Consider the following 202,552-nt stretch of genomic DNA (forward strand, 5'->3'; position numbering starts at 1 on the left):
TTTTATTTATGATATGTACTTACCGTTTCTTAATCCTCATATCCATTCGGATTCTGGCTCTGCCATTTCCAGGAGTCTGCACACATCTCGCGGATTCCGTTCTCTGCTTTCCAGCCAAGTTCTCTCTCAGCTTTGGATGCATCGGAGTAGCAGGTTGCGATGTCTCCAGGGCGGCGTGCTTTGATCACGTATGGGATCTTAACACCTGTAGCTGCCTCGAAGTTCTTAACAATGTCGAGAACGCTGTAGCCTTTACCTGTTCCAAGGTTGTAAATGCTTAATCCGGATTTATCTTCCAGTTTCTTGAGGGCTTTTACATGGCCTTTGGCAAGGTCTACTACATGGATGTAGTCACGGACGCCTGTTCCGTCCGGTGTATCGTAATCGTTTCCGAATACGCCGAGTTCTTTCAGTTTACCTACTGCAACCTGTGTGATGTATGGCATCAGGTTGTTCGGGATACCGTTCGGGTTCTCACCGATGGTTCCGCTCTTATGAGCACCGATCGGGTTGAAGTAACGAAGAAGAACTACATTCCACTCCGGATCTGCCTTCTGGATATCTGTAAGGATCTGCTCCAGCATGGATTTCGTCCAGCCATATGGGTTGGTGCACTGTCCCTTCGGGCACTCCTCTGTGATCGGGATGATTGCCGGATCTCCGTATACGGTCGCTGAGGAAGAGAAAATAATATTCTTGACATTATGCTTTCTCATCACATCCACAAGTGTCAGGGTTCCTGCGATATTATTCTCATAATATTCCCACGGCTTGGCAACGGATTCACCTACTGCTTTCAGTCCTGCGAAATGAATACAGGAGTCGATCTCTTCTTTGTCAAAAACTTCATTCATTGCGTCGCGGTCCAGGATGTCTGCTTTATAGAATTTCACCGGTTTTCCTGTGATCTTGGATACTCTGTCCAGAGCCTTCTCACTGGAATTACATAAATTGTCAACTACTACAACATCATATCCTGCGTTCTGCAGTTCTACAACGGTATGACTTCCAATGTATCCTGCTCCACCTGTTACTAAAATTGCCATAGTTTTTCTCCTCCTCTACTGGATCTAACTGTTCCTGTTTATTTTAGCACTGTTCCACTGTTTCCACAATAGCTGAAACCCAGGTTTACTACCTGACTTTTCCCATATCTTTGAAAGTTTCTCAGAAATTTCCGGTTAATCCCAAAGTCCCTGCGGATAAAGTCCCTGATCTTTCAGTTTCTGGATTGCCGCAACCACTACCGGTTTGTCTTCTTTATAGGTGACTCCGTACCATTTGTCCTGTGTGGTAAGGACTTTGACGGTTGCTTTCTTTTCTTTTAAAAGTTCATCCACTACAAACGGAAGGAAATATTCACATTTCAGAGGATTCTCCGGAATATTCTTCTGGAGAAATACAGGAAAACGGTTTACTAGCTCTTTCATAAAACCGCCGGTAAAGCCCCACATGTTCATGGATACCGGTGTGTCTCCCGGAAGGCTGGTCCATGTTTTTCCATCGTCTTCTGTGTAGGCTGCTCCGCCGTCACGTTTCTCGATATGAGTTCTCTCATTGATGTCCGCAAGGTAACCGTCCGCATCTGTCTCGCAGACCCCACGGGATACATAGCCGTTGTCTGTCAGTGTATTTTCCAGACGGTAGCCTACCATCATATACTGGGCAGGAACGGTATCCTCCTGTGCCTGGGCCAGAAAATCATATGCCATCTTAAAAGCATGTGTTCCATAATAATCATCTGCATTGATCACCACAAACGGGCCGTCAATAACTTCAGCACAACTTAATACGGCATGTCCCGTTCCCCACGGTTTCACACGTCCTTCCGGAACCTGAAAGCCCTCCGGAATATTATTCAGATCCTGATGGACATACACGATTTCCACCTTATCGCTTAAACGGTCACCGATGGCATCGCGGAAATCCTGCTCGTTTTCTTTTTTTATGATAAATATTACTTTTTTAAAGCCTGCACGTACTGCATCATAAATGGAAAAGTCCATGATGATATGACCTTCCTGATCTACAGGATCGATCTGCTTCAGTCCGCCGTAGCGGCTTCCCATTCCTGCTGCCATTACTACCAGAACCGGCTCTTTCATAATCTTGTTCCTCCTGCTATTTTAGAGATTCGGGGATTTTTCCCCTTACATAGTTCGGGCCGGTCAGATTCTCATCCGGCCGGCCTTTGAACCTCGTTTTATTATACTACACTTCCCCTGGAAATCCTACTGCTTCTTTCCACTTTATCCCCGGGCCTGATCTTTTCCAGGAAAAACAATCTCCATTCTGGTTCCCTCGCCCTGCTCACTTTCCACATGGATCTGTGCATGATGAAGCGTTGCACCATGTTTTACAATGGAAAGGCCAAGTCCTGTTCCTCCGGTCTGTCTGGAATGGCTTTTGTCCACCCTGTAAAAACGCTCAAAGATCCTGCCCTGTTCACTTTTCGGAATGCCGATTCCATCATCTACCACACAGTAAAACGGATTTCCCTTACGGTTTCCGACCATGATACGCACATGACCATTCTGTTCTGTATAGCGCACCGCATTATCCGCAATGTTAAAAAACATCTCATACAGCACATGACGGACACCCTGGATCTTCTCGGAACTTCCTGTAAGCTCCAGGGATATATTTTTCTTTTCCGCTGGATGACGGAGATTGTTCTGTACATCTTCCGCAAGCTCATAAAGGTCCACTTCCTCAAAAGGAACTTCACTGTTGCTTTCATCCAGTCTGGACAGCTGTATGATATCTGCTACCAGATTGGAAAGACGTACCGCCTCATGATAAATCCTTCCGGAAAATTCCTGGACATGATCTGCCGGAACCATTCCGTTCATCATCAGCTCCGCATATCCGGAAATGGACATCAGCGGTGTTTTCAGCTCATGGGATACATTGGCCGAAAATTCTTTCCGGATTTCTTCGGCCTCTTTCAGCTCTTTTACCTGCTGCCGGATCTGACGGTTCTGCTCATCCACCCGCACAAGAAGGGGGCGTAATTCTTCGTAGCACACATTGTTCAGCGGATGCTCCAAGTCCAGATCATTGATCGGTTTGATCAGCTCCCTGGTCTGCCTCTCCACAAACGCAAACTCCAGGATCAGGACCAGTACCATCAGGATTCCAAGAACCGCAAGGCTTGAAATCCAGGTAGAATATACAGAATCTACCGTCTTTCCTACCCTTAAGACATTCCCGTTATCCAGCCGCACCGCATAATAAAAAGTCTTTTTGGCAAATGTCTCGGAATAACGGATACTTTCACTTTTTCCGTCTTTTTCCGCTTCCATAAACTCCGGACGGTTGCTGTGATTTTCCAGTTTTTCCGGGGATGTCTGGGAATCAAAAAGTACGGTTCCGTCTTTTTGGATCAGTGTTACACGGCTGGAGGATACTGCCCGCAGTCTTTTTAAGAGAAACGTATCTCCATATTCTTCCATGCCAAGGCAGATGTACCTGGCCTCCTCGCGGACCCCATTTTGCATGTAAGTGTTGAATTTACTGTAAGTGACTACACTTGCTGCCAGAAAGGTGATCAGGACAGCAAGGACGATCATAATACTTGTATGATTCAGGATCTTTTTTTTCATAAGTGATCTCCGATCCGGTATCCGACTCCGCGCACAGTCTCGATCAGATTTCCTGCCTCACCCAGTTTCTGCCGGAGGGTTCGCACATGTACATCCACCGTTCTTGTCTCACCGTCAAAATCATATCCCCAGACATGACACAGGATCTGATTTCTGGACATAACCAGGCCTTTATTCTCAAGAAGATACTCCAGCAGTTCAAATTCCTTTCTGGTAAGCTCTTTCAATTCGCCCTGATAGCTGACTTCATGACGGGCTACATTAACCCGGAGGTCTTTGCAGTGCAGTTCCCGCTCCTCGTTCTGTCTTGCGCAGCGCCTGAGAACTGCTTTTACCCTGGCTACAAATTCCATCATTCCAAAAGGCTTCGTGATATAATCATCCGCACCGCCCTCCAGACCTTTCACCTTATCAAATTCCGCTTCTTTGGCAGTGACCATGATCACCGGGATATCCCTGGTCCTGGTATCGCTTTTCAGCCGTTTCAGAATATTATATCCATCTTCTCCCGGGAGCATAATGTCCAGAAGGATCAGTTCCGGCAGGCTTTTTTTCATCGCTGCGTCAAACTCCACTCCTGTCTCAAACCCTTCTGCCTCGAATCCGGTTGTCTCCAGGGTATAGACAAGAAGCTCCCGGATGTTTCGTTCATCTTCCACACAGTAGATCATTCCACATCCCTCTCCGTTCGTTACACCGGCTGTTTTTTTGTCAGCCGTATTTTTATTTTTTCTGTTTTCAGTATAACTATTTTCCTTTTACTGCACAAGCCCTGGTTCTCCACACTTTTGCGGATAGCCAGGGCATATGAAAGCCGACATTTCTATCAGCCTTTTATGATTCTGTTTTTTATGCACCAGCGGTTACTGTTTTATCCTTTGCTATTTCTTCGGATAATGTTGGAAGCTGATACTGTCTGCGAATCAGCTCCAGTTCCCGGTAGAATGTTTCATCCGGGCTGTGCTTGATCTGTTTCAGGTGCTGATGCGTATCAAAGGAATCTTCATGCACCTGGGTTACACAGACGCCGATGTTGGAACAGTGGTCTGCCACCCTCTCCAGGCTGGTAGTCACATCAGAAAGGATAAATCCCATTTCAATGGTACATTCTCCTGCGCGAAGTCGCTGGATATGACGGTATTTCAGCTCCTTGCTCAGCTCATCGATCACTTCTTCCAGAGGTTCGATCTCACGGGCCAGCTGTACATCCTGATTTTCGTAAACCTTATAGGCAATATCCACGATATCCTCCACCGCATGTTCCATGACACGAAGTTCCTCCAGAGCTTTTTCGGAGAACTTCAGTCCTTTTTCATGAAGCTCCTGGGCAGATTCCATAATATTCACGCCGTGATCGGAAATCCTTTCAAAATCACCGATACAGTGAAGCATAATGGAAATACTGTGGCTGTCATGCACCGAAAGATCTTTCTGATTCAGTTTTACAAGATAGGTTCCAAGTTCATCCTCGTAACGGTCCACCTTTTTTTCGGATTCCTCTACTGCTTTCTTTCCGTCTGCACTGAAATGCTTCAGAAGATCCAGAGCTGTAAACAGGGTTCTGTGAGAATCCTCCGCCATTTTTTTTGCGGCATTTCGGCTCTGCTCAACTGCAAATGACGGTTTCTCCAGAAAACGGCTCTCCAGGATCATGAAATCCGGATCTGATGCCACAGCTGTCCCGGTTTCTTCTTTTTTGTCCCGGATCGTAAGACAGGCAAGTTTCTCCAGCCATTTTCCAAAAGGAAGCAGAACCAGTGTTGCTGTAATATTAAAGGTACTGTGCAGAATTGCGATTCCCGCCGGTGTTGCAGCCTGTGGCATAAATGAAAAATGCACTGCCGCATTTACCATATAGAATACTGCCATAAAAAGCACAGTTCCGATCAGGTTAAAATACAGATGGATCATTGCCGCACGTTTGGCATTTACATTCGCACCAATGGCAGAAAGAATAGCTGTGATACAGGTTCCGATATTCTGTCCCATGATGATCGGAAGCGCTGCACTGAACGGTACCATTCCGGTAAGGCAAAGTGCCTGCAGGATACCGACAGATGCGGAAGATGACTGAATGATCGCAGTAAGCACCGCACCGGCCACAACTCCCAGCAGAGGATTTGAAAATTTCACAAGCATTCCGGTAAATTCCGGTACATCTGCCAGCGGTTCAACAGCTCCGCTCATGGCACTCATTCCATACATCAGAATTGCAAATCCCACAAAAATGGTTCCCACATCTTTTTTCTTCTGGCTCTTTGTAAACATGATCAGAATTACGCCAACCAGAGCAAGAATCGGTGAAAATGATGTCGGTTTAAAAAGCCGGATAATAAAGTTATCACTCTGGATTCCGGTAAGACTTAAGATCCAGGATGTTACTGTGGTACCGATATTTGCACCCATGATAATTCCCACTACCTGGGAAAGTTTCATGATTCCCGAGTTTACAAAACCTACAACCATAACCGTGGTTGCTGATGAAGACTGGATCACAGCGGTTACACCCATTCCTAGAAGAACCGCTCTGATCGGGCTCGATGTAAGGGTTTCCAGAATACGTTCCAGTTTTCCACCTGCGACTTTCGCAAGTCCGTCTCCCATTAAGTTCATTCCATAAAGGAAAATAGCAAGGCCGCCAAGCAATGCCAGTACGCTGAAAAAGTCCATAATACTCTCCTTCACTTTCTCTTTTAGATATGTTTGATTTCCTTTTTTCTCATTTCAACGTTTTTCATGATAGCGGCCCTTTGTAAAGTTTTCCCCACCGGAATGTAAAATCTATGTAAAAAAATAAGACAAAAGACCTGATTGCAGGTCTTCTGCCTTAGATTCTTTTTCGTGATAATTCTCCGGTAATCCGGATTTTCAGAGAAGTGTCCTATATATCGGACACCGGTTTTCTGTAATTGAAGGCTTCAATCAGAATCCGCGGATCTCCTCATCCTCGGAACCTGTTTTATCGATAGACTTGATCACAAGGTAATAACTGTAATCATCATTGACCTTCACTTCGACCCGGTCACCGACGCGATGTCCCCGAAGTGCTTTTCCAATAGGGGATTCAATGCTGACACGGTTCTCCATGGAATTTCCACGGATGGAAGTGACCAGCTTGTACTTTTCCACTTCATTGTCTTCTTCAAAAAGCACTTCTACGATATCATCCATCCCCACTTCATCATCTCTGGAATCATCGGATACAATGGATGCCGTCTTCAGCATTCTCTCCAGATAACGGATACGGCTCTCGTTCTGGTTCTTATGTTTCTTGGCTGCATAGTACTCAAAGTTCTCACTTAAATCTCCCTGGGCACGTGCTTCCTTAACTGCCTCAATGGCTTCCTTACGGACTACCAGTTTACGGTGTTCGATCTCCTGCTCTATTTTTTCAACATCCTTGCGGGTAAGCTGTTCTCTCATTCTTCTGGCATCTCCTTTTCTTTACAGCATTCAGGCTGATCCTGCATCTGTTCTACACTTCCTGCAGTTCCGTGTCACGGATACAGAATTTCCCGAAAGGTTACCGGAAATACCATAGCAGATACGCCTCACTTTGTCAAACAGCGCAGGCCTGTTCTTCTTCTCTGTGCTGATGCACCCGCTGTTCAATATAACCTGCCATATGTTCCTTGGGAATATCCAGTAGCATGGAAAATTCAGAATAGAGATGATCCTCTGCCAGTTTCAGATACCGTTCATCTGTAGCGGTTGTTTTTTTGCCATGAGATAATCTGGCCTGTTTGCGAATATAGATTGTCTTGATGATCCGGAGAAGATCTCTGCATTCGCAGGTGCGGATACATTTTTTGTAGCTGTCTTCCCTGAATTTTTCGTTCTCAATACTCAGTGTCTCTATGGAAGGAATTTCGTCGATCAGTTTCTCAGCTTCTTCTTTTGTAATGATTCCACGGAGAACCTGTTTCCCGCCTTCCACCGGTGTAAAAATCTTTCCTTCCGTCTCCCCTCCCGGCCTTAATATATAATAAAGTCTCTCCGAGGAGGAACCGTCCATCTTCATTGTAGTAACTCCCGTCACCTGGCAGATTCCGGTACGGCCATACACAACATATTCGCCTGTTTCAAACATTTTTCCACATCCTTTCATTTTTTGCTTTTTCTTCTGTTATCGTGGCGTCTTATTGTGCTCTGTGAGCATTTCAATGTCCCTGAATTGCTCTAATGAAAACTCCCTGCCAGGGTATATATCCGGACAGGGAGCTTCTCACTGAGGATTCTATCCTTATTTTACTACTTTTCCCATTTATTTGCAAAAGAATTCAAAAAACTTTTTTATTTTTGTGAAATATGCTCATAATAGAGAGTTTATACTTTTTGTGCAGTTTTTACAGCCTGTAGCCGGTATTTTTCCGAAAATAAAAGACTGTACACCTTTTTATTTCCCGGTGTACAGTCCGTTCTTTCTGGTATCTGTTATAATTCTTCTTTTTTCTTTCTTCCCAGACGGATATCTTCCATATGAGACTTTAATTCCGGGGTCATGCTGTCAAAGAGATATGTTTTGCTGCTGTCCCGGCGTTCCTGCCATTCTTCCCTCATCTGCTGTTTTGCGGATGCGATCTCCTCTTTAAAACCGCGGGCTGAAATTCTGGCAGCTCCCTGTCCCATGATGATGATCTGTTCCAGGCCATCGGATGTGGCAACTGTCACATTATGTTTCCGTCCGATTTTATGGACAGTACGCTCAATATACTGGTCTGCGGTCTCTGCTTCTCTGGTATAAACCACATGGATGTTATGGTACTGGAAGGTTTCCTCCGGATGGCCTTCCACACGGTAAGCGTCAAATACCAGGATCAGGATACAGCCTTTGATGCCCTGATAATCACTTAATATGTCCATTAAACGGGTCTGGGCCGCATGAAAATCAGCCTGGGCAAGATCTCTTAAATCTTCCCATGCAAAAATAATGTTGCATCCATCTACCAGAAGATAGTCGTCTCTGTGGATGGCAGGATTGCTGTTTCTCCAGGCACCCTGACTGGTTTTCCCCGGAAGTTCTGAAGATTGAGAGCGTTTTCCACTGTTTCCGGAAAAACTGCTGCCGCTTTCCAGATTTCCGAAGCTTCTGCTGTTGCTGTTATATTTCTTCGATTTCACAGGGCCGAAGGTTTTCTCAAAGATTGCCTTCAGCTCTTTCTCCTCTTCGTAGCTTCCATACATCGAAGTATATTTCCCACGGGAGGTTTTTCCTGTCCCATAACTGGTACTGTGTGTATCTTTTCCCTGCACGGAATATCCTCTTCCGGAAGCTTCCGCAGTTCCCGTACTGCTGTCACCGGAATCAGCATACGCATCGTCCCAGTCCTGGATCTCTGCACCGTCCAGATGCATATATTCCTCTACCTCATACCACGGAACCACAAAACCTGCTCCGTGAGCACAGAATACAGATCCCGTAGGATTCTCAAGATCTCTCTCGGAATCATAGCCGATCTCCTGGACGATCTGCTCCTGATCCTGGCATGGTTCATAGCCTTTCAGCGTACAGGTGAGATGGCCTTTTCCTCTTGTGTAGGAAATTACCTGGCTCTGATAATCCCGCATTTTTGCAACCGGTGCACTGCCTGTGATCACAGCCAGTTCTCCCTCTGTCTCCGGTCCCTGGAAGTTTCCCTGCATCCGCTGGATATCGGTCATGGCACGGCCCACATTTTCGGCCGGAAGTTCCAGACGGAAGCTGTAGTATGGTTCCAGAAGAATGGTTTTCGCTTTTTTGAGGCCCTGACGCACTGCACGGTAAGTTGCCTGACGGAAGTCTCCGCCTTCCGTGTGTTTCTGATGTGCCCGTCCGGTAAGAAGAGTGATCTGCATATCGGTGATCGGTGATCCTGTAAGTACACCAAGATGCTCTTTTTCTTCCAGATGGGTGAGGATCAGGCGCTGCCAGTTCCGGTCCAGCTGGTCTTCACTTGCCGCTGTAAAAAACTGCAGCCCGCTTCCTCTTTCTCCCGGTTCCAGAAGAAGATGCACTTCCGCATAATGGCGCAGTGGTTCAAAATGTCCTACGCCTTCCACCGGTGCGGCAATGGTTTCCTTATATACAATATTTCCGGTTCCGAACTCCACAGCCACATGGAAGCGTTCCCAGATGAGATGTTTCAGAATCTCAATCTGCACCTCCCCCATCAGCATGGCATGGATTTCCCCCAACTGCTCATCCCACATAATATGAAGCTGTGGCTCTTCCTCTTCCAGCTCTTTCAGGCTTTTCAGCATCTTGTGGGCATCGCAGCCCTCCGGAAGGATGATCTGATAATTCAGCACCGGCTCCAGAACCGGCATGACAGACTCCCGCTCAACACCCAGGCCCTCTCCCGGATAGGTTTCGGTAAGGCCTGTTACCGCACAGACGGTTCCTGCCTCCGCTTCTTTGAGCATCTCAAACTTCGCACCGGAATAAATACGGATCTGATCCACTTTTTCCTCCCAGATCTCTTCTTCCGGAATTCCTTTTCTCCCTGCATTGGTAAGCGTTTCTTTTACTTTCAGGCTGCCGCCTGTGATCTTCATGTAAGTCAGGCGGTTACCCTGATCATCCCTGGCGATCTTGAAAATTTTTGCACCGAATTCAGATGGGCAAACAGGCGCTGCCATATAGGTTTCCATACCGTGAATGAATGCATCTACGCCTTCCATTTTCAGAGCTGAGCCAAAGAAACAGGGGAAAAGCTTCCGCTCCAGGATCAGCTTTACCACAGCTTTCTTTTTGATAATCCCTGTTTCAAGAAAGTTTTCCAGAAGATTTTCATCACATACGGCGATATTTTCCAGAAAATCATCGGTTCCGTTGATATAGTCGCTTTTTTTGCTGTCTGCAAAACGTCCATCATGATCCATCTGCTTTTCCACTCCGGATTCATTTTCAGGCTCACCGGAAGTTTTCCCGAAGTTATCTACCTGCTGCATGGCTTTCCCGGATTCTTCTGCACCGTGGCACTCCAGTTCTCCACCAAAATCCACACAGTTTCCACTTAATTTCTTCTTCAGCTCCTGAAAAAGCCCCTCTCTGTCTGTTCCGTCCTGATCCATTTTGTTCACAAAAAGAAATGTGGGGATCTTATACTGTTCAAGAAGTCTCCACAGTGTCTGGGTATGGCCCTGCACACCATCCGCTCCGTTGATCACCAGAATCGCATAATCCAACACCTGCAGTGTGCGCTCCATTTCCGCAGAAAAATCCACATGCCCTGGAGTATCCAGAAGCGTCACATTAAACGCTCCCATAGAAAAAACTGCCTGCTTGGAAAAAATGGTAATGCCTCGTTCCCGTTCCAGTTCATACGTATCCAGATATGCGTCTTTATGATCCACACGTCCGATCTTCCGGATCCTTCCGCATTTAAAAAGCAGGCCTTCCGATAAAGTTGTCTTTCCTGCATCTACGTGAGCCAGCACACCCAGGCTTATTTGTTTCTGTTCTTGTATCTTCTGAGGTTTTTCACCCATGAAATACCCCTTTCTTTTCTATCGTAATTACATCATCAGAAAATCTTTGTCGTCCACTTGCTCATATCCCATACTTCATTTACCACATCCTGATAAAATTCCGGCTCATGGCAGATGAGAAGGATACTTCCGCGGTATTCCCGGAGAGCTTTTTTCAGCTCGTCTTTTGCATCCACATCCAGATGGTTGGTGGGCTCATCCAGAAGCAGGATATTGGTATCACGGTTCACCAGTTTGCAGAGACGGACCTTTGCCTGCTCACCACCGCTTAAGACACGGACCTGGCTTTCGATGTGTTTGGTTGTAAGGCCGCATTTTGCCAGTGCGGAACGTACCTCATACTGGGAAAATGACGGGAATTCCTGCCACAGTTCTTCGATACAGGTGGTCTTGTTCTCGCCTTTTACTTCCTGCTCAAAATATCCAATTTCGAGATTTTCTCCCTGCTCCACACTTCCGGAGATCGGTTTGTTCAGGCCAAGAAGGCTTCGTAACAGTGTCGTTTTACCGATACCATTGGTTCCTACCAGGGCAATCTTCTGTCCACGCTCCATGGTAAAATTCAGCGGTTTGGAAAGTGGTTCATCATATCCGATGACCAGATCATGTGTCTCAAAGAGCATCTTGCCCGGTGTGCGTCCATAGCGGAAGTTAAACTCCGGCTTCGGCTTCTCTGCTGCCAGCTCGATCACATCCATCTTGTCCAGTTTCTTCTGGCGGGACATGGCCATATTTCTTGTAGAAACACGTGCCTTGTTTCTTGCTACGAAGTCTTTCAGCTCACTGATCTCCTGCTGCTGTTTTCGGTAGGCAGCCTCCAGCTGTGCCTTCTTAACCACATAGACTTCCTGGAAATGGTCGTAGTCTCCTACGTAACGGTTCAGTTCCTGATTTTCCATGTGATAGATGATATTAACTACAGAATTCAGGAACGGAATATCGTGTGAAATGAGGATAAAGGCGTTTTCATAATCCAGAAGATATCTTTTCAGCCATGCAATGTGTTCCTCATCCAGATAGTTGGTTGGCTCATCCAGAAGCAGGATGTCCGGCTTCTCAAGAAGCAGTTTTGCAAGGAGTACCTTGGTTCTCTGGCCTCCGCTTAAGTCTGTAACATCACGGTCCAGTCCCAGATCCAGAAGTCCCAGTGCCCGGGCAACTTCCTCTACTTTTGCATCAATGGCGTAAAAATCATGAAGTGTCAGTTCGTCCTGGATGGTTCCGAGTTCTTCCATCAGTGCATCCATCTCGTCAGGATCTGCAGTTCCCAGTTTGTCGCAGATCTCGTTCATACGCTCTTCTTTTTTCAGAAGGGGATCAAAAGCAGATTTCAGCACCTGGCCAATGGTCATGCCTTTTTCCAGCACTGCATGCTGATCCAGATAGCCTGCGTGGACATTTTTTGCCCATTCTACTTTTCCTTCATCTGGCATCAGCTTTCCGGTTACGATGCTCATAAATGTGGACTTTCCTTCGCCGTTGGCGCCTACAAGTCCAATGTGTTCTCCCTTCAGAAGACGGAAAGACACGTCTTCAAAAATCGCTCTGTCTCCAAATCCGTGAGTCAGGTGTTCTACATTTAAAATACTCATTTGTTATATTCCTTTATTGTTGTGATTTTTGTATTATATTTGTTTTCCTTTATGCTGCCATCCCGATGGGATCCCTGTTTGCAGGATTCCTTTTTGATGGAGCGGATTTTTCGATGCTATAGTATTATACTTGATATTCTTCTCTGCTGTAAAGCCAAATCTCCGCATCCTCTGTGTTCTCTGGTCTGTCTGTACCTTTTCTCATGAAAATCCCTCACTGACCAGAAAACTCCCCCTGTATAATAATCTTTTTTCCTTGCCAGTTATCACAAAATCGCTTATTCTTATGACAGATAAAAAATCTCATATACATCATATACAAAGGAGGAACGATTTTTATGGCAAAGATCGATCATGCAGCGATCCGTACTTCTTCTTATGAAGATGCACAGAAATTTTTTGAAGATGTTTTTGACATGCATATGTGGCGGGAGATCGGGGAAAAACCAGAGCGCAAATGCTGGTTCCGGGAAGGTATCCAGCTCTGTGAAGTTTCTGCCATCAACACAGATGCAGAGAACGGATATGACCACATTTCCATTGCCGTTGATTCTGTGGAAAAAACAATGGAAAAGATCAAAGCTTATCCGGTAAAGCCGATCAATGACCACTGGTTTTCTCTTCCGGATGGAACAAGGATCGAACTGAAACTGCTGGCTAACTGGAAGGTTAACGACTGATATAGCACGTTAAATCAATATATGGGAGCACTGAAACCAGCTTTCCTTACCTACAGCGTAACTATCTATGGCATAAAAAAAGATCAGATGAGAATGATTTCATTCAACATTCATTCTCACCTGATCTTTTTTATAACTTTATTTTTTACATACTGATGATTCCAAGCACGTTTGCAATGGAACTTAACAGTACAATGATCAGGCAGACAGGTGCCAGATACTTAATAAAAAACTTGTACAGCCCTTTTCTGCGGAATTTCGAAGACTGTTCGATCTCCGCTGCGATCCTGTCATATCCCACAACACGTGTTACCAGGAAACAGGTGGCAAGTGCTGCCAGCGGCATCATCACGGAGTTTGTCATAAAGTCAAAGAAATCCAGGAAATTCATTCCGAATATCTTCAGGAAATCCAGCACTCCATATCCCATGGAAGATGCAGTTCCGACAACAAGCATGATCACTGCCATCAGGATACAGCATTTCGCACGGCCCCAGTGAAGCTCATCCATAAAGGTAGATACGCTTGTCTCCATCAGAGAAACCGCACTGGTCAGTGCCGCAAGAAGAACCAGCACGAAAAAGAGGATTCCTGCGCCGGTTCCTACTCCCATGGTTGCAAAAACCTTCGGCAGTGTGATAAACATCAGCGATGGCCCCGCCTGCAGAGTCTCCGGATTTCCGCCGGAAAAAGCAAACACAGCCGGAATGATCATAAGTCCTGCAAGGATGGCAATCCCTGTGTCAAAGATTTCCACCTGTGTGGTAGACTGTTCCATATCCAGCTTCTTATGCATATAGGAACCATAGGTATATAAGATACCCATTGCAATAGAAAGCGAATAAAACATCTGACCCATGGCTGTCACAACTGTCATCCAGGAAAAATTCTTAAAGTTCGGAATCAGGAAATATTTTACTCCTTCCATAGCTCCTGGCCGTGTCATTGAATAAATGGCAACAATCACAGCCAGAACTACCAGAACCGGCATCATGATCTTTGACATAAGTTCTACGCCATTTTTTACGCCGCCAAGGATGATGGCAAATACCAGCACTGCAAACACCAGAAACCAGGCTTCCACCTGCCAGGAATCCGCAATAAAACTTCCAAAATAACCATCTTCGGAAACCTTCTGCACATTTCCTCTTAAATACTCCACCAGATACTTGATAACCCATCCACCGATGGTGCTGTAATACGGCACGATCAGCATCGGGATCACGGCGTTCAGCCATCCACCGATCTTAAACGGTGCGCTCTTTCCAAAATGTTCAAATGCTCCGACCGGACTCTTACGCGTCATTCTTCCCAACGCTGTCTCCGACATGATCAGCACATATCCAAATGACACGGTCAGCAGGATATAAACCAGCAGGAACATTCCTCCGCCGTACTTCGCCGCCAGGTAAGGAAAACGCCAGATATTTCCCAAACCTACCGCAGATCCGGCAACAGCCAGCACATAACCGATCTTCCCGGAAAAACGTCCCCGCTGATGATGGCTGTGACCGGATTTTTTCACTTCACTCATCCATAAAACCCTCCTTAAATTCCTGTGTAAAAAAAACTCCCACAGGATCGCGCCTATGGGAAGTCCGTATGATAATATAGTATCAAAAAATGGGGGAAATGTCAAAAGAAAGGATAATGTCCTTTTCTTACATAAAAAACCCCAGGAACCATAGGTTCCCAGGGTCTGATGTTCTGATATTCGATATGTCGGTCTGATTATCGCTTGGAGAACTGCGGAGCTCTACGAGCAGCTTTGAGACCGTATTTCTTACGCTCTTTCATACGTGGATCACGTGTAAGGAATCCAGCAGCTTTAAGAGCTGGTCTGTAGTCGTTGTCTGCCTCGAGAAGGGCTCTGGAAAGGCCATGACGGATTGCTCCAGCCTGTCCTGTGTATCCACCGCCGCGAACGTTAACGATCACGTCGAATTTACCCTCTGTCTCTGTTAAAGCCAGTGGCTGACGAACGATAACTTTCAGAGTCTCAAGTCCGAAGTACTCATCGATGTCTCTTTTATTGATAGTGATTTTACCTGTTCCAGGTACCAGGTAAACTCTTGCGATTGATTTCTTTCTTCTTCCTGTTCCGTAGAATTTTGCGCTAGCCAATGTTTTCTACCTCCTATTAAAATGTTAAAACTTCAGGCTTCTGAGCCTCATGTTTGTGCTCTGGTCCTGCGTATACGAAAAGTTTCTTGTTCATAGCTCTTCCAAGAGGTCCTTTCGGAAGCATTCCCTTAACTGCGAGCTCGATAACCTTCTCAGGTTTCTTTGCTAACATTTCTTTTAATGTGGTTTCTTTCATTCCACCAACATAGTCGGAGTGGTTATAATAAATCTTCTGCTCAAGCTTCTTGCCTGTAACTTTGATCTTATCAGCGTTTACAACGATTACATAATCTCCTGTGTCAACGTGCGGTGTAAACTGAGGTTTGTTCTTTCCTCTTAAAACACTTGCAACACCGGATGCCAGACGTCCCAGAGTGCAACCCTCTGCGTCAACTACATACCATTTTCTTTCGATTTTATCCGGATTAGCCATATAAGTCTGCATGGTCCTACCTCCTGTTATTTATCAACGATAATGTCTCTCAAACCGCGGTACTTCCGCGAAAAAAAAGTAAATGGAAACGCGGGTGCAAAATAAATCGCGGAAATGTCCGAAACCGCTGATAAAATGCCGTCGCCGGGGCTATTGGCTCTAGCATCTTCGCACTACGTCACATTGAGTTATTATATTATAAGGTACCTTGGCTGTCAACTGTTTTTTCTTGTAATTTTCAACAAAATTCCTGTTTTCTCACCTTCCGGTAAACTACGATCTGATACAGCACAACGCTGATCCAGCCGATCCCTGTGGCAAAGGCGACAGCCTCAAGCCCCATCCTGCCGATCAGAAGATAGGACAGAACCACACGGATGGAAATATGCAGTGTGCTTCCGATCACCGGAACGGAAATCTTTCCGATTCCACGGAAGAATCCCACCCCTGCGTTTCCGATGAAATTCAGGATGTAAAAGACAGATACCACATTCATATACAGAACTGCATTTTTCATTACAGTTTCTGACGGATTTCCCATAAGAAGCTGTACTGCTCCTCTTGTCAGAGCTGCCTGCAGTGCCGACAAAATGATGACAAATACGATCATCAGCCCAAGCCCCTGATGAAATCCTTTCAGCGCTCTCTTTTTATCTCCTGCGCCACGGTTCTGGGCCACAAATACAGAGATGGCTGTGGAACCGCTGTCTCCGAAGGAATTGGAAAATCCTTCGATCCTGGTGGTCGCCGTATATGCGGAAATGATCTCTGTTCCGCCGGAGTTTACCGCTCCCTGGACCAGCATCTTTCCAATGTAAATGCTGGACTGGTGAAGTGCCGACACAGCACCGAAATTTGCTGTTCTCTTCAGAAGCGGCAGATCCATCCCCATATCTTTCCGTCTGAAGAAGAAAATGGGATGTTTTTTCCTCATGATCCACAGACATACGCCTGCGGAAAAAAGCTGGGCGATCACAGTTGCCAGAGCGGTTCCGGCAGTTCCCATATGCAGTCCCGGTACAAAAGCAACATCCAGTGCCAGATTCATGCACATGGCAATAAAAAGAGTCCACATCGGCGTTTCCGTATCTCCGGCAGCCCGGAGCACTGCAGAGCACCAGTTATAAAGGAAGGTGGCAGGAAGTCCGATAAAAATGATCTGAAGATAAGCCACAACATAAGGCTCTACCTCCGGCGGTGTCTGGATCAGGCCCAGCATCGGATACAGAACCAGAAGGCTTACAATACTCAAAACAATGGTAAAGCCCCCTCCCGCGCTCAGCGAAAGGAAGCTTTCTTTTCGAAGTTTTTCATAATTTTTCTGCCCGTAGAGTTCTGCAAAAATAATGGACATTCCATTACATCCACCATTGAGGATAAAGATAAACAGGTTCATGATACTGCCTGCAACGCCAATGCCTGCAAAGGCTTCTGTTCCCACATATCTTCCCACAATAAAAGAATCTATGGTGTTGTAAAACTGCTGCAGGATATTTCCCAGTACCAGAGGAATGGTCAGTGCGATCAGTTCACTCTTAATATTTCCATGCAGCAGATCCTGCGTATTTTTCATTTCAGTGCCTCTTTTTCGTACCTTTTTCAGAAAAACTCGATTCCCATCAGGGTCAGTCCCTGAGCCGGAGCTGTTGGACCTGCCGCAGCCCGGTCACAGGCTTTGAGGATCTTATCCATCCGTTCCGGAGGATACTGTCCGTTTCCAATCTCGATCAGGGTTCCGGAAATGATACGCACCATATTGTAAAGGAATCCGGTTCCGGAAACACGGATGGTCACCATATCCCCGTCTCTCCACACGTCCATGGAAGTAATCGTTCGGATAGTTGTCTTCACCTGGGCACCGGAACCACAGAAACTGGCAAAATCATGGCGCCCGATCAGATAGGAGGTTGCCTCCTTCATCTTATCCACATCCAGCTTGTAATGATAGAAATACGAATACAGTCTTTCTGTGGGAACCGGGAATTTCCGGTTCAGGATACGGTACTCATATGTTTTTTCACTGTCACAGTAACGGGGATGAAAATCCGGTTCCACCTCTTCAGAAAGCTGGATACGGATATCTTCCGGAAGTCTCTGGTTCAGTGCATAGGAAAATTTTTCCCCGGGGATCCTGGACTCGGTATCAAAAACCGCCACATTTCCAAGAGCATGTACCCCTGCATCTGTACGGCTGGCACCGATGGTCTCAATCTTTTCTCCAAGCAGCTCACTTAAGGTATCGTTTAAGACACCCTGAATGGTCGTTCCGTTTGGCTGTGTCTGCCAGCCGGAATAATGCGTTCCATCGTAAGCCACTACAAGTCCTACTCGTTTCATAAAATAATATACCTCCTGATGCAGACATCTTCTGACACTGCTTATCCATAGCTGAATACTCACAGTCTCACAGGAATCCGCCTGGCTCGGTTACAGTCCCACTACACGGAACACAACACCAACTGCAAGATAGGCCGCAAGGATCACAAATGCAATGTAATCTCTCTTTTCATAATGCAGCGGTTTCATCTGGGTTCTGTGATCGCCGCCATGATAACATCTGGCTTCCATAGCCATGGCAAGGTCATTGGCACGGCGGAACGCGGAAATAAACAGCGGAACAAGAAGGGGTACCATGTTTTTTGCCTTCTGGATCAGGTTTCCGTTTTCGAAATCCGCACCTCTGGCGATCTGTGCCTTCATGATCTTATCGGTCTCCTCCAGAAGGATCGGAATAAAACGAAGGGCAATGGACATCATCATGGCGATCTCATGAACCGGCACACGGATCTTGTTCAGCGGACGGAGAAGTCTCTCCAGACCGTCGGTAAGATGATTCGGTGTGGTAGTCAGCGTCATGATAGATGATCCGATCACAAGATAAACAAGACGGATTGCCATTCTTCCTGCAAGAACAAGGCCTTCCTTTGTAACCTTGATGATTCCGAAACGCCACAGCACTTCACCTGGCGTCAGGATAATGTTGAACACAACGGTGATCAGAAGGATCATCACGATGGCCTTCAGACCTTTGAACATGAATTTCACAGGAACTTTGGAGATTGCAATCATAGCTACCAGAAATAAGGTTGCCACTGCATATCCAAGAAATGTATGGAACAGGAACACAGAGATCAGAAATCCCAGAGTTCCCAGGAATTTGGTCCGTGGGTCCAGTCTGTGAAGAACGGATTTGGCCGGGTAATACTGGCCAATGGTAATATCTCTGATCATTTTTCCGCCCCTCCTTCTTTCAGCAATGGAGAACCTGCCGCTTTCAGCGCAGCAAGAATGCTGTTTCTGGCTTCCTCCACTGTTGTGGCATCTGCATCCACAGAAAGTCCGTGCTCCTTCAGAGCATGCATGATATAAGTGATCTGCGGTGCGGCAAGTCCCATGGTTTCCAGTTCTTTATAATGGGAAAAAACCTTCTTGGGCTCATCATCAAATACCGCTTCTCCGTGGTTCATAACAATGAGACGTTCCACATATTTCGCAATATCTTCCATGCTGTGGGACACCAGAACAATGGTGATTCCTCTCACTTTATGAAGTTCTGCGATCTGGTCCAGGATATCATCCCTGCCTTTCGGGTCAAGGCCTGCTGTAGGCTCATCCAGGATCAGGATCTTCGGATTCATGGCAAGTACGCCTGCGATAGCTACTCGTTTTTTCTGGCCACCGGAAAGCTCGAAAGGAGATTTTTTAAAATTGGACTCTTTTACTCCAACCTGTGTCAGTGCCTGTTTTGCCTCTTTCTCTGCTTCCTCTCTGGAAAGTCCCTGGTTCATGGGACCAAAGCATACATCAGAAAGCACATCGTTTTCAAAGAGCTGATGCTCCGGATACTGGAACACCAGGCCGACTTCACTTCGGAGCTGCTTCCGGTCGTATTTTTCCGCCCACACATCTTCTCCGTTATAGAGAATCTGGCCGGATGTGGGCTGTACCAGTGCGTTCAGATGCTGGATCAGCGTGGATTTTCCGCTTCCTGTGTGTCCGATGATCCCGATAAACTGGCCATCCGGGATCACCAGGCTGACATCTTTCAGCGCATGGCTCTCATAAGCCGTCCCGGGGCTGTAGGTATAGGTTACATTTTTTAATTCGATTGACATAATGCGCTCACCAGCTCCTCTGTAGTCAGTATTCCATCCGGAACATCCACACCGGATTTCTTCAGTTCATATGCAAGAAGTGTCACCTGGGGTACATCCAGGCCGTATTTTTTGAGGGTATCCACCTGGGAAAAGATCTCTTTTGGATTTCCCTGCATCACAACATTTCCACTGTCCATGACATAGACACGGTCTGCATGGATCACTTCCTCCATGTAATGCGTGATCAGGATAACGGTTACTTTTTCCTTACGGTTCAGTTCCCTCACAGCCTCCAGAACTTCTTTCCGTCCGTTGGGGTCCAGCATGGCGGTTGGCTCATCCAGAATGATACATCGCGGACGCATGGCCATCACACCGGCAATGGCTACACGCTGTTTCTGGCCTCCGGAAAGTTTGTTTGGTGACTGATAGCGATAAGCTGTCATGCCAACTTTTTCCAGGCTGTCATTCACCCGTTTCCAGATATCATCCGTAGGGATTCCCATATTTTCCGGGCCAAACCCCACATCTTCTTCCACAACAGTTCCTATGATCTGGTTGTCCGGATTCTGAAATACCATTCCAGCCTTCTGGCGTACTTTCCAGAGTTTGGTCTCTCTGGCAGTATCGATCCCGTCCACCAGCATGGTTCCCTCTGTTGGGATCAGAAGCGCATTCATATGCTTCGCCAGTGTGGATTTTCCAGAGCCGTTATGTCCCAGAACTGCCACAAATTCTCCTGCTTCAATGTCCAGGTTTACATCATTGACTGCACGCTGCATGTCTACCACATTGCCATCGTCATCATATCTCTGATAGTCAAATCCCAGCTTGAGCGCCTTGATAATTCCCATCTTTTTGTTCTCCTTAATCCTCTGTAGCTGCCGGTTCAGCAAGTCCGGTCAACTCGTCGATCAGTGCCCATATCTCGTCTCTTCCCTGCTTGGTTTCTGCAGAAAAAGGAAGGATTTTTCCTTCTTTCGGAAGGCCCAATCCAATACGGATCTCCTTGAGGCTTTTTGCCACCTGGCTGCGTTTCAGCTTGTCAAGTTTGGTTGCGATGATCACCGGTTCATATCCGTTGTGGCAGATCCAGTCATACATCTGCTTGTCATTGGCAGAAGGTTTGTGGCGGATATCCACCAGAAGAAAAACTGCCCGGAGCTCTTTGGAATTATGAAGATAGCCCTCGATCATTTTTCCCCATTTTTCCTTCTCTGCCGCGGAGACTTTGGCGTAGCCGTAGCCTGGCAGGTCTACGAGATACATTGCTTCATTGATATTATAAAAATTGATGGTCTGTGTTTTTCCAGGCTGTGCACTGGTCCTTGCCAGGGCCTTGCGGTTCATCAGACCATTGATCAGGGAGGATTTCCCTACATTTGATTTTCCCGCAAAAGCTACCTCCGGCCTTCCTGTGTCCGGGATCTTGCTTGTGATTCCGCAGACAATATCCAGTGATACGTTTTTGATTACCATTCGTTGTTCCTCCCTTTTCTCGGAAAAGCCCTGTCCTGAAAAACAGGGCAGGGTTTTTTCTGTTTTTGTCTATGCAAGAGCTTCACCAAGAACTTCTTTCATATTGTCCACAAACTGGATATTCAGCCCCTGGATGATCTCTTTATCCATCTCCTCAATATCCGGACGGTTTTTCTCCGGAACAAGGACTTCTTTTATCTTTGCGTATTTGGCTGCAAGCAGCTTCTCTTTCAGTCCACCGATCGGAAGCACGCGGCCTCTTAAGGTGATCTCACCGGTCATGGCAAGATCCGCACGCACCGGTTTTTCGATAATTGCGGACAGCATGGCAGTTGCCATGGTTATACCTGCGGACGGGCCGTCTTTTGGAACAGCACCTTCCGGGATATGTACATGCATATCATGTTTCTGGAAAAATTCCGGATCGATCTTATACTGATCTGCTACAGAACGGATATAGCTGATGCCTGCCTGTGCAGATTCTTTCATCACATCGCCCAACTGTCCGGTGAGAAGCAGTTCTCCTTTTCCAGGCATGATGTTGACCTCGATCTGAAGGGTATCGCCGCCTACCTGTGTCCAGGCAAGGCCACGGGCAATTCCGATCTCATCCTTCTCATTGGCCATCAGATAGTTATATCGTTCTTTGCCAAGGAATTTGGAGATATTTCTGGATGTGACCACAACTTTATCCTTGCCTTCTTCCATAAGCGCACGTGCGGTCTTCCGGCAGATGCGTCCGATATTTCTCTCCAGGGAACGGACTCCGGCTTCCTTGGTATAGTTGTTGATCAACTTACCGAGAGCTGCCGGCTGGATCACCAGTTTTCCTTCCGGAATCCCGTTGATCTCCATCTGTTTCGGAATCAGATGTTCCCTTGCAATATGTTCCTTCTCATTCTCCGTATAGCCTGGAATTTCCATCAGTTCCATACGGTCAAGAAGAGGTCTCGGGATTCCCTGTACGTCATTGGCCGTTGCAATAAACAGTACTTCGGAAAGATCCTGAGGGATCTCCACATAGTGATCGTTGAACTTACTGTTCTGCTCCGGATCAAGGACTTCCAGAAGTGCCGCAGAAGTGTCTCCCTTATAGTCACTGCTGGTCTTGTCGATCTCGTCAAGAAGCATCAGCGGATTGCTGACTCCGGCTTCTTTCAATGCAACCGTGATCCTTCCGGGCATGGCGCCGACGTAGGTCTTTCTGTGTCCACGGATCTCCGCTTCATCACGGACACCGCCGAGACAGATGCGGACGTATTTTTTGTTCATGGCCTCCGCCACAGAACGGGCAATGGAAGTTTTTCCGGTTCCGGGAGGTCCCACCAGGCAGAGGATCGGGCTCTTTCCCTTGTGGGTCAGTTTCCGGACCGCAAGAAATTCCATGATACGCTCTTTAACATCTTTCAGTCCGTAGTGGCCTTCTTCCAGTACTTTCCATGCATTCTCAAGATCCTCGGAATCCTCGGATTTCTTATTCCACGGAAGTGCAAGAACAGTCTCCAGATAGCCTCTCTGTACCGTTGCCTCCGCTGCACTGGCTGCCATTCCTTTAAAACGGCTGATCTCCTTGGAAATCTTCTCTTTTACTTCATCGGATGCATCCAGCTCTTTCAGCTGTTTCTTAAACTCCTCGATATCATCTGCAGTATTATCCTCACCCAGTTCTTCACGGATAGTTTTGAGCTGTTCACGGAGGATATACTCTCTCTGATTCTTATCAATATGGGATTTCACCTTGCGCTGGAGATCTTTGGTGATATGGATCACTTCGATCTCGCTGCCAAGAAGTGCTCCCAGGATCTCATAACGGTCATTCAGAGACACTGCTTCCAGAAGCTTCTGCTTGTTCTGATAGGACATCGGAAGGTTCACCGCAATCTGGTCGATGGTCTCCTTAACATCCTCAATGGTCATGATCTGTGTTACCAGATCTTTGCTTATCTTTCCGCTCTCTCTGCAATATCTCTGGAAAAGTTCCCGGATGCTGCGAAGCATGGCATCTTTCACCGGTTCCGGATACTCCTCTTCCTGGGCGGTAACGATCTCACATTCCGCTTTCAGGTAGGGTTCTTCCTGCTCCAGGCTCAGTATTTCAGCTCTGTCCAGTCCTTCTACCAGAACCCGGTAAAGATCCTGCGGAAGTTTCACCACCTGCTTGATGTATGCAATGGTTCCTACCCGATACAGATCATCAAGTTCCGGTGTTTCCACTTCCGGGTCCTTCTGTGTCAGCAGAAAGACCTTCTGGTCATGGAGCATGGCTGCCTCCACGGCACGGATGGATTTCTCTCTGCTCACATCAAAGTGTACGATCATCTCCGGAAGGACCGTAGTCCCACGTAGAGCAATCATTGGCATTATATTGACCTGATTTGTCATTTATGTCATTCCCTTCATCAAGCTGTTTCCGGCTTGCCTTTCTTTCTCGAACGGGATGTTTTGTGTCCTGCTTTCTTGGCAGGAGACTTGGCCTCCCCGTGGATGATCTCCGGCTCTCCGGTTCCCTCCACTGCCTCTTTTGTGACGATACATTTACGGATGGTATCGTCAGAAGGTGTCTTGTACATCAGATCCATCAGGGTATGCTCCATGATGGCACGAAGTCCTCTGGCACCTGTTTTTCTCTCAAGAGATTTCCGGGCAACTGTCTCAAGTGCCTCATCCTGGAACTCAAGTTCCACACCGTCCAGCTCAAAAAGCTTGTCATACTGCTTGGTGAGGGAGTTCTTAGGCTCTTTTAAGATTCGGATCAGTGCTTCTTCATCCAGGGAATCCAGTGTCACAACAACCGGAACTCGTCCGATAAACTCCGGGATCAGACCGAATTTGATAAAGTCTTCCGGCATAACTTCTTTCAGGACTTCGCCTACATTGCGGTCTTCCTTCTCAGAAACCTCTGCTCCAAAACCAATGGACTTGGTATCCTGTCTTGCCTCGATGATCTTCTCCAGTCCGTCAAAAGCACCACCGCAGATGAACAGGATGTTTGTCGTATCGATCTGGATAAACTCCTGATGCGGATGCTTTCTTCCGCCCTGCGGCGGAACACTTGCAACGGTTCCTTCCAGGATCTTCAGAAGTGCCTGCTGTACGCCCTCACCGGACACATCTCTGGTAATGGAAGTGTTCTCGGATTTTCTTGTGATCTTGTCGATCTCATCAATATAGATGATTCCGTACTGCGCACGTTCAATATCGTAATCTGCTGCCTGAATGATCTTCAGAAGAATATTCTCAACATCCTCGCCAACATAGCCTGCCTCTGTGAGAGTAGTGGCATCTGCGATGGCAAAAGGAACATTCAGAAGTCTCGCCAGTGTCTGTGCAAGAAGTGTCTTACCGGAACCTGTAGGACCAAGCATCAGGATATTACTCTTCTGCAGCTCAACGTCCAGATTTCTGGAAGCAAGAATTCTCTTGTAATGATTGTAAACAGCCACAGAAAGTGCCTTCTTGGCATCGTCCTGACCAATGACATATTCATCCAGGATACTGTGGATCTCTTCCGGTTTCAGAAGGTTGATCCCTGTTTCGTAATCTGCTTCATGATCATACATATTGAATTCTTCTTCCATGATCTCGGAACAGATACCGATACATTCATCACAAATATACGCTCCATCCGGACCTGCGATCAGTTTCCGTACCTGGTCTTCGGTCTTATGGCAAAAGGAGCATCTTACCTTTCCTTCTCTTACTTTATCTGCCATATCTTTTTGTTTCCTTTCTAAACGTAAATGTCCGTCTCCCGCAGACATTTAAAATTCCTTTTTAAAGCAAGATAAGACTCCTGTGTCTTTACAGGAGTCTTTTCTTACGCATTATTTGTGGACTACAACACCATCGATCAGACCATATGCCTTCGCTTCTTCTGCTGTCATATAGTTATCACGGTCAGTATCTTTCTCCACAATCTCAAGAGGCTGTCCGGTATTCGCGGAAAGAATTTCGTTCAGCTTCTTTTTGGTTTTTGCGATCTGGTCAGCTACGATCTGGATCTCTGTAGCCTGCCCCTGTGCACCGCCTGATGGCTGGTGGATCATGATCGTTGAATTCGGCAGTGCGTATCTCTTGCCTTTGGCACCGGAAGACAGGAGGAAAGCTCCCATGCTGGCTGCCATTCCAAGGCAGATTGTAGATACATCACACTTGATATACTGCATCGTATCATAGATCGCCATTCCGGCAGTTACAGAACCACCCGGACTGTTGATATAAAGCTGGATATCCTTGGAAGGATCTTCTGCTTCCAGGAAGAGAAGCTGTGCAACGATCAGGTTCGCACTGACATCGTTAACCTCTTCTCCAAGGAAAATGATTCGGTCCTTAAGAAGTCTTGAATAGATATCGTAACTTCTTTCTCCTCTGCTGGTCTGCTCAATGACGTAAGGTACTAAACTCATTTTGCCCTCCATTTCCGAGGTTTATTACGCCTCTACAGCTGCATCGGCAACTAATGTAACAGCTTTCTGAACAGCCATATCTTTCTTCATCTGCTCCATCTCGTTCTCACCGATGAGATCTTTTAATTTGTCTGCTTCCATCTTGTACATCTCTGCCATCTTGGAGATCTCTTCGTTAACCTCTTCCTCTGTTGGCTGGATGTTCTCTACCTCAGCGATCTTCTCAAGAACCAGTCTTGTCTGGATTCTCTTAAGAGCCTGTGGCTTCATGTCTTCCATCATCTTCTCAACGCTCTGACCTGTAAACTGGAAGTACTGCTCCATGGAAAGACCCTGGGACTGCATTCTTCTTGCGAAGTCGTCAAGCATCTGACGTGTCTGAGTCTCGATCATTGCCTCCGGAATATCCATCTGGGCATTCTCGATCACTTTATCTACTGCTGCGTCCTCTTTTGCACGACGAGCATCTTCTGCTTTTTTCTCTGTCAGGTTCTTCTTAACGTCTTCTTTGTACTCAGCAAGTGTATCAAACTCAGATACATCTTTAGCGAAGTCATCGTCAAGCTCCGGAAGCTCTTTCGCTTCGATCTTCTTAACGTCGCACTGGAATACTGCTTCCTTACCAGCGAGCTCTTTTGCCTGATACTCCTCAGGGAATGTTACTTTAACTTCTACATGGTCACCAGTCTTGGCACCGACAAGCTGCTCCTCAAATCCCGGGATGAATGTGTTGGAACCAAGTGTCAGCGGATAATCTGTTCCTTTACCGCCCTCGAATGCCTCTCCGTCTACGAAGCCCTCGAAATCGATAGTTGCTGTGTCGCCATTCTCGGCTGCGCGATCCTCAACTGTGATCGTTCTGGAGTTCTTCTCCTGCTCTTTCTTAAGCTCTGCCTCAACTTCCTCGTCTGTTACTTCTGTCTCAGACTTCGGAACCTCAAGTCCTTTATAGTCGCCAAGAGTTACCTCTGGTTTGGTAGCTACTTCTGCTGTAAAGATAAATGGTTTGCCAGGCTCAACCTGTGTTACATCGATCTTAGGCTGGGAAACGATCTCAAGATCACACTCAGCAAGTGCTTTGCTGTAATGCTCTGGGATCAGAGCGTTAGCAGCATCCTCAAGGAATACTCCCTTACCGTACATCTGCTCGATCATTTTTCTAGGAGCTTTTCCTTTACGGAATCCCGGAATGGAAATTCTGCCTTTTGCTTTCTGATATGCGTTCTGCATTGCTTTGTCAAGATCCTCGGCGGAAACCTCGATTGTAAGTTTCGCCATGTTTTTCTCCATTTTCTCAACCTGTAAACTCATGTTTCTTGTTCCTCCTTAATTATATCGAGTAAATACCTTATTATATAAATAGTTAACACTCGCATTTTATATATTTACAGTCATTTCTGTAGTATAGCATAATCACTGTAAAAACGCCAGTATTTTTTTCGCCATATATGGCTCTTATACCGCTGTAAATCCCCTGTTTTCCATAAAAATCTCGTTCAGAAGCAGTGCAGCTCTTCTGGTTTTCCTTCTTAACCGCAAAAACAGCTCTTCTTTAGTAAAAAATCTCTGTTGAATATACTACAGACTCTGCGATTTCCTCGGCTTTTGCTCTTCCCTCCAGCTGACGGATCAGAGAAAGACTGAAATCAATGGCTGTTCCAAGACCTCTGCTGGTAGTCACATTTCCGTCCACTACTACCGGCTCTAGGGAAGTTCTGGCGCTTGTAAGCTGCTCCATTACAGATGGATAAGATGTGGCATTTCTGCCTTTGAGGAAGCCAAGTCTCTCGAATACACCCGGAGCTGCACAGATAGCTGCCACCTTGCCGCCTTTCTGGTAAAATGATGTGAGAAGCCCGGTCAGCGGTTTGTATTCCTCCAGATATTTTGTTCCTGGCATTCCTCCCGGGATCACAAGCATGTCCGCATCAGAGAAATCACACTCTGAAAATGTGCAGTCTGTAAGAATATTGATTCCATGAGAGGTTCTGATCTCTCTGGTTTCTTTAATAGATACTGTCTGGATGTCGATTCCTGCTCTCCGCATCAGATCTACCACAGTCAGTCCCTCGATATCTTCAAATCCGTCTGCGAAAAAAATATATACTTTGCTCATAATGTTTTCCGTCCTTTCTTTTTATATTATTCCGGTGCTGTCCGGAGGTTTTTCCATTCCCTTTCATAATGCTTTTTTCCATAAAAAATGTCAAGAAAATTTGCAGGGTAAGTCCGTTGCAAATTATATTTTTTTCATGTAAACTGAGGGCAGTATATTTACAGGAGGAATCGGTTATGGAAATTGAGCGTAAATTTCTTATTAAAAAAGAAAATCTGCCGGAAAACCTGGCTTCTTATCCCTGCCATCGAATCGAGCAGGGTTATCTCTGCACCTCACCGGTGGTCCGCATCCGAAGACAGGACGATGACTATTTTCTCACTTATAAATCCAAAGGACTGATGAGCCGTGAGGAATATAATCTTCCGCTCACCGCAGAAGCTTATGAACACCTGAAACCCAAGGCAGATGGAATCCTCATCACAAAAGACCGCTACGTGATCCCGGAAAAAGGCGGACTTTTTATCGAACTGGATATCTTTCACGGAGAATATGAGGGCGTTCTTCTGGCTGAAGTGGAATTTCCCACAGAGGAAGCAGCCAATGCCTACACCGCGCCGGAATGGTTCGGTGAAGATGTGACTTATTCTACAAAATATCATAACAGCACTATGAGCCAGGGCTGGTAAATGCGATCGCTGTTTGCAGATTCTGCCAGCTCTCAATACCATTGCTGTCACTCCGTGGCCTGTATCTGAAATCACACTTGTATTTCTCATTTGCAGTGCTATAATTAGTGATGCAGGCAGATATAGTTCATTGGTAGAACATCAGCTTCCCAAGCTGAGGAGGCGGGTTCGATTCCCGTTATCTGCTTTCATTGCCAAAGAAGGCACGCGAGTCAGGCGTGTCTTTTTTTATAAATGATTTTAAGGAGGATTTTATTATGAAGATCGGATTTATCGGATGTGGAAATATGGGTTCTGCCATGATCGGCGGTATTCTCCGTCAGGGGATTTTTTCCAAAGAGGACATCATTGTTTCCAACCTTACCCCCGAGGGAAAAGCACGCAGTGAAAAAAATCTCGGCGTTGTCACCACTCTGGATAACAAGGAGGTCGTCAGATCTGCAAAAACTGTTGTTCTTGCCGTAAAGCCTCAGTTTTATGAGGAGGTTCTGGACGAAGTCCACGACAGCCTTACTGAAGAACACACCATTATCGGCATTGCCCCAGGCAAAACCCTTGCATGGCTGGAAGAAAAGGCCGGTCTTCCTCTGAAAGTTGTCCGTTTTATGCCTAATACCCCGGCGCAGGTCGGTGAGGGAATGACTGCTGTATGTGCCAATGAACGGGTTTCACAGGAGGAACTTGCTGAGATTCTTAAGATCACAGACAGCTTCGGATGTACGGAAGTGATCCCGGAACGTCTGATGGATGCGGCCGGTGCTGTAGGTGGCTGTGCACCGGCTTATGTGTTTATGTTCATCGAAGCTATGGCTGATGCCGCTGTCAGCCAGGGAATGCCTCGTAAACAGGCCTACAAGTTCGCTTCCCAGACTGTTCTTGGCAGTGCAAAAATGGTTCTGGAAACCGGACGTCATCCGGGAGACCTGAAAGACATGGTCTGCTCCCCTGCCGGAACTACCATCGAGGGTGTACGTACCCTGGAGAAGAATGGTTTCCGCAGTGCTGTGTTTGAAGCGCTTACTGCTGCTGCTGAGAAGGGTAAAAAATTATAATTTTTTGAAAGCATCTAACGGTCAGGCAGCCAAATATCCTCCGCCTGATCTGATCAGATTCAGCATTGTTACTGACATGAAAAAACTCCGTGTCATTCTGCCGTCATGCAGACTTCACGGAGTTTTTCTGTCTTATGTCAGCTATAGGATCTGATGGGATCTGCAATGCAGCTTCTATTTGCATGCAGGATCATCTCAGCTGTTTTTCTGTCTGCTCATGACTTTACAGAAGTTCGATCAGCGCATCAATATCCTCCATCTTCGTTCCCCAGCTTGTGGCAAAACGGATCACTGTATGATCTTCATCATATTTCTCCCAGAAATCAAACTGAACTTTTTTGCCCAGTTCTTCTTTCTTTTTATTTTCCAGAACTACAAACTGCTGGTTTGTGGGAGAATCCAGATATAACTGATAGCCTTTTTCCTGAAGGGCTTTTTTCAGTTTCATGGCTGTCTCGATGGCATTTTTGCTGATCTTTGTATACAGATCATCGGTAAACAGCGTATCAAACTGGATTCCCAGAAGACGTCCCTTTGCAAGAAGGGCACCCTGCTGTTTTACCATGGTCATGAAATGCTTCGGAGCTTTTTTCGTAAAAACGACTGCCTCTCCGCAAAGTGCGCCTACCTTGGTTCCACCGATATAGAATACATCGGTATATCTGGCGATATCTTCCAGTGTCACATCTGTCTCCGGGCTTACCAGGCCGTAGCCAAGTCTTGCTCCGTCCAGAAACAGTGGAAGATCGTATTTATGGCATACCTCGGAGATTTCTTCCAGTTCCTTCTTTGTATAAAGGGTTCCGTACTCGGTCGGATGGGAAATATAGACCATTCCCGGAAATACCATATGCTCATGGTTCGCATCCCCATAAAAGGTTTCCACATAGTCCGTGATGCTCTCTGCGCTGATCTTTCCATTTTTTTCCGGAAGTGTCAGCACTTTGTGGCCTGTGTATTCAATCGCGCCTGCTTCATGACAGCCTACATGACCTGTCTGTGCCGCAAGGACTCCCTCATAACGGTTCAGGACAGATGCGATGATCGTTGCATTGGTCTGGGTTCCTCCCACCAGGAAATACACCTCTGCATCCGGACAGCTGCAGGCTTTTCGGATCTTTTCTTTGGCAGAATCGCAGTATTTATCCGTGCCGTAACCGGAAAGCTTCTCCATATTGGTTTCCAGAAGTTTCTGCAGGATCGCCGGATGAGCGCCCTCGCAGTAATCATTTACAAAATATAACATCTCACATGCTCTCCTCATCTGTATTTTTTGCAATCTTTTTTAAGTATAAATCCCGGAAAATGTTTCTGTCAACCGGCATTGCTCTGTATACTTCTGAAGCTTTTTCACTTTTCTTTTACTGCGTTCTTTGCATATTCCGTCTGCACCAGTTCTTCATACTCTGCACGTTCGCCTAGCTCTCCTGCATCTTCCAGGATATCCTGCAGAAGCTCAAAGCTGTCTTTCTTAAAGATCAGATTTTCTTTCCAGGTGTCCTGATCATAGTACCGCTTCACAATGGTAGTGATCGTGTCGATATCTGTTTCTTTAAACTGGGGTGCGATCACTTCTGCGATCTCCTCCGGCGTATGACTCTGCACATAGTCCATACCTTTCTGAAGTGCATTTGTGAATTTCTGGATGATCTCCGGGTTTTCTTTCATGTAACTTGTTTTTACACTGTAAGATGTGTAAGGCACATACCCGGATGCTTCCCCAAGCGATGCCACCACATGGCCTGCGCCTTCTTTTTCCAGAATTGTGGCAGATGGCTCAAACTCTACGGTATACGCCGCAGAATCATCCCCTGTAAAAGCCGCCGCCGTGGAACCGAAATCAATACTCTGGTCAATGGTCAGATCTTTCTGCGGGTCAATGCCGTTTTTCTTCAGGATATATTCAAATACCATTTCTGGCATACCACCTTTTCGCCCGCCAAGAACTTTCTTTCCTTTCAGATCTTCCCACTTGAAATCCGGCATCTCTTCTCTTGCAACAAGAAAATTTCCCGCGCGTTGGGTCAGCTGGGCGAAGTTCACGGCCGGATCGGTTGCCCCTTCCTGACAGGCATAGATGGATGCTTCCGCTCCCATAAATCCAATATCCGCTTCCCCGGAGATCAGCGCAGTCAACACTTTATCTGCTCCGAATCCAGTTACCAGTGTAAGATCCAGACCTTCTTCTTCAAAATATCCTTCTTCGATTGCCACATACTGCGGCGCATAGAAAATCGAATGGGCTACTTCATTCAATGTAACCTTCGTAATCTTCTCCTCTGCCCCGTCCTTCTTAGCAGCAAAAGCCGTCATCGGCAGCGCGGTCACCGCCAAAACCACTGCTGCCGTCAGTGAAATCCATTTTTTATTTTTCATGCAGATACTCCTTTAAGAAACTTCTGCTGTTAGGATATGCATAAAGGTCCTAAAAGGTTCAAATTCAAAGGTATTATCCGTTTTCTCAGTCTCTTCTGCCCTGTTTGGACTGGATCTTGTCTTCGTACATCTTAACATGATCAGTGCCAGTACAACACTGAGAACCAGCACAACAAGGATCACATGCTTCTGAAGGAACTGTCTCACATTCATTTCCGGATTTGCATAATCTTCCGCGATCCAGTAACTGCCGTAAACAGGAAAAATCGTATCAACTTCTCCCTGCAAAAGAGCAGTTTCCATCTCATCATATAATTCCGGACTTTTTTTGCTGACTGCAAAATAGTATGGGGAATATCCGATCTTCACAATGGAATTCCAGAGATATTTGGAAATTTCTTTCTCCGCAACCGTTGTGGAAACAATGGCATCCAGCTTACCGCTGTTCATGTCTGCATATCTCTGCTCACTGCTCTCATAAAGCTCGACCTGGCATTTCACATTGTTTTTCTCACACCACTCCTGAAAAAGATCTACCTGCACACTGCCTTTGTTGATTCCCACTTTGGCATTCTCAAGCGTAGAAAGATCGGTTGATTTCCATGATGCAATGCCGGGTTATCCTGCGTCAACATAATTTCCGTTAAGAAATCCTGCTGTGCTTTTTTTCTCAAAAATATTGTCACGTCATGAATCATATGTTAAAATATGCAACGAAACTGGTTCGAAAACCTCCCAGTATAAAAAACTAGGCAAAGTAAAAAAAGAATTTCCGGCTGCACGTATACACAATCTGCAGTCTTTTTACGGATGCTTTTGTTTATTGGAGGTGATAAACAAAAGCATTTTTTTTGCTTTGACACAAGTTGGAAAGGAACAAAATGAACAAACGAAAAATCATCATTGACTGCGACCCGGGAATTGATGACAGCCTGGCCATCATGCTGGCTCTTACATCACCGGAAATCGAAGTACTTGGAATCACCATTGTCTGCGGAAATTCCCCCGTGGAAATGGGATTCGAAAACGCAAAAAAGATCCTGAAGCAGATGAACCGGCTGGATGTGCCGGTCTATATGGGGGAACCCAGACCTTTGAAGCGGGATTACGTAAACGCTCTGGATACTCATGGCGCTGACGGGCTCGGCGAAAGCTTTCTGCCCGAGGTCCCCGGATATCAGCAGGAAATCGGTGCTGTAGATTTTCTCTCCAAGGCGCTGATAAAAGAAAAAGTCTCCGTGATCGCCCTGGGTCCCATGACAAATCTTGCACGCCTGATCCAGAAAGCCCCGGCAGCTTTTAACCAGATCGAGGAACTGGTATCTATGGGCGGTTCTTTTAAAAGCCACGGAAACTGTTCCCCTGTTGCAGAGTATAACTACTGGTGCGATCCGGATGCTGCCGCACTGGTCTATGACACCCTTCACCAGAATGGAAAAATGATCCACATGATCGGTCTTGATGTGACAAGAAAGATCGTTCTCACTCCTACTCTTCTGGAATATATCTGTCGTCTGAATAAAGAGACCGGAGAATTTATCCGAAAGATCACGAAATTTTATTTTGACTTTCACTGGAAATGGGAGCATATCATTGGCTGTGTCATCAATGATCCACTGGCAGTGGCATACTTCCTGAATCCAGATATCTGCCAGGGTTTTGATTCCTATGTACAGATTGAAACCGGAGGCATTACTCTCGGACAGTCCGTTGTAGATTCCATGAATTTTTATCGAAAAACTCCAAATACAAAAGTACTGACCGAAGTAGACGTATACGCATTCTTCCAGCTGTTCCTCTCCAGGATTCTTGGCCTGGAACCGGAAAAACTGGATATTTTGCAGGATTTAATATAAGGAGTGACTGAATATGAAAACAGAAAAAATAAACGTACAGAAAATCTGCCTGATTGCTTTCGCCATCTGCATTAATTTCGTAGGCGGACAGATCGCGCTTTTTCTGAAACTCCCCATTTATCTCGACAGTATCGGTACTGTGTTTATCGCTTCCATTCTTGGACCGTTTTATGGTATGCTTCCCAATCTGATCAGCGGCTTGTTAATGGGAATGACCGTAGATGTTTATTCTCTGTATTATGCTCCGGTGGGAATCGTTCTCGGTTTTGTGACCGGTCTTGTATACCGGAAATTTCAGCCGAAAAAATGGCAGATCTTTCCGGCGGCCATTGCGATCACCCTTCCGTCAACTCTGATCAGCTCCTGCATCACTGCATTTTTGTTCGGCGGGATCACCTCTTCCGGTTCCTCCATTCTTGTACAGCTTCTCGCAAAAACACCTCTTGGAATGGTCGGAAGCTGTTTTGCAGTCCAGTTTATCACCGATTACATTGACAGAATTCTCTGTCTTGCACTGGCAGCTGTCCTGATGGGAGCATTGCGAAAAAGTATGAAAGAGAGTTTTATCCGATGAAAATTTTAATTACAGGTACCAGCTCCGGGATCGGAAAGGGATGTGCGGAGTTTTTTCTGAAAAAAGGCCATGAAGTCTATGGCTTCGATAAAAATACCGCCACGATCACTCAGCCCGGATATACACATTTCTGCCTGGATATCCGGGATAAGGATTCCTACCCGGAACTCCCTCCTGTAGATATCCTGATCGACAATGCAGGAACCCAGGACGGAAATGACATTGACGTAAACTTAAAAGGAACCATTTCCATTACCGAACATTACGGAATCCACCCTGATATTTACTCTATTGTGATGATCGGCTCAGCAAGCGGACATACCGGCTCCGAATTCCCGGAATATGCAGCCAGCAAGGGTGGCGTTCTGGCCTATGCCAAAAATGTGGCAATGCGGATCGCGCCTTACCAGGCCACCTGCAACAGCCTGGATTTCGGCGGCGTCATGACAGAGCTGAACCGTCCGGTGATGGAGGACAAAAAACTCTGGGATCAGATCATGGATCTGACTCCGCTGAAGCGGTGGATGACTGTGGATGAAGCTGCAGAATGGATTTATTTTATGGCTGTAAAAAACCGCTTCTGTACAGGCCAGAATATTCTCATCGATGGCCTGGAAGCCGGAAACTGCAATTTTATCTGGCCGGATGAAACGTGAGATTTCTCTTAACACCGCCAGACGCTCCACAATATAAAAATCTCCTCTGCCGTCTATTCTGATCTGTGTTATAATAGACCTCATAATACTGGCGTTCCGGTCTATCACTATGCCAAGCAGGCAGATGCCATCTGTCCATAAACACAGGATACATTTCCGGAACGCTGTCAACAGGAGGAAATCGTTATGAATATTAAAGAAGAAATCCATTCATTATCAGAAGAAATGCTCACAAACCTTGGCAGACTGGTTGCCATCGACTCCCAGCTCGGCACACCTGCCGAAGGAAAGCCTTTCGGTGAAGGCCCTGCAAAAGCCCTGGAAGAAGGTCTCAAGATTGCCGATGAGCTTGGTTTTAAAACCGTAAACCTGGACAACTACTGTGGCTATGCAGAAATGGGTGAGGGCGATGAGATCGTTGGAATCGCCGGACATCTGGATATCGTGCCAGTGGGTGGTGACTGGACTTATGATCCATTTAAGCTTACCCGTGAAGGCGACCATGTATACGGACGTGGAACTACCGATGACAAAGGTCCGATTCTGGAAGCGCTCTACGCCATGAAGCTTCTCCGCGACCACGGTGTAAAACTGAACAAAAGAGTCCGCCTGATCATGGGCTGCAACGAAGAGACCGGTTCCAGATGTATGGCTCACTATAACCAGGTAGCCGAAGAGCTCTCCTGTGGTTTCACACCGGATGCCAATTTCCCATGTATCCACGGCGAAAAGGGACAGCTGGGTATGATGGCCTACTCCAAAAACACCAGGATCCTTTCCATGAACGGCGGTTTTGTTTCCAATGCAATGTGCGACACCTGCACAACTGTTATTCCCGCCGAAGATGATCTGAAAGAAAAGCTGGAAGCAGCACTTTCCCATACAAAGCTCCAGGAATACAAAGTAACTGAAGAAAATGGTGAGCTTACCATCTACGCCAAAGGTGTTCCGGCTCATGCCAGCACCCCGCACCTGGGAGTCAATGCTGCAGGTGTAACCTTTGAATGCCTGGCAGAGGCAGGATTTGAAGATGATTTTGTAAAATTCTATAACTCCCATATCGGCACTGCCTGTGACGGTTCCGGCATCGGTCTGAAATTTGCGGATGAATACGGAGATCTGACCCTGTGCAACGGAATCGTAAAAACAGAAAACGGCGTGATCTCCTGCACCATCGATATCCGTGTCCCGGTTACTCTTAAGGAAGCAGAGATCCGCAAAATGTGTGAGGACAAACTGGAGGATAAAAACGGACGTATTGAGATCAACAACGTTGTTGCCCCATTATTCTTCCCAAGAGAATCTCCACTGGTAAATGCCCTGTACAAAGCTTATACAGATGTAACCGGCGACACAGAGCACAAACCAATGGTCATCGGCGGCGGCACTTACGCAAAATCCCTCAAAAACATCATCGCCTTCGGACCTGAAAAAGAAGGAATCGACTATCGCATCCACGGAGCCGATGAATTTATTCTGGTATCCGGTATGGAAGAAGCAGTCCTGATCTATATGGAAGCCATCAGAAATCTGCTTGCGATCTGAAAAATACTATAGAAAGATAGGAGAATTTTTATATAAAAGCACATAAATACTGGTCACTTGGAGCATTGCTCTGCATGACAGGTTCTTTTTACACAGGCTACAGAAAATTCATGAAAGCACACAAATATTTCTCTTTCGGCACACTGTTTTGTATGATCATGGCTATCTGGTCCGGTCACAAAATGATCACTCCCTCAAAAAGATCGCAGGAAAAAGAATGTCCTGCTGACAACAAATAACTGCAAATATGAAATTAAAATTGATCGCACTTGATATTGACGGTACACTTACCAACGATGAGAAAAAAATCACAGCAGATACCCTAAGCACACTTCTGAAATTTCAGGAACAGGGAATCCGGGTAATGCTGGCTTCTGCCAGACCTGTACCCGGACTTTATTCTGCTGCCAGTGAGCTGCGCCTTGGTGACCACCACGGCATCCTCATGGCCTACAACGGCGGAAAAGTCGTAGACGCCACAGACGGACAACTTCTTTCACAAACCCATATGGACCTTAATAAAACCCGGGAACTTCTCCGTTTTCTGGAAGCGCTTCCTGTCACTGTAATCCTGGACGACGGCGAACGCTTCTATGTGGAAGATGCTCATGGATATAAGGTGGAATACGAATGCTGGAACAATCAGATGGACTGCACAGAAGTCGATAACCTTGCAGATTTTCTGGATTTTTCCCCGGTAAAGCTTCTCCTATCTGTTGACCCGGATGAAATCCTGAACATTCAGGATTTCATCCGCAGCCATCTTCCCGATGATCTCTGTGTTGTCCGCACGGCACCTTTTTATCTGGAAATCATCCCGGTTTCCATCAATAAGGGAAAAGCTCTTCTTGATGTGTGCAGCCGCCTTTGTATCGATCCGGCTGACACGGCAGCATTCGGTGATTCCGAAAATGACATCCCTATGCTCCAGGCTGCCGGCTGTGGTGTTGCCATGGGTAATGCGGAAGATGCGGTAAAGGCTGTCGCTGATAAGGTTACACTGTCCAATAATTCGGACGGTATCGCCCATGCACTTCGTGAACTGATAATGTAACAATTGTTTTCCTATTTCCATACTGGTATAATACGAAAAGACTTTTCAGTATCACGGAGGAAAAAATATCTATGGAACTTTTATTTCTGGCGCTGTTTGCAGCCAGTCTGATCGCATGTGTAGTCACCGGTGCTTCTGTTGTTTTTGCCCTGATATTCGGGTACATTCTGTTCTTTTCCTATGGACTGATCCATGGAAAAAGTGTAAAAGAGATGCTTCGTTTTTCCCGGAACGGAATTTTCACAGTAAAAAATGTTCTGCTGACTTTGTTGCTGATCAGTATGCTCACAGCGATCTGGCGTGCCTGTGGTTCCATTGCCTATATCGTATATTATGCATCTGCCATCTGTACTCCTTCCGTGATGCTGCTGGCGTCTTTTCTTCTGTGCTGTCTGATCTCTTTCCTTACGGGAACCTCCTTTGGAAGTGCCGCCACCATCGGCGTGATCTGTATGACTATGGCCAACAGTATGGGTATTCCTCCTTTTCTTACCGGCGGTGCGATCCTGGCCGGGATTTTTTTCGGGGACCGGTGTTCTCCGGTTTCCACCAGTGCGCTTCTTGTCAGTGAGCTGACAAAAACGGATCTTTTTTCCAATATCCGGAATATGACCCGCAGTGCTCTGGTTCCCTTTATACTGAGCTGTGTTCTGTATGGAATTCTTGGTTTTTCCGTCCATACAGGATCTGCTGCGGATACTACCAGAAATTTACTGCAGGATTATTATGAGTTCTCGCCGTTGATGCTTCTTCCTGTTGTAATCGTGCTGGTACTTTCCCTTCTTCATGTGGATGTAAAAAAGACCATTGCCTTCAGCGGACTGGTGGGAATGGCCATTGCGGTGAGTGTACAGCACTTTCCGGTGTCGGAACTTCCTGCTTTATGTTTCTCAGGATTTTCGCCTTCTGATGGGAAGATTGCGAAACTGATGAGCGGCGGCGGTTTTCTTTCCATGCTGCGGGTTTATCTGATCGTTGGAATTTCTTCCTGCTATTCCGGCATGTTTGAGGGAACCGGATTTCTGAACGGAATTGAAGCCCTGATGGAAAAACTGGGCTCCAGGATCACCCCTTATGGCACAACCTTACTGACTTCCATTGTCACTTCCGCCATCTCCTGCAACCAGACTCTTGCCATCATGCTCACCAGCCAGCTGTGCGGGGAAAACAATCCGGAAAGATCTTCTTTTGCCCTGGATCTGGAAAATACGGTAGTAGTCATAGCGCCCATGATCCCCTGGTCCATTGCAGGAGCCGTTCCGCTGGCTGCCATCGGTGCGCCAAACATCAGTATCGCAGTTGCCTTTTATCTGTATCTGCTGCCGCTGTGGGGACTGGCTGTGCATCTGTTCAGGTAGGGTCTGTTTTTACCGTCAGATCCTTCACCCAACGATACTTCTTATAATTCAGATACACAGCCGGGATCTTCACAAATTCATCCAGACTGATGATAAAGTAAACCGCAAGCACCGGAAGCTTCAGCACAAATGCGGCGATAAGGCCCAGTGGAACCATAATACACCACATGGAAATACAGTCACAGTACAGCCCGAACTTACTGTCTCCGCCTGCACAGAAAATTCCGCTGATGGTTACTCCGTTTACCGAACGTCCGATCATATAATAAGCACAGATCAGGAGCATTCCCTTAAGATATCCTTCCGCTGTAACGCTTAGGTTGGCCGCACGGAGAATCAGCGGACTGAATGCCAGAAGCACCAGTCCGGACATGATTCCGCCACCGTTTCCAAGTCCCATACAGAAACATCCGGCCAGGTTTTTGACAATGCTGGCAATGGAATTGGCGGCTACCGCATCACTTCCCAGATGTCCCATAATTACGGAATACATGGAAAATCCGGTTCCCCAGACGATCTCATTGCAGATCACCGGTGTTGTATATTTCCAGAAATCTCTCCTGAGAACGGGATCGTCTCTGCGGAGATATTTTGCCCGGAGTTTTACCTGATCTTTTCCCACAGTTTCCAGAACGCACCATGTAACTTCAATGATACGGGCTGTTACTGTTGCCAGTGCGGCTCCGGCAATCTCCATTCTTGGCATTCCGAACAATCCATAGATCAGCACTGCATTGATAAAAATATTTACTACTACACTGGTGGCACTGATCATGCTGCTTTTTGCCGCTCTGCCGCTGTTTTTCAGGATGCAGAGATACATCTGCGAGCTTCCGGTAAGCAGATAGGATACCGCGATCACACGAAGATACAGGGAACCGCCCCGGATCAGTACCGGATCATTGGTAAAGATCCTCATCAGCATTCCCGGGATCAGCAGCGCGGACAGGGTAAAGACCAGAGAGATCACAGTGGTAACTTTCATTACAAAGGCAAAGATCCGCTCCACTGCCGGAATATCTCCCTTTCCCCAGTACTGGGCTGCGATAAGAGAAAGGCCGATGGTCATTGCTTCCAGAAGAAGATTGTGGATAAATGTTATCTGCCCTGCCAACGATACTGCGGAAAGAGAATCCTGTGAGATCACTCCCAGCATCAGGGCATCGGATGCACTGACCAGAGCCAGCATAAACTGCTGAAAAGCGATGGGCATCACCAGGCTTATAAGCTTTCTGGTGAATGCCGGGTCTTTTTTATTTTTCATTTATTTTTGCCCATGCCTCCTCATCAAATTTTCGGTCTTTAAAGTAATATGGCTTGTCCGCATCCGTGATCTCGCGGATCACGCGGCAGGGATTTCCGGCTGCACATACATTGTCCGGAATGTCCTTTGTCACTACGCTTCCCGCGCCGATCACAACGTTATTTCCAATCTTTACACCCGGAAGAACGCAGCAGCTTCCGCCGATCCACACATTGTCCCCGATGGTGACAGGAATCCCGTACTCAAAAGCGGAATTCCTGCTCTCCGGATGGATCGGATGCCCGGCTGTGTAAATACCTACATTGGGGCCAAACATTACGTTATCCCCGATGGTGATTTTTCCCACATCCAGCATCACGCAGTGGGTGTTGGCATAAAAATTCTCTCCGACTTCGATATGGCTTCCGTACTCACAGTGAAACGGCGGCTCAAAATATACGTTTTTCTTATGTTTCAGTCCTGTGCGTTCCAGATATTCCATACCCTTTTCCGGGTCAAAAGGCATGGCCTCATTGTACTCCCGGACGGCCTTTTTTGTTTCTTTCTGCTGCGCCACTACTGCATCATCGGAGATGTATGCCATTTCGTGATCTCTTCTGTAAATATTGTCCATTGTAAATCCCTCTCTTATAAATACACTTTGTTTTCTTCAAAAAAATGCCCGGTGTCTCCTGACGCACTGTGAGTGATTCCGGAGAGGACGGCGGCATGCTCCACTATATCTGCCTTACAGTTTACGCGGACATTGACCGAAGCATCTTTTCGTTTTATAATTATATTGTATATTTTTAAGTTATTCTATCGGTTTTCTATCTAACTTTATAGCAATCCTGCGAGGTATGAATATGATCTATATAGACTTAAAGGATGACCTTTCTGAAAAAATGGTCTACGATTATCCTGACTGTCCGGCCTACACCATCCATGAAATGCTTTCCCACTATCCCAATTATTCCGCTATCAGCCACTGGCATGATGACATTGAATTTCTGATGATCCAGTCCGGCCAGATGCAATATAATGTCAACGGAAAAATCCTCACTCTGGAACAGGGACAGGGGATTTTTGTAAATTCCAGGCAGATGCATTACGGATTTTCTGAAAGTCACAGGGAATGTGAATTTTTTTGCATCCTCATCCACCCCATGCTTCTGTGCACATTACCTGCCTATGAAAAAAACTTCGTCCTTCCTCTGATCCGGAACAACGAAGTTACCTTTTTTATCTTTGATCCCGGGATTTCCTGGCAGGCACAGATTCTGAAACAAATGGCCGACATCTATGTGCACCGTAAGAGTAAAACTGCTCCTTTACGGATCCTGTCCTCTTTTTCCCTGATCTGGGCTCTGCTTCTTGAACATCTGCCCTCTGCCTCCCGGACCGAAGACCATACCAATACAGATCTTACCGCCATCCGGAACATGACCGGTTTTATCCAGCAGAACTACACTTCCAGGATTTCCCTTAAGGAAATTGCGGCTGCCGGTTCCGTAGGTATCAGCAAATGCTGCAAACTCTTTTCCAGATATTTCAGCCAGAGTCCAAATCTCTATCTGAATCAGTACCGCCTGAATAAAAGTGCTCAGCTTCTCCGGGAAACCGATATGACTATAACAGAAATCGCTCTTTCCACCGGCTTTGGCAGTGCCAGTTATTATGCGGAATCTTTTCGAAAATGGGCAGGCATGAGTCCCGGGAAATTTCGCAAAACCTGATAACTGCCCCAGGCAGATCACACTGTCTTCCGGAATTTTGCCGGTGACACCCCGAACTGTTCCCGGAACAGATGATAAAAATGGCTCACATTAGAAAATCCACAACACTCACAGATGTCCAGGATCTCCCTGTCTGTCTGCGCCAGAAGATAGACCGCGTATTTCAGACGTTCCTGGTTGATATACTGAGTAGGAGTTTTCCCGCTGATCTGCTTCATCAGCCTGCAGAGATGGCTCGGAGAACAGGGCGCCAGCTCACACATTCTTTCATAGCCTTCCTGAAGATTTTCGATCTTGGACATATTTAAGAGAAGTTCTGACAGCCAGGACGGCATCTGATTCCAGGGATCCTTTTCATCGTAAGTGAAAAAATAATCCTCCAGAAGAAGCGCAATGATACACTGTGCATGATATCTTGCATGCCTGGGATGGCTTTCGTTTACCAGATTTCCGGCAGTATCCATGGCATCCAGGACTTTGCGGAAATTTTCCCCTTCCAGATGAACATAGGCCGGCATCTCGCTGTTTATCAGTTTATCCATCTTTTCTTCCTGTTCCAGAAACAAAGAAACATTTCGAAGCACCTGGGTGGAAAAGCCCAGATTCCGGACACAGAAATTCTCTGAATGAAAAAAGCTGTAACTGTGCATATCATTGGGGCGTATAAAAAACAGGTCTCCTTTTTTCACCGTCTGCACGGAATCATTGATCAAATGATAGGCCGTACCCTCTGAAATAATAAAAAGTTCATAATGATTATGGGTATGTAGCGGCACATGCTTGTAAATATCCGAGATCGTATAGGAAAGTCCGGACTCTTTGCGCAGTGGATATTGTTCTTTTCCAAATACCGGTATTGCCATTTTTTCTACTCCTCCCCGTTTTCTGATATCAATATACTACAAAAATCTGACAGCTGTAGACAAGAAACACGGTGGAAATTATGATATTCTTTTACCGCATTGAGGAAGATTTCTCTGATGCAGAAACTTGATCTTTATTTTTTCAGGGAGGACTTATTATCATGTCATCATCCAAAGCTCGATTTTTTAATCCGGCTGTTGTAGGCCTGATCATGCTCAGCTTTTTTCTGGGTACCAGTGAATATACAGTGATCGGTATCCTGCCGGAAATTGCTGACGGATTCGGGATTTCACTGACACAGGCCGGAAGTATTGTATCTCTGTTTGCTTTCGCCTATGGCCTGGGCACTCCGTTTCTGGCTGCCTATGTGGGAAAATACAACCGTTTCCGTATTACCATGCTTGGAATTTCACTGTTTGCACTCTGCAACCTGATCTGTGCCATTGCTACCAATTACATGGTATTTCTGGTATTCCGTATTCTTACGGCTGTCGTTTCCGGTACTGTGGTTTCCATCTCCATGACTTATGCGGAAGATGTTGCTTCCATCCCGGAGCATATCCCGGGTGTGATCGCAGGTGTTTTTTCGGGCTTCAGTATCGCTTCGGTCATCGGTGTGCCTATCGCTTCCACCATCACTCATGTTTTTGGATGGCGTGCGGCTTTTATCACGATCTTTGTGGCGACTCTGGCTCTGCTGGCGCTTCTGTTTATGAAACTGCCACGTCAGAACCGTCTGAAAGCAGGAAGTATCCTGGAACAGTTTAAGCTTTTTCTGGATAAAAGGATCTCCATCGGCTGTGCCATTGTTTTTCTGGCCGGTGCTTCCACTTACTGTTTTTATACATACCTGACACCGATCTTCCAGCAGGAACTTCACATTCCGGATTCCATGTTAAGCCTTGCACTTCTGATCTTCGGTATTGCAGCTATCACCAGCAACGTAAGTTCCGGTCAGGTGGCAAACAAAACCGGCATCCGCATGCTGCCTCTGATCTATGTGATCCAGACTGTATGTCTGCTGCTTCTTCCCATTGCCACCCACAATCTGGTAAGCGGAGGACTGGTACTTTTTATCCTGGGTGTTGTAATGTATCTTCTGAATTCACCGCTGCAGATGCATTTCCTGAAGATCGCCACCAGGGATCACCCTGCCTGTGTAAACCTGGCTTCTTCTCTGATCTCGGTTTTCTTTAACTTCGGTATTGCAGCCGGTTCTGCCATGGGTGGTGTGATCGTAAAATATGCCGGACTTCGGTTTGTGGGAATCGGCGGTGCCATTCCCGGTATCGGAGCGATCATCTGTGCGGTGATCCTGCTTCAGATCATGAAACCGGGTGCGGATATCCGGTAAATCAAACAATACTGTCCATTTACCGGGACTATGACATTTCCATAAATTACTGCCATACAAAAATACAGTCAGGAATATATCAGAATCTACATCCGATACTCCTGGCTGTATTTTTATCTGCATCTTGCCTTGTATCACTCTTTTTATTTTCCTGTAATTTTCATCATTCGTCGTTTTTACAGTCCAATAAAAAGGACTTTATATCTTTCTTATTTCATCTCGATCTTAAACAGTCTGGCTGCTTTTTCCTGCGGCATCTTCACTGCAAGATTTCCATTTTCGATCTTATATTCGCACATCTCTTCCTTTGGATAGATCACGGATACTTTGCTGATCTTTTCTGCGTCTTCCAGCGGGATCACCGCTTCTGTTGTTCCCGGTGTCCATACAGAAAGATAGGTATTCTTCTCTGCTTTTACTCCGTAAGCGAGAACTTCCGACTTCAGAGTACCGAAGCCCAGCGGGAAGAACGGCACACCGTCACGGACTTCCTCACGGATTTCCTTATACAGGGCGATTCCCTCTTTCATACGGTTCATGGAATTCTCGCCAAGCTTCCATACCATACCGCTGATATACGGGCGAAGGAGCATACCGTTTACCACATTGTAGATCACATGCTCTTCTTCATCCTCATACGGATATACCCACATGCCACCCTGCTCAGGGGCAACCGCACTGGCTACATTGGCAGCAATATTGGCATTGTAGAGATAATCGGTCTGGTCACTGGTTGACTGAAGGCTTAAGACTTTCAGCATACCATAGTCCATACGCTGTCCGCCGGAACCGCAGTTCTCCACAACAAGATCCGGATAATCACGGAAGATCTCCTCATACCACTGATGGAGACATTCATAATGCTCACGGATGGCATCTGCACAGCTGTCGCTGTTCAATTCACTTCCGTATCCCATCGTTACATTATAGTCCACCTTGAAGTACTCTACGCCATAATCACGGATCAGCCTGTCCACTACATCACGGCAGTATTTCCGTACTTCCGGATTGCGGAAATCCAGCATGTAACGTTTGTTGTCAATGTGGCGTTTTCCATGGCGGCAGACAAACCAGTCATCCGGAAGTTTATTTGCAAGCTCACAGGCAACTCCCATAACTTCGATCTCCAGCCAGAGTCCCATTTTCAGGCCTTTGCTGTGTGCGTAATCGCAGACTTCTTTCAGGCCTCCAGGGAATCTTCCGGATGCTTCCTTCCATTCACCGACACGGTCCCACCAGAATCCGTCGTCATACCATCCTGCATCCAGACAGTAATATTCGCATCCCAGCTCTGCCGCCTTGTCAATGATGGAAAGCTCCCGCTCTGTTGTGGGATCTCCCATCAGGCAGTTCATGTAATCATTAAATACCACGTTCAGTTTCTCATCGTCCGGATTTGCTCTGCGTACTTTTCTACGATATCTGGTCAGCGCTGCTACTGCCGGATTCAGACCTCCTTTTACAACGGCTGCCCCTGCCGGAACAGTTGTGAAGCATTCTCCCGGTTTCAGATTCTTATACCATCCATGCTCCTGCTCTGTGGCACCGCTTATAGTAAGATACAGATTCCCACCCTGGGCGGAACCATATTCTATCAGCCACTGTCCGGAACTTTCAACCTGGAAAATATAAGTTTCCCCTGTTTCTCTGTCTTCAGCAATTCCCATTGGAAGATACTCGCAGGTAGACCAGGTTCCCTTTCCACTGTAACAATAACGGTTCAGTCCATATCCCTGATGATTAAATCCGTCTACGACCATTCCGTTTAAGTTCAGTGTCTCTGCATCATATTTCTGCCACTGTGCCTCACAGCACCAGCTGTTAAACGGTACATAGATATCTGTTTTTTTGTAATAAGGTTTGTTACCGCCTCTGGAAATTCCCTGATATATAAAAGAAGAAACGTAAGTCAGGCCCTGATCTTCACTTCCCTCGTTGGTGATCTCTGTCCAGGTCTGCACTGCCGGAACTCCGTCAAACAGGCGCATATGATATACGGCTTTCAGCTTTTCCGGAGAAACCATTACGATCTCCAGTTCTTTTCCACCGTCCTGCTCTTTCAGTTCATGTTTCTCATAAACAAAGTCTACAGAGGACTGATTGATGTTGTTTTTGTAAGCATGCATATTCAGGCTTCCGGTGCCGCTTCTGTGGATCTCAACAGCCGGATAATAAATATCTTCCTTCGGCTCCATGGCTGCCTTTTTTACTTCCTGTGAAGAAAGATCTGCCAGCTCTACCACGCCGTTTTCACGGATACGGAACTGGATATCCAGGCCGTTTTCATGTAATTCGATTGTTTTCATGTTCCCGTTTTGGTCGCTCATACAAAATATCCTCCCGTTTTTGTAATCTTGCTTTCAGTATATCATCGGATTTTCCGCAAGGTGACAGGTATCATCCCCTGAATGAAAAAATGCAATATATTGTCGCATTTATTTTTACGTGATATACTGTTCACAGACCACAAAACGGACATTACAGCAACTGTGGATTGAGAATATACGAGTCAAATGGATATTCGTGATCTCACCACATGCTCAGGAGGTTTTTCATGCCAGATATTTTTCAGGATTCTTCCAGATATTTTCATATTTCCGCCTTTTATGCCCTTTCCCTGCCGTATTATCATATGGAACATCACACACATTCCAGCTATGAGATCATGTACATTACTTCCGGTTCCTGCCGGGTTTTCTGCATGGATGAGGAACAGGACATGGAATTTCCGCTGAAATCCGGGCAGTCTATCTTTATACGCCCGGGTATCCCGCACAGGCTTGAGATCCCGGACGGTTTTCCATGCTCGATCCTGAATCTGGAATTTTCCCTCACCTCCGAAAAAAGCCCGGTTTCTCTGGACCTTCTTCTGAAAAAAGATCCCGGATTTTCCCGGTTCTGGAATTTTATTGCCTCCTCCCGGGGATTCTGCTCCGGCACGGATTCCCGGAATTTCGGATACAGCCTGAAAGACCTTCTCACCTTTTTACAGCGCAGTTCCGATCAGATAAAGGAGGAAGAATTTCTCTTCTTTCTTCTGTTTGGCCGTATGCTCACAGAACTTGCTTTCTGCGCCCGCTCCAGCCGGAACACCCAGGGAAGTGTTTATCTGAAAAAAGCGCTCCGGTATATTGATGAGCATTATCTGGAAGACATCGATATTCCTGCCATTGCCGCATATGCAGGGATCAATAAATCCTACCTCCAGGCACTTTTTACAGAAAAAAACAGCTGCACCATCAACACTTACATCAACCGCAAGCGTATGGAGCAGGCCGCCTTTCTTCTGTGCAACAGCACTCTGCACATTACGGATATTGCCTTTTCTTCCGGATATAACAGCCGGCAGCATTTTGCACATACCTTCGAAAAATTTTATCACATGAGTCCTTCCCGGTACCGGAGCCTGCATACCCGTCCTCTTCGCTCGGATACCGAAAAGAAACGCTATCATATGGCGGACGGACGGAAGCTGGAAAGTGAACCTTTTCCGCAGGAATAAAACTTACCATCTCAGATCCATCTTCAGGCTGATACCTGCAATACACGTCTGATCAACCTGAAAAAAGCCGGCCAGGCACGAAGATCTTATCTCTTCGATAACCTGGCCGGCTTTTATATTTATGTCAAGCGGATATTCGCAATCCGCTTCGCTACGTAGCTCTACACCAAATAACTGCTCCGCAGTTGATTTGGTTAACTTTCTATGGAAGCAGATTCTGCATGCTCTTCAAACTGATCGCCAGTGTAGAAGTATTGTGAAGAAGTGCAGATGTAGTCGGCTGCAGGATTCCTGCAACGCCACAGGCGATAAGACCTGCATTAAAGGTAATGATGAAACGGTAATTACGTCTGATGCGCTTCATCAGTGCGTTACTGATCTCTTTCAGAACAACAAGTTCCTGAAGGTCATCTGCACCTACGGTAATGTCTGCGATCTCACGGGCAATCTCAGCGCCATCGCTGATGGCAATACCGACATTGGCTGCGGAAAGTGCCGGAGAATCATTGATTCCGTCACCTACCATGATCACCCTTCTTCCGGCTGCCTTCTCTTTTTCAATGAAGTTGGCCTTATCCTCCGGAAGTACCTCGGAATAATATTCATCCACACCTACACGTCTGGCAATAGCTGCTGCTGTACGCTCGCTGTCTCCTGTCATCATAACGATCTTGGAGATTCCTGCCGCGCGCAGTGCTTCTACAGAAGCTTTTGCCTCCTCACGAAGTGGATCTTCAATACAGATCACAGCTGCAAGACGTCCGTCAATAGCCAGATACAGGTGAGAATATTCTTCCGGAATGCTGTCGAATTTCTCCTGGCCATCCTCCGGGATCACACATTTCTCATCTTCAAAAACAAAGTGATAACTTCCGATCACGGCTTTATGTTCTTCTATGGTAGTGGAAATTCCATGTGCCACTACATATTCAACCTTGGAATGCATCTCTTCATGTGCCAGATGTTTCTTTCTGGCTGCACTGACAACGGCCTTGGCCATGGAGTGCGGGAAATGTTCTTCCATACATGCGGCAATACGCAGCATCTCGTCCGGATTGTTGTTATCAAAGGAAACCACATCCACAACCGTTGGTTTTGCTTTTGTCAGAGTTCCGGTCTTATCAAATACGATGGTATCTGCATCAGCCATTGCTTCCAGATATTTACCGCCTTTAACCGTAACTTTATGTGTACCTGCCTCACGGATCGCGGACAGTACGGAGATTGGCATTGCAAGCTTCAGTGCACAGGAGAAATCTACCATCAGGATCGCAAGGGCCTTGGTTGCATTTCTGGTGAGCAGATATGTAAGGGCTGTTCCTCCAAGAGTATACGGAACCAGCTTATCTGCCAGATGCTCTGCCTTGCCTTCCAGGGAAGATTTCAGCTTCTCAGATTCCTCGATCATGGTGACGATCTTGTCATAACGGCTGGAACCACCTACCGTCTTCACCCGGATAGTGATCTCACCTTCCTCCACAACGGTACCTGCATAGGCAACGCTGCCTTCTTTCTTACATACAGGTACAGACTCACCGGTAAGAGACGCCTGGTTCACCATAGCTTCTCCATCCGTAACGCTTCCGTCAAACGGAATCACAGTACCCATACGGACAACAACTTCATCTCCCGGCTGAACTTCTTTGGATTCTACAAGAATTTCCTGATCTTCTCTCTTCAGCCACACCTTGCCAACATTCAGTGACATGGTTCTTGCAAGATCACCGACCGATTTCTTATGTGTCCACTCTTCCAGAATTTCTCCGATTCCAAGCAGGAACATAATGGAACCTGCAGTACCGAAATCCTGACGCAGTACGGATACACCAATCGCAGTGGCATCCAGAACCGGTACTTCGATCTTGCGGTGAAGAAGTGTATCAATGCCCTTCCAGATATATTTCAGGGAAGTTGCTGTCGTATAAATTGCGTTCAACGGATATGGCAGGAAAAGCTTTCTTCCAAAATGATAGATCACCTTGGAGATCAGTTTCTCCTGATATTCTGCATTCAGTGCTCTTCCGGAGCTCTGCAGTACCTGCTGGGGAGCTTCCACATCCTGATAATGGAATGCTCTGATACCGCAGATAACAGCCTCACGGCTGCCCTGATAATTCACAACCGCATCACAGGTTCTCTCATATACCTTGGCGGAAGCCACTCCGTCAAGATTTTCGAGATAATACAGCAAAGTATCCGCCTGCTCGTAACTCATTCTCTTCTGGGCAAGATGAATACGAAGTCGTCCTCTTGTCTCATGTTTAATATAAAATTTCACGGGAAATCGCCTCTTTACTCAGCTGTCTCTTCAGTTGCTGCTTCTTTTGTCTCTTCTGCTGCCTCCTTGAATGCATCCTCATCTGCAGTCTCTTCTGCATTCTCTGCAACATCTTCTACAGCCTCTTCTGCTGCAGCTCTCTCCTCATTGATTCCCTTAGCCTCAGCGTAGATATCCTCCGCGTTCTCCTGAAGGCTTGTAGCTGTTTTCATGATGCAGTCCTTAGCTCTTAAAACGGCTGCTGTGCATCCTGTGTAAAGCTTCTTCGCATCCTTGCTTGTAAGGATCTTGATTCCTGCTGTTCCAAAAAGAACACCTGCTGCAAAAAGTCCTGATTTTTTGAATTTAAAATCTACCATAATAATTTTTCCTCCTAAATATATAATTTTTATCATTTTACTGATTTCCGGTGGACAATTTCCCATGCCTGCCCCGGTATTTTCATCATTATAAAATACTTGTAAAAAAATGTCCAGTGTTTTTTTTGTGAATTTAACACAATTCGCTGAATTTTCAGTTAATTTCCCCTAACAGTTAAGTTTTACTAATAGTTTCGTTTTTCTAATTTTTAGTCTGTACAAACCCTTTATTTCCTATTATATAGGGAATATCTCCTTGCTGTGTTTATCCCACTTCATGTACCGGAAGCACTGCAAGTGTGCGGATATTCTGCTCATGGATCTCCCCGCATGCCCGAAGTCCCGCACGGATCACCTCATTAAGCTTCTGCCCGGACAGATGGCAGATGGTATCATCATCCAGCTCCACTGTGCAGGCCCCTTTGGTACTGCAGGCTACCCGGTACATATTTTTGCGGCTGATGGCTCCGATGGACTCCAGCGTATTGATCATACGGTATACCGTTGCCACACCGATCTTCGGGTCCAGTGCGGAAGCCCTGTAATAAATTTCCTTACAGCAGGAGCACTCCCCTTCCAGAATGATATCAAGCAGGATCCTCCTCTGTCTGGTAATTCTTAAGCCCCGTTCTTTCAGCTTCTCTATAATAAGATCTTTCTGCATCTGTGTATGGCGGTAACATCCTGTTCTCTTTTCTTCTTTCTCAGCTTTTGCGTTCTGCATTCTGATCCCTCCTTTATTATTGAGAAAACTTTTCTTTTATCTAATAAGTTAGTATACTCCAACTGTGGTTAGCTGTAAATAACTTGTTTTGGATTTTTTTATAATATTGAGGATTTCGCCGGAATGCAGTATAATAATTCGTGAATCTATCCATATGAAACCGTCGTTTTGACAAAATGACGAAAAATCCCCTTTCGTTTTTTCGTCAGAATGACAAGAAACTGCCGGAAACTTTGTACGATTCAGCTCTAGCTCTTTTCCTCCATTTTCGATATACTGTTAACCAGCAAAGGAAATTACGTAAAAAACAATATATTAATTTTGGAGGGAAACAACAATGGCAAGTTTATCATTATCTCACATTAATAAAACTTATCCAAACGGCTTTCAGGCAGTTAAAGATTTCAACCTTGAAATCGAAGACAAAGAGTTTATCATCTTCGTAGGACCGTCTGGATGTGGAAAGTCCACAACACTTCGTATGATCGCAGGTCTTGAGGAGATCAGCGGTGGTACACTTAAGATCGGTGACAAAGTCATGAACGATGTTGAGCCTAAGGACCGTGATATCGCAATGGTATTCCAGAACTACGCTCTGTATCCTCATATGACTGTTTATGATAACATGGCATTCGGACTTAAACTTCGTAAAGTTCCGAAGGATCAGATTGACAAAGCTGTTCGTGAAGCAGCAAGAATCCTTGACCTTGACAAACTTCTTGATCGTAAACCGAAGGCTCTTTCCGGTGGTCAGAGACAGCGAGTTGCTATGGGACGTGCTATCGTTCGTAATCCTAAGGTATTCCTTATGGATGAGCCTCTTTCCAACCTGGATGCTAAACTTCGTGTACAGATGCGTATCGAGATTTCCAAGATCCATCAGAGACTTGGTGCTACAATCATCTATGTAACACATGACCAGACAGAGGCTATGACACTTGGTACCAGAATCGTCGTTATGAAAGACGGTGTTGTTCAGCAGGTTGATACACCACAGAACCTGTATCAGAAACCAGGCAACCTCTTCGTTGCAGGATTCATGGGATCTCCGCAGATGAACTTCCTTGATGCTGTTATCTCCGAAAAAGGCGGTAACATGATCGCTACAATCGGTAACGAGCATGAGGTTATTGTTCCTGCAGCTAAAGCTAAAGTTCTCAAAGACAAAGGCTATGTTGGAAAGAAAGTTGTTCTTGGTATCCGTCCTGAGGATATCCATGATTCTCAGATGTTCCTTGAGACATCCCCAAGCAAACCGATGAACTCCGTAGTTAAAGTTTACGAGCTTCTTGGTGCCGAAGTATTCCTGTACTTCGATGTTGACGGAACTCAGATCACAGCACGAGTTGATCCTCGTACAACAGCTAAGACCGGTGATCCGATCAGATTCGCATTCGATATGGAGAAAGCTCACTTCTTCGACAAAGAGACAGAGCTTACCATCACAAACTAATTCTTACCGAATTACAAAAAATGAATTTAACCCCGGGGGATATATTTTCCCGGGGTTTCTTTTTTCCTCTGCACAATTTTCACTTCATCTACAGAAAGGACTCAGTTTTATGAAAATACAGCAAACACTTCAAAAATGCCTGGATGACTGGAACCGGATCAGCGGACTGGATTTTTGTATTCTGGACGAAAGTAATCAGGTTTTTGCTTCCACCGGAGACAGAAAGCTGCCATCTGCCGAAAAGCTTATCCAGTTCCGTGAAGATCCTGCTTTATGTATTTCCAACCGTTCCTGCAGCATCTACAAATTAAACGGCGCATCCGGAGATATGCTTCTGACGGTATGGGGTTCCACAGACTCCGCTTCCACCATCGGAGAACTTGCGGTCTGCCAGGTCGAAAGTCTTCTTACTGCCTATGCGGAAAAAACGGACAAAAACTCCTTTATGCAGAACCTTCTTCTGGACCGCTATTCTCAGGTGGAAGCTTTCAACAAAGCTGCCCGCCTCCACATTGCACCTTCTGTCCGCCGTGCAGTCTTTCTTGTGGAAACCAAGCAGCATAAAGACGAAAACGCTCTGGCAACCATCCGTAATATCTTTTCGGCCCGGACACGTGACTTTATCACTGCCCTGGATGATTCCGGCATTATTGTTGTCCGTGAACTTCAGAGTACAGAGAGCTACGAGGAACTTAACGGTATTGCCTGCATGCTTGTGGATATGCTGAATACGGAGGCTATGACTTCTGCCTGGGTTTCCTACAGCAATGTTGCTGACGATATCATGCAGCTTTCTGATGCCTATAAAGAAGCACGTACTGCCCTGGAAGTCGGAAAAATCTTTTACGCGGACAAAAATGTCTTCGGTTACAACCGCCTTGGTATTGGCCGTCTGATCTATCAGCTTCCGACTCAGGTATGTGACATGTTCGTAGGTGAAATTTTCGGAGAGGAATCTCTGGATTCTATTGATGATGAAACGCTGAATATCATCCGCACTTTCTTTGAAAACAACCTGAATCTTTCCGAGACATCCAGACAGCTTTATGTGCACAGAAATACTCTGGTGTACCGCTTTGAAAAGCTTCAGAAACGATTCGGGCTGGATATCCGTACCTTCGAAGATGCGCTGGCCTTTAAGCTTGCCATGATGGTATCGGATTACATTACCTACTCCCGGAATCACGGAAAATAAATATCTCAGAAAAATAGAACACACTACAAAAAAATCCCGGAAATACCTGACGGATATTTCCGGGATTTTATTGCAGAGATATTTTTATTTCAGCAGCATCAGGTGTTCCGGCGGAAGATACAGATATTTCGGAAGACCCCTGTCCGGATTCTCTCTGAAACTGTTTTTCGGCCGCATCCACCACAAACCGGCCGCTGCCTCCTCACCTTTCCTGCGGATCATATACTGATGTTCAAAAGTTGTTTCGATATACTCGTCCACCTGTACTTCCAGACAATTCTCTCCCGGCTTATCTTCCGGCCTGATCCAGTGTCCGCGAATTCCCACGTGAGTAATATCTTCTGCCACTTTTTCTGCTGTATGAAGTTTTATTTTCCAGTCCGTGGCATAAATTTCATGTTCTCCCAGCCGCTGGACCGCTGAAAAGTTCTTACATCCGGTAAGTTTTGCCGCTTCCAGCATTCTTGGATTCTCAAACAGCCGTTTCGTTTCATCGGTTACAAGGATCCGTCCCCCGTCCACAACAGAAAGCTCTTTACAGAATTTATAGGCCTCATCTCTGCTGTGAGTTACAAGGATCATATCGCCTGGATAATCCTGAAGAAAATCCTGCATTTCCCTCTGAAGCACATCTTTCAGATATCCATCCAGTGCGGAAAACGGCTCATCCAGAAGAATGGCTTCCGGTTCCCCGATCATCATTCTGGCCAGTGCCACTCGCTGCTGCTGCCCGCCGGAAAGCTGGGATGGAAGACGTTTTTCCAGGCCCTCCAGATGATATCGCCGGATCAGATCCGACACTTTTTCCTGTGCAAAAGATTTTTCTCCACGGTAACCACAGCGGATATTCTGCTCTACCGTCATAGTCGGAAATAATGCATAATTCTGGAAGAGGTAGCCAATCTGCCGCTTCTGTGGCTTCAGATTGATTCCTGCTTCTGAATCAAAGACTGTTTTTCCGTTAATTACGATTTTTCCCCGATCCGGAGTTTCAATTCCTGCTATACACCGCAGTGTCATGCTCTTTCCGCTGCCGGATGCTCCAAGAAGCCCGATGGCTGCCGAGCTGCCCTCAAATTGCACTTTCAGGGAAAAATCCCGGAAATTCTTTTCGATATTTACGCTGACTGCCATCAGATCCACCTTCTTGTCTTCATTCCTCTTCCGGATACAATGTTGATCAGTGCCACGATCACAAAAGAAATCAGCACAATCACAACGACCCAGAAGCCTGCGGTTCCATAGTTTCCGGCTGCGGTCTCTGCAGCTATGGCTACTGAAACCGTTCTTGTTTTTCCAAGGATATTTCCGGCAAGCATAGAGGTTGCTCCATACTCACCGATGGCACGTGCAAAAGCCAGTACCGTTCCGGAAGCAATTCCAGGTCCTGCCGCAGGCATAACCACCTTCCAGAAAATCCGGTTATCGCTCATCCCCAATGTCTGGCCCGCGTAAATCAGATTCACGTCCACCTGTTCAAACGCAGCACGTGCATTGCGGTACATCAGTGGAAACGCAATCACTGCAGCCGCGATCACACACCCCTTCCAGTTCTGTACGATCTTAATATCAAAATTGTCCAGAAGAAAACTTCCAAGGGGTCTTTTCAGGCTGAAAATCAGAAGCAGAAAAAATCCTGCCACTGTAGGCGGAAGTACCAGGGGAAGGGTAAAGATACCGTCCAGTACTGCTCTTGCTCCCGGTTTCAGTTTCATGATCTTACGGGCGCAGAATACCCCCAGAAAAAAGGCGATCACGGTAGCCACCAGACCTGTTTTTAAGGAAATCCAAAGAGGACTCCAGTTTATTTCTTTCAAAAATTCTGTCATCGTTCATTCCTGCACCGGCGTTTATGGCATTTCCAGAAATTACTGCCGGTTTTCTGCATAATGATTATTTGGAGGTACTGCCTGTAGAGTCTGTGCTGTCCTCAGCCTCAGTGCTGTCTGCGGAATCTTCTGCATCTTCTTTGGAATCCTCAGCCTTATATGCTGTGAATCCATAGTCCTCAAATACCTTAATTGCAGCGTCAGATTCTACATAATCCAGGAATGCCTCTGCTGCCTTGGTGTCATCCTCAGATGCTTCTTTATCCTCAATAAGTCCTACCGGATAAAGAACCGGAGTCTGAAGGCTGTCTGCCGGTGCCTCTGCAATAATCTCTACTTTATCCGCAACAGATGCAGCATCTGTCGCATATACTACACCAACTTCATTACTTCCCTCACTGACTGCAGCAAGTACATCTGTTACGTTCTTGCACTCGTTGATCTCCATCTCGTTTACATCATCCATGATTCCAAGGTTGTTGAAAATCTCACGGGAGTACTGTCCAACCGGAACATCCTCACCTGCAAGCGCCATATTCTCGGCATCTGTGATGTTCTCAAATCCTGTTACCTTTGTCTCTCCGTCCTTTGGTTTAATCAGAACAACTTTATTCTCAAGAAGGTCAACAACGGTGTCCTCTTTTGTCAGTTTCTCCTCTGTGAGGGCATCCATCTGTTTATCTGCTGCTGAAAAGAAAAGATCGCAGCGTGCGCCTTCCTCAATCTGTGTCTGCAGTGTACCTGAGCTGTCTGCGCTGTAGTAGATTGTCACATTCGGATAAAGTTCATTGAAATCTTTCTGGATCTCTTCCATGGAATTGCTGAGGCTGGCTGCGATAAAAGCGTAAACCTCACCTTTCAGATTCTCATCACCTTTCACCTCTGTATCTGCCGCAAAGACATTTCCGGTCAGAAGGCCTGTTGTCAGGATTCCTGCTGTAAGAGCCGCTAAGATTTTTTTCTTCATCTTTTTGTTTCTCTCCTTTTTTGTTTCGTTCAGTTTCATTCAGTTTTGAATGGTTTCATTTAATTTTACCCAAATGAATGTTTCTTGTCAAGCGTAAGGCCATTGCTGTTTTTTCATACACATGCTATCATAAAATATACCGAGCAGTTTTCACTGCAACATCAGGATCTTAAAAGATAAGGAGATTTTTTTATGAAACTCAGTGCACGAAATCAGTTAAAAGGAAAAGTTATCAATATCAACAAAGGAGCCGTAAATTCCATTGTTTCCATCGATATTGGCGGAGGAAATATTATCACAGCAACCATTTCCTGTGCCGCTGTGGAAGAACTGGGACTGAAAGTTGGATCTGACGCTTACGCTGTCATCAAAGCAACCAGTGTTATGGTGGGAATCGATGAATAAATTCTACACAGCCCAGGAAGTCGCCGATAAATTAAAGATCAAAAAAACAACCGTATACGAACTGATCAAACGCGGGGAGCTTTCCTCTTCCAAAATCGGTAAACAGCTGCGAGTCAGTGAAGATCAGCTGTCCCTGTATCTGAACGGAGCGGCGAAAAACAGTGTCTCCGCCCAGCACCTTGATTATCAACCGGAAAGTTCCCTTCTGAAAAGAGATTATCTGCTTCACTCCAGCGGACTGATCATCAGCGGACAGGCATCTCCGGCGCTGGATCTTCTTCTGAATCAGCTGCCTTCCACACCTGGGAACCTTCCTGTGCTGCAATCACATATGAATACCTACAATGGCCTGTATTCCCTCTATTTTGAAAAAGTCCATATTGCCTGTGCCGCAGCAGCTCCTGAGGATGTCCGCAGTCTGGTACCCGGACTTTCTCTTACAGCCCTTCTCTTCTGCCAGTATCCCATGGGCTTTTATGTAAAAAAGGGGAATCCACGGAATATTCATGACTTTCCGGATCTTACAAGAGCGGATATCATTTTTGCAAACCGCGAAAAAGGAAGCAGCCGCAGGGTTCTTCTTGACCGCACCCTGAAATCTTCCGGTATTTCTCCGGAATCCATATCCGGTTACCGTAATGAGCTTGTTTCCGACTATTCCACAGCTGCCGCGGTTGCCGGTGGGCAGGCAGATGTTGCACTTGGAGAAAGTTATGCTGTAAGAAGTTTCCCGGAACTTACGTTTCTCCCCCTTACACAGGAGACACTTTATCTGATCATGCATTCCGAAAATCTGGATACTCCCGGTTTTCAGGCAGTGACCGAAACGATCTCTTCAGAGAATTTTCGCCGCACACTGGCACTCCAGACCGGATATGATACCACTCATACAGGAGAAATTTTTTCTATCTGAGAGTCTGTTATTTATGCACAAAAAAGTCCTGAGCATTGATCTATGCCAGAATCCCGGACATCTTCTTTGTCCGGTAAATAAGGCACTTATCAAAGTTCAGGACTTTTTATGCTTTTATACAGTTAGTTCAATTTTTTCACAGATATTCCGAATCAGGCGGTTGTAACCGGTTATATTTTTCAGCCATTCCAGCACAATGGACACTGCCAGAGAAATTCCCAGCAGTACCAGAACATTTACCACAAAATGACCAAAGGAATAAATAAAATCACTCCAGAAATAATGTCTTATAAATGTATGTATCAGAAAAATATTCATGGAATGTTTTCCAAGGAATAACAGTACCTGGCGGATTCCCGGGATCACTGTGATAAACTCGCTGCAAAATGCGATCACAATAATCGGAAAAATCCCCCAGCGGATCTCATTATATACAGATCCCGGTAATTTCCCATATACTTTGTACAGAACAAATAATATCAGCACCTCCAACAAAAATTTCATGATCTTCTTCGGTCCCCGGTTCCACACCTGCAGCCACCGGTCAGCCAGCTCATACTTTGCTGCACACATTCCCATAAGAAATACAGGAATAAAAGAATATACATTGGTTTCTCCCATGATCTTCAGTGATAGCATATGGGGAACTGCCACAACCAGCGCAAGGATCATCGGAAGACAGTCTTCATTTTTCATGACCAGTGGAACCAGGATCACAAAGATCACCGCAGCGCTCATATACCACCAGGTTCCATTCATGGTTACTGTACCAAACAGGCTATGAAGCCCCAGAAAATCAAGCCCCATAGCTGCCAGACCTTCGATTCTGCTTCCGCCTGAAAAATATACTTTTGATACGTATCCGAACATGCCCTGAAAAATAGCCGCAGATAAGATCCAGATGATCCAGAACCCGGACATGGTTTTGACCAGCCGGCCGGCAGTCCATCTCACAGGCGCAGAGTGCTTCTTACGATAACTTAAATATAGTCCGTATCCGGAAATAAAAGCATAGATCGGCACACAAATCTTAAATACACTGCACATATAGATCATGGTATCATCCGCAAATGGCGCAAAAGATACCGTAAATCCCTCAAAGCGCTTTCTTGAAAGATACTGATGATGAAACAGCATCATCACTATGGCAATCCCTTTCATCGCCTGGGAAGTGTATTTATCAAATCGGACTGTTTTTTCCTTTTCCAAAATTTTCTCCTTTATATTACATGTTTTCCATGATTTTTTTGTATACCCGCCTGCAGCAGTTACGGTCATTAAATGCAAATGTATCATCCATTCGCTTCAGATATTTCTCTTTTATCTGACAGTCAGAAGCCATATATTCAATGATCCGTTCTACCGTTCCTTCCAGTGTATCTTCCACCTCTCCAAATCCGTCCCTCTCATAATCAAAATATCCCTCTGTGTAGGAATGGGAACCGCTGAAAAAGCTCTCTCTGTCAAACTGTGCATACACGATCGGCTTCCTTAAATACGCAAAGTCAAATGCAACCGAAGAATAATCCGTGACCATCAGATCTGTCTGCGCAAAAATCTCTCTGTAGGAACTGGAGCTATCCAGAAATTTCACCCTGGGATCTCTTCGGAACAGATGCAGTCCATCAACAGTATTCGGATGTGGCATAAAGCAGATAGTGTAACCATATTTTTCAGAAGCTTTCAGAAGCTTTTCACTGTTCAGAAGATCATTATAAAAGCAAAAATATTCACTGTGGACGAATTCTTCTCCAAGCTTCCACACACCTCTGTCATCGGTTCCGGAGGAAAGACTTTTTCGCCAGGTAGGCATAATCGTCACGTATTTCCGTTCCGCATGGACCAGCCTGTCAAATCTTGGCATACCAGTAAGCCATACATTCTTTGCCGGATAATAGTAATCATAATTGAATATGGAATCATACTCCTGCTTCGTATTTACCACAAACCCAAACAGATTCCGGTTATATTTATTCAGCCACTGAGACTGATTATCTTTCGTCACTCCATGCTGCAAAAATACCAGTTTCTTATTGTACATCAGATCCCGGTAAAGATACTCGAAACTTCCAAATGGATTCACTACGGTCTTATTTGCCTGAGAAGAAAGAGAAAGATCATTCAGAAGAAACAGGATTTTGTGATTCCAGGAAAAAGGCTCCACAATTTTTCCAAGTTTCACCAGTTCCCGGCTCTCCGGTGTATTTTTACTGATAACAAAATATGGTTTCACCCCGGAAACCGGATTTTCACAGACATAGCGGAACATAACCTCTCCGTTATCATCTCCCCGGTTGACTCGATCCGAGAACAGCCAGATCTGTTTTTTCTTCCTTGCACGTTTCCATGCACAGAGCCAGCGTACAAAAAAGGCTTTTTTTCCGGGAAGTCCCTGTAACAGTAAAGCACGGTCACGTTTCCATCCAAGTATCAGGGTCCTGCCTATTCGATAAGGTTTTACACAGATCTCATATTGCTCCTGGATTTGATCTTCGTTCTGTTCTTCCAGTGAAGAAATGGATCTTTTTTTTCCGGCAGGCAGCAACAGCATTCCCCTTACATGCAGAAAAAGAGGAACCTCTTTGGCAAATGGTGTATATTTTCCGTAAGAAACATTATACATCTTCCTGATATGACCCTGCTCTTTTTCCGCCCAGCAAACAGAATCGTGAATTCCCCCATAAGGAATATCCACCAGATACAGCTTCTCTGTCGCTGTTTCCTTCCTGCACCACCCGAATCGATCCAGTGTATATCTCCAGACTGCTTTATATCTTCGTTCTCCGGTTATCATGCAGAACTCCCGGTTCCTCATCCATGGTTCCACAACCGAAAACTCACAGTGTATTCCCTCATCTGTAAGCTGGAAAATCCTGACATTCAGCTCATCCTGTTCTGAATCCATAACAGCCTCTGTCTGTCTGGGATATCTTTTATTTATATCCGGAAAATATTTATGAAGCAGATAAAGTTTATTTTCTCTTCCTATGTGATGGCTGAATATGATAAGTTCCGGAAATTCCAGATGTTTCAGAAATTCATCAATATTTCTTTCATAGGAAATCAGCTCCACATGTTCCGGATTCCGGAATATCACTTCTGCCAGTTTTGTATAATAATACAGAAGCACATAATCACCATTCTTCACAAACCGGATTTTTCCCTGCTTTCTGTATTCTTCAAGCCTTTTCAAAAAACGCTCGTAAAACATCCCTGTCTGCTCAGTATCCTGTATAAGATTCTCCCATTCATCCCTGATAAAATGCTCCGCAGGAATCTGCACCCGGGCATTTTCCCCGGAAATTACCGAAATTTTCCCGCAGGATACCGCATTTCTGTATACCATTTCCATGATATCCAGATACCAGGTATCCTTTCTGATTTCTTTTGTCCATTTCAGTTTTTCTGTAACAAATGTATATGCCGGATACATCTGATGCAACAGACAGGCATGATCGTCCAGTGTTGCATCTTTTCCAAAAGAGTCACAGTAATTATTATGCTCTTTTACCGGCAAACTGTCTTTTCCGTCAATTTTTATCACAGCTACATCACTGCCTTCTTCCTGAAAGCAGCGCTGCAGTTCCCGGAATGCCTCTTTTGAAAAACCATTTCCGCCTCTTACAAATGTAATATAAGTTCCGGTAATCTGACTGTAAAGTTCACTGGCAATATCCTGACACTCTGATCCGTCAATATAGATCAGTTTCGGATCTTTCAGCATTTCCCGAAAACGCTTATCTTTCATTTGAAATGGACCAAATTTCTCATCCATCGCCTGTGCCTGAAGAGTTTTCTCCTTTTCTCCAAGAAGCTGCAGTTCTTTCAGATCACTCTGGCTGAACTGATCTGCATTCCCTTCCACACGTACCGCCAGGATCTGTATGGTATCTGCCAGTGGATTCTGTTTTATATTTCTGTATGTTCTGTATAATCCTGATGTATTTTTAGCAAAAACAACAACTGAAAAATCATCTTCTCTGGTCATATTTCTCCCATCTTATCCATTCCCGGTACAGACAACTCTTTCTACCGCTTATTTATCCAGGCATCTGCGTAGAGAACTGATCTGCTCAAAAATTTATATCTTTTCTTCTTTTTTTCAGCTTACTGGGAATGTGCGCTCTGACAATCGCTTCGTAAATACGTTTGCTGTTATTGTGATCCCGGTACGGAAGAAGAGTATCTCTTCGCTTTGCATATTCCGGTTTCTCCTGGAAGTTGTTTTTCGCATAGGATTCTATGGTATCCAGAAGCTCCTCTTCTGTCCATGCCAGATCCCCGAAAACATCTTTTCTGTAATCTACATAACTTCCGTGGGCCTTCTCGTAAGTTTCCAGATCAAAAGGATAAAAAACTACCGGTTTCCCCTGATAATAAACTTCCCAGGAAACAGAAGAATAATCTGTGATCAGCATATGACAGCTCATCAGAAGCTGGTTTAACGGCACAGTTCCAAAGGGGATCAGCCGGATGTGTCTGTCCTCCGTATAAAAGTTTCCGAGACGCTCCCGAAACTTGGCATGAATATAAAAATTCAGCGTGATATTCTCTCTTTCCAGGATCGTCCTCAGCCGTTCATCCTGCAAAAGTGTTTCATATCTCTGATAATATTCACTTTTACGGAATGCTTCTTCACTGATATCTTCCAGCCAGTTTCTCCACGTAGGCATCAGAAGGATCTCTTTATGTGCAGGGTCCGACCGGTCTTCCAGAACATCCCATCTGGAAAAGCCGGTTACAATCACTTCTTCCTTATCATAACCGAAATATTTCTCTATGATCTTCTGCTCCGGTTCTGAAGTTACCACAAACAACGCCATCTGGTTTCCACAGTTTTTGCGATAGGTTTTATGGCACTGTTTAAATGCGGTGACACCATGCTGCAGAAAAATAATATTTTTTCTGGCCTGATACTGAAGCTTATAAACACTGATCGGAGAATCCCAGATATAAAAATGCCGGATCGCATCTGTGGAAATAAGATACTGAGCCGCACTGAGATAGATCATGTATTTAAATGACATGAACTGGATCACATTCGGTTCATATTTCTTTACAGCCTGATAATCCGGACTATTTTTATCTATTACATAAAGGATCTTTTTTCGTTGTTCTTCCGGTACCTGTTCCATACAGTACCGGAAGAAATAAAAACCGTTGTCCTGTGCCATCGTGCAGTATTTCTCGCCTACAAGCCACAATTTCTTATGGTCCCAGTAGGGCTTCAGGATAAAATAACACAAAAGAGCCAGAAATTCTTTCATAAGGAACAGATAGCTGTCGTATTTTCGGTCATATTTCCGGTATTGAAGATTAAACTGCCGCTTCCCGTTGACAAAGGGATAGATCATATTTCCGCCATTTGTTCTTGTCCATCTTGGAAAAAAGATCAGTTTCAGTTTCAGAAATATACTTAATCCACCCAGGATCGCATCATAAGTTTCCCCACTGCCGCTGTCAACAACAGCCACAACATCCCAGAATGCCCGCTCCATAGGATAGGCATTTACATTGATCTCCGCCCGATAGACAGTTCTGTTTCCTCTGGATCTCGTGTGTAGTATAAACGGATAGCTGACATCCATGATCTCATTTCGCAGTTTCAGTTTCAAAGACCGGATCTGTCCCTTTTCCTCCGGCAGTTCAAAACAGATCTTTATGGTTCCTTTTTTCAGGGAAAATCTTTTGGTTTTTACTTTGATCTCAGCCGAAGCTTCCTTGAAATCCTGCATATTTCCACCTGTATCGCTTATTGCTCTGACCAGTCTCCATTATCATCCCAGATAATGTCTCCGTTTCCGCCATCGCTGCCGCTGTCATCGATCACTTCGTCTCCGTTTCCGCTGTTATCACCGTCATCTACATAACCGCCATCATCGCTGTTATCGGAATCGCCGCTGTCTCCATTGTCATAATTATCATTGCCGTCATCACCGTCACCATTGTCATAATTTCCGTTATCACTGCTGTCATCACTTCCATCGTCTCCGCCGTCGTAACTTCCATTATCACTGTTATCGTAATCACTGCTGTTATCACTGTTATCTGTGCTGCTGTCAGAAGAAGAATCGGTTGCATCAGAAGAATCCGTTGTACTGTCTGTAGAATCTGTGCTGTCTGTATTCTCACTGTTATCCGTTTCCACATTTCCCTGTGTGCTCTTCTCGCTCTTCTCGCTGAGACTCATATAAGTCAGATATGCAGATCCGTTGTCGATCATCAGCTTCGCACTCTCCATATCTCCCAGTTCCACACTGTAGATCTCATATGCGTTTCCGTCTCCATCCACGATCTTCATATCATAAATAGCATCTGTGGCGGATTCCGGTGTGTAATACATCTGTACCTGTTCTGCTGCCTTGATCGTAGACTCTGCCGGAACCAGATTCTTACCCCATTCTGATCCACCGGCTGCACGGAGATAGATCTCTCGCACTTCACCCTTGGTGCTGTTTGAGAGATAAACAAATTTCGCGGTACTTGTCTTCACACCAATAAGCTTCGGTGCCGGTGTTGAAGTCGGCAGCGGACTGGCTGTTGCCGGTGTTGAAGTCGGTGCGGCTGTCGGAACCGGTGTCGGTGTTACTTCCACGGTGTCTTTTGATGAGCTTCCGCATCCGGCTGCGCTCAGTGCTGCAGTTGCTGCCAGTGCAATCATAATTTTCTTATATTTCATAATAATTACCTCCAGAATTACTGTTTATACATATTTGTTTTATGCAAGTAACGTTTTTCCGATAAAATATCCGAGAACCAGGATTCCAAGAATGATTCTGTACCATCCAAATGCCTTGAAATCATGTTTCTTGATATATCCCATCAGGAATTTGATCGCCAGGATAGATACCACAAAAGATACCAGTACACCTACGATCAGGATGATCAACTCTGTAGAGCTGAAGGCAAAACCGAATTTCACAAGCTTCAGAAGACTTGCGCCAAACATAACCGGAATTGCCAGGAAAAAGGTAAACTCAGCCGCAACAGTACGGGAAGTTCCGGCGAGGATTCCTCCGATAATAGTAGATCCGGAGCGGGAAGTTCCCGGGATTACGGAAAGCACCTGGAAACAGCCAATGATCAGCGCCGTTTTAAAGGTAAGATCCTCCAGGCTGGTACAGGCTGGTCTGCGACGTTTATTGTAATTCTCGATCACAATAAACAGAACACCATATACGATCAGTGTGATCGCAACTACAACATAATTATAAAATTTCTCTTCAATGATATCATTAAATGGAAGTGCGATGATGATCGTCGGCAGACATGCTACCAGGATCTTGACCCACAGGATCCATTTCTCCTTGTCACAGTATTTCTCCACAAATGTAAGGATTGCTCTGGATACTGCCGGCTGTTTACGCAGTGCCATCTGTGTTTTTTTCGGGATTTTTCTTATGTAAAAAGGCCACAGCTTACTCCAGTACAATACGACAACTGCCATGATCGCACCAAGCTGGATGACAACCAGGAAGAATTCCATAAATGCATCAGATACATTCAGCTTGATAAATTCATCTACCAGGATCATGTGGCCGGTACTGCTGATGGGAAGCCACTCTGTAATTCCCTCCACGATACCAAGAAGGATAACCTTCAGCAATTCTATAAAGCTCATACAAACTCCTTTCGTAATTTACGTCCAACGCAAGATAAGGACAGAGCCGGCATGTAAACAACGGCCCCGTCCTTATCAGTATATTACATATTTTGCAATTCGTAAACTTTGAAATTTCCATTTCACAAAATTTACGCTTTTTTTACATTTTCATGACCTTTAGCGATTATCAATCTTCGCGATGTCTACCAGAGTCAGATTGTTCAGGTCTGTGTTCTCAAGACTTGTAACCAGCGCCTCTGCAGTGTCAAGGCTTGTAAGTACGTTAACGCCTGTCTCGATAGCATTACGACGGATGACGAAACCATCTTTCTGATGCTCAACGCCCTGTGGCGGTGTATCGATGACAACATCGATCTTGTGGCCAAGGATCAGGTCCATCAGGTTCGGAGACGGCTGCTCCAGCTTGTTGGTACGTGTTACCTTGATTCCGTTCTCAGTCAGGACATTTGCAGTACCTCTTGTTGCGAAGATACGGTATCCCTGAGCCTCAAATCTCTTGGCGATCGGAATAATATCCTTTTTATCCTCATCTTTCACAGTGATGATCATCTGTTTGTGTTTCGGAAGGCGAATTCCTGCTCCGATGAATGCTTTGTAAAGAGCCTCATTGAAGGTCTTTGCAATACCAAGGCACTCACCTGTGGATTTCATCTCAGGTCCAAGGCTGATATCTGCGCCTCTGATCTTCTCGAAGGAGAATACAGGCATCTTGATTGCGAAATACTCTGCCTCTTTCTGAAGTCCCGGTGTGTAGCCAAGCTCTTTGATCTTGTGTCCAAGGATGACTCTTGTTGCAAGAGGAACGATCGGGATTCCTGTTACCTTGCTGATATACGGTACTGTACGGCTGGAACGTGGGTTAACCTCGATAACATATACATCCTCGCCTACAACGATAAACTGGATATTGATCATACCGATCACATGAAGTGCCTGTGCAAGACGACGTGTGTACTCGGCAATGGTATCTTTTGCTTTCTGGCTGATGGTCTGTGCCGGATATACGGAAATACTGTCTCCGGAGTGGATACCTGCACGCTCGATGTGCTCCATGATTCCAGGGATCAGGATGTCCTCACCGTCGCATACCGCATCGACCTCGATTTCTTTACCCATGAGATATTTATCAACAAGGATCGGATGCTCCTGTGCGATCTGGTTGATGATTCCGATGTACTCTTCCACATCCTCATCGCTGACAGCAATACGCATTCCCTGTCCTCCAAGTACGTAGGACGGGCGGACAAGTACCGGATATCCCAGCTCGTTGGCAGCTTTTTTCGCCTCTTCTGCTGTGAATACGGTGTGTCCCTTCGGTCTCGGAATCTGGCATTTCTCAAGGATGGCATCAAAGAGTTCTCTGTCCTCTGCGGCATCTACGTTCTCAGCAGATGTTCCAAGGATCTTCACGCCCATCTTGATCAGTGCTTCGGTAAGCTTGATGGCTGTCTGTCCACCGAACTGAACAACGGCTCCGTCCGGTTTCTCGATATTTACAACATTCTCAACATCTTCCGGTGTCAGTGGCTCGAAATACAGTTTGTCCGCGATATCAAAGTCTGTACTTACTGTCTCCGGGTTGTTGTTGATGATGATAGTCTCGTATCCTTCTTTTGCAAATGCCCATGTACAGTGTACGGAGCAGAAGTCGAACTCGATACCCTGTCCGATACGGATCGGTCCGGAACCAAGTACCAGGATCTTCTTTTTATCTTTGGTCTCGATTGCTTCGTTCTCTGTCTGATCATCGCCATATACAGAATAATAGTATGGTGTCTCTGCCGCAAACTCTGCCGCACAGGTATCTACCATCTTATATGCTGCACGGATGCCGTACTCTTTACGCAGCTCTTTGATCTCGGCTTCTGTCTTGCCTGTGAGATCTGCGATGATGTAGTCCGGGAACTCCATTCGTTTTGCTTCCAGAAGAAGGTCTTTGTCCAGTTTCTGGGTCTTCAGAGCCTGCTCCATCTCAACAAGGATTGCCAGCTTGTCGATGAACCAGATATCGATCTTGGTGATCTCGTGAAGTTTCTCCTGGGAAATATTTCGTCTCAGGGCTTCTGCGATCTTCCAGATACGGCGGTCATCCACGATATTCAGCTCGTCCAGAAGTTCCTCATCAGAAAGATGGGAGAAATCGTAGGACATCAGACTGTCTACGTGCTGCTCCAGGGAACGGATGGCTTTCATTAAAGCACCCTCAAAGTTATGGCAGATACTCATAACCTCACCGGTAGCTTTCATCTGTGTGGTCAGTGTACGTTTTGCTGTGATAAATTTATCAAATGGCAGACGCGGGATCTTAACGACACAGTAGTCCAGCATCGGCTCGAAGCTTGCGTATGTTTTGCCTGTGATGGCATTCGGGATTTCATCCAGTGTGTAGCCCAGTGCGATCTTGGCCGCAACCTTGGCGATCGGATAACCGGTAGCCTTACTTGCAAGTGCGGAAGAACGGCTTACACGAGGGTTAACCTCGATGACACAGTACTCAAAACTCTCCGGATGAAGGGCGTACTGTACGTTACATCCACCTGTGATACCAAGTTCTGTGATGATGTTAAGCGCAGATGTACGAAGCATCTGGTACTCTTTATCTCCAAGTGTCTGGGAAGGCGCAACTACGATGGAGTCACCGGTATGGACACCAACCGGGTCAATGTTCTCCATGTTGCAGACTGTGATGCAGTTTCCTGCGCTGTCTCGCATTACCTCGTACTCGATCTCTTTCCATCCGGCGATGCATCTCTCTACAAGAACCTCGCCTACACGGGAAAGACGGAGACCATTCTCAAGGATCTCACGAAGCTCCGGCTCGTTGTGTGCGATACCGCCGCCGCTTCCGCCAAGTGTGTATGCAGGACGGAGAACAACCGGATATCCGATGGTCTGTGTAAACTCCACACCATCTTCTACGGTTGTAACGACCTTGGATGCTGCAACCGGCTCGCCGATCTTTTCCATGGTATCTTTGAACTCCTGACGGTCCTCAGCCTTACGGATGGTAGCTGCTGTGGTACCGATCAGTCGTACGTTGTGTTCTTTCAGGAAGCCTTTCTCCTCAAGCTCCATGGCAAGGTTCAGTCCTGCCTGGCCACCCAGTGTAGGAAGTACACTGTCCGGTTTTTCTTTGAGGATCAGCTGCTCTACGACCTCAACAGTCAGAGGCTCGATGTAAACTCTGTCTGCGATGTCTTTATCTGTCATGATGGTAGCAGGATTGGAGTTTAAAAGTACAACCTCCATGCCCTCTTCCTTCAGAGAGCGGCATGCCTGGGTTCCTGCATAGTCAAACTCTGCTGCCTGGCCGATTACGATCGGACCTGAGCCGATCACAAGTACTTTTTTTATGTCCTTATTCCTTGGCATTATTTCTCTCCTCCCATCATCTTCATGAATCTGTCAAACAGGTAACTGGAATCCTGTGGTCCCGGGCATGCTTCCGGATGGAACTGTACGGTAAAGATGTTCTTTCCATTATATGCCATACCCTCGTTTGTTCCGTCGTTGACGTTTACAAATGCAGGATGTGCGATGTTTTTCTCCTCAAGGCCTTCTGCGTCTACTACGTAGCCATGGTTCTGGGAAGAAATATAAACTCTTCCTGTCTCCAGGTCTTTGACCGGATGGTTTCCACCTCTGTGACCGTATTTCATCTTATGGGTATCTCCGCCTGTTGCAAGAGCCATAAGCTGATGTCCAAGACAGATGGCAAAGATCGGCACATCGGAGTCATAGAGTTTCTTGATTTCTTTAATAATAGAAGTGCATTCCTTCGGATCTCCAGGGCCGTTGCTGAGCATGATGCCGTCCGGATTGTCTCCAAGGATCTCTTCTGCCGGTGTCAGAGCCGGGTAAATGGTAACCTGGCATCCTCTCTCATTCAGTGAGCGTGCGATGTTTCTCTTGGCGCCCAGATCAAGAAGCGCAACCTTCGGTCCGTTCCCCTTAAGCACTTCCTTTTCGCGGCAGGAAACCTTCTCTACCACTTTTCCCGTTGTATATGCTTTTAATCTGGGGATGATTGTATCCAGGTCATAGTTCTCGTCAACTGTGATCATTCCGTTCATGGTTCCCTTCTCACGAAGGATCTTAGTCAGTGCTCTGGTATCAATTCCTGCGATTCCCGGAATGTCGTTTTTGCTCAGAAAATGCTGAATGGTGTCTACGCTTCTGAAGTTGCTGGGAACTCGTGATAATTCGCGTACAATAAATCCGTCAATCCACGGCTTCCTTGATTCCTGGTCATCATAACAGATTCCGTAGTTTCCGATCAGCGGATATGTCATACACACCGCCTGTCCTGCGTAAGAAGGATCTGTCATTACTTCCAGATAACCGGTCATGGAAGTGTTAAAGACAATTTCACTGATGACTTCCCTTGCAGAACCAATGCTAGTTCCTGTAAATACATGGCCATCTTCCAATATCAGAAATGCTTTCATACAATCTCCCTTTCTTTGTTCTCTTATTTTATCCTAAATCTTCAAGATTGTATCACAGGAATCGTCATTTTTCAACACCATATGCAAAAAAAATGTATAAAACTAACTTAAAATATTTTTTTTGAATTTTTTTAATTTTTTTGAATTTTTCTATTGACATTATCCAATTCCTGAGTTATTATAAGTGAGCAGTCGACGAGCGGAGCAAACAAAGCGAAGTAAGCCGGTTGAAAAAATGCAGGAATGGCGGAATTGGCAGACGCGCAGGCTTCAGGTGCCTGTGGTCGCAAGATCGTGTGGGTTCAAGTCCCATTTCCTGCATTCTTTTTTATTTTATCCAAAATCAAAAGGAGCTGTTGCTTCCCGGAGGAACTTTCATCCGGAAGGCAGCAGCTCTTTTATTTTTTCCATTTTTCCTCCACAAAATACCAGGAAAAAAGTAAAACCCGGGTCCTCTCCCATTTTCGCTATGATGTAGTCAGTTCAAAGAACAACACATTTCCAAAACAAAAGGAGGACCTGATCATGAAGCCATAAATCTCAGACACCGATACACATTAACTTCATTCATATTTACAACAGGAGGAAAAAATAATGACAATTAGATTTAATACTTATGATTACGATGCACTTTTTGGCGCTTTCACAACATTTTTTATTATAATGGCTGGTTTTGCTATTTTAGTCTGGACTATTTTCTATTTTATAAAAAAATCCGATAAAAACAAACCTGTCTTCGCAACACGTGCAAAAATCCTTGAAAAAATCACAGATACTCTCTTCGTTGGATGGTATCTTGTAGAATTCGAAAACGGAGAACGTTTAAAACTCAGAACTTTCGAACCACGTAAAGTATTTTTTTCTGCAGGCGATATCGGAATCCTTCGCTACCAGGGAATCACCATTCTCTCCTTCCAGAAAGAAAACCGTCCACCAATGCGTTGAAAGGACATTTCCTATGATACATGTTCGATCTTTCCGCACTGCCGGAAAATGCCACGGATTTGACATCAGCCGGTGTCAGGATCAGATCAGAATACTTTCCGATGCCACACAGACAACCATAGTTTTATGCGACGGGGCTGGAAGCAGCCCCTATGGTGGCATTGCGGCCAGTGTAGCTGCCAGTACTCTGGCCGGAAATCTTCATCTTAATTTCGAACAGTATCTTCATGGTGCCCTTCCCGATATCCGGATGCAGCTGACCAGGACTGTGGACACTGAATTAAAAAAAATGGCAAAAGAAATGCAGATCGATCCCCGGCTGCTGGCAACAACCATGCTTGCCATTTCCATAGACAATGACGGCAGATTTGTCGGTGTTCATCTGGGAGACGGCAGCATCTTGTGGAACGTTGGCAGCAGTGATCTCCTTAAGACTGTCTCTTCTCCTCAGAGAGGAGATCAGCCAAATTCAACCTATCTGACCATGAACTGCCCGCTTTTTTATTACCTGCGCTTTTATCGCTGGACAAAACCTGGTGCCAGAAGGATCATCCTCTTATCCGATGGAATGAACGGCCTGAACGCGCCACTCACTTCCGGTATCTTTTCTGTGCAGAATCAGGATCTCCTGAATCAGAAAATGATAAACACCAGAAATTTTGATGATATGAGCTATGTGCTCTGTGAGTTAGATGCTCCCTGTTCCAGGCAATGACGTCAGTGCCCCGGCCATTTTTGCAAAATCATCCGAAAATATATGTGATATCCACCGTTTTCTCTTTTCTGTCCCCCAGGATCTGCTCCGCTTTCTCCCTCAGCTCTCTGTACCCGTAGAAAGAAATACCATAATATCTGTCGTCATCCCGTCCCAGCGCATATAGCATCTCTTTCTCAAGATCCACATAAGCATAAGGAATATCCGCATACGGGTGCAGCTGAGAATTTTCATCCACAGAATAGATATTCAGTACTCTTTCCAGCCATCCGTCAAGGGAATGGACGCTTACCTGGCCCTCTCTTGTATACAGCGCCAGATATCTGCCTTTCGGATCTGCCAAAATATCTGTTTTCTGTGCAGAATCCATATCCACCACCTGTGTGGCGATATTTTTTCCGGAAGCAAGATCCCATATCGTAACTTTTCTGTCGCAGTATACCACCAGCTGTTCATCTTCTTTAAAAAATGCCACCAGTGGTTCCTCTGCCCCATTGCGGGAAATCGTGAAAAACGGCTCTTTCTTCTCTCCGTCATACACATCGATCGATGTATCATTTATGACTGCAAAACGCTTTGTTGACGCTCCCTGAACCCGTGTTCCTTCTGTCGTCTTCTCCACAGTTTTTTCTGTCTGAATTTTCTTTTTTATATCCTGTGCCTCTGCCGGTTTCATGGATGTATCCTGCGCGATCTGAGAAATGACCAGAAACGGCGTCCCGTCCTTCATCTGAATGATCACTTTTTTATTCGCATCATATAAAAAACCGCCAACAGAACTGTCTTCCGCGGAAAAAATCTTCTGACGATCATCCATCCAGAACCGTTCCACACTTCCGTCCGCAAGGCCAAGCAGCACTGTACTTTCATTATACACTGCCAGTTTCACGATTGGATATGAAAAATCTTCTTCACATAATATGTTATATGTATTCCTGTCAATGATCATCAGATGTGTACCCAGGTTGACCAAGATCACGTCTGCCTTTTTTTCACTGTCAAACTGAAAATTTTCATATACTGCTGCATCTGCATACAGAGAATCTTCATACTGTGTCCGCAGATAATGGGTCGTATTTTCCCACACTCTTCCCTTTTCCATCTGATATATTGCTTCACGGTATCTTTTTTTATCATCGATTCCACCACTTCCAAAAGGCACGTTCTCACATTCTATGGTAAGGAATTCCGAATTACTGATAAAACGGATCACGGAAACATGATTAGCTTCCAGTGTTGTCTGTTTTCCGGTATTCAGATCAACCGTCTGAATGCCTCCGTCCCAGATATCCCCGGAAGCATAATCAAGCCAGCTGACTGCCAGAGTATTTCCGTCCGGAGAAATTGCGATGGAAGTTATATGATCCATTGCATCCACAGTCAATCTGATCTTTTCCATGCTGTCCTGGTTCAGGTCATACCGATACACATAAACTCCATCCAGAGACTCGCAGCCAAATACAAGCATTCCATCATGAAGTGCCCAGACCGGAGTTTCCAGCATGTTGTCCTCTTCTTTTAACGGAATCCTTTTTATACATTTCTGCTGTTCGATGTCTATGTAGTACACTGTGTTCTGTGAAAACAACAATATTTTTCCCTCAGAAACAAACTTTCCATCTATAAATGCAGAAGTTTCCTCCTCCAGTTTACACTTCCACTTCAAAGACCAGTCTTCCATATTGTAAAAATATGCGATTCCCGATTCATCCAGACAGAAAAACACCTTTCCATCCGGACTGCTTTCACCGATATCCGTTGTATTATTTTCCAGTTCCACCTGTCTGTCCGGCCGGAAACCTTCTACGTTTCCTTCATGATGATAACTGTACAGGGCAGAATTCAATGCATAGATCTCTTCCGGGATCACTGGTGTATCCCCTTCTTCCTGTGCTTCCAGAGCAGCCTGTAACGCTTCTTCCCGGTTTCCTTCCTTCAGAAGTTCCGCAGACAGAGCCACCTGATCCTCCGCCCGGTTTTCCATGATCCGCCGGTTCTGTTCTTCGATCCTGTGGTTTCTGTCCATGGCAAACAGGAAAAAAGCATTTGCCATCAGCACAGCCAGAGATCCAATGACTGCATATTTCTTTATGATATAATTTCTCTGCCTCTGTTTCAGGGAATCATATGTGGTTCCTAAGATTGGAGCCGCAATCTTTAACAGTACGTTTTTCTTTACATTTCGGAGCACCTGTTCCGGCGTTTCCCCTCTTGCATCGGCCGCAAGGACCTCTGCAGTCCTGTCACTGCCCAGCAGTTCCTTTGGGAAAACATCTTCCGGTTCTCCCTCTGTTACTACGGCAAGTATCCTGGATCTGTCATGAAATTCAAGAAATGTTTTTATTTCCAGATTAACCCAGGGGGAATCTTTGGTTTCAGAAGAGCAGATCACGATCAACCATCCCGAATTTTTCAGTGCTTCCCGGATCTGGAGCCCAAAATCAGAACAGGATGACAGTTCCCCTTCGTCCATAAAAACCCGTCTGATCTTTTTTATTTTATTTTTACGCATCCACGGAATGTGGAAATGTTCCAGTTTCTGCTGAAGTATTTTTGCAGCCTGGCTGTCCGTTTCCCCATGACGATAGCAGATAAACGCATCATATACAACCTGGGAAAGATCGCTTTTATACGGCTGCAGCGCATGAATAAGATCCGATACATCTGCCAGCATTTCTTCACAGGAATGATATCGCTCCTCCGGCGTTTTCTTTAACGCTTTCGAAATGATCTGATGGACTTTATCCGCCATATGAGCCGGACAGTTCAGCTTTTTCAGTTTTCTTTTTGAAAGATACAGGCCGATATTCGCAGAGTCAAGTTCCCTCTGGGTGTATCTCTTTCCGGTCAGCATCAGAAGAAGCAGGTATCCCACACTGTACAGATCTGCCTCTGCTCCCAGCCTCAGAGTTCCATCATTGTGCCCGACAATCTCCGGCGACTCGAATCCCATTGTGGAAAATAATGCTCTGTCACGAATCACAGGACATAACCCGTCCTCGCAGACAGGTCTCGCCGCTCCAAAATCCACCAGAGAAACAAGCTTATCTTCCTCTGAGAGGCTTCCTTTTATAAATACATTTCCGTCCTGGATATCCAGATGGAGAAAACCTGCTTCATGAACTTCTTTCACCGCGAATAATACCTGTTTTATGATCTGAAATGCCTGGACAACCGAAAATTTTTCTCCCTGGGAAAGATAAGATTTCAGTGCTTTTCCTTTGGATTCCAGTGATGTCATGATTGTAACAGTGTTATTTACCAGATGAAAAGTATGTCCCTCATCAAAAGAGAGCTCAACTTCCCCGGAAGCGCTGATGACGGGAATCGTTCTGGCAGCGGTATTGTAAATTTTCCCTGTTATCTCCTGCTCCTGCATCTGCATTTTTTTGACAGAATCCAGATAACGGACGGATGCCGGATCTTCTGACGCAGATACGATCTCACCATCTTCTCTTCTCTCAAAAACAAACGCAGCTGACAGCGGAAAACACTCTTTTAACGCATAGTCAATTTCACTGACTGTAATTTTCCCATCAAGATAAGATATTTTTTTACATGGGTATACAATACTTCCGCCGCCTTCTCCGATAGGTTTTCCGGTAATTTTATACAGTTCACCCTGGGATAAACGGATCCATGTTCCTTCCTGCAGTACTTTTCGCATTGTTTTTTCCTTTTTCTCATTCACACTTCTTCTACGTTTCCATATCCGGATTCCAGCCACATATCACTTAAATTCTCGGTTTTTCCATCCCATGACAGCCCCGGTGTTCCTATCTCCTCCGCCACAAGCGCATAAAGAACAAACCGGTCCAGAGGAAATGGCGGATACAGTGGTTCAAAAGAAAACATCATCAGAAATCCATTGATGCAGCTGATATAACCTTCTATTTTTTCGTATTCATCCCAGCTGTCAACAACATCTTCCAGCTGCCCGAGAATGTTTTCCATATTTTCAGAAAAATATTTTTCTTCGTTTGCTTCTGCCATTTCATAAAGTTCATTCCGTAAATCTTCATTTTCATTTCTTGAATATCCGGAAATAAAAAGATACGCAAGCAACAGTATATCTTTACGTTCAACAATGGCCGCATTGTCCGGTTTTTCCACAAAGCGTCTGATTGCTCCCAGACGGTTGCTTCTCTCATAAGCCTTACACACAAGATAAATTTCTTTATTAAATGGTATATTGTCATGTTTCGTCTTCAGACTTCCATGTGATGGCAGGCCAAGCTCCCCGGGTTCTGCAAACTGCCAGCCATGAGCACACATAAATGCTCTGGCCAGACTTCCCATATCCGGATAACCATCTTCCGCGATCTCAACTTTAACCTGGTTATCTCCGGAATTTGAAACCTTTCCGACTGCATCGTTTCTGCGGTCACCTTTGTGATATGCCCAGTAATCGTAAGTTGGATACAGTTTTACAAGATAGCGTGTCAGTTCCATCAGGTCTTTTCTTCGCTGCAGGGAGTATCCGGAATAGTAAACAGAAAGATTATCCGATACCACTTTTTTCGTTTTTTTATCTTTCTTCACGAGGATTTTTCGTCTGGTAAACTCTGGATCTACAGAATACATATATTCGATCAGTTTGTCTTCCATATCTTCCCGCTCAGATTCCGGAACACTGATACCGGCCAGTTCCGGTATCTGGTTACTGATCATTCTGGTCATGCCGATATTTCCCACAGTCTGCGTTTTCCCGGCATCTTCTGCATCCTGTGGTCTGTTCTGTTCATATTTTTTGAGTATGCTTTTAACTTTAGTCCAGTCACCCTGGGGACGCAGCATTTTACAGAACAGGCAGATACAGTCCAGCGGATTTCTTACGCTGAACGGTTCGTGTCCACAGGCAAGGAGAAATTTTGTCGTAGTATAATCATCCATATTTAAAAGGAAAGACAGTTTTACCGCAAGTTCTCTTTTTCTGGGATATTTTTTGTCACTGAGCCATTGAAACCATTCGATTGCCTTCACTACCTCGTTCTGTTCCTTTAACATATATTTTTCCAGCCTGGAACTCAGATTCTTAAGAAATTTCTCCGGCCATGGGACATTGTTATTTACGGTCAGATCTTCATAGGATTCCCCTGTTTCTTCGGAAGCATCACGCAAAAGTTCAGAAAAAGATGCCTGTATCTGCCTTCTCATCAAAAATCCGGCTGTACAGAGATTTCTGGCATCGTTCAGGCTCCTGACAACAGCCATCGGATCGTTCATCAGTTCTTCACTCATATCTGCCAGTTCTTTCGTCCATATATCCATTGATTCTTCTGCCTGTCTTGTGAGACTGTTCTCATATTGAAGGCAAGTATTTTCCATGTGTTTTCGTTTCCTTTCCCTGTAAAAAATACAGCAACAGGCTCCCTTTCTCTCAGGAGCCTGCCACATCTCAAATATTTATTCCGTTTTTTCTTCAGATTCTGTTGCAGTTTCTTCTGCTTCTTCCACCACTTCCTGCGTATCTGTTTCTTCCGAAGTCTCTGCTTCCGGAGCGGCTTCTTCAGTCTTCATCGTTTCCGTTTCTCTTCCGGATACTTCCTTCTCCGGTGTTTCTGTTTCTTCTGCTGCCTCTGTTACTTCCTCTGCTTCCGTAACTTCTGCATCTGCTGCGTCTTTCAGTTCTTCCTCTGCCTGCTCGATCACGTCAGTGGCTTTTTCTTCCAGTTCTGCTGTCGGACACGCGGCGCCGCAGTAAGGGCAGAAACTTGCTTCTCTCATTACTGCCTTATGGCAGGCCGGACAGAACTTCTCGCCCTTGCTGGCTGCAATGGCATCCCGGAAGTGATCCGCCTCCAGCATGTGCTGGCTGATCTCCTCGCAGATTGCTCCCACTTCTCCGTCAACAGCTTCTCCGTGTTCATAACGGGTGTAGATCATTTTTCCGATGTCCATCATCAGTTTTTCTGTCATACGCTCCTGTGCAGAAAGTTTATTGCGGATCTTCTGGATCTCATAGAGATTCTCCGCCTTGGAACTGAGGCCCTTCGCTTTCCGTGTCAGTGCATTTCCAAGATCATCCCAAAAACTGCTCTTCGCCATATCTGTCACGCTCCTTTTTATTTGCTTCCTGTGTTATCTTTATCCCTCCAGCAGCGTAGTTTCCTGACCACGCATCAGGATCTTCGGTCCGCCATTTCCCTGGATGTATCCTTCTGTGATCACTACCTCACCGATATTATCATCCTTCGGGATCTCGTACATAATGTCCAGCATATACTCTTCCAGAATCGCACGAAGTGCTCTGGCGCCTGTGTGACGCTCCAGTGCCTTACGTGCAATAGCATGAAGTGCTCCGTCCTCAAACTCAAGCTTTACTTCATCCAGCGCCAGAAGTTTCTGGTACTGTTTCAGGATGGCATTCTTCGGCTCCTTGAGGATCTTCACAAGCATGTCTTCTGTCAGTCCATTCAGTGTAAAGATGATCGGAAGACGTCCGATAAACTCCGGGATCATTCCAAATGCACGGAGATCATCTACAGTTACCTTCTCCAGTACATGAGGATCATTGTCATATTTATCCTTCAGATCTGCGTAAAATCCGATAGAAGCCTGCTTGTTCAGTCTCTCCTTGATGATATTCTCAAGATCCGGGAAAGCACCGCCGCAGATAAACAGGATATTTCTTGTATTTACAGTCACCATCGGGACCATTGCGTTCTTGCTGGTAGCACCTACCGGCACCTCGACCTCACTTCCCTCCAGAAGTTTCAGAAGTCCCTGCTGCACAGCCTCACCACTGACATCTCTCTGATTGGTGTTCTTCTTCTTGGCAATCTTGTCGATCTCATCGATAAAGATGATTCCGTGCTCTGCTTTCTCCACATCATTATCTGCTGCTGCAAGAAGCTTGGATACCACGCTCTCGATATCATCACCAATATATCCTGCCTCTGTAAGAGAGGTGGCATCTGCAATAGCCAACGGCACCTGAAGGAGTTTGGCAAGCATTTTTACCAGATAAGTCTTACCACATCCTGTCGGTCCGATCATCAGCATATTGGATTTCTCGATCTCAATATCATCCATGGTGTCCGTAGCAACTCTCTTATAATGATTATATACACCTACGGACATTACTTTCTTGGCATATTCCTGTCCGATCACATATTCATCCAGCGTTGCCTTGATCTTATGCGGTGCCGGGATATCTTTAAGATCGATCACCGGCCTCGGGGTTTCAGATTTCTTCTTGATCTTCTTCGCCTGATTTCCCGGATTCTGAAGACTGCTAAGATCGATCATGCTCACATTTGGCATGTTAAAAAGATCGGAATAATTTCCATTGCTCATCTGTGTATTCATAGTATCAAAGCTCTTCTGCATACAGTCTGCACAGATATGTATATTATTGGGAAGGTCGATCATCTTCCCTGCCTGACTCTCCGGTCTGCGGCATAAAAAGCAGAATTTCTCGTATTTCTGCTCCTGGTCATTGTCTTTATTATTATCAAACTGATCTGCCATAACATTTCCTTTCTGGTTTTTATAAGACGGAAGCCGGTTTCGTTTTCCGTCTTGTGTCATAATGCATATTATACCACATAATCCCGACGTATCAAATTAAGTTTTTATAAAACAGGGAGCCGCAAAAAACGCAGCTCCCTGTCCAGATTTCTGTTTTCAGTTGTCACTTTTTTCAGTTGTCAGAAGCCGGCTTGCTTCCAAGAGTGACTTCTACGGTTTCTTCTTTATATTCTCCGTTATTTGCTCTTGCAATTACCACTTCCACGGTTTCGCCTGATTCGTAATACTGAAGTTTATCCACCAGATCATTCTTGCCGCTTACCTTCTGCCCATCCAGTTTTACAACGATATCACCTTTTTTGATCCCGGCTTTATCTGCCGCACCACCTGGTGTAACTTCTGTAAGAAATGCTCCTGCCGGCATATTGTACATCTGGATTGCCTCTGTTGTAAGGTCCGCAGCTTTGATTCCCATATAACCAACTTTTGAAGTGTCTTCTATTTTATCACGTGTTTCGCGGTTCATCAGCTCTTCCAGGATCGGTTCTGCTTTGGATATCGGAATTGCATATCCCATTCCCTCCACCTGACTGTCTGCGTATTTGGCCGCATTGATCCCGATCACTTCGCCTTTCATGTTCAGAAGCGCACCACCACTGTTTCCGGGATTGATAGCCGCATCTGTCTGGATCAGTCCACTGGTATCACCATCCTCTGTGCTGATGGTACGGTTCAGGGCACTTACCCATCCGGAAGTGACTGACTGGCCATAACCCAGAGCATTACCAATCGCAACTACCTGCTCACCTACTACAAGATCGTCGGAACTTCCCATCTGTGCGATCTTGATCTCATTCATCGTCTCTTCCGGAATATCGGACTTCTCTACAGCAATTACTGCCAGATCGTTCTCTTCGTCTGTTCCCTTGATCTTGGCTGATACCGCATTATTCACATCCACACTGCTATCTGAACTGTCTGTAATACTGTCGCCACTGGCCATCGCCTGTGTCTCTTCTTCCGCACCGACTACATCTCCGCCTGCAAAACATACGGTAAGTGTTGTTGCGCCGGATACCACATGATTATTCGTTGCGATCAGAAGTTCACTGTCATTCTCACCTACAATGATTCCGGAACCGCTTCCCGCACTCTGATACTGTCTTGTTCCATATCCGAAAAAGCTCGGGATCTCCTGTACACTGACAGAAGTGATCGCAACGATCGAGGACATCGTCGCCTGTGCAACTCCGGCTACTGTTCCGCTCTCTGCTACGATGCTTTTCACACTGGATTCTGTGGAACTGCCATCTGTGCTTTCTTCTGTACCGGTAACAGTTTCTGTTTTTCCGATCTGTGTACTGCTGCTGTTATTATCTCTGTATTTATCTGCCGCAATATTTACTCCCTGAAAAACAGCACCTGCCACCAGTCCAAAGATCACTGCCAGGGCAACGGCTGTTGCAGCCTTCTTTCCAAAGCCGCCGTTCCCGCCTCCATGAGCTGTCTTCGGTTTATGAGGTTTCTTGGGTGGAATACTTCCTCCCGCATAATTTCCTGCCTGCGGCTGATGCACTTCATAATGTGCATATTTCGGTTTTTCCTGAAAACTGGTATTATTCTGAAAATTGCTGCTGTTTGTTCCATTTCCGTAACCGTTCTCCTGCATTCTCCGGCCTGCGGAATATGGATGAGCCATTGGTTTCTGTGCAATATCTATATTTTCAGTACTGTTATCTGCAGCACTGCCGGTATCTGTATTTCCAAAAGTATCCAAAGGTTTCTCTTCTGTTGGAACATTTTCGTTTACCTCTGGCAGATCTTCATCCCATCTGTTTTCTTCACTCATGACCCTGGTGCTCCCTTCTCAAATTTTTCTTATGCCATCTGCTTTATAAAAACAGTTTAACAGGCAATTGTGTTCAAACTGTGATATATCCTTTAAAAAAGCGTGACCCGCTGATTCTTCCTGATCATTTCTGTTTTTTCCAGTATTCCGGACTCATAGTACAAAACAGGATCAGTCTTTCAGGAAGTTTCTGATATCTTTTTCCGAGGAAATATCCGGCATACTTGGAAGCACTCTGAAAAAACAGTCCGGGGATCATCCAGATATGTCCGGTTTTCAGAAGATAAGACAGGCTCTTTTTTACCAGGCGCACTCCCTCCCCCTCAGACGGAACTCCTTCAAAAACTTCCGGATGCTCTGCCTGGGAAACGCCAAGATCAAAATTTCTGTGAAACTGCTGGCTGCAGCTGTAATTATGAGAGTGATAAACCTTAGCCTCTGCTGCATAAGCAACCGCATAACCTTTTTTTACCATCCAGCCTGCATAGATCATATCTTCATTAAAAATAGCATGTTCCGGAAATCCGCCGATCTCATTGTAGATCCTGTGATCGTATGCTGCACAGACATTTGAGCAAAAATATGTCTTGATTCCTCTGGTCTCTACATCTTTTTCTGTTTTAAGGCAGGACTGCTCCGGATAATTAAACGAACGGGTATATTTTTCAAGGAAACCGCAGTCATTTTTGGGAAGCTGTCGTGCATAGGCCGCTCCTGTCTTTTCATTCCCGGCAACAGCCTGAACAAGATTTCCAACCAGATTTCTGTCTGCCGGTAATGCATCCTGAGTCATAAATATGAGGATCTCCGCATCCGAAAGCTCTGCTCCCCTTCTTCTTGTTGCACCATGATCAAATTCCTGTTTTGTAAGATGGTGGACTTCCACCAGCGGATACTTCTGTTCCCAGTTTTCTCTCCAGAATTTTTTCTCTGTATTCATAACTATGATCTTATTGACAGGATATTTCTGTGTGCTGAGGCGCTCCAGAAGTTTGTCAAATTCTTCTCCCGGGTGATATGCCGGTATGATCACATCTGTTTTTACTGCATTCATAATTCTCTCCTGTCCAGAAAGGACCACCCTCACCGGATGGTCCCTTCTGCTGGTTGATTATTTTAATTTTTTATTCTCCGTCTGAGAGATCGTCAGCTCCTGCGCCGCCATCTCCGCCGCCAGCATCTCCCCCAGCGTCATCTCCGCCGGATTCATCTCCGCCTCCAGACGTATCATCGCCAGTATCTCCTGCACCGGAATCGTCGTTTCCTGAATCGTCTCCGCCGCCGGAATAATCTGTATTCGAATCGTCTCCACCACCGGAATAATCCGTATCATCGCTGGTGTCATTGCCGTAATCCGTGTAGTCTGTATTATCACTGTAATCCGTGTCATCGTAGCTGTAATCGGCAGAAGTGTCTGTACTTCCCTCCCAGGTATACGAATTATCCGTTGTTGTATTCGGAGCGTCCGTTACCGCAGGCGCTGTATCCTGTACCTGTCCACCGCCTACAATCGCAGCGATCTGCGCACTTTTGTTCAGTACATCCTGTGTCGGTGTATAATTTGTATTTCCGTACAGGAACTGATGCAGCTTCAGTACATTGGAATCCAGAGTTGTCGGTACAATGACACTGCCCTTAACTGTAGCAAATTTATAGTCCTGCGGGAATCCCGTTGTTTCATCAATGCAGTATCCGATCATTGCCGGGATCAGCTTCAGGATCTCTGTCTTGGAAACAGATGTCTTGACCATCGGGAAAACCTGATCCATGATATCAAAGATTGTGGAAAGGCCGGCTTTTTTTGCCTTGTCAACGATCATCTGGATAACTCTTCTCTGTCTCTCTGTACGTCCCATATCCAGGCTTGCCGTATAACGGATACGGCAGTAGGAAGTAGCCTGTACACCATTCAGATGATAGGTTCCGACAATCGCTTCCTGATCTTCCGGCTTCGGCTCCGGCAGCTCTACCGGTGTATAACTCTTGCCAGTCTCTTCCGCAGTTTCCACGCAGTAGTTGTTCATATGAACGATCTCCGCATAGGAAAGCGGGATATCCAGTCCTCCCAGACAGTCTACTACTGTTACCAGTGCGTCAAAATCAATGGATACGTAATCTGTAATATTAAGATCCAGGTTTGTGTTCAGCATATTAACTGCCTGTGCCGGTCCTCCAAGGGCATATGCTGCATTGGCTTTGGAATAGGTATCATCTTTCACATTGAGAAGTGTGTCTCGGTAAACAGATACCAGCTTGACTGCCTTCGTGTCGTTGTTGATACTTGCAACGATGATGGTATCACTGTTCTCTGTGTTCAGCTTCTCATTCCTGCTTCTGTGGTCCAGTCCGAACAGTGCATATGTGGTATAACCCGTCATCTGCGGTGCCTGGTCATTGGTTACGATATCCTGTTCCTGAAGATCTGTTTCCTGAATATCGATCTTGTCCAGCTTGGCTGAGATCTGACCGTAAACATATAAGCCTCCTATAAACAGGAGCAGTACGATAATTTCCAGGATAAACAGAACTTTTCTTCTTTTTTTCCGAGGTTTTGACATCTTTTCCTTTTCCCCTTTTTAGTATGCATTCTTGTTGATAAAGCCTTTAAATATGGTGAGGAACATGATCTTGATATCGAATCCTACTGACCAGTTTTCGATATAGTACAGATCACATTCGATCCTCTTCCTGATAGAAGTGTCTCCACGGTAACCATTTACCTGTGCCCATCCGGTAAGGCCCGGACGCACCTGATGTTTCACCATATACCGCGGTATTTCCTCACGAAACTTCTCTACAAAAAACGGTCTCTCCGGTCTCGGTCCCACAAGGCTCATCTCCCCTTTCAGGATATTGAAAAGCTGTGGAAGTTCATCCAGACTGGTATGACGCATGAATTTTCCGATTCCGGTGACACGTGGATCGTTTTTTACAGTCCATGCTTTCTTTTCTTCGGACTCCTTCTGGATCTCCATGGAACGGAATTTATACATCCGGAAAGTCTGATTATGAAGGCCAACACGTTCCTGTTTATAGATCAGCGGACCAGGAGAGGTCAGCTTGATCAGGATACACAGGATCAGCATCACCGGCGATGAAACAATGATCGCGATCGAAGAACCGATCACATCCATCGTCCTCTTGATCATTGCATTAAACGTATTGCTCAGCGGCACATACCGGATATTGATCACCGGAAGTCCGAGAATGTCTTCTGTATACGGTTTGGTCGGAATAATATTATTATAATCCGGAATAAATTTCGTGTGTACTCCTGATTTCTCGCAGAGTGCAACAATCTCTTCCAGACGATAATACTCACTTAAGCCCAGGGTAATAGCTATCTCATCCAGTCGGCTGGATGGAAGGATGATCATCAGATTGGCAATACGCCCGATCACCTTGACTCCTTTATAGGTAGTGCCTGCCGGCACATTGTCATCCAGTATGCCCCTGATCACATATCCCCATTGCGGATTCTGCAGGATCCTGTCCACATATTCCTCAGCGGCACGGCTGTATCCAACCAGCAGCACCTGTTTCTGGTTCATTCCTTTCTTCCGCATGTCCCGGAGAATGTAAAACACAAACATGCGTACAAGCCATTCCAGAACAATATTGATAAAACAGAAGGAAACCAGTGTAAGACGGGAATAATCCAGTTCTTTAAAATTATAAAGTGCAAACATGATGATAAGGAGCCCTAACGCGTTTGCCTTCACGATTCCGGCAAGCACGAGACGACGCCCCTGCATTCGCATCGGTGTATAAAGATCAAATGCCTGATATAAAAGCACATATCCAGGAATGATAAAGATCAGCATAAACATATATTCCTGAACGGTCTTGGACTGAACTGCGGAATGTTCAAATATTCCCTGGAAACGGATCAGCCACGCCAGCGCATAAGAGGCTGCGATCACAAATACATCGATCAGCATATGGAGACGACTGAAATTTTTCTGGTTATCTTTAATCAATTTCCGTCACCTCATTTAAGTTCATTGCTTTTATCTTATAATAGATGCATCCCAAAAGCAACAAAATCTTCCCTCCGAAATATAAAATTTCTGTGAAAATATGGAGTTTTAACCGGCAAATCGCCTAAAAATGTTGATCCAGAGCTCAACCTGCAGCTGGATATAACGTGGAAAATTCCTCATGGAAAACTTTACTTTCCTGTTCTTCCGGCTGATCTGGAAGCCATTTTTAATTCCTGCCAGATACTCCCTGCCAAAGCCTTTTGACGCAAAAAACAGGATTTTTGCCCCGAATCCGACAAGCAGAAATGGAAGGTTCAGAACGATCTGAAGGAACGGCATGTTCTTGTAAATAAGGTAAATATTATTTCTGGATGAATACCGGATCTTAAACTGATTATATCTGGAACCGCTTGTTCCGCTTCCCACATGATAAACTTTCGCCTTTGGAGCATACCAGTTCTGATACCCAAAGATCCGGGCGCGATAACCGATATCCAGATCCTCCAGATAGGCAAAATGCTCTTCATCAAAATCTCCGATCCGGTCGATGATTTTTTTTCTGTAAATGGCAGCTCCCGCGCAGGCGGAAAAAATCTTCTGCTCTTTATCGTAATGGTTAATATCCTTATCTTTCCCTCTGGCAAACGCCCATCCCAGTGCACAGTAATAATTTCCCGCATCGTCCATCTTGTCATGGTCATGAAGCTGGATCATTTTTGCCTGGCAGGAAAAAGCTTTTTTATGTCTTCTGAGGGCCGCTACCATCTCTTCCAGAAAATCCGGTTCTGCTTCCGTGTCATTATTCAGAAGCAGCACATACGGAGAGCGTGCCGCATGAATTCCCTCATTCACAGCCCTGCTGAATCCATAGTTTTCCGGAAGCTGGATCATGTGGACCCACGGATATTCCGCAGAAACAAAAGCACAGCTGCCGTCTGTGGACCCATTGTCCACCAGTATAACCTCAAAATTGCGGATGGTCTGTCTCTCAAGACTTGAAAGCACACCATCCAGATATGCCATCCCGTTAAAATTCGGTATGACTACTGATACTTCCTGCATTGGTTCATCCCTTCTTCTTTCCCATTCCCGGAAGAGGCTTCAGGGAATAATTCCATTTTGACAGAGAAAGATTTTTGTTATAGTACGGATCTCCGTTTTTGAGGATGTCTATCCAGTGAGAACGGATATATTCGATTTCCGACTGGAATCGACGGACTTTTTCCTCACTGTCCTCCGCACCTCTGGATTTGGACTCATAATGATAAAGTTTCACGTACGGATCATAGACGATCAGATGGCCGTGGCTTCTCACTTTCAGGCAGAGATCTACATCATTAAATGCTACCGCGAGTTCTTCTGTAAAGCCGCCTGCTTCCAGAAAAACATTTTTTTTCATCATCATGCAGGCAGCTGTCACACAGCTCATATCCTGCAGAAGGGATGCTTTATGCAGATATCCGGTACGTTCTGCCGGCATATTTACAAACATATGTCCCGCAATGCCGCCCATTCCCACCACACAGCCTGCATGCTGGATGGTATTATCCGGATAGATCAGTTTGGCCCCGACAGCTCCTACTTCCTGTCGCTGGCAGACACCAAGCATCTCCGAAAGCCAGTCCGGATCGATCACTTTCACATCATTATTCAGGAAAAGCAGATAATCTCCCTTTGCATGGCGCACGCCAAAATTATTGATGGCAGAATAATTGAATTCTTTTTTCCAGCGGAGCAGATGGATCCTCGGGTCTTCAGAAAGCTTCCGGTAGTAACGGAAGATCTCGTCGGAACCGCTGTTATTCTCCACGATAATGATCTCATAATTCTTATAGACAGTTTTTTCAAAAATGGATTCCACGCAGGCCTGAAGGGTTTCTTTTTCTTCCCGGTTGGGGATGATAATGGACACCAGCGGTTCCCCCTGCACCGGATATTTCACACGGTAAAATCCGAAATCCGGGGTATGCTCCACAGTTCCCGGAGTTCCGGTTCGTTCAAGATTTCCCTCAATGGCACGCTTTCCTGCCTCAAAAGCATACATCTTGCTTGCCGGGTTATCCGCTGTGGAGGATTTGTGGGTTCTCCAGTGGTAAAGGATCTCCGGTACATGGATGACCTCACGTGCCTGTTCCACACAGCGGAAAATAAAATCATAGTCCTGCGCTCCGTCAAATTCTCTGCGGAAACCTCCGGCTTTCTGCACAACTGAACGTCTCACAACCAGAAAATGACAGATATAATTGTTGGATCTTAAAAGGTCCAGGTTAAAATCCGGTTTCAGATGTGGCTGAAAATGCTCGGACAGATCTGTTGTGACCTTATCTTCATCGGTATAGATCACATCTGCCTCCGGATGTTCCTCCAGTGCAGCTGCGATCTCATACAGAGCATTGGGTGCAAGCAGATCATCATGATCCAGAAGTGCGATAAAATCTCCTCTTGCCATGGCAAAGGCTGCATTGGTATTCTCAGCGATACCGAGATTTTCCTTCAGATCTTCATAGCGGATCCTTTTATCCATCTCTGCATAGGATCTCAGTACAAGCTGCATATCCGGATCTTCCGGACTGCCATTTGCGAGACAGAGTTCCCAGTTCTGATATGTCTGGGCAAGCAGAGAATCAAGCATCTGTCTTAAGAACCTCTCCGGTGTCAGATATGCAGGCACTACAATACTGATCAGCGGGCCATCCGGAAATTTCCTCTTTCGCTGCTTCTCAAGAGTCTCTTCGGTTGGCCTGTATGCCTCATACCACGGTCCGTAGGGAACTTCTTCCGGCTCAAAGCGTTCATGAAGCCTGATCCAGAATTCTTTCAGTCCGTAATGCTTCAGGTATCTCAAGCCCTTTTGTACTGTATAGGGAGAAAGCTTCTTCACAAGCCTGTCCCATTGAATCTTTCCTGTGGAATCATCTTTACTCATATATTTTCTCCGTATTACTCAATTTGATAAACGTATTTTAACATTACCGCATTTTTTTTGCAAGGAAGAGAGAAAGTGTGTTATACTGTGCTTACGTGTTGCTGGTCACGGAGTGAACAGTAACATTTACGTATGTATTGCTTACATAAGAATTATTTTTTATACAGGAGTACCATATATTATGAAAAAATCAAGAATAACCGCGGCGCTTCTGGCCTTTGGGATCTCAGCTTCCATGGTGTTCCAGACTCCAGTTTTCGCCACAGAAGAAACCGCTGCTGCCGCCACATCCGGTATTACAACCAACTCCATCAGCGGATGGCCACAGGGGCCTGAGATCACTTCCGCATCTGCCGTAGTCATGGAAGATTCTTCCGATACCATTCTCTACGCCAAAGATATGGATACCGCGCTCTCCCCTGCCGGCGCAGTTAAGATCATGACCTGCCTTCTGGCGCTGGAGAACAGCCAGTTAACCGATCAGGTGACAATGACAGAAACCGGTGTATCCGGTGTCACCGACGGAGGCGCCCATATTTCCTCACAGCTCGGAGAAGTTTTTACCATGGAGCAGTGCCTCTATGCGATCATGCTGGCTTCTGCCAATGATATTGCCCTTCAGGTTGCAGAACAGATCGGCGGTTCTGTGGATGCTTTTGTCCAGAAAATGAATGACCGCGCCCAGGAACTTGGTTGTACCAATACCGTATTTACCAATCCTACCGGTCTTCCGGACGATAATCAGCACACCACCGCCCACGACCTGTCTCTGATCATGCAGGCAGCAATCAGCAATGACAGTTTCCGGACAATTTCCGGAGCCACTTCCTATACCATACCGGCCACCAATGTTTCCGGCGGTGCCAGAAACCTCACCAGTTCCTTTTCCATGACAAATCCGACTTCCGCCACTTATTACCAGGGCTGTATCGGCGGACGTGAGAGTACTACCACTACTTCCGGAAGCGTCCTGGTAACTGCGGCTGAACGCAACAGCACCACACTGATCTGCGTTGTTATGAACGGAGCGACCGGACAGACAGCCAATGAAGCGGTTACTCTTATGGACTACGGTTTTGCCAATTTCCAGCTTCTGGATCTTTCGGAAGAAGATTTCCACATTCTGTCCGGAGGTACCGTAATGGTTCCGTCCGGTGCAACTTCGGATGATCTTACTACGGAAGATACGGAATCCGATGGCCAGATTCTCCGCACCTATTCCTTTGGCGGAGCTCAGGTGGGAACTGCAGTGGTGGAAGACACCTCCACAGAAAGCACTACCGCAGAGGTTCAGGAAAATGATGACAATATGGATGCCGCAAAAGCTTACTCAGAATCCCGCTCTCCAATTCCTTATTTTGTGATCGGCGGCGCCGGCCTCCTGATCCTGATCCTGCTTCTGTGGCGTATGATCAGGATTATCCGCTCCTGATCTGCATCACATCTTATATGCAAGTCCCCCACCCACTGCTTATTGCTTTTCGCGATTGAAGCAGGGGACTTACTTGATTTGGTTAAAAAATCCCCCCTGTGTACCGGTCATATCCGGATACACAGGAGGGATTTTTTTATTGTCAATTTCGATTTTCCCCTCGGAAAATCAGCGATAAAACGGAACCACCAGGAAGATATAGCACAAAAACGGCGAAGCCACCAGAAGTGCACTTAAGCCCCGGTAGATCCACATTCTGATATTTTCTTTTTTTACAAAACGTTCCAGCAGACAGTTCCAGCCCGCTGTCACAAAATACATGGCCGGATACAGTGCCGGCATGATGTAACGTCCCTGTGCCTGGTTGTCACTGTAATATACATAATACATGAACAATCCCACAGGGATCAGGATCAGAAGGATCATCAGCAGATGGAAGATTCCTTTTCTGTCCCATTTATTGGACACAGTCACTGTTTTTATCTTCAGTTTTTCAGTGCCTGATGTTTTCCATTCTTTTACGACAGTACGTTTCTTCGGATAAAACATTCCCAGCATGGACAATACTCCAAGGCCACCGATCCCGAACAACAGGAAATATGCCTTGCTCACACCATAAGGCATATAGATCTGCATCAGTCCGAAAGTTCCGATAAAACTTACCAGAACTGTCAGTAACCAGTTATGGTTCCAGCCCGGGTCCTGATACAGAAGAATATCCTTCCATGTCCATTTCAGTTTCTCCGGTGTTGGATATCTGGACGGCCGGTAATCAATGGCCGCATATTTCTCCGCACACTCTGCACAGGCTTTTCTTCCGATAAAATCTCCGTCATAAAGAATGGCGTTCCGGACAAACCACCAGCCACATAAAACAAGGGTTACTGCCGCGATCACGATTCCTCTTCGAAACAGAAAAGCGATTCTCTGTTTTACCGGTTCTTCCCTGCACAGAAGGACTGTCAGGCAGAAAAACAGAAAGCTGCATAAGATCCAGCCGTAGGCATTATAGTAGGACAATGCGCAGACTGCCATGCCAACAGCCAGCAGGATCGAGTTTTTGAAACTCCAGTCTCCTTCTTCCAGATAGCAGGACCAGGAATACAGAATAATTCCCATAGACAAAAGTGCCAGGGAATCCGTATTTACATAAGTTCCCAAAAACAGTGCCTGTGGCATAAAACCTGCCAGCGCCGCAAACAGCCATCTTCCCTCTTTTGGGAAAAGCTTTCCGGATGCTTTCACAACGAAATACACAGATCCGGTCACAAAAAGCACATCTGCCATTCTTGCCGCATGGAGAAGTCCGTCGGCAGAAGCATGGAACAGACCTACAATTCCCATAAATACAGCAGATACCATATAGGAAAGAATGGGATAATAGGCATAGGAAATTCCCCAGGTGGCATCCCGGATGGCAGGATCATCTCCGAGAGGAAGTTTTCCCGGATGTTTATGAAGATACTGTGCCACCATGTAGCGCATTTTTTCATCGGGGCCCGCTCCCAGCGGCTGCATGAATGCCCATGCAGTCAAAAGCAGAAATGCTGCCAGGACAAGAACCAGCACCTGAAACCGTTCTTCTTTCCAGATTTTTTTCTTTTCCAAGATCAGTTCCTCCTATATCCGCTTCAGAGAGAAATCCTGACTCTCCAGTGTAAGGTTCGGGTTATAGTAAGGATCTCCGTCACGGAGGATTTCCGGCCAGTGCTTCTCAAAGGAAGCGATCTCACGGTTAAATCTTGCCACTTTCTCCGGCGTATCCTCAAGACCTCTGGATTTGGACTCATAGTGATAAAGCTCCGCATAAGGATTGTACACAACCAGATATCCGGCTTTTCCAAGACGGAGGCAGAAATCAATATCATTAAAAGCAACCTGGAATTCTTCGCTTAATCCGTGAACCTTGTCAAAAGCCTCACGTTTTACCATCATGCAGGCAGCTGTCACCGCACTGTAATCCTGGGCACAGATGATCCTGTGGCAGTATCCCGTAGCGTCCCTCTTCTGCTGCACAAAGCAGTGTCCCGCAATGCCGCCGAAACCAATGACCACACCTGCGTGCTGCACAGTATCATCCTCATAATAGAGACGCGCTCCCACAGCTCCAACATCCGGTCTCATACAGTATCCCAGAAGCTGTTCCAGACAGTCCGGACTGATGATCTCCGTATCGTTGTTGAGAAGAAGCAGATACTCACCTTTGGCATGAGAAGCACCGAAATTGTTGATGGCGGAATAATTGAAAATGCCATCCCAGTACACCACATGAGCCTTCGGATTGGAGGCTTCCAGCTCTTTATAATAAGCGAATGTCTCATCTTCCGTACTGTTGTTCTCCACGATCACATACTCATAATTGCGGTAAGTCGCTTTTTCTTCGATGGAATCAATACATCTCTTCAGATCATCGATGTGATCTTTGTTCGGGATGATAATGGAGATCAGCGGTTTTTCCTCCCAGAGGAATTTCGTGCGGTAAAGACCAAGATACTCGCCCTTCTCGATTTCTACCGGAACACCGATCCTGTCATAATGAGCTTTAATGGCACGTGCGCCTGCGTCAAAGGCGTACATCTTGCTTTCCGGATTCTCTGCTGTGGAATCCTCATGGCATCTCCAGTGATAAAGGATCCTCGGGATATGATGGATCTTCTCTCTTCCCGCAGCTTCCACGCAGCGGAATACAAAATCGTAATCCTGTGCGCCGTCGAATTCTTTCTTCAGCATTCCGATCTGATCCACGATCTCTTTTTTTACAACAAAAAGATGGCAGATGTAGTTTACTGTACACAAAAGATCGATATTGAAGTCCGGTTTGAAATGAGGCTGGAAAAATTTATGGCCATCCATGGACATCTTATCCTCGTCTGAATACAGGACCTCGATCTCCGGATTTTCATTCAGTGCCTTCACGCACTGGAACAGGGCATCCGGTGTCATCTCATCATCATGATCTGCAAACACGATAAAATCTCCGGTTGCCGCTTCCATAGCCGCATTGGTATTCTCCGCGATCTGAAGTGCCTGGTCATTGCGGATCACCCGGATTCTTTCATCACTTTTTTCCAGTCCGGCAAGATAATCGGTAAGAGGAGAGTCCACTCCGCTTCCATCCGAAAGACAAAGCTCCCAGTTTCCGTAAGTCTGGGCCTCAATGGAATCCACCAGCTGCTGGAGATATTTCTCCGGGGTCTTGTAAAGCGGGATCACAATACTGAACTTGGGATTCCAGGAAAATTTTGTTTTTCTCTCTTCCGCAAGTTCCGCCTTATCCGGCAGATGTTTCACAATCCATTTGGAATAATCCACAGGACGGTTTTTCCGGTTCATTACCTTTCCGAAAACTTTTCCGGTAAGGGCTGCTGCCCCGTGAAGTTTCATGTAGCGGCTTCCCTTCCGGAAATATACCGCGGCTTTCTCCGCAAGGCGCTTCTGTGGCTGCAGATGCACCAGACGAAGTGTCCGCACATTGCCGGCCTCAAATACAATGTAAAATTCCTTCACATTGTCATAATGGAATTCAAAGAAAAATCCGCTCTTCGCATCAATTTCTGTTTCCTGGTACTGGTTCTGCACATCCACCCGTTTCAGTCTGGTGATCTCGCAGGGGATTTCCTTCCGGCTGCGGTCTTCCAGACGAATGGTTAAGGGACGGTTAAAAGCTGCCCATCCACGGACACGGCAGATTTTTTCTGCGGATTCCACCTCAATACTTTCGATAAAGTACTGTGGTTTTCCCTGCTTCCTGTAAAGCTGCGCCGCGGAAACAGCAAACCACTGGATACGTTTTCCGCCCTTTACCGCATAGACAACAAGCTTCTTTTTGCCTTCCAGATCCGGAAGCTTTATTTCCATCTGCACACGTTCCCCGTTTACCAGATCCAGATCTTTAAAGCGCTCCAGGGCGCTGACACGCTCCTGGGCACTGATGGCAGCCGGAAGTTTTTCCCCGTCAAGAACGGCTTCCGGCTTATGGTCTTTCGGCCAGGTTCCCTGAAGGTGATACAGGGAACTGTCCTTCAGGTCAAACCTGTCTTTTTCTACTTCGTATAGCTCTCGCTGCATAACAATTCCTCCATTGCGTCCTTTCCGGTATTCTCTGTCAGGTAATGTTCCATAACTTTCTGATGTGCGGCCTCTCCCATGGCTTTTCTGGCCTTCTCATCGGTTACCAGAGATTCCAGGGCACTGACCCATTCTTCTTTCGTGGTGCACATCCAGCCGTCTTTTCCATTTTCGATCACATATTCCATCTCACGGTTGCGGCTCATGACACTTGGAACTTTCACAAGGGCTGCCTCCGTCCACTTGTTTTCGGACTTACAGCAGTGGAACAGTGTGTTCTCCAGCGGCATCAGGTTGATATCCAGTCCTGCGATGACTCCTGGCAGCTGTCTCCAGTCCATAAACGGAAGCTTTTCAATACGGTTCTGTACCGGCTCCATTCCGGACTCATCCAGAACACCTACCAGCTTCAGATAAACCTCAGGATGACGCTCCATCACTTCCAGAAGTGCGGCTTCCACCTGGACAAAATCCTGATCATGGGTTTTGGAACCGCTCAGATATCCGATATAGATCCGGTCTTTATCTTTATCTGTCTGTTCCACCGCTTCGTGAGACAGAACTTCCATCTCCATACTCATGCAGTTACGGTTGATCACCACCGGTTTTCCCGGAAATTCCTCCCGGATTTCCTCTGCCAGCGTTTCCGTGGACGTAAAATATCCGTCGCAGAATTCCATACATCCGTGGATTCGGTCTGTGGTTGTACGGAAATCGCTGTATTCGCTGCCTTTAAGGAAATGCAGTCCGGAAATTTTTTCGTAATCAAATACCAGGTCATCCACATCATAGTAAACAGGAATTTTGGCAGCTTTTGCCCGGTCGGCCAGCATTTCCGCTTCCATCAGTTTACTGCAGCGGTACATCACAACTGCTGTATATTCTTCGATCTTCTCCTGCTCTGCCTGATCCATCTGGATAAATTTCGATGCATATCCGTTAAGGATCAGCTGCTCCCGGAAATGTTCCACACGATATCTGGATGCAAAGGAAATTTCCTCCCCGACAAAAAGAATCTTGCTTTTTTCCACAGGAAGTTCATTTCCGCCAAGAGTTTTCCACAGGGAAATCATCTCTTCCACAATATTCTCCGGCTGCTCATTCTTAAGAACAAGACCTTTCCCATAACGTTTTACACGTTCCACAGGTGCGCCTACCGGAAGCACAGCTACCGGGAAGCCCATGGAAATGATCTCGGAGGTTGTGTAGGAGAAGGTCTCCGGCCATACAGACGGGATCAGGAACATATCAATATCCTGCTCCAGGGTAAGCCTCGGGATCTCTTCTCTTGTATATCTTCCTGTCTGGGAAAATACCGGGCTTTCGATCTCTTCATCGGAAGTACCGATCAGTCTCAGACGGATACTCAGATCATTCTCTTCGATATATTTTGCAAGCGCCTTCACAACTTCCAGGCCTTTTTTGTAGCAGAGCACACCGATGAGACCGATGTTAAAGGTCTCTGTGGTCTTTCTGGTTTTCTTCACTGCCGGAAGATAATGTGGTGCATGCGGGATCACATGGAGATTGTATACATCCGGATAAGCACGCTTGAACAGCTTCGCCGTATCATCGGAAAACGCACGGATCTCATCACAGTTTGACAGGAATTCCCGGAATTTTGTACGCCAGAGAGTTCCACTTCCATACTCTGTGCATGCATTGCTGCGGTTGTCCGGAACACATTTGTCGCAGACATCGCAGGATGGAACGCCGCAGTATTTTCCCTTCGCATCGATCAGGTTCACTGCCGGACAGAGAGCAAAGAAGTCATGAAGAAGCATGAGGATCTTCGCACCCTGTTCTCTCTTAAGACGCAGGATACGCTCCAGGGTTCCATAGAGATTCTGGTAAGTTACAAGCTCGTTGATCCAGATCTCATCCACACGCATCAGCTCTCCAAGAGCAGTTTCCAGATCGTTGGCAAAAAATTCCATCTCATACTGCTTATACTGATACGTAAAGTAAAAACGGTTGCTTACGATATTATAGCGGATAGTTACAAAACGGTATCCTTCCCGCAGTGCCAGACGCCTTTTCTCAACAAGATAAGCCGTAGCTCCACCACCCAGATCATGGTCAAAAGCCACAATGGTAGGCACATCCAGTTTCTTATTGAGAAGTTTCATTTCCACATAAAGCCTTACCGGACGGAGCGGATCTCTTCTGCAGTAATCTGCGGTATCCTTGTTGTAGTCCGGATGCTTGCGGAGCAGTGCATCACTGTGCTCTTTCAGAAGGCGCTGTTTCTCCTCGGACGGGAAGCTTCCACCATGCTTGTGATATACAAACAGGTTATCTACATGTACGTTCTCATAACCTGCTGCTATGGCACGCTGACACCAGTCATTTTCCTCTCCGTAGCCTTTTCCGAAGTTCTCCTCATCCAGAAGTCCGACTTCTCTGATTGCTTTCAGGTTCATACCCATGCAGAATCCCACACCGGTAGGCATGGCCGGATACTGCGGGCGGATCATACGGAATTCGTCATCGATCTCCCACAGCGGCATTCCCTCGAACAGCTTGTTATCCCGGCAGAAATCCGGGAAACTGCAGATGGTTCCACAGGTGGTAAACGGTGTGGTGGTCGCAATTTTTTCCTTTGCGAAGATGGGAAGCATCAGGCGCTCCAGCCATTCTTCCGGAACCTCCACATCTGTATTTACAAGGGCAACGTGATTTTCCGCCATCTTTAACGCACGGTTTACGGACGGAAGGAAGCCCATATTGGTCTCATTATTAAGAAGTACCACATTGTCATGCTCAGCGGCATATTTTTCCAGATATTTTCCTACTTCCAAGTCCGGGCTCTTGTCATTTACAATGATCAGGCGATACGGAACCTTTGTCTTCTCAATTCCGGAAAACAGGGCGTCAAAATACTCCAGACCATTATAAACCGGCACGATCACATCCACCTTCTGCTGATAAACAGCCTGTGGATAATCTTTTCTCACACTGCGGACATAACGCTGTTTGAAGTGGCGGAGATTTCCGATACTCTTCGGATCTTCAATGGCATATACCAGAAGTTCCTTCTGATCTCTGGTTCCGGGAATCTTTCCAATGAGGAATCTTCCGGTATCTGCTGCTGTTCCGTATTCCAGAAAAACAGAAATCTCTGCCGGCGCAAGAACCGTTGCCAGGAAAGAAAATCCCGCACTTTCCGCCTCCGGCTTTCCAATGGCATTGGCTACATCCGTACGGTAGATCGTAGTACAGGAAGCTTCCTGAAGCTTCTGTGTTCCCTGATAAAATACGATCCTTGGCTGTCCCATGGAAGCAAATGTAGGATCAAATGCCCAGCCAATGGCATTTAAAGTACCATTTTCATAATGGAAAAAATCAACACTTCCCATACAGGTAGGAGTTGCCTCCACTCCCATCACAGTTGCTGGCTCTGTATGATAATGGAGAACTTTTTTGACCAGCCTTTTCACCTGAGTTTTTTTGCCAGGATGACGCAGTGCCTCTTCCTGCATACGGGCTGCCTCTTCCGCCGCCTGTTTTGCTGCACGTTCGGCCTCTTTTTTAACTCTTTCCTGTTCCCTGCGTACTTCCCGTTCTTTTTCAAATGCCAGAAGCTTTTCCACATCCGGAAGCTCCAGACAGTCAAGTTTTCCCTCAATTACGATCTTATCTACATTTTCCGGGTGTGTAACGTGAATAAGATAAAAACCATCGGTTGTAAAAAATGCGGTTATACTGTTGTCCACCTTCATATGAACACCCTGCGGCACAAGTTCTGCACTGCATCCGCAGTCCAGGCGCTCTACTTTTACTTTCAGGAAATGACCGTTTGCCGGATTCCATCGGAGATTCTTTATCCCCTCAATTTCGGAAAGATCAAACTCCACCCGAAAACGGTTTCCTGTAAGTTTTCCCTCTGCATAAAGCGTATGTTCTTCACAGAAGCCCTCACCAAGATCATAGTAAATCTTACTGTGCATCTGGTGTTTTTCTCTTTCTCTGTTCACCAGCTCTGTTACGGAAACCGGTACTTTTTTCTGTTCAAACGGAAGCAGGGATCCACATCCAACATACTCATAAACAAAATGCATGGTCCATTTCATGAAGATCTCATAATCTGTGTAACCGATTTCAAATTCTGCCATCATATCATCTTCATGTATCAGCTGTGGCAGCTCCGGAATATGAGTATACAGTTCATGGATCAGACGCCACATAATGAAATTCACCGGTACAGGAAAATCAAACATCCATTCATAATCAATGATCTGATTTTGGCTTTCACCCATGAAAATATTACTGCAGATCAGATCCACATTGGCAGGGCAGACACATTCATAATCTGTTCTTCCGGGATATTTTCCAAATACCTCACAGAACTCTTTCGTTCTGTAATCCATGATCCTGCGGGACTGGAAAAAATCCCGATGGAAATTCTTAAGAAGTCCTTTGAGCTCCCCGGTTTTTCCTTCATGAGCAAGTTCAGCGATTTCCTGATGAAGAGTTTTTCCGGTAAGAAGCGGATAGCTGACTTTTCCGTTTTCTGCCTTGCATGGAAGATTTTTATATTTATCAGAGCCTGTTTTTTCCGCTCCAAGCTTTTCCAGGGTCTTCAGGAACCACTCTGCCTCAGGCACCATGGCCTCTTTTTCTGCACGGGCCTCTCCGTTCTCACGAACGATCTTTGTCAGAAGCCGAAACTTTTCCTTTCGTTCCTGATTCAGTTTTACATAGAGAATTTCTTCCTTCTCCTGTCTTTCTGTTCTTCCGGCCTCCACAAGGAAAGAATTCACAAAACTGCTCAGGATCTTCTCTTTTTCAAAAGCTTTTACCCCTGCATGTTCTGAGAAAAGATCCGCTGTCTTATCTGTGTACACCGGATAGTTTCTTCCATAGGAATTGGTATAAAGGCTCTCATCTGTAAAAATTTCTGTAGGAAATTTGTAATCCGGGTACGGGTAATAAAAGTGCAGAAAAGGAAAGCCGCTGTTTTCCAGCAGCTCTCCCAGTTCATTCTTGGAAAAGGTGCGCACAGACTGATTTCCCGGATATCCGTTGATTCCGAAAAAGTGAAGATCTGTGTGATCCTCCGGTGCTCCGGCAAAGTACTTCAGTCCCAGTCGGTTCTCGATGGCGATCAGAAGTCTTCCCTCCGGTTTCAGGTATGCACCCATACGCTGAAGAAATGTCTCGTAAGGAGTTTTTCCTTCCGTAAAACTCATGGCATACTCCAGAACACCGTTTACTACCACATAGTCGAATTTCTCCGGAAAAGTCATGTCGTTGAGATTTCCAACCATGATCGTGAGATTTTCTTTATCATTGTTTCTTGCATAATTTATGTCTGCACGACGCTTGGAAAGCTCCACTGAAGTCACATGCCCGGCCTTGCGGCAAAGCATTCCGGTAATAGCTCCGCATCCGGCTCCGATCTCAAGAACGGAATCCGTCTCTTTCAGAGGGTACCAGCTTAAAATATTCTCCCGCAGTCCGGAAAAATGATAGACCATGGGAAAACTCACTTCATCCTCCGGCAGGTCCTCAAACGATTTCCCTTCCTGTGCCATTTTCAGAAGTGTTTCCTCGATATCCCCATCGGAATAATGATCCTTCGCCGTATAATAATCTAAATTCAACTCCGCCATAGTAGTTCCTCCACTTATTTCACAGATACTTTGGAAAACATGTCAAAATATCCCACTGCTTTTTTATCTGTGATCACCGTCAGATTGCACACATCATAAAGCCGGTGAAATACGGTAAAATCGCCGTCTTTATATCCTGTGCAGCCCAGACAAAGCATATATTCTCCTGCCTCCAGCGGCATTATCTGTTTAAAAGTAATCTCCCGCACATCACCGGCTTTCTGCGGTTTCACAGGAGTGTGTTCATACATGGTGTTTGTTCCTGTGATTTCCGTACCTTTCAGATCTTTCAGTGTGAATGCAAAAATCGGGTCATTGACATCTGCCTGAAAGCGTACCTTCATCTGAACAGAAAATTCTTTACCTTTTTCGATCACATTTGTAATCATTCCGGTATCATCCCGGATCGCAAAATCCACGATCTCTCCAAGCTTACTGCCATACTCAAGAACCTTCGGATTCAGATTCAGGCTGTCTTTCATAGCCCTGCCGCCTCCGGCATGCTCTTTTTTCGACACATTTTCTCCAGCTGTGCCATCTGTCAGCTGACCATCCTGCCCTGCTTCTGCATTCTCTGCACCTTCCTCCAGATCTGCATCATCATACTGATTCACCAGCACACGACGGTAGAGATTGACCATCTCCTTGGCGCCACCTTCCGCAAGCTTTTCTCCTTTGTTGAGAAGAACAACCCGATCGCAGTATTTTCCGATACTGCTCAGGTCGTGGCTTACGAACAAAATGGTCTTACCCATTTCCTTGAACTCCTCGAATTTCCGGTAACATTTTGCCTGGAAAAATACATCACCTACGGAAAGCGCCTCATCAACGATCAGGATCTCCGGATCGATATTGATGGCCACCGCAAAAGCCAGACGCACGAACATACCACTGGAGTATGTTTTTACCGGCTGATGGATAAACTCTCCAATATCTGCAAAATCCAGGATAGACTGCAGCTTGGCATCAATCTCCTCTCTGGAAAAACCGATCATACTTCCGTTGAGATATACATTCTCAAGTCCGGAATATTCTCCGTTAAATCCTGCTCCAAGCTCCAGAAGAGCGGAAATCCTTCCATTTACGGAAACTTCTCCACCTGTAGGAGAAAGTACGCCTGTGATGATCTTCAGGATCGTAGATTTACCAGATCCATTGGTTCCGATGATTCCTACTGTTTCCCCTTTATGCACCTGAAAAGATACGTGGTTCAGAGCATAGTGCTCTTTATATTTCTTTTTTCTGGATAATCCCAGAGACTCTTTAAGACGGTCCATGGGATTATCGTAAAGTTTATACATTTTACTGACATCATTTACTGAAATCGCAATATCTTCTGCCATTTTTAACCTCACTTTTGTGTAAATCGTTCACTCTCACAATCTGTCGCCGTTTTGCTGTTTTTCTGCGTACTGAGCAAGTTTCCGCAGGAGACTTCCCTGATTCGATCAAAGAACGTCTGCAAAATGCGGTTTCAGACGTTTGAATATTACAGATCCCAGTCCGAAAAGCAGGATCGTAACCACCCAGAAATAGATCGTCCATGAAGCATGGTTCCAGATTCCGACATGACCAAGCATGGAATCACGATAACCCGTAACTACATAGTACATCGGATTCAGCTTGAACAGCTTGATCAGCCATGGATGTGAAGACAGCATATTGATATCCCACATGATCGGTGTAAGCCATACGCCAACCTGGAGAAAAATGCTGATGATCTGGGTCAGGTCACGGAAAAAAATGACGATTGCACTTGTGGCATACACAAGCCCCAGTACCAAAAGGAAGGTACAGATGGAATAATAAATGATCTGCAGTGTATATAAACTTGGTGTATATCCATAACATGCGCACAAAATAAGTGCGAACACTACAAAAAACACATGCACAAAAAGTGCGGAAATGATCTTCACGATGGGAAGAATACTGATCTTAAATACAACCTTTTTTACAAGGTAATTGTACTCAATCAGTGCATTGGTTCCACCGTTTAACGCATCCTGGAAGAAAAACCACGGCACGATACCGGATACCAGATAGAGTACAAAAGGATAATCCGATACAGTTCCGGCTTTCAGTCCCACGGAAAATACAAACCAGTAGACCAGGATCGTCACGATAGGCTGGATGAATGCCCAGACAATGCCAAGATAGGATCCTGCATATTTTGTTTTGAAATCATTTTTTGCAAGGCTTAAAACCAGCTTTCGATTCTGGTACAGCTCTGCCGGCAAAGCTAATATTTTCTTCATTCTGTAATTCCTTATCGATTCTTATATTCCTCGAAGCTTCCCCACTTCTGATCCTTGTCGGAGAAAACAAGCTCCATGCCTTCCGGGATCGGCCACTCTACATTGATATCCTTGTCATTCCAGATAAGACCGCCCTCGTCGTTTGGATGATAGAAGTCAGAGCATTTGTAGGTGAACTCCGCATTCTCGGAAAGTACCAGGAATCCGTGGGCAAATCCCTTCGGGATAAAGAACTGTTTCTTGTTTTCTGCTGAAAGAACTACTCCGTACCATTTTCCGAATGTTTTGGATCCCTCACGAAGGTCAACTGCAACATCAAAAACCTCTCCGTTTACCACACGTACCAGTTTATCCTGCGGATAGTTGATCTGGAAATGAAGTCCGCGGAGGACACCGTAACGGGAGCTGGACTGGTTGTCCTGAACAAATTCCACATCAATGCCGGCTTCCTTGAAGTCATTGTAATTGTAAGTTTCCATGAAATATCCTCTGGAATCCCCAAAAACTGTTGGCTCGATCACTTTCAGTCCTTCAATATCTCCGCACTGTGTTACTTTTATTTTTCCCATTTTTCTTTCTCCTTTTCTAACGATATTTATTTGCGTGTTTCTTTTCTTTTATTCTGAGTGCCACAAGAAGAGCGATCAGGATCAGGATCATAACTGCCATGATTCCCAGAAGGATCTTTCGAAGTACCGGCATTCCTTCTGTTTCGCTGCTTTCTTTGCTGGCTGTACTCTTCTCTGTTTTTGCAGCAGTCTGATCTGCTGCTGTTTCTGTTTCGGAACCTTCTGTATTTTCCTGATCAGATGCCGCAGTTGGCTCCGGCGTTGGAGTTGCTGTAGCCTGTGCCACACTTCCGCTGCCCACCAGATATTCTCCAAAATAATAAGAAGTTTCTGTTTTTCCGTTTACATCTTCGGATTTCTTTGTGAGAGAATTCAGATCTGTTCCCTTTGGAAGAAGCACACTTCCTCCGTCTACTTCTGTTTTTGTGAAATTATCAAAACCATAGTTAAACATGGCAGTACTGTCCATACAGGAATTCGCCAGATCAGCTGCCCTCATGGTCACTGCAATATACGTTGTATTATCTCTTGTAGCCGCAGTAACAAGGGTATGGCCTGCCGCAACTGTAGTTCCTGTTTTTCCACCGATGCATCCCTGATAATAAAATCCGCTTTCCGGCGCGAACATTGGATGGTGCGTATGCAGAACTCTCTGCTGAGCATTCATATTGGTAGGCTGGATCGTATAATCCGCAGTCCCGATCACAGTACGGAAATCGTCATTTTTCAGACCTTCCCTCATGATCAGAGCCATATCTCTTGCGGAGGAATAATGATTATCATCCGGAAGTCCGCTGGAATTGGCAAAATGTGTATTCGTACATCCGATTTCCTGAGCTCGCTGGTTCATCATATCGATAAACGCCTGCTCCGTGCCACCGATATGCTCAGCAATCTGTGCAGCAACATCGTTGGCCGATTTAATGATCAGTGCATAAAGACAGTCTTTCATGGACAGGACTTCGCCTACCTGCGTGCCAATGTTACTGGAATCCGCATTTACATTCTGTACACCCGTCTGTGTAAATGTTACCTGTTCATCCATGCTGGAATTCTCAACCGCCACCAGAAGTGTCATGATCTTGGTGATACTTGCAGGATAACGCTGTTCATCTGCGCCTTTATTATAAAGAACCACACCCGTATCCGCGTCCATCAGAACGCCCGTGTCAGAAATGATATCGGCTCCGGCCGGCCATCCCTGGATCTGGTTGGTACTGATGTCATATTTCGCATTGAGATCCACCGCTGCCATAGCCTGTACCGGAAGCATCAGCGCCACACTGACTGCTGCCAGGATCATAAATACTTTTTTAATTTTTTTCATAATTCTCCCCTTCTTCTATCAGAATCCATCAAAAGAAGCAATTGCATCCACGACCCGTTTCGCATCCTCCATGTCAAGATTATAGAACATTGGCAGACGCATCAGCCGTTCGCTTTCTTTTGTTGTATAAACATCCTCCCCGGAAAATCTTCCGAATCTCTTTCCTGCGGGTGCGGAATGAAGGGGTACATAATGGAACACGCTGCAGATTTCCCGCTCCCGAAGATATTTCAGAAGCCGTGTACGTACTTTGATATCGTGAACTTTTATGTAGTACATATGTGCATTATGCGTACATTCTTTTGGAACATAAGGCTGCTCGATCTTTCCTTCTTCGGCAAGGAACTTCAGATTTTCATTGTAAAAATCATAAATCTGCATTCTCTTGTCACTGATCTTCTTATGCTGTTCCAGCTGAGCATAAAGATACGCCGCATTCAGCTCACTTGGAAGATAGGAGGAACCGTAATCCATCCACCGGTATTTATCTACCTGTCCGCGGAAAAACTTGCTGCGGTCCGTTCCCTTTTCTCTGAGGATCTCCGCCTTCTCCTGGTACTGGTCCTCATTAAACAGGATCGCGCCGCCTTCTCCCATAGTATAGTTCTTCGTCTCATGGAAGCTGTAGCAGCCAAAATCCCCGATAGTTCCAAGCGCTTTTCCTTTATAGTAGGCATCCACACCCTGAGCCGCATCTTCCACAACTTTCAGATTATGGCGTCTGGCGATGTCCATGATCGTATCCATCTCGCATGCTACACCTGCATAATGAACCGGAACGATTGCTTTTGTTTTTTCTGTGATCGCCTGTTCGATCAGTTTTTCATTGATATTCATGGTATCCGGCCGAATATCCACAAATACGATCTTCGCTCCCCGCAGCACAAATGCATCTGCCGTTGACACAAAGGTATACGATGGCATGATCACTTCATCACCTGGCTGGATATCCGCAAGAAATGCAGCCATCTCCAGCGCATGGGTACAAGAAGTCGTCAGCATTACATGCCCGGCATGAAAACGTTTTTCCATCCATGCAGAGCATTTCTTCGTGTAGATTCCATCCCCGCAGAGCATTCCCCGTTCTACCGCATCCCGGATATACTCAAATTCCTTACCTGTAAACGCAGGTCTGTTAAAATCAATCATGTATTTCCTCTTTATTTTCTGTTTTTCATGGTTTTTCTTTATTAACTGTACATTTCATTTTCTCACACTCATGTTGTAAATTCAATGCCTATTTTTCTGCAGGTGTATAATCGGGGATCTGATTCTGATATGCCACTTCTTTTCCAGATGGATCCAGAATGTGCATTTCCCTGTAAAATTCCTGTGTCAGTTCATCCATTTCCTCACGGTTTTCCGTTTTTACGTAATACAGTGCCAGATATGGATTCGGACCATGTTCGATCACCGTTTCTCCTTCTCTATAAAAGATCCACGGTTTTTCCACTTCTTTTTTCTGTCCCAGCCGGACAGCTTTCGACTGATCTCCGATGGTGAGCAGTCTTCCCTGAAAATAGATCACAGCGCCACAGCAATGTGGTTTGTGTATGTCATGGTCTGTGAGCATTTTTTGAAGTTTTGTTCTGTCATACAGAGAAGCCAGAAGAAGTTCTTCCATATTAAATCCGTATACTATGTCAGTAAGTTCATGCTCATATCCGAAAAAACGTGCCGCAATCTCACAGACCTGGATTCCTTCCCCGGGTTTCCAGAAGAACTGCATGGAAAGCGCTCCGTCTTTCTGACCGGTCTTTTCTATATAGGCCTGCAGAAGTTCTGTGGCAGGTCTCTCTACCTTTGCCATAAGCCTGGACGGATAGACATTTCTTGTACTGATGGGAATTTCGCCTTTTGCAACCGATGTTTTTTCACGGTCTGCAATACTGATCACATGAACCTGTCCATCCAGGACCCAGGTCATCATATTAAATTCATATCCATCGTTATATTCTTCCACCAGGATCTCCGGCATATCAGAAAATTCTGCTGTTTTCTGTGACGCTTCTATAAGTTCATCCAGATTTTCAGATATATAGATTCCACGGGAACCGTATTTATCCAGCGGTTTGCTGACTACCGGGTAACGAAGCCCTTTAAGCCGCTCCTTAAGCCTGGATTTTCTGTCCGGATCTTCCAGCACCGCTGTAGGGATCTTTCGAAATCCCGGGGTTGGCAGTTCCAGTTTCCGGAGAAGTGCCCTTGTCTCGGATTTATCGCGGTACCATGGAAGCTGTTCCGGTTTCAGATAGCAGGGCAGTCCTGCCCTGTCGGCAATTTTCACCATACATTCCAGAAGCAGGTCAGAAAAGGAAGTAATGATACCGTCAATTTCTTTTTCCCGGCAAAGTTCTGCAATTCTTTCCGTGTCTGTTACCGGAATCTGATACGCCTCGTCCGCAAATTTCCTTGCCGGACCATCCGGATATCCGTCACAGACAATGGTGTAGTATCCTTTTTCCCGGGATTTCTGTACCAGCTGTACAAATTCCCCCAGAGTTCCCAGTATCAGAAGTCGGTGTTTCATGCTTTTGTTTCCTCCCATTCTCTTATGGAATCCGCAATGTAACGCATTTCTTCCTCCCCGTATCTCTGATCACAGGGCAGAGGAAGGACATTGGCGGCCCAGTCATATTCCATGGTATCCTCATCAAAATGATCGATGATATTCCGCCAGTAGGTCGGCACAAAAATTTTCCGGCCGGCCAGCCATTTTCGAAGTGCCAGCCCGTCCTCATGATAATAGGGATAGGCAAACGGTCCCTCAGGAATTACCTGATTAAAAATACTTTCTGACGGAAGAAGTTCTGTCAGCAGATGATAATTTTCTTCTCTTTTCGCTTTTATATAAGGATAATCCATAGAGCGGAGAAGATTTCCAGTCAGCCGTGACATGCGGCGGATTTCCATCTCATGATAATCTGCCGCATTGTCCAGCATCTTCTGGTAAAAAGTACCGGCATCATACTCATATCGGCCCAGAATGTGCTCAAGTCTTCCCATGGAATGATCCAGCGGTTTCTTTTCCGGATGCAGACTCGCATCCGTTGACAGATATGCCCCGTCGCTGACCCCCAGGAATTTCCGGCAGGAGTACAAAGTATCCACGCCAGGCAGAGGCTTCTGAAAAAATGCATGTGTATGATCCACGATAATGTTTCCGTAAATTTCCCTATATTGCCGGATTCTGTCATCGGTCAGCTGTCCGTAGTAATTTACAAGGTAAAGATATTCACCATCCGGAAGTTTCTTTTCCGGCAGAAGCGGACATAACTTTTCATCCATATGATAAAATTCTATTTCCACTTTTGTTTCTTCACAGGCTCCGGTCACAGAATCGCAGAGATATGTTGGAAGATAGATTTTTTTGCAGTTTCGAGCTTCCATCAACCAAAGAAGTGCGGTTCTCCCAAGGTTTACTCCACAAAGTTCAGGATAATATTCCTGACCTGTAGATTCTTCCAGTTCCAGATAACCACCGATTTCTTTTTTCATCAGTCTGTTTCCTCCTGACGGATCACATAATGTGGCATCTTCTTCGCCTCATTGAGGATATTCATAAGATAAATTCCGATAATTCCAATGGAAAGCAGTGTCAGCCCAAAGAATGCCAGCATTACCAGCATCAGGGATGTCCATCCTTCCACAGAAATTCCAAACATAAAATAACGCACCAGATAATAGATGGCCAGGCAAAGACTTACCAGAAAGCTTGCGATTCCGATGTTCCTCACCATAAGAAGCGGAAATGCCGTATGGGCCGTGATATCATAGATCAGGTCTTTCACAAGACGGCGGAAAGAATATCCGCTTTTTCCATAGGCACGGGCTGCATGCTGTACCGGCACATTGATGATCCGATTGGAGCTTAAAACCAGGAGATTGCCGATCTGCGGAAGATATGTATTGGTCTTCAGCATGGCTTCCACAAGAAAACGGCGGATCAGGCGGTAGCTGGTAATCTGAAGATTCGGGTCTTTCCCAAGCATTTTGGAAGTAGCCCAGACGGATAATTTTGTTCCCAGTTTACGGATCAGATTATGCTTCCGGCCTTCATAACTTGCAATGATCACATCCACATCATCCCGTTCATTCATGACATTGATCATCTTCGGAAGCTCTTCCGGCTGATGCTGAAGGTCATCATCCATCGTTACGATGAACTCCCCTTTTGCATGGGCAAATCCGCACAGAAGTGCCGGATGCTGGCCGAAATTTCTTGCCATCTGGATGATCTTCACACGGGAATCCTTCTCCCGGAGTTCTTTCATTACTTCAAAAGAACGGTCTTTCGATCCGTCATCTACCAGGATCAGTTCAAATTCTTCTTTTATTGTTTCCCGGAAAACTTTTTCCAGGCGAGTGTACAGTTCCTGCAGCGTATGTTCTGAATTGTATACAGGAACAACCACTGAATATAGACACATAGTTTTTTTCCTCTCTTTTGTATCAGTTGACACTTATCGTTTAATATTATCATTTTCGATTCCTGTTGTAAACCCGTTGTTGCTGTGCACTTTTCACAGAAACATTCTCTTGCATAAAACGAACAGATGCGATATATTGATTATCAGTTTACAATCACATTTATATGGAGGAAACATGACAAAACTCAAAGATTATATTCAGCTTCATCTGAATATCCTGCTGTTTTCTCTCACCAGCGTTTTTTCCAAGCTTGCGTCCGTTTATTATAATAAAGAGGGGCTTAATAGCCCGTTTCTCTATTTATTTCTTTTTCTTATGATCGCAAACTGTGGAATTTACGCCATCACGTGGCAGCAGGTAATCAAAAAATTTTCCCTTTCCACAGCCTACGCCAACAAGAGTGTCTATCTTCTGTGGTCACAGGTATGGGCTGTAATTATTTTTCATGAAAATCTGTCGATTCAGAACATCATCGGTATCATGGTCGTTCTGGTCGGAGTCTGGATGGTGCAGAGATATGAATAGAACATTTATGCTGATCATGCTGGCAGGAACTTTTTTTTCAGCAATTTCGCAGGTTCTGCTGAAACAGAGCGCCAATATCACATACAAAAATCCTCTCAGGGAATATCTGAACTGGAGAGTAATTCTGGCTTATGGCATCTTTTTCGGAGTTTTGCTCCTCAATACCTGGTGTTATACAAGAGTCGATATGAAATTTGGTCCTGTAATCGATACCGCTGCCTATGTTTTTGTACTGATCTTTTCCTGGCGTATCCTGAAAGAAAAGATCACCCGTGGAAAAATCATTGGTAATCTGATCATTATTCTGGGTATTCTGATCTATACTTTATAATTACAACAAAAAAACGGCAATTGCCTGCTGTATCCGAAAACTCTTATGCTTTTCAGTACAGTCGGTAACTGCCGTTTTTTATTTATTTACGTTTATTTGCTGCAGCCGCTGTTATGTATACACCGTTTGCATCAAAAGTATAACTCTTTCCATTGATCTTGATCGTACAGTTTTTGTACATGATCGCAGTCTCCGGATCAAAATAATATTTCTTTCCGTCATGTCTCAGCCAGGATCTGCATGCTCTTCCACTTGCAGTAAAATAATAGGTATGGCTTTCGTTATTTCCGCTCCATGTATAGAATACGCTCTTTACCATGATTCCATCGCCGCCAAAGTAATAGAGATCGTCCTTACTGTCCATGTATCTCACATGTTTCATCATATAGCCATATTTCGTCTGGAAATAATAATAATTCTGCCCTACTTTCTTTCTTCCCTTTAAGGCATGTCCATATTGATCAAAATAATACTTCTTGCCGCTGACAGTTATCCACCGATTCTTTACGAGAACTCCATTTCTGTCCACATAACGGACCACATTCTTGGAGTCTCTGAGCAGCTTGCTCTTATACATTCCAAGTGTTTTGTCGATGTAGTACTTTTTGCCGCCGACTTCGATCCAGCCGGTTTTCTTAACACCATTTACATAATAAAATTTCTTTCCATTTTCAGTAACCCAGCCGGTTTTTCCATTGGAGGTGTCTGGTTTGGTGGATGCTTTATAGCTGGTTACGGCTCTCCACCTTGGTGTAATGATCTTTGTATAATCTACATAGCCGAAATCAATGTCTACTGTAGAATATGACGGAATTCCGGAAACCAGTCCTTTCGTACTCTTCAGATATCCGCCACCATCACCATCTGTAGCCTGCCAGATCGTATATTTATAGTTCTTTTTGTTCGGTGCAAGGATCGTGTCACCATATCGTGCCAGCCAGACATCGTAGCCGGTCATTTTACTCCAGTCCAGCTTATTGTCATACCAGTCTGTATTACAGTAGATCATCGGATAATATCCTGCTTTTTTAACCTCATTGCAGAAAGCCTTGGCAAGGTTTGCGATCTGTGTGGAAGAAAAGCTTCTCATCTTCTCATACTCAATGTCATATACCACGGGATAGGAAACCTTATAACCATTCATTTTTTTGATAGCAAGCTGTGCTTCTTTCATCGCCTGCTGTGTTGTTGTGGCAAGGCTGTATATATAAGTTCCAACAGGCATTCCTACCTTTTCGGCCTGTTTCATATTGTAATCATATTTCATATCTATATGATTCAGTCCGTAGGAAATTCTTACAAACGCAAAATCTACATTGGACTTCTTAACCTTGCTCCAGTCGATAGTATCCTGCCACTCTGAAACATCAATTCCTCTTGTAATAGCCCCTTCCAGCTTCTGTCCGCTTCCGTTATAGCAGACTCCGTTGAGCTTCTTCCATGCCTTTGAGCTTGCTGTTGAGCTGGTTGCCCTGGCCCCCGGCACTTTCTCTTCTTCTGCAACAGCCTCACTGCGGTCGACTCCACCGCCGCCCATGGCCATTACTGTAGTCCCCATTGTTCCTATTCCCAGCAACGCCGCCATACAGCCGGCTGCTAGCCATCTTTTCCAGTTTTTCATTTTTCTCCCTTTCCCCATATTGTTGTCCATGTTTATTTTTGCCTGAATTTTATTATACTAACTGTTAAATGGAAAGTAAACCCATATTTGGAAAAAGACCGGTGCCAGCCTTATTGGCTGACACCAGTCTTTCATTTGTACTTTCTGTTAATAATATTCTCTTCTGTTTCCAGATCACGGAACTTCCGGGTCTGTCGGATCAAAACTTCCATTGCCACGGAATGTAGCCAGTGGTCTGCGGCCTAACGGTCCCTTGAAGGACTCAGTATTGCTGTATTTACCACTGCTGTAAATATGGATCGTTGCTCCATTGCAGTTCTCATATACCCATTTTGCATCCGCTACACAGGTACGGATACATCCGTGAGATGCCGGATTACCAAGTTTCAGGTATTCCCATGACGGAAGGTTGTATACGCTTTTTGTGGAACCGGCTACAGAGTGAATGAAAATTCCTCCCTGTCCGCAGCCATCAACATGTGTTCCATACTGTCCCCAGGATGGTCCCATCAGAGGCTGCCATCTTAAGCTGCGGGACAGTCTGTATGTACCATCCCATGTAGGTGTTTCAGGAAGACCTACAGAAACACGGATCGTCTTAACCGGAATCGTTTTATTGGAACTTGTATAAACAGTCATAACACCATTGGTCTTATCCACTTCCAGATAATATGGTCCTCTGTAGATGGAAGTAAGGTCATTGCGGCGGAATCCGTTCTTATCAAAGTAATACAGTTTACCGTCAATCCAGCGTCTTGTATTGGTCAGATATTTGGAACCACTGTCCGGATCGATATATCTTACCTGATCATAATAGTCACTGTAGATCACCCAGCCTGTTGAAAAACGTCCCTGGCTGTCCAGATAACCGTTTACAGAACCTCGTTTTATGTTTTTATTGGTTACAACTGTGTAATTCTGCAGATAATACCAGTATTTACCTACTTTCTTCCAGCCGCTTTTTTTCAGGACACCATTGGAAGCTGCATAATACCACCGATTCTGATAACGAATCAGAGTGTTCTTATACATCCAGCCTCTGTGTGTACTGGAATTGGACGTAGCAAAGAAGTAATAGTTATTACCGATCTTTGTTTTACCACTTGCAAGCTTTCCCTTGCTGTTAAAATAATAACTTCTTCCGGAGCTCTTTACTGTCAGCATTTTATTCTGATAGTGATTTCCGTTGCTGTCAAAGTAAAACCATCCATAAAACTGCTTCTTTGCGTTGAGAACTTTCTGCCAGCCTTTTTTCTCAACAACTTTTCCCGGGGTGCTTCCAAAATAATAGATTCTGTTTGATGCTCCCGCACAGTTACGCCAGCAATTTGTCCATGTAGCTCTTCTTCCGTTGCCGCCAAAATAATATCTGGCGCCTTTATATCTGACAAGTTTATTTTTCAATACACGACCATGGCTGTCTGTGACATAATAGGCATTGTCCTGATTCTTAGCCTTCGCCATTGTACTCTTCATTACATAGCCACTGGAATTCAGCATGTACAGATATTTCTTGGACATTACCATAGATACATAAACACCATGTTTCATGATCTGTCCACGTGTAGCTGTCTTCGGGCTGCAGTAAATGAAACGTTTCTCACCTTTACTGTTCACCACATAAGTCCATCCACCATAGAAAAGTTTTCCAGGAATATCGCCTTCCTTGGAAGCCGGCTGAAAATAATATTCATAGGTAGTAGAACCTGCTGTCAGCTTTATTGTACCTTTACGTGGTGCGCCATTACTTGCCAGTGTATAGTAATCATTTCCGATCTTTTTGATCTTTCCATAGAGATTCAGATCAGTTACAGATTTATAGCTTCCCTCTGCATCATAAAAACGGAAAGTTTTTCCTGTCCACAGCCAGTAGTTCTTCTGCTGCTGACCAAGGTTGGAAGTCCATGGGGTGATCGCAGCATTCTCATATCCGGAATACAGAGTTGCTTTATCCTTTTCGAGGAAATACCATTCCACCTTCTGTGTTCCTGCATATCCCGGTGTTCCAGGTTCCCGTGACATTCTTCCTGTCACCAGATATCCATCCTCATTAAACAGATAATATCCTGTATGACCATTGGTCTTGATTTTCAGAAGACCATCCTGTGCTGTAAAATAGCTATATTTAGCAGTTGTTCCTGCGGCATCTTCTGTACTGGAGGCTTCTGCTGCGTCTTCATTCTCCAGGTCCAGATCACCGGAAGCGCTGTCTGTGTTCTCATCTGCTGATGCAGGTTCTGCCACTTCTGTTTCTGTATTCTGAGCCTCATCCTGCTGTTCTGTACTCTGCGTATCTGCTGTATCTTCAGATACCTCCGGTGTTTCGACAGTATCTGCTGTATCTTCAGTTATCTCTCCTGCATTATCCCCGGAATCACTGCTGTCTGTCTGGATTTCAGATGGATTCTCAGCTGCCTTTGCCTCGGATGCAGTGCTCTCCGGTGCTGTCTTCTTACGGAGTTTATAGAAATCCCCCTCTCTGACCCAGTCGTTTTCCTTGGCAACGACTACACCGTTTACGATCTCTGCTCCGGTTGCAGTTGCAGATGCCGCATCTGCACTACCTGCATCCACTGTATTTTTCTGCGCATCCGCACTGTTCACAGATGGATCTTCCAGCTCAGCCACATCTCCCGCATTAAAGTCATCTGCCGGATCTTCCGCCGGTGCTTCAGTAACATCCGGTGTCTCGGTAATATCCGGTGTCTCAGTAATGTCCGGTGTCTCGGTGATATCCGGTGTCTCAGTCGGATTCTCCGGCACTACCACTTCATCTGTACTGTCGTTGTCTTCATCCGTCTGCGATTGCTGCTCATCTCCGACTTCATCACTGAAGCTGTCTTCTGAGCCAGTGCCTGCCTCTGCTGTCTGCACATCCGGGCTGCTCAAAGCCGTCGCTCCGGCTTCCAGAGTACCACCCATGCACAGTGTAAGGCTGAGCATGATTGCCACAACTCTTCTCTTCATAATAATCCCTCCTGCTCATGCTGCTGTGTTAATGAATTAATATATTTGTACGGTATCACTCGCCCAATCCACTTTCGATAAGTGATGCAAGCGCATCTATTGCCGCCTGTTCATCCTCACCATCGCAGATCAGTGTGATCTCATCTCCGCTTTTTACACAGGCCCCCAGTACACTTAATACGCTTTTGGCATTTGCTGTGCCTCCATCGTACTGAAATGTAACAGAAGATTTATATTTGATCGCTTCGCCACATAAAAGTCCTGCGGGACGGAGATGAAGCCCTGACGGGTTCCTGACCGTTACCTTATAACTTAACATTCCTATGTCTCCCTTACATGCTTTTACTCATATGTTACTGGCTGTTTCCACTGTCAACATTAGAAACTTTGGAAATTTTGATCTCAGCAGTCACATCCTCCAGAAGCTTATAACCATCCGGAAGACTGATCTTGATCGGCACTTCATAGCTGCCTTCTTCCCAGTCATCCATGGAAAGAGTCGCACTTATCGATTTCAGATTAAAGCCCGAGAGATCGCCATCCTCTGCCTGTACTTTTAATTCTACATCCGCAACCTCAAACGCCAGCTGCAGATTATCAGGCAGGCCTTTTACCTTAATATCCTCCGTCGGGAAATTGTATATTTTACTGCCTTCAGGCAGGATATTAACCGTAATCCAAAGATCCGTACTGGATCCTGTTGTCAGCTTCAGACCATCCGGAAGAAGCTCTGCAAGATTTACTTTCTTCTCCACATCATTGCTCTTACCTGAAATATCTACATTCTCGTTATCAAGATATATGGTATTTCCCTGAAGTTTCAAACTGTTCAATGCTTCCTCACTGCCGGCAACACTGAACGTTTCCGGCACTGTTGTAACACTGTCTACAACGTAGCCTTCCGCCGGTTCTCCAGTGTATCCTGCACTGATACGTATATCGGAACGTACTTTCCAGAGTTTTGCCGTAACATTTACTTTTCCGTTATTATCAAACTTCAGATAACTCATGGAATTCGATGAAAGGGTATCCTGATTCTTGTCGGTGATCGTCAGTTCCGCTCCGGTGATCGTTGTGTCCTGATCGATCCCATCAATCTTGGAACTTACGTCCACACTCACACTGTCTATTTTACCAACCAGTGATTCCGGCCCTGTAACTCTGACTTTCTCCGGATTGGCAGTAAGTGATGCAATCTCCAGGCCCTGTGCCGGCTTACTGTCACCGCAGCTTACATTAATGGCAAATTCTTTGGTAACCTTTTTCTCAAGGTGTACGCTGAGATTCTGCGGAGATACCCGGATATTCTCCGGAAGTACTCCTGCACAGGTGGCCGTAATTGGAATCATGACCGGATCCGTGTCTGTAGACTGCGCCTGCTGCAGATCTGCTACTGCCTTAATATCACTTGAGGTGAGACGGTTGACTGTCTTCCGCTCACCTGTAATATAAACACGCACTGTATTTTCACTGTCATCCTGCATGACCATCTGTCCAAGCTGATCCACATAAGCCTCATTAATGATCTGCACATCGGAGATCACAAACCCCTTTGTAATGATAGGATCGTCAACATTTACCACGATCAGCCATACCAGAATACCTACGATCACGGACATGATCTTTAAAGGGATGTTCTTAGTCAGATTTTTCTTCATGTTTCACTCTCCCTTTCAGCAGATTTCTCAGTTTGCTGTTGTCAACTACCTTTTTATTCTGTACTGCTACAAGTATTTCCCGAAGCTGCTTGCTGTTAAGGCCTCTGGAAAGTTCTCCTCCCTGAGCAACCGATACCTGCCCCGTTTCCTCGGAAACAATGATGGTAACAGAATCCGTCGCTTCACTGATTCCCACGCCTGCACGATGTCTGGTTCCCAGCTGTTTGCTCAGTTCCATATTATCAGAAAGCGGAAGATAACAGGTTGCCGCAACGACTCGATTGCCACGCACGATCACTGCTCCGTCATGGAGCGGTGTATTATGCTCAAAAATATTGATCAGGAGCTGACTGGTGAGAATTCCGTCAATATTAATACCGGTACGTATATACTCATCCAGACGGATTTCTTCTTCGATAACGATCAGTGCACCGGTTTTAACCTCACCCATATCAAAACATGCCTTAACCAGTTCATTGATCGTCTTGTCGTTAAAGCGTTCCTTGACTTCCTTTCCACTGTCAAATGGAATGATGGTTGATACGATTTTTTTCTGTCCCAGCTGTTCCAGCGCTCTTCTCAATTCCGGCTGAAAAATTACGATCACACCGATCACCAGCACATTGGCCAGATTGCGGAAGATCCACAGGATCGTATTCATCTTGAATATATAAGCGATCAGAATGAAACCGAGAACTACCAGAATACCCTTCAGCAATGTATATGCTCTTGTAAATTTGATCCAGGCCATAAACTGATATACAAAGAAAGAAATCAGTCCAATCTCAATAATATCAATAACCCCAAGTCCCGGGAGGGAAATCTTCCCCAGATATCCGGTCAGAACTGTCAGTATATTCTGCATAAGTCTCCTCCTTTCTTTCCGCTCATCCTGAGTAAAATACCATCAGCAAAAATATGTCAAGCGGATATTCGCGATCCGCTTCGCTACGTAGCTCTACACCAAATAACTGCTCCGCAGTTTGGTTAAATCAAAGATCTTTCAATGATTCTTCCAGCTGTTTTTCAAAGTCAATCTCATCAATTTTCTGTGGTGTCTCATTCACCGGACTTCCAAAATCCGGTTTCTGTGTAACAGGTGTTTCTTTTCTTTCCGGAAAATTTTCTTCACGGAAAACTACTTTATCTTCTTTCTTTTTTTCTTCACGTACAGGTTCCGCATTGATCTTTTTGATACTTCTCTCTGAAGTTGCCACTGATGCTTTCGGAACCGCTTTTACATAGTAGTAATATTCATCATCTTCATACTCCAACCGTTCTGTCCTGCTGTAATCTCCGCCATAGACAAAGAATTCCAGTACAAACCCGATCAGAACTGAAACTACTGTAGATATGATCATCGGAACCATTGATACCGTCACATCCAGGCAAAAATCTCCCGCAAGAATAACCAGAATATAGGCCACACCACCTGCAATGATCGCAATTCTCCACGCGTAGTCAAAAGAGCGTGTTCTGAGAAGATTCACCAGTAATACAACAACCACAAAAGCAATCACTGTGATCCACATAGCCCAGTTCTGGACCAGTCCGTCCGAAAGCAGTTTCAGCTTCTCGGCAATTTCTGTTCCCTGATCGCTGAGTGCCGCGGACTGTGCATGTACAAAACGGATAAAATAATAGATCACCACACCACATCCTGCCGGAAGTGCTGAAACCGCACTGCCAAGTAAACCTGCTCCCAGTGGAAGGAGTGTAGGAACACTGAATCCAAAAGAAAGAGGTGTCAGGATCAATGTAAGATTCTGAGATCCGCTGAACCGAAGAAACAGGATCATCATAAACAGGATCAATACCAGCATAAATCCGGCCACTTCCGGTCCCACCGCATAACAATGACCGATCATCATGGCAAATCCGATGAACATCATCACGGATACAGGTAAAATAGCACACACCAGTGCCAGTACAAGAATTACAAATATATTATCCAGCTGCTTCATATATCCCATATTACTGTTGATCCAGAGGAAATAGACAAATGCCAGAGCGAACTTCAGAACCGGCAGTATATATACTTCATATTCTCCATAAAACCTCTTGATATTCTGTTTAATCTCAAGTAAAGCTGTCATTTTCTATGTCCTCCCGATTTTCTCCGGACCGGTGTTCTCTTTTCTCCCCGTCCGTAGATTTTTTCCAGTCTGGTAAGATCCTGATAATATTCCTTCACACTCTTCTTGGCGCGGTGATATTTCACAGAATACTGAATATAAGTCAGCACAGAATACACGATCAGCATGCCCAGATATCCGACTATGATATAAATCCCCACTGCGACCAGGTTGATCTTATTCACATTATCCATAAGATATTCACTGAAATACGCAGCAATTCCGGCAAGCAGAAGCACATAGCCAATGGTTACCAGAAAGAAATTTTTGATCAGTGCAAGGCCGATATAATCGCTCCGGTAATATCTGCTCACCGGAAGATATTTCCTGCCTTCTCCATGTTCATACATGGCAAGGCGGTTCATGACCTTCACCTTTTCTTCATTTACCATAAATAACTCCTCATAAGCTTTCTTATCAGGAAACTCCTGATATATAGTTCGTATTTCGCACTTTATGCAGCTATACTGTTTAACTGCAATCAAATTTATTGTAGCATAGTTCCCTACCTATGAAAAGTGTTTTTTCAGGGCTTTCACGCCCTTCCGGCGCATACTGTAAGGAAATAAACTTCCTTTGCACCTGCCTCCAGAAGGCACTGTGCCATGGCATCCATGGTACTGCCCGTTGTATAGACATCGTCCACCACCAGCACCGATAATCCAGTTATATCTGCAGTTACCTGATATGCATTTTTAAGATTTTGCCGCCGTTTTGCGGCATTGAGTTTCTTTTGCGATCTTGTATTTCGTACTTTTCGTACCACATCCTCCCTCCAGGGTATCCCGCAGAAACCACTGAGCCGTTCTGCCAGATACGCTGCCTGGTTAAATCCTCTGTTTCTTTTCTTTCTGGGGTGGAGCGGAACAGGAACGATAAGCTGCGGTCTCCAGCGTTCCAGATATTTCTTTCCATAAATACTCATGGCTTTTGCGTAGAAATCTCCGTATTCCCGACACCCGTAATATTTGAACCGTACCAGAGACTGCCGCCACATCTCTCCGTATGAAAATATACTTCTGCCTTCCGAAAAATAATGCTGTTCCCTACGGCAGTCCTGACAATATTCCTCTTCTGTTTTTACGGGACGGCCACACTTTTTGCACAATGGTTCCACATTTGGCCGGATCTTTCCGGCGCACCCGGAACAGATCAGGCTGTTCTTCTGTTTCAGGATCTGATGACACATGGGACATTTTTTCGGATAGAGCATATTCAGAAAAATTTCAGCTGTTTTTTTCAAGAAAGTCCTTTCTCCCCGATAGCACTCTCCTTATAGTACAGTCAAGCGGATATTCGCTGTACTAGTAGCTGTACTAGTTGATCTCAGCTTCATCCAGTTCCCGTATTCTCCTGTCCAGTGAACTGTATCTCTGCTGCTGTTTCTCATTACGGATCATTTCCGCAAAGGTATTTTCACTTCCTACTACTGTGACACATTTACGTGCCCTTGTCACAGCTGTATACAAAAGATTTCGGTTCATCAGCATTCTTGGACCTGAAAGAATCGGTAAAATAACCGCAGGATATTCCGAGCCCTGTGATTTATGTATGGTCACTGCATAGGCAAGTTCCAGTTCTTCCAGCTGTTTAAAGGAGTATTGCGCCTGACGTCCATCCTCAAATTCCACTGTAGCGGTCTCCGCAAATTCATTGATCTCCGTCATGATACCTGTATCGCCGTTAAATACCCCGACTCCTTTATCTACCGGAATCTTATATCTTCCGAGGATTTCCCACTCCAGCTGATAATTGTTTTTCACCTGCATCACCTTATCTCCCTCACGGAAAAGGCGCTGCCCGATTTCTTTTTCTTTTTTCTTCTCATCTGGCGGATTCAGATAGCGCTGAAGGATCTGATTCAGTCTTTCCACGCCAAGAAGCCCCTTACGCATGGGAGTCAAAACCTGGATTTCATAAGGCTTCGCATCAACATAACGTGGAAGTTTCTCCTGGATCAGCGCGATCACAACCCGAATGATGATATCTGCATCGTATCTCTTCAGGAAAAAGAAATCCCGGCTTTTATTGTTGATCGTAACCTGTTCTCCGCGGTTGATCTTATGTGCATTTACTACAATATCACTCTCGGAAGCCTGCCGGAAGATCTTCTTCAGCTCCACTACTGAAAAACAGCCACTGCGGATAATATCCCTCAGAACATTTCCTGGTCCTACACTTGGAAGTTGGTTTTCATCTCCCACCAGGATCAGTCTGGTTCCTGCAGTTATCGCCAGAAGAAGAGAATGCATCAGCGCAATATCTACCATAGACATCTCATCAATAATGATCACATCTGCTTCCAGAGGATTTTCGAAATTTCTGTCAAAATGAACAGCTCTGCCTTCCTGCTCTCCCTCCGGCATACCATTCAGTTCCAGAAGACGATGGATCGTCTGTGCTTCATATCCGGTAGCTTCTGTCATTCTCTTGGCAGCACGGCCCGTAGGAGCTGCAAGGCGAAGTTCTGCTCCTTCTTCCTCAAAATAGCGGATAATTGCGTTAATGGTAGTTGTTTTTCCTGTTCCCGGGCCTCCCGTCAGAATAAACAGGCCGTGCTGGGCAGCAGATATCACTGCCTGTTTCTGCATTTCATCCAGCTTGGTTCCTGTCTCTTTCTCAATTCTTTCAATCCTTTTCTGGATCATGTATTCATCCTCAGGGCAGAGAATATTCAATTCACACAGCATCCTTGCAGAATCCAGTTCCAGGTTATAATAACGTTTGGGATAAACGACAGTTCCCTCTTCCGTTTCCTTAAGGATCAGTTTCCGTTCCACGACCATATCCATCAGGTGCTTCTCCATATAAGAAACATCTACTCCCAGAAGCCTGGACGCTCTGAAAAAAAGCTCTTCCTTTGGAAGATAAATGTGGCCCTCCCCAGAAGCCTGTAGGAGAGTATACAACATTCCGCTCCGTATTCTGTAATCTGAATCTGTATGGATTCCGATCCTGGATGCGATATCATCTGCGATCCGAAATCCCACACCGCTGATATCTTCTGCCAGACGGTATGGATTCTCCTGAAGGACACCATATACCGACTGTCCGTATTTCTGGTATATCTTCGCTCCCAGATTCAAAGAGATCCCATATTTCTGCAAAAAGATCATGGCACGGCGCATATCCGCCTTTTCTGTCATCTGTTCCGCAATCTCCATGGCTTTCTTTTCGCTGATACCTTTGATCTCTGCCAGCCGTTCCGGTTCTTCTTCCACGATCCGCATAGTATCATCCCCAAACCGCCGGACGATTCTTGCCGCCAATGCGGCACCGATACCTTTGATCGCACCGGAACCCAGATAACGCTCCACCGCAAGTGCATCTTCCGGCATTTTTTCCACATAGGAGGATATCTGAAACTGTTTTCCGTATACCGGATGTGTTGTATAATTTCCGGAAGCTTCAATTGACACGCCCTGTGTGATCGCAGGAAATGTGCCTACACAGGTCAGCTCCTGTCCCTCTTCCATTCCTTTCAGTACCATAACGGTATACCCATTATCTTCATTTCGGAATATCACATGATCTATATATCCTGTAACTGTCTCACTCATCTTCTTCTCCATCTGCATCGCGGTTCAAATGCTTAACGCATCAAAGATACCCCTGCGAGTATGATGCATTAATTATCGGAACACTGTAATAACATCAAAAGGCACTGCTGTAGCAGCGCCTTATCTGGTGTAAATTTATACTCTTGACATGATCTCCGCATATTTCCCTGTTCCGGCAGCTACAACCAGCATGGCATCCTGCACAGTCAGCGTACTTACTCCTGTTTTCTGCTCGATCAGCGTATCCATGCCATGAAGCATGGCACCTCCACCTGTCAGGACAATTCCTCTGTCCATGATATCTGCTGCCAGTTCCGGTGGTGTCTTTTCGAGAACACCATGAACCGCTTCCACGATCTGTCCTGTTGTCTCTCTCAACGCTGTCCTGATCTCTTCTGACGTCAGCGTTGCCACCTTCGGCAGACCTGTGATAATGTTTCTTCCCTTCACTTCCATAGTCCGGAGGTCTGCTTCTTCACTGGCTGTTCCAATTTTGATCTTGATATTTTCTGCCGCATCCTCTCCGATAAAGAGGCTGTGTTTCTCTCTTACATAATTCATGATCGCATGGTTAAAATTGTCACCTGCAACTTTCACCGAAGCAGAAACAACTACTCCGCCTACAGATATCACAGCCACATCTGTAGTTCCCGCACCGATATCCACGATCAGATTTCCAAACGGCTTGGTAATATCTACTCCCGCACCGATCGCAGCCGCAATAGGTTCTTCCACGAGAAATACTTCCCTGGCTCCGGACTGATATGCTGCTTCCTCCATAGCCTTACGCTCAATCTCTGTAATACCACTCGGAACACTGATGCTGACTCTCGGCTTACGGAACGCTCTTCGTCCCATAGCCTGGGAAATAAAATATTTCAGCATCTTCTCCATAACATTGTAATCAACGATCACACCGCCACGGATCGGCCATATGACTTCCATATTGGAAGTTAAATGGCTGGCCATCTGTCTGGCCTCCTCTCCGATTGCCCTGATCTTCTCTGTATCTTTATCATAAATAACTACAGAAGGCTCTCTTAAAACGATTCCCCTTCCTGTAGAAAACACCAGACTGTTTCTGGTTCCCAGATCGATTCCGATATCTTTTGCCGGCATAAATCCTCCCGCCTGCGTCTGCAAAATTCCCGTGCAGACACATTTCTGACTTGTTCTGTTCTATCTTTCATCCGGCAAAACCTGATCTATCTGCGTCTGCCGGACAGTTCCCGCACTTCATTATATACAAAACCTTCGGAATTGAAAAGGACTTTTACCCGTTATTTCTGTTCCAGATATTTTTTTACGTATTTACCGGTGTAGGAGACCGGGCTTGCAGCGATCTCTTCCGGTGTACCCTGCGCTATGACTGTTCCGCCACGGTCACCGCCTTCCGGGCCAATATCAATGATATAATCTGCTGTCTTGATCACATCCAGATTATGCTCAATGACCACAACTGTATTTCCTCCTTCGGAAAGACGGCGCAAAATCTCGATCAGCTTGTGCACATCCGCAAAATGAAGGCCTGTCGTGGGTTCATCCAGAATATATATGGTCTTCCCGGTGCTTCGTTTACTGAGTTCCGTGGCAAGCTTGATACGCTGAGCCTCTCCTCCCGAAAGGGTTGTAGACGGCTGTCCCAGGCGGATATAGGAAAGTCCCACATCATAAAGGGTCTCGATCTTTCTCCGGATTGACGGCACATTTTCAAAGAATGTCAGTGCCTCTTCCACCGTCATATTCAGTACATCATAAATGCTCTTGCCTTTATACTTCACTTCCAGTGTTTCCCTGTTGTAGCGTTTTCCTTTACAAACCTCACATGGCACATATACATCCGGAAGGAAATGCATCTCGATCTTGATGATTCCATCGCCGCTGCAGGCTTCGCAGCGACCGCCTTTCACATTAAAACTGAAGCGCCCCTTCTTATATCCCTTCGCCTTGGCATCTGCAGTTGCTGCGAACAGATCACGGATCTGGTCAAAAACACCGGTATAAGTTGCCGGATTGGAACGGGGCGTTCTTCCGATTGGAGACTGATCAATATCGATCACCTTGTCCAGCTGATCAATCCCGAGAATATCATCATGTTTACCAGGAATTATCCTGGCACGGTTCAGATCCCTTGCCAGTCTCTTATAAAGGATCTCATTGATCAGTGAACTCTTACCGGAGCCGGAAACTCCTGTGACACAGGTCATGACACCCAGCGGAATATCCACATCGATATGCTTCAGATTATTCTCTGCCGCACCTTTTATATGAAGAAAACCTGTTGGCTCTTTACGTACTTCCGGCACCGGAATCTTAAGTCTTCCACTTAAATAAGCTCCTGTTACCGATTGCTCGTTCTTCATCAGATCCTCAGCTGTACCCATGGCAACCAGCTGTCCGCCATGTTCACCGGCACCGGGACCGATATCGATTACACAATCCGCCGCGCGCATGGTATCCTCATCATGTTCGACCACGATCAGGCTGTTGCCAAGATCGCGAAGGCGCATCAGCGCTCCCAGAAGCTTGTCATTATCCCGCTGATGGAGACCGATACTTGGCTCGTCCAGAATATAGGCAACTCCAACAAGGCCGGAACCGATCTGTGTGGCAAGACGGATCCTCTGTGCCTCCCCGCCGGAAAGAGTTCCGGTAGCTCTTCCAAGGGAAAGATACTCCAGACCAACTTCCGCAAGAAATCCCACTCTGGCACGGATCTCCTTCAGGATCTGCTTACCGATCAGTTCCTGCTGCTCGGAAAGCTTCAGGTCACGAAGAAATCCCTGTAATCTCTCCACAGGCATGTTCGTCACTTCATAGATATTCTTATCTGCCACAGTCACTGCCAGAGACTCCTTCTTCAGCCTCTGTCCCTTACAGGTGGTACATGGAGTGATCCGCATGAAACTCTCATATTCCTGCTTCATAGTCTCGGAACCGGTCTCCCGGTATCTCTGCTCCACATTGCGGATCAGTCCCGGAAATGCCACATCATAAACACCTTCTCCACGCTGACCCTTGTAATAAACTTTCACGGAGTGACCACCGGTACCGTTGATCAGGATGTCCTGGATTTCCTTAGGATATTCACAGAAAGGGGTATCCAGAGAAAAGTTATATTCTCTCGCCAGTGCATCCAGGATCGCTCTTGAAAAACTGCCCTGTGTGGTACAGGACTGCCAGCCAAGAACCGTGATCGCACCTTCATTGATGCTCAGTTTCTTATCCGGTATCATAAGGTCAATATCGAATTCCATCTTATATCCAAGGCCCAGGCACTTGGGACAGGCACCAAACGGATTATTAAAAGAAAAACTTCTCGGCTCGATCTCATCAATACTGATACCACAGTCCGGGCAGGAAAAGCTCTGGCTAAAATTCAGAAGCTTTCCGTCCATGGTATCCACTACCAGAAGACCATCAGCCAGCTCCAGCACAGTCTCAATAGAATCCGAAAGACGTTTCTCAATTCCCGGTTTCACGATAAGACGGTCCACAACGATCTCAATGTTATGCTTGATATTCTTATCCAGGCTGATATCCTCAGAAAGCTCATAAAGACTTCCATCGATCTGAACTCTTACATATCCGCTTCTTCTGGCCTGGTCAAGCAGCTTGGCATGTGTTCCCTTACGGCCACGTACCACCGGCGCAAGAAGCTGTATCTTCTGACGCTCCGGAAGCGTCATGATCTGATCTACCATCTGATCCACTGTCTGTTTCCGGATCTCTCTGCCGCACTTCGGACAATGAGGGACTCCCACACGGGCATACAGAAGGCGGAAATAATCATAGATCTCAGTTACCGTTCCCACAGTAGAACGGGGATTCCGGTTCGTTGACTTCTGATCAATGGAAATCGCAGGAGGAAGTCCCTCGATACTCTCCACATCCGGTTTCTCCATCTGTCCAAGAAACTGCCTCGCATAGGAAGAAAGAGATTCCATATAACGTCTCTGACCTTCCGCATAGATCGTATCAAACGCAAGGGATGACTTACCGGATCCACTGAGTCCGGTAAGTACCACGAACTGGTCTCTGGGAATATCCACGCTGAGATTCTTAAGATTATTCTCATTCGCTCCGCGTATTCTGATAAAACGCTTCTTATCGTTCACTTCTGCTGACATGAAAGCCTCCTACTCTGCCCGGCCATACAAAAATCTTCCGGTATTTTCTTCTATAGCAGAATATCTGTCTCTCATTCTGCTGTAAAATTTCTGTTTGTTTTTTACAGTATACAATCAGAACATTCGTTCGTCAAGGTGAAAAAATCGACAAAATCCGCTACAGAAGAAAATCTGCCATCACTCCGTTGCTTACATGGATTCCTCTTCTTGTCAGAAAAATCCTGTCATTTTTCTTCTTCAGCATTCCCAGGGCAAAATGTTTTTTCAGAACCTCTCCGTAAATACTCTCCATATTTTTTCCGAAATATTCCTCAAATTCACGCACAGATACCCCCTCTGTCATACGCAGCCCCAGAAACATAAATTCCGCCATTTCATCCGCCTCCGTAAGTGTTTCCCTGTCACAGCGGATTTTTTCCGGAAACGCACTGTTTCTGAGATATTCTTCCATATTATCCGTATTGGAAAACCGCACATGGTCCACAAGAGAAGAAGCTCCAAGTCCCAGTCCCAGATAATCCGTCCTCTGCCAGTATCCTTTATTATGGCGGCACTCCAGGCCCTTTTTCGCATAATTGGAAATTTCATACTGATGAAATCCGTATTCTCCCAGAATTGCTGCCGTATCTTCATACATGCGGTACTCCGTATCTTCATCCGGAAGATCCAGCTCCCGTTCCCAGAATGGAGTTCCTTCCTCCACGATCAGGCTGTATGCGGAAATATGCTCCGGTGAAAGCTCTGCCACTGTACGGAGATTTTTTTCCCAGTCTTCATAGGTCTGCTCCGGGATCGCACTCATCAGATCAATATTGATATTGGAAAATCCCGCTTCCCTTGCCATGAAAAAACTCTCCAGAAATTCTTCCCAGGTGTGTATCCTCCCAAGGATCTTCAGTTCACGATTCTGTGGAGACTGCAATCCCAGACTTAACCGGTTCACTCCATGCTTCCGGTATTCCTGAAGTTTTTCTTTATATAAAGTCCCCGGATTTGCTTCGATGGTGATCTCAGCATCCGGGGCCATAAAAAACTTATTTCTGATCTGATCCAGAATTGCTCCCATAAGAGCAGGATCCGGAACGGAAGGTGTTCCTCCGCCAATAAAAACCGTGGTGATCTCTCTGTCCGGAAATTCCGGAACAGCAGCGATTTCCCTTCCAAGAGACTGGAAATATTCCCGTTGCCGTTCTTTTCCCGCCGGACCTGAAAGGAAATCACAGTAATCACATTTTTTCACACAAAAGGGGATATGAACATAGAGTTCCATAGGCTTCTTCGCCTTATTCTTCATCCATGTCTCCTTCCTCTGTACCCGCATAACTGTCAGTTTCGTCATACTGCGAGGTATCTCCATCGCCGGTATCATAACTGCTTTCATCATCTCCGGCATCACTGCCATCATCAGCAACGTCTCCGGTATCGGATGTATCCGTACCATCCCCGGATGTTGAATCTGATCCGGTCTCATCCGTATTATCCCCGCTTCCGTCGGAAGCTGCCGGTGTTGGTGTCACGGCATCTGTTCCCAGTGCCGCTCCGCCGTTTTCAGCCAGATACTCATTTACCATAGTAAGATTACCGTTGGTTGTCACGGCATCCGGATCTACCGTTTTCGGATCTGGTGTTGCGGTCGGCTCCGGTGCCATACTGATCTTGATCACACTTTCATCTTCCGCGTTTTTCTTTTTTGAACCGCATCCGGTAAGCAGGATTCCGGTCATCGCCAGAAGTCCTGCTGCCAGAAACAGTCTTTTTATATTTTTTCCCAAAAAGTCATCTCCTATTTATCATCCAGCTTCAGGACACTCATAAATGCCTTCTGCGGAATTTCCACATTACCAACCTGACGCATACGTTTCTTACCTTCCTTCTGTTTCTCAAGAAGTTTCTTTTTACGGGAAATATCTCCGCCATAACACTTGGCAAGAACGTCTTTACGCATGGCTCTTACTGTCTCTCTGGCAATGACCTTGCTTCCGATAGCTGCCTGGATCGGGATCTCAAAGAGCTGCCTCGGGATCTCATCTTTCAGTTTCTCGCACATCTTCCTGCCACGCTCATAAGCAGTATCCGCATGAACGATAAAGGAAAGGGCATCCACCTCTTCCTTGTTCACAAGGATATCCAGTTTCACAAGCTCACTTCTTTCATAACCATCCAGCTCATAATCCAGGGACGCATATCCTCTGGAACGTGACTTCAGTGCATCAAAGAAATCGTAAATGATCTCATTCAGAGGCAGCCTGTATTTCAGAAGTGCACGGGTTTCTTCCATATATTCCATGCCTTCATACTGGCCACGTCTCTCCTGGCAGAGATCCATGATCGCACCGATAAACTCTGTAGTTACCATGATCTCAGCCTTCACCATCGGCTCTTCCATATATTCGATCTCAGACGGATCCGGAAGATTAGTCGGGTTGGTCAGTTCGATGACCTCGCCGTTGGTTTTGTAAACTTTATAAATAACACTTGGTGCGGTCGTTACAAGATCCAGATTATACTCTCTCTCCAGACGTTCCTGGATGATCTCCAGATGGAGAAGCCCAAGGAACCCACAACGGAAACCAAAGCCAAGAGCAACGGAAGTCTCCGGCTCATAATAAAGAGACGCATCATTAAGCTGAAGTTTCTCCAGGGCATCACGAAGATCGCCGTATTTGGCACCGTCTGCCGGATAAAGTCCGCAGTAAACCATCGGATTTACCTTCTTATATCCCGGAAGTGCCTCCGCACAGGGGTTGTCTGCGTCCGTTACGGTATCACCCACACGGGTATCCCTCACATTCTTGATACTGGCAGTAATATAGCCGACCATACCTGCCGTCAGTTCATCACAGGGAATAAACTGGCCAGCGCCAAAATATCCTACTTCTACGACTTCCGTAGTAAATCCGGTAGCCATCATATGGATCTTCGTGCCCTTTTTTACACGGCCGTCCTTGATCCTGCAAAATACGATAACACCTTTATAAGGATCATAAACAGAGTCAAAGATAAGGGCTTTCAGAGGTGCATCCACATCTCCCTGCGGTGCCGGAACTTTATTTACGATCTGCTCCAGAACCTGTTCCACGTTCAGACCTGTCTTTGCGGAAATCTGCGGTGCATCCTGGGCTTCAATCCCGATCACATCCTCAATCTCATTGATAACACGCTCCGGGTCCGCACTTGGAAGGTCGATCTTATTGATAACCGGAACCACATCCAAATCATGATCCAGCGCCATATATACGTTGGCAAGGGTCTGAGCCTCGATTCCCTGGGCAGCATCTACAACAAGGATCGCGCCGTCACAGGCTGCAAGACTCCTGGAAACTTCATAATTAAAGTCTACATGTCCCGGGGTATCGATCAGGTTAAAAATATATTCATTTCCATCCTTGGCCTTGTATACAATACGGACAGCCTGGGATTTGATGGTGATTCCACGTTCTCTCTCCAGTTCCATATTATCCAGAACCTGGGCCTGCATTTCTCTCTCCGTGAGAAGTCCTGTCATCTCGATGATACGGTCCGCAAGTGTTGATTTTCCGTGGTCAATATGTGCAATGATACAAAAATTTCGAATTTTACTCTGGTCTATCATTCAGGAAATCCTCCTTAAGTTTCTCTTGCATCAGACGGACATTCCTGTTCCGCTCTGCTGCATGCCTGTAAATGTAGTCACTTCACGCTTTTCATTCACAAAGCATATTTTTCCATACTGCTCTTTATCATATCATATTTTAGCCGTTTTTGTCACTGCCTTTCAATACTCTGTTTAAGATATCTGCAAAAGGTTCCATGGCATTTCGGACTTCCTCCACAGTATTGGTCTGTGCACCCGCTTCCAGAAGAAGGGCCCGGGGCTTCAGATGAAGGTTATAACGAAGCCCTGCCAGATAAATTCCCCGGTAAAGCTTTGGATAGTACTGTGCTGCCTGGTATTCCAGCTGAAAAGAAAAAGCCAGATTCTCTTCTATGTAAGGATTGGGCAGATAACTCACCGCTCCCTGGTTGACCGTATAACTCAACCCATTATAAAAAAGCAGCTGCGCTGTTGGTTTCCCGTCTATTTCCGTCACCAGATGACGGTCATCCGGCACGCCGTCTCTGTGGAGATCGATCACCACTTCAACAGAAGGGTTCTCCTCCAGGACCTTTTCTATGGAAGCTCTTGCATAATCATATGCTTTACTCCGATCCAGCTGCCCGCCCATCATATCAAAAGCGTCTGTCACATGAAGCACCCGATAACCATATGTCTTTTCAAGCAGCTCCGCGAGATGGTCGCCCACTCCAACGATGGTATCTTCCACCTGTCCTTCTCTGGAGTCTGCAAACGTTTCCTGGGAATGGGTGTGATAGATCAGGATCTGTGGCACCTCCGGGTCCTGTTTTATGGAAAGATCTTCTTTCAGGAATCTGGTTCCGCAAATCTGCTGTGCATTCGTCTCCGTATTGGAATCCAGGATAAAAAACTGATTCATCACATAATCAAAATCTGCCAGTTTCGCAGGAGACAGATCGATCTGCGGATGAGGCAGTGCCACGGTTTCCTGAGTTTTTCCGGCTTCTTCGCCAGAGGTCTTCTTTTCTTTTGGAGCCGCTTTTGTCGGAGTGCTCTCTGACGGGGTATCTTCCGGTTTCGTAATTTCCGGCGTTTTCTCTTTTTTCTGACTTGTCTCTTTTTTTATTTCATCTTTCTTTTCCACATTTTCCTTCTGCTTTCCATCAGTTTTCTTGGTTTCGGCACTGTCAGAAGGCTTCTGTACGGACTCCGGCGATTCTTTTTCCTCTGCCTTCTCCGCCTCCGCCAGAAGAAGCGCCTCCTGCTCTTTCCGGTTTTCCGCTTCCACTTCCTCCCCCAGATGCTCTGCATTTTTTTCCTGCAAAAGCATCTCTGTTTCACGGTCCTGCCCGTTTTCCTCCTGCAAAGCTTTCTTTTCCAGAAAGCAATACAGCGGCAGCTGTCTGTAGATCTCACCATGCTTGAAAAAATCCCCCGGCAGTGCAGCCACGACGCACAGAAAGATCAGGCTCAAAACCACACAGAATGCCTTCTGGATATTCGTCACCCACGATCACCTCTATGGTATTTTATGACCTGTCCTCCTCGATTAGACTATCAGAAAATGCCATATTCAGTCCTTCAGAAATGGTAAAACTTAAATAGCGCACGGTTTCATCTACATCTTTCGGTGTCACAAACATGGTATAAAGCTTCGGCGAGATCATTTCCTCCAGAAATTCCTTCTGTTCTTCTTCCTCCAGTGCATCCAGAAGATCTGCCATGGAATCATGGACAATGGTAGCCGCATCTACCACCGTAGGCACACCGATCCCGATCACACGGACAGAGAGATTTTCCTCATTCAGACCTTCTCTGTGATTGCCAACTCCGGAACCCGGACTGATCCCGGTATCCGTGATCTGAATGGTACGGTTCAGCCTTGCTGTACTTCTGGCAGCCAGTGCATCAATGGCGATCACCACATCCGGCTTTGTTTCGGAAACGACCCCCTGAACGATCTCCAGCGTTTCCATTCCGGTCTGAGCCATCACTCCTGGTGCGATTCCGCTGATCTGATGCATTTTCATATGTGCATTTGACTTCAGTCCATACTCCCGGATCACATGCCTTGTCATATGAAGACCGGAAACCGCACGTGGTCCAAGAGAATCCGCAGTGATCTCCTGGTTCCCGAGTCCAACCACCAGAACTGACTGCTGCCGTCCCAAATCGATCAGTTCCCGGAGATGATGTGCCACTTCTTCTGAAATCTCCCTGTGATAATCCTCATCCGGAACAGAAAGATCCGGCGCTTCAATGGTGATATATGTCCCCTGCGGTTTTCCCATGGTTCTGGCTCCGTTTTCTGTTGTGATCCGTACCACAGTCGTCCGGACGTCTTTTTCCGCATCATATTTTTCCTGGATCTCTACTCCATGTACTTCTACATTTTCCTCCTGAAAGCGCTCTGTTGCTTCCAGAGCCAGGTCTGTTCTGATTCTGCTCCTTCCAGTCATACTCTCATCCTCTTTTTCTGTAAAATCGTAAACTCTTTCCGCTCCCACTTGCTTTCCGATCATATCATCGCCATGAAAGCCACATTTTTCGGTGTTTTCGTTTTCATTATTTCCCTTTTTCCCATAAATATGTATCCTTTTCTCCTGCATCCACATCATCTGGTATTTTTTTGTCATTTTTCCGTAATTTTTTTGAAAAATATCTTGACATTCTGTTTCACATATAATAATATATATAAGCATGTTTCATAGGAGCGCCCGTGTCTGTTCCTGTGAATGTAATTTATATTATATTTTTAGGAATCGGAGGTGTACGAATTGGCTAACATTAAATCCGCAAAGAAGAGAATCTTAGTTAACAGAACTAAGGCTGCAAGAAACAAAGCAATCCGTTCTGCAGTTAAGACTTCCATCAAGAAAGTTGAGACAGCAGTTGAGAATAAGGATAAGGCAGCTGCAGAGGTTGCTCTTAAGGACGCAATCTCCACAATCAGCAAAGCTACATCCAAGGGCGTTTACCACAAAAATAACTGCGCCAGAAAAATTTCCCGTCTTTCCAAAGCTGTCAACAGCATTGCGTAATAGACCACGGAATATTTTAGTTATAAGCTTATAAGTAAAAGGAAAGACAGTCGAACCGTCAGCGACTGTCTTTTTTGTATATATATTTCTGAAGGAGTTTTTTTTATGATATCTCATCCCTTTCCCTACCGTCTCATCCACAGCAACCGAAAAACCCTGGCGATCCAGGTCAGCGTTTCCGGCCAGGTGATTGTCCGTGCTCCCCGTACAATGTCAGACTCCACCATCCATCGCTTTCTCTCCCAGAAAGAAAGCTGGGTCCTGGAACACATCTCCCGCGCCGCTTCCGTACCGTCACAGTCCCCTGCTGAAGATCATCCCCTCTCTGATTTCCGCCGCAGCTATTATATGGAATCTGCCCGCAAAATATTCAAAAGAAAAACCGCAGCCTACGCCAGAAAAATGGACGTAACCTACGGCCGCATTACCATCCGGGAGCAAAAAACCCGCTGGGGAAGCTGTACCAGTGAAGGAAACTTAAACTTCAACTGGCGTCTGATCTTCGCTCCGGAAAAGGTTCTTGATTATGTTGTTGTCCACGAACTTGCCCACCGGAAAGAAATGAACCACTCTCCCGCTTTCTACGCAGTGGTGGCATCTGTAATGCCGGAATATAAAACATACGAAAAATGGCTCAGAGATAACGGCAGAACTCTGTGGCAAAATCCTACGCCATGAAAATGGTAATCATGCACTTTTTGTTCTCGCCGAACTGTATTTCACGATCAGAAGTTCCACACTGAGCACATCTCCCAGTGTACCTGTCTTCACAGCTTCCTCTGCATCCACGAAATCCCGTACTGCATTTTCCAGTTCTTCCACTGTGTAGGATCTGGCACAGGAAGCCAGATTCCGCACAACAAACGAAGGTACTCCCAGTTTGGACGCAATTTCTGTCTGCGAAAGCCCTTCCTGGGACAGTTTCTTTGTGAGACAGATCTGGCGGAACTGTTTTGCCAGAAGAAACAGGATCCTCATCGGCGGTTCCCGAAGCGTCAGAAGATCATAATACAGATCCAGAGCACGTTTCTGATTTTTCTCAGTAACAGCACGTACCATATCAAAGATCTTATTGGTTGTCTGTGTGGTACAGACAGCCTGGATATCCGCCGCAGTCACCACTTCTCTTCCTTCTGTATAGGAAATCAGCTTTTCCAGTTCCATTCTCAGGTTTCCCATATCGGTCCCTGTCATGGACAAAAGCAGTTCCACATCCCTCTGCGTGATCTTACGGCCATTTTTCCCAAGGATTCCTGCAGCCCATCGCATCAGCGTCTTTTCATCCTGCTGCTTAAATTCTCCGATACTCCCGCACGCCTTCACAGCCTTGTACATACGGCTTCGCTTGTCAACCTCAGATTCACAGAACACCAGATAAAGATAATCCGGAAGATTCTTCATATAATCCGCCAGCTCCTCACACTTGTTCTTAAAAAAGCCGGTATCCTCCAGAAGCACGGTCCTTCGATCCGCAAAAAAAGGCATGGTGTCAAAAAGGCTTATAAGCTCCCGGATATCGATGCCTTTCCCCTCATATCTGGCAAAATTCATGGTATCGTCATCCGGATTGAGTGCTTTCACCAGATTTCTTTTATACTGCTGTTTCAGATAAGCTTCCTCTCCATAAAGGAGATATACCTGTTTAAATTTTCCTGATTTAATATCTTCCTGAATATTTTTCAATATCTGTACCCCTGTCTGAATATATTTACCATCGTAACCCGGCAATTTCACTGTAATCCAGTTTATACGACCCACGCCTGAAATGCAACACCCATACAAAAATTTGACTTTCCCGCGGATTCATGATACTGTAAACGGGTACATATTCCGGCGGAGCCGTTCCGTCAGAGAAATATGTGGAAGGGAGTGTTCCATTATGGAGAAAAAAAGAAACAGCAGAGCAACAAGCAACCTGAAGAGCGCAACCACAAAAGCCAAAGCTACCGTGAAATCAACTGTAGAGAAGATTGAGAAAACACCTGCAGCTGAAAAAACTGTAAAAGCAGTCAAGAAAGCAACCGAGACTGTAGCAGCCAAGGCACCAGAAGTAGTAGAAGAAGTTAAGAACACTGTAAAGAACCATAAGATCAGCGGCATCACACTTGAAATTTTTGAGACATCCATCACAGTTGCCGACCTTGAGACAGCTGTTAAGAAAGATGCAGAAGCAAAAGGCCTTAAGGGCAAAGAGCTCCACATCTATGTAAATGCAGAAGAAAGAGCAGCTTATTACACTGCAGACGGAGAAGGTTCCGACGATTACAAGATCGATCTGACTACTCTGTAAGTTCGGACGGATTAGTTCCGCAACCGACATACTACGCCGGTCTGCCCATAGCAGTTCCGGAAGCGCCAAAAAGCCATGCACAGGACATTTTCATTTTCGTCCCGTTGCATGACTTTTCTTTTTTATCTTTTACTGGATTTTTTTAATCCAGTCTCTGGAACAGCCTACTGCCGCTCTCCATCCTTTTACCATCGCACTGCGCTTCTCATCATCAATCTCTGTACGGAAAATACGCTCCACGCTGCGGCTTTCCAGTACTGCTTCCTTGCTTTCCCAGAATCCTACAGAGAGACCTGCAAGATATGCGGCACCAAGAGCAGTTGTCTCAATACATTCCGGACGTTCTACAGCCACATTGCTGATATTGGACTGAATCTGCAGAAGAAGGTTGTTGGCACTTGCTCCGCCGTCTACACGGAGAACTGCAAGATCACTTCCGGCATCTGCTTTCATAACTTCCAGCACATCATTAACCTGATATGCAAGAGATTCCAGAGTTGCACGTATAATATGATATTTATTCACACCACGGGTCAGTCCTACAATTGTACCACGTGCATACTGATCCCAGTAAGGAGCTCCAAGTCCCGTAAATGCAGGCACTACATAACATCCGTTTGCATCCGGCACTTTTCCCGCAAAATATTCCGTATCTGAAGCGGAATCCACCAGATGAAGTTCATCACGGAGCCACTGGATTGCGGCACCGGCAACGAATACGGATCCTTCCAGAACGTAGGTAACTTTTCCATTGAGGCCCCATCCGATAGTGGTGACAAGTCCGTTGTTTGAAAATACCGGTTTATCTCCTGCATTCATCAGAAGGAAACCACCGGTTCCATATGTATTCTTGGTTTCCCCTTTCTCAAAGCAGGCCTGTCCGAACAATGCCGCCTGCTGGTCACCGGCTGCACCGGCCACCGGAATCCTTCCACCAAAGAAGGATGGATCGGTTTCCCCATAGATTTCGCTGGACTCTTTTACCTGTGGAAGCATACACTTCGGAATATTAAGCTCCTCCAGAATTTCATCATCCCACTCCAATGTGTTGATATTGAACATCATGGTTCTGGATGCATTGGAATAATCGGTTACATGGACAGCACCCTTGGTCAGTTTCCAGATCAGCCAGGTTTCCACGGTACCGAAGAGAAGTTCTCCCTTCTCCGCCCTTTCACGTGCACCTTCCACATTATCCAGGATCCATTTCACTTTGGTTGCGGAAAAATACGCATCAATAACAAGTCCTGTTTTCTGACGGAATTTCTCCTCAAGGCCCTTTGCCTTCAGACTGTCACAGTATTCTGAAGTTCTTCTGCACTGCCATACAATGGCATGGTATACCGGCTGTCCTGTATTCTTATCCCAGACGATCGTTGTCTCTCTCTGGTTGGTGATACCGATCGCAGCAATATCCTCTGCAGTTGCCTCGATCTGATTCATTGCCTCTCTTGCAACAGACAGCTGTGTAGACCAGATTTCACCTGCGTCATGTTCTACCCAGCCAGGTTTCGGAAAATGCTGTATAAACTCTTTCTGTGCCACGCTGCGGATCTTTCCGTTTTCGTCGAAAAGAATACAACGGTTGCTGGTTGTTCCGGAATCCAGCGCCATAACATATTTCGCCATATAAAAATCCTCCAATACATTCCTTAACCGCATAGCTGTATCTATGCAGCTTTAAAGCTCCCATACCTCCTGATTCGTAGTGGAAACCGCCGCGGCCCCCGCCCCCAGCGCTCCCATTACGTCCTCTTTATCAGAGATCAGTCCCCCTGCAATCACTGGTACTCTGCTCGTTTTACATATTTTCTTGAGAATCTTCGGCATCAGACCGGGCAGCACTTCCACCACATCCGGCAGCTGCTCATGCTGATTTCCCAGATTTTCAATATTTTTAATCGCCATGGAATCAATGAGAAAAAAGCGCAGGACGGTATACATCCCGAGCTTTTTTGCCCTGTTGATCATTGATGCTTTTGTGGAAATAATTCCATCTGCATGAACATCCTCACAAATATAATCGACAGAAACCTCTTTTGAACTTAATCCGGTTACAAGATCAATATGTACCATGGCGATTTTGCCTGCCTGATGAATTCGCTCCACAATATTTCCGATGGAACGGATATCTCCATACAGAATAAAAATTACCGTAAGTTCTTCTCTACGCAGGCAGTTTGCAAGGCCCTGTTCGTCCTTCACTGCCGCTATGATCGGATTAGCCTCGATCGCATCCAGAAATTCCCTGTTCATCTATTTACCCTCCGCAATATTCGCACAATATCGTTATATCTTCTTATGTTATCCGAAGATATTACTTCTATTGTACCAGTTTCTCACTGCAAAGGCCAGACAGATTTGTAAGATATGTCGATATTTTCACCAAAATCAGGCAAGTCTTAACGACTTGCCTGACTCAGCAATATTATTTTTCAAATGGGAATTTGAACTGTGTAAGTCCGAATTCATCACGAAGTCCGATAAACTCTTTCTGAACTGCCTCTGTTACCGGAACTCCCTTATCTTTACGATACATCCATACATCGTACTCTTTCTCACCTGCGGTGTAGATACGTTCCTGTCCAGGAGCTTTCTCAGATCCTCTCAGGTCTCTTAAGATATCGCCGCATGTTTTCTTGAATGCTTCAGCGCCCATGAATGCTTCTGTATCGATCGCGATGAAGAAGTGTCCAAGATGATATGGACGGATGCTTCCATCCTCATTCTTTCCTTCCAGTGCTCTTAAGAAGATACCGGACTGAAGTGCTGCGGAAAGGATCTCAACAACTGTGGAGTATCCGTATCCTTTATATCCTCCGTTTGTCTCGCCAAATCCGCCGAGTGGAGCAAGTGCAGCCTGTTTGCTGCGGATCTTCTTAAGGATCTCTACACTGTCTGTAAGCTCCTCACCCTCTCTGGAGATAACAAGACCTTTAGGAGTATCGTGTCCGATACGTGCGTAGTATTCGATCTTGCCGTTCTGGATAACAGATGTTGCACAGTCCAGCATGAACGGGAATGGCTCATCTGTAGGCATGCTGAATGTCAGCGGGTTTGTTCCGAGCATATTCTCAACACCAAAAGTAGGTGCAACGGACGGTCTTGCGTTTGTACCACTGATACCGATCATGTTCTCTTTTGTTGCGAGACCTGTCCAGTATCCTGCGATTCCATAATGAGAAGAGTTACGAACTGCAACCATACCCATGCCATACTTATGTGCTTTCTCGATACACATATCCATAGCTTTCTTGCTGGCTACCATTCCCATACCATCGTTGGCATCAATAACTGCAGTTGTTGGTGTCTCTTTGATGATATCAATCTTTGTTACCGGATTTAAGATTCCAGCTTTGATACGATCAATGTAGATCGGTTTGAAACGGTTGCAGCCATGGCTCTCAATTCCACGTCTGTCACTCTCAAGAAGTACATCAGAGCAAAGTCTTGCGTCTGCTTCCGGAACTCCTACTTTCTCAAATACAGCTGTCATAAAATCATCTGCGAGCTGCCAAGGAATAAAAGGTCTTGTTTCTTTCTCCATTGTAAAAATCCTCCATATACATTATTATAGTTTTTTTATTTTACTTATATAGATCTGCAGCAGGACCCCCTCCTGCCGGAGATTTCAAATTTAGCCTGCCTCCTGTATGTGCCTCACAGAAAGCGTCTTTACATCGCAGTGTCAATCCTCATCTGCCACTGCTCTTCCTCTGTCCGGATAATTGGTGATGATGGAGTTTACTCCCCATTTCTTCATCCTTCTCATATCCTCTTCCTCGTTTACAGTCCAGACATTCACCCCTATCCCGTTCTGGGAACAGCTGCGTACATGTTCTTCCTTCAGATATTCCAGATTCGGATGATAATACTGCACATCACAGGTTCTTGCATAAACCCCTGCATTATCCACATATTTCTCTACCAGAAAGCCTCCTGCAATAGTCTCATCACTCTGTCTGCACAATACAATGGATGCGTTATTGAAAGAGGAAAGAATGATCCGATCCTCCAGACCATATTCGCAGATCATATCAATGACCTTCTCTTCCATACCACCATAATAATAAACACTGTTCTTCAGCTCGATGTTTGTGATCAGATCTTCCTCCTCTGCCATCCACTCCAAATACTCTCTCAGAGTCGGAATCTGAAGTCTGCCGAATTTTCCGGCAAACTTATCCGGATAACTGCAATCCAGTTTACACAGCTCAGCATATGTAAGATCATAGATATACCCGTTTCCATCTGTGGTACGGTCAACCTTCTCATCGTGCATGATCACCGGAACCAGATCCTTGGTCAGCTGTACATCAAGCTCGATCCCCTCGCAACCAGCCTCCACAGCCTTCTGAAACGCCAGCATTGTATTCTCCGGATATTCTCCGCTGAAACCACGATGTCCAAATACTTTCATTCTAATCATCCTCCATTCAATGCATTACATCGTTGTGAGCATTTTTGCTAATTCATATTTCTGATTATATCATAGTGTTTATTTATTTTCAACATTTTTTATCGGTTTTTATATATTTTTTTGTTATTTTTTAATTAATTATTCTTTTAAGCACTAATATTTTTTGTGCATTTTGTATATTTTATTTCATGACAAACAAAGCGATAAAAAAGCCTTTTCAGGTTTATTTTATTCGCTTTGTCTGCCGGAGGGCTGACATATTATAAGCATACAGTTTGCCATATATATCCTTTGCAGATCACTGTATGATCTGCTTCACATTTCCTGTAGCCACGATATCCACGCCTGTGCCTGCTACATTCTCCAGGATCACGTCCCCGATCTGAACCGGCGCTTCCACACATACATCCCGCAGCGCTTCCACACAGTCAAAAATCTTTCCTTTCGGAATATCCTGTGCTGTCTTTACTGACACCACCGGCATGCTTCCATTCTTCACACGAACGGTCGTTGTCACGATCCTGGTCGGATCTGTCACTTCCTTCACTGCATATTCCGCACCTTTTTTACAGGTATTTCCTGTGACGGAAATGATTTCTTTTCCATCCATTTCCACCAGAAGGGCGCATCCCATAGGACATCCGATACAAGTAAGATTCCTTTTTTCCATTTTCATCACTCCTCCACCTGGATCACAAGTTCATGTTTATCCTGTTTCTGTTTTCCTTCCAGAATGGAAAGAAGCTGCTCTTTTTTCAATTTGATCTGTTCCATCTCTCCGGGTGCTGCCACCTGTTTTTTTCTGGAAAAGATCCGTTCTCCATCCAGATATGCACGGATGTAACAATTTTTATATACATTTCCCACACGGAAGCGGACCAGCTGCTCCTCCGCCATGTGACCGATACGGATCTCAGACGGCACTGTATAGCGGACTCCGTTTTGGGGCGAAAGCGTGATCTTTATCTCTTCCGGTATTTTGTCCTCTCCATTGTTGTTTACATAGAGAGCCGCATTTCTTCCTGCATTGCCAGCTTCCTCCGAAACAAAATCCACCAGATCATGAACATGAAGAACATTTCCGCAGGCAAAAATACCTTCTACATTTGTCTCCAGACTTTCGTTTACCACCGGTCCGGAAGTCACATTGCTCAGCTTCACACCTGCCTGTCCGGAAAGCTCATTCTCCGGGATCAGACCAACAGAAAGAAGAAGCGTATCGCATTCAAAAAATTCCTCTGTACCGGGAATCGGGCGTCTGTTTTCATCTACCTCTGCAAGAGTGATTCCTTCCACGCGCTCTTTTCCTTTTATGTCAACCACTGTATGACTAAGCTTCAACGGGATTCCAAAGTCATCCAGGCACTGCACAATATTTCGCTTCAGGCCTCCGGAATATGGCATCAGCTCTGCCACTGCCTTAACCTCTGCGCCTTCCAGCGTCATACGTCTGGCCATGATCAGTCCGATATCACCGGATCCCAGGATCACTACTTTTTTTCCCGGCATAAATCCTTCCATGTTTACAAGGCGCTGTGCTGTTCCTGCTGAATAAATGCCTGCCGGTCGATATCCCGGAATGTTCAGTGCACCTCGCGGTCTCTCTCTGCAGCCCATGGCAAGGATCACAGCTTTTGCCTGGATCTGATACATTCCCTCCTGGCGGCTCATGGCAGTGATCACCTTATCCTGGCTGATATCCATGACCATGGTGTTCAGCCGGTACTCGATCTGCCGCTCTTTTACCATCCGGATAAAACGTGCCGCATATTCCGGTCCTGTCAGCTCCTCCTGAAATGTATGAAGGCCAAATCCATTATGGATACACTGATTCAGGATCCCGCCCAGTTCCTTATCACGTTCCAGGATCAGGATACTCTCTGCTCCCTCTTTCTTTGCAGCCAGGGCTGCTGCCAGTCCTGCAGGGCCTCCGCCTATGATCACGATATCTCTCTTCACCATAATCTTATCATTCATGGTTCTCGCCCTCCTCTGCAATTTTTTTGTTGATTCCTTCGATCAGTCTGGAATCTCCGCCTGTTTTTGTGATCTCCTCCATGGAAATGCCAAGCTCTCGGCTGAGGATCTCCATTGTTCTGGGAGAGCAAAAACCTGACTGACATCTTCCCATTCCTGCTCTTGTACGACGTTTTACTCCATCCAGGGATTTCGCTCCAAGAGGTCTTCGGATCGCATCCAGGATCTCTCCCTCAGAGATCATCTCACATCTGCAGATGATATTTCCATATTCCGGAGATCTTTTGATCAGCTCATTTCTTTCTTCCAGAGAAAGCTCTGACGGATCCAGGATCCCTTTTCTCACCGGATCAAAATCCGGATTTACTTCCGGATGTAATTTTTCTTTTACGATATCAGCAACCATACAGCCAATGGCCGGTGAGCTGGTAAGTCCCGGTGATGCGATCCCTGCACAATCGATAAATCCGGGTGCATCCTCCACCTCTTCGATCACAAAATCCATACCGTCCTCGATAGCACGGAGTCCTGCAAAGCTTGTGATCACCTTCCGCAGTGGAATATCCTTTACTGTTTTCCGGGATTTGGCACTTACTTCCTCCATTCCCTCTGATGTAGTCGCTGTTTCCTCCCGATCCTCCAGATCCGTAGCTGTAGGCCCGATCAGAAGATTACCGTGAACAGTCTGTGTTACCAGAACTCCTTTTCCGTTCTTATTTGGAAGCGCAAAGATCGTATGATTCACATGTGTTCCTGCACTTTTATCAAGAAGCATATACTCACCCTTACGAGGAGTGATATGCAGTTTTTTCTCACTTACCATATTATGAAAAACATCCGCATAGACACCGGCAGCATTGACGATACAGCCTGTCTCAAAATCACCCTTTGAGGTTTCCACAACAAAACCATTTTCCTGTTTTCGGATGTTCTTTACTTCTGTGTCAAATTTAAATTCCACGCCATTGTTATATGCGTTCTCTGCCATTGCAATGTTCAGCTCAAAGGGACAGACAATTCCGGCTGTCGGTGCATACAGTGCTGCCAGCACCTGATCAGACAGATTCGGCTCCATGGCAAGTGCCTCTTCTCTGTCAAGGATCCTCAGTCCCTCTACTCCGTTTTTCAGTCCTCTTTCACGCAGCTTATGCAGCATGGCAATTCCATTCTCAGTTGTACAGACAGTCAGCGAACCAGTCTGTTTAAAAGGAAAATCCAGTTCCTTCGAAAGCTGTCCCATCATATTGCTGCCCTTCACATTCAGTTCCGCCATAAGGCTTCCCGGTTCTGCATCATAACCGGAATGAGCGATTCCGCTGTTTGCTTTGGAAGTTCCACAGCATACATCCTCTTCTCGCTCCAGAACGCAGATTTTCAGCCGATATCTTGAAAGCTCTCTCGCCGCTGCCGCTCCGGAAACTCCTGCTCCGATAATGATCACATCATACATAGATCTGTTTCTCCTTTCCTGTTTGCGGATCTTCTGAACTGTCCCCGGCTTTCTCTGCGCCGGAAACAGCAGAATATCCGTTGCAACACAAGCATTGCCGTCCGCAGGTAAATATTCTGCGAGGAGTACTGCTTACGAACAGCAATCTTTCAAGCGAATATGCCATTATTTTTATGCCGTAACCCTTGTAACCCTTGTAATCCTTTTGAAACATTAACATTTGTGCATAAAAATAGCCGGCATAAAAACACACTTATCCATGTGTCTTCATGCCGGTCTCTGTTCTCAATGGCATTCTCTGTATTCAGCAAGCTGAATCAGATTCCTTCTTCACTTTGTATTCATTGTATCAGACTATTCTTCATATTTCAAGTGCATTTTTCGTAAAATACATCGTTTTTTCTTTAACATGCTCTTAACTTCACCAAAAGCCTGATAAATTTCATTGTATTCCCGATCATATTTCCTCCACAGAAATAACTCCTTCCTGCTGTCTTACCTCACGAAATACAGTATGGCGTGCTTTCCATTTGGCAGCCTCCATTGTTGCCTGGATCACCACACTCTGTGTTTTGGATCTCTTTTTGATGATAACTACGTTGGAAATCAGGATGTCCTCTTCCCGAAGCTTCTTTATGACCATACTCATCTTATCTTCATTTTCAAACTCCATATATACGTCATAAGTATTGGAATGCTCTTCCACATAAACCTCTATATATTTCGCATATTTGAACACCAGAATAAGCCCCAGCGTGGTAAAGATCGCACCGCTGTAAAAGCCGATCCCCACAGCAAGTCCGATGCACGCGGAGGTCCAAAGACTGGCTGCTGTCGTAAGACCGGATACATGTCTCTGTCCGGTCACGATGATGGTTCCTACTCCGAGAAAACCGATTCCGCTGACAACCTGTGCGCCAAGTCGTGCAGTATCTCCGATTCCTGCCCCATTAGAATATACATGGATAAAATCGCCCGTCATCATAACCAGAGTTGCCCCCATACAGACGATCATATGTGTTTTTACACCTGCCACACGCTTCTTCATTCCACGGTCAATACCGATCAGACATCCAAGAAACATCGCAAGAATCAGCCGAAACAGCGTCGATCCCATATTTAAAGTGTGCAAATAATCCGATATTGCATTACATGCTCCGAGAATTCCGCCCATAAATTTGCTCCTTTCCTGTTGTAACATTATTTTCTGCCGGTGATAACGCCAATCGCGCATCCTTCCATTTTGCCCTGCACGAGCGCACAGGCCGCACTACCTCCACCTGAAAGCTGTCTAGTCAGCCGGACTCGCTCCGTCCGTCTCACTACGCAGTTTTTCATATGACCCTGTGCCCCGGATATATTCCCCGTAGTCTCACAGCATGTAAAACAGCAGGGATACCGGCGCCCGGCGGCGGTATCCCTATCTGTTGCTCTATCTACTGATCAGAGGGCATTCTGATCATTTAATAGATTCGTTATAGTTCTCGATTGCTTTGTTTACAGAAGCTGCAAGCTGATCAACACCTTCCTGTGTTGTGATCTTGCCTTCGTATACCTGAGGCATAAGCTCATTAAATGTAAGACGGGCTTCTGTCTGTACACCGGAGAGAACACCTGCTGTATTTGCATTTACAGGAGAATCTTTCAGCTGGTTGATAGCTGTCTCAAAGTTCGGGTTCTCTTTGAGGTAAGCTTTCATATCATCTGTCTCATAAGCTTTCTCGTTGATCGCAAAGTATCCTGTACCCATGGACCATTTAGCCTGTACATCCGGAGTTGTGATGTACTCGATGAATTTCCAAGCTGCATCTTCATTTGCTTCGTTTCCTGTATCTGTAAGCCACAGAGAACCACCACCGATGATAACGCCGCCTTCATCATTCTTCTCGATTCTCGGAAGATATCCTGTACCAACTTCGAACGGAGAAGAATCAACTGCATTTTTCAGGATAGCGGTAGACTCGATGATCATGCCAACCTGTCCGGAGAAGAATGCTGTCTGGGTATCTGCTGTTGTTGTTCCGTAATCTTCAAAATATCCGGAATCATACAGTTTTTTCCACATGTCAAATACTTTCAGGCCACCACCGTTGGAGTCAAAATCAACAGCTGTAACTGCCTCTGTACGTCCATTGTCATTATTTCCATATGTTAAGCCAAGTCCTGCAAGCTGCTGTTCAAAAAACCATCCGTAAATAGCCTGTGAATAACCAACCGGAGCTGCTCCGCTCTCTACGATTTTCTTGGAGTCTTCAAGAACCTCATCGTAAGTTGTTGGCGGTGTCTCAGGATCAAGACCTGCTGCTTCAAATACATCTTTGTTATAATACAGCATAGGTGTGGATACGTTGAATGGCATTGCATACTGTTTGCCATCTACAGTATAGTAGCTGCTGATAACGTCCATAACGGAACTCTTGTCATAACCTGTGGATTCGAATTTGTCCTCTACCGGGATGACAGAACCACTGTCATACATGAATTTTGTTCCAACATCATACATCTGGCAGACATCCGGAAGACCAGAATCACTCTGCATAGCTGCTTTCAGTTTTGTGATGGTGTCATCATAAGTTCCCTGATACTCAGCTTTAATTTCAATCTCATCCTGAGATGCGTTGAAATCATCTACGATCTGCTGAAGCACTTCACCGTTTGTACCACCCATTGCATGCCAGAATGTGATGGTAGTTTTGTCAGCTGCACTTACTGAGCACGGAGCTGCGAGAGATGCTGCCATGATTCCTCCTAAAAGAATCGCCATCCATTTTTTGTTTTTCATATAGAAACCCTCCTTTTATATTGGTCCGGCCTGCCCCAATACAGTCCGGATAAATTAACGTTTTTACTACTTGCTCTTATGTAATTGGATCAACCCTTAACGGCACCAGCTGTCAGACCACTAATCATCTGTTTCTGACCAATGATGAATACAAGGATTGAAGGAATCAGGATGACCATGGCACCAGCCATAACCGGTCGGAAGTCTGTTGCCTCAGCACCCTGGAGCATACCAAGACCGATCTGAACAGTTCTCATATTTACACTGTCTGTTACAAGCAGTGGCCACAGATAGTAGTTCCAGCTCTGAAGGAATACATAAATGATCAGAGCACCAAGTGATGGTTTGATAAGTGGAACACCGATGGTATATAAGAATTTAAAGTTTGTACATCCATCAATTTCAGCTGCCTCATGGATCTCCTTCGGCAGTGTCAGGAATGCCTGACGCATGTTAAATACCGCAAAAGCTGCCGCTGCATTCGGAAGGATCAGAGCTGCGTATGTATTACGGATACCCCAGTCAGCGATTGTCAGGTAGTTTGCGATGATGATCGCCTGGCTCGGGATCATCATGGTTGCCAGCATGATATAGAACAGGACTTTTTTGCCCTTGAACTCCATCATAGCGAAAGCATAGGCTGCAAGAGCGCCTGTAACAACCTGAGCAAATGTGATGACACCGGATACGATCAGCGAGTTCTTAATGAAAGTAAAGAACGGTGCCAGCTGGAATGCTCTTGTGTAGTTCTCGATGGTCAGATGAGACGGCCAGAACTTTCCACCATAGATCTCTTTCAGATCCATCATACTAACATTGAAACAGTAGATAACAGGAACGATAATAATAATCGCAAAAATTATATTCAGCGCATACATCGCCACTTTTACATATGGTTTTTCTTTCATCAGTAGGTCACCTTCTTTTCCAGTCTAAACTGCAGTGCAGTCAGGATAATCAAAATAACGAACAGAACTACGGATTCTGCACAGGCCACACCGAAACGGCTGTTGATAAATGCCTCCTGGTAAATCTCATACACGATAACGTTGGTACTCTCTGCCGGTCCGCCCTGCGTCATCATCTTAAACTCTGCGTATGCCTGTACGGAGTTGATAACATTGATGATAAGAAGGAAGAACAGTGTCGGAGAGATTGACGGGATCGTTACATGGCGGTGCTTCTGGAAGAAGTTCGCACCATCCAGTGCAACGCTCTCATAAAGTTCAGACGGTACACTCTGGATCGCTGCGGTAAGGTAAATGAAGTTCATACCGATCGCCATCCATACACTAACGATCGTTACCGCGATCAGTGCATATCTCTTATCTGTCAGCCATCCGATATGAGTTCCAAGAGCCTTGTTCAGGATACCAAGAGAACTGTGGAAAATGAACATGAACACTACAGATGCCGCTGCTGCGGAAATAGCCATTGGAAGTGCATATACAGTACGGAAAAATCCCTTTGCCCTGATCTTCTCTGTACTGATGATCGCCAGTATAAAACCGAGCACAATAGAAAGGATAACTCGCATAACAGAGAATTTCAGTGTTGTCACCAAACTGTTAAGGAACGTTCCATCTGTAAAAATATTCGTATAGTTGTCTAGCCCTACATACTGTGCCACCTGACCAAGAGGTGTGGTTCTGGCAAAACTTAACTGAATCGTCTTAACAAACGGCCAGAATACAAACAGTATAAAAAGGATCATTACAGGAATCAGATAGAGATATGGCTCTACTGTCCTGAAAAAAGATTTCTTACTTTTCATTGTATATCACCTGCTTTTCATAAATTTGTGTACTTCTGATCAGTCCTGTTATTACGGTCCCCCATATCTGCAACAGTTCTGATCACGTTGCCCTTTACACATCCTGCCGGAAAATACTTCCGTTATATCTTCCGGGCTTTACCCCAATGTATCATATCAAAATGCCCTCCTGCTACCCTCCTCTGCATTCATGTATTGTTATATTTACCAACTTTTAACCAAATGATAACACATGTTTTACATATAATCAACAGTTAAATTTGATTTTTTCAATATTTTTTCATTAACTTTTGATAATTATTTTCATTGTATAGTGCATCATTTTATATATTTTGCACAATAGCAAGCGCTTTAACAAGGCAATCTGATACGATCACCTTCTTCTCAAAAGCCAATAAAAAAAGCGACAGAAATAACACATCTTTCGATGTATTCCTTCTGCCGTTCTCTCTTCTCAATGGCACTGTCTGTTTTATACATTTCAGACACTCTCTTTACTTGTTGTGATGCATTATACCGTAATTTTCACTATATTTCAAGAGTTTATCTGCATTTTTTATGTCATTTTCAATAAATATTTTTTTAACAAACAGGCCTTTTCAATATTTTCGGATTTTATGCGGATCATCCGGTATCTACGCTTTTCTTTTTCTGAACCATGAGATCAGGTACAGAATGACACCAAAAGTTATCAAAAAAGGTGCAACAGCTACCAAAACTGTTGTCAAAAGTATCACGATCACTACAGCAACTGCGATCACAATTGCTTTTCCATACCAGGTACTGAGATCCAGTTTGTAACTTCTTGTCCTGCCGGTCGTACTTCCGGCACTGCTGTCTGCATAATCATCTGCTCCATAACTTTCTTCTGTATACCCGGACTCATCATAAACCTCTGTTCCGTCATCGGTATCAATAAGAGTCCTTGCGATCAGCCTTGGATCGCCAAGTTCTGCAAGTACCTCCTCCTCGCTCCGTCCATTATGGACCTGAGACTGGATATAATCCTCATAATAACGCACATGTGCCGCAGCTTTTCCCTGTGACATCTGACCGGACAGCTGACTTCTCAAAATCTCCAGAAATTCTCTTCTGCTCATATATATGATCAAACCTCTCTTTTATTTTCCCCATTATATCATGACTGGCAAAATCAAATCAGAAACAAACCATAAAATTTTTATTAAAAAAGTCCGGATGTTTCAGCGGCAAAAGCCGCAAACTCCGGACTTTTTATAAATTCAGCAGATCTTCCGATATTTATCACAAGTTACTCAACGTGAACGGCTCCAGTGCTTCTGATATTCATAGGATAAACATTCTCACGTCCTACATACTGTGCCATATACTCCACATATTCCTCTGCATTCTCAATTGGAAGGACACACATGATAACACCTGCAAAACCACCGCCATGAACTCTGCAGATACCTGCTCCGATCTTATTCAGGAACAGCTTGGTAAGCGCCAGGCTGAGTGTGATCTTCTGTTCCTTACAGTTCTGCAGGGAATAACAGTTCTGCAGCCACTCCCAGGAAGAATTGCCAGACTCCTCAAGGAGACGAAGGAATCCCTCACCATCTTTATTCTCAACAGCCTTCACTGCATCTGCAACACGTCTGTTCTCTTCATAAAAATGCATCGCACGAAGAACCGCACGGTCATTCGGGATATCTTTAACATGAGCAAGAAGATTCTCCATATTGGACTCGCAGAGAAGCTCCACACCCATAGCCTTTGCAGCCTCTCGCATCTCCATAGGAATAGAAGAATACTCCTCACTGAGATCTGCATGACCCTTTCCGGTATTTACGATCACAAGTCTGCATCCCATATCCTCAAAGGAAAAGGCGATCTTCTCGCAGCTGATATTCTCCTTATCAGAGAAATCCAGCAGAATCGGGCCGCCGGCAGCGCATGCCATCTGATCCATCAGACCGGAAGCTTTTTTCCAGTAAACATTCTCCGCATACTGGCCGGCCCTCGCATACTCGCCGTACTCCAGTTTTCCTTCGTTGAAGAAGTAGTTGGTAATTGCGCATACCAGCATCTCAAAAGATGCAGAAGAGCTTACACCGGCAGCTGCAATAACCTTTGTGGAAACATAAGCATCAAAACCACCTGTCGCATAGCCTTTCTTCTTCATATATTCCATGATACCTGCGACAAGAGCATCGGTACCTTTTGTATAAGTTTCTGTGCTGAGTTTGTCAAGGTCTACAACTACTTCCTGTCTGTAACCTTCACTGATCATATGGATCACATTAGTTCCGTTTGGATAAGCTGCACCGATAGTATCCAGATCAATACTTGCGGCAATGATCTGTCCGCCGTTATGGTCAACATGGTTGCCAATGATCTCTGTACGTCCCGGAGCAGTAAAAAACTCAGCCTTGTCGTGATGATATTTCTTCTCGAAATTCACTGCAAGGTTTGTATAACGAGCACTGCTCTCCTCTGTCTCACCATAGATTTTTTTCAGCACTTCTGCTGCTGGAATTTTGATCGTTCCCATTTTCGTATCCTCCTGTTTTTCATGTTGATCCGGGCTTTTTCTGGTATTGTTCTTCCTGCTGCACGGTTTTCGTATATCCGGCCGCCGCCAGAGCCTTCGCCCCTGATTTCCGGTGATCTGTCCCGTCACGTTTTCTGTACCTTTATTATAACAGCCCTGTCACTTCTGTCCATAAAGATTTTGTGTAAAAACCGTATTATTTTGTGGTCTGCAAGATACTGGCTTTCTTTTTCCCTTTCTGTTAAAATATACCCCGACAGATCTCGTTATCCCAACGGGGGACTGACCGGATCCCGGCATTTTTATGAAAGGAGGCCACATCTATGCAGATCATCACAAATAACGCGGGAAAAGAACTGAAGAAGCACGGTGACAGCGCTTTTCCGTTTCTGGTAAGCTACGAACGGCTTTCCGGTTACGAAACCGGCTCCTTTCTCTGGCACTGGCATCCGGAGATCGAACTTACTTATATCCATAAAGGCGAAATGCTTTATAAAGTCAATCAGAACACCTTTCACCTGAAAGAGGGGCAGGTGCTTTTCGGCAATGCCAACGCCCTTCACGCCGGTTACATGTACCATAATCAGGACTGTCAGTATATCCCTGTCACCTTTGATCCCAAACTGATCTATGGTTTCCCCGGAAGTATCCTCTTCCAGAAATACACAGAACCGATCCTGCGGAGTTTTTCTCTCTCTGCAGTTCCTCTGGATCTTTCCATGAAATGGCATCAGGATGCCGTGGAAGATATCCGGCAGATCATTGCCCTTGACAGCCAGCGAAAACCGATGTATGAATTTGAGATCATTGCCCGACTGCAGCACTTCTGGAAGCTTCTGTGCGCCAAAACACTGTCCCAGGCTTCCGCCCCTTCCGGACAGGATGAAGAAAATTACCGCCGCATCCGCCGCATCATGTCCTATATTGCAGAACACTATTCCGAAAAGATCCAGCTGGAGGATATTGCGGAACTCATCCACCTGAGCCCCAGCGAGTGCAGCCGGCTTTTCAAAAAGTGTATGAATATTACTCTTTTCGGATACATTCAGGAATATCGCATTGAACGCAGCCTGGAATACCTGGAAGATTCTTCCTGTTCCATAACGGAAGCCGGATTACTGTCCGGTTTTTCGGACTCTAATTATTACACCAAAGTATTTACAAAGATCAAAGGATGTACTCCAAGACAATACAGAAAAAAACAGCTGCGCTGATCCCCGCTCGCCTTCACAAAGCACAAAAAAGATGCTGCTTTTATACCATATCCGTCAAAGCAGCATCTTTTTCCAGTTCTTATATCATTCTGTATATCTCTTTGGCAACGCCATCCTCTTCATTACTGTCCGTTATATGGTACGCAGCCTCTTTCAGATGTTCCGTTGCATTCTTCATTGCGATCCCATACTTTACAGACCGGATCATATCCAGGTCATTGTCCGCATCTCCAAACGCCATCGCTTCTTCCGGGGAAATCTCCAGAAGTTTCAGAAGCTTCAGCAGTGTTTTTCCTTTACCGGCCTCCGCATTTCCGATCTCAAGAAGATGGGAAACGGATGAAGTCACATAAACTCCCGGAATCTTTTCCCGGACTTCCTTTTTCACGGTGTCTAAAGCCTGTGGATCTCCACATACAAAATCAAAACTGTCCACATGTTCTCTGTTTTCTTTCACAAATTTCCGGATGTTTTCCACAGGATGGCGCGTTTTTTTCACATAACCGATGCCAAACGCGGTGGCTCCGTATCTGGCGGGATCTTTCACATGATCGGATGCTGTATACGGAATTCCCTTCACGAACACTTCAATTGTCATATTCTCAGGCATGGAAATCTCAAGAAGCGCATCTACTGCTTCTGCCGGAACCAGACTTTCATAGATCCTGGTCCCTCCGGAACCCGAATACACGGCAGCGCCATTGGAAGTGATCACATATTCCACTCCCGGAAGTGCCATCACTTCCACGGGAACAGCCTCCAGGGCACGCCCGGTGGACGGAACAAAATATATCCCTGCTTCTCTGGCCTTCTCCAGTGCCTTACCTGTTTCCTCTGATATCGACTTGTCATTTCGTAGAAGAGTTCCATCCAGATCGCTTGCGATCAGTTTCACAGCCATAAATCAAAACAGCTCTTTCATAGTTGGATAAAGTTTACGGAATTTCTGATATTTCTCTTCATATTTCGCAACCAGTTCCGGATCCGGTTCTACAGTATCTACAACTTTTACCATTTTTTTGCAGATGGTTTCCACATCCGGATATGCCCCGCATCCTACGGCCGCCAGCATTGCACCACCCATGGACGGGCCTTCCTCGTTCTCAGGTACATCCACTTTCAGATCCATTACATTGGCAATGATCTTTTTCCAGAGAGGACTCTTGGCTCCGCCGCCACAGATCTTGGTCCGTTCAATGTTGATACCAAGGCTTCTCGCTACCTCAAGGGAATCACGAAGGCCAAATGCAACACCTTCCAGAACCGCCTGTGTCATATCTGCTCTTGTGGTATCCATGGACATTCCGAAGAATACGCCTCTTGCATCCGGGTTGTTATGCGGAGATCTTTCTCCCATGAGGTATGGAAGGAAGAATACCTGATTCTCGCCAAGCTTCTGGATCGGTGCCTGTTCTGCCACGAAATCCTTCGTCTTGAGGATCTCCTCAGACCACCATTTGTTACAGGAAGCAGCGCTTAACATGCATCCCATAAGATGATAACTTCCATCTGCATGATCAAAAGAATGAAGGGCATTATTCTCATCCACACCGAACTCTTTGCTGGAAATAAAGATCGTGCCGGATGTTCCAAGGGAAATATTACACTGTCCGTTACCAACAGTTCCTGTTCCGACAGCAGCTGCTGCATTGTCGCCCGCACCAGCTACGACTTTCACATCTTCAGAGAAACCAAGCTCTTTTGCCACTTCCGGTTTCAGAGTGCCAACTACCTGCCAACTTTCATACAGCTTCGGAAGCTGTTCCTCTGTGATATGGCAGATCTCAAGCATTTCTTTTGACCAGCAGCGGTTTTTCACATCCAGAAGAAGCATACCGGAAGCATCCGATACATCTGTGCAGAAAGATCCGCTTAAACGATATGCAAGATAATCTTTTGGAAGCATGATCTTTACAACTTTTTTGAAATTCTCAGGCTCATTTTTCTGCATCCAGAGGATCTTCGGTACAGTAAATCCTGCAAAAGCGATGTTTGCAGTGTACTGGGAAAGTTTATCTTTTCCGATCACAGTATTCAGATATTCTGTTTCCTCACCGGTACGGCCGTCGTTCCAGAGGATCGCCGGGCGGATCACGTTGTCGTCTTTGTCCAGAGTTACCAGACCATGCATCTGACCGCCAAAACCGATTCCAGCTACTTCCCTGCGGTCAATTCCCTCTGTAAGCTCTTTGATTCCTTCCATACTCTCCGTGAACCAGTCTTCCGGATTCTGCTCAGACCAGCCCGGATGTGGAAAAAACAGTGGATATTCTTTGGATACGATGTTGCAGATCTTTCCGGATTCTTCCATAAGAAGAAGTTTTACAGCTGAAGTTCCAAGATCAACGCCAATATAATACATAGTAATTTTTCCTCCTGTAAATACAGAAACCGCGACTCTCAGTTCGCAGCGTCTGCACGCCTGAGAGTTCGCGGTTTCCGAATTATAGTCAAGCGGATATTCGCAATCCACTTCGCTACTTGATTTGGTTAATTTTATGTTTTACTGAATTATTTCCATGGATTCTCTGTAGGATATCTTACACCTGCCGGCTGATTATAACCGATTTCCTCAACCGGTACACCAATATATTTGAATACTTCGAAGAGAGCTTTTCCATGATGTCCGAATGCTACTGCGCCGTGATGCGGGAAGCCTCCCTCGATCAGCACGTGACGGTAGAAACGTCCCATCTCCGGAATTGCAAATACTCCGATTGCTCCAAAGGAACGTGTTGCAACAGGAAGAACCTCTCCATGTGCGATATAAGCACGAAGCTTGTTATCCGCAGTGCTCTGCAGACGATAGAATGTGATATCTCCTGGTTTGATATCTCCCTCAAGTGTTCCGTTTGTAACCTCGATCGGAAGAGATCTTGCCATGATCATCTGATATTTCATCTCACAGAAAGCAAGCTTGCTGGATGCGGTATTTCCACAGTGGAATCCCATGAAAGTATCCTGAAGTGTATAGTCAAATTTTCCTTCGATGGACTCTTTGTACATATCCTTCGGTACGGAGTTGTTGATATCAAGGAGTGTAACAATATCATCACTTACAACCTGTCCGATGAACTCACTTAAGGTTCCGTAGATATCAACCTCACAGGATACCGGAATGCCCTGTGCTGTCAGGCGGCTATTTACATAACATGGAACAAATCCGAACTGTGTCTGGAATGCCGGCCAGCATTTTCCTGTCAGTGTTACATATTTACGATATCCTTTGTGATCTCTTACCCAGTCTTTCAGAGTCAGTTCATACTGTGCAAGTTTCGGAAGGATCTCCGGTTTCTTGTTTCCTGCACCAAGCTCTTCTTCCATCTCTTTTACGATCTCAGGGATTCTCTCATCCCCTGCATGATTATTGAACGCCTCAAAAAGATCCAGTTCAGAGTTCTCTTCAATCTCAACTCCAAGATTATAAAGCTGTTTGATCGGTGCGTTGCATGCAAGGAAGTTTGTAGGACGTGGTCCGAAGCTGATGATCTTCAGGTTGCTTAATCCCTCGATAGCTCTTGCGATCGGAAGGAAATCGTGGATCATATCTGCACAGTCCTCTGCATCACCTACCGGATACTCCGGAATATATGCTTTTACGTTACGAAGCTGCAGGTTGTAGCTTGCGTTCAGCATACCGCAGTAAGCATCTCCACGTCCCTGGCAAAGATTATCCTGTGTTTCCTCTGCTGCTGCGATGAACATCTTCGGTCCTTCGAAATGTTTTGCAAGAAGTGTCTCGGAAATCTCCGGTCCGAAGTTTCCAAGATATACGCAAAGTGCATTACATCCTGCTTTTTTGATATCTTCAAGAGCCTGGACCATATGGATCTCACTCTCTACGATACAGACCGGACACTCATAGATATCTTTTGCATCGTATTTCTTTGTGTAAGCATCTACAAGAGCTTTTCTTCTGTTTACGGAAAGGCTTTCCGGGAAACAATCTCTGCTGACTGCAACGATTCCGACTTTAACTTCTGGCATGTTGTTCATAATCTTCATTCTCCTTTTTTATATCCGGCAGATCTCCACCGGCAATATCATTGAGCATTTTTATATCGGGCAGATATTTTCAATCCATATCCGCTGCACTGCATTTTCCTGAGGGATCTTCAGTCGATGGTGATATTCTCACCTTTCAGGCCATTGAACGCACCCTCGATCTTCGCATCTTCATGAGCGATGAGCCATTTATTCTTGGCTGTCATCAGACCGTCCTCGCCGTCTTTTGGCATCGGGAAATCAATCTCTGTGTTGGTTCCTCTTGGAAGAACAACTACACACTGAAATCCACTCTCATTTACATGACATGGTGCATAATGAAGCGTTGTGGCGTAAACTTCGATCCCGGTTCCTGCCGGTACAAGAAATGCCTCGATCTTAGAGGTATCATATGTAAAATCCGGTTCCACATCCTGCTGATGTCCGATAAGAAGCACCAGATCTGTCACTGCCACATTGATCTCGGAATTTCGGTGATACTCTACAGCATTCAGTTTTTTGTTATGACCGTTGCAGTATCCGATCTCGACAGGTAAGCCTCCAAAAGCTCTGTTTCTGAGATCCTTCTCCACCTCAAGAGCTTCCAGTTCCTCCACAGACGGAACATATACCACATCTTCCGGAACCGGTGTGTGTTTCATTTCTTTCAGAAGCGCACTGAAATTGTATCCTTCCAGAACTTTTCCATATTTACGGAAAGCCGGATCTGTTACTTTCTGAATTTTCACGTTTTTAGCCTCCTTATAGAGTTACTGTTTCGTTTTGAACTGAAAAAAGCATACCATATCGTGGTATGCTTTTCGCCGTTTTTCTTGTCTCATTCATAGCACTTTTTTGACATTTTAATGGATCTGACGTTCCACCTTTCCGGGCAGGATCCCATAGCGCTTTACAAATTCCTTGGAAAAAGCCCTGCTGCTTGCAAATCCATTATCAAGCGCAATGGAACTGATCGTATGATCTGTATTGAGAAGTTCCTTATAAGCGTATGCCATGCGGATATCCTGCAAATATGTCTTAAAATTGACCTTCGCATACTTACGGAACATTCTTGACAGATATGCATCTGAATATCCGAACATGGAAGCAAGTCCGGAAAGTCTGAGATCTTCTTTGTAGTGTTCCCGCATGTAAGTGGTTATTTTTGACAAAGCATCCAGTCTCCGGCTGGTTTTCAGCTCACTTTCCTCCACCTGCGTTTCCCTGTATGTAGAAACCATAAGATAAAGAATTTCATAGAATACTGCCCTGGTGCGGAATTCATAGCCTGTTTCCCGCGACATATATACCCGGTACAATTCCTGGATCAGGGAAACCATCTTCCGGTCAGTCTCTGACGGATCTGCTGCTTCCGTTTGCCCCATTGTCCCAAAATTTAAACGGATATTCCCGCTGTGATTTCTTTCGTGCCCATAACCATACTCATTCCGCCCTGCGTCTGCCCTGCGAAACCGGATAAATCTCTGAGCTGTAAAATAATCTTCAAATTGCTTCAATGGGATCTGAAGTACGATCGTCTCATTACGAAACGGTGCCTGGATAGAATGTACCTCATTGGAATTGATGATCAGAAATTCTCCTGCCTTCAGCGGATATTCCACCTCATCAATATAGAAAGAAAGACTCCCCTCCATTACCGTAAAAATCTCTATGGACGTGTGCCAGTGTTTTTCTCTGACATAATTTCCGTTTCTGCCTTCAAAAAGAAAAAGTTTAAACGGAAGTCCCTCATTGGGAATGATCAGTTCATGCTGAAACTCCATACCCATCCCCCTTTTCTTTTTTTCGTTGAGCTGTCTGTACATGGCGGACAAGGCTTCCGTAAAAAGCTGCCAGGATCTGCTGGAATAAAGTACCGATCATAACGGGGAACAGTACTTCCGCCGGAAAATACGCCCCCGCGATCACTGCTCCCGCACTGATGTTACGCATACCGGGACCATAGATCATGGAAACTGTGGACTGCTTATTCTGCTTTGTAAAAATAGCAATAAGCCAGCCGATCGCATATCCGCCAGCTGCCAATACAAGGATCGTCACTGCCACTTCCAGTCTTTCTCCATTCAGGTGTTTCATATATGGTGAAACCTTGGATGAATTGGAAGTCACCACAAAGATCAGACACATTTTTGAAAAAGGTGCCAGTTTTTTCGGCCAGGTCTCCATGACTTTTCCATGGCTGACTTCATTGAGGCACATGGCAAGTACCGCCGGAAGTGCGATCATAAATACCAGTTCCTTCATCATACCCATCGTATCCATTTTCACACTGGAGCCTACCAGGATTTTCAATGCAGCAGGTATGAGAAAAGGTGCCAGTATCGTGTCGATAACCACCAGCGAAAGAGAAAGGGGACTGTTACCATTATAAATCGATACCCACATCAGACTGATCACAGCCGTCGGCACGGAAAACTCCAGCACCATTCCTGTGATATAATTGGCATTTCCGGGGAACAGCAGATGTCCGATCCCGCAGGCAATCACAGGTACCAGCACATGAAGGACAAAAAGCATCAGGATCAGAGGAAGCGGTCGTTTAAACACATCCGCAACATCCCGAAACCTGGATTTCAACGCTCCAATAAAAGTCATAAACGCAAACGCATACGTTACATACGGAACACCATGCTTCGCAATATCCGGAAAGAGTACTCCCATAAGGAGACACACCGGTGTCACAAAAGCCATCCATTTCTCTATAAAACTGTTAAATTTTTCCAGCATACTACACCTCTTTACCTTTTACGCTTTCTTTGATTTCTTTCAGTGTAGCATAAATTCATTACAACGCAAGAAAAATATAAATTTATAAATACTGGACATGTAGAACAGATATGGTACAATAAGAAAAAATTTTGTTACCGGTAGTTTTACGACATAAGTTAGGAGTACAACATTCATGAAAAAACAAAACCGATACCTTTGCATTTATTCTTTTTCTATCACTTTTCTGCTGATGCTGATTTTATTCTGGCATTATGGATACGCACCTTTCGGTGGAAATTCCATGGCTTCCCACGATGCCAGTGTCCAATATCTGGATTTCTATTCCTATTTCAAGGATGTTCTCTCGGGAAAAAACAATATCACCTACACCTTCAGCAAAACTCTGGGCGGCAATAATATCGGCGTTTTCAGTTACTATCTGACCTCTCCGTTCATGCTGCTCTGTGTATTTTTCAAAAAGACACAGCTTCATGCTTTTTTTGATGTACTTGTAATGCTGAAGCTTTCCACAGCTTCCTTTACTTTTTGCTGGTTTCTGACCGGCCGTTTTCACAAACATTTTTCCGCCGGCAATACTTCCATAAAAAATTTTTCCATGGTAATTCTTTCTGTCAGTTACGGTCTCTGTCAATATTCTATTGCACAAAGCTGTAATCTGATGTGGCTGGATGGCGTTTATATGCTTCCACTGATCCTTCTTGGCGTATACCATATGGTCTGCGAAAAAACAGCATGGAAACTGGCAGTTCCAGTGGCCCTGTCCATTCTTTTCAACTGGTACACCGGAGGTATCAACTGCCTCTTCTCCGGGATCTGGCTTTTTCTGGAACTATGCCTTTATGCAACATCCCTGCCGTTTTCCAAAAAAGTATTGAAAAGCTGTCTAAAGTCCATATTGTACTATATATTTTCCATGTTTTCCGGTGTTCTGTGCAGCTGTATTCTCTTTCTGCCTACAATATCTGCCATGCGCAATTCCAACCGCGGACAACTGGATCTTTACTGCCTTAAAAATTTCAGTTTTACCGGAAATATCCTTACCGCGTTATCCAATTATGTTTTTGGCTCCACAAGCGTTTATGGCTGCGTCTCCCTTTTCTGCGGAACTTTTGCCATCCTCGGTCTGATCGCTCTGTTTCTGTCGAAAAAAATATCCCGAAAACAGAAACTGATCTTTGGATGTTTTACTTTTCTTTCCATCCTTCTGATCTACTGGTTTCCTTTTTATACTGTCTTTTCACTGTTTAAAAATGTCAGCAGTTACTGGTACCGCTATTCTTATATAAATATTTTCGGCATTCTCTTTGTGGCCGCTGTTTTCTACCTTACAGTCCTGGAACAGGAAAATACCTGTATTCTGGTAAAAAGCAGTCTTATTTTTGCACTTTTGATGTTTTTACTTCGCTGCAGGCTTACAGACAGAAAATCACTTCAGGAAACCGCACTCATCATACTGGCGGCTTTACTTACCGGAGTTGTTTTTTCTTTGCTTCTGCTATCCTGCAGACAGCGGCACAGACTTTACAAGCAGCTCTCATTTCTTGCGGCTGTGGCTCTTTTTCTGGGTCAGACCGCTTATAATACCCAGCTCCTGATGAACACTTATCACGTTTCCGATGATGCAAAGTACCGTTCTTATTCCATGAATACCCGAAACCTCATTGATACTATCCGAAAAAAAGATTCCGGAATTTACCGGATTTCCCAGACAACCTCCCGAAAAATGCTGAAAAGCCTTACCACTGCCAATTATGATGAAGCTTTTGGATTCAATTACCGTTCTATCGCAGGTTATACTTCTTCCCCGGATGACAACCAACGAGATTTTCTGGAGCATCTGGGTTATCGCAAATGTGGAGAAAACATGAACATTACCAATGCTTCCATCATTGGTGCGGATTCTCTTCTTGGCGTAAAATATATTTTATCCCCTTATCGGATCAACGGACTGCAGAAAATTTCTTCCATAAAAAGCAAAGGTAGAAAAAAGGCATATAGGAATCCCTATGCGCTTCCTTTTGCCCTGATCTATCCAGATCACCATCCTGATCTTACAGAGAAAAAAACAAATACAGACCCGGAAAATCCGTTTGAATATCAGAATTATCTTTACAGCATTTTATACGGACAGGATATCTCCATCTACGAACCTCTTCATTACAGAAGAACTTCCATAGGCAATTCCCAAAAAGGTACTCCTCAGATCTACTCTGTTGATCTGAAACAGGGGAATTATGCTTTCTATGGAAACATTCCCTGGGATACAGTTATGGACCGGGCCATGCTCACTGTAAACAAAACCTATACCACCCGGTATTCCTGGTGGCTTGCTCCCTCTTTGTTTTACATTCCTTCCAGGCAAAATGCGCGGACTGCATCCGTATCCATCAAGTCTGCTGAAGGTTACAGCATACACCCTGATGGTGAACAGTTTTACGGTCTGAATCTGGATACCCTTTCCCGTATTACCCGCAAAATTTCTTCCGGTCAGCCAGATAAACTCTCTGTAAAAAATGGCTATATCCGCGCCGTATGTCATAATGTTACGGACGATCACCATTCCCTGTATCTTTCTGTTCCCTATGACCGGGGATGGCAGATTTACATAAACGGAAAAAAGACCTCTTATAATCTCATTGATAACTGCCTGTACTCTCTTCCACTGAAAAAGGGAGACAATACCATCGAAATGAGGTATGTATGTCCTATGCTTCGTGTTGGAGCTGTAATTTCCATTTTGGGAATTCTGTTGACAATTACCATGACTTTGATAGAAAATAAGAAACGGAGGTTAGAAAAATGATTTCTTTGATTATACCATGTTTTAACGAAGAAGAATCCCTTCCGCTTTTTTACCCGGAAGCGACTTCTGTTCTTCAGAAAATGAACTGCGATTATGAACTTATTTTTGTGAATGACGGTTCCAGAGACAGAACCCTTGCGATTTTAAAAGAACTTTCAGAAAAAGATCCTCATGTGATCTATCTTTCTTTTTCCAGAAACTTCGGAAAGGAAGCAGCCATGTATGCAGGCTTCTGCAATGCCCGTGGTGATTACGTTGCGGTCATGGACGCTGACCTGCAGGATCCGCCATCGCTCCTTCCGGAAATGCTGGAGAAACTGGAATCCGGAGAATATGACAGCGTTGCCACCAGGCGTGTCAGCCGCGATGGCGAACCACCCATTCGAAGTTTTTTTGCCCGGAAATTCTATCAGCTTATTAACAAGATCTCTGATGCGGATATCGTGGACGGTGCCAGAGATTTCCGTCTGATGAAGCGCAGTATGGTAGATGCCATCGTCTCCATGAGCGAATATAACCGTTTTTCCAAGGGAATCTTCGGATGGATCGGTTTCAAAACCCTCTGGCTCCCGTACAAAAATATCGAACGTGTTGCCGGCGAGACCAAATGGAATTTCTGGAAGCTGTTTAAATATGCCATCAGTGGGATTATTAATTTCTCACAGGCACCGCTGACCATTGCTTCCTGGTTCGGAACCAGCATGACTGGTGTTTCCTTCCTGGCTCTGATCGTTATCGTACTGCGTAAGCTGATATTTGATGATCCGGTTGACGGATGGGCCTCCATCATCTGCGTGATCATTTTCATCGGCGGACTGCAGCTTTTCTGTCTTGGCATTATGGGACAGTACATAGCAAAAACCTATATGGAAGTTAAAAACCGTCCACATTACATCATTGCAGAGTCCAATAAAAAGGACTTTTCTCCTATACGCTGATCTTTGGATCTTTACTCTGTCGGCAGCTCTACCACCTGATATTCGTGGTTCAGCGCCGGCAGGATTTTTTCTTTTACATCACTGGTTTTCATTAACAGAGTGGATGTATTGATACACGGATGGCATCCGAAGTATTCCTCATCCAGAACTTCCCTGTCGATCACCAGGTGCATTCTTTTTTCCCTGTCAAAGATCAGTCCCATAAGACTTAATGACCCCGGTGTAATGTTGAGATATTCCTCCATCTGCTCTCCATCTGCAAAAGAAAGTCTGGCTGTTCCGATCTGTTTGGACAGGAATTTCGTTTTAAACGGCTTCTCCCCCGGCATCAGCAAAAGATAAAAATCCGTTTTCTGACGGTTGCACAAAAACAGATTTTTGCATATTTTCGCTTCCAGAAGATGATCCACTTCCTCACAGGCTTCCATAGTCATCAACGCCTCATGATCTACCCTCTTATATTCAATTCCCAGACTGTCCAGAAAATCGTACACTGCGATTTCTTTCTCCAGGCGTCCTTCCGTATTTTCCGGTCTTCCCGTATAGATGGTTTTGTCAATTCTTGGTTCTTCCATGTTTTCCGTTTTCTCCTGATCTTTCATTTCACACCTTTGTTTCATCCTTATTTTACAAGCATCTGTCCGGCAAAAACAGCCAGCACGCCAAAAACTGCACTTAAAATCACATAAAGAAGCGCCAGGCCAATCTGACCTTTTTCCATCATAATCCCTGTCTCATATGCAAAAGTAGAAAATGTGGTAAACCCGCCACAGATTCCCACTTTTAGAAACAGTACGAGTCCTGGATCCAGAGACGTATTTTTTGCCGCGGCTGCAGCAACAATCCCAATTACAAATGCGCCTGTTACATTTATGATCAATGTTTTTACCGGAAATCCCTGACTGTTTTCCACTGGCAGTAATCCCAGAAGATATCTGCACACAGAACCTATAAAGCCTCCCATTCCCACAAATAAACAGTTTATCATTGTCTTTTCCTCCCACCTGATTATATCAGTCCGGAAAAATATCCGCAACCTTACCGTAATTGCTTTCTGCCCGGTGTTTTCCCTTTGCATTCCCACCGGTTCATGATATACTGAATCTATCTCTGTCTGTCCTGTCAGATTGCAGGGCAAACATATTTATTTTGAAAGGAATCATCATGAAACGTATTAAAAACATCGATCTGCTCCGGGCAGGAGCGATCCTCTACATTATGCTGTACCACTGCTATGTTCTGTCCGGGCAGCCGTGGCAGGCACATACAGCCATTCACACGATCCTGACACTTGGAGGCGAAGTGGGCGTGACTCTGTTTTTCCTGCTCAGCGGATATGGGATCTATCTTTCCCTCTCTTCTTCGGAAGAAAGAGGCTGTCTCCCTGGCTGGCGGGCTTTTATGAAAAAACGCTGCATCCGTATCATGCCTCAGTATTACGTCTGCGTTACAGTTCTTCTGATTTTTATGTCAACACAGATGTTCAGCAATGAAGGGTTTCGGCATATCCTTGCCTATTACACCTTTACGGAGAATTTTTCCCCGGTGACACACGGTTCCATCAATGGAGCACTGTGGACGATGGGTGTGATCTTTCAGTTTTATCTGATCGCCCCGTTCCTTTATAAAGCCGTCCGGAAAAACTGGCTTGTATCTGCCATTGTGTCCATTCTGTTTACCGTTATCTGCCGGTTTGCAGTTGTCCGGTATCTCCATGCTTCCGGAATTTCCGATACCTCCGTATATTTCGTATATGAGCGTCAGGTATTCACCGCACTGGATAATTTTGTACTGGGCATGGCGGCTGCCGCATTCTGGAAACATGCCGGAAACCGTATACAGGAAAAGCGTCTTACACTTGGACTTCCTGTTTCTCTCGCAAGTACCATACTGATCCTGGCATGGATTTTTTACTATCACAGCCACGGCCTTTACGGAACGGCTCCGACTGGTTATCCGGCTCATTCCATTCTTGCGGTTTTGCTTGGAATACTGCTCGTGGGCTTTTCCATCCTGCCGGAAATGAATTTCGGGATTCTTCGCCCACTGTACTTCGTGGCGCGAAACCAATACGGAATCTACCTGTGGCATATGCCTGTCATTATGATCCTTCAGGCCAATGCTCCATGGTTCAACACCATGAGCCAGCAGCGCTTCTGGCTGTTTTTGCCATGTATGATCGTGATCACCTGCGCATTCGGATATTTTGCAACCCGTTTCATCGACCATCCGGTTGCTTCAAAAAAGAAAGGATAATCACCTATGAAAGACAGAACTGCCGTCAATCACAAGATCCGCAAACATTTCAATGAACTGATCTACAACGTAGCCCGCTACACAGAGGTCGTGCTGTCCATCGTGATCCTTGTCGTGATCGCCCTGGCCGGACTCCGGCTGATCCTTACAACTGCCGGTACCTCCGTCATGGATATGGATACCAGTTTTTTTACCAGTTTCCTGTCACAGGCTCTCTCCCTTGTAGTTGGTGTGGAGTTTGTAAAAATGCTCTGCCGCCATTCCGCCCAGACCGTTGTTGAAGTCCTGCTTTTTGCGACAGCAAGGCAGATGGTTGTGGAACATCTCAATCCGACGCAGACACTGATCGGGATTGTCGGTATCGCCATTCTTTTCGCTATCCGGAAATATCTGATGACAGACAGCGATGATATGACACCGCATCACCCCCAGAAAAAAGACTGTTCTTCTGAAACCAGATGAATCCACGTGAAAAACATTTCTATGATCGGGTAGGAGGTAAATAATTATTTTATTTACCGTCCTCCCACACCACCGTACGTACGGTTCCGTATACGGCGGTTCTTTAGTTTTCACAGACTACTAGATAATAGTCAAGCATGGAGCTGTATCCTAGCTTGGCTATTATTTTCTTTGAAAAGATTTGGTTCAAAACTTTTGCCATTCTCCAATAACCTTTTCTACTACATGCAAGTTCCTTTGCTTTCCAATGTTCCATTCCCAATGCTTTTAACATTCGGTACTTCGTTTTGATTTTCTTCCATTGTTTCCAGTAGACCGCCCTGATTCTACGCCTTGCCCATTCGTCAGTTTCTTTTAGTAGTCCCTTTATATCTGTAATAGGTGTAGCCTAGATATTTGACCTTGCTGATATGAGCCACCTTTGTTTTCTTCCTGTTTACTTTTAGGAAAAGTTTTCCTTCTATAAACGGAATGATATTTTCCAAAGTTCTTTCTGCACTTTTTCTGCTTTTACAGAAAATCATACAGTCGTCTGCATAACGGACAAATCTGTGCCCTCTGCTTTCCAGCTCCTTGTCTAACTCATTAAGCATTATGTTGCTAAGTAACGGACTTAATGGTCCACCTTGTGGCATTCCGACTTCTGTACGCTCAAACTTTCCATTTGCCACAACACCTGCGTTTAGATATTTGTGTATCAATGAAATCACTCTTCCATCTTTGACGGTTCGTGATAATACCTCAATGAGTTTGCTCTGGCATACTGTGTCAAAGAACTTTTCCAAGTCCATATCTACCACATAGACATAGCCATCATTTACATTCTTTTGGCATTGTCTGAGCGCATCATGCGCTCCTCTTTTTGGTCTGAAACCAAAACTATTCTCCGAAAACTGTTCCTCGAAGATTGGCGAGAGTTCCTGTGCAATTGCCTGTTAAACAACTCTGTCAACAACTGTAGGAACTCCTAGTTTTCGGAACTCGCCTTTTGTTTCCTTGGGTATCTCTACCCTGCGAACCGGATTGGGTTTATATTTCCCATTCCTTATCTCCTGGATTAGGGTTTCCTGGTTTTCTCTTAGGTAGGGTAAAAGTTCATCTACCTGCATAACGTCAATTCCACCTTTTGTGTCAATGTATTTGAAAAAGTAATATCAATATCTTCTGAAAATCGATCAATCACATGATGACACTTAGATAGTGAAGTTCCACCTTTAAAAACACATCCAGGCTCAACCTGCGCCAGAAGTTTTAATATCATCGTAACATAATAGTCTTTTTCTACGATTGCTACCGGACGCTTTTGATCAACAGATGCAGCTATGATTACATCTTTAAAAAGTTCTTCATCGTTATGCAAAAACATCATACAACCTCATCTCATATATATATCGATAAATTCTATCCGGATATTGTTTAATATAACAATCTATTTCTGTTTTTTTAATTTGTACATCAACAACATATTTCCTAATACGATCGGACAATATCTTGTCATTTTCATCTGCATACTGATCTATATCTTTCAGAAAATCTAAAAACTGTAATATCCGGTAATTTTCCTTTGTTACCAGAACTCTTGCTTTACGGAGAAGAACTCTTCTTCCATGCAGATTTACCTCCCGTACCCTGGCACTGGCATTATTTGATACAATTTCCACCATATATGGCACCTGTGTAGTAACACCCAGCTGATTTGCAAAAGTATATCCTGAATAATATCCATCAACTCTTCCATTTCGCGATATATATTTATATCTCGCCACAGTATCTGCTCCAAGGGGAACCCCCCTTTTAATCGACTCTCCTTTGGAATATAGTAAACGCCTGTATCAAATCGCCTGATCTTTCCAGAATCGCACAGTATTTTAAACATCTGACGAAGATTTACATTTGAAACTGGAAGACTAACATCCGCAACAAAAATAGGTTCATTCGGCTTATAGTTTGAACACAAATACTCGTATAACATTGTTATCCTCCTTATAACGTATTTTAATTTTAATAGTTATATTTTGTTATCTACATAATAACCTATTTTTATTTATATTGTCAATTTACGTTATCATTATATTTATATGTAATTTTCACTCTTATATTCTTCCTATTACTTATAGCATTTCCGGGTGCCACCAAAAAAGGGGAAGCTCTTCCGGATAAAAAGAGCTTCCCTATATATTTCTTATATTTCACATCCACCTGCAAGAATGCTGAACGGAGTACTTCACAATTATCCATACTTTCTTTCAATTTTGAATCTTTACAATCTTATCTCTTACCTGCTATATAGGTCTCAAAACTGTTCGTAGGTATAATACTGAAAAATTTCTTCCATGACAGCTATCTCCAGATAATATACCCCGCATAGATCAGATACAGGCACACCATGGAAATTCCCTCTTTCCGGCTGATCTTACGCTTCGTTGCGGCATAGATCCACACGATCAGGGAAAATACGATCAATATCACAATATCGATAATGTTCTCCCGGATCAGTGCCACCGGATTGATGGCAGACGCAATTCCAAGGACCATCAGGATATTGAAAATATTGGAACCTACTGCATTTCCCACTGCCATATCCACTTCATTCTTTCTGGCTGCAACCACGGATGTCACAAGCTCCGGAAGGGAGGTTCCGATGGAAACAATGGTAAGTCCCACCAGTGTCTGGCTCATTCCCAGATCAATGGCGATGCGGCTGGCAGCATCTACGGTAAGATCTCCGCCAAAAGCAATGGCAAGCGCGCCTCCAACGATAAAGAGAATACTCTTCGGCCAGGAAAGGATGCCGATTTCTTCTTCCAGTTCTTCAATTCCTTCGATCTCCACATTTTTTCCTGCTGCTCTGGCTTTCATGGCACTTTGGATCATTGCCACAATATAGCCTGCAAAAAATCCCAACAGGATCATTCCATCCAGATGGCCAAGTGTCATTCCGCTCTTATCTCCCACTGCCAGGATTCCAAGCCCCAGAAGGAGGAACGCACAGATCATGGAAAAAGGAATATCTCTCTTAATGGTTTCCTTCTGCACCAGGATCGGGGTCAGAATGGAACAGACTCCAACAACTACCATCAGGTTAAAAATATTGGAACCTACCACGTTACTGACCGCAAGTTCATTGTTATTGACCAGTGACGCAGTGACACTGACTGCCGTTTCCGGAAGAGATGTTCCCATTGCCACGATGGTAAGGCCGATGATGATCGGCGGAACTTTCAGTCGTTTTGCGATACTGGAGCTTCCTTCTACAAAAAAGTCCGCGCCTTTCATCAGAAAAGCAAAACCTATCACAAGAAAGACTAATACAAGGATCAGGGGTGAGCTGTTTACCAGATTTTCCATTTTTCTTCTTCTCACTTTCTGTTTTCATTTCCCATGAGCTGGAGATCTGCTTCCAGTATGACATAAAAAAGACCCATGTATGCTCTGTTATAATAAAATATAACAAAACATACATGAGTCTCATTCTTTAAGATTTGCCAGGTTTTTCAGAAAAAACCGGGTCTGTTGACAAATCACACTTACGTGCGAACTACTCCCTCATGGAATTGAAATTTTTATTTTTTTCAATTTAACAGAATCGTTTTAAAAAGTCAACCCCTGGCCGATGACTTTTATTTACTCTTTTTTACTAAAGGCACATATTTTATGTATCTTTATCATTTTCTGCTTTCAGAAACAATCCTTTTCAGAATCTGTAACACTCCGTCTTCACTGTAAGATGGGCACACTTTCCTGGCTGCTGCCTGCACTTCCGCTCTGGCATTGGCTACCGCATAGCTCATTCCCGCTTTCCGGAGCATGGCGATATCGTTGAGGTTATCTCCGAATGTACAGGTTTCCTCCAAAGAAATCCCCAGGCGCTGCCGGATAAACTCCACAGCTATACTTTTCTCCCCTTCCGGCGGAGTACTGTCCATCCATTCTTTTCCGGCCGCTGCCAGTGTTACCTTATCCTTCCACGCCGGTGTAAAATATGGAGCACAAAGCTCCTCACATCGTTCCGGGTGATAAACGGAAAATTTCAACACCTGTTTTCCCTCAAGGGAAGAAAGATCGTCCACTTTTCTCATATCATAGCCATAGGAATCTCTGAGCCAGCGGAACATCCTTCCATTTTCATTCTCCGCATAACAGCACTCCGGTGTGGCAATAAAGCAGTCACATTCCGGCATTTTTTCTTTTACCATGCGATGCATGCTTTTCCAGGTCTCGTCTGGAAGTGTGTGCACCTTCAGGATCTTATCATTCTTCCGGATCACCGTACCTCCATCCGAAACAAAATACACCAGATCCTTCAACGGTTCAAACAGCTTCCTCTCACTGTCATACTGCCGCCCCGAACATACTACAAAGGTAATGCCCATCTCGGTCAGCTTCCGGATCACCGTCATATATTCCGGATTGATGGTCATGGTTCCATCTTTTACCAGAGTTCCGTCTACGTCGGTTGCGATTAGTTTTATCATGTTGTTTTACTCCTCTCCCATCTGAAATACCAATATCCTCTCCCTAGGATTTTTTCCGTCAAAAAGATCCTGGCAGTCGATCTCGTCCAGGAATTCCAGTTCATCCACAGTCATCAGATAGGAAATATATTCGTCAGATGGATAATAGAAAAACAGCAGCATTTCTCTTGTTTTTTCATACCAGGATTCCCGGATGCGTCCGATGACACTTCTCAGTATTTCCACAGAAAACGGATTAAAAAAATAAAATCTGTCAGCAGATTCCGGCACCTGAAAAAGGGCTGCATTTTCCAGTATAAAAGTGGTTTTTGCCCCGGAAACAGCCCGCTGCCTGTTTTCTTCTGCGGCTTTTATCATGCGTTCATCGTACTCCACACCTGTAGTCCGGCACCTGACCTGCCATGCCAGAAAAAAATCCACCCTGCCTTTTCCACATCCATAGTCGATCAGATGATTCTTTTTCCCCAGATACCCACAATACGCAAGACGTTCCAGTACACAGTATGGCGTTGGTTCATATGGATAACAGTACTGATCCGACCTGGAATCGTCACGGCCGGTAGTTTTGATTTTCAGCAGCTTATCATATTTTACTTCATTTTGGTCCATGGTACTGTCAATCTCCATTTCCTACATCGGGCAGCTTTTTTTCTCCTCTTTGTCCATATCTCCACGGACATATCTGGCATTGAATTCCATATTGATCTCACGGATTTCCTTCTTCCCGTCAATATAATCCTGGTACATATCTGCAAGTCTCGCCATACAGCCATCGCAGTTCGCGGAAATATTTCCCAGAGATTCCTCCACGATCTGTTTACGTTCCTCTTTTGTTGTATCTTTGATCAGATATCCTGGCATTGTTTTTTCCTCCTGATAAGTTCACCTGTGTTTCAGGTGTTCTGTATTTCTGTTATTGTTCACTTTTCCTTGTCAAGCGGATATTCGCAATCCGCTTCGCTACGTAGCTCTACACCAAATAACTGCTCCGCAGTTTATCAGGAGGAGCTTGCACTCCTCCTGATACAAGCAAGTCCCCACCCACTGCTTATTGCTTTTCGCAACCCCGCAGGGGACTTACTTGATTTGGTTAAAAAAAGGAATCTGCATACAGAATTAATAGATCTGAATGTATAATTAGAAAAAAAGCCTCTGGAACAATTCCAGAGGCTTCATACGTGCGTTAGAGGATTCGAACCCCCGACCTTTTGGTCCGTAGCCAAACGCTCTATCCAGCTGAGCTAAACGCACATCTTTGTTGCTTTTCCTTTGTGATATTTCGTATCACCGCTGCAACAATATGTATGATACTCTAAGACCTATAAAATGTCAAGGGTTTTTTGAAAGTTTTTTTATTTTTTTTCAAAAATATTTTTTATTGCTATTTTTGATGCAAAAGCAACAGTTTTCTAGTTTCTTCTCAGTGCCTCGATGGGGCTGAGTTTGGCTGCTTTTCTTGCCGGGTAGATTCCGAAGAATACACCTACTGCACAGGAGAACAATGTTGCCGCCAGGATAGTTCCCAGACTGATCCCTGGTGTGATGGTGGTTCCCATGCTGCTGCCGATCACCGCACAGATCACATGTCCCCCTGCGATGCCAAGGACAATGCCGATCAGGCCACCCATGATGGTCAGGATCGCTGCCTCAGCAAGGAACTGAAGCATAATGGAAGAAGTCTTTGCCCCAAGGGATTTACGGATACCGATCTCTCTGGTGCGCTCTGTGACGGACACCAGCATGATATTCATAACACCAATACCGCCTACCAGAAGGGAAATTCCCGCAACAAAAGAAATAAATGCGGTGACCATTCCAAGCATCTGGTTCATGGATTTCATGATATCCTGGAAACTCTGTACCTGGAAATAATCGTCTCCGGCACAATGATGGCGTCTTTCCAGAAGATTTACGATCCGGTCTGCCACCATCTGGGAATCCAGATTTTTGTCTGCCTGAACTGTGATCTGATAGAACTCACCGGTACTTCCTGTAAAATCGTCCATGGCCGTATAAGGCACGTTAATGGACACAGGCATACCGTCATAAGTGTAGCTGACAAAAGTACCGTTCTCCTTCTGCGTGGTAACTCCGCAGATACGAAATGTCTTGGTCAGATCATAACAGGTGACATCCAGTGTCATTCCCACGACATCATCCGTTCCAAAAAGCCGCTTCGCGTCGGCATCTGAGATCACACAGACATTTTTTCCCTCTTCAACCTCTTTCTGTCCGAAGTAACTTCCATACTTCACAGAAGCATTGTCCACCAGTTTGGCGTCCTGCGCCTCACCGGTTACTGTAAGATTAAAATCGCCTTTTCCGGTTACTGTCTCTCCTGTATAGGAATCTGAAACATTAACACCTTCCACACCATCCAGATCCCGGACCGCATCAATATCCTCAGGCTGGATCCAGACATCATCTGCGGTGGCATCATCGCTGCAGTACACCGCAATCTGGCCGCCGCCGATATCATCGATCTCACTGTTCATCTGATTCTTGGTTCCTTCACCGATGGAAACAATGGCGATCACCGATGCAATACCGATAATGATACCCAGCATGGTAAGAAACGATCTTCCCTTATTTGCCATGATGTTGTGGATCGCCATTTTGATGTATTCATAAATATTACTCATTGGCAGTCTCCCCTGTCTCTGCTGCACTGTCACCATCTGCAGGTGCTGCTTCTGCCGTCATTCCCTCTTCCAGAGAACCCAGATCCTCGATGACCTCATCGCCTGCTTTGATTCCATCTGTGATCTCAACAGAATCCTCAGAACTGATTCCTGTAGTGATGTCCTGTCTTGTGATCACGCCGTCTTTCAGTACATAACAGAAAGAGCCATCTTTACCAATATTTACCACTCCTGCCGGAAGTGTTACTACATTTTCAGCCTTTTCCGCATAGATCTTCACCTTTGCGTCAACGCCGAGGAAAATATCTTTATCCGGTTTATCAATACTGACAGTAGCTGCGATCAGAGTAGATCCCTTCTCGTTTGTTGTAGCAATATGGCTGATCTTCGTTACCTTGCCGGTATATTTCTTATCACCGATGGTAATATCCGCAGTCTGGCCTTCTTTTACCTTTGCATAATCATACTTGGATACATTGATGTCCACACTGACTTTACCTGTGTTCTGCAGGGTAAAAAGCTCCATTCCCTGTGTCACTGCTGCTCCCTGCTGCACTGCAGACTTGGAAATAACGCCGTTAAAATCTGCCGTGATACCTTTTTTTCCTTCCGCAACAAGTTCTTTTGCAGATTTGGCATCCAGTTCTGTAAGATTATTGCTGACTCTCAGCTTCTCTTTTTCTTCCTTTGTAAGGCTGGTAGAATCTGCCTCTGCAATGGATTTCTGTGTGGCAAGATCGGACTGAAGATCTGCCAGATCAGAACTTGCCTGATCAATGGCATTCTCAATTCCTGAAGTATCCACAGATGCACCTGTGGAAGCAGCGGATGCACTTCCCTGGTCTGTCAGATCCTGTCCATCGTCCTGTGTTCCGTCTGTAACAAAATCTTCCCCTCCTGCACTGCTGTAATCCGAATATTCCGGCATTTTCGGCTGAGCCGCCTTTTTATCCTCGTAAGCTTCTTTTGCCTCCTGGCAATTAATCTCGGCCTGGCTTCTTGTGTTCTCCGCTTCGTCCAGTGCCTGCGCGTTCTCATCACTCTGGTCTGCCTGCCACTGGGCAAAAGCCATCTGATAATTATTATCTGCCTGGTTATACTCGCCCTGGGCCTTAATATAAGCGGCATTCAGCTCGCCCAGTTCCTTCTGATACTGGGGAAGCGTTTCATTCTGATATGTAGTAAGCGCCTCTGCATATGCTCTCTGGATTTCCGCTTCCTGGGCTGCCTGAGCATCGGCTTTTGCCTGGGCTTCCGCCTGAGCCTGGGCCTGTGCGTCTGCTGCTGCCTGCGCCTGCACAGATGCCAGCTGAGATTTCAGTGATGCCAGATAGTTCTGCTTATCTTTCACCTGCTGCTCCAAACTGGAAACTTTTGATTTGGCATTATTCTGCTTCTGCTGTGCCTCATCAGATTTATTGATGGAATTTTTGTAATCATACTCTCCGGATTTCACATTCAGTTCTGCCTTCTGATTATCTCTCTCCAGATCTTTCAGCTCAAATTCCACAAGTTTTGTACCCTTTGAGACGGAATCCCCTTCTGCAAAAGATACTTTTTTTATCTGTGCGTTTACCGGTGAATAAAAAGTTTTCTGTTCATCACTGACAACCGTTCCGGTTGCATCCACAATTTCTTCCACATCTCCGGTCTCCGCCTTTGTAACCGAAACCTGAGGAAGCTGTGCCTCGCCGCGGCTTCCTCCTGATACTGCGTAAAAACCGCCTGCCACAACTGCCACTGCCGCTACACCGATTACAATCTTTTTTCCTTTTTTCATTTCTGTTAAGCCTCCTCGACGAATTCCTCATTAATCATATCTGATTCAATTTTTCCATCCATGATACGAACCACCCGTTTGGCCTGAGCCGCGATTCCATTATCATGGGTGATCAGGATTAACGTTTCTCCGGATCTGTGCATTCCCTTCAGAATCTCCATAATTTCCCTGCTGGATGCAGAATCCAGATTTCCGGTAGGTTCATCCGCCAGAATTACAGGGGGCTTGGCCGCAATCGCTCTTGCAATGGCCACACGCTGCTGCTGTCCGCCCGACATTTCGTTTGGCTTATGATCCATACGCTTCTCAAGTCCGACTTTTTTGAGGGATTCCACAGCAAGCTTTCTTCTTGTTTTCCGGTCGATCCCACGATAGATAAGAGGAAGCTCCACATTTTCTATTGCGGTAAGATTCGCGATCAGGTTAAAACCCTGAAAGATAAATCCGATCTCTTTATTTCGAACCACCGAGAGATCATTATCTTTCATTGTGGATACGTCTGTTCCATTCAGATAATATTTCCCGGAGGTGGGAACATCCAGACAGCCCAGCATGTTCATAAATGTAGATTTTCCGGAACCGGACTGTCCGATAATTGCCACAAATTCACCTTTATGTATTTCCAGATTCACATGATCCAGCGCCCGCACTTCATTTTCTCCGGGATTGTAAACTTTGCACAGATCCACTACCCGTACCAATGCTTTTTCCATAATTAAACTACTCCTTCTAAAGTAAACCAGTCTCAGGCAAGCTCTATCCACTGCTTATTGCTTTTCGCAACCCCGCAGGGGACTTACTTGATTTGGTTAAAAAATACAGAGCGAAGTCTGCAGGGGATACTGCTGTTTATCGGCGGAATGATCCGCACCCAAACAGCAGCAGGCAGACTGCTCTGTCCTTTCCGGGAAAACCCCGCTCATTGATCTGTAACGAAAAGATCACCGGAATGTCTTCAGAACTGACGCATTTTTATGCATCAAGTAAAAATGCCTTATACGCTTTATATGCCTCATACACGTCCGCCTTGCTGGTAACTTCCCACGGAGCATGCATACTCAGCACAGCCACGCCACTGTCAATGACTTCCATTCCGTAAAGCGCCGCAATATAAGCGATGGTTCCGCCGCCGCCAAAATCGACTTTTCCAAGCTCTGCTGTCTGAAAAGCGACATCATGATCATCAAAGATCCTGCGTACTCTCGCCACATACTCTGCATTGGCATCGTTGGAACCGGATTTTCCTCTTGCTCCGGTGAACTTGTTGAGAACAATACCGCGTCCCAGATATGCTGCGTTCTTTTTCTCAAAAGCCTCTGCATAGGCCGGATCATAACCTGCGCTCACGTCAGAAGAAAGCATGCTGGAATTACGAAGTGCGCGTCTCAGGGCAAGCTCGGAATAGCATCCCATTCCATCCAGAAGCTCTGCCACACTGTTCTCAAAAAATCTGGACTGCATACCTGTAGCACCAACGCTTCCAATCTCTTCCTTATCTACAAGGAGACAACAGCCGGTACGCTTCGGTGTCTCTTCCATCTCCAGCATTGCCGCAAGGGAAGTATAGGCGCATACGCGGTCATCCTGTCCGTATGCCGCGATCATACTGCGGTCAAGTCCACAGTCTCTGGCTTTTCCTGCCGGAACGATCTCCAGCTCTGCGGAAAGAAAATCTTCCTCTTCAATACCATATTTCTCATTCAGGATATTCAGAACATTCTGTTTCACAGCATCTTTTTTCTTATCATCCGGAAGATCCGCAAGAGGTCTGCTGCCGATCAGGATATCCAGATTCTCGCCCTCAATAACCTCAGCCGCCTTCTTCTGGAGCTGTTTTCCGGAAAGGTGGATCAGAAGATCAGTGATGTAAAGTACCGGATCTTCCTCATCCTCACCAATGCTGACCGCCACAACACTGCCGTCCTTCTTTGCAACAACACCATGCATGGCAAGTGGAAGTGTCACCCACTGATATTTCTTCACACCGCCATAATAATGAGTATCCAGATAAGCAAGGTCTGTATCCTCATACAGCGGATTCTGCTTCACATCCAGCCTCGGTGAGTCAATATGTGCACAGAGAATGCTCATGCCTCCGGAAAGTTCTTCATATCCTACATGAAACAGAGCAATAATCTTCTTCATTCCTACCGCATAAACCTTATCACCGGCTTTGATCTTCTCGCCTTTTTTGATCTTGGACTCAAGGGATTCGTATCCGGCAGCTTCTGCTTCCTTCACGATCTCTGTGACACATTCACGCTCTGTTTTTCCTTTATCCAGAAATTCTCTGTAGGCTTTCGCAAGCTTCTCCATTTCTGCCTCTTCTGCTTCCTTATAGGAGAGCCACGCATTTCTTCTTTCCATCTTCATGTTCCACCTTTCTTTATAATTTCTGACAGATACCGTTTCTCATCATATTATCTGCAATCTGTCTACTATTATAGGTCAAACACTTATGAATTTCCACCGCAATTGATATTCTTTACAAAATCTTTATGATTCGTTATAGTAGTTCTTAAGAATTGGCCCTGTCTGACCTGGCCAGGGCAAAGGAGGAATCAACATGCAATCATCTGCTCAGTTAAAAGAGCTTCTTCACAGCATCAACCGCAAAAGCTATCCCGCATACAAGTCCCTGCGGGGGGCATACCAGTTTGACCGTTATATTTTATCCATTGACCACGTACAGGGAGATCCTTTTGCCTCTCCGTCTCACATCAGCGTGAAACTTTCCCACCGTGACACCGGATTTCCGGGAGAATATTACAAGGATTCCCTGACCCGTATCACACTGGGAGATTTCCTGAACCGACAGTTTGAACAGCAGGTAAATCATTATACCTTCCGTGCAAAAGGATCCGGAAAAAGCGGCCTGATCTCAGTCAGTCACTGTGGTCAGGAGGTTCTTGCACGTACCGCCTGCGAGATTACGGAAAAAGGCATCACTGCCCGTTTTTTCATTGGTTTCCCGGCCAATGGCAGAACCATCAACTCCCCCGAACTGGAAAAAATCCTCTTCGATTTTCTCCCGGTCTGCGTGCATAAAGCGTTCTTTTACCGGAACCTTGATGCCGACCGTCTGAAAGAAGCGATCGAGCTTGCCGAAGACCAGGAATATATCCGCCGGGAACTTGCGAAGCGTTCCCTGGCTGCCTTTGTAAACGATGGGGCCATCCTTCCCAGGGAAAGCGGCATCTCTTCCCGCCCGATGAAAAATTCCGTTCCCTTTGTTTCTCCGGAAAACCTGCGGATTTCCATGGATCTGCCCCACAGAGGAACCATCACAGGCATGGGCATTCCCTGCGGCATCACATTGATCGTAGGCGGCGGCTACCATGGCAAATCTACCTTGCTTAACGCACTGGAACTGGGTATTTACAACCATATTTCCGGTGATGGCCGTGAATACGTCATTACCGATTCCTCTGCCCAGAAGCTCCGCTCTGAGGATGGCCGTTTTATCAAAGACGTAGATATTTCTCTTTTTATCAACGATCTTCCAAACAAAAAAGACACCCTCTGCTTTTCTACAGAGGATGCCAGCGGCAGCACTTCCCAGGCTGCCGGGATCGTGGAAAGTATGGAAGCCGGAAGTAAAGTGTTTCTTCTTGACGAGGACACTTCTGCCACCAACTTTATGGTACGGGATTCCTTCATGCAGCGTGTGATCTGCAGGGAAAAAGAGCCCATCACTCCATTTCTGGAACGTGCACGGGATCTCTATGAAAAGGCAGGGATCTCCACCATTCTGGTTGCAGGAAGTTCCGGAGCATTTTTCCACATTGCGGATACTGTGATCCAGATGGATAATTATCATCCCGTGGATATCACAGAAATTACCGGAAAGCTCTGTCAGGAATATCCTCTCTCAGACGTTGAAACACCTGCGTTCCGTCTGCCGGAAAGCCATCGCATCATGACCAGGTCCAAAGCGGCTCCATCCCGCCACAGCCGTCCCGGACAGCCGGAAAGACTGAAAACCAAAGTTCATGGCAAAGACGGCTTCTCTCTTGGAAAAACCGAAGTAGACCTCCGCTATGTGGAGCAGCTGATCGACTCCGAGCAGACAGCATCTCTGGCATTGCTTCTGAAGTATGCCTGTGAACATCTCATCGACGGAAAACGTACTCTGCCGGAGATCGTCACTTATCTGGATTCCCAGCTGAAAAAACAGGGATTATCATTCTTCTCGGAAGGAAGTTATATTTCATGTGGTTATGCCATGCCCCGGATCCAGGAGATCTATTCCTGTTTCAACCGTTACAGAAGACCGTAACTGCCCTCTGCATCCACACGACCAGTAATCTTAACAAAACAAAAAAACGTTGCCGGTTAACAAACATTGGAAACTTTTATCTCCTCTGTCATCCGGCAACATTTTTCTGTAAATCAAAACCACCGTCCTGTCGGCTCTGTCTTGCCAACGGAACGGTGGTTTATCTTCATACATATTTTAGGGAAAGGAAAGAGTTTTTCTTAAGAGCTTCTGTTCTCTTAAGATGTTTATATCATACAGGATAAATGTGAGAGAAATTTGTACAATTTCTAATAAATTTATAAATTTTATTAAGAAACTACAAAAAACCTTGATTTTAAGCCATTCTTACGAAAGCAATCAGCGTTTTACCCCAATTATTACCCCAATCCGCTCATTTTATTCTAAAAAAGGAGCAGCAGTCATAAAACTGCCACCCCGATAAATCCATTCTCTATCTGCTGCATTTCCTGTTGCTTTGTATTCGGAAGAACATGAGCATATAAGTCCGCAGTCATGGCCAGGCTGCTATGTCCTAAGATTTTCTGTAGCGTCTGCATGTTTCCGCCCTCTTCTACGTACCGTGTTGCGAAGGTATCTCTGAAAGCATGGTGCGTAAACCTTTCGATTTCTATACCCTGCTGCCGGAGCCGCTTTAAAACGTTATCTATAGCAGATGATACCGTGGATGATGCTATTGCCTTAGCTCCATTACTCCCGATAAAGATATTACTATCCATCTTTCTCGCATGGATTTCCCCGTAAACCATGGACATTTTGGTTTTCTGCATCTGCAAGATTTTTTTTATTGTGTCATTCATAGGAATATCGCGATTACTGGTATCTGATTTTGGCAAAGTCTCCTCAATACCGCCGCCCTCTTTCCAGCTCACGGTCTTGTTTACCCGGATCACATTGTTGATATAATCTATATCCTGCCACTTTAAAGCCGTGATCTCATTAAGCCTCATTCCAGTACACAAGGAAAAACAGAAAAACTCATATAACCATTCCGTCTTGGCTTCTTGTATAAACGCCTGCTGCTCTTCTCTGGTTAATGCTCTGTGAATAGTCTCACTCGCTTTTGGCCGGTCATCCTTCCTTAATGGTTTCACACTGGCAGCAGGGTTCTTCATAAGGATTTCATCATCAACAGCCGCGTTCAACACCGTTTTCAGCAGTACTATAACACCATTAGTCATGGATGCACTCAGCTTCTTTGATAAATCCTGCTGCAATTTCACCACTGCACGCTTTTCTATTTTCTGAACCTTAATTTTTCCCAGTACTGGTTTGATATGGTTATTGTACTTCGACCGGTTTATTTTAATGCTGCTGTCCTTGATCGTTCCTCTCCGGGACTTCTCCCATTCATCAAAATATGCGTCCAGTGTTATATTTTTGTTGGAATTATACAGACCTGCCTTAATTTCCTCACGGATCCTGAGCTCATTCTCCGCACATTCCTTTGTGCTACGACCATAGGCACTGTATCTCTTGCCCTCCACGGTAAAACGCTTTTCGAATAAACCATTTTCTTTTTTTCGCATTCCTGATGGTATTCTTGCCATTATATCACCTGTCTTTCTATTGGCAATAGGGCAGCAATCCGCCGCCCCTGATTGTCTTATTTAATTCCCAGAAAGCTACAAACAAATCTGAAAATTGTATATGTTTGGTCATGATCTGCTTTCTCTAACAGCTCTATGAGTTTCTTTTTATAGTCCATATTAATATCCTCTATTTTTTATTACTCTGGCAATGAATCTATAGAAGAACTCAAGCAAGCTATCGTCATTTATTTCCTGAAGCATCTGAACAGCTTCTTTCTTGTAATCCATCCTATGCCTCCCTCAGGTAAAGGTACTCTAATAACTTATATACCTGTTTAAATGTCTGTTCTGTTTTGACTTTATCTAACAGTGTGATGATTTTTTTCTTATAATCCATATCTTCACTCCTAACTTCCCATTAATCCATTTGTAAAAGAATCTATACATTTAAGATGTCTTAAATCACTTATCATGAAAAGCTTTGTTATAATAAAATACCTCTTCCAGTCTTCTTTGCTTAAAATAGAATTTTCATCAGTCATGACAATTTGGAAAAGTTTGGCTACTTCATAGGTAAGCTGCAAAGACTTTTTATTTTTGTTGGCCTTAACAACTTCTGCAATTGCTTTTCTGCAAGGAACCTGAGTTAATGTGCATTTCTTCATCATTCTTCCCCCTCGCTTAATTTTTTCATGTATGCATAAGCACACCTCAATAATCTTTCATTTTTTAATTTCAACGCACACTCAATAATTCCCTGGCGATACATGTATCTATCTGCCAGTCCTGCACATATATCAAGATTTTCCTGCAAATCGTCACGTTCTTTCTTAAGATCTGCGATAATCTCTGTTGCAAGAGCTGTGCTTACTTCTTCTGTCTCCTGTGCCGGAACACCTGTGGACTGCATCACTTCTGTTTCTTCTGATATTCTTAATGTTTTTTCTTTACTCATGCTTCATTCTCCTCTCGTTCTAATTCGTGTACATAATCACATACTTTAGCAGATATAAATCCACTCAAAAAAATTACAAGAACGTCCATTACTGATATCATACTTTCGTTCCTTTCTTTTGTTGTCTGAGGGGAATGAGTATGTTATAATACGCACAGCCCCTCAATTTTGCTGAATGTCGGGTTACTTTGCCCCTATCGGAGTACCAGTCCGGTAAGGGCTTTTTTATTAAATTGCTTCTACCTGAGACTTTCCAAAGAAACTGGCTTTGTATGTTGCCCCGTCTCCTCTGCTTCCCCAGATCAGAGAACATCCGAATAATGCTGATGCTCCATGCTTTACCTTATAACCAAGCTCTTTCCACTTAGCAAAGGTATTGGTTTCCTCTGCGATTCCTGCTGCATGTTTCGCATCTTCGATTCTCTTTGCATTGATTTCTTCTGCCTTTGCAGATAACCATGCTCTGTGAAGTGCTTCTGCAAAGCTGATATTCTTTGTCTTGCGGTAAACTTTCCATGCTTTCAACATGATCTTGCTGAGATTGTACTTCATATTGCTGTCCTCCTTTGCTTTTCAAGGTCCCTCAGCCCTTCAAGCATCTTCCTGACTATTGATATGCCCTATTGCGATTCTCACAGGTATATGGCTTGAAGTATTGGGGGCTTTCGGCTCTCCCAGCTGTTGTCTGTTCCCTTGAACTGATTATAGTATATTATATCGTACCCAATATATCAATGGGCATACCATACAATATTGTACCCGATATATTTTTATTATTTTGTGCAACTTGTATATTGTACCCAATAGTAATATTCAATATAATTAAAGTACTTATATCAAACTTTTCAGAAAGAAGGTGCAACATGTCAGACGAAAGTAAAGTAAGTAAAGCTCAACAAAAAGCAGTTGCCAAATACATGAAAAACAATTACGATGAAATCAAAGTTCGTGTTGAAAAAGGTAAACGTGAAATTATAAAAGCGGCAGCAGAACAGGCCGGTGAATCCTTAAACGGCTACATCAAAAAGGCGGTAGATCAGCGAATGGAACGTGACAACGCATAACTAATATTATTCACGAAAGGATGTGCTCTCATGGCAAAACGTTTATACACCTTTGATGATATTATGAATCTGCCTGATTTTATCCGGGTAGAATTGATTGACGGTGTAATTCATACAGACGACTGGACAGATCTGGAGGTTGATGAGGAAGTCTTTCAGAATCCACCATCTGAAGATCATCACGTTACCTATCGTCTTTCCATCGTAAAAAAATAAAACAATACCTGATATTTTACTGTTCTATTTGCATAGGAGGATTCCATGAGCCTTTTCAATAAAATTAAAAGTGTTTTCAATTCATCATCCGATGATGTTCCTGATGCTCAAACCATCTATTTCAAAAATGGAGAGATGTACAAAGTATATCCCACTGATAAAGAAAGCTGGTACGATGCCAGATATCTGGTTTCAGATGGGGTAAAATATGATCTGGAGAATCTGGACGATTTAAAGCGCATTCCTGTACCAAAATTCCCAGCACATCAAAATATAATGGAGGGATATGGCGTTACTGGAAATTTAGATTATGTTTTAAGGATGAAAGCCGGAAGCTTTTATAATCGCAAAGATAAAATAAGATGTTCAGCCTGTTTATGGAAATGTACTGAATTAATGTTTGCTCATCCTTTTTTATCTTGGGACGAAAGCCACTTTTACCGGATAGTACAATGGCACGTAGAAATGGGAATGTTTGACGAAGCTGACAAGGCTGAGAAATATATATATTCCGTACTTGATCATGATGCAAACTATCAGCAATTGATCAATCATATAAAAGATAATCCTGAATACATAAAACAGCAGGAGGCATTTCATAAGAAAAATTCGATGCGTAAAGAATACTATCATATTTTTTATGAATTACCTGAACTAGCTCCCAAATCTTTTAGCGCTTATAGTAGAATGAAAAATGCTCAAACAAAAAATTTTCTCAAACTTAAAGATCAAGCAATAAAACATGGGATTTCAATAAGCTAAAACTGAATATAGTATATTTATCCAGGCAGCCAGTAGAGCGGCTGTGGTTCCCTGATCCTGAGCCTTGACAGGAGGGAATGCTTATGAGCGATTATGAGATTTTTATGATCATTCTGACGACAGCCAGCTTAATTGTATCTATCCTTACATACACACATAAGAAATAGCCGCCCTGCTCTCTGGTAAAGAATAGGCGGCTACGTCTTAAACATATATCTTGCCAGGACGGGGAACCTTGACTTCCCTTACTGGCTGTCTTGATAAGTATATTATATGCCAGCTTCAGGAATTTGTCAATTTACTATAAACTGCTGCCTTATTCATTCTTCAATATGTTCTTCAGCTTTGTTTTTCTTTCTTAATGCTTCTTTCCCCCTCCAAACATGTCCTGTTACCTCATAAACTTTTCGCGGTGATACAATGTACGTAATCCGGCTACCTGAAAGGCTTTTTGCTGGCTTGTTGTTCTGGATAGCTACTCCAATCGGAAGCCATCCGTATACGATACCGGCTCTAATAGATGCTGCTGGAATACCAATTAGCTTGCTCGCATCAGCTACGGATATGCCCTCTGATGAGAACTCCGGCATCTGCGGTATTCCTGAGATGATTCTCGCCACTTCTGCGGCGAATTTATGTATTTCTGCGTTTTCTTTGATGTAGTCGTCAACTGCACTCATATTTTGCTTCTCCTTTCTATACTGCTTCTAAATACGCCAAGTCTTTCACCGTCTCAAGGCGTTCCTTGCAGTCTTTATATATTTCCTGATAATGTTTCCCTCGCATAATTCCCAGATCAACCTCATGCAAAATGATATTTTCCATTAAAGACAGGTTATTAAGCTGCATCACCGTAGCTTCGTCCCTTTTATTGATTCCTGCCATTTTATTTGCCAGCCTGGAATAAGTCATGTAAAGCATTTCTGCATGGCTGCTGCCCTGTCCCTTTGCATACTCAACAAGTTTCTGGATTGTATCGGTTTCTGCTTTTCGAGTAAGCTTTCCTGCTTTTCGGGTTTCAACCCACATTTGAGTAGATTTCTCACGGATAAAGTTCTCCATCTGATTAAATGCCCGGATATACTGCAATTTCCATTCAAGAGCCTCTTTTCCAGTAAAGCCCATTGCTAAAAGAGAAAAGCCATCACGATTCATATAAAATTTTCTATATGATTGCCCGTTACCAGATTTGTAAGAAGAAATCTTAAACATTATTTTCACAGCTGAATTTTCAGCAATGAGATTATCAATACTCTGCAAAACATTTTTATGTTCTTTTCCAAACTTCTCAGCCACCTGCAAACTATCACACACAGCTTCATCATTCTTTAAATACACAAGTTCGTTCATACTACACGCCTTTCTTTAGCTATATCCAAAAATACCATCTTATTCCATTAATTTATTAATTTCTCACCGCTTCCTCACCGCTTCGATCAAATATATCGACTGTTAATCGACAGTTCAAGCACTCCCTGTTCTCGCCGCCTTTTTTACCATTCTTCACGGCTTCCTCACGGCTTCATTCTCAACAACACTCCTTAAAATAGTGAAAAACTCCTTGAACCGTAGGTTCGGCAGCAGGATTTTTATTAACTACCAGCATCACCGCTTCTACTGTTTTATCGGCTCATTTAGCCTTTTTATTTGCTCTCCCTTACAACTTTACCTCTAACACTTTGCAAGCGTTTCTTGCCCTGTTTTATCCTTGTGTTACTGTATTTTCAGACCTGTTCTGTCTCAGTCTTTCTCCCATCTGCTGCCGCTGTTCCTCTGTGTACTGCCTTGGCGGAGAAATCCGGATCCAGGCTACCGGAACATGAGCACAAATGCTTCCGTCCTCGTTATCTGCAATGATCTGGCAATCTTCCGGGTGCTTCTCTGCCAGCTTGCGGATCACAGACTTATACCGACCCTGTGAGAATGATAAGGTTGCTCTGGTATCATTGGTCATAAATTCAATTACATTTTCGTTACATCCATCCATAAAAATCTCCTTTTCGTTTTGTTCGATAATATTTACAGTCTTATTTCTCGGAGTTCGCTCGGGGTTCGCTCTAACGCATTTTACTCTTTTAGGGACTCCGAAATCTCCGAATATCTACGTGCGCGTAATCGTGTCAACAAACTCTTTTACGTGCACATTATCGTGTCCACGAATTCCCATACTCCCGTCATTTTTTGTCTAAAAATCCATCAATTTGTAATCATCTTTAATATCATCAGGCAATCCCTTGAAAAGGAAATTCTGAGGCAATCTTCGCAGTGCTCCAATAATTTCAAATCGCTGTTCACTCTCCAACATAGTTTTTATTTCTGGATATTCTTCAACATTCTTTGTATACCATGACTTCTGTTGTGGCGGAGAATACCGGGGATCATCACGCACATACAGGAACAGCCACTCTATACACAGGCTCATTGTAAATTGAACATACACCCCACATTCGTAATAATATTGAGCTATCATTAATGCATCATGAAGTGTAGTTGTTATCTGCTCTGGTTTCTGATAATGTCCCTCTGGATAATATTTCACGATACATTCATCTTTTATAAAACTCCATGGAGCTATGGATACAAACGGAGCATGATCCGCCTGCACTTTCATTACCATCTGAGCTCTTTGGTATAAAGCATCAAGCCTTTTAATCAACGGACTTCCCATAATTCACCACCGCCTTTAAATATGCAAATCCTTTGTCTGTTTCTTCGTCCCACTATGCCCCTGTGATTTCTTTCTGGCATTTTCCCTTTTGCAAGCTCTCAGCCACTGATGCAGTTCCGGCACACTCGTAGCTCTTATTGTTACACGCTTATTTCTTCTCGGCATTTAATATTCCTTTCTACCAAATCAAGCTTATACAATTCATGTCTCTATTATTTTTTTCTCTTCTGTAATTTCTGTTCCTGTTCTACTCGTGACATCAATTCTTCCATAGCTTCCAGACGTTCAATCATATCTACATTCTTTGTCCACTGAGAGCACTGTGACAATGCTGCATTAGCCGCGTTCACTCTGATCTGTGCCGGCACTTCCGTATCAGTAGCCGTATTGACCAACACTGCTGCACATTCTCCAAGTTTTCCCTGCAGGTATGCAATCGCTCCTGTTACGGCCTCGTTTCTTGCCTCAGAATACTTACGCTGGAAGCTGTCTGAATGAATCACAGTATAAATTGTAGGTCTGGGAATCTTCGTCTTTTTGGATATCTCACTTATATTTGGACACGTTAAAAATGCCTGTACTAATATGTCCTCACGTGCTTCTGCTGATATACCTTTTGCCATAGTAATCACCCCTAACTAATCAATGATATTTTCCAATACATAAAAACAGACGGTTTTGACAGGTTCTATTCCAACCTTTAGAACGGATATCTATTACATGCCTTTAATGCCTCCCGGAACACAGCCAGTGTTTTCTTCCGGTATGCATAGAAATCTTTACGATCAAGCGCAACAAACTTCTTTTTGTTCATCTTGTCATAGCTCATTCCAATTACGATACAGCAGTATATTTCGTCAACAATGTTTGGATACACCTCCGCTGCACACTGCAACAGCAATATCTTGTCCCGCATCTCAAGATTCTTGCAAAATTCACCCAATCTCTTATCTTCATCTTCTGAAAATCCATAATCTTCATAAGTCGCTTCTCTTGTAAGCATTGAATCCTCCCTGTATTTCCCCTGCCACACTTTCTGCATGACAGGGAATTATTCTATGCCATCTCAAACGGGTTTCTGCCGCTTGTATCTCGTCTCATCTGTGCTTCTTTCATCATCTCATCAAACAGTGTCCTGCGGTTGATCTGAGCCGTAAATCGGTAGCTTCCGCCGCCAGTCTGTCGTCCTGCTGTTTCTTCGCGGACGATCTTTCTGAGCAGAGCCTCCGGTGTCTCGATGTTGTTACCCTGTTTCTGATCGCCCAGAACTGCAAGGAACTCACTTCGAGGTGGGATGACTGCGCCTTTAGCCAGATACGGAACCGTCGATACTCTTGGTAAATTCATTGAGTATTTACCCCATCTCCGCTTCCCATCAGGGGTTGTAACATCGTAAGAAAATGTAAATGCCTTCTCAATACCGGAAAGAGAAGAATTAACATTGCTGATCGTGCTGTTAACCTTACTAACTACTTCATTCAGAATCCCTGCGATTCCTGTTACTGCCCCGGAAATCCCATTAATCAGATTATTGCTCATCTCATTTCCAATCGTATTCATATTTCTGGCAAGTCCATTTAAACTATCCTTTGTACTACGCACCATCTGAGTTATCAACTGGCCAATTCTCTCGCAAGCCTTTTCCCATTTCTTAGTCATTGTGTTATACTGACCTGAAAAATGGCTTTCCACAGTCTTCTGCATCTCGCCAAGCTTTAAATTGGCAGTCTGCTTCATTTTATCCAGATTTTTCTTTACTTCTGATGCCGAATTCCCCCAGTTTGTCACTGTGGTTGTATTCACACTTCCAGAAGCATCCTCTGCTGCTTTCTTTACTCCTGCAAGATTAGTCTCCGCATCCGTTTTCATTTTTCCAGTTGAACTACTTACTGTCTTCTGAGCCTCAACAATACTAGAATCAACACTGCTTTTTGTCGCCTGAGCTGCGGAAGGAAACTCCTGTGCCAGTTTTTTATTCAGCTCATCCAATGGGACTCCTGTTTCTTTCAAGGCATTATAGACAATATTAAAAGCATCCTGCGCATTGGCCGCTGATCCGCTTGTATTATTAAATACTTCTAAAACACCTCTGTATGTTCCTGCATACTCACTAGAAGATACACTGAGATCATATAGTACACTTCTGATTCCTCTTATTGATTCTTTCACAGTTATTGAAGATGTATCTATTGTGGAAGAGCTTTCAGAAAAACCTTTTCCCAGAGCTTGCACCTTACCTGTCATTTCTTCAACAAATGCACTTGACACTCCGGCTTGCGCTCCATATTGCTCAAGGATCTGCGTTGCTTTCTCAGCCGATACGCCATATTCGCCCAATTTCTGAACCATGCTGTCATACATCTCACTGTTTGACTTACCGGCAATCTCATCTGCTTCTACTAAAGCCCACAGTTCTTCTACCTGTTTGTTTGTAATTGCATGAGCTTCTCCCATCTTGCCAGCATAATCATGTAAGTATCCACCTGTCTGAGTTAAAATTCCGTTTCCGCCCTGCGCAGTTTCTACTAACTCAGCAATTTTCTTCGTAAGCATAACCGTTCCGGCAGTGACCAGTGTAATTGCACCGGCAGTCCCAACTAAAGAACCCAAAGAAGATGCAAATGTAGCAATGCCGGATGTAGATCCAGCAAGCGCACCATTGGTCAGATTAGAAATATTTCCCGCTAATGTCTGTACTGATTCCTCTGCAATCAGCTTCTTTCCAATAGTGGTAACAAGGAATTTTACCAGGCTTCCAATGCCCGTTATATCCGCAATCTTTACCGCGATAAACGCCTTACCCAAAAAAGCGGCTATTTTCCCTGCGGTTCCGCTTGCCTCCAAACCATCGAACAAACCACCCAGTGTCCGGGTAATCGCAGTTATTACCTGTTTCAGATGCTTCACCCAGTTGATCTGTCCCAGCATCTCACCAATCCCCTGGCCAAAAGCCTCCCAGTCTGTTTTTTCTGCCATATCAACCAGTGAACTGCATAAGCTATTCAGGAAAGCTTCCAGTTTGCGCCCATTATTCTTCCAGTCGAACTCTGAAATAAAGGTATTAATTCCTCCGGCAATGTTATTTACCAGACCTGTCCAGTCAAATCGCCGGGTAAAGCTGTACAATGTGGTAAATGCTCCATTCAGGCCAGTTGCTAGCGTATCCGCTATCTCACGGAAGGAAATCCTTGAACAGATTCCGTTAAGACCATCCGCTATCGCTTTTCCGATTTCTGAAAATGGCAGATTATGTACCATTCCATTAAAGATATCCCAGGTAATCATAAACCGGTTTGCTATGAGCTGCCCCAGATTATTCCAGTTGACTTCTTTTACTAGTCCGGTAATTCCTTCTGCGAATTTCTTTCCCAGATTTTTCCAGTCTATTCCTGTTATCAGCAGGTTTAAGGTATTGACAATCGTATTGATTCCCGCGCCGACAGTCCGTCCTAATAATTTCCAGTCTACATTATCAACCAGGCTGTTAAATGTTCGGGTAAAAGCATCGCAGAATTTTGTTATCTTTGGACCGACCTTTTTCCAGCTGATTGCTTCATAGACTTTTTTAAGCCCCTTATTTATTCCACTGGCAATATATTTCCCAAGGCCTTCCCAGTCTTCCGATTTGATTAATTTCTTAATCTTATCCGCAATTCCTTTGATCGAATTAGCAACAGGAACCTTCTTAAACATCTGTGCCGGTGTAGGTGCTGTATACCCTCCGGTATCTCCTATGCCATTTCCATCTGCTGCCGAATCATCATTTTTATTTGATGTATACCGTTGGATTTCATCAAGAGTAGAAAGATATCCTTCTGTTTCTTTATTGGTTTTTTTTGTACTTTTAGCCGCCTGGTTTGTATTTTTTGAAGTCTTTTCCAGTCCTGCCGCATAATCTTCCTGCACTCCAACGGCTTTTACAAAAGTATCCTGTCCGGTTAACGCTGCTGCAAACATTCCCACATAAGTAATTGCACGTGATATCATATCAATAAATCTTGACATGATCGGAGCTACCACCGTGAGGACAGGTGCAAATGCTGTAGCAAACGAGTTCTTCAGCCTCGTCATACTGGACATCAAAGACGATATTGCTGAATTGGTACTGTTAGAATACTGTGCCAGATTTTCAAATCCACTTTTTACACCATCACTGACAGCGCTTATCGCCCGGGATACCCCTGAAAACAACAACGACATTCCCAGCATCCGGGAAAGGCTCATTCTCGACCGGTCCGTCTGCTTGTTCAGATTGAACATGTTTTCTACAGCCTTTTTCATCGCTGAGACCATGCTCTTAATCGAGGAACCGGCACTTCTCAATGCTGAACCCATATTCTTTACAACCATACCTACACGGGCAGCAGCCTTTTGAAGATTCTGCATAGCCTGTGCCAGCCGGTTGTTTTTCTGTCGGTATTCCTCAACCTTGTTTTTCAGATTATTGTATGATGAATACAGCCTTCCATTTATACGTTCCAGCTTCTGTGACTCCGTATTATACCTCTCGGCTGTCCCCTTATACGCATCTGTTGATGTAGGATCCACATAGGCCCTTCCAGTTGCCTGCATCTTTTTCTGTTTCCGCTGTAACCGGTCAATATCTGCCCAGATACCGTCCATCTGTTTGTCAAGTTCCTTAAGCGGTGCAGAATCTATCGAAAATCCCATATCAAGCCATTCACTCTGTTTTGTTTCAACTTTTTCAAACTCATCTTCCAGAGCTTTTATATCGTCTTTGAGCTTTTTATATTCTTCTGTCTCGATTCTGACCTTGTTCAGTTCTTCGAGCTTTGATTTTAGCTCTGATACTTTACGTTCCTGCTTCTCGTAGTTCTGATACAGGTCCGTTATCGCTGTTATCTGCCTCTGGAAAGAACTTTTTGCTGAATCGCCCATCTTCGATACCTGCGCGGATATCCTGGTCATTCCAGCCTTTACAGCGTTCATTCCTTTCGACACACCGCCGGTATCTATCCTGGTATCAATGATAATTGAACCATCTGCCATGTTATATCTGCCTCCAAACTATTTGAGGTTCGGGCACTGAATCCTGTTTCCAATGCCGTTATATACTCAGGACCATCCCGTTACCAGGACAGCCCTGTTATGTAGCTACGCTTCGGCTACTTCTTTCTTTGCGTATTTGTCAGTATACTTTTTTATCCTTTTCTGCTGCGCCTTCTCCCTTGCATCCAGCTCTTTTTCGATGATTCCACCAATTACAGTGATAATCTGCTCTGCAAAGGTCTCTCCGCTTTCCAGGACTGTAAACGGACTGGTAATCTTGAAGAAGCTCTCTGATACAGGAGCACCAAACAACAGATCAATCTTCTCCCCGGCTTCCTTTTCCAGATCTGGAAGAATTTCCTCGAAGTCTTTGTCCTTGATTTTGTCATTGATTCCAGTAAAAAACGCTGCTGCCTCTTTATACCTCTTTAAAATACCTGCATCCGAAGGAATAAATCTGAACACGCCCAGATCATTTCCGTCTTGATCAGTAATCTGGTATGTCTTCGCACCGGTCTGAACTACTACTTTCTCCATTAATCCTCATCCTCGCTTTCCTGCTCTTCTGCTTTCAGCTGTTCTTCCAGCTCGTTAAGTTCTTTGATATTATCCATGCATTCAATTGCTTTATCCGCTGTAGCTTTCATGGAATTACGTACCTCATCACTTTGAACGAAATCCGCATAAAGCTCTCCGATATGTCCAGCCGCATTAGCCAGAGAACTAAATACCCCCTTCTGCAACCTCATTCTTTCCGTGTATAAACGTCTCTGATCTGAAATCTGTTTCTTTCTTCCCATGTCACTTACCTCCATTCTGTCTGTTATAAATCGCTGCCAGCTCACACACAATCACAAATAACAAAAGACCAATAACTACCACCAAAATCACCTCCGCAACAATGAAATATTACCTGTTATATATATTTTACCATCAAACCTGACCACAGTTGTGGTACATGTTTACCACAGTTTGCACCATTTTCCATATCGTGATATGATCTTTAATGGCAATAATCCCATATTATTACTTTTTTATACTGGCAACCGGATTATTTCTTTTGGCTTTGTTTTCCAGATCTTTTGCTACTGCTAAAAGAAGGTCCTCACACAACCGGGAATGATGATGATTCTTCCGTAATACTTCTATCTCTTTCACCACTCCCTGCCAGTATACATCGTCTTCAGGTCTGCCCAGAGGATACAGCTTTTTGTATAACCTCCAGCAGTCCGTGAAGATGTCATATATCTGCTTTAATTCTTCTTTATCGTTCACTGGTTACTCCTCCGGCATGATGTATATCTTTTCTCCTGCTGCATACTTCTGAAGCATCTCCTCAAGAACTTCCGTTGCTCGCTCACAACTTTTGTATTCTGCTATGTACATTCTTCTTTCTCGAATAAAATATCCCTCTGTGCACGGCATTCTAAAATCAATGATTCTTACTTTATCCTGCGTCATTACTTTCATGGTTGCTATCCTTTCCGGCGGTAATTCGCCTATAAAATATATTTTCAATCAAACGGAATTTCCATTTGCTCCATATCTGCAACTAGCATAAAGCCATTTGAATCTGCTTCCCAACCATAAGGCTTCCTGAAATTATCCTTATCATCGCTTATTCGCTTTGATGCTTCGTCAAAATAAAGCTTGATAGCTTTTGCTCCTATCGCAAGCTTACCGGTTAAACGGTTCTTTGAAATTGTCAAAAGACGTTCATCATCGGGCAAGGTCTTGTCCCGCTTATAGGTCATCACGACGTCAACTTTGTTTGTAATATCTGAACTTCCGCTGACAACATCATTATCATCTGCGCCTAAACTATTTTTACGGGGATGTACAACCAAAATTACGGCCACATTATAGTTTTTTGAAATCTTAACCAGCTTATCAACAAACTTGCTTTGAGCCCTGTATAAGTCTATATCCAAACCAATATCAAGAGCGGTCATTAAGTTATCCAGTAACACCAGTTGGATTCCGTACTGTTGTATTGCCTTTTCTATAGTTGACAGCAAGTACTCCAATTCGTTGTCTTCCGTCGACTGGTTATCAAACAGATAAGCTCGTCCCCGATACCATTCAGAAATTTTGTGAACCTTGCTGTCCGGAATAAAATAATTTACCGATCCGGCCTCTCCTGCGCGATCGATTACGTTCTGCTGGCCTGCAATCTGAAAGTCCAACCAACGCTTGAAAAAATAATCGGGCAACTCTCCAGAGTATGCAAAAACAGATTTTCCGTTATCCAAAGCATTCGCCAGTATCTGGGAGCCAAGTGTACTCTTTCCGTCTCCTCTCTTGCCTGTCAAAATAACAGTTTGTCCCAAATAAATTCCACCAGATAAGACTTTATCAATCCCTGCAATCCCTGTTGATATCTTCGGAAGTGAAAATAAGTCCACTGCCTTAATATCGGCAATTTCTATCACTCGATCAATTAATACTGTTTTCGCCTGCTCAACTGCCCTACGAACTGCGTCTTTTCCATATTTGCGTAATAACTCATTAGCATCTTTGCACCCTCTATAGTCCTGCTGCTGAACTGCCTTAACAGTTCCCCTGAATCGCTTTCTCATTTCATCCAAAAGAGTAATTATCCCGTTTTCACAATCCCCGAACACAATTAACGTATCAAAATTTTGCATCCAGTCCCAGCAATAAGGAATCCATGTAAAACCATTTTTTCCAAAGGGAACAGAAACTGCATTTTCTATTCCAGATTCCGTAACTGATAAGCTGTCAAGTTGTCCCTCTGTGAGTATCAGGGTTTTATTGTCCAGATTACACTGATACATTCCAAACAAGATAGGTTTGCAGTTTGCTTCACACCATTCTTTCCCCTTGTCCACTGTCGGATTGAAGTCTGTTTTTCGGTATTTTATAAACTGCATATCTCCTTTTTCATCCAAGAAAGGGAATACCAGAATATTCTCATGTTTACTCTGAACCGTAATATGATATTTTTCTGCTGTAGCAGCAGTGATTTTTCTGCTTTCCAGATATGCAACAGCTTCCGGCTTAGGCTTTATAGGCTCCATCTTCTTAAACTGCCGAAATCTTTTCTGTTTTCCAGTTCGGTAATACGCATCTATGTCTTTTCCTAAACTGAAATAATCAAAGTCTCTGGCAAGCGTAACCATATTCCCCGAAACAGAACAGGAGGACCTGAGACATTTAAACTGTCCGGTAACCAAGCTAATAGAAAATGTCCCTTTGTCTCCATTTTTTCCGCCTCTGCAATACGGGCAGGACAGAAGCTGAAGTTCATCCCCCCTCTGTTTAGATTGGATTCCAGCAGCTCTGACAAACTCATAGGCATCTTCTTTCTTAAATTCGTAATACCTCATTTAGTCCTCACTCCATAAATCAATAGGTTTCTCTGTCGTTTTTTCTGCTGTAATCTCAACACGCGGTTCTGGTTCTTTGGCATAGTCACGCCATCTACTATTAAAAAATGTGGATCCATACATGATATATCTTTCTGCTGTTCCATTTTCCTGTATCTCCGCTATGTATGAATTAATAGCTCCAAGAACAACCTTTTCTCCTGCTTCATACAATTCCTTTTTAGCCTTTTGTGTCACGGCCGATTTCCCCAGCTTCCGTGGATATGTTCTCCAGACTTTTTCGAAGAAATCATCATAATATTTTTTATTTATATTTTTATTTTCTTTTTTTATTTTCTTGTGTGTCATTTTGACCACCGGTTCCGGTGACATTTTGACCACTACCCCAGTGACATTTTGACCACCAGTGACATTTTCGCCACCAGTACACCATTGTTCATAATTCTTGTTAAACATTAATTCTGCGGTAACACCTCTCTGTTCAGAATTGATACAAATAATAATTCTGTCTTGCTGAAGTTTCTTTAATGCTCTCTTTACGGCTCTTAAATCACAATTCCCCCATCTGGCTATAAAAGATGCTGACAGTTTATGTGATTTTCTATGAAATCCAAATGTATAGCGGAAGATACAACTAATAACTTTTAATTCTGTCCCATTAAGTGAAAATTTATAAAGATTATCCAATATTTCATTTGCTACTGCTGTATAACCATTTTCAATCTGCGGATTTGCCACATTACCGTTCCTCCAATTCCTTCAACAACTCTCTTGCACTTTCCAGAGTTTTCAATGTATTTTCACCTCTATTCTCTAAAGTACGAATAAATTTTCGGATTTCCATTGTGTCTCCTGCTGCCGGAAGGTAGTAGCCTCCTGGACTCGTGGCGCTCGATAAGATTACTTTTCCTGATCTGCGCTCCATCTCAATCTGCTTCTGAAGCATTCGAACGCTGGAAAAATGGTATTTCGTAGCAAGATATTCTGGAGTTAATGCGTTTTCTTTGCCTGGCAACAGATGTTCATATATGTTCATAGGATCACCTCCATCATTCCGAAAGCTCGTCCATATACTGATCAACCTTACTGTAATTTATCAAATATGTACGGCCAACCCTTACCACTGCCCCAGATTCTTCTGCAATTCGTCTCATTGTGGAACGTCCCACTCCGTATCTCTCACAGGCTTGATCAATTCTGCCTGTTTTGGGATTGATTTTTGCTTCATTTCCAATATTTCTCGTATTCATAACTGTAAATCCTTTCTTTTGTATTGTTCATCTCGTGTTTCTGTGATATTATAGTATCATATATTTTTGTATTTTATTTACATATAATTTTACATTTTCGAGGTGATTATTAATGAAATATGTATCTGATTTACAATTATTTTCTCAAAAATTATGTGACCTCATGAAAAAAAGAGGCATGACTTATAAAAATAATCAGCCTGATCCAATACTGCTCTATAATGCGTTCTATCCTCATGACCAATTACAGATTATTGATCAAAATGGAAATGGGTTTGGTCGAAGTGAATATAGTGAAAAAACAAGAAAATTTGATAATTGGATTAAAGGAAAATCATATCCCAAGACCATTACAGACATGTTGCAATTATGCAATGCTTTGGATTGCGATCTTGATTACTTTTTTACAGATATGAACTGCACGACTCATGATTTACAATTTATTCAGGACAAAACTGGATTATCAGAAAACGCAATCAGTAATCTTATCTCTATTAATACATATAATAAATATTTTCCTGGTTGCAATGATGATAAGTTGGCATTATTAAATCTAATTTTACAAGATTCCCATGAAAAAGAAGCTTTTTCTTCTTTATTGGATTTGCTTGTTAGTTTTTGCAGATTTACGGTTCCTGCCGAATCTAATCAATTATATACTGTAGATTCTAATGGAATTACAGGATTTCAATACCGTAAATCACTATCTGGAGAAGGAATCTCATACAACCCTTTACAAGTCCATTTTCATATTCAGGACATGGATAGTATGTATTATTTAAAAATATGGGATGCAATTCAACAGCTCAAAGAAACATATAAGAAGAATCAGACCTAAACATTTATTTACGCTTTCTTATTTAATCATGAATATCATCTGACATTTTTAATCGACTTTTTATAAATGAAAATCTATCCTCATACATAAAGTTCATATATAGGAAAGCTAAAAAAAGCACCCAATACCTCTCCTGATTCCCCTTAAGTAGCTCCGGTTATTTACCTTGTCTGCTTAAGAGGCATCATGTCATAGGCATTGAGTGTTTTATTGTGTGTTTGATATTCTGTTTTATATTGAAAAAGCAGCCTCTGTAGAGACTGCCTCTTTAGTGTTTTGACTATTTGTCTTTTATATTACGTAATTGTGTTACTTTAAAATACTTAAAATTCGGTATCTCCCATATAATATAGCATCATAACATCAACCTCCTTTTGTAGCTATTATACTATCAAATTTACAAATGTAAAGTTATTTTTCATTTTCTTCACAATTTTTTTGATCATAATATACAGAATAGCCTGCTCCAGGAAATATCCAGCCATTAAAATTTATACTTAATGCATCCGGTAAAGATTGTTCAATTTTATACTTAGCATCTGCTTCTCCTTGTCTATAATAAAATGCCGTATATGCAGATCCTCTCAACTCCCAGTTATTTTTTATTCTTATTCGGTGCACTAAATTTCGACATGGTAAGGTAATTTTGTAATTCTGCAATTTATCATACATAGGCACCCAATACTCATATTCTATATGTACATCATTCTTTTTAATCTTTCCTAGATCTTTTTCAATTTTCACTTTATAATCATAGAAATTAGATTCTTCTTGTTTATCTATTCTCTCGATTTTCACAAGGTTTTTAGTTTCTACCTCCTGTCTATTTATTGTCAATTTTTTCAGATTAAAGCTATCTTGTGTATCTTTTAACGCATAAGATTTTGTTTTAAATCTAATTTCATTTTTTTCTCCCTCTTTGTTAATAATACGATAATCTATAGTTGCATTTATACGAATCATTTCTTTCTCTTCATCTGGATATACTGTATATTCAGCCCGATGATAATCATAATATTTTCCCTTAGCTAACTGCAACAGCTGATCTTCATAGCTATATATAGTATCTTTCTTCAGTTCTTCTTTACTCATTGTATTTCCAATAAGATATGATGATATGAGATTTTTGAAATTCACTAAATTTTCTTCTGAATATGCGCTAAATGGAAAATCTTCATTCAATATATTTTTCATAGAATCCTGAAAAAAGTTTTTTAATGTGCTTATTTCTATCAAAAGCGATATTATGCCTGCAACAAGTATTGTTGTCCCAGCATTACTAGCAGTATCCCTTCCCCATGCTTCCCACCATATATACGGTTTTTTAAATGGGATATTTGCCAATGCAATAAGACAAATCCCTCCCAACTCAAACAATGCTATCACAGCTATTGAACCAATTCTATAACTTATTTTTCTTTTCTTCATACTCTTCTCCCATATATATTTTCTTTTTATAATACTTCCAATTCTGTTATAACACAATAGATTACAATTCGACATTTTTCGACAAATCAAAGTCACATCCTCACGTAAAAAGAGCCGGAACCTGTTACAGCTCCAGCCCTTCACTTTAATCTTCAAAATATCTTTTACGGGTAATGCTTCTAAAAAATTCATCCTTACTTTTCAGACTTTCTCTTCCATCTTGCCTGTACATATTCTTCTACACGTGACACCAGCTCCTTTGCCGTCTCAATCTGCTCCTCAGCCTCTTCTCTGGTTGCTATATAGAAATCATCATAATCACTGGCGTGACGTATTTCTTCTGATTCAACAATTTTCTTTCCAAGTTTTCTCGGAAAGATCTCCGTTTTCACATAATTCTTATTGAAATTCGCCAAAGCATCTTTATGCCTTTTATACGCATTACCATCCAGTGCATGCACAGCTGATATTGCATGGTAAATCCCATAATATGCCCGGTTATTCGCTCCACGGAACTCTTTGGCTGCTAAAAGGATTTCAGCTGCTTTGATGTCACTTTTAGAGGTTTCAATACGATACAATACCAAATCTTTCTGTGTTCCCTTTTCATTAGGCTGCATCAAATAATTTCACCCCTTCTTTCTTTACATTCGCATAAAACGGGTATACATCAACCCAGTTCTGGAAATGCTGTTGGCTTTTTGCTATCGGTTTAATATCAAGGTCATGATCCATGTTGAAGTCAAAAGTTTCTCCTGACAGTTCATGACGATACTGTTTAATATCCATGTCTGACAAGTCCAGGAGAATCATTATGTCTATATCAGAATCTGCCTTATAATCTCCTCTTGCATAGGATCCATATAAAATCACTGTCTTTAAATGACTTCCATATATCTTCCGTAATATTTCGGTATACTGATCTAACAGCATCTTTATCGTTACCGGCATAATGTTTTCTCCTTTCCTGCTTCAATGCTTTTTCTTTATTATAACCGAACCACCATATCTTTTCTATTGGTTTCTCACATTCTGTACCATCTAAATCACCATGCAGCAAAACATATCTATTGCGTTTTCATACCCCACAGTTTACCCCAATCTTTACCCCATAAACTGATTTTTACCCCACGAGCAAAACTTAATATGTGATAAACACTGACAAAAGCTTTTTTATAAATTTTTCCAGTAAAATCAAGGGTTTCGGGCTTTTTGAAAAGCTACATAATGGCACTAGATAAAAGCGGATGAAACGTTCCCCGTAAATTTATAAATTTTATTAACGAAGTCTAATCATTTCCCAAAATAATCCTGTCGGCCGTTATTTTCTGTCGTATTCCGGAAAATTTCCGAAATATTACAGCCGTCTTTTTTCATCCTTAATCATGTCTCTGCTCTTTGTTATCATAGGTCTCACAGAATCTGGCAGCAAAAGACGGCGGCTCCTGATGAGCATACAGATGTGAAATATCACCAAAAGAACTCATACGGAAGGATGCGATTCCTTTTCTTCGCTCTTCCGTCACAATAGTGCTCACCGATGATGGCGCCGCACAGAAATTCTGCAGCATTACCAGTGGAGAAATGCTGAGAAGATAACTGATCAGCACACAGCTTACTCCGAAATGACAGAAAAATACAAGGGTATCCTCGTTGGCTTTTTCCGCTCTGTAGTAATGGCCCTCACGCACATAACCATGTTCTGCCAGAACTTTATCAAAATTCTGTGTGACCCAGTCATACTCTTCTTTCATTTTTCCTTCTCGCAGGATATCATTATCCCACCAGCGGTCAAAGCTGTAGAAATTCTCGATCTTTGTCCAGTCCTCAGGAAGCCAGTCCCAGGGAATGATCTTTTCTCCGTGCACATCCGGTCTTCTGATCTTCACATCAAATTCTCTGAGCCACTTGCATTCTGTGGCTGTTCTTCCGTTTTTCTTAAGTGTGCAGGATGCGGTATCCTTTGCTCTTCCAAGTGGCGAGACATAAAAATCCCTGACATCAAGAGCAGCGATCTTCTCGGAAAGGAATTCCGCCTCTTTCCAGCCCTTTTCGGTCAGGGAATCTATTGTGTAATCCGGGTCGCCATGTCGTATAAAAAGTAATTTCATCTTTCTGATATCCTCCATTTTATAACCTGGATTTCCATTATATTCTTATTTTTTCAGTTGTCAATTCCTGATGTCCTCTGTGGCAGATCTTTTTAAGCCTGATCTGCAGCATTTTCTTTTACAGATTCCTGCTGTTCTCTCAGCTCATGAACTGCTCTCTTCAGTGCCTGAAAGCTCTCTTCACTGATAATATGCTCAATCCTGCAGGCATCATGAAGTGCTGTTTTTTCGTGCACTCCCAGCATCATCAGCCAGGATGAAATCAGCTGGTGGCGTTCGTATACTTTGTCTGCGATCTTATGTCCTTCTTCTGTCAGGCGGATATCTCCGTTATCTGCTACTGTGATGAGATTTTTCTGGCGGAGATTCTTCATGGCAACGCTGACACTTGGTTTCTTAAAGCCCATTTCTGCCGCAATATCCACGGCTCTTACAAGCGAACTCCTATTTCCAAGAATCAGGATCGTCTCCAGATAATCTTCCGATGATTCATTTGATCTCATTCTGTTTACACCTCCCTCGGTTTGTTAAAACTAACCAAGTTAATCATAGCATACTTTGAGCAAATGAGCAATGGTTTTCACAGAAAAAAAGCCTGACAGCTCAAAGCTGCCAGGTCTTTACTGCTTTCTGCTTATTTCTTCTGCAACTGCCAGGAAACTCTGACAGGAACAGATCTTCAGCATCCTGAAAATTTCCATAAACTTTTCTTTTGAATAATCTCCTCTGAGCAGTTCACTGTATCCCTGTAATTTCGTCTCTGCCAGAATATGTACCAGATCACTATCCACTTCTTTTCCACATTTTTTCTGAAGATTTTCCCGGAGGAACTGTTCCATTCTTATACAGGTATCTTCCCGGAAATTGTCATATCGAGTTCCTTCCGCTCCATCCATAAGGATTCTTGCGATATCCCGGTTTTCCCAGATAAATTCCATAAGAATTCTGTCATATTCTTCTGGCTGCAGCTGTTTTTCCCGATTGGAAAAATCTCCGGTAAGCTCTTTGAGCTTTTCCACCGTTTCTTTCACAATCTCCTCAAAAAGAGCTGCTTTGCTTTCAAAAAAGAAATATAGTGCTCCCGTAGTCACATCTGCCTTTTTGCAGATCGCACGAAGAGAAGCCTTCAGAAATCCCCTGTCTCTGAATTCTTCCTTTCCCGCTTCCAGAAGTCTGCTCCGCACAGCATTTTCTGTTTTTTCCATATTGTACGCACTCCATAATTTTTCCTGTTTTATCCGCATACAGGAAAACTCCGCTTGTTTCTGACCAGCTGTTAATTTTTTAGCAATCTGATCTCACTGGTATTTTACCGTAAATTACTCAAAAAAGAAAGTACTGATACATAAAATATTTGACTCAAATCAGTGAAGCATCATCGGAGAATCCCCACGATCTGTGACGATCTCATAACCAACCGACTCCACACGTCTGGAAAGGCATCCCCTGCATTCCGCAGCTTCCTCTCCTGTGCAGATCTTGTTATCGTAAAGTTCATACTGTTTACGGTTCTTCACCGGGGAAAGATTTGGCATTACTACATTGGCACCTGCCTGAAAACCTTTTTCCCTGCCTCTCGGGTCCAGAGTTCCCAGAGCTGTGGTTGCCGGAAGAAGTACCTGTGGCAGCATGATCCGGATGACAGACAAAAGAAACAGTGTCAGATCCACACTTCCCGCAGGTTCCTCTGCAAATTTCGTATCATGGTGGGGAATAAACGGTCCGATTCCCACCATATGAGGGTTCAGCTCTTTCAGAAAAACAAGATCATCCGCCAGATATTCCATCGTCTGCCCCGGAGCCCCTACCATAAAACCTGCTCCGATCTGATATCCAAGCTCCTTCAGATCATAAAGACATTGTTTCCGGTTTGCAGAACTTAAATTTTCCGGATGGAGGTAACGGTAATGTTCTTCATTGGCTGTCTCATGACGGAGTAAATAACGGTCTGCCCCGGCTTCTTTAAACTTCTGATAACTTTCTTTTGATTTCTCCCCAATAGACAGTGTAATGGCACAGTCCGGATATCCCTGTCTGATGGACTGGATGATGTCCACCATTCGATCATCATTAAACCATGGATCTTCTCCTCCCTGCAGCACAAATGTCCGAAAGCCCAGCTCATGCCCGTTTTCACAGCACATAAGGATTTCTTCTTTTGTAAGGCGGTAACGGCTGACATTCTTGTTTGAACGGCGGATTCCGCAGTAATAGCAGTCATTCCTGCAGTAATTGGTAAATTCGATCAGACCTCGTGTATATATTTTATTTCCAAAATATTTCTTCTGGATACGGACAGCTTCTTCCCGAAGCAGACGAACCGAATCCGGATCCTGATATAAGTGCAGAAGTTCCGGATATTCTTCCCTTGTCAGCTGTCCCTCTTTTATAAATTTTTCAACGATCCCCATACTTTATCTGCCCTTCTCTTTTATTTACAGAATTATCTATAGAAAATATTTTATCATAAAAAATCTGAACATTCTATAAAAAGAACAGCTTTTGCAAAAACAATCAAAGTGTCAGGAATAAAAAAACAGATACTGCACAGTACGGGTATACTTGCAATATCTGTTTTTACGGGATATTCGGATTTTATTTGATCAGATCTTTTACAACCTCACCGGCAATGATCAGTCCTACTACGGATGGCACGAAAGCGTTGCTTCCCGGTACCTGACGACGCTGGGTACATTTTCTTTTCGTTCCAGGAGGACAGATGCAGTGAGATTTACAACTGATCGCCATGTCATCAATAGGAGTCATTGGTTTTTCCTGTGAATAAACAACTTTCAGCTTTTTAATTCCACGTTTTTTCAATTCGCGACGCATAACCTTTGCCAGCGGGCAGACAGATGTCTTATAAATATCTGTCACCATAAAACCGGTAGGATCCATCTTATTTCCGGCGCCCATAGAGCTGATGATCGGTGTTCCTGAAGCCTTTGCCTGCTCTACAAGCATCAGTTTTCCAGTTACAGTATCAATCGCATCGACCACATAATCATACTGGAAAAAATCAAAGGAATCTGCTGTCTCCGGCACATAGAACGTCTTGTGAATATTTACAACTGCATCCGGATTGATTTCAAGGATACGGTCTCTGGCCACATCAACTTTATATTTTCCTACAGTCTTTCTTGTCGCATAAATCTGGCGATTGATATTGGTAAGGCATACTTTGTCATCATCGATCAGATCCAGTGTTCCAACACCGCTTCTTACCAGGGCTTCTACCGTATATCCGCCTACACCGCCAATTCCAAATACTGCAACTCTGGAATTTTTCAGCTTTTCCATTCCTTCTTTTCCAATTAATAATTCTGTTCTTGAAAACTGATTCAGCATTTTCTGATTTCTCCTTATATTCTTTCCATGTATATTGTACCGACAACAAAGTCCCCCTCCACAACTTATTGCTTTCCACAATAGAAGCAGGGGACTTACTTGATTCAGTTAATCGGACAAAATAATTCGTTTTATAACTGTCAGGATTCTATCATGGGAAAATAACCTTGTCAATATCCCTACCAACACACTAGGAATATTTTCCCATTTCTGTCAATAAATCTTATGGCACAAAAAAAGATTCCCGAAAATAGGAATCTTACTGATACTGCGGGTAGCCGGACTTGAACCGGCACGGAGTTGCCCCCGAGAGATTTTAAGTCTCTTGTGTCTGCCTATTCCACCATACCCGCATATTCAATTAAATTGTTCAAAAATGGGGCCTATAGGGCTCGAACCTATGACCCTCTGCTTGTAAGGCAGATGCTCTCCCAGCTGAGCTAAGACCCCAAATATGAACGACCCAGAAGAGACTCGAACTCTCGACCTCCGCCGTGACAGGGCGGCGCTCTAACCAACTGAGCCACTGGGCCATGCAAAATATAAAACTTATAAAATGGACCTTCGGGGACTCGAACCCAGGACCGACCGGTTATGAGCCGGTTGCTCTAACCAACTGAGCTAAAGGTCCAAAAAGCCGATGATCGGACTCGAACCGATAACCTGCTGATTACAAATCAGCTGCTCTGCCAATTGAGCCACATCGGCGTATTAAACACCAAATGTTGAATCGAGTCAAATGAATATCCAATTTAGTTTTAAGTGACTCCAAGGGGATTTGAACCCCTGTTACCGCCGTGAAAGGGCGGTGTCTTAACCGCTTGACCATGGAGCCATATTTCTTATTTATTTTTCGCTGTTTCGTATTTCCCTCAGCGACGAGTTAAATAATACCATACCTTTTTCATAATTGCAAGCTTTTTTTTGAAAAATTTCAATTTTTTTTACAAAGCCGTAAAACAGGCCGAAAACCCTTGTAAAATAAGGCTTTCCGAGGGTTCTCATTCTCTCTCTGAAGCATTGTCCTAAAAATTCTTTTCTGTTTTTTTCCAACATTGACATTATTTTTCCGCTGTATATAATTGAAAGTGTAGCGGCCCCAGAGACCATTGTAATCCGGAGGAAATAAACATCAAACCAATGTACGTCGGACAATTTACTCCGATGAGCCGGATTTGATGCAGTTTTTTCCTGAACAACTATAGTCGGCCGCTGAAAATTCATATGAAAGGATGATATTAATAATGAAAGTTTTATTACTGAACGGCAGTCCGCGAAAAGAAGGCTGCACCTATACAGCACTTACAGAAATCGCAGAAACCTTAAAGAAAAATGGAGTGGAGGCAGAAATTTTCCAGGCTGGCGATCCTTCCCCGGAGAACGTTGCTGCCGCAGCAGCCATTATGAAAGAGGCTGATGCCCTTGTTGTCGGCTCTCCGGTTTACTGGGCTTCTCCTTCCGGTCAGATCATTGAATTCATGGATAAATTCGCTTCCAAGGCCGGAAAAGATATGATCCACAAACCAGCCGCAGCAGTCGCTTCCGCAAGACGTGCCGGTACTACTGCAACTCTGGATGTACTGATCAAATATTTCACCTACCATCAGATGCCGGTTGTATCCGGAAACTACTGGCCAATGGTTCACGGTAACACCCCGGATGACGTCAAAAAAGACGCTGAGGGCCTTCAGATCATGCGTACAGTAGGCAATAATATGGCATGGCTCTTAAAATGCATTGAAGCCGGTAAAAAGGCAGGTATTGAGGCGCCTGAGACAGAGCCGAAGATTATGACAAATTTCATTCGATAAAGCGGGATTTTCCTCGGCAGGGTTGTGAAAAGCAATAAGCAGCGAATGGAGACTTGCCAGTTATAAGTTATACTAAAAAACGTGTAGGTATAAATGTTTGTTATTTATATCTACACGTTTTTTATAATTGTTATCTTGTCCTGAATTTTTATCAGAAAACTTGTCTCTATTTTTTAGATATGATATATATAAAAAACCTGTAAACTTCACGTTTACAGGAAATAAAAAAGCTCCCCCTGTTGGACTCGAACCAACGACACTGCGGTTAACAGCCGCATGCTCTACCGACTGAGCTAAGGAGGAATATTT

At 44.7% G+C, this 202,552-nt stretch carries 178 protein-coding genes, 10 tRNA genes and 1 riboswitch; of the genes, 38 read left to right on the top strand and 150 right to left on the bottom strand.

All coding sequences use genetic code 11. From position 1 onward, the window contains the following. Window positions 1–29: 29 nt before the first annotated feature. From galE to GPK81_RS07400, 9 genes are all read right to left on the bottom strand, one after another. Complete coding sequence (gene galE, locus GPK81_RS07360) at window positions 30–1,046, bottom strand: UDP-glucose 4-epimerase GalE (RefSeq protein ID WP_118061961.1); 1,017 nt, start codon at window positions 1,044–1,046, stop codon at window positions 30–32. 135 nt (window positions 1,047–1,181) lie between these two features. Next, window positions 1,182–2,105, bottom strand: coding sequence for a sugar phosphate nucleotidyltransferase (locus GPK81_RS07365; protein WP_021977830.1), 924 nt, complete (start codon window positions 2,103–2,105; stop codon window positions 1,182–1,184). 144 nt (window positions 2,106–2,249) lie between these two features. Beyond that, complete coding sequence (locus GPK81_RS07370) at window positions 2,250–3,605, bottom strand: sensor histidine kinase (protein WP_215706807.1); 1,356 nt, start codon at window positions 3,603–3,605, stop codon at window positions 2,250–2,252. Beyond that, entirely contained in the window at window positions 3,602–4,276 is a 675-nt protein-coding gene (locus GPK81_RS07375; protein WP_021977828.1) for a winged helix-turn-helix domain-containing protein, read from the bottom strand. The genes GPK81_RS07370 and GPK81_RS07375 overlap by 4 nt, the downstream gene beginning before the upstream one ends. A 178-nt stretch (window positions 4,277–4,454) precedes the next feature. Beyond that, on the bottom strand, window positions 4,455–6,275 hold the full coding sequence (locus GPK81_RS07380; protein ID WP_215706808.1) for a Na/Pi cotransporter family protein: 1,821 nt from the start codon (window positions 6,273–6,275) through the stop codon (window positions 4,455–4,457). A 252-nt stretch (window positions 6,276–6,527) separates the two neighbouring features. Next, on the bottom strand, window positions 6,528–7,028 hold the full coding sequence (gene greA, locus GPK81_RS07385) for a transcription elongation factor GreA (protein WP_021977826.1): 501 nt from the start codon (window positions 7,026–7,028) through the stop codon (window positions 6,528–6,530). Window positions 7,029–7,164: 136 nt separating this feature from the next. Continuing rightward, the gene (locus tag GPK81_RS07390; RefSeq protein WP_021977825.1) at window positions 7,165–7,695 is read right to left on the bottom strand and encodes a CarD family transcriptional regulator; all 531 of its coding nucleotides are present in this window, start codon (window positions 7,693–7,695) and stop codon (window positions 7,165–7,167) included. Between the two features lie 344 nt (window positions 7,696–8,039). Further along, window positions 8,040–11,075, bottom strand: coding sequence for a translation factor GTPase family protein (locus GPK81_RS07395; protein WP_215706809.1), 3,036 nt, complete (start codon window positions 11,073–11,075; stop codon window positions 8,040–8,042). Window positions 11,076–11,110: 35 nt separating this feature from the next. Further along, the gene (locus GPK81_RS07400; RefSeq protein WP_021977823.1) at window positions 11,111–12,667 is read right to left on the bottom strand and encodes an ABC-F family ATP-binding cassette domain-containing protein; all 1,557 of its coding nucleotides are present in this window, start codon (window positions 12,665–12,667) and stop codon (window positions 11,111–11,113) included. A gap of 338 nt (window positions 12,668–13,005) precedes the next feature. Here GPK81_RS07400 and GPK81_RS07405 point away from each other — a divergent pair, with 338 nt between their 5' ends. Then, window positions 13,006–13,347, top strand: coding sequence for a VOC family protein (locus GPK81_RS07405; protein ID WP_021977822.1), 342 nt, complete (start codon window positions 13,006–13,008; stop codon window positions 13,345–13,347). Between the two features lie 145 nt (window positions 13,348–13,492). Here the strand turns inward: GPK81_RS07405 and GPK81_RS07410 are convergent, their stop codons facing one another. The 14 genes from GPK81_RS07410 to GPK81_RS07475 form a co-directional block, all read right to left on the bottom strand. Then, a complete protein-coding gene (locus GPK81_RS07410; protein ID WP_215706810.1) occupies window positions 13,493–14,881 on the bottom strand; it encodes a sodium-dependent transporter in 1,389 nt (462 codons plus the stop codon). 197 nt (window positions 14,882–15,078) lie between these two features. Continuing rightward, complete coding sequence (gene rpsI / locus GPK81_RS07415) at window positions 15,079–15,471, bottom strand: 30S ribosomal protein S9 (RefSeq protein ID WP_021977820.1); 393 nt, start codon at window positions 15,469–15,471, stop codon at window positions 15,079–15,081. A gap of 16 nt (window positions 15,472–15,487) precedes the next feature. Beyond that, the gene (gene rplM, locus GPK81_RS07420) at window positions 15,488–15,916 is read right to left on the bottom strand and encodes a 50S ribosomal protein L13 (RefSeq protein ID WP_021650595.1); all 429 of its coding nucleotides are present in this window, start codon (window positions 15,914–15,916) and stop codon (window positions 15,488–15,490) included. 226 nt (window positions 15,917–16,142) lie between these two features. Then, window positions 16,143–17,477 carry an MATE family efflux transporter gene (locus GPK81_RS07425; RefSeq protein ID WP_215706811.1) on the bottom strand — a complete coding sequence of 445 codons (1,335 nt, stop codon included), beginning with the start codon at window positions 17,475–17,477 and terminating at the stop codon, window positions 16,143–16,145. A 26-nt stretch (window positions 17,478–17,503) separates the two neighbouring features. Further along, a complete protein-coding gene (truA, locus tag GPK81_RS07430) occupies window positions 17,504–18,241 on the bottom strand; it encodes a tRNA pseudouridine(38-40) synthase TruA (RefSeq protein WP_118061981.1) in 738 nt (245 codons plus the stop codon). Window positions 18,242–18,331: 90 nt separating this feature from the next. After that, window positions 18,332–19,135, bottom strand: a complete 804-nt coding sequence (locus tag GPK81_RS07435; RefSeq protein WP_177290350.1) for an energy-coupling factor transporter transmembrane component T family protein — start codon at window positions 19,133–19,135, stop codon at window positions 18,332–18,334. Next, a complete protein-coding gene (locus GPK81_RS07440; protein WP_177290349.1) occupies window positions 19,132–20,019 on the bottom strand; it encodes an energy-coupling factor transporter ATPase in 888 nt (295 codons plus the stop codon). The genes GPK81_RS07435 and GPK81_RS07440 overlap by 4 nt, the downstream gene beginning before the upstream one ends. Next, window positions 20,004–20,855 (bottom strand): energy-coupling factor transporter ATPase, encoded by an 852-nt coding sequence (locus tag GPK81_RS07445; protein ID WP_021977815.1) that lies wholly within the window; start codon window positions 20,853–20,855, stop codon window positions 20,004–20,006. Before GPK81_RS07445 ends, GPK81_RS07440 begins: the two co-directional genes overlap by 16 nt. Window positions 20,856–20,868: 13 nt before the next feature. Further along, window positions 20,869–21,480, bottom strand: coding sequence for a ribosome biogenesis GTP-binding protein YihA/YsxC (gene yihA / locus GPK81_RS07450; RefSeq protein WP_021977814.1), 612 nt, complete (start codon window positions 21,478–21,480; stop codon window positions 20,869–20,871). A 69-nt stretch (window positions 21,481–21,549) separates the two neighbouring features. Next, on the bottom strand, window positions 21,550–23,862 hold the full coding sequence (gene lon / locus GPK81_RS07455) for an endopeptidase La (RefSeq protein ID WP_021977813.1): 2,313 nt from the start codon (window positions 23,860–23,862) through the stop codon (window positions 21,550–21,552). A gap of 17 nt (window positions 23,863–23,879) precedes the next feature. Then, window positions 23,880–25,193, bottom strand: coding sequence for an ATP-dependent Clp protease ATP-binding subunit ClpX (gene clpX, locus GPK81_RS07460; RefSeq protein WP_118062065.1), 1,314 nt, complete (start codon window positions 25,191–25,193; stop codon window positions 23,880–23,882). A gap of 111 nt (window positions 25,194–25,304) precedes the next feature. Continuing rightward, complete coding sequence (gene clpP, locus GPK81_RS07465; protein ID WP_021977811.1) at window positions 25,305–25,886, bottom strand: ATP-dependent Clp endopeptidase proteolytic subunit ClpP; 582 nt, start codon at window positions 25,884–25,886, stop codon at window positions 25,305–25,307. A gap of 24 nt (window positions 25,887–25,910) precedes the next feature. Beyond that, window positions 25,911–27,197 (bottom strand): trigger factor, encoded by a 1,287-nt coding sequence (gene tig / locus GPK81_RS07470; protein ID WP_021977810.1) that lies wholly within the window; start codon window positions 27,195–27,197, stop codon window positions 25,911–25,913. A 241-nt stretch (window positions 27,198–27,438) separates the two neighbouring features. Next, the gene (locus tag GPK81_RS07475) at window positions 27,439–28,005 is read right to left on the bottom strand and encodes a DJ-1 family glyoxalase III (protein ID WP_118061984.1); all 567 of its coding nucleotides are present in this window, start codon (window positions 28,003–28,005) and stop codon (window positions 27,439–27,441) included. Between the two features lie 173 nt (window positions 28,006–28,178). Here GPK81_RS07475 and GPK81_RS07480 point away from each other — a divergent pair, with 173 nt between their 5' ends. From GPK81_RS07480 to proC, 3 genes are all read left to right on the top strand, one after another. Next, window positions 28,179–28,631, top strand: a complete 453-nt coding sequence (locus tag GPK81_RS07480; protein ID WP_021977808.1) for a CYTH domain-containing protein — start codon at window positions 28,179–28,181, stop codon at window positions 28,629–28,631. 116 nt (window positions 28,632–28,747) lie between these two features. Then, window positions 28,748–28,818: transfer RNA gene (locus GPK81_RS07485), tRNA-Gly, on the top strand. 70 nt (window positions 28,819–28,888) lie between these two features. Continuing rightward, window positions 28,889–29,683, top strand: coding sequence for a pyrroline-5-carboxylate reductase (gene proC / locus GPK81_RS07490; RefSeq protein WP_118070969.1), 795 nt, complete (start codon window positions 28,889–28,891; stop codon window positions 29,681–29,683). A gap of 223 nt (window positions 29,684–29,906) precedes the next feature. Here the strand turns inward: proC and GPK81_RS07495 are convergent, their stop codons facing one another. The 3 genes from GPK81_RS07495 to GPK81_RS07505 form a co-directional block, all read right to left on the bottom strand. Beyond that, on the bottom strand, window positions 29,907–30,929 hold the full coding sequence (locus tag GPK81_RS07495; RefSeq protein ID WP_021977806.1) for a threonine aldolase family protein: 1,023 nt from the start codon (window positions 30,927–30,929) through the stop codon (window positions 29,907–29,909). A gap of 104 nt (window positions 30,930–31,033) precedes the next feature. Continuing rightward, window positions 31,034–32,059, bottom strand: a complete 1,026-nt coding sequence (locus tag GPK81_RS07500; RefSeq protein ID WP_215706812.1) for an ABC transporter substrate-binding protein — start codon at window positions 32,057–32,059, stop codon at window positions 31,034–31,036. A gap of 12 nt (window positions 32,060–32,071) precedes the next feature. Further along, complete coding sequence (locus tag GPK81_RS07505) at window positions 32,072–32,623, bottom strand: transporter substrate-binding domain-containing protein (RefSeq protein WP_215706813.1); 552 nt, start codon at window positions 32,621–32,623, stop codon at window positions 32,072–32,074. 149 nt (window positions 32,624–32,772) lie between these two features. After that, window positions 32,773–32,817: riboswitch (PreQ1 riboswitch) on the top strand. Between the two features lie 123 nt (window positions 32,818–32,940). Between GPK81_RS07505 and GPK81_RS07510 the strand changes: the two genes are divergently transcribed. From GPK81_RS07510 to GPK81_RS07535, 7 genes are all read left to right on the top strand, one after another. Continuing rightward, window positions 32,941–33,915 carry a nucleoside hydrolase gene (locus GPK81_RS07510; RefSeq protein ID WP_215706814.1) on the top strand — a complete coding sequence of 325 codons (975 nt, stop codon included), beginning with the start codon at window positions 32,941–32,943 and terminating at the stop codon, window positions 33,913–33,915. A gap of 13 nt (window positions 33,916–33,928) precedes the next feature. Then, a complete protein-coding gene (locus GPK81_RS07515; RefSeq protein WP_021977801.1) occupies window positions 33,929–34,489 on the top strand; it encodes an ECF transporter S component in 561 nt (186 codons plus the stop codon). Continuing rightward, complete coding sequence (locus tag GPK81_RS07520; protein WP_215706815.1) at window positions 34,486–35,145, top strand: SDR family NAD(P)-dependent oxidoreductase; 660 nt, start codon at window positions 34,486–34,488, stop codon at window positions 35,143–35,145. Before GPK81_RS07515 ends, GPK81_RS07520 begins: the two co-directional genes overlap by 4 nt. Window positions 35,146–35,331: 186 nt before the next feature. Next, complete coding sequence (locus tag GPK81_RS07525) at window positions 35,332–36,690, top strand: M20 family metallopeptidase (RefSeq protein WP_118061989.1); 1,359 nt, start codon at window positions 35,332–35,334, stop codon at window positions 36,688–36,690. 32 nt (window positions 36,691–36,722) lie between these two features. After that, window positions 36,723–36,929 carry a DUF6219 family protein gene (locus GPK81_RS18010; protein ID WP_021977798.1) on the top strand — a complete coding sequence of 69 codons (207 nt, stop codon included), beginning with the start codon at window positions 36,723–36,725 and terminating at the stop codon, window positions 36,927–36,929. Window positions 36,930–36,937: 8 nt separating this feature from the next. After that, window positions 36,938–37,744, top strand: coding sequence for a Cof-type HAD-IIB family hydrolase (locus GPK81_RS07530; protein ID WP_215706816.1), 807 nt, complete (start codon window positions 36,938–36,940; stop codon window positions 37,742–37,744). 71 nt (window positions 37,745–37,815) lie between these two features. Then, a complete protein-coding gene (locus GPK81_RS07535; RefSeq protein ID WP_215706817.1) occupies window positions 37,816–39,102 on the top strand; it encodes a Na+/H+ antiporter NhaC family protein in 1,287 nt (428 codons plus the stop codon). Here GPK81_RS07535 and GPK81_RS07540 read toward each other — a convergent pair. Beyond that, entirely contained in the window at window positions 39,095–40,366 is a 1,272-nt protein-coding gene (locus GPK81_RS07540) for an MATE family efflux transporter (protein WP_215706818.1), read from the bottom strand. The two genes, GPK81_RS07535 and GPK81_RS07540, sit on opposite strands and share 8 nt — an antisense overlap. After that, entirely contained in the window at window positions 40,356–40,979 is a 624-nt protein-coding gene (locus GPK81_RS07545; protein WP_021976229.1) for a sugar O-acetyltransferase, read from the bottom strand. Before GPK81_RS07545 ends, GPK81_RS07540 begins: the two co-directional genes overlap by 11 nt. 232 nt (window positions 40,980–41,211) lie before the next feature. On the opposite strand from GPK81_RS07545, the gene GPK81_RS07550 reads away from it, so the two are divergent. Continuing rightward, window positions 41,212–42,081, top strand: coding sequence for an AraC family transcriptional regulator (locus GPK81_RS07550; RefSeq protein ID WP_215706819.1), 870 nt, complete (start codon window positions 41,212–41,214; stop codon window positions 42,079–42,081). A gap of 17 nt (window positions 42,082–42,098) precedes the next feature. Here the strand turns inward: GPK81_RS07550 and GPK81_RS07555 are convergent, their stop codons facing one another. Continuing rightward, the gene (locus GPK81_RS07555; RefSeq protein WP_148444994.1) at window positions 42,099–42,944 is read right to left on the bottom strand and encodes an AraC family transcriptional regulator; all 846 of its coding nucleotides are present in this window, start codon (window positions 42,942–42,944) and stop codon (window positions 42,099–42,101) included. A 161-nt stretch (window positions 42,945–43,105) separates the two neighbouring features. Between GPK81_RS07555 and GPK81_RS07560 the strand changes: the two genes are divergently transcribed. Next, window positions 43,106–44,299, top strand: a complete 1,194-nt coding sequence (locus GPK81_RS07560) for an MFS transporter (RefSeq protein WP_118061996.1) — start codon at window positions 43,106–43,108, stop codon at window positions 44,297–44,299. Window positions 44,300–44,508: 209 nt separating this feature from the next. Here GPK81_RS07560 and GPK81_RS07565 read toward each other — a convergent pair whose 3' ends face one another. Beyond that, window positions 44,509–46,626 (bottom strand): glycoside hydrolase family 36 protein, encoded by a 2,118-nt coding sequence (locus GPK81_RS07565; protein WP_215706820.1) that lies wholly within the window; start codon window positions 46,624–46,626, stop codon window positions 44,509–44,511. A 227-nt stretch (window positions 46,627–46,853) separates the two neighbouring features. Here GPK81_RS07565 and GPK81_RS07570 point away from each other — a divergent pair, with 227 nt between their 5' ends. Then, on the top strand, window positions 46,854–47,801 hold the full coding sequence (locus GPK81_RS07570) for an AraC family transcriptional regulator (RefSeq protein WP_215706821.1): 948 nt from the start codon (window positions 46,854–46,856) through the stop codon (window positions 47,799–47,801). Between the two features lie 202 nt (window positions 47,802–48,003). On the opposite strand, the gene GPK81_RS07575 is transcribed toward GPK81_RS07570, so the two are convergent. The 3 genes from GPK81_RS07575 to GPK81_RS07585 all read right to left on the bottom strand — a co-directional run bounded on the left by GPK81_RS07575 (window position 48,004) and on the right by GPK81_RS07585 (window position 51,162). Then, the gene (locus tag GPK81_RS07575; protein WP_118061998.1) at window positions 48,004–50,079 is read right to left on the bottom strand and encodes a heavy metal translocating P-type ATPase; all 2,076 of its coding nucleotides are present in this window, start codon (window positions 50,077–50,079) and stop codon (window positions 48,004–48,006) included. 14 nt (window positions 50,080–50,093) lie between these two features. Further along, entirely contained in the window at window positions 50,094–50,438 is a 345-nt protein-coding gene (locus GPK81_RS07580) for a DUF6110 family protein (protein WP_021976234.1), read from the bottom strand. Window positions 50,439–50,703: 265 nt separating this feature from the next. Beyond that, window positions 50,704–51,162, bottom strand: coding sequence for a transcriptional repressor (locus tag GPK81_RS07585; RefSeq protein ID WP_021976235.1), 459 nt, complete (start codon window positions 51,160–51,162; stop codon window positions 50,704–50,706). Window positions 51,163–51,499: 337 nt separating this feature from the next. Here GPK81_RS07585 and GPK81_RS07590 point away from each other — a divergent pair, with 337 nt between their 5' ends. Both GPK81_RS07590 and GPK81_RS07595 read left to right on the top strand, forming a co-directional pair. After that, a complete protein-coding gene (locus tag GPK81_RS07590; RefSeq protein WP_118061999.1) occupies window positions 51,500–52,615 on the top strand; it encodes an ABC transporter ATP-binding protein in 1,116 nt (371 codons plus the stop codon). Between the two features lie 109 nt (window positions 52,616–52,724). After that, complete coding sequence (locus GPK81_RS07595; RefSeq protein WP_118062000.1) at window positions 52,725–53,810, top strand: PucR family transcriptional regulator; 1,086 nt, start codon at window positions 52,725–52,727, stop codon at window positions 53,808–53,810. A gap of 84 nt (window positions 53,811–53,894) precedes the next feature. Here the strand turns inward: GPK81_RS07595 and GPK81_RS07600 are convergent, their stop codons facing one another. From GPK81_RS07600 to modA, 3 genes are all read right to left on the bottom strand, one after another. Next, entirely contained in the window at window positions 53,895–54,944 is a 1,050-nt protein-coding gene (locus GPK81_RS07600) for a sulfate/molybdate ABC transporter ATP-binding protein (protein WP_215706822.1), read from the bottom strand. Continuing rightward, window positions 54,944–55,639: a molybdate ABC transporter permease subunit gene (modB, locus tag GPK81_RS07605; protein WP_119247769.1), complete on the bottom strand. Its 696-nt coding sequence runs from the start codon at window positions 55,637–55,639 to the stop codon at window positions 54,944–54,946. The genes GPK81_RS07600 and modB overlap by 1 nt, the downstream gene beginning before the upstream one ends. 64 nt (window positions 55,640–55,703) lie before the next feature. Continuing rightward, entirely contained in the window at window positions 55,704–56,606 is a 903-nt protein-coding gene (gene modA, locus GPK81_RS07610; protein WP_119247787.1) for a molybdate ABC transporter substrate-binding protein, read from the bottom strand. A 192-nt stretch (window positions 56,607–56,798) separates the two neighbouring features. Here modA and GPK81_RS07615 point away from each other — a divergent pair, with 192 nt between their 5' ends. Both GPK81_RS07615 and GPK81_RS07620 read left to right on the top strand, forming a co-directional pair. After that, window positions 56,799–57,011, top strand: a complete 213-nt coding sequence (locus tag GPK81_RS07615; RefSeq protein WP_118062004.1) for a TOBE domain-containing protein — start codon at window positions 56,799–56,801, stop codon at window positions 57,009–57,011. Continuing rightward, window positions 57,004–57,924, top strand: coding sequence for a substrate-binding domain-containing protein (locus GPK81_RS07620; protein WP_119247768.1), 921 nt, complete (start codon window positions 57,004–57,006; stop codon window positions 57,922–57,924). The genes GPK81_RS07615 and GPK81_RS07620 overlap by 8 nt, the downstream gene beginning before the upstream one ends. A 114-nt stretch (window positions 57,925–58,038) precedes the next feature. On the opposite strand, the gene GPK81_RS07625 is transcribed toward GPK81_RS07620, so the two are convergent. From GPK81_RS07625 to GPK81_RS07655, 7 genes are all read right to left on the bottom strand, one after another. Continuing rightward, a complete protein-coding gene (locus GPK81_RS07625) occupies window positions 58,039–59,133 on the bottom strand; it encodes an acyltransferase family protein (RefSeq protein ID WP_215706823.1) in 1,095 nt (364 codons plus the stop codon). Between the two features lie 16 nt (window positions 59,134–59,149). Next, entirely contained in the window at window positions 59,150–61,912 is a 2,763-nt protein-coding gene (locus GPK81_RS07630; RefSeq protein WP_215706824.1) for a CDP-glycerol glycerophosphotransferase family protein, read from the bottom strand. 85 nt (window positions 61,913–61,997) lie between these two features. Next, window positions 61,998–63,659 (bottom strand): CDP-glycerol glycerophosphotransferase family protein, encoded by a 1,662-nt coding sequence (locus GPK81_RS07635; RefSeq protein ID WP_215706825.1) that lies wholly within the window; start codon window positions 63,657–63,659, stop codon window positions 61,998–62,000. 17 nt (window positions 63,660–63,676) lie between these two features. After that, a complete protein-coding gene (locus tag GPK81_RS07640; protein ID WP_178703918.1) occupies window positions 63,677–64,603 on the bottom strand; it encodes an SPOR domain-containing protein in 927 nt (308 codons plus the stop codon). 39 nt (window positions 64,604–64,642) lie between these two features. After that, window positions 64,643–65,545 carry an undecaprenyl-diphosphate phosphatase gene (locus tag GPK81_RS07645; RefSeq protein ID WP_174087563.1) on the bottom strand — a complete coding sequence of 301 codons (903 nt, stop codon included), beginning with the start codon at window positions 65,543–65,545 and terminating at the stop codon, window positions 64,643–64,645. A 159-nt stretch (window positions 65,546–65,704) separates the two neighbouring features. Beyond that, the gene (carB, locus tag GPK81_RS07650) at window positions 65,705–68,920 is read right to left on the bottom strand and encodes a carbamoyl-phosphate synthase large subunit (protein ID WP_021976704.1); all 3,216 of its coding nucleotides are present in this window, start codon (window positions 68,918–68,920) and stop codon (window positions 65,705–65,707) included. Continuing rightward, on the bottom strand, window positions 68,920–69,996 hold the full coding sequence (locus GPK81_RS07655) for a carbamoyl phosphate synthase small subunit (protein ID WP_118062010.1): 1,077 nt from the start codon (window positions 69,994–69,996) through the stop codon (window positions 68,920–68,922). Before GPK81_RS07655 ends, carB begins: the two co-directional genes overlap by 1 nt. A 237-nt stretch (window positions 69,997–70,233) precedes the next feature. Here GPK81_RS07655 and GPK81_RS07660 point away from each other — a divergent pair. From GPK81_RS07660 to GPK81_RS07670, 3 genes are all read left to right on the top strand, one after another. Further along, window positions 70,234–70,317, top strand: a tRNA-Leu gene (locus GPK81_RS07660). Between the two features lie 273 nt (window positions 70,318–70,590). Further along, entirely contained in the window at window positions 70,591–70,941 is a 351-nt protein-coding gene (locus GPK81_RS07665) for a hypothetical protein (protein ID WP_021976706.1), read from the top strand. Between the two features lie 13 nt (window positions 70,942–70,954). Then, window positions 70,955–71,656 (top strand): protein phosphatase 2C domain-containing protein, encoded by a 702-nt coding sequence (locus tag GPK81_RS07670; RefSeq protein ID WP_021976707.1) that lies wholly within the window; start codon window positions 70,955–70,957, stop codon window positions 71,654–71,656. A 28-nt stretch (window positions 71,657–71,684) separates the two neighbouring features. Here GPK81_RS07670 and GPK81_RS07675 read toward each other — a convergent pair whose 3' ends face one another. The 10 genes from GPK81_RS07675 to GPK81_RS07720 form a co-directional block, all read right to left on the bottom strand. Next, window positions 71,685–75,323 (bottom strand): protein kinase domain-containing protein, encoded by a 3,639-nt coding sequence (locus GPK81_RS07675; RefSeq protein ID WP_215706826.1) that lies wholly within the window; start codon window positions 75,321–75,323, stop codon window positions 71,685–71,687. Window positions 75,324–75,343: 20 nt separating this feature from the next. Next, window positions 75,344–76,984 carry a hypothetical protein gene (locus GPK81_RS07680; RefSeq protein WP_215706827.1) on the bottom strand — a complete coding sequence of 547 codons (1,641 nt, stop codon included), beginning with the start codon at window positions 76,982–76,984 and terminating at the stop codon, window positions 75,344–75,346. Window positions 76,985–77,062: 78 nt separating this feature from the next. Beyond that, window positions 77,063–77,704 carry a zinc ribbon domain-containing protein gene (locus tag GPK81_RS07685; RefSeq protein ID WP_118062014.1) on the bottom strand — a complete coding sequence of 214 codons (642 nt, stop codon included), beginning with the start codon at window positions 77,702–77,704 and terminating at the stop codon, window positions 77,063–77,065. 39 nt (window positions 77,705–77,743) lie between these two features. Further along, window positions 77,744–79,129 carry an ATP-dependent Clp protease ATP-binding subunit ClpX gene (clpX, locus tag GPK81_RS07690; protein WP_215706828.1) on the bottom strand — a complete coding sequence of 462 codons (1,386 nt, stop codon included), beginning with the start codon at window positions 79,127–79,129 and terminating at the stop codon, window positions 77,744–77,746. 172 nt (window positions 79,130–79,301) lie between these two features. After that, entirely contained in the window at window positions 79,302–80,978 is a 1,677-nt protein-coding gene (locus GPK81_RS07695) for a S1C family serine protease (RefSeq protein WP_118169400.1), read from the bottom strand. A gap of 124 nt (window positions 80,979–81,102) precedes the next feature. Continuing rightward, the gene (locus GPK81_RS07700) at window positions 81,103–82,032 is read right to left on the bottom strand and encodes a glycosyltransferase family 2 protein (RefSeq protein WP_215706829.1); all 930 of its coding nucleotides are present in this window, start codon (window positions 82,030–82,032) and stop codon (window positions 81,103–81,105) included. Between the two features lie 70 nt (window positions 82,033–82,102). Further along, a complete protein-coding gene (locus tag GPK81_RS07705) occupies window positions 82,103–83,536 on the bottom strand; it encodes an LCP family protein (protein ID WP_215706830.1) in 1,434 nt (477 codons plus the stop codon). Between the two features lie 18 nt (window positions 83,537–83,554). Further along, window positions 83,555–84,958, bottom strand: coding sequence for an undecaprenyl-phosphate glucose phosphotransferase (locus GPK81_RS07710; RefSeq protein ID WP_021976715.1), 1,404 nt, complete (start codon window positions 84,956–84,958; stop codon window positions 83,555–83,557). Window positions 84,959–85,066: 108 nt separating this feature from the next. Next, window positions 85,067–86,023, bottom strand: coding sequence for a glycosyltransferase family 2 protein (locus GPK81_RS07715; protein ID WP_021976716.1), 957 nt, complete (start codon window positions 86,021–86,023; stop codon window positions 85,067–85,069). Window positions 86,024–86,027: 4 nt separating this feature from the next. After that, entirely contained in the window at window positions 86,028–87,887 is a 1,860-nt protein-coding gene (locus tag GPK81_RS07720; protein WP_021976717.1) for a glycosyltransferase family 2 protein, read from the bottom strand. A gap of 181 nt (window positions 87,888–88,068) precedes the next feature. Here GPK81_RS07720 and GPK81_RS07725 point away from each other — a divergent pair, with 181 nt between their 5' ends. After that, window positions 88,069–89,319, top strand: a complete 1,251-nt coding sequence (locus GPK81_RS07725) for a D-alanyl-D-alanine carboxypeptidase family protein (RefSeq protein ID WP_174087566.1) — start codon at window positions 88,069–88,071, stop codon at window positions 89,317–89,319. Window positions 89,320–89,487: 168 nt separating this feature from the next. Here GPK81_RS07725 and GPK81_RS07730 read toward each other — a convergent pair whose 3' ends face one another. The 11 genes from GPK81_RS07730 to GPK81_RS07780 form a co-directional block, all read right to left on the bottom strand. Further along, a complete protein-coding gene (locus tag GPK81_RS07730; RefSeq protein WP_244096012.1) occupies window positions 89,488–90,927 on the bottom strand; it encodes an ArnT family glycosyltransferase in 1,440 nt (479 codons plus the stop codon). A 12-nt stretch (window positions 90,928–90,939) separates the two neighbouring features. Beyond that, window positions 90,940–93,387, bottom strand: a complete 2,448-nt coding sequence (locus GPK81_RS07735; RefSeq protein WP_021976720.1) for a glycosyltransferase family 2 protein — start codon at window positions 93,385–93,387, stop codon at window positions 90,940–90,942. Continuing rightward, window positions 93,363–99,002: a glycosyltransferase gene (locus GPK81_RS07740; RefSeq protein WP_215706831.1), complete on the bottom strand. Its 5,640-nt coding sequence runs from the start codon at window positions 99,000–99,002 to the stop codon at window positions 93,363–93,365. Before GPK81_RS07740 ends, GPK81_RS07735 begins: the two co-directional genes overlap by 25 nt. A gap of 14 nt (window positions 99,003–99,016) precedes the next feature. After that, on the bottom strand, window positions 99,017–100,345 hold the full coding sequence (locus GPK81_RS07745) for an ABC transporter ATP-binding protein (protein WP_021976722.1): 1,329 nt from the start codon (window positions 100,343–100,345) through the stop codon (window positions 99,017–99,019). 105 nt (window positions 100,346–100,450) lie between these two features. Next, a complete protein-coding gene (locus GPK81_RS07750) occupies window positions 100,451–101,257 on the bottom strand; it encodes an ABC transporter permease (protein ID WP_021976723.1) in 807 nt (268 codons plus the stop codon). A gap of 11 nt (window positions 101,258–101,268) precedes the next feature. Then, a complete protein-coding gene (gene rfbC, locus GPK81_RS07755) occupies window positions 101,269–101,826 on the bottom strand; it encodes a dTDP-4-dehydrorhamnose 3,5-epimerase (RefSeq protein WP_215706832.1) in 558 nt (185 codons plus the stop codon). A gap of 16 nt (window positions 101,827–101,842) precedes the next feature. Continuing rightward, window positions 101,843–103,153: a D-alanyl-D-alanine carboxypeptidase family protein gene (locus GPK81_RS07760; RefSeq protein ID WP_118062020.1), complete on the bottom strand. Its 1,311-nt coding sequence runs from the start codon at window positions 103,151–103,153 to the stop codon at window positions 101,843–101,845. Window positions 103,154–103,171: 18 nt separating this feature from the next. After that, window positions 103,172–104,302 (bottom strand): dTDP-4-amino-4,6-dideoxygalactose transaminase, encoded by a 1,131-nt coding sequence (gene rffA, locus GPK81_RS07765; protein ID WP_021976726.1) that lies wholly within the window; start codon window positions 104,300–104,302, stop codon window positions 103,172–103,174. An 88-nt stretch (window positions 104,303–104,390) separates the two neighbouring features. Further along, window positions 104,391–105,683: an ATP-grasp domain-containing protein gene (locus GPK81_RS07770; RefSeq protein WP_118062068.1), complete on the bottom strand. Its 1,293-nt coding sequence runs from the start codon at window positions 105,681–105,683 to the stop codon at window positions 104,391–104,393. Continuing rightward, the gene (locus tag GPK81_RS07775) at window positions 105,680–106,651 is read right to left on the bottom strand and encodes a hypothetical protein (protein WP_174087568.1); all 972 of its coding nucleotides are present in this window, start codon (window positions 106,649–106,651) and stop codon (window positions 105,680–105,682) included. Before GPK81_RS07775 ends, GPK81_RS07770 begins: the two co-directional genes overlap by 4 nt. Continuing rightward, window positions 106,651–107,583, bottom strand: coding sequence for a glycosyltransferase family 2 protein (locus GPK81_RS07780; RefSeq protein WP_021976729.1), 933 nt, complete (start codon window positions 107,581–107,583; stop codon window positions 106,651–106,653). Before GPK81_RS07780 ends, GPK81_RS07775 begins: the two co-directional genes overlap by 1 nt. A gap of 175 nt (window positions 107,584–107,758) precedes the next feature. Between GPK81_RS07780 and GPK81_RS07785 the strand changes: the two genes are divergently transcribed. Further along, entirely contained in the window at window positions 107,759–108,109 is a 351-nt protein-coding gene (locus tag GPK81_RS07785; protein ID WP_215706833.1) for an EamA-like transporter family protein, read from the top strand. Continuing rightward, window positions 108,102–108,440 carry an EamA family transporter gene (locus GPK81_RS07790; protein WP_021976731.1) on the top strand — a complete coding sequence of 113 codons (339 nt, stop codon included), beginning with the start codon at window positions 108,102–108,104 and terminating at the stop codon, window positions 108,438–108,440. The genes GPK81_RS07785 and GPK81_RS07790 overlap by 8 nt, the downstream gene beginning before the upstream one ends. Before the next feature lie 82 nt (window positions 108,441–108,522). Here the strand turns inward: GPK81_RS07790 and GPK81_RS07795 are convergent, their stop codons facing one another. From GPK81_RS07795 to gpr, 16 genes are all read right to left on the bottom strand, one after another. Then, on the bottom strand, window positions 108,523–110,061 hold the full coding sequence (locus GPK81_RS07795; protein WP_215706834.1) for a GH25 family lysozyme: 1,539 nt from the start codon (window positions 110,059–110,061) through the stop codon (window positions 108,523–108,525). 174 nt (window positions 110,062–110,235) lie between these two features. Continuing rightward, the gene (locus GPK81_RS07800; RefSeq protein ID WP_215706835.1) at window positions 110,236–113,028 is read right to left on the bottom strand and encodes a L,D-transpeptidase family protein; all 2,793 of its coding nucleotides are present in this window, start codon (window positions 113,026–113,028) and stop codon (window positions 110,236–110,238) included. 55 nt (window positions 113,029–113,083) lie between these two features. Continuing rightward, window positions 113,084–113,347: an HPr family phosphocarrier protein gene (locus GPK81_RS07805; RefSeq protein WP_118062024.1), complete on the bottom strand. Its 264-nt coding sequence runs from the start codon at window positions 113,345–113,347 to the stop codon at window positions 113,084–113,086. A gap of 34 nt (window positions 113,348–113,381) precedes the next feature. Beyond that, complete coding sequence (locus GPK81_RS07810; RefSeq protein WP_021976735.1) at window positions 113,382–114,686, bottom strand: CdaR family protein; 1,305 nt, start codon at window positions 114,684–114,686, stop codon at window positions 113,382–113,384. Next, window positions 114,667–115,551, bottom strand: a complete 885-nt coding sequence (gene cdaA, locus GPK81_RS07815; RefSeq protein WP_174087572.1) for a diadenylate cyclase CdaA — start codon at window positions 115,549–115,551, stop codon at window positions 114,667–114,669. Before cdaA ends, GPK81_RS07810 begins: the two co-directional genes overlap by 20 nt. A gap of 127 nt (window positions 115,552–115,678) precedes the next feature. Continuing rightward, window positions 115,679–116,782 (bottom strand): hypothetical protein, encoded by a 1,104-nt coding sequence (locus GPK81_RS07820; RefSeq protein ID WP_021976737.1) that lies wholly within the window; start codon window positions 116,780–116,782, stop codon window positions 115,679–115,681. Beyond that, window positions 116,779–117,213, bottom strand: coding sequence for a hypothetical protein (locus GPK81_RS07825; RefSeq protein WP_021976738.1), 435 nt, complete (start codon window positions 117,211–117,213; stop codon window positions 116,779–116,781). Before GPK81_RS07825 ends, GPK81_RS07820 begins: the two co-directional genes overlap by 4 nt. A 143-nt stretch (window positions 117,214–117,356) precedes the next feature. Beyond that, window positions 117,357–118,064: a ComF family protein gene (locus GPK81_RS07830; RefSeq protein ID WP_021976739.1), complete on the bottom strand. Its 708-nt coding sequence runs from the start codon at window positions 118,062–118,064 to the stop codon at window positions 117,357–117,359. A 73-nt stretch (window positions 118,065–118,137) separates the two neighbouring features. Next, window positions 118,138–120,381, bottom strand: a complete 2,244-nt coding sequence (recD2, locus tag GPK81_RS07835; RefSeq protein ID WP_215706836.1) for an SF1B family DNA helicase RecD2 — start codon at window positions 120,379–120,381, stop codon at window positions 118,138–118,140. 135 nt (window positions 120,382–120,516) lie between these two features. Further along, the gene (locus GPK81_RS07840; RefSeq protein WP_021976741.1) at window positions 120,517–121,500 is read right to left on the bottom strand and encodes a rod shape-determining protein; all 984 of its coding nucleotides are present in this window, start codon (window positions 121,498–121,500) and stop codon (window positions 120,517–120,519) included. A 161-nt stretch (window positions 121,501–121,661) separates the two neighbouring features. Further along, window positions 121,662–124,511 (bottom strand): excinuclease ABC subunit UvrA, encoded by a 2,850-nt coding sequence (gene uvrA / locus GPK81_RS07845; RefSeq protein ID WP_118062026.1) that lies wholly within the window; start codon window positions 124,509–124,511, stop codon window positions 121,662–121,664. Between the two features lie 157 nt (window positions 124,512–124,668). Beyond that, complete coding sequence (gene hemW, locus GPK81_RS07850; RefSeq protein ID WP_021976743.1) at window positions 124,669–125,805, bottom strand: radical SAM family heme chaperone HemW; 1,137 nt, start codon at window positions 125,803–125,805, stop codon at window positions 124,669–124,671. Continuing rightward, window positions 125,795–126,283 carry a hypothetical protein gene (locus GPK81_RS07855; protein ID WP_021976744.1) on the bottom strand — a complete coding sequence of 163 codons (489 nt, stop codon included), beginning with the start codon at window positions 126,281–126,283 and terminating at the stop codon, window positions 125,795–125,797. Before GPK81_RS07855 ends, hemW begins: the two co-directional genes overlap by 11 nt. Before the next feature lie 11 nt (window positions 126,284–126,294). Next, window positions 126,295–128,103: a translation elongation factor 4 gene (gene lepA, locus GPK81_RS07860; protein ID WP_118062029.1), complete on the bottom strand. Its 1,809-nt coding sequence runs from the start codon at window positions 128,101–128,103 to the stop codon at window positions 126,295–126,297. Window positions 128,104–128,242: 139 nt separating this feature from the next. After that, window positions 128,243–129,574 (bottom strand): stage II sporulation protein P, encoded by a 1,332-nt coding sequence (locus tag GPK81_RS07865; RefSeq protein ID WP_021976746.1) that lies wholly within the window; start codon window positions 129,572–129,574, stop codon window positions 128,243–128,245. Window positions 129,575–129,596: 22 nt separating this feature from the next. Then, on the bottom strand, window positions 129,597–130,526 hold the full coding sequence (gpr, locus tag GPK81_RS07870) for a GPR endopeptidase (protein ID WP_118062072.1): 930 nt from the start codon (window positions 130,524–130,526) through the stop codon (window positions 129,597–129,599). Between the two features lie 318 nt (window positions 130,527–130,844). On the opposite strand from gpr, the gene rpsT reads away from it, so the two are divergent. Then, entirely contained in the window at window positions 130,845–131,108 is a 264-nt protein-coding gene (rpsT, locus tag GPK81_RS07875) for a 30S ribosomal protein S20 (protein ID WP_021976748.1), read from the top strand. A gap of 105 nt (window positions 131,109–131,213) precedes the next feature. Further along, the gene (locus GPK81_RS07880; protein ID WP_215706837.1) at window positions 131,214–131,786 is read left to right on the top strand and encodes a M48 family metallopeptidase; all 573 of its coding nucleotides are present in this window, start codon (window positions 131,214–131,216) and stop codon (window positions 131,784–131,786) included. Between the two features lie 9 nt (window positions 131,787–131,795). On the opposite strand, the gene holA is transcribed toward GPK81_RS07880, so the two are convergent. Beyond that, on the bottom strand, window positions 131,796–132,791 hold the full coding sequence (gene holA, locus GPK81_RS07885) for a DNA polymerase III subunit delta (protein WP_021976750.1): 996 nt from the start codon (window positions 132,789–132,791) through the stop codon (window positions 131,796–131,798). Between the two features lie 196 nt (window positions 132,792–132,987). Here holA and GPK81_RS07890 point away from each other — a divergent pair, with 196 nt between their 5' ends. Further along, entirely contained in the window at window positions 132,988–133,398 is a 411-nt protein-coding gene (locus tag GPK81_RS07890; RefSeq protein WP_021976751.1) for a DUF6465 family protein, read from the top strand. Between the two features lie 129 nt (window positions 133,399–133,527). On the opposite strand, the gene glpK is transcribed toward GPK81_RS07890, so the two are convergent. The 13 genes from glpK to GPK81_RS07955 all read right to left on the bottom strand — a co-directional run bounded on the left by glpK (window position 133,528) and on the right by GPK81_RS07955 (window position 148,316). Continuing rightward, window positions 133,528–135,027 (bottom strand): glycerol kinase GlpK, encoded by a 1,500-nt coding sequence (glpK, locus tag GPK81_RS07895; protein WP_215706838.1) that lies wholly within the window; start codon window positions 135,025–135,027, stop codon window positions 133,528–133,530. Window positions 135,028–135,078: 51 nt separating this feature from the next. Continuing rightward, complete coding sequence (locus GPK81_RS07900; RefSeq protein WP_177291232.1) at window positions 135,079–135,654, bottom strand: glycerol-3-phosphate responsive antiterminator; 576 nt, start codon at window positions 135,652–135,654, stop codon at window positions 135,079–135,081. A 172-nt stretch (window positions 135,655–135,826) separates the two neighbouring features. Beyond that, entirely contained in the window at window positions 135,827–136,945 is a 1,119-nt protein-coding gene (locus GPK81_RS07905; protein WP_021976754.1) for an Ldh family oxidoreductase, read from the bottom strand. Between the two features lie 141 nt (window positions 136,946–137,086). Beyond that, window positions 137,087–137,818 (bottom strand): glycerophosphodiester phosphodiesterase, encoded by a 732-nt coding sequence (locus GPK81_RS07910; RefSeq protein ID WP_021976755.1) that lies wholly within the window; start codon window positions 137,816–137,818, stop codon window positions 137,087–137,089. Window positions 137,819–138,116: 298 nt separating this feature from the next. After that, complete coding sequence (locus GPK81_RS07915) at window positions 138,117–138,488, bottom strand: DUF1667 domain-containing protein (protein ID WP_021976756.1); 372 nt, start codon at window positions 138,486–138,488, stop codon at window positions 138,117–138,119. Window positions 138,489–138,493: 5 nt separating this feature from the next. Beyond that, entirely contained in the window at window positions 138,494–139,780 is a 1,287-nt protein-coding gene (locus GPK81_RS07920) for an NAD(P)/FAD-dependent oxidoreductase (protein WP_119248200.1), read from the bottom strand. Between the two features lie 7 nt (window positions 139,781–139,787). Then, window positions 139,788–141,245: an NAD(P)/FAD-dependent oxidoreductase gene (locus tag GPK81_RS07925; protein WP_174087577.1), complete on the bottom strand. Its 1,458-nt coding sequence runs from the start codon at window positions 141,243–141,245 to the stop codon at window positions 139,788–139,790. Between the two features lie 457 nt (window positions 141,246–141,702). Beyond that, a complete protein-coding gene (locus GPK81_RS07930; protein ID WP_015527451.1) occupies window positions 141,703–142,419 on the bottom strand; it encodes an MgtC/SapB family protein in 717 nt (238 codons plus the stop codon). A 285-nt stretch (window positions 142,420–142,704) separates the two neighbouring features. Further along, on the bottom strand, window positions 142,705–144,027 hold the full coding sequence (locus GPK81_RS07935) for an ABC transporter substrate-binding protein (RefSeq protein ID WP_174087578.1): 1,323 nt from the start codon (window positions 144,025–144,027) through the stop codon (window positions 142,705–142,707). Between the two features lie 89 nt (window positions 144,028–144,116). Further along, the gene (locus GPK81_RS07940; protein WP_021651865.1) at window positions 144,117–144,935 is read right to left on the bottom strand and encodes a carbohydrate ABC transporter permease; all 819 of its coding nucleotides are present in this window, start codon (window positions 144,933–144,935) and stop codon (window positions 144,117–144,119) included. Next, on the bottom strand, window positions 144,935–145,801 hold the full coding sequence (locus tag GPK81_RS07945) for a carbohydrate ABC transporter permease (RefSeq protein WP_252196627.1): 867 nt from the start codon (window positions 145,799–145,801) through the stop codon (window positions 144,935–144,937). The genes GPK81_RS07940 and GPK81_RS07945 overlap by 1 nt, the downstream gene beginning before the upstream one ends. A 635-nt stretch (window positions 145,802–146,436) precedes the next feature. Next, window positions 146,437–146,901 (bottom strand): DUF1700 domain-containing protein, encoded by a 465-nt coding sequence (locus tag GPK81_RS07950; protein ID WP_021976762.1) that lies wholly within the window; start codon window positions 146,899–146,901, stop codon window positions 146,437–146,439. Between the two features lie 170 nt (window positions 146,902–147,071). After that, entirely contained in the window at window positions 147,072–148,316 is a 1,245-nt protein-coding gene (locus GPK81_RS07955) for a galactokinase (protein ID WP_021976763.1), read from the bottom strand. A 323-nt stretch (window positions 148,317–148,639) separates the two neighbouring features. Between GPK81_RS07955 and GPK81_RS07960 the strand changes: the two genes are divergently transcribed. Next, window positions 148,640–149,530, top strand: coding sequence for an AraC family transcriptional regulator (locus GPK81_RS07960; RefSeq protein WP_215706839.1), 891 nt, complete (start codon window positions 148,640–148,642; stop codon window positions 149,528–149,530). Between the two features lie 79 nt (window positions 149,531–149,609). On the opposite strand, the gene GPK81_RS07965 is transcribed toward GPK81_RS07960, so the two are convergent. The 6 genes from GPK81_RS07965 to GPK81_RS07990 form a co-directional block, all read right to left on the bottom strand. Then, the gene (locus tag GPK81_RS07965; RefSeq protein WP_215706840.1) at window positions 149,610–150,431 is read right to left on the bottom strand and encodes a Cof-type HAD-IIB family hydrolase; all 822 of its coding nucleotides are present in this window, start codon (window positions 150,429–150,431) and stop codon (window positions 149,610–149,612) included. Window positions 150,432–150,434: 3 nt separating this feature from the next. Beyond that, window positions 150,435–151,892 (bottom strand): xylulokinase, encoded by a 1,458-nt coding sequence (gene xylB, locus GPK81_RS07970; RefSeq protein WP_215706841.1) that lies wholly within the window; start codon window positions 151,890–151,892, stop codon window positions 150,435–150,437. A gap of 149 nt (window positions 151,893–152,041) precedes the next feature. Further along, window positions 152,042–153,526, bottom strand: coding sequence for an L-fucose/L-arabinose isomerase family protein (locus GPK81_RS07975; RefSeq protein ID WP_118062038.1), 1,485 nt, complete (start codon window positions 153,524–153,526; stop codon window positions 152,042–152,044). A 119-nt stretch (window positions 153,527–153,645) separates the two neighbouring features. Next, on the bottom strand, window positions 153,646–154,263 hold the full coding sequence (locus GPK81_RS07980) for a DUF4867 family protein (protein ID WP_021976768.1): 618 nt from the start codon (window positions 154,261–154,263) through the stop codon (window positions 153,646–153,648). Between the two features lie 114 nt (window positions 154,264–154,377). Further along, window positions 154,378–155,298, bottom strand: coding sequence for an AraC family transcriptional regulator (locus GPK81_RS07985; protein WP_021976769.1), 921 nt, complete (start codon window positions 155,296–155,298; stop codon window positions 154,378–154,380). Next, window positions 155,282–156,262, bottom strand: coding sequence for a bile acid:sodium symporter family protein (locus tag GPK81_RS07990; RefSeq protein ID WP_215706842.1), 981 nt, complete (start codon window positions 156,260–156,262; stop codon window positions 155,282–155,284). The genes GPK81_RS07985 and GPK81_RS07990 overlap by 17 nt, the downstream gene beginning before the upstream one ends. A 175-nt stretch (window positions 156,263–156,437) precedes the next feature. Here GPK81_RS07990 and GPK81_RS07995 point away from each other — a divergent pair, with 175 nt between their 5' ends. Beyond that, complete coding sequence (locus tag GPK81_RS07995) at window positions 156,438–159,068, top strand: YfhO family protein (protein WP_215706843.1); 2,631 nt, start codon at window positions 156,438–156,440, stop codon at window positions 159,066–159,068. Then, on the top strand, window positions 159,065–160,006 hold the full coding sequence (locus tag GPK81_RS08000; protein ID WP_021976772.1) for a glycosyltransferase family 2 protein: 942 nt from the start codon (window positions 159,065–159,067) through the stop codon (window positions 160,004–160,006). Before GPK81_RS07995 ends, GPK81_RS08000 begins: the two co-directional genes overlap by 4 nt. 11 nt (window positions 160,007–160,017) lie before the next feature. Here the strand turns inward: GPK81_RS08000 and GPK81_RS08005 are convergent, their stop codons facing one another. Both GPK81_RS08005 and crcB read right to left on the bottom strand, forming a co-directional pair. Next, window positions 160,018–160,581: a prolyl-tRNA synthetase associated domain-containing protein gene (locus GPK81_RS08005; protein WP_330627614.1), complete on the bottom strand. Its 564-nt coding sequence runs from the start codon at window positions 160,579–160,581 to the stop codon at window positions 160,018–160,020. A 47-nt stretch (window positions 160,582–160,628) separates the two neighbouring features. After that, complete coding sequence (gene crcB / locus GPK81_RS08010; protein WP_021976774.1) at window positions 160,629–160,994, bottom strand: fluoride efflux transporter CrcB; 366 nt, start codon at window positions 160,992–160,994, stop codon at window positions 160,629–160,631. A 176-nt stretch (window positions 160,995–161,170) separates the two neighbouring features. Here crcB and GPK81_RS08015 point away from each other — a divergent pair, with 176 nt between their 5' ends. After that, the gene (locus tag GPK81_RS08015) at window positions 161,171–162,262 is read left to right on the top strand and encodes an acyltransferase family protein (protein ID WP_021976775.1); all 1,092 of its coding nucleotides are present in this window, start codon (window positions 161,171–161,173) and stop codon (window positions 162,260–162,262) included. 6 nt (window positions 162,263–162,268) lie between these two features. After that, complete coding sequence (locus tag GPK81_RS08020) at window positions 162,269–162,724, top strand: hypothetical protein (RefSeq protein WP_021976776.1); 456 nt, start codon at window positions 162,269–162,271, stop codon at window positions 162,722–162,724. 103 nt (window positions 162,725–162,827) lie between these two features. On the opposite strand, the gene GPK81_RS18315 is transcribed toward GPK81_RS08020, so the two are convergent. From GPK81_RS18315 to GPK81_RS08080, 14 genes are all read right to left on the bottom strand, one after another. After that, window positions 162,828–162,998: a hypothetical protein gene (locus tag GPK81_RS18315; protein ID WP_330426510.1), complete on the bottom strand. Its 171-nt coding sequence runs from the start codon at window positions 162,996–162,998 to the stop codon at window positions 162,828–162,830. Between the two features lie 70 nt (window positions 162,999–163,068). After that, on the bottom strand, window positions 163,069–163,653 hold the full coding sequence (locus GPK81_RS18320) for a reverse transcriptase domain-containing protein (RefSeq protein WP_330627617.1): 585 nt from the start codon (window positions 163,651–163,653) through the stop codon (window positions 163,069–163,071). A gap of 6 nt (window positions 163,654–163,659) precedes the next feature. Next, the gene (locus GPK81_RS18325) at window positions 163,660–163,833 is read right to left on the bottom strand and encodes a hypothetical protein (protein ID WP_330384625.1); all 174 of its coding nucleotides are present in this window, start codon (window positions 163,831–163,833) and stop codon (window positions 163,660–163,662) included. Then, the gene (locus GPK81_RS08030) at window positions 163,824–164,093 is read right to left on the bottom strand and encodes a nucleotidyl transferase AbiEii/AbiGii toxin family protein (protein ID WP_242997072.1); all 270 of its coding nucleotides are present in this window, start codon (window positions 164,091–164,093) and stop codon (window positions 163,824–163,826) included. Before GPK81_RS08030 ends, GPK81_RS18325 begins: the two co-directional genes overlap by 10 nt. Then, window positions 164,077–164,490 carry a hypothetical protein gene (locus tag GPK81_RS08035; RefSeq protein WP_252196628.1) on the bottom strand — a complete coding sequence of 138 codons (414 nt, stop codon included), beginning with the start codon at window positions 164,488–164,490 and terminating at the stop codon, window positions 164,077–164,079. The genes GPK81_RS08030 and GPK81_RS08035 overlap by 17 nt, the downstream gene beginning before the upstream one ends. Window positions 164,491–165,064: 574 nt before the next feature. Then, window positions 165,065–166,072, bottom strand: a complete 1,008-nt coding sequence (locus GPK81_RS08040) for a calcium/sodium antiporter (protein WP_021976780.1) — start codon at window positions 166,070–166,072, stop codon at window positions 165,065–165,067. Between the two features lie 317 nt (window positions 166,073–166,389). Then, window positions 166,390–167,199 carry a Cof-type HAD-IIB family hydrolase gene (locus GPK81_RS08045; protein ID WP_021976781.1) on the bottom strand — a complete coding sequence of 270 codons (810 nt, stop codon included), beginning with the start codon at window positions 167,197–167,199 and terminating at the stop codon, window positions 166,390–166,392. 6 nt (window positions 167,200–167,205) lie between these two features. Next, entirely contained in the window at window positions 167,206–167,808 is a 603-nt protein-coding gene (locus GPK81_RS08050; RefSeq protein WP_118062076.1) for a class I SAM-dependent methyltransferase, read from the bottom strand. Between the two features lie 21 nt (window positions 167,809–167,829). Further along, window positions 167,830–168,060, bottom strand: coding sequence for a purine biosynthesis protein PurH (locus GPK81_RS08055; RefSeq protein WP_118062052.1), 231 nt, complete (start codon window positions 168,058–168,060; stop codon window positions 167,830–167,832). A gap of 316 nt (window positions 168,061–168,376) precedes the next feature. Beyond that, window positions 168,377–168,450: transfer RNA gene (locus tag GPK81_RS08060), tRNA-Arg, on the bottom strand. 158 nt (window positions 168,451–168,608) lie between these two features. Next, window positions 168,609–169,841 carry an ABC transporter permease gene (locus tag GPK81_RS08065; protein ID WP_215706844.1) on the bottom strand — a complete coding sequence of 411 codons (1,233 nt, stop codon included), beginning with the start codon at window positions 169,839–169,841 and terminating at the stop codon, window positions 168,609–168,611. Then, window positions 169,834–171,621: an efflux RND transporter periplasmic adaptor subunit gene (locus tag GPK81_RS08070; RefSeq protein WP_118071005.1), complete on the bottom strand. Its 1,788-nt coding sequence runs from the start codon at window positions 171,619–171,621 to the stop codon at window positions 169,834–169,836. Before GPK81_RS08070 ends, GPK81_RS08065 begins: the two co-directional genes overlap by 8 nt. A 5-nt stretch (window positions 171,622–171,626) precedes the next feature. Further along, a complete protein-coding gene (locus GPK81_RS08075; RefSeq protein WP_215706845.1) occupies window positions 171,627–172,334 on the bottom strand; it encodes an ABC transporter ATP-binding protein in 708 nt (235 codons plus the stop codon). 259 nt (window positions 172,335–172,593) lie between these two features. After that, window positions 172,594–173,988: an aminopeptidase gene (locus GPK81_RS08080; protein ID WP_118071006.1), complete on the bottom strand. Its 1,395-nt coding sequence runs from the start codon at window positions 173,986–173,988 to the stop codon at window positions 172,594–172,596. Window positions 173,989–174,187: 199 nt separating this feature from the next. On the opposite strand from GPK81_RS08080, the gene GPK81_RS08085 reads away from it, so the two are divergent. Continuing rightward, a complete protein-coding gene (locus GPK81_RS08085) occupies window positions 174,188–175,900 on the top strand; it encodes an ABC-ATPase domain-containing protein (RefSeq protein ID WP_215706846.1) in 1,713 nt (570 codons plus the stop codon). 401 nt (window positions 175,901–176,301) lie between these two features. On the opposite strand, the gene GPK81_RS08090 is transcribed toward GPK81_RS08085, so the two are convergent. The 4 genes from GPK81_RS08090 to GPK81_RS08105 form a co-directional block, all read right to left on the bottom strand. Beyond that, a complete protein-coding gene (locus GPK81_RS08090; protein WP_215706847.1) occupies window positions 176,302–177,450 on the bottom strand; it encodes a tyrosine-type recombinase/integrase in 1,149 nt (382 codons plus the stop codon). A gap of 389 nt (window positions 177,451–177,839) precedes the next feature. Next, window positions 177,840–178,100, bottom strand: coding sequence for a hypothetical protein (locus GPK81_RS08095; protein WP_215706848.1), 261 nt, complete (start codon window positions 178,098–178,100; stop codon window positions 177,840–177,842). Beyond that, a complete protein-coding gene (locus GPK81_RS08100; RefSeq protein ID WP_215706868.1) occupies window positions 178,097–178,387 on the bottom strand; it encodes a hypothetical protein in 291 nt (96 codons plus the stop codon). Before GPK81_RS08100 ends, GPK81_RS08095 begins: the two co-directional genes overlap by 4 nt. Window positions 178,388–178,615: 228 nt before the next feature. Beyond that, window positions 178,616–178,939: a hypothetical protein gene (locus tag GPK81_RS08105; protein WP_215706849.1), complete on the bottom strand. Its 324-nt coding sequence runs from the start codon at window positions 178,937–178,939 to the stop codon at window positions 178,616–178,618. A gap of 311 nt (window positions 178,940–179,250) precedes the next feature. Here GPK81_RS08105 and GPK81_RS08110 point away from each other — a divergent pair, with 311 nt between their 5' ends. The 3 genes from GPK81_RS08110 to GPK81_RS08120 are packed head-to-tail and all read left to right on the top strand — an operon-like array spanning window position 179,251 to window position 180,429. Further along, complete coding sequence (locus tag GPK81_RS08110; RefSeq protein WP_215706850.1) at window positions 179,251–179,451, top strand: hypothetical protein; 201 nt, start codon at window positions 179,251–179,253, stop codon at window positions 179,449–179,451. 30 nt (window positions 179,452–179,481) lie between these two features. Then, window positions 179,482–179,667, top strand: coding sequence for a hypothetical protein (locus GPK81_RS08115; protein WP_215706851.1), 186 nt, complete (start codon window positions 179,482–179,484; stop codon window positions 179,665–179,667). A 45-nt stretch (window positions 179,668–179,712) separates the two neighbouring features. After that, a complete protein-coding gene (locus tag GPK81_RS08120) occupies window positions 179,713–180,429 on the top strand; it encodes a hypothetical protein (RefSeq protein ID WP_215706852.1) in 717 nt (238 codons plus the stop codon). A 320-nt stretch (window positions 180,430–180,749) separates the two neighbouring features. On the opposite strand, the gene GPK81_RS08125 is transcribed toward GPK81_RS08120, so the two are convergent. From GPK81_RS08125 to GPK81_RS08195, 15 genes are all read right to left on the bottom strand, one after another. Continuing rightward, the gene (locus GPK81_RS08125) at window positions 180,750–181,109 is read right to left on the bottom strand and encodes a hypothetical protein (RefSeq protein ID WP_118071012.1); all 360 of its coding nucleotides are present in this window, start codon (window positions 181,107–181,109) and stop codon (window positions 180,750–180,752) included. A gap of 16 nt (window positions 181,110–181,125) precedes the next feature. Next, window positions 181,126–181,767 carry a Rha family transcriptional regulator gene (locus GPK81_RS08130; RefSeq protein WP_330627615.1) on the bottom strand — a complete coding sequence of 214 codons (642 nt, stop codon included), beginning with the start codon at window positions 181,765–181,767 and terminating at the stop codon, window positions 181,126–181,128. 364 nt (window positions 181,768–182,131) lie between these two features. Continuing rightward, a complete protein-coding gene (locus tag GPK81_RS08135) occupies window positions 182,132–182,416 on the bottom strand; it encodes a hypothetical protein (protein WP_215706854.1) in 285 nt (94 codons plus the stop codon). A 198-nt stretch (window positions 182,417–182,614) separates the two neighbouring features. Further along, complete coding sequence (locus GPK81_RS08140) at window positions 182,615–183,097, bottom strand: hypothetical protein (RefSeq protein WP_215706855.1); 483 nt, start codon at window positions 183,095–183,097, stop codon at window positions 182,615–182,617. 212 nt (window positions 183,098–183,309) lie between these two features. After that, on the bottom strand, window positions 183,310–183,720 hold the full coding sequence (locus GPK81_RS08145; protein ID WP_215706856.1) for a hypothetical protein: 411 nt from the start codon (window positions 183,718–183,720) through the stop codon (window positions 183,310–183,312). 77 nt (window positions 183,721–183,797) lie between these two features. Further along, window positions 183,798–184,100: a hypothetical protein gene (locus GPK81_RS08150; protein ID WP_215706857.1), complete on the bottom strand. Its 303-nt coding sequence runs from the start codon at window positions 184,098–184,100 to the stop codon at window positions 183,798–183,800. Window positions 184,101–184,153: 53 nt separating this feature from the next. Continuing rightward, window positions 184,154–188,107 (bottom strand): hypothetical protein, encoded by a 3,954-nt coding sequence (locus GPK81_RS08155; protein ID WP_215706858.1) that lies wholly within the window; start codon window positions 188,105–188,107, stop codon window positions 184,154–184,156. 105 nt (window positions 188,108–188,212) lie between these two features. Beyond that, window positions 188,213–188,644, bottom strand: a complete 432-nt coding sequence (locus GPK81_RS08160; RefSeq protein ID WP_174087598.1) for a hypothetical protein — start codon at window positions 188,642–188,644, stop codon at window positions 188,213–188,215. Beyond that, window positions 188,644–188,907, bottom strand: coding sequence for a hypothetical protein (locus GPK81_RS08165; RefSeq protein WP_118514511.1), 264 nt, complete (start codon window positions 188,905–188,907; stop codon window positions 188,644–188,646). Before GPK81_RS08165 ends, GPK81_RS08160 begins: the two co-directional genes overlap by 1 nt. Window positions 188,908–189,133: 226 nt before the next feature. After that, on the bottom strand, window positions 189,134–189,382 hold the full coding sequence (locus GPK81_RS08170; protein ID WP_215706859.1) for a hypothetical protein: 249 nt from the start codon (window positions 189,380–189,382) through the stop codon (window positions 189,134–189,136). Window positions 189,383–189,385: 3 nt separating this feature from the next. Continuing rightward, on the bottom strand, window positions 189,386–189,625 hold the full coding sequence (locus tag GPK81_RS08175) for a hypothetical protein (protein ID WP_243037407.1): 240 nt from the start codon (window positions 189,623–189,625) through the stop codon (window positions 189,386–189,388). Continuing rightward, window positions 189,622–191,457: an AAA family ATPase gene (locus tag GPK81_RS08180; protein ID WP_215706860.1), complete on the bottom strand. Its 1,836-nt coding sequence runs from the start codon at window positions 191,455–191,457 to the stop codon at window positions 189,622–189,624. The genes GPK81_RS08175 and GPK81_RS08180 overlap by 4 nt, the downstream gene beginning before the upstream one ends. Continuing rightward, on the bottom strand, window positions 191,458–192,195 hold the full coding sequence (locus GPK81_RS08185) for a replication protein (protein ID WP_215706861.1): 738 nt from the start codon (window positions 192,193–192,195) through the stop codon (window positions 191,458–191,460). 1 nt (window position 192,196) lies between these two features. Then, the gene (locus tag GPK81_RS08190) at window positions 192,197–192,493 is read right to left on the bottom strand and encodes a hypothetical protein (protein ID WP_215706862.1); all 297 of its coding nucleotides are present in this window, start codon (window positions 192,491–192,493) and stop codon (window positions 192,197–192,199) included. Window positions 192,494–192,506: 13 nt separating this feature from the next. After that, a complete protein-coding gene (locus GPK81_RS08195) occupies window positions 192,507–192,707 on the bottom strand; it encodes a DUF6462 family protein (RefSeq protein ID WP_173723411.1) in 201 nt (66 codons plus the stop codon). Between the two features lie 112 nt (window positions 192,708–192,819). Between GPK81_RS08195 and GPK81_RS08200 the strand changes: the two genes are divergently transcribed. After that, entirely contained in the window at window positions 192,820–193,545 is a 726-nt protein-coding gene (locus GPK81_RS08200; RefSeq protein ID WP_173723409.1) for a hypothetical protein, read from the top strand. A gap of 411 nt (window positions 193,546–193,956) precedes the next feature. Here the strand turns inward: GPK81_RS08200 and GPK81_RS08205 are convergent, their stop codons facing one another. From GPK81_RS08205 to GPK81_RS08270, 14 genes are all read right to left on the bottom strand, one after another. Continuing rightward, complete coding sequence (locus tag GPK81_RS08205; protein ID WP_215706863.1) at window positions 193,957–194,973, bottom strand: hypothetical protein; 1,017 nt, start codon at window positions 194,971–194,973, stop codon at window positions 193,957–193,959. 194 nt (window positions 194,974–195,167) lie between these two features. Then, window positions 195,168–195,596, bottom strand: coding sequence for a HEPN domain-containing protein (locus GPK81_RS08210; RefSeq protein WP_174087606.1), 429 nt, complete (start codon window positions 195,594–195,596; stop codon window positions 195,168–195,170). Then, on the bottom strand, window positions 195,583–195,924 hold the full coding sequence (locus GPK81_RS08215; RefSeq protein ID WP_215706864.1) for a nucleotidyltransferase domain-containing protein: 342 nt from the start codon (window positions 195,922–195,924) through the stop codon (window positions 195,583–195,585). The genes GPK81_RS08210 and GPK81_RS08215 overlap by 14 nt, the downstream gene beginning before the upstream one ends. A gap of 428 nt (window positions 195,925–196,352) precedes the next feature. Beyond that, window positions 196,353–197,084, bottom strand: a complete 732-nt coding sequence (locus GPK81_RS08220; RefSeq protein ID WP_021976790.1) for a histidine phosphatase family protein — start codon at window positions 197,082–197,084, stop codon at window positions 196,353–196,355. A 92-nt stretch (window positions 197,085–197,176) separates the two neighbouring features. Further along, entirely contained in the window at window positions 197,177–197,587 is a 411-nt protein-coding gene (locus GPK81_RS08225; protein WP_119248197.1) for a metal-dependent transcriptional regulator, read from the bottom strand. Between the two features lie 117 nt (window positions 197,588–197,704). Then, the gene (locus GPK81_RS08230) at window positions 197,705–198,289 is read right to left on the bottom strand and encodes a TetR/AcrR family transcriptional regulator (RefSeq protein WP_178703819.1); all 585 of its coding nucleotides are present in this window, start codon (window positions 198,287–198,289) and stop codon (window positions 197,705–197,707) included. 159 nt (window positions 198,290–198,448) lie between these two features. Beyond that, complete coding sequence (hydE, locus tag GPK81_RS08235; RefSeq protein ID WP_118169485.1) at window positions 198,449–199,495, bottom strand: [FeFe] hydrogenase H-cluster radical SAM maturase HydE; 1,047 nt, start codon at window positions 199,493–199,495, stop codon at window positions 198,449–198,451. Window positions 199,496–199,679: 184 nt separating this feature from the next. Continuing rightward, window positions 199,680–200,432: a tRNA threonylcarbamoyladenosine dehydratase gene (locus GPK81_RS08240; protein WP_215706865.1), complete on the bottom strand. Its 753-nt coding sequence runs from the start codon at window positions 200,430–200,432 to the stop codon at window positions 199,680–199,682. 269 nt (window positions 200,433–200,701) lie between these two features. Next, window positions 200,702–200,785, bottom strand: a tRNA-Leu gene (locus tag GPK81_RS08245). A gap of 24 nt (window positions 200,786–200,809) precedes the next feature. Further along, window positions 200,810–200,882, bottom strand: a tRNA-Val gene (locus tag GPK81_RS08250). A 9-nt stretch (window positions 200,883–200,891) separates the two neighbouring features. Beyond that, window positions 200,892–200,965 (bottom strand) — tRNA-Asp (locus GPK81_RS08255). A gap of 24 nt (window positions 200,966–200,989) precedes the next feature. After that, a tRNA-Ile gene (locus GPK81_RS08260) sits at window positions 200,990–201,063 on the bottom strand. 4 nt (window positions 201,064–201,067) lie between these two features. Further along, a tRNA-Thr gene (locus GPK81_RS08265) sits at window positions 201,068–201,140 on the bottom strand. Between the two features lie 55 nt (window positions 201,141–201,195). After that, window positions 201,196–201,267, bottom strand: a tRNA-Glu gene (locus GPK81_RS08270). A gap of 409 nt (window positions 201,268–201,676) precedes the next feature. On the opposite strand from GPK81_RS08270, the gene GPK81_RS08275 reads away from it, so the two are divergent. After that, window positions 201,677–202,243, top strand: coding sequence for a flavodoxin family protein (locus tag GPK81_RS08275; protein ID WP_021976337.1), 567 nt, complete (start codon window positions 201,677–201,679; stop codon window positions 202,241–202,243). A gap of 230 nt (window positions 202,244–202,473) precedes the next feature. On the opposite strand, the gene GPK81_RS08280 is transcribed toward GPK81_RS08275, so the two are convergent. Further along, window positions 202,474–202,546, bottom strand: a tRNA-Asn gene (locus tag GPK81_RS08280). Window positions 202,547–202,552: the final 6 nt, after the last annotated feature.

Origin of the sequence: Blautia sp. MCC283 (assembly GCF_018785565.1) — a bacterium.
Lineage (GTDB): Bacteria > Bacillota > Clostridia > Lachnospirales > Lachnospiraceae > Blautia_A.

Excerpts from the sequence above, each read along its gene's own strand:
- galE (WP_118061961.1), bottom strand. The coding sequence starts at position 1,046 with ATGGCAATTTTAGTAACAGGTGGAGCAGGATACATTGGAAGTCATACC.
- GPK81_RS07365 (WP_021977830.1), bottom strand. The coding sequence starts at position 2,105 with ATGAAAGAGCCGGTTCTGGTAGTAATGGCAGCAGGAATGGGAAGCCGC.
- GPK81_RS07370 (WP_215706807.1), bottom strand. The coding sequence starts at position 3,605 with ATGAAAAAAAAGATCCTGAATCATACAAGTATTATGATCGTCCTTGCT.
- GPK81_RS07375 (WP_021977828.1), bottom strand. The coding sequence starts at position 4,276 with ATGATCTACTGTGTGGAAGATGAACGAAACATCCGGGAGCTTCTTGTC.
- GPK81_RS07380 (WP_215706808.1), bottom strand. The coding sequence starts at position 6,275 with ATGGACTTTTTCAGCGTACTGGCATTGCTTGGCGGCCTTGCTATTTTC.
- greA (WP_021977826.1), bottom strand. The coding sequence starts at position 7,028 with ATGAGAGAACAGCTTACCCGCAAGGATGTTGAAAAAATAGAGCAGGAG.
- GPK81_RS07390 (WP_021977825.1), bottom strand. The coding sequence starts at position 7,695 with ATGTTTGAAACAGGCGAATATGTTGTGTATGGCCGTACCGGAATCTGC.
- GPK81_RS07395 (WP_215706809.1), bottom strand. The coding sequence starts at position 11,075 with ATGGGTGAAAAACCTCAGAAGATACAAGAACAGAAACAAATAAGCCTG.
- GPK81_RS07400 (WP_021977823.1), bottom strand. The coding sequence starts at position 12,667 with ATGAGTATTTTAAATGTAGAACACCTGACTCACGGATTTGGAGACAGA.
- GPK81_RS07405 (WP_021977822.1), top strand. The coding sequence starts at position 13,006 with ATGGCAAAGATCGATCATGCAGCGATCCGTACTTCTTCTTATGAAGAT.
- GPK81_RS07410 (WP_215706810.1), bottom strand. The coding sequence starts at position 14,881 with ATGAGTGAAGTGAAAAAATCCGGTCACAGCCATCATCAGCGGGGACGT.
- rplM (WP_021650595.1), bottom strand. The coding sequence starts at position 15,916 with ATGCAGACTTATATGGCTAATCCGGATAAAATCGAAAGAAAATGGTAT.
- GPK81_RS07425 (WP_215706811.1), bottom strand. The coding sequence starts at position 17,477 with ATGAAAAATACGCAGGATCTGCTGCATGGAAATATTAAGAGTGAACTG.
- truA (WP_118061981.1), bottom strand. The coding sequence starts at position 18,241 with ATGAAACGAGTAGGACTTGTAGTGGCTTACGATGGAACGCATTATTCC.
- GPK81_RS07435 (WP_177290350.1), bottom strand. The coding sequence starts at position 19,135 with ATGATCAGAGATATTACCATTGGCCAGTATTACCCGGCCAAATCCGTT.
- GPK81_RS07440 (WP_177290349.1), bottom strand. The coding sequence starts at position 20,019 with ATGTCAATCGAATTAAAAAATGTAACCTATACCTACAGCCCCGGGACG.
- GPK81_RS07445 (WP_021977815.1), bottom strand. The coding sequence starts at position 20,855 with ATGGGAATTATCAAGGCGCTCAAGCTGGGATTTGACTATCAGAGATAT.
- yihA (WP_021977814.1), bottom strand. The coding sequence starts at position 21,480 with ATGGTAATCAAAAACGTATCACTGGATATTGTCTGCGGAATCACAAGC.
- lon (WP_021977813.1), bottom strand. The coding sequence starts at position 23,862 with ATGACAAATCAGGTCAATATAATGCCAATGATTGCTCTACGTGGGACT.
- clpX (WP_118062065.1), bottom strand. The coding sequence starts at position 25,193 with ATGGCAGATAAAGTAAGAGAAGGAAAGGTAAGATGCTCCTTTTGCCAT.
- clpP (WP_021977811.1), bottom strand. The coding sequence starts at position 25,886 with ATGAGTTTAGTACCTTACGTCATTGAGCAGACCAGCAGAGGAGAAAGA.
- tig (WP_021977810.1), bottom strand. The coding sequence starts at position 27,197 with ATGAGTTTACAGGTTGAGAAAATGGAGAAAAACATGGCGAAACTTACA.
- GPK81_RS07480 (WP_021977808.1), top strand. The coding sequence starts at position 28,179 with ATGGAAATTGAGCGTAAATTTCTTATTAAAAAAGAAAATCTGCCGGAA.
- proC (WP_118070969.1), top strand. The coding sequence starts at position 28,889 with ATGAAGATCGGATTTATCGGATGTGGAAATATGGGTTCTGCCATGATC.
- GPK81_RS07495 (WP_021977806.1), bottom strand. The coding sequence starts at position 30,929 with ATGTTATATTTTGTAAATGATTACTGCGAGGGCGCTCATCCGGCGATC.
- GPK81_RS07500 (WP_215706812.1), bottom strand. The coding sequence starts at position 32,059 with ATGAAAAATAAAAAATGGATTTCACTGACGGCAGCAGTGGTTTTGGCG.
- GPK81_RS07510 (WP_215706814.1), top strand. The coding sequence starts at position 32,941 with ATGAACAAACGAAAAATCATCATTGACTGCGACCCGGGAATTGATGAC.
- GPK81_RS07515 (WP_021977801.1), top strand. The coding sequence starts at position 33,929 with ATGAAAACAGAAAAAATAAACGTACAGAAAATCTGCCTGATTGCTTTC.
- GPK81_RS07520 (WP_215706815.1), top strand. The coding sequence starts at position 34,486 with ATGAAAATTTTAATTACAGGTACCAGCTCCGGGATCGGAAAGGGATGT.
- GPK81_RS07525 (WP_118061989.1), top strand. The coding sequence starts at position 35,332 with ATGAATATTAAAGAAGAAATCCATTCATTATCAGAAGAAATGCTCACA.
- GPK81_RS07530 (WP_215706816.1), top strand. The coding sequence starts at position 36,938 with ATGAAATTAAAATTGATCGCACTTGATATTGACGGTACACTTACCAAC.
- GPK81_RS07535 (WP_215706817.1), top strand. The coding sequence starts at position 37,816 with ATGGAACTTTTATTTCTGGCGCTGTTTGCAGCCAGTCTGATCGCATGT.
- GPK81_RS07540 (WP_215706818.1), bottom strand. The coding sequence starts at position 40,366 with ATGAAAAATAAAAAAGACCCGGCATTCACCAGAAAGCTTATAAGCCTG.
- GPK81_RS07545 (WP_021976229.1), bottom strand. The coding sequence starts at position 40,979 with ATGGACAATATTTACAGAAGAGATCACGAAATGGCATACATCTCCGAT.
- GPK81_RS07550 (WP_215706819.1), top strand. The coding sequence starts at position 41,212 with ATGATCTATATAGACTTAAAGGATGACCTTTCTGAAAAAATGGTCTAC.
- GPK81_RS07555 (WP_148444994.1), bottom strand. The coding sequence starts at position 42,944 with ATGGCAATACCGGTATTTGGAAAAGAACAATATCCACTGCGCAAAGAG.
- GPK81_RS07560 (WP_118061996.1), top strand. The coding sequence starts at position 43,106 with ATGTCATCATCCAAAGCTCGATTTTTTAATCCGGCTGTTGTAGGCCTG.
- GPK81_RS07565 (WP_215706820.1), bottom strand. The coding sequence starts at position 46,626 with ATGAGCGACCAAAACGGGAACATGAAAACAATCGAATTACATGAAAAC.
- GPK81_RS07570 (WP_215706821.1), top strand. The coding sequence starts at position 46,854 with ATGCCAGATATTTTTCAGGATTCTTCCAGATATTTTCATATTTCCGCC.
- GPK81_RS07580 (WP_021976234.1), bottom strand. The coding sequence starts at position 50,438 with ATGGTAGATTTTAAATTCAAAAAATCAGGACTTTTTGCAGCAGGTGTT.
- GPK81_RS07585 (WP_021976235.1), bottom strand. The coding sequence starts at position 51,162 with ATGCAGAACGCAAAAGCTGAGAAAGAAGAAAAGAGAACAGGATGTTAC.
- GPK81_RS07590 (WP_118061999.1), top strand. The coding sequence starts at position 51,500 with ATGGCAAGTTTATCATTATCTCACATTAATAAAACTTATCCAAACGGC.
- GPK81_RS07595 (WP_118062000.1), top strand. The coding sequence starts at position 52,725 with ATGAAAATACAGCAAACACTTCAAAAATGCCTGGATGACTGGAACCGG.
- GPK81_RS07600 (WP_215706822.1), bottom strand. The coding sequence starts at position 54,944 with ATGGCAGTCAGCGTAAATATCGAAAAGAATTTCCGGGATTTTTCCCTG.
- modB (WP_119247769.1), bottom strand. The coding sequence starts at position 55,639 with ATGACAGAATTTTTGAAAGAAATAAACTGGAGTCCTCTTTGGATTTCC.
- modA (WP_119247787.1), bottom strand. The coding sequence starts at position 56,606 with ATGAAGAAAAAAATCTTAGCGGCTCTTACAGCAGGAATCCTGACAACA.
- GPK81_RS07615 (WP_118062004.1), top strand. The coding sequence starts at position 56,799 with ATGAAACTCAGTGCACGAAATCAGTTAAAAGGAAAAGTTATCAATATC.
- GPK81_RS07620 (WP_119247768.1), top strand. The coding sequence starts at position 57,004 with ATGAATAAATTCTACACAGCCCAGGAAGTCGCCGATAAATTAAAGATC.
- GPK81_RS07630 (WP_215706824.1), bottom strand. The coding sequence starts at position 61,912 with ATGACCAGAGAAGATGATTTTTCAGTTGTTGTTTTTGCTAAAAATACA.
- GPK81_RS07635 (WP_215706825.1), bottom strand. The coding sequence starts at position 63,659 with ATGCAGGATTTCAAGGAAGCTTCGGCTGAGATCAAAGTAAAAACCAAA.
- GPK81_RS07640 (WP_178703918.1), bottom strand. The coding sequence starts at position 64,603 with ATGAAATATAAGAAAATTATGATTGCACTGGCAGCAACTGCAGCACTG.
- GPK81_RS07645 (WP_174087563.1), bottom strand. The coding sequence starts at position 65,545 with ATGAGCTTTATAGAATTGCTGAAGGTTATCCTTCTTGGTATCGTGGAG.
- carB (WP_021976704.1), bottom strand. The coding sequence starts at position 68,920 with ATGCCAAGGAATAAGGACATAAAAAAAGTACTTGTGATCGGCTCAGGT.
- GPK81_RS07655 (WP_118062010.1), bottom strand. The coding sequence starts at position 69,996 with ATGAAAGCATTTCTGATATTGGAAGATGGCCATGTATTTACAGGAACT.
- GPK81_RS07665 (WP_021976706.1), top strand. The coding sequence starts at position 70,591 with ATGACAATTAGATTTAATACTTATGATTACGATGCACTTTTTGGCGCT.
- GPK81_RS07670 (WP_021976707.1), top strand. The coding sequence starts at position 70,955 with ATGATACATGTTCGATCTTTCCGCACTGCCGGAAAATGCCACGGATTT.
- GPK81_RS07675 (WP_215706826.1), bottom strand. The coding sequence starts at position 75,323 with ATGCGAAAAGTACTGCAGGAAGGAACATGGATCCGTTTATCCCAGGGT.
- GPK81_RS07680 (WP_215706827.1), bottom strand. The coding sequence starts at position 76,984 with ATGGAAAATACTTGCCTTCAATATGAGAACAGTCTCACAAGACAGGCA.
- GPK81_RS07685 (WP_118062014.1), bottom strand. The coding sequence starts at position 77,704 with ATGGCGAAGAGCAGTTTTTGGGATGATCTTGGAAATGCACTGACACGG.
- clpX (WP_215706828.1), bottom strand. The coding sequence starts at position 79,129 with ATGGCAGATCAGTTTGATAATAATAAAGACAATGACCAGGAGCAGAAA.
- GPK81_RS07695 (WP_118169400.1), bottom strand. The coding sequence starts at position 80,978 with ATGAGTGAAGAAAACAGATGGGATGAAGATCTGCCAGAGGTAAACGAA.
- GPK81_RS07700 (WP_215706829.1), bottom strand. The coding sequence starts at position 82,032 with ATGAATGCAGTAAAAACAGATGTGATCATACCGGCATATCACCCGGGA.
- GPK81_RS07705 (WP_215706830.1), bottom strand. The coding sequence starts at position 83,536 with ATGTCAAAACCTCGGAAAAAAAGAAGAAAAGTTCTGTTTATCCTGGAA.
- GPK81_RS07715 (WP_021976716.1), bottom strand. The coding sequence starts at position 86,023 with ATGCAGGAAGTATCAGTAGTCATACCGAATTTTAACGGGATGGCATAT.
- GPK81_RS07720 (WP_021976717.1), bottom strand. The coding sequence starts at position 87,887 with ATGAGTAAAGATGATTCCACAGGAAAGATTCAATGGGACAGGCTTGTG.
- GPK81_RS07725 (WP_174087566.1), top strand. The coding sequence starts at position 88,069 with ATGAAAAAATCAAGAATAACCGCGGCGCTTCTGGCCTTTGGGATCTCA.
- GPK81_RS07735 (WP_021976720.1), bottom strand. The coding sequence starts at position 93,387 with ATGCAGCGAGAGCTATACGAAGTAGAAAAAGACAGGTTTGACCTGAAG.
- GPK81_RS07740 (WP_215706831.1), bottom strand. The coding sequence starts at position 99,002 with ATGGCGGAGTTGAATTTAGATTATTATACGGCGAAGGATCATTATTCC.
- GPK81_RS07745 (WP_021976722.1), bottom strand. The coding sequence starts at position 100,345 with ATGGCAGAAGATATTGCGATTTCAGTAAATGATGTCAGTAAAATGTAT.
- GPK81_RS07750 (WP_021976723.1), bottom strand. The coding sequence starts at position 101,257 with ATGAAGAAAATATTAGCTTTGCCGGCAGAGCTGTACCAGAATCGAAAG.
- rfbC (WP_215706832.1), bottom strand. The coding sequence starts at position 101,826 with ATGGGAAAAATAAAAGTAACACAGTGCGGAGATATTGAAGGACTGAAA.
- GPK81_RS07760 (WP_118062020.1), bottom strand. The coding sequence starts at position 103,153 with ATGAAAAAAATTAAAAAAGTATTTATGATCCTGGCAGCAGTCAGTGTG.
- rffA (WP_021976726.1), bottom strand. The coding sequence starts at position 104,302 with ATGATTGATTTTAACAGACCTGCGTTTACAGGTAAGGAATTTGAGTAT.
- GPK81_RS07770 (WP_118062068.1), bottom strand. The coding sequence starts at position 105,683 with ATGAAACACCGACTTCTGATACTGGGAACTCTGGGGGAATTTGTACAG.
- GPK81_RS07775 (WP_174087568.1), bottom strand. The coding sequence starts at position 106,651 with ATGAAAAAAGAAATCGGTGGTTATCTGGAACTGGAAGAATCTACAGGT.
- GPK81_RS07780 (WP_021976729.1), bottom strand. The coding sequence starts at position 107,583 with ATGTGTCTATATTCAGTGGTTGTTCCTGTATACAATTCAGAACATACG.
- GPK81_RS07785 (WP_215706833.1), top strand. The coding sequence starts at position 107,759 with ATGACAAAACTCAAAGATTATATTCAGCTTCATCTGAATATCCTGCTG.
- GPK81_RS07790 (WP_021976731.1), top strand. The coding sequence starts at position 108,102 with ATGAATAGAACATTTATGCTGATCATGCTGGCAGGAACTTTTTTTTCA.
- GPK81_RS07795 (WP_215706834.1), bottom strand. The coding sequence starts at position 110,061 with ATGAAAAACTGGAAAAGATGGCTAGCAGCCGGCTGTATGGCGGCGTTG.
- GPK81_RS07800 (WP_215706835.1), bottom strand. The coding sequence starts at position 113,028 with ATGAAGAGAAGAGTTGTGGCAATCATGCTCAGCCTTACACTGTGCATG.
- GPK81_RS07805 (WP_118062024.1), bottom strand. The coding sequence starts at position 113,347 with ATGTTAAGTTATAAGGTAACGGTCAGGAACCCGTCAGGGCTTCATCTC.
- GPK81_RS07810 (WP_021976735.1), bottom strand. The coding sequence starts at position 114,686 with ATGAAGAAAAATCTGACTAAGAACATCCCTTTAAAGATCATGTCCGTG.
- cdaA (WP_174087572.1), bottom strand. The coding sequence starts at position 115,551 with ATGCAGAATATACTGACAGTTCTGACCGGATATCTGGGGAAGATTTCC.
- GPK81_RS07820 (WP_021976737.1), bottom strand. The coding sequence starts at position 116,782 with ATGACAGCTTTACTTGAGATTAAACAGAATATCAAGAGGTTTTATGGA.
- GPK81_RS07825 (WP_021976738.1), bottom strand. The coding sequence starts at position 117,213 with ATGGTAAATGAAGAAAAGGTGAAGGTCATGAACCGCCTTGCCATGTAT.
- recD2 (WP_215706836.1), bottom strand. The coding sequence starts at position 120,381 with ATGAGTGAGACAGTTACAGGATATATAGATCATGTGATATTCCGAAAT.
- GPK81_RS07840 (WP_021976741.1), bottom strand. The coding sequence starts at position 121,500 with ATGCCGGCAAAAGATATCGGAATCGATCTGGGAACCAGAAACAGTCTG.
- uvrA (WP_118062026.1), bottom strand. The coding sequence starts at position 124,511 with ATGTCAGCAGAAGTGAACGATAAGAAGCGTTTTATCAGAATACGCGGA.
- hemW (WP_021976743.1), bottom strand. The coding sequence starts at position 125,805 with ATGAAGAATAAGGCGAAGAAGCCTATGGAACTCTATGTTCATATCCCC.
- lepA (WP_118062029.1), bottom strand. The coding sequence starts at position 128,103 with ATGATAGACCAGAGTAAAATTCGAAATTTTTGTATCATTGCACATATT.
- gpr (WP_118062072.1), bottom strand. The coding sequence starts at position 130,526 with ATGACTGGAAGGAGCAGAATCAGAACAGACCTGGCTCTGGAAGCAACA.
- GPK81_RS07880 (WP_215706837.1), top strand. The coding sequence starts at position 131,214 with ATGATATCTCATCCCTTTCCCTACCGTCTCATCCACAGCAACCGAAAA.
- GPK81_RS07890 (WP_021976751.1), top strand. The coding sequence starts at position 132,988 with ATGGAGAAAAAAAGAAACAGCAGAGCAACAAGCAACCTGAAGAGCGCA.
- glpK (WP_215706838.1), bottom strand. The coding sequence starts at position 135,027 with ATGGCGAAATATGTTATGGCGCTGGATTCCGGAACAACCAGCAACCGT.
- GPK81_RS07900 (WP_177291232.1), bottom strand. The coding sequence starts at position 135,654 with ATGAACAGGGAATTTCTGGATGCGATCGAGGCTAATCCGATCATAGCG.
- GPK81_RS07905 (WP_021976754.1), bottom strand. The coding sequence starts at position 136,945 with ATGGAGAAAGAAACAAGACCTTTTATTCCTTGGCAGCTCGCAGATGAT.
- GPK81_RS07910 (WP_021976755.1), bottom strand. The coding sequence starts at position 137,818 with ATGAAAGTATTTGGACATCGTGGTTTCAGCGGAGAATATCCGGAGAAT.
- GPK81_RS07915 (WP_021976756.1), bottom strand. The coding sequence starts at position 138,488 with ATGGAAAAAAGGAATCTTACTTGTATCGGATGTCCTATGGGATGCGCC.
- GPK81_RS07920 (WP_119248200.1), bottom strand. The coding sequence starts at position 139,780 with ATGGTGAAGAGAGATATCGTGATCATAGGCGGAGGCCCTGCAGGACTG.
- GPK81_RS07925 (WP_174087577.1), bottom strand. The coding sequence starts at position 141,245 with ATGTATGATGTGATCATTATCGGAGCAGGAGTTTCCGGAGCGGCAGCG.
- GPK81_RS07930 (WP_015527451.1), bottom strand. The coding sequence starts at position 142,419 with ATGGGCGGAATTCTCGGAGCATGTAATGCAATATCGGATTATTTGCAC.
- GPK81_RS07935 (WP_174087578.1), bottom strand. The coding sequence starts at position 144,027 with ATGAAAAACAAAAAATGGATGGCGATTCTTTTAGGAGGAATCATGGCA.
- GPK81_RS07940 (WP_021651865.1), bottom strand. The coding sequence starts at position 144,935 with ATGAAAGAAAAACCATATGTAAAAGTGGCGATGTATGCGCTGAATATA.
- GPK81_RS07945 (WP_252196627.1), bottom strand. The coding sequence starts at position 145,801 with ATGAAAAGTAAGAAATCTTTTTTCAGGACAGTAGAGCCATATCTCTAT.
- GPK81_RS07950 (WP_021976762.1), bottom strand. The coding sequence starts at position 146,901 with ATGAGCAGAAGAGAATTTCTGGAGATTTTGAGAAGTCAGCTGTCCGGT.
- GPK81_RS07955 (WP_021976763.1), bottom strand. The coding sequence starts at position 148,316 with ATGGGAACGATCAAAATTCCAGCAGCAGAAGTGCTGAAAAAAATCTAT.
- GPK81_RS07960 (WP_215706839.1), top strand. The coding sequence starts at position 148,640 with ATGCAGATCATCACAAATAACGCGGGAAAAGAACTGAAGAAGCACGGT.
- GPK81_RS07965 (WP_215706840.1), bottom strand. The coding sequence starts at position 150,431 with ATGGCTGTGAAACTGATCGCAAGCGATCTGGATGGAACTCTTCTACGA.
- xylB (WP_215706841.1), bottom strand. The coding sequence starts at position 151,892 with ATGTATTATATTGGCGTTGATCTTGGAACTTCAGCTGTAAAACTTCTT.
- GPK81_RS07975 (WP_118062038.1), bottom strand. The coding sequence starts at position 153,526 with ATGAACAACATGCCAGAAGTTAAAGTCGGAATCGTTGCAGTCAGCAGA.
- GPK81_RS07985 (WP_021976769.1), bottom strand. The coding sequence starts at position 155,298 with ATGGAGTTTCAGCATGAACTGATCATTCCCAATGAGGGACTTCCGTTT.
- GPK81_RS07990 (WP_215706842.1), bottom strand. The coding sequence starts at position 156,262 with ATGCTGGAAAAATTTAACAGTTTTATAGAGAAATGGATGGCTTTTGTG.
- GPK81_RS07995 (WP_215706843.1), top strand. The coding sequence starts at position 156,438 with ATGAAAAAACAAAACCGATACCTTTGCATTTATTCTTTTTCTATCACT.
- GPK81_RS08000 (WP_021976772.1), top strand. The coding sequence starts at position 159,065 with ATGATTTCTTTGATTATACCATGTTTTAACGAAGAAGAATCCCTTCCG.
- GPK81_RS08005 (WP_330627614.1), bottom strand. The coding sequence starts at position 160,581 with ATGGAAGAACCAAGAATTGACAAAACCATCTATACGGGAAGACCGGAA.
- crcB (WP_021976774.1), bottom strand. The coding sequence starts at position 160,994 with ATGATAAACTGTTTATTTGTGGGAATGGGAGGCTTTATAGGTTCTGTG.
- GPK81_RS08015 (WP_021976775.1), top strand. The coding sequence starts at position 161,171 with ATGAAACGTATTAAAAACATCGATCTGCTCCGGGCAGGAGCGATCCTC.
- GPK81_RS08020 (WP_021976776.1), top strand. The coding sequence starts at position 162,269 with ATGAAAGACAGAACTGCCGTCAATCACAAGATCCGCAAACATTTCAAT.
- GPK81_RS18315 (WP_330426510.1), bottom strand. The coding sequence starts at position 162,998 with ATGTTAAAAGCATTGGGAATGGAACATTGGAAAGCAAAGGAACTTGCA.
- GPK81_RS18325 (WP_330384625.1), bottom strand. The coding sequence starts at position 163,833 with ATGCAGGTAGATGAACTTTTACCCTACCTAAGAGAAAACCAGGAAACC.
- GPK81_RS08030 (WP_242997072.1), bottom strand. The coding sequence starts at position 164,093 with ATGATGTTTTTGCATAACGATGAAGAACTTTTTAAAGATGTAATCATA.
- GPK81_RS08040 (WP_021976780.1), bottom strand. The coding sequence starts at position 166,072 with ATGGAAAATCTGGTAAACAGCTCACCCCTGATCCTTGTATTAGTCTTT.
- GPK81_RS08045 (WP_021976781.1), bottom strand. The coding sequence starts at position 167,199 with ATGATAAAACTAATCGCAACCGACGTAGACGGAACTCTGGTAAAAGAT.
- GPK81_RS08050 (WP_118062076.1), bottom strand. The coding sequence starts at position 167,808 with ATGGACCAAAATGAAGTAAAATATGATAAGCTGCTGAAAATCAAAACT.
- GPK81_RS08055 (WP_118062052.1), bottom strand. The coding sequence starts at position 168,060 with ATGCCAGGATATCTGATCAAAGATACAACAAAAGAGGAACGTAAACAG.
- GPK81_RS08065 (WP_215706844.1), bottom strand. The coding sequence starts at position 169,841 with ATGAGTAATATTTATGAATACATCAAAATGGCGATCCACAACATCATG.
- GPK81_RS08070 (WP_118071005.1), bottom strand. The coding sequence starts at position 171,621 with ATGAAAAAAGGAAAAAAGATTGTAATCGGTGTAGCGGCAGTGGCAGTT.
- GPK81_RS08075 (WP_215706845.1), bottom strand. The coding sequence starts at position 172,334 with ATGGAAAAAGCATTGGTACGGGTAGTGGATCTGTGCAAAGTTTACAAT.
- GPK81_RS08080 (WP_118071006.1), bottom strand. The coding sequence starts at position 173,988 with ATGGAAAGAAGAAATGCGTGGCTCTCCTATAAGGAAGCAGAAGAGGCA.
- GPK81_RS08085 (WP_215706846.1), top strand. The coding sequence starts at position 174,188 with ATGCAATCATCTGCTCAGTTAAAAGAGCTTCTTCACAGCATCAACCGC.
- GPK81_RS08090 (WP_215706847.1), bottom strand. The coding sequence starts at position 177,450 with ATGGCAAGAATACCATCAGGAATGCGAAAAAAAGAAAATGGTTTATTC.
- GPK81_RS08095 (WP_215706848.1), bottom strand. The coding sequence starts at position 178,100 with ATGATGAAGAAATGCACATTAACTCAGGTTCCTTGCAGAAAAGCAATT.
- GPK81_RS08100 (WP_215706868.1), bottom strand. The coding sequence starts at position 178,387 with ATGAGTAAAGAAAAAACATTAAGAATATCAGAAGAAACAGAAGTGATG.
- GPK81_RS08105 (WP_215706849.1), bottom strand. The coding sequence starts at position 178,939 with ATGAAGTACAATCTCAGCAAGATCATGTTGAAAGCATGGAAAGTTTAC.
- GPK81_RS08110 (WP_215706850.1), top strand. The coding sequence starts at position 179,251 with ATGTCAGACGAAAGTAAAGTAAGTAAAGCTCAACAAAAAGCAGTTGCC.
- GPK81_RS08115 (WP_215706851.1), top strand. The coding sequence starts at position 179,482 with ATGGCAAAACGTTTATACACCTTTGATGATATTATGAATCTGCCTGAT.
- GPK81_RS08120 (WP_215706852.1), top strand. The coding sequence starts at position 179,713 with ATGAGCCTTTTCAATAAAATTAAAAGTGTTTTCAATTCATCATCCGAT.
- GPK81_RS08125 (WP_118071012.1), bottom strand. The coding sequence starts at position 181,109 with ATGAGTGCAGTTGACGACTACATCAAAGAAAACGCAGAAATACATAAA.
- GPK81_RS08135 (WP_215706854.1), bottom strand. The coding sequence starts at position 182,416 with ATGGATGGATGTAACGAAAATGTAATTGAATTTATGACCAATGATACC.
- GPK81_RS08140 (WP_215706855.1), bottom strand. The coding sequence starts at position 183,097 with ATGGGAAGTCCGTTGATTAAAAGGCTTGATGCTTTATACCAAAGAGCT.
- GPK81_RS08145 (WP_215706856.1), bottom strand. The coding sequence starts at position 183,720 with ATGGCAAAAGGTATATCAGCAGAAGCACGTGAGGACATATTAGTACAG.
- GPK81_RS08150 (WP_215706857.1), bottom strand. The coding sequence starts at position 184,100 with ATGCTTACAAGAGAAGCGACTTATGAAGATTATGGATTTTCAGAAGAT.
- GPK81_RS08155 (WP_215706858.1), bottom strand. The coding sequence starts at position 188,107 with ATGGCAGATGGTTCAATTATCATTGATACCAGGATAGATACCGGCGGT.
- GPK81_RS08160 (WP_174087598.1), bottom strand. The coding sequence starts at position 188,644 with ATGGAGAAAGTAGTAGTTCAGACCGGTGCGAAGACATACCAGATTACT.
- GPK81_RS08165 (WP_118514511.1), bottom strand. The coding sequence starts at position 188,907 with ATGGGAAGAAAGAAACAGATTTCAGATCAGAGACGTTTATACACGGAA.
- GPK81_RS08180 (WP_215706860.1), bottom strand. The coding sequence starts at position 191,457 with ATGAGGTATTACGAATTTAAGAAAGAAGATGCCTATGAGTTTGTCAGA.
- GPK81_RS08190 (WP_215706862.1), bottom strand. The coding sequence starts at position 192,493 with ATGAACATATATGAACATCTGTTGCCAGGCAAAGAAAACGCATTAACT.
- GPK81_RS08195 (WP_173723411.1), bottom strand. The coding sequence starts at position 192,707 with ATGAATACGAGAAATATTGGAAATGAAGCAAAAATCAATCCCAAAACA.
- GPK81_RS08200 (WP_173723409.1), top strand. The coding sequence starts at position 192,820 with ATGAAATATGTATCTGATTTACAATTATTTTCTCAAAAATTATGTGAC.
- GPK81_RS08205 (WP_215706863.1), bottom strand. The coding sequence starts at position 194,973 with ATGAAGAAAAGAAAAATAAGTTATAGAATTGGTTCAATAGCTGTGATA.
- GPK81_RS08215 (WP_215706864.1), bottom strand. The coding sequence starts at position 195,924 with ATGCCGGTAACGATAAAGATGCTGTTAGATCAGTATACCGAAATATTA.
- GPK81_RS08220 (WP_021976790.1), bottom strand. The coding sequence starts at position 197,084 with ATGAAATTACTTTTTATACGACATGGCGACCCGGATTACACAATAGAT.
- GPK81_RS08225 (WP_119248197.1), bottom strand. The coding sequence starts at position 197,587 with ATGAGATCAAATGAATCATCGGAAGATTATCTGGAGACGATCCTGATT.
- GPK81_RS08230 (WP_178703819.1), bottom strand. The coding sequence starts at position 198,289 with ATGGAAAAAACAGAAAATGCTGTGCGGAGCAGACTTCTGGAAGCGGGA.
- hydE (WP_118169485.1), bottom strand. The coding sequence starts at position 199,495 with ATGGGGATCGTTGAAAAATTTATAAAAGAGGGACAGCTGACAAGGGAA.
- GPK81_RS08240 (WP_215706865.1), bottom strand. The coding sequence starts at position 200,432 with ATGCTGAATCAGTTTTCAAGAACAGAATTATTAATTGGAAAAGAAGGA.
- GPK81_RS08275 (WP_021976337.1), top strand. The coding sequence starts at position 201,677 with ATGAAAGTTTTATTACTGAACGGCAGTCCGCGAAAAGAAGGCTGCACC.